The sequence below is a fragment of the Enterobacter asburiae genome, assembly GCF_001521715.1.
Classification (GTDB): domain Bacteria; phylum Pseudomonadota; class Gammaproteobacteria; order Enterobacterales; family Enterobacteriaceae; genus Enterobacter; species Enterobacter asburiae.
In genome coordinates, this window is the sequence record NZ_CP011863.1 from 4,512,372 (window position 1) to 4,713,742 (window position 201,371).

The window sequence follows — 201,371 nt, forward strand, 5'->3', positions numbered from 1 at the left end:
ATGCACGATATCGCCCTGCATCTGCACAAAGCGGAAGAGCGTGGTGAAGACCTGCCGATTGCGATTACGCTGGGCAACGACCCGATCATCACCCTGATGGGCGCCACGCCGCTGAAATACGATCAGTCCGAGTATGAAATGGCCGGCGCGCTGCGTGAAAGCCCGTACCCGATTGCCACCGCGCCGCTGACCGGCTTTGATGTGCCGTGGGGTTCTGAAGTGATCCTGGAAGGGGTGATTGAAGGCCGCAAGCGGGAAATCGAGGGGCCGTTTGGCGAGTTTACCGGACACTATTCCGGTGGCCGTAACATGACGGTTGTCCGTATCGACAAAGTTTCTTACCGCACCAAACCGATTTTTGAGTCGCTCTACCTCGGCATGCCGTGGACCGAGATTGACTATCTGATGGGACCGGCTACCTGCGTGCCGCTCTACCAGCAGCTTAAAGCGGAGTTTCCGGAAGTGCAGGCGGTGAATGCGATGTACACCCACGGTCTGCTGGCGATTATCTCTACCAAAAAACGCTACGGCGGTTTTGCCCGCGCGGTCGGTTTACGCGCCATGACCACGCCGCACGGTCTGGGCTACGTGAAGATGGTAATCATGGTGGATGAGGATGTCGATCCGTTCAACCTCCCGCAGGTAATGTGGGCGCTGTCGTCAAAAGTGAACCCGGCAGGGGATCTGGTGCAGCTGCCGAACATGTCGGTCCTTGAACTCGATCCCGGTTCCAGCCCGGCAGGCATTACCGACAAGCTGATTATCGATGCCACCACGCCTGTCGCGCCGGACACCCGGGGCCACTACAGCCAGCCGGTACAGGATCTGCCTGAAACCAAAGCCTGGGCTGAAAAACTGACCGCGATGCTGGCAGCACGTCAATAAGGAGGAAAAGATGATTTGTCCACGTTGTGCCGATGAGCATATTGAAGTGATGGCGACGTCGCCGGTAAAAGGGGTCTGGACCGTTTATCAGTGCCAGCATTGTTTGTATACCTGGCGCGATACCGAACCGCTGCGCCGCACCAGCCGCGAGCACTATCCGGAAGCGTTCCGTATGACGCAGAAGGATATTGATGAGGCACCGCAGGTGCCGACGATCCCGCCGCTGCTATAAAAAAAGCCCGATGGCGCTACGCTTACCGGGCGATAATATTGTGTGGTCTTTTGCCCGGTGGCGCTGCGCTTACCGGGCCTACGGGTTTTGTAGGTCGGGTAAGGCGAAGCCGCCACCCGACAAAACAGACCGCAGAAAACTAAACCAGACTCTTCAACCGATAAATCCACTCCAGCGCCTGACGCGGCGTCAGTGAATCCGGGTCGAGATTCTCCAGCGCTTCCACCGCAGGCGACGTCTCTTCCGCAGGAACCAGCAGCGACATCTGCGTACCATCAATCTGCGTCGCCGCCGCATTCGGTGACAGGCTTTCCAGTTCACGCAGTTTCTGACGCGCGCGCTTGATCACCTCTTTCGGTACGCCTGCCAGCGCCGCGACGGCCAGGCCATAGCTCTTGCTCGCCGCGCCATCCTGCACCGTGTGCATGAAGGCAATAGTATCGCCGTGCTCCAGCGCGTCCAGATGAACGTTCGCAACCCCTTCCATTTTCTCCGGCAGCTGCGTCAGTTCGAAATAATGGGTGGCAAAAAGCGTCATGGCCTTGATTTTATTCGCAAGGTTTTCCGCACAGGCCCATGCCAGGGACAGACCATCATAGGTTGACGTTCCGCGTCCGACTTCGTCCATCAGCACCAGGCTGTGCTCCGTCGCGTTATGCAGAATGTTTGCCGTTTCGGTCATCTCGACCATGAAGGTTGAGCGTCCGCTCGCCAGATCGTCCGCTGCCCCAACGCGGGTAAAGATGCGGTCGATGGGGCCAATCTCCACGTTTTGCGCCGGAACGTAGCTGCCGATATACGCGAGCAGGGCAATCAGCGCCGTCTGACGCATATAGGTACTCTTACCGCCCATGTTCGGACCGGTAATGATCAACATTCTTCTCTGCGGTGACAGGCTCAGCGGGTTGGCGATGAACGGTTCGTTGAGCACCTGCTCTACCACCGGGTGACGGCCTTCAGTGATGCGAATGCCAGGCTTATCGGTAAAGGTCGGGCAGGTATAGTTCAGCGTTTCAGCGCGTTCTGCCAGATTGACCAGCACGTCCAGCTCCGCCAGCGCGCTGGCGCTCTGCTGCAGGTCGCCCAGGTGCGGCATCAGCATGTCGAACAGCTCGTCATACAGCTGTTTTTCCAGCGCCAGCGCCTTGCCTTTCGAGGTGAGGACTTTGTCTTCGTACTCTTTCAGTTCAGGAATGATGTAGCGTTCGGCGTTTTTCAACGTCTGGCGACGCACGTAGTGGATCGGCGCCAGGTGGCTTTGCCCGCGGCTAATCTGAATGTAGTAACCGTGTACCGCGTTATACCCCACTTTCAGGGTGTCGAGCCCAAGACGTTCGCGCTCGCGGATTTCCAGCTTATCGAGGTAGTCCGTCGCACCGTCGGCCAGCGCGCGCCATTCGTCCAGCTCTTCGTTGTAGCCTGGGGCAATCACGCCGCCATCACGCACCAGAACCGGAGGCGCATCGATAATGGCGCGCTCCAGCAGTTCGCGAAGCTCGGTAAATTCGCCCATGGTTTCGCGGAGTTTCTGTACCGGCGCGCTGTCAACGTCACTCAGCTGCGCGCGCAGTTCCGGCAGCTGCTGGAATGCATGACGCATCCGCGCGAGGTCGCGTGGTCGCGCTGTTCGCAGTGCCAGGCGCGCAAGGATACGCTCCAGATCGCCCACCTGGCGCAGAACCGGCTGCAGTTCGGTATAGCGATCCTGCAGCGCGGCAATCGTCTGCTGACGGCAAACCAGCGTCTCGGTATTGCGGATCGGCATATGCAGCCAGCGTTTCAGCATGCGGCTGCCCATTGGCGTAACCGTACTGTCGAGGACCGACGCGAGCGTATTTTCTACGCCACCCGCCAGGTTCTGCGTGATCTCCAGATTACGGCGCGTGGCAGCATCCATGATGATGCTGTCCTGCTGGCGCTCCATGGTGATAGAGCGGATATGCGGCAGGGCGGTGCGCTGGGTATCTTTCACGTACTGCAGGAGGCAACCTGCCGCACATAGCCCGCGCGGTGCGTTTTCAACGCCAAAGCCAATCAGATCGCGGGTGCCAAACTGCAGATTCAGCTGCTGGCGCGCGGTATCAATTTCGAATTCCCACAGCGGACGACGGCGTAACCCGCGACGACCTTCAATCAGCGCCATTTCGGCGAAATCTTCGGCATAGAGCAATTCTGCCGGGTTGGTGCGCTGCAGTTCGGCAGCCATCGTTTCACGGTCAGCCGGTTCACTCAGACGAAAACGTCCGGAGCTAATATCCAGCGTCGCGTAGCCAAACCCTTTACCGTCCTGCCACAGCGCTGCCAGCAGGTTATCCTGGCGCTCCTGTAACAGGGCTTCATCACTGATGGTGCCAGGCGTGACGATGCGCACGACTTTGCGTTCCACGGGGCCTTTTGAGGTCGCCGGATCGCCGATCTGTTCGCAGATTGCAACGGACTCGCCCTGATTCACCAGCTTCGCCAGGTAGTTTTCTACCGCGTGGTGCGGGATACCTGCCATAGGAATGGGTTCGCCTGCCGATGCGCCACGTTTGGTCAGCGAGATGTCGAGCAGCTGCGATGCACGCTTAGCATCGTCATAAAATAGCTCGTAAAAATCGCCCATACGGTAAAACAGCAGGATTTCCGGATGCTGTGCTTTCAGCTTCAGATACTGCTGCATCATTGGGGTGTGAGAGTCTAAGTTTTCTATTGTACTCATCGGTTTGTGATGTCCATTTTCTTAATTTTTAATGAGTTAGTGATTTTTATGGTTATCATTAGGCTTCACGGTGTCTCATCGAATATCATGAAATCCTACATTTAAATGTAGGTTAAAGTGTAGCTTGCCAACCTATGGCTTGGTAAAATATGGGCACATACAGCGCAACCTACATTTATGTTCATGACTGCATAAGGTGCATGATAACGGAGTCTTTATGGTAGGAAAACAAGAGGGAAAGCCACTTTCGTTTAAAGCGGTAGAAATGATGAAGCCTGGAGACAAAGATAAGGCTGATGTAGGCGAAAATCGTGGCTTACGTGTCTCCTGCGGTGCAACTGGGGTTAAGTCTTTTTTCTACCGTTACACAAGTCCTCTGACTGGCAAGCTTGCTCAGGTTAAAATTGGTAACTTCCCGCAGACTTCTCTCGCCGCTGCACGTCTTAAACTTCACGAATTAAAGCTTCTCCGACAGGAAGGTCGGTGTCCTGCGTCAGAGCTTAAGCAAGATAAGCTCCAGCGTGCGATTGAAGCTGAACAGGCTAAGATCCCTGAATTGACCGTACAGGGATTAGTTGAACTGTATCTTACTGAACGTATTGAGGATCGTAAAACGAAGGACGGGAAGGTCATTCTAGGTGCCAGAAAGCCGAAAGGACAGGCTGAGGTTCGTCGTACTCTCTATGGTGACGCTGTTAAAAGCTTAGGAACCCGGAATGCGGCTGATATTACGCGCCAGGATATCATTAATTTAATCAATGGCATTATAGCTCGAGGTGCAACCGTACAGGCAGGGAATGTACTGAGGGAGCTTTCACTCGCATATGAATTTGCAATTGGCCTTGGGCGCTTTGATGACAGTTTTGCGAATCCAGCGTTGCTAGCAAAATCCAGCTTACGACAGACAAGAATCAAGCTCACAAATGGACGTGGAACACGAGTACTGAGCGAGGACGAGCTCGTTAAATTTCTTAAATGGCTTCCGGGCTCTGCTTATACGCCAACGATCAAAAACGTGTTACGTCTGACTCTCTGGACCGGGTGTCGTACCGGTGAAGTCTGCAATATGGCATGGAAGGATGTTGATCTTGAAAAAGGCACCATTCATCTAAGAGAAACCAAAACAGGCATTGAGCGCTATGTGCAATTGTCCACTCAAGCCATCAACTTTTTGAAGGTTCTGCGGCTTAACTCTGATACCTATCTTTTCCCTTCTTCTCGCACAAAATTACCTATACAGCAGAAATATCTTACCGAGAATGCTTGGCGTATGCGTGAGCAGGGGCAAATGCTGGATATACCGAGTTGGACGCCTCACGATCTAAGACGGACGGTACGGACAGGGTTATCACGATTACAATGTCCCAATGAAGTAGCAGAGGCCGTTCTTGGGCATACAAAAGGCGGGGTAGAAGGTATTTATAATCTATATAAATATGACGCTGAGTGTGAAAAATGGTTGCAGATATGGGCTGATTATTTAGATAGTCTTCTGGATTGATTGGGTCGCGGTAGTTGTGACATTTCTGCTGACGTAGTGGCGGAATCGCCAATGGTTTAACTGCAATCCTGCGTGACCAATGCAGTGGTACCAGAACAGGTTATTAAGACACTTGAAATAGTTATTTCTGTAGCATCACTTGCTGATAATATAGTATTCGCGATTAGCCAATGTGTTGCATCCATAGGTTGAACTTACAGGATGAAGCAGACATAGTTAGGCTTGCCCATAGTGTGCAAAAATAAGCTGCCTCTGCTTATTTTTTTCACTTTACCATGTATGCGAACAGTAACTACAGCAAATTTAAAATGAACTATCAGTATTCTTTTGCTGGATAACATGCGTACGTGATACCCTAAAAATAAGGACTAGACAAATGCAAACAAATGTATGATCTTAAGTAGTCATTTACAGCATGACCAAACTGGTTGAAAGGTTAAGCGTAAATGTGGGGCGTTAAAATATTAGCCGTTAAAAAAATACATTTACGGATGCACAAAATGAAATTTAAAAATAAAGTATATGAAGATTTGGTTAAGGATTTAATTAATGATGCCTTTTATATCGAGTCCAGATCAAATAGAGGTAAGATTTCTACAGTTAGACAATATTCAGAAGTTGTCATACGGAAATTACTAGACATTCCTCAAGGTACGCAAGTTACGCTTGGTGATTTTGAGGTCATCAAGGCGTTAAAGGTTGCAAGTTCAAATGATAAGCTTTTAATGAAAGCCGTAAGAAAACTGCAGAAACTCGGAAATAAATGCACTCATACGGAAAACCTATCACCTATTTCTGATTGTGATGTAGACTCTGCAATAAACGCATTGTTTAATTTATATGCTGGCTTGTTTGTATTGTACTTCAAAAAATATAAATTTGGTTCCAGTAATGAAGTTGTAAGAGCCTTTTCTATACTTCCTCCGATTATTAGATGTATTGTTCTCGAAAATCTATATGAAAATGACAAGAGCAATCTGTTGGTTATTGATAAGTTATGTCTAGTACTGCTTAAAGCGTATGACAAAAATGATGCTTTGAATTGGCTAAATCAAAGAAAATGTGAGTTATCTAGCACGTTACCATATACACCTGAAGCTATTGCTGATATTGAAGCTGTTCATGGAAAACTACAGGCGGAGTTAGTTGTAGCAAATGCTCCTGCTAATATGTACATTTGTTGCTTGGAACGTATAGAAGAAGTATCCTCAATTCTTGAGCAGCAAGGGTTGCTTTACAATAACTTTGAGCAAGCAAAACAACTTTATTTAGATGTTGGAGTTCTCGATCAGGACAGTTCTGAGAATACGGAGTTCAATGACATAATGGAGTTTGTTTACCTTGGGCGAAAAGTAGAAGAAAACGATAAGCTTAAAAATAAGCATTTATACAATGTTACGTTTTAAAATAAAAATGGTTTACAAGGCATTCATCGGAATAACCGATGAATGCGGCCTTCTAATGTTAACTCTTCGCTCATAGCCGACGGTTTGAAATAATCGAGTCCTGCAGGAGGACACATTGCCAGATAAATTAATGCAGATTGGTCTTGCCAGCTTAAGTTAGGCTTGGTTGCTCACCCCTTTTTTCTGACAAGCATGTCAATCATCACGGGATAAATCCGGTCGCATTTGGTCCCGCGATTCTTTACCGCAAAACCCCAGCCCTCATCCATAGCCGCAGCAACTTCTGTCGTTGAGGCTATGGGCCAGTCGCTCACAGTATTGTAGACTTTACTGATAGCCTTGTTCTTCTCAATGCCGGTACGCTGTTGCTGGCACATTCTGACCATTACTTCTGCGGGCTGAGCGGGCTGACTTGCTGGGTAAGTTGCCAGCGCCTGGACGGATGCTGTTGTGATGAGCAGTGCGGTAATAATACGCTTCTTCATTGTGTTACCCCTCACTTAATCGGAATACTCTGGACCGGACTGTTGTCCCATGTCATCGGTCGGTCTTCTGGAATTTCCGGAGCACTGTTAGTGGCCGGTTTGTCAAAAACAGGTTTTGCGCTGGCGGGAAGATCATCCGGTGAAATAACACGGGTTTTCACACCCAGCTTCCCACCAACAACGGCGTTCATCTGGTCGCACAGGGTTTTTATCTGGAGCCGGATACCGCTCTGGTTTATTCCTTTGCTTTTGAATTGCTGCTCAAGAATAAAGCGGTCCTGAAGGGAATGGTAATAGTTAATATTGTCCTTCGTTAATGTCATGATATTGCCGGTATTATCCTGATAGCGATTGCTGCGGATAAGTTTGTCCAGTGCGGTTAAGGACTCATCGCCAGTGTAACCATACTGGTGGCAGGTATTCAGGGTGGCATAAGCCTCATACAGCCCTTGCAAATTTTCTGCGGGGAGTGTTTTTGCCCCGGCACAACCTGAAAATGCCAGAAGCAACATGGCAGTGGTTTTCTTCATCTTCGGTGGTCTCCTTTCATTGACGTTTCATCATCCGTCATGCGCGTTACAGTTAACGGATGCGGATATTTCTGGTGATTTTTCCATGTGTTAGAGGACTGCGTTTTTCCACAAAGAAATACGCGACATTGAACGCGGATTTGCGATGGTTGCCCCGGCCCAGAGAAGGCCAGCTCCTGAAGGACTCAATTTATTTTTCGGTATAGGGCGTGTCAGAAAAATCGAACAGTACCAGCAGGGCTTTGCCGTCATACTTCATCAGTTTCTTCACCTCCGTGCTGTTGACGGAGGCTGACAGTGTTGAACGGGCAGCTCCCGGCTCACGGACGGCGAACTCTACAGCCACATCGTCAATGACGAAATCAATGTAGCCATGCCCGGACAAACTGCCCGGTAGTTTTCCCCTAACCTCAGGTGAGAGGCTGTCAGCAAACCCGCCCAGTAGGTAGCAACGCACCAGTGGTAATAGCTCCCGCTCATTGCATTCGTTAAGGCGCAGGGGTTGACAAACGCTTTCCGGTAAAGGGAACTAAAAAGGTACTCAAAGCATTCCGTTACTTCGGTAATAGTGGTCGCCACTCTACGCTCCCTTCAGCTTTCCTTTTTGACAGACCTGCCTGCGTAGCGCTCAGGCCAGATGGTTTCGGGCGTGGTATCCAGTGCCTCAGCAATAATCTTTTCTGCCCGGGGATAGTGACGCTCAAAAGCGTTACTCAGCGTCCTTGAGGCCAGCCCGTGGTGCCGGGAGAGAGCAGACAGGGAAAGTCCCCGCTTGTGCAGGGCGGCGACAATATCTGCCCGGTGCCAGTTAACAGCACTTCCCTTACTTCGCTTTTTTTGCGAATCTGTTGAGTTACTCAATGTATTCACTCCGGGTTGTTAGTACTGGAGATATTAAAAGCGAACAAAAGGAAGTTATCAAGTTCCTTTTGTGGTTATTTGCGCTCATTTAACTAACGCTTTGATAAGAGGTGAAATTTTTATGGGCAGTGAACAGATGACTGACCCCTGCGTTAACGGAATGGCGGAGAGTGGGGAGTGGCTTACAGCAGAGCAGTTTGCCGGAATGGAAGGAATGCCGGGCACAGCGAAAGGGGCGCGATTACGTCTGGAAAAGCTCACTGCCCTTCATCCGGAAATCCGCCGCAAACGCACCAGTGGGAAGGGGTTTCTGTACCATATCAGCGCGGCAGGGATGGCGCTGAAAAGTGAGCGGGATGCGGCAGATACCTCAGCAGATGAGCAGCTCAACCTCTGGATACAGCTGTTTCGCACAATGAAACCGGCCTCCAGGGATAAACTTTTGCAGCAGGCTCTGGCTCAGGTTGCGAGGGACCTGACTGAAGGGGACGTTAACCAGTAACAAGTGATAGATATCCTGGTTGCGCTAGATAAGTGATAATAGGAATTATTTGCGATAACTATTTGATTTTGCTATAATTAATATAGTGGCAGTCATTACGTACTCAGCCACTGTATTAATCCATCCGGGCTTGTTCACAGCCATCACTTTTCCTGGAATAGCAACAATGACACTTCCCCGAGACGTTCATGCGTCCCGTCAGGGCCAGCATGACTATTTGTGTGGCATCTACAGTCTGATTAACACCCTCAGTTACCTTTATGACGGTAGAGTACGGCGGGAAAAATTAATGTACAGTCTGCTAAGCAGCTATAAGCGACGATGGGATTTATTTGATCTCCTGACGCTCGGCCTGGACGAAGAGCAAATGGACCACCTGATTGGTGATGTTCTCCTGAAAGGGTACTACGCCCGGCATTATCCCCTGAATTTTCATACCCCCTTCCGTTACCGCTCCCTGCGCAGCCGACAGATACTCAGCGACATCAGCGACTGGCTGGCGTTGCCGGAGAACCAGGCTCAGCGCGTGGTGATTCTGGGCACATCCTGGCACTGGTCTGTGGTAGTCCGTACCGATGCCACCCGGCTGTTCCTGTTTGACAGCTTGGGAATACGCAGCCAGCGCAGGGATACGTTCTCCGTACAGCCGGAGCTGAAGCGCCACACGCTGCTGCCGGACGCCATCTATTTCGTCGAACGTGAGTTCTGACCCCTGCAGAAGGAGACTGACCATGGCTTTTACCGCCTGCGACCAGAGCGGTCTTTACCGGACCACCGGACCGGTGTCCCGCGAGGATATTATCTGCTTTGCCCATACGCTGCTCTCCCGCTGGTTTCGCAATCGCCGAAAAATTACGTCCTCTGATGATGTTCACCAGTGGCTGGCGCTGAAGCTGGCAGAGGACACCCGGGAGAGCTTCGGAATGATACTGCTCTCGCAGCAGCACCATCTTCTGGGCTACCACACCCTGTTCACCGGGACGCTGAACCAGACCATGGTGTACCCCCGCGAAATTGTCGCTCTGGCACTGACGCATCATGCAGCCGCAGTGATACTGGTCCATAACCACCCAAGCGGTGAGCCTGAGCCGAGCCACGCCGATAAACACATTACCCAAAAAATTACCGATGCGCTTTCACTCCTTGATATCCGCGTCGTGGACCACCTTATTGTGGGTGGTGATGATGCATACTCTTTTGCAGAGCATGGCCTGCTTTGAGTTACCTGGTTTAATACACATTAACCACGGTAATCCACGTTCGCCTTATCCCTTCATTTTTAAACTGTAAATACTGAGGTTTTACCCATGAACATCAATGCCGTTATTCAACCGGCAGGCTTTGTGCTGCCTGTCAGTCTGCAGCTGTTCGACATGTTGATGGCAGAGGCGGGCGAAATACCTGCCAGTAAACATCGCGTCACCGCCGTTACGCTCAACTTCCGGGACCCGGACTACAGCGTGGAGCGGGGCGGTTATCACCCGGTGGAAATCCGGCTAGTTCACCAGGGGGACGAGTGGTGTCTGGACTACGCCACCGATTTTGGCTATGTCGGCAACGTTTATCCCGAGCTTGAGAAAATCATCGATATCAGCTGGTCGCAGGGCTATGTCTGGCACTGCCGTACAGGGGATTTGTCCCCGTCTGAGGCCCGGGCGCTATACACCCTGTGGGAGCGCAACTTCCTGAGCTATCACGCCAGCGGGGTCTACACCACCCGCGTGATGTGGGAAAGCTGAACTGAAGATAATAAAGCCCTGCCGGAGGCGTATCTCACTGGCTGGAATATGGAGACACAAATATGACCCATTCAACACATACACCGTCGCCAGCAACCCCCTGGTGGGGGCTCTGGCGTGATGTGACGCCGCTGTTTGGTGCACGACTGGTACAGGAAGGCCACAACCTACATTTTCTGGCCGACCGGGCCGGGTTTAGCGGTGTGTTCAGCGAAAGCGATGCACGCCATCTGGACCAGGCCTTTCCACTGTTCATGAAGCAGATGGAAGGCATGCTGTTGTCTGGTGAGCTGGAGCCGCGCAGGGCGAAGGGCATCACACTGCAGGCGAAGGAACTGACTTGTGAGGCTGATACGCTTGGCTCCTGCGGCTATGTATATATCGCCATTTATCCCACTCCTGTCCCGGTTCCAGCAACACAGGACTGAACATATCCGTTCTCTCTTCTGCCGGGCGGATTTCCATAAGCGCGGGCCGGGTTGCCGTTCATGTTCGCGCCTTTTTCAATACTACCCACATTATCACGAGAATACTGTCATGAAAAAACAACCTGTCTCACCGACACGGGTGGCATCGTGCTGCCTGTCGCCTGCTGAAGTCTGGCGCACCCTGCTGACTCACCTGTTGGCACAGCACTACGGGCTTACCCTCAGCGATACGCCGTTTGGCGAGGAAGACACCATTCAGGCGCATATTGAAGCCGGTGTTCCCATGGCGGAGGCCCTGAATGCTGTCGTTGAGATGTATGATCTGGTACGCACAGACCGGGACAATGCGGGCTTTATCCTTGGCTCCCCATTGATTACTACTATTGATGTTCTCCGGGCGCGAAAAGCCACCGGGCTTCTGAATCGGGGAACGTATAAGGCCGTCAGCCATATCACGCAGGGGCGCAGGTCTGCCCCGGACCGCGCCACAATCGCTGAACCTGAAGCGCCGTTGCCGTTGCTGCCATCGGACACGTTCACCCGACAGGATGCGGAGCGTGTTGTGTCAGCGTATGACCGTGTCGCTATTGAGGATGACCAGCATACCCACTTTCGGCTGGCAATACGCGATGCTGAAGGTCAGCTTATCTGGCGGGTCTGGAACTTTGAGCCCGGAGCCGGGCAGGGTCTTAACCACTATCTGCAACGCTATGGCGTGAAAAAATGACCACGCAGGGCTGAATGACATTACCAGATGAATTGACTGCTTCCCCGGCCTGCATGGCCGGGATACTCCATTATTCAGTATTAAGGATGATGTTATGACCTCGAACCACAAGGGCAGGCGCGCGGAAACTGTACGCCTGCAAAACGTCTCCACCACCAATCCGGCACAGCTTTGGCTGGCAGGTCTGGCGCCTGCCGGGCGCAAGGGGATGCAAAGCCAGCTTCGGCGCTGTGCCGGTATCCTGCTTCCGGGCTCGGATATCGACAGTTACCCCTGGCAGATGCTGAACTACACGGGGGTGATGCTGGTGCGCTCGGCGCTGCTGAATGAGGGCTATGCTGTTGCTACCGTGAACATGGCGCTGTCGGCGCTGAAGTCAGTTGCCGGAGTGGCCTTCAGTATGGGGATACTGGATGCTGATATGCTGGAGCGGATACGCAACGTCAGGCGGGTCAGTGGTGACGGTTGTCGGCAGGGGCGTGCGCTGGCCCGCCATGAAATCCGGTCAATGCTGACGGCGGCAGCGACGTATTCCTCCGTGCGCTGTCAGCGCGAGCGGGCCATTTTATTGCTTCTGTGTGGTGCCGGGCTGCGTGCGGGTGAGCTGGTTGCCCTTAATGTTGAGGATATTGACGTCTCCACGGGGATCGTTTGGGTCAGGGAGGGGAAAGGGCGCAAAAGTCGTGATATTCACCTTGCCGTAAAGGTTTGGACACAGCTGCGGCGCTGGCTAAAGTGCCGGGGAGGGCATGAGGGGCCGTTATTCAGTCGTATCAGCTTGGCAGACCGGCTTGGGCCACGTAGGCTTACCACTACCGGATTGACGGGGCTGTTGGCACAGCTACGCCAGGCCGCTGGCGTGGACTATTTTACCCCGCACGACCTCAGACGAACGTTCATTACACAACTATTGGAACAGGGAACCGACCTCAACGTGGTACGCCAACTGGCAGGTCATGCCGATATCGCCACAACCACCCGCTATGACTACAGGGGCCGAGGTATGCTGGACAGGGCCTCCCGAGCGTTCTGTTGCTGGTAAATCGTAATGGGGGGGATGGCCTTCGTCACCTGCTGGCTAAACAATCAAACGGGGCCAGGGACTATTTTTGATGACTCACAGGCACGTCCAGGGCGGGCTTAGTGCTATGGGGAAGCCGGGAAAGTACGACCAACTCACCACTCCTGATGAATGACACTATCGTACTTCGCGGCCTGGGTATTCCAGAGATACTTGCAGTGTACAGTCTTACCGCCTGGCGCCTCTGCTGAGGCATCATTTTTCCAGTTGTATGTCATTATTTACATACTGACTAATATCATTTTCACTCCATTCCCCTTTCTTCCTATTCGGCGCTCTGTAGCTGCTTTCATTCATGATTTCAGCAACCTCTGCAAGTCTGCGTCTATGTGTATTACGCTGACCTTTCTCGTAAAGCTTGTTAATCATCGTCCGGAGAAAGAACTTATGAGGATTGTCTGTCGCTTCGCTGGCTCTGCACTCAGTGCCCAGATTTTTAGCCACAATGTCTGATACCACTTTTTCCCCTAAGCATGCTTCTGCCTGACTGTGGATACCGGCAGTGACAGCTATACTGCGGAACATATTGATTTCATCGCCCTTCATTTTACCTTCTGACAAGTTTTCCTGAAGTAACGCCAGTAATTCCAGTGTGGTTTCGTCAAGATAAACTTTCACCTGGGTCAGTCCCGCATCTGTCCGCATCTTTGTCGACCGCTGCTGGCGGCTCATCTGTTTTTTCCCTGCCATGTGTGGCTCCCTTCTTTAGCCATTTTAACCACTCTAGCATCTCCCATGTCTGGCCGACATTGATCATACACAAGTGTCGGCCCGACAATGAAACGTCTAACGTGCTTGCAGACGTCCCAAAACGTAGCCGCAGCTTCCGAATTTCGATCTTGTGAATAAGGCACTCCTTGAACTGCTCAAGAGTGCAGAAATATGAACGAGATGAAACTGGTGAAAATTCGGGTCGTACTGGAGCGCTGTGCGGTGAGCCGCGCCACGTTGTACCGGATGATTGAGAAAGGCACTTTTCCACGCCCTAAATCCCTGACTGGAGGGCGAGCGGTAGCCTGGCTGGAAAGTGACGTCAGTGAATGGATTGCTTCCCGCGTCACTACAGGAGGCTGCTGATATGTTTGGTGCAAAAGACCGCATTGCGCGATCAGTATACGTATCGCTGACAGAAGAAGAGCGCCAACTGGAAAAGCTGGCTCTCACCATTCCAGGGTTTGAAACCCGGGATCGGATGGAGAAAGAGCGCCAGTACCGTATAAGAGCAATACAAAAAGCTGTCCAGCAGGACAGGAATGATAACGAGAATGAAAGCAAAGAAGTCAGAAAAGCACACAAAAAGTGGCGAGGAAAGGCTCTTCGGCTAAAGAGGAAACTTAAAGCCTGTATGTTAGATAAGCCATGTGGCAGTGCTGCGTGCCCACAGTGCTTCCGCCTGCACAGGTTACGTAAACTGGCTGAACTGGCCCCGCTGCGGGGGTGTATGAGCGCGTACAGAGTGGTTACGCTGGTGTATTACGATGCCATGCTGGAAGAAGAGCAGATCAGTTGCTGGGTGATGTAGCCCCCTGAAACACCGGACAGTAGCTGTATCTCCAGATAAGAGATAGGCTTGAATATATGTCTAACACTAATGCCAATTTTGAGATGACCGGGATCCTGTTAGGGCAAGAAGCCCGTAAACGTAAAACTCCTCAGGAGAAGATCGCCATTATCCAGCAGACGATGGAGCCGGGCATGAATGTCTCCCATGTCGCCCGCCTGCATGGTATCCAGCCCAGCCTGCTGTTTAAGTGGAAGAAGCAATATCAGGAAGGCAGCCTCACCGCCGTTGCGGCCGGAGAGGAAGTCGTTCCTGCTTCTGAGCTTACTGCTGCTCTGAAGCAGGTCCGGGAACTTCAGCGCCTTCTGGGCAAGAAGACGATGGAAGTTGAGATCCTGAAAGAAGCCGTGGAGTACGGCCAGTCGCGAAAATGGATAGCGCACGCGCCCTTGTTGCCAAAGGACGGGGAATAGCCCTGGTCAGCCGCACCATGGGCGTGTCGCGTGCGCAGCTGTCACTGCGGATTAACCGTTCTGCCGACTGGCAGGACAGGCGCTGTAACCGGCGTAATGACGAAGCAGACGAAGAAATACTGTCGGCTATCCTCGACATCATCAGCGATATGCCGAGTTATGGTTATCGACGCGTGTGGGGCATCCTGCGCAAGCAACGTCGCACAGAGGGACAGCCACCTGTGAACGCCAAACGGCTTTACAGGATAATGAGCGAGCATAACCTGTTGTTGTTGCATGACAAACCAGAGCGACCGAAGCGTGAACATAAGGGCAAGATAGCGGTGGCAGAAAGCGATATGCGCTGGTGTTCAGATGGCTTCGAGTTCGGCTGCGACAACGGCGAAAAACTGCGGGTAACGTTCGCGCTGGACTGCTGCGACCGTGAGGCCATAGACTGGGCAGCAAGCACGGGAGGCTATGACAGTTCGACCGTGCAGGATGTGATGCTGAGGTCGGTGGAAAAGCGCTTCGGCGACAGGCTACCGGAAACACCAGTGCAGTGGCTGACGGATAACGGTTCAGCGTATACCGCGTATGAAACGCGGAGGTTCGCGAGAGAGCTGAATCTGGAGCCCTGCACAACAGCGGTGAGCAGCCCGCAGAGTAATGGCATGGCCGAACGGTTCGTGAAAACGATGAAAGAAGACTATATCGCGTTCATGCCAAAACCGGATGTGAGAACAGCACTGCGAAACCTTGCAGTAGCGTTCACGCATTACAATGAAAACCACCCGCACAGCGCGCTGGGATATCACTCCCCGAGGGAATACCGGCGGCAGCGGACATCGTTAACTTAAGATACAAAAGCTGTCCGGAGATGGAGGGTCAAGATCACTGGGACCATAAGAAATTCCGGGAACGGGTCTACAAGATGGTAAAAAGAGCCGGATTTACGGACAAAATAGTGGGGGGCTATGAGCTGGATTTTCACACCGATATTCAGCGCTGGATGCCTCATTTGCATCTGCTGATGCCAAGAGAGCCTGGCGCGCTCAAAACGCTAAGGAAGGCGATGAAAAGAGACAAAAATATACGGGCCAGAGCAGGGATAATTAGTCGACCAATGAAAAGCCAAAAACTAAGGGATTTTGATGCGCAGGTAACTTACTGTTTCAAGGGGATGTGGCAGGAAGTAAGACCCTACCCTGATGAGGTTGGCAAAAGGAGGACCCGCAAGCACAGGCTGCCACCTGTTCTACTGGCACGGGCGCTATGTAAGCAGGATGAGATGGGGTTTACTGGACTGACATTTGCTTCTGGGGTGAGAACCCGTAAGTAGTTTGTCCATAAGACAGGATGTCCATAAGCGTTTAGACGCATGTAAGCCATCAGTTGATACACTCAATGGGTATGTATATCTATATGGGTGTATCAACACTATTCAGTGAATATCGTCGGTCATGGTGTCAGATTACATCTGGCTTAAATGTTTCACAGCCCAGATGTGTCCTCCAATAATAAGTAATGTTTCCATCAGTATCTGGTCCCATCCATACCTTTTGATTGAGAAAAAGCATTAGCACTTCTGTTCATGTGGGCGATTCCAGTAATCCACGACACGTCACCCGTATGTAGCCTTACAAGAGAAAAGACTTCGCAGTTTTCACTTCTTCTTGTCCTCTCCGCTTTTACGTGGACAATAGGGCAAAATCAAGAGGTAATAAAATGACTAATTTTTCTTCAATGGCGGCTTTCTTATGGTCCGTCGCTGACTTACTACGTGGTGATTTCAAGCAATCTCAGTATGGCAGAGTGATTCTGCCATTTACCGTTCTTCGTCGTCTTGAGTGCGTGCTTACGCCTACCAAACAGGCTGTACTTGATAAGTTACCTGTGGTTGAAAAGCTTGATGAGAACGCTGCCGATGCAATTCTTCGCCACGCTTCCGGGCAACACTTTTACAATACTTCGCCGTTGGACCTCAGTAAGTTGGGGGAAACACAGCCACGACTTAATCTTGAACGTTACATTCGCTCATTCAGCTATGACGCGCGTGAGATCTTCGAACACTTTAAATTCTATGAGTTTATACAGCAGCTTGATGATGCCAATTTACTCTACAAAGTAGCCAAAAAATTTGCCGAGGCTGATTTGAGCCCTTCTTCTGTCAGTAACCACGATATGGGGCTGATATTTGAGGACTTGATCCGCCGGTTTGCAGAAAGTTCTAACGAAACGGCGGGTGAGCACTTTACGCCACGGGATATCGTGCGACTGACAACCTCTCTGGTGTTTGCGGACGACGATGCAGCGTTGACTAAACCGGGACTGATCCGCCGCATCTACGATCCTACTGCCGGGACAGGCGGCTTCCTTTCCAGTGGTATGGAATACCTGCATGGAATAAATCCCAGTGCCAGCCTTCGGGCCTATGGTCAGGAGCTAAACCCAGAGTCTTACGCTATCTGTAAAGCGGACATGCTGATCAAGGGACAAGATATCAGCAATATCAAGCTGGGTAATACCCTCTCTGACGATCAGCTCTGGAATGAGCGTTTTGATTACTGCCTGTCCAACCCACCGTTTGGCGTTGACTGGAAAAAGATTGATACCGTTATCCGCAAAGAACATAAAAAGGGCTACGATGGGCGTTTTGGACCCGGTTTGCCGAGAGTATCCGATGGTTCTTTGCTGTTCTTGCTGCACCTGATTAGTAAGATGAACGATGACAGCCGTATCGGGATCATTCTTAATGGTTCGCCACTCTTTACCGGAGGTGCGGGCAGTGGTGAAAGCGAGATCCGCCGCTTTGTGCTGGAACAGGATCTGCTGGATGCTATTGTCGCGTTGCCGACCGATATGTTCTACAACACCGGGATTGCGACTTACATCTGGGTACTCAGCAATCATAAACCGAAAGAACGTAAGGGCAAGGTGCTGCTGATTAATGCCACGGAGCAATTTGCGCCGATGCGGAAATCTCTTGGTAGTAAGCGTAAAGAGTTAACGGAAGCGCAGATTGACGAGATTGTGAATCAGTATACGCGCTATCAACCTTCGGCTAATGTTAAGCTGTTTAAAACCTCTGATTTTGGCTATCGCCGTATTACGGTGGAAAGACCGCTTAAGCTGGCATTTTATCCACGCGATCTTGATCGTCGCGTAGCGTTGCTGGCGGATAAAGACTGGTCCAAATATGGTGATTTAGAGTTATTAGCCGCTCTGGATGCAATGGATGATAAATATTTAAGCCGGGAAAAATTCAAAAAAGCATTGCCGAAAGTTTCTGCTGCTCAGTTTAAGCTGTTGATAAAACACTTAAGTGAAACAGATGAGAATGCTGAAGTTTGTAAAGCTAAGGGTAAGCCAGAACCTGACGCCAGTTTGCGTGATTATGAAAATGTGCCGTTGAGTGAATCTGTTGAAACGTATTTCACACGCGAGGTATTACCCTATATACCTGATGCGTGGATCGATATCGAAAAAACCGATCCTTATGATGGACAGGTCGGTTTAGTGGGTTATGAAATTCCTTTTAACCGCTATTTTTATCAGTATCAGTCGCCACGTTCCTTGGAAGAGATTGATCGCGACTTGGATGAAGTGAGCAGAGAAATTATGGTCTTGCTGGCGGAGGTCCATTCGTGAAGTACAGAGCATATTCAGAATATAAAGACTCTTGTGTGGAATGGCTTGGAGAGATCCCTGCTAGATGGACACTTGAGAAATTCAAATACTTGTTCCAAGTAAGTAATGAAAAAAATGGTGTGGAGCCTGTTGGGCAGATGTTATCTGTATCCGGTTATAGGGGAGTAGAAGTAAAAGAGTACAATGATGAGGCAAAGAAAAGAACGCTTGAAGAAGTAGCAGAATACCGTGTTGTGAGAAAAGGGCAGTTAGTTGTTAATACAATGTGGCTTAACTATTCTGGCCTAGGTGTTTCCGATTATGAAGGATATGTTAGTCCTGCATATAGGGCATATAGGTTTACAAAAAATGTTAATAAGAAATATATACATTATTTGTTGCGTTCAAATCCATACGTCATGGCTTATACTTCGCAAATGCAAGGTATAAGACCAAATTCATTACAAATTAAAACAGATGATTTTCAATCATTGCCTGTACTTTTGCCTTCAGTAGTTGAGCAGGAGTGTATTGCGAAATTTTTAGATTACGAATTGGATAAGATTGACCTATTAATCGACAAACAAGTTCGACTCATTGAACTTCTGAAAGAAAAACGGCAAGCGGTGATTTCTGATGTCGTAAGAAGAGGGTTAAATCATCGTGTTAAGCTCAAAGTTTCAGGAAATGAGTGGTTAGGTGAAGTGCCTGAGCACTGGGGGGTATCCCAGATAGGTTGGCTTTGTAAAGTTGGTAATGGCAGTACTCCTAATAGAGATAATCAATCCTACTGGCTTTCAGGTGATTACCCATGGCTTAATAGCTCTAAAGTAAACGATGATATTGTTACTAATGCAGAGCAATTTGTCACTTCAAAAGCATTGTTGGAGTGCAGTTTACCTTTAGTAAAAAAAGGTAGCGTCATCATTGCAATTACAGGGGAAGGGAAAACGAGAGGTACCTCCGCGTTATTGATGATGGATGCCACTATTAATCAGCATATTGCTTATATGACTCCTTTGTCAAAAAATAAAATATTACCAGAATATCTTCATTTATGGCTTCAAAGTAAATATGATCAGATTCGTTTTGAATCATCTGGTGGGGGCAGTACAAAGGCCGCAATAACTTGTTCTGACGTGAAAAAATATATTATCCCGCTACCGCCATTAAATGAGCAGAAAGTTATTGTTGCTGATGTTGAAGAAAAAAAACGATGTTTCAATACCCTTGTGATGCATTGTGAACAGCAAATATCTTTGCTAAAGGAGCGTCGTTCCGCCCTAATTTCCGCTGCCGTAACAGGTAAAATCGATGTACGCAACTGGCAACCCGCTGCTAAGGACGCTGCATGAGTGATATCCAGCTCTTTTGTTATGGTAAAAACGGTGTCTCTGAACTTCCGGGAAAATCAGCAGCCATTGAAAAAGATCTTCAGAAACTGATCGAGTCTCATATGGAGGCTTTCCTTGGGGTACGTTTTTTGGCGACAGAATACAGCACAGGCAAGACCCATAAGGGGCGCATTGACTCATTGGGGCTGGATGAAAACAACACGCCAGTGATTATCGAATATAAACGTCAGAGTAACGAGAACGTCATTAATCAGGGGTTGTTCTATCTGGACTGGCTATTAGATCATCAGGCCGAGTTCCGTTGGCTGGTGATGGATAAGTTTGGCAAACAGGTTGCTGACGATATCGATTGGTCCAATGCCCGTGTGATTTGCATTGCGGCAGATTTTACCAAATATGACGAGCATGCCGTTGCGCAGATTAACCGCAATATCAATCTTATCCGCTATAAGCTGTTTAACCCTGATCTCCTGATGTTTGAGCTGGTGAATGCTGCTACCGAGACTCACAAGCCTCAGCCTGTTGCAATAGAGAATCAGGTGCCGAAGCAGAAGAAAAATGCTCAACGCTATCGTCTGGATAAGTCTTCCCCTGAACTGGTTGCGCTTTATCAGAATATCTGTGATTTTGCTGATAGCTTGGGTGATGAGGTTCAGCGCAAAGAGTTACTGCTTTATACTGCGTTTCAGAAGATAAAGAATTTTCTAAGCGTCGTGATATGGCCCACAGCCAAAGAACCACACGTCAAGCTTTACCTGAAACTAAAACCGGAGCAGGTGATCATCTCTGATATCGTCAGAGATGTTACTAATTTGGGACACTGGGGAACCGGTGATATTGAGGTGGTTGTCCATAATCAGGCAGATTTAGCAAAAGCTAAGTTACTGATTGAGCAAGCGTATCAAGAGAACTGATATGGTATCTAAATCCGCAGAACTATTATTCCAGAATCACATTATTGAGCAACTATCATCCAGTGGTTGGTTATTTGGAAGCTCATCCGGCTATGATCGTGAAAGGGCGATTTATCCAGAAGATGCGCTTGCTTATGTACAGGAAACCCAGCCGGAAGTCTGGGACAAGTTTTGCGGAATTTATCCAAAAGATACAGATGTACATTTTCTCAACGCGGTTGAGAGACATCTTTCGGCTAAAGGAACCTTGTGGACGCTGAGACATACCTTAGCGGATCGCGGTGCTCGTTTTCAGCTTTGCACCTTTAAACCCGATCATGACCTTAATCCAGACTTGCTGGTTCGCTATTGCGCTAACCGTTTACGAGTAGTACCTGAACTGATTTATTCGCCCAATGGTTATGATGGCCGCATTGATTTGACATTGTTCCTGAATGGGTTGCCTGTCGCCACACTTGAACTGAAATCGGCGTTTAAACAATCGCTTGATGCGGCAAAACTACAGTATATCAATGACCGCCAGCCAAAAACCGGAAATAAACCAGAACCACTGTTGACCTTCAAACGCGGTGCGCTGGTCCATTTTGCGGTCAATCAGTATGAGGTGGCGATGACCACCAAACTGGATGGAAAGAAAACCTTTTTCCTGCCTTTTAACCGGGGAACCGCAGAAGGCGGGGCGGGTAACGATCAACCATTAGAGGGGTATGCGACAGCCTATCTATGGCAGGAAATCCTGCAACCGGATAACTGGCTGCGTATTTTGGGGCGCTACTTACATCTGGAGCAAAAGCGCGTTGATGATGCGCTTGGTCATCAGGAAATCAAGGAAACCCTGATTTTCCCGCGTTACCACCAATGGGTCGCTGTTCAGTCATTGCTGAATGCCGTTCGCGTGGAGGGAACAGGGCAAAAGTACCTTATTCAGCATAGCGCTGGTTCCGGTAAATCCAACTCAATAGCTTGGTTATCCCATCAGTTAGCGTCATTGTACCGCCCGGATGGTAACAAGTTTTTTAATTCGGTAATCGTTATTACAGACCGCACTGTGTTGGATGGTCAATTGCAGGACACGATTTACCAGTTTGAACATCAGGATGGTGTGGTTTGTAAAATCAGCCGTGAGTCGGGTAGTAAGTCTTCGCAACTAACCGAGGCTTTATCGTCTGGTACGGCAATTATCATCGTGACGATCCAGACTTTCCCGCATGTGCTCAAAGCTATTCAGGAAAGTACTGGTCTGAAAGGACGAAGCTTTGCTGTTATCGCTGATGAAGCACACTCAAGTCAGACGGGAACGACTGCTCGACAGCTTCGCGAAGTGCTGATGGCGGAAAAAATAGATGAAGAAGAAATGGATGGTCAGGATGTTATCAATGCGACGCTTGAGGCTCGCAGAGGTTCCTCTGATATAAGCTATTTTGCCTTTACTGCCACGCCTAAAGCCAAGACGTTAGAGCTGTTTGGTAGACCGCCTCATCCCGAAATGCCTTTGGCGAATGACAATAAACCGAAGCCATTTCATCTGTATTCAATGCGACAGGCGATCGAAGAAGAGTTTATTCTGGATGTTCTGAAAAATTACACCAGCTATGGGCAGGCTTATCGTCTGGCGCATGATGCCGAAGATAAAGAAGTCGACCGCAAAAAAGCCAAAACGCAGTTGAGCAAGTGGGTTCGCTTACACCCTCACAATATTGCCCAGAAATCACAGGTCATCATTGAACATTTCCGTGAGCATGTTGCTCATTTACTAAATCACGAAGCGAAAGCGATGGTAGTAACCAGCAGTCGCCTCGAAGCAGTAAAATATAAGCAGGCGTTTGATAGCTATGTGCGAGAAAAAGGCTATAAACGTTTAACAGCAATGGTGGCGTTCTCAGGTGAAGTTGTCGATGAGGGCGAAAGCTACACGGAAAACTCGATGAACCCTGGCCTGCAAGGTCGGGATATGCGTAAAGCATTCGATACTGATGATTATCAGGTGATGCTGGTCGCTAATAAATTCCAGACAGGCTTTGACCAGCCCAAACTGGTCGCCATGTACGTTGATAAAAAACTCAAGGGCGTGGATTGTATTCAGACACTATCCCGTCTTAATCGTACGTATCCGGGGAAAAGCAGCACATTTGTTCTTGATTTTGTTAATGATTCTCAGGATATTCTGGCTGATTTTAAAGAGTATTATCAGAATGCCGAACTGGTGCAGGTATCCGATCCCAACCTTGTTTATGCCATTTTCCATAAGCTGAATGAACAGCATATATGGCAATGGCATGAAGTGATTAATTTTTCTGATGCTTATTTTGACCCGAAACGTGGTCCTGAAGCGCTAACGGGGTATTGTAAACCAGCGGTAGATCGTTTTACTCATCGTTACCGCTCCGCGATGGATGTATTACGAGGGGCGTTATCGACACTCGAAGATGCAAAGAAAAGCGGCGATGAAACTTGGCGAGTAAACTGCGAACGTAGTGTTAAGCAAGCTCGTGAAGCGAAGGACGTGCTGGATACGTTCAAAAAAGATATGAATAGCTTTATCCGTTTTTACGAGTTTGCTTCGCAAATTGTCGATCTGGCAGATGAAGAACTGGAACGCTTAAATGTCTTTGCTCGCCACTTGCTGCCGTTGTTAAGAGAGGAGCGGCTTGATGACGATCTTGATATCAGTCAGGTACAGCTAACACACTATAAACTGTGGGAAAAGCGCACCCAGGATCTGAAATTACAAGAAGGGGGAGAAGGACTTAAAGGGATCACCAGCGTCGGTGGCTCAATTGCTGAAAGGCCGAAAGATCTATTATCGCACATTCTGGAACAGCTAAATGAGTTGTTTGGCGAAGAAACGACTGATGCTGACAAGCTGGTATGGCTTGATGGCGTGGCGGCTAAAGTTTCCGAAAATGATTCTGTGATGGATCAACTTCGCCATAACGATATCGAGCAAATCATGCTTGGGGATTATCCTCAGGCCGTACAGAATGCTGTCATCGAAAGCATGGGGGCGTTTGAGAAACATTCAGTTGCTTACCTGTCTGATAAGGATGTTGCCCGTTTAGCCAATCGTTTCATACTTGATGTATTACTTAAAGGGCTTGGCCGATGAGTGAGTCTTTGACGGGGCTTAATGTGAATTCGCGCAGAAAGTTTGGTATAATGCTTAGATGATGTTTTCAGCCCAGATTTTGCTTTTCAGGAGTAATTATGAGCAACAACAAAAAAACTCAGGCAAGCTATGCTAAGCCGTCTCGTGCTGACATCGTTCGCTCAGTAGCAACATCTACGGCTGTTGAAACAGGGCAGTCCTCCGCGAAGATCAAAGCTTCCCTTGAAGCTACACGCAAAAAATTTGCTCATTTACGTCTTGCGGTTTAGCCCCTTCTTAATGCTTCTCTGACCCAGTGTCTCATCGGCTCGTAGTCCATTGATACGCCCGCATGGATAGCCGAGATATACTGGGTTTTGTTTTGCTCCCAGCTTTTATAATCCAGCGGTTTGTATCCTCCCTGAACGGCCATAACGTCGGCTAATAGTCGCGACAAACGCCCGTTTCCTTCTCTGAATGGATGGATGAGTATCAGCTCGACATGGGTTATGGCGATAGCGGTGATGAGTTGTTCTTCGTCCATGCCGCTACACGGCGTGTATTGAGTCAGATACTTCGTGTCGAACTCGTTCAGCAGTTTTGGCAACTGTGCTGAGGGGGCAAACATAAAGCCGCCTTTGCTGATATTAACCGCTCTTTCTTGTCCAGCCCACTCGTAGATGTTACCTAACCAGCGGCGATGCCAGCTTTTTAGCAGGGCTACGCTGAGTTGTCCTTCCGGGAACTGTTCTTCAAAAACAGACTGGTAGAGTTGTTCTAACAGGACAAGTTCAACCTCATCCATCTCATCAGAAGTAGCGATCCCCAGCTTATTAGCCAAAACCTGCTCGCCAGAGTCTTTCTCATACTGGCCTTCACTGCTGGATACATGGTATCGGCTCATGGGGATGCCCTGTGTTATTAGATGGATGGGAAAACAGAGGGAGTATAACGCTGGATGAGTACAGCAAACAATATTCTTAAAATCAGATAGTTACATAAATGTAGGTTGAAATATGGTTTTTATTTTCTGGTGGAAAATTATCTTTAATAATCAGCATTAACACACCAATGCATCATCGGCGTATGTGCGTCGAAATTGTCGATTGTGCTCATGGAGTTATGATGTCCATTTCTTTGAAAATAAACCGTTTTGATGGGCTCAATGGCCGTTTGTTCCTTCTATTGTCGCATGAAAAAAAGGTCCGGCGCAGAAAAATGTCGTGGCTTTACGAGGCATCTTCCGACATTCATTCGATGACAATTTTTCCATGCTCGACGCCCACCCTGACTCGAGAATGGGTCGTAAATCCCGCTTTTTCAAGCCAGTCACCTTTTAAGCTCAGCGCCGCATGCACGCTGTAGCGCTTCGGTATCTTGGTATTGCGGTCTTCATGGCGCTTTCTAAAATATCCCACTTTTAAATGGCGATAGGGTTTGCCGATCGCGAGCTCTTGCATAGGGTCTCCAGATAACACGGACAAAGGTCATTTCTGATGCCTGTATAAAATACCAGTGATTGTTGGCCGGAGCAGGGCTAAAACTGGAATCAGGCTTCAGGAAACGAAATGCAACCGCTGAAATTCAGCGTTGAAAGGTGTATTATTAATGCACTTTATTATTCGGTAATCCGCTATGTCCGGTAAACGCATCTCACGAGAAAAAGAGACCATCGCGAAAATGATCGCGATGTATGAAAAGCAGTGTCCGCAGGCATCTCAGGAGGAAGGGCACTATCAGGCGCTCAACGCGTATGCCGATAAGCGCCTGGATAAATGCGTTTTCGGTGAGGAAAAGCCTGCCTGCAAGCAGTGCCCAGTACACTGCTACCAGCCTGCCAGACGTGAAGAGATGAAGCAGGTTATGCGCTGGGCAGGCCCGCGTATGTTATGGCGTCATCCCATTCTGACCGTTCGCCATCTGATGGATGACCGTCGTCCCGTGCCGGAACTGCCGGAGAAATACCGTCCGAAAAAGTGATCGGTTCAGCGTCCCAGCGGACGGCAAATCACCTTCAGAGCCAGCGCGCTGCAGAGCGGGAAGAGGGCCAGCAGCAGCCAGGGATACATCGCCTGCGTTGAGGGCACCAGCGCGCGATCCAACAGGCTGCCAAACAACAGGTTTCCTGCCAGTACCGCAATGCCTCCGGCGGTGGCGAGTGCGCCGTAGTGCGCGCCAAGCGTGGATTCCTCCGCAAACCGGGGGATCAGATCTTTAGCCGATGGCACCAGCAGCATTTGCCCCAGCGTCAACAGCGTCACAAAACAGACAGAAGGCAGTAAGCGCAGCCAGCCTTCCGGCGGCGTCATCGGGGCGAAAGTCGCCACGCTCGCAAAGGCGGCTGACAGCAGCAAAAATCCCACCGGCAGAATTCTTACCGCGCCCACGCGACGGGCGAAGCGCGCCAGCGGCAGCTGTAAGGTGATGATCAGAACGGAGGCCAGCATAAAAAGAGGGCCGAGATCTTTCTCGTTACCGCCAGAACGCTGGATCTCCACCGGCAGCGCCAGATAAAGCTGGTTATAACTTAACAGCCATGAACTGTAGGCAATGATAAAGGCGACAAAGCGCGGCTGACGGAACGTTGTCCACCAGGGCTGTATTTTCAGCGTTTGTGAACGGTGGCCAGCAGCAGGCAGGCAAAAGTAGAGCACCACTAGCGCAATGACAAATACGCCTGCCCCGGCCAGCGCCACCTGACGAAAGCCAAGGCCGGTGAGCAGGGCGCCAGCAACCGGACCCAGTACCGCGCCGAGTTCTCCGCAGACGGCAAAGAGCGCAAACCACTCCGCGCGGCTTCGTTTGCCTTTCGCCTCGCTGTGCGTGCCTGCCTTTGCCAGCAGTGCCTCAATCGAGGGGGAGAACAATGCGCCGCCAACGCCCGTCAGACACGCGCCCAGAATAATCGGCCACAGTGATTCCCCGAAGGCCAGCAGCAGATAACCTGAAACACGAACAATACAGCCGCTGAGGATAATCACTTTCGCGCCAAACCGGTCCGAGAGCGCACCACCGACGATAAACATACCCTGCTGAGAGAACGTGCGCAGGCCCAGGATCAGCCCGATAAGTCCGCCGGAGAGCAGCATGTCGTCGCGCAGGAATATCGCCAGGAAGGGAACGACGGCGTAAAAGCCAATGTTGAAAACAAACTGGCTACCAAGTAAGACGGGCGGCCAGAGCGTTGCGGCAGGGCGAAGGGGCATCGTCGTTCACTCGCCCCTAAACGATAAAGTGGATGTGTTTTTTGCCATGGAACGGCGAGGTCTCGATTTTGGTTTTGACCCGGAAGACATCCCAGAGCAACGACTCGGATAAGATATCCTGCGGTGTCCCCGTCGCCACAATTTGTCCTTTCTGCATCACAATCAGCGAGTCGCAGAACATCGAGGCGTGGTTGAGATCGTGGATAGCGACAATGCTGGTGACCGGTAATTCGCTGATTAACTGCATCAGCTGCATCTGATGATGAATGTCGAGGTGGTTGGTCGGCTCGTCCAGCAGGATTTCCGTTGGGGTCTGAGCCAGCGCGCGGGCAATATGCACCCGCTGGCGCTCGCCGCCGGAGAGGCTCAGCCAGCCCTGGTCGCTTTTATCCAGCATATCCACGCGCTGCAGGGCGGCGGTGACGGTTTCGTCATCGTGGTTGCTCCAGTTGGAAAAAGCGGAGTGGTGCGGAATACGCCCAAGTTTCACCACGTCGCGCACGCGCATGTTGGCGTCCGTCATCCCGTGCTGTTCCACAAAGGCGACCCGGCGGGCTAGCTGCTTTTTGGCGATGCGGGAGATGTCCTGGCCGTCCAGCGTCACACAGCCCGCATCCGGGCGGCGCAGACCAGCCAGAATGCGCAGAAGCGATGATTTACCGCAGCCGTTAGGGCCAAGCAGTCCTACCGTTTCCCCCCGGGAAACCTTCAGCGAGACGTCATTAACGATGACTTTTTTGCCTGCCTTCCAGGTAATATTTTCAGCGCAGATGCTCATCACTTATTCCTTGAACGGTAGATAATCACGGCAAAGAAGGGGACGCCAACCAGCGCGGTGACTACGCCGACGGGCAGGCTTTGCGGCGCAATCAGCATGCGCGAGGCAATGTCTGCCAGCACCATCAGGATCGCCCCTGCCAGCGCGCTGGCAATCAGCAGCGTGCGGTGCAGCGGCCCGAACAGGAAACGCATCACGTGCGGCACCACCAGCCCGACAAAGCCGATTGAGCCCGCCATGCTGACAATCGTCGCGGTAATCAGCGCGGTAGTGGTAAAGAGCGTCAGGCGAACCCACGGGACGGCAATACCTAAAGAGGCGGCGGCGTCATCACCGAACGTGAAGGCATCCAGCGCCCGGGAATAGTAAAGACAGACGGCAAGGCCCGCCAGCACGACCACCAGCGCCAGCTGGAATTCCGGCCAGCGAACGCCGCTGAAGCTGCCCAGCAGCCAGAACATCACGTCGCGCGCCTGCTGGGCGCTGGCTGAGGTGCTGATGGTGTAGGCGGTAATGGCGTTGAACAGCTGTGAGGCGGCGACCCCTGCCAGAATGGTACGTTCATTCCCCCCGCGCGCGCCGTTCGTCAGAAACGCGACAAACGCAAAGGCGGCGAACGCCCCGGCAAACGCACCCGCAGAGAGCGACACCGCACCGGTGCCAATCCCCAATACGACGACCGACACCGCCCCGGTTGAGGCACCAGCCGACACGCCGAGCACGTAAGGTTCCGCCAGCGCGTTCTTCAGCAGGCTCTGCAATACGGCACCGCAGATGGCCAGCCCCGCGCCGCAGCAGGCCGCCACCAGCGCGCGGCTCAGGCGAAAGTCCCAGATCACGCTCTCATAGATGCGGGTGAGCGGAACGTCGGTGAGCCCCATTTTATTGCTGATGGCGTAAAACACGTTATCCAGGGGAATGGACAGCTCGCCGACGCTGACGCTCAGCGCGATCGTCAGAAATAACAGGACCAGAGCGAGCAAACCCGAGGTCGTCAGAACCAGGCTCTGCCGGACCTGAAGAACGGCGGTTGTCATCAGTTCAGCCCCAGCTTTCTGAGCTGTTCGCCAACCTGCTCAGCTCCGTAAATCGTGCGGATTGTCGGGTTCATGGCCTGGCCGTCCATCACCACGATATGGCCTTTCTTCACCGCGTCCAGCTGGCTGACTGCGGGATCGCTTTTCAGGAATTTGATTTTTTCTTCCGCGTTATCCAGCGCCCAGCGGTTGCGGTCCAGGCTGGACACCACAATGACATCCGGATTGGCGGCAATAATGCTTTCCCAACCCACGGTTGGCCATTCGGTCTCGGACGTAATGGCGTTATGACCGCCCATCAGGCTGGCGATAAACCCGGAGGGGCTATTTTTACCGCCGACGTAGGCGTCCGCAGAAGGGGATGAGCTGGAGAACCAGAAGACAAACGAAAGGTCTTTTTTATTCTTGCCGAATTCCTTACGCAGGTCGGCCTCGCGTTTTTTGAAATCGGCAATAACGGCCTGACCGCGGTCTTCAACGTTAAAGATTTTGGCGAAATCCTCAATCTCTTTATAGAGATAGGTCATATCCCACAGTTTCTGGCGGCTGCCGTACATATCGCCGGTGGCTTTTTTGGTCGCGCACATGCCCGGGGACACGTAGCTGTTCACGCCCAGGGTCTTCAAATCGTCACGTTTTGCGACCTTGCTTTCCGGCCCCAGCAGCAGGGGGGACTGTGCGGGGACAAAGTCAGGATTTTGCGCAAGAACGGATTCCAGGGTCGGGATTTCGACCGTCAGGGTTTTGATTTTTGCGTTCTGTTCCGCCAGCTGCGGCAGCACTTTGGTCGGCCAGAAGGCGCTGGCCTTCACCTTATCTTCCAGGCCCAGCAGGAGCAAAATTTCGACGGTATTCTGACCCAGGGCCACGACGCGTTCTGGCGCTTTGGTGAACGTCTCTTTGTAGCCACAGTTTTCAATCGTCAGGGGATAGGTGGTTGCCAGAGCAGAACCGACCGACGCAATCGCCAGGCCTAACGCGCAGATGACCTTTTTCATGAAACGCTACCCTTCATTAAAATTATTATTGATGCAAATGAAACTCATTATTAAGGCGGAATTTTATACAGAGGAAACGATTTTGTGTCAATGAGGGACAATTGCGCAGGGGAACAAAAGGCGGTGTCAGAAAAACACCGCCGGAATAAGGCCTTAAATGAGGCTCTCTTTATCAATCCCGAGACGCTTCATGCGTGACAGCAGCGTGGTGCGTTTTAACCCCAGTCTCTGGGCGGCACCTTTTGGCCCGGCGACCACGCCGTTGGTCTCTTTCAGCACGCGCATAATGAGCTGATATTCATCTTCTCCCTCTTTTGCTGTTTCAGCGGCGGGCGCGGTCACATCAGGAAGCGTAACCTCAGGCAGGGAGAGTTGCAGCACGTTACCGCGCGTCAGCAGCACCGCGCGTTCGATGACGTTTTCCAGCTCGCGCACGTTGCCGGGCCATTCCATCGATGAAAGGGTGCGCAACGTCTCGGCAGGAATACTGTCGATGTTTCGCCCCATCCGGCGCGCGATCTTCGCGGTAAAGGCTTTGACCAGCAGGGGGATATCCTCCGGGCGTTCGCGCAGCGGCGGCAGGAAGATCGGGAAGACGTTCAGGCGATAGTAAAGGTCGCTGCGAAACTCGCGGTCGGCGACCATTTTTTTCAGGTCACGGTTGGTGGCCGCAATCAGCCGCACGTCGGTCTGGATAAGCTTGTTGCTGCCAAGGCGCTCAAACTCCTGCTCCTGCAGGACGCGCAGCAGTTTCGGCTGTAGCTCCAGCGGCATATCGCCCACTTCGTCGAGGAACAGCGAGCTTTTGTCCGCCAGCTCAAAACGGCCCAGCCGCTGGCTGCTGGCCCCGGTGAATGCACCGCGCTCGTGGCCGAACAGATCGCTTTCCAGCAGTCCCGCAGGCATCGCGGCGCAGTTCATCTTCACCATCCGTCGGCTGTTGCGGTTGCTCAGGTTGTGGATTGCGCGGGCAATCAGCTCTTTGCCCGTGCCGGTTTCGCCCAGAATCAGCACCGTGCTGTCGCTTTGCGCCACCATCTCAACCTGCTTAAGCACGCTGTACATAGCGTCGCTGCGCCCGATGATTTCACCAAACTCGCTGTCCACGTTGTTGAGCTGTTCGGTCAGGGCCAGGTTCTCATCCACCAGCCGCTCTTTCAGACGATGAATTTCCTGATAGGCGAGGGCGTTATCCAGGGCAATAGAGATACGCTCGGCAATCTGGCGCAGCAGCTTCAGGTTGGCGGTGGTAAACACGCCTTCCTCGCACTGCGCCAGCTTCAGCACGCCCAGCATGGTGTTGCCGGACATCAGCGGCAGCAGGCACAGGGTCTGAATTTTATTGCCCCAGGTGTTGAACAGCATCCGCTCGTACGGCGCGACCGGGTCCTGCTCGTTCAGGTTGAGCAGAAGGATCTCTTTGCTTTTGAAAACCCGTTCAGAAAGGGTGCCCGCTTCGTCTACCTCGCTCTGCTCGTGCGCCGGGTTGGCTTCATCGAGATAGTGCGTGGAGTAGATATTCAGCTTGCCCTTGCGATGCCCGCGCAGCGCAATGCTGATGGCGTCGATTTTGAAATAGTGGTGGATCTCTTTCGAAACTTCGCTGACCAGCTCGTCCATGTCCAGGCGGGAGAGCACGGCGTTGGTGATGGCGACCAGAATGCGGAAGTTGTCGCGCTCGCGGCTCAGCAGGTCGTAATCGACGTTATTGGTGACGCGGCTTTGGATCTGCTCCGCGACGACGGCCACAATCTGGGTAAAGGTGTGCAGGCGCTCGTATTCCGCCTCGCTCCAGGGCTGGTCGGTCGTGCGGATAAACTCGCATCCGCCAAAAATCTGGCCCTCTGCCGCCAGCGGCAGCATGCAGTAATGCCCGAAAGGCTGATAGAGGTCGCTCTCCGCCAGCCTCGGCCACGCCTGACGGAACTCCGCAAAGTTGCAGTGCAGCACTTCAGGCCGGGAGAGGATGCGGCGCACCGGGCCATGCGCCAGATACGTTTCGTCTTCGTATTCAAACGTTTTGCCATTATCACGCGTCGAGTAGTAGCTCGCGCGCTGCGTTCCGCTATGCCAGAGCACAATCGCGGCGCTGTCCGCCAGCGCCGATTGCCTGACCAGCCGCGTCAGGGCATCGCTCAGCGCGCCGAGATCGGGCTGCTGTAAAAGTGTGCGCGTGATGTCAAACAGGCCCTGCTGTCCAAGATCGCTCATCGGTGTATACGGCATATTGCTTTCCAATAGAAACTGGCAAAAAAGAGATTCAGTGCTGACCGCTTATGGCGCGGTTCTAGCAAATTCGGGGTAAGGGCTCCGCGTGCGGCAGATCCAGCGTCCGTTTCACGCCGTAAAGCCCGGTCAGGCGCACCCCTTTGCGCTCAACCACTTCACCAATCATCGCAGCCTCTTTTCCTGACGGATGAGCCCGCAGCTGTTCAAGTACGGCTTCCGCGGCCGCGCGTTCAACGCCAATCACCAGTTTGCCTTCGTTGGCGAAGTTGAGCGGGTCAAGGCCCAGCAGCTCGCAAAGCCCGCGAACGGCAGGCTTAACGGGCAGGCTGCGCTCGGTGAGTTCAATCCCGTACCCGCAGCTTGCCGCAAACTCATGGACTACGGCGTTCACGCCGCCTCGCGTGGCGTCCCGCAGGGCTTTCACGCAGGGCACGGCAAGCAGCGTCTGAATCAGCGGGGTGAGCACCGCGCAGTCGCTGCGCAGTTCCCCGTCCAGCCCCAGACCTTCGCGCAGGTTAAGGATGGTCGCCCCGTGGCAGCCCAGCGTTCCGGTCACGATCAGCACGTCGCCCACGCTAAGCCGCTGCGCGCCCCAGTGAATGTCGGCGGGGATCGCCCCTATGCCGGCGGTGTTGATAAACAGCTTGTCGACCGCGCCGCGCTGCACCACTTTGGTATCGCCGGTGACGATTGCTATCCCCGCCTCGCGCGCGGTCTGCGCCATGCTGTTGACCACTGCCGTGAGCGTCTCCATCGGTAACCCCTCTTCGAGGATAAACCCGCAGGAGAGGTAGCTCGGAACGGCACCGCTGACCGCCACGTCGTTGGCCGTGCCGCAGACGGCGAGCTTGCCGATATCACCACCGGGGAAGAACAGCGGATCGATCACGTAGCTGTCGGTGGAGAAGGCCAGCCTGTCGCCCTGCGCGGTGAGGGTGGCGAGGTCAATTCGCGCCTGGTCTTCCTGCTCGGCAAGCCAGGGGTTGTTGAAGGCTTTCATAAACAGCTGATTAATGAGCCGCTGCATCGCCTGACCACCGCTTCCGTGCGCCATTTCAACCGTATTCATGCTTCACTCTCCTGGTTGCGATACTGATACCACGCGGCACATGCCCCTTCGGAGGAGACCATCAGCGCGCCAAACGCCGTTTGCGGGTTACAGGTATTGCCAAATAACGGGCATTGATGCGGTTTGCATTTACCGGTGAGCACGTCGCCGCAGCGGGCCCGGGGATCGTCGCAAACCTGCTGCGGCTGCGGGTGGAAATGCGCTTCGGCGTCGAACGCGCAATAGGCTGACGTCAGGTGCACGCCGGATTCGGCAATCAGCCCCAGACCACGCCACTCGCTGTCGCCCTCAACGCTGAACACGTCGGCTATCGCCTGCTGCGCCCGTTCATTTCCCGCATCCGGCACCACGCGGCGGTACTGGTTTTCCACTGCACTCAGGGCCGCTATTTTCTGCTCAACCAGCATGGTCACACCTTGCAGTAGATCAAGTGGTTCGAAACCAGCGACCACTAACGGACGATTGTACTGTTCAGCGATAAAACCGTAGGCGTCTGTGCCAATCACCATGCTGACATGCCCAGGTGCCAGAAAGGCGTCTATCCCGTTTTCCGGCTCTTCCAGCAGGCTGCGCAGCGTGGGAATGAGCGTAATGTGCTGGCAGAAGAAGAAAAAATTCTCGACGCCGCGCGCTTTCGCCTGCTGCAGCGTGATGGCGGTAGCGGGCATGGTAGTTTCAAATCCCAGGCCAAAAAACACCACCTTGCGCGTGGGGTTATTCTCTGCCAGCGTCAGGGCATCCATCGGCGAATAGACGATCCGGATGTCGGCTCCGCGCGCTTTTGCCTGCAGCAGCGAGCCGTTTTTCCCCGGCACGCGCATCGCGTCGCCAAAGGTGCAGAAAATGACGTCGGGCTGGCTGGCAATTTCAATGCAGCTGTCGATACGTCCCATCGGCAGCACGCACACCGGGCAGCCGGGGCCGTGGATAAACTCGATGTTCTCAGGCAGCAGCTGGTCGAGGCCAAATTTGAAGATGGCGTGCGTGTGTCCGCCGCACACCTCCATGATCCGCAGCGGTCTCTCTTTCGTGTAGTCCAGCAGCGCCGCGCGCGTTTTCAGGTGCCCGATAAGCTGCAGCACCTGCTCGGGGGCGCGGTATTCATCAACGTAACGCATGGCTAACGCTCCTCGCCGTACAACAGCGCGCCCACGTCAGGCTCTACGTCGAACATGTTTTGCAGAGCGTCCAGCGTGTCGCGGGCTTCCGCTTCGTTAATCACGCTCATGGCAAACCCCACGTGGACCAGCACCCACTGGCCGAGACGCGAGGCGCCCGTTTCATCACTGCTGCCCACCAGCGTCAGGTCCACGTCGCGCAGGATGCCGCAGACCTCCACTTTGGCCTGGTTCCCGTCAATGGAATGGATTTGTCCCGGTACGCCTATGCACATCGTTCACTCTCCAGCCAGTTCAGCCAGGCGTCCATCCCGTCGCCGCGCGTGGCGGAGACCAGCAAGATTTCAATCTCCGGATTCACTTCACGGGCATACGCCAGGCACTTATCCACGTCGAAGTTCAGGTACGGCAGCAGGTCGACTTTGTTCAGCAGCATGAGGGAGGCGGCGGCAAACATATGCGGGTACTTCAGCGGCTTGTCTTCGCCTTCGGTCACCGAAAGCACCGCCACCTTGTGTCGTTCGCCCAGGTCGAAGCTCGCCGGGCAGACCAGATTGCCGACGTTTTCAATAAACAGAATGCCGTTATCCGCCAGCGGCAGGCGCGGGGCCGCATCGGCAATCATCTGCGCATCCAGGTGGCAGCCTTTGCCGGTATTGACCTGAATTGCCGGCGTGCCGGTTTCGCGAATGCGCGCCGCGTCGTTAACGGTTTGCTGGTCGCCCTCGATCACCGCGCAGGAGACGCGCCCGTTCAGGCGTTTGAGCGTTTCCGTTAACAGCGTGGTTTTGCCGGAGCCGGGGCTGGAGACCAGGTTCAGCACCAGCTGTTTGCGGGCGGCAAAGCGCGCGCGGTTGCGGGCGGCGATCTGGTTATTCTTGTCCAGCACGTTGATTTCCACCTCCAGCATCTGGCGCTGGCTGATGCCCGGCGCGTGGGTACCCGCTTCGCCGTGGCCGTAGTGCAGATCGCCCGCAGCGGAGCGCTGCGGAGCGAAGGTGATACCGGTCAGTGCCGCAGAAGGGCGTGGGGCAGGCGAAAAGGGCGCGGAGCGAAACGCGGAATGGGGATGGTGTTCATCCCCTTCTATATACAGGTTGCCTTCGGCGCAACCGCAGGTGCTACACATACTTTACTCCTTCTCGATTTCGAGGCGTTGGATCTGCATGCCGTCGTCCGCCACGATGCGAAGACCGGTGCTCTGACACTGCGGACAGCGCTGAACCTTTGATGACAGCAGGGTGACGTACTGCTGGCACTGCTCGCACCAGCACTCCGCCTGCTGCTCTTCAATATGGAGTTCGCAGCCTTCCGCCAGCGTGCCGCGACACACCAGCTCAAAGCAGAAATTCAGGGCGCTGGTCTCGACGCAGGAAAATGCCCCGACCTTCAGCCAGACGCCGGTGACGCGTTTCGCGTGGTTTTGCACTGCCTGCTGTTCGATAAGCTCCAGGGCCCGCTGGCAGAGGGTGATTTCGTGCATGACGCCTCCTCAATGAATTGCGCCATTGAATGCAATAACGGTGCCAGCTTGATTTTTGTTAAGGCGTGACGATGTCAACGCTGTCGAAATGACACGTCGACACCGCGGCGATGACAGCGGTTTTGCAATTAAACCCATTTAAAATCATGAAGATAAAAACTGGCATGGAATCTGCTTAACAGCCGCTATCTCCATTAACCGGATACCTTCTATGACTATTTGGGAAATCAGCGAAAAAGCGGATTACATCGCGCAGCGTCATCAGCAGCTGCAGGACCAGTGGCACCTCTACTGCAACTCTCTGGTTCAGGGCATAACCCTCTCGAAAGCGCGTCTTCATCACGCGATGAGCTGCGCGGCGCAGGGCGACATGCGCTTCGTCCTGTTCGGCCATTTCATCATCAACGTTACCCTGGCGGATAACTTCAACAGCCACACCATTGAGTACCACCTCGAGACAAAAGACGGCGAAAAACAGTGTATTGCGAAGGCGCAGCTGATGGCCGACGGCATGGTGGACGGCCACGTCAGCAACCGCGACCGCCAGCAGGTGCTGGAGCACTATCTGGAAAAAATCGCGCCGGTCTATAACGGCCTGTACGCCGCCGTTGAACACGATCTCCCGGTCAACCTAAAGCAGCTGATGGACGGAAATGCCTCAGCAAACGTGGCCTGACTCCTGCGTGTCGAGAAGTGTCGACAAGACAGTTTTTCGTCAAAAATGACTATCACCCGAGGATAACCCGGTGAACCGTTTTGTAATTGCTGACTCGACGGTCTGTATTGGCTGTCGAACCTGTGAGGCGGCGTGTTCGGAAACGCATCGCCTGCATGGGCTGCAGTCCATGCCGCGCCTGCACGTCATGCGTAATGAAAAAGAGTCTGCCCCGCAGCTCTGCCATCATTGTGAAGACGCCCCCTGCGCGGGCGTCTGCCCTGTGAATGCCATCACCCGAATTGATGGCGCTGTCCAGCTGAACGAAAGCCTGTGCGTAAGCTGCAAGCTGTGCGGCATTGCCTGCCCGTTCGGCGCGATTGAATTTTCCGGCAGCCGTCCGCTGCACATTCCGGCGAACGCCAACTCGCCAAAAGCCCCGCCTGCGCCACCGGCTCCGGCACGCGTAAGCACGCTGCTGGACTGGGTGCCCGGCATCCGTGCCGTTGCGGTGAAATGCGACCTATGCAGCTTCGATGAACAGGGCCCGGCCTGCGTGCGCACCTGCCCGACTAAGGCGTTGATTCTGGTTAACATTCGCGACATCGCCCGTACCAGCAAGCGTAAACGCGAGCTGACCATCAACAGTGATTTTGGCGACCTTTCTCTGCTACAGGCGCTTAACGAGGGGGCGAAATGAACGCGGCGATGATGATTACCAGCGCGGTAGCCTGTTTTGCTGGCGCCGCTGTTCTGGCGCTGATCTTCTCATTCCATAAAACCCTGAGCGGCGCGATCGCCGGGCTCTGCGGGGCGGTCGCTAGCCTGATGACGCTGGCAGCAGGCGGCGTTGTCCTGCTCGGTGGCCAGTCCGCTGAGACCGTGATGCCGCTGATTCGCCACACGGTTGAGATCACGCCGCTGAACGCCATCTGGCTGGTGACGTTTGGCCTGTGCGGGCTGTTTATCAGCCTGTTCAATATCGACTGGCACCGCCATCCGCACGCTAAAGCCAACGGCCTGCTGGTTAACCTGCTGATGGCGACGGCGGTCTGCACCGTTATCGCCAGCAACCTCGGCGCGCTGGTGGTGATGGCGGAAATCATGGCGCTGTGCGGCGTCTTCCTGACGGGCTGCAGCGCCTCCGGCAAGCTGTGGTTTGCGCTGGGACGCCTCGGAACGCTGCTGCTGGCGCTGGCCTGCTGGCTGGTGTGGCAACGCTTTGGCACGCTGGACTTCGCTGCGCTCAACGGCCATCCGCTGGGGAACGACGTCTGGCTGCTGGGCGCGATCGGCTTTGGCCTGCTCGCCGGCATCATCCCGCTGCACGGCTGGGTGCCGCAGGCGCATGCGAATGCCTCCGCGCCCGCCGCCGCGCTGTTTTCTGTGGTGGTGATGAAAGTGGGGCTGTTCGGGATTCTGGCGATTACGCTGACCGGCGGACAGCCGCCGCTGTGGTGGGGCATCGTGCTGCTGATTGCGGGCATGATCACCGCGTTCGTCGGCGGCCTGTACGCGCTGATGGAGCACAACATCCAGCGCCTGCTGGCGTACCACACGCTGGAAAACATCGGCATCATCCTGCTCGGCATTGGCGCGGGTGTCACCGGGCTGGCGCTCAATCATCCGGCGCTGATTGCCGCCGGTTTTATCGGCGGTCTGTATCACCTCGTCAACCACAGCCTGTTTAAAAGCACCCTGTTCCTCGGCGCGGGCAGCGTCTGGTTCCGCACCGGTCATCGGGATATCGAAAAGCTGGGCGGGATTGGCAAAAAGATGCCCGTCATTTCGCTCGCCATGCTGGTGGGTCTGATGGCAATGGCCGCGCTGCCGCCGCTGAACGGCTTTGCCGGGGAGTGGGTGATCTACCAGTCCTTCTTCGCGCTCGGTCAGAGCGACGCATTTATCGCACGCCTGCTCGGCCCGCTGCTGGCGGTCGGGCTGGCGATTACCGGGGCGCTGGCGGTGATGTGCATGGCGAAAGTCTACGGCGTGACCTTCCTCGGCGCGCCGCGCACCCGCGAAGCGGAAAACGCCTGCTGCGCACCGTTGTTGATGGGGGTGAGCGTGGTCGCGCTGGCGCTGTGCTGCATCGCGGGCGGCGTCGCCGCGCCGTGGCTGCTGCCGCTGCTGGGCAACGCCATTCCGCTGCCGCTGACCGTGGCGAATACCACCGTCTCCCAGCCCATGATTGCGCTGCTGCTGATCGGCGCACCGCTGCTGCCGCTCGTTCTGATGCTGTTCTTCAAACGCGACCGGCTCGCCTCCCGCTCGCGCGGTGCGGCGTGGGCCTGCGGCTACGAACACGAACAGTCGATGGTCATCACCGCCCACGGTTTCGCCATGCCGGTGAAGGAGAACTTCGCCGCCGTGCTGAAGCTACGCTACTGGCTGAACCCGGTGGGCTGGGTACCCGGCTGGCAGAGTGCCGCCGCGCCCGCGCTGTTCCGCCGTCTGGCGGTCATCGAGCTGGCGGTGCTGGTGGTCATTGTGATTTCACGAGGAGCCTGACATGAGTCTGTTACTGGCAATTCTTCAGGCGCTGGTGCTGTTCGCCGCTGCGCCGCTGCTGTCGGGCATCACGCGCGTGGCGCGCGCCCGAATGCATAACCGTCGCGGGCCCGGTGTGCTCCAGGAGTACCGCGATCTCTTTAAACTGCTCTCCCGTCAGAGCGTCGCGCCGGATGCCGCAGGCTGGGTCTTCCGCCTGACGCCGTTTGTGATGGTGGGCGTCATGCTGACCATCGCCACCGCGCTGCCGGTGGTGACGGTGGCGTCGCCGCTGCCCGTGCTTGGCGATCTGATCACGCTGATTTACCTCTTTGCCATCGCCCGCTTTTTCTTTGCGATTGCGGGCCTGGACACCGGGAGCCCGTTTACCGGCATCGGCGCCAGCCGCGAGGCGATGCTCGGCGTGCTGGTCGAGCCGATCCTGGTGCTGGGGCTGTGGGTCGCCGCGCAGGTGGCGGGCTCCACCCACATCAGCTTTATCACCCACACCGTTTACCACTGGCCGGTGGCGCGCTCGATCCCGCTGGTACTGGCGCTCTGCGCCTGCGCGTTCGCCACGTTTATTGAGATGGGCAAACTGCCGTTCGATCTGGCGGAAGCCGAGCAGGAGCTGCAGGAAGGGCCGCTTACCGAATACAGCGGCTACGGCTTCGCGGTGCTGAAGTGGGGCATCAGCCTCAAACAGCTGGTGGTGCTGCAGATGTTTGTCGGCGTCTTCTTCCCGTGGGGGCAGATGACGCACTTCTCCGCGGCCGGTCTGGTGCTGGCGGTTGTTATTGCCGCCCTCAAGCTGCTGGTCGGCGTGCTGGTGATTGCCCTGTTTGAAAACAGCATGGCGCGCCTGCGTTTTGTGGAAACGTCGCGCATCACCTGGGCCGGTTTTGGTTTTGCATTTTTAGCGTTCGTCTCCTTGCTGGTGGCGTGATTAAAGAGAGTATTTATGTCTGAAGAAAAGAAAGGTCAGCAGTATCTCGCCGCGTTGCATCAGGCTTTCCCCGGCGTGGTGCTGGAAGAGTCCTGGCAAACCAAAGACCAGATAACCGTCACCATTAAGGTGAACTATCTGCCGGAAGTGGTGGAGTTTCTCTATTACCAGCAGGGCGGCTGGCTGTCGGTGCTGTTCGGCAACGACGAGCGCCAGCTGTGCGGCAACTATGCGGTGTACTACGTAATGTCGATGGAGCAGGGCGAAAAGTGCTGGCTCACCGTGCGCGTCGAAGTCGACCCGAATAAGCCGGAATACCCGTCCGTCACGCCGCGCGTGCCTGCCGCGGTCTGGGGCGAGCGCGAAGTGCGCGACATGTACGGCCTGGTGCCGGTCGGCCTGCCGGACGAGCGCCGCCTGGTGCTGCCGGACGACTGGCCGGACGAACTCTATCCGCTGCGCAAAGACAGCATGGACTACCGCCAGCGCCCGGCGCCGACCACCGACAGCGAAACCTACGAATTCATCAACGAGCTGGGCAGCAAAAAGAACAACGTGGTGCCGATCGGCCCGCTGCACGTCACCTCTGACGAACCGGGCCACTTCCGCCTGTTCGTCGACGGCGAGAACATCATCGACGCCGACTACCGCCTGTTCTACGTCCACCGCGGCATGGAAAAGCTGGCGGAAACCCGCATGGGCTACAACGAAGTGACGTTCCTCTCTGACCGCGTGTGCGGCATCTGCGGCTTCGCCCACAGCACCGCCTACACCACCTCGGTGGAGAACGGCATGGGGATCGTGGTGCCGGAGCGCGCGCAGATGATCCGCGCCATTCTGCTGGAGGTGGAGCGTCTGCACTCGCACCTGCTGAACCTCGGCCTGGCCTGCCACTTCGTCGGCTTTGACTCCGGGTTTATGCAGTTCTTCCGCGTGCGTGAAGCGTCAATGAAGATGGCGGAGATCCTCACCGGGGCGCGTAAAACCTACGGCCTGAACCTGATCGGCGGGATCCGCCGCGACCTGCTGAAGGACGACATGATCCAGACCCGCCAGCTGGCGCAGCAGATGCGCCGCGACGTGCAGGAGCTGGTGGACATGCTGCTCAGCACGCCAAACATCGAGCAGCGCACCGTCGGCATTGGCCGCCTTGACCCGGAGATCGCCCGCGACTTCAGCAACGTCGGCCCGATGGTGCGCGCCAGCGGCCACGCCCGCGACACGCGCGCCGATCACCCGTTCGTCGGCTACGGCCTGCTGCCGATGACCGTGCACAGCGAGCAGGGCTGCGACGTCATCTCGCGCCTCAAGGTGCGCATCAACGAGGTGTTCACCGCCCTGAACATGATCGACTACGGCCTCGATAACCTGCCGGGCGGCCCGCTGATGGTGGAAGGCTTCACCTACATTCCGAACCGCTTTGCCCTCGGCTTTGCCGAAGCGCCGCGCGGGGACGACATCCACTGGAGCATGACCGGCGACAACCAGAAGCTCTACCGCTGGCGCTGCCGTGCGGCCACCTACGCCAACTGGCCAACCCTGCGTTATATGCTGCGCGGCAACACGGTTTCCGATGCGCCGCTGATCATCGGCAGCCTCGACCCGTGCTACTCCTGCACCGACCGCATGACCGTGGTCGACGTGCGCAAGAAGAAAAGCCAGGTGGTGCCGTACAAAGAGCTTGAGCGCTACAGCATCGAGCGTAAAAACTCGCCGCTGAAATAAGGACTCGCCATGTTTACCTTTATCAAAAAAGCGATCAAAACCGGCACGCAGACCAGCAGCTATCCGCTGGAGCCGATGCCGGTGGATAAAAACTTTCGCGGCAAGCCGGAGCACAACCCGCAGCAGTGCATCGGCTGCGCGGCCTGCGTCAACGCCTGCCCGTCGAACGCCTTAACGGTGGAAACGGATCTCAAAACCGGCGAGCTGGCATGGCAGTTTAACCTCGGGCGCTGCATCTTCTGCGGCCGCTGCGAGGAGGTCTGCCCGACGGTCGCCATTCGCCTGTCGCAGGAGTACGAGCTGGCGGTGTGGAAGAAAGAGGATTTTCTGCAGCAGTCGCGCTTTGACCTCTGCAACTGCCGCGTCTGCAGGCGCCCGTTCGCCGTGCAAAAAGAGATCGACTACGCCATCGCGCTGCTGCAGCACAACGGTGACGCCCGCGCGGAGCATCACCGCGAAAGCTTTGAAACCTGCCCGGAGTGCAAGCGTCAGAAGTGCCTGCTGCCGTCCGACCGCATTGATATCACCCGCCATATGAGAGAGGCCAGCTGATGGAAAATTTACTCGGCCCGCGCGACGCTAACGGCATTCCGGTGCCGATGACGGTGGAGGAGTCCATCGCCAGCATGAAGGCGTCGCTGCTGAAAAAAATCAAACGCTCGGCCTACGTCTACCGCGTGGACTGCGGCGGCTGCAACGGCTGCGAGATTGAGATCTTCGCTACGTTGTCGCCGCTGTTTGACGCCGAGCGCTTCGGCATCAAAGTGGTGCCGTCCCCGCGTCATGCGGACATTCTGCTGTTTACCGGAGCCGTCACCCGCGCCATGCGCTCGCCCGCGCTGCGCGCCTGGCAGTCCGCGCCGGACCCGAAAATCTGCATCTCGTACGGCGCCTGCGGCAACAGCGGCGGCATCTTCCACGACCTTTACTGCGTCTGGGGCGGTACCGACAAAATCGTGCCGGTGGACGTCTACATTCCGGGCTGCCCGCCAACGCCCGCTGCGACGCTGTACGGCTTCGCGATGGCGCTTGGCCTGCTGGAGCAGAAAATCCACGCGCGCGAGCCGGGCGAGCTGGACAACCGGCCTGCGGCCATCCTGCACCCGGACATGGTGCAGCCGCTGCGGGTGAAGATCGACCGCACGGCGCGCAGGCTGGCGGGCTATCGCTACGGACGTCAGATTGCCGATGATTATCTGCGCCTGCTGAGCCAGGGCGACCATCAGGTGGCGCGCTGGCTGGAGGCGGAAAACGATCCGCGTCTCAATGAGATCGTGGCGAACCTGAACAGTATCGTGGATGAGGCGCGTATCCGATGAGTGAAACGGTGGTGTTCAGCCAGCTGAGCCGTAAGTTTATTGATGAGAACGATGCCACGCCGGATGCGGCGCAGCAGGTGGTCTATTACAGCCTGGCGATTGGGCATCACCTCGGGGTGATTGACTGCCTGGAGGCGGCGCTGAGCTGCCCGTGGCCCGAGTACCTGGCGTGGATCGCCACGCTGGAGGAGGGCAGTACGGCGCGGCGCAAGATGGAGGGCGTGCCGAAGTACGGCGAGATCGTCATCGACGCCAACCACATTGCAATGCTCGCCAACGCCTTTGACGCGGCGCTCGGCAGGCAAACCCCCGAGCAGCAGGCGTGGAGCAAAACGCTGCTCGGCATGCTGCACGATATTCATCAGGAGAGCGCCATCTACCTGATGGTGAGGAGATTACGTGACTGACGTTTTACTGTGTGTCGGCAACAGCATGATGGGCGACGACGGCGCGGGCCCGCTGCTGGCGGATATGTGCGCCGCGAATCCGCAGGGCAATTGGGTGGTGATTGACGGCGGCAGCGCGCCGGAAAACGACGTGGTCGCCATACGCGAGCTGCGCCCGGACAGGCTGTTAATCGTCGATGCCACCGATATGGGGCTCAACCCCGGTGAGATCCGACTGATTGACCCGGACGACATCGCCGAGATGTTTATGATGACCACCCACAATATGCCGCTGAACTACCTGGTCGATCAGATTAAAGACGACGTGGGCGAGGTGCTGTTTTTGGGGATCCAGCCGGACATTGTCGGGTTCTATTACCCGATGACGCCGCCGGTGAAAGAGGCGGTGGAAGTAGTCTATTCACGGCTTGCGGAGTGGGTTGGGGATGGTGGTTTTTCTCAGCTCTGAGCAGTGCCCGGTGGCGCTAAGCTTACCGGGCCTACCAAACCCCTCTCCCTCTCCCTGTGGGAGAGGGCCGGGGTGAGGGTAACAGGCTACTCGAGATCCGCCCCGTTACTCGCGATCACCTTCTTATACCACCAGAACGATTTCTTGCGCTTGCGGTCCAGCGTGCCGTTTCCGGCGTCGTCGCGGTCAACGTACACAAACCCGTAGCGCTTGCTCATCTCGCCGGTTGAGGCGGCTACCAGGTCGATACAGCCCCAGGTGGTGTAGCCCATCAGCGGCACGCCGTCCTCAATCGCGTCGCCCATCGCGCGGATGTGCTCGCGCAGGTAGCTGATGCGGTAGTCGTCGTTGATCTCGCCGTTTTCATCAATGACATCCTTCGCCCCGAGGCCGTTTTCCACCAGGAACAGCGGCTTCTGGTAGCGGTCGTACATCATGTTCATGGTTATGCGCAGGCCGAGCGGGTCGATGCCCCAGCCCCATTCGCTCACCTGAATATGCGGATTACGCAGGGACTTCACGATGTTCGCCGCGCTGGTGTTGCCCGCGTTCATGTCCGCCGACGCGCAGCGTGAGGCGTAATAGCTGAACGAAACAAAGTCGACGGTGTTTTTCAGCAACTCGTCGTCGCCGGGATCTTTCACAATCACCACGCCTTTCTCGCGGAACACGCGGGCGGAGTAGGCCGGATAGCTGCCGCGCGCCTGCACGTCGATAAAGAACAGATTCTCGCGGTCTTTCTCCAGCGCCATCCACACGTCTTCCGGCTTGCAGGAGTACGGATAGAAATTTCCGCCCGCCAGCATGCAGCCCACCTGGTTTTCCGGGTTCACCTCGTGGGCGATTTTGGTCGCCAGCGCGCTTGCTACCAGCTCGTGGTGCGCGGCCTGGTATTTCACCTGGTCTTCGTTTTCACCTTCTTCAAACACCAGCCCCGCGCCGGAGAACGGGCTGTGCAGCATGATGTTGATTTCGTTGAAGGTCAGCCAGTATTTCACCAGCCCGTTAAATTCTTCAAAGCAGGTGCGGGCGTAGCGGGCAAAGAAATCGACCATCTTACGGTTGCGCCACGAGCCGTATTCCGTCACCAGGTGCATAGGCACGTCGAAGTGGCAGAGCGTTACCAGCGGCTCGATGTTGTACTTTTTGCACTCCTCGAACACCGCGCGGTAGAAGGCAATGCCCTCTTTGTTCGGCAGCGGTTCGTCGCCGTTCGGGTAGAGGCGGCTCCAGGCAATTGAGGTGCGGAACACCGTAAAGCCCATCTCCGCCATCAGGGCGATGTCTTCTTTATAGCGATGGTAAAAATCAATCGCTTCGTGGCTCGGGTAGAACTCGTCGTCACGCAGCGAAAAACGCTTTTCCTTACCGATCTTCACCGCCAGGCGATTCGCCCCGTGGGGGATCATATCGACAGTCGTCAGTCCTTTGCCGCCTTCACGGTAAGCACCTTCACTCTGGTTGGCGGCAAGCGCGCCGCCCCATAAAAATCCTTGTGGAAAAACAGACATTCTTACCTCGCTTTCAATTTATGCTTTTGCTGCGTTGTTCTGTACCGGTGCGGTCTGCAGGGTGCGTGCTTTTTCAGCCTCGTCTTCGACCGGGATATCCTCAAACCCTAAAAGCAGGGTCAGAACAAACGACAGCACCACTGCCAGCCCCATCACGCCGAACACCCAGACGATGGTCATCGGGTTGGCCGGGTCGAAGAACTGCACGCTGGTGAACAGCCCCGGTGCCGCCATCGAATGGCTGGCAAGACCGGCCATGCCGGCGACCGCCCCGCAGATAAAGCCGCTGATCAGGCTCGCAATCAGCGGACGTTTCAGACGCACCGCCACGCCGTACAGGGCCGGTTCAGAGATCCCCGCCATAATGGCGGAGGCTGCCGCCGCCAGCGCCGTCTGGCGCAGCTCCGGGTTTTTGGTTTTCCACGCCACCGCCAGCGACGAGCCGCCGAGCGACAGGTTGGCACCGATTTCCGACGGCATCACCATCCCTTCTTTGCCCGTTTCGGCAATGGTCTGAATGATGGTCGGCGTAAACACGCGGTGCATCCCGGTCATCACCAGCAGCGGCCAGAGCGCGCCCATGATGGCGACGGAGAGCCAGCCAAGGTAGCCGTGAATGGTGTAGACCAGCGCGGAGATGGCGCTACCGATCCAGATCCCCAGCGGGCCAATCAGCACAATGGCGAGCGGGGCGGCAATCAGCACGATCAGCATCGGCTTGAGGAAGTTTTTCGTCACCGCCGGGGTAATGCGATCCACCCAGCGTTCGATGTATGACAGGCACCAGGTCATCACCAGCGCCGGGATCACCGTGTAGGTGTATTTCACCGCCGTAACCGGAATAAAGGCGAACTCAACGTGCTCTCCCTGCGCGGCTTTCGCCATCAGCTCGATAAAGCTCGGGTGCACCAGCACGCCCGCGATGGCGATGGCCAACGACATGTTGGTTTTGAATTTCACCGCCGCCGAGGCCGCCACCATCAGCGGCAGGAAGAAGAACGCGCCGTCGCCGATGACGGTCAAGATGGTGAGCGTCGGCGCGCCTTTTGGCAGTACGCCGGTCATCTCGAGGATCATCGCCAGCAGCTTGACCATCGAGCCACCGATGATCGCCGGGATCAGCGGGGACATGGTGCCGATCAGCGCGTCGAGGATCCCGGCGCCAATTCGGCGTAAGGTCATCTTCTGCGGACCTTCCGGTACTGCGGGCTGCAGGTCCGTGGGCAGCAGGCTCACCACTTCGCGGTACGCCTGTGAAACCGTATTGCCAATAATGACCTGGCACTGGTTGTCGTTGCGCACTACGCCGAGGACGCCGCTGATGCTTTTCAGGCGCGCTGCGTCGGTCAGGCTTTCGTCTTTCAGTACGAAACGCAGACGCGTCATGCAGTGGGTGACGGCGACGATGTTCTCTTTGCCGCCCAGCGCGCTGATAACGTCGTTCGCCAGCGCAGCGTAATTTTTGGCCATCGGATGTGATCCTGTTATTGTTGTGAGACATGTAGGAAACCGGTTCCACATAATCATCATGAGTTTCTGTGAATGAAACAAGATCGCTTTTTGACCATTTTTTCGTTTCGTGATGCAGATCGCAATGGAGTATCGAAAGCGTGATTTCACCGCTGCGACAATTTTTTTGCAGTGCAGTACACTGCGCTCCATCAGATTCAGACGGAATAATAATATGACCACGATGCTTGAAGTGGCGAAGCGGGCAGGCGTTTCGAAAGCCACGGTGTCCCGGGTGCTGTCGGGAAATGGCTACGTCAGCCAGGAGACCAAAGACCGGGTGTTTCAGGCCATTGAAGAGAGCGGCTATCGCCCGAATTTGCTGGCGCGAAACCTGGCAACCAAACGTACCCAGACGCTGGGGCTGGTGGTGACTAACACCCTCTATCACGGCGTCTACTTTAGCGAACTGCTGTTTCACGCCGCGCGCATGACGGAAGAAAAGGGGCGGCAGCTGATCCTCGCGGACGGCAAGCACAGCGCGAATGAAGAGCGCGAGGCGATCCAGTACCTGCTCGATATGCGCTGCGATGCGGTGATTATCTATCCGCGTTTCCTGAGCGTGGAAGAGATGGACGAGATCGTTGAAAAGTGCGAGCAGCCCATAATGGTGCTCAACCGCCGCCTGCGGAAAAACAGCAGCCACTGCGTGTGGTCAGATCATAAAGCCTCCAGCCAGGAGGCGGTGTCGCAGCTGATTGCGAAAGGGCACCGGGAGATCGCGTTTATCACCGGCTCGCTGGATTCTCCCACCGGGGTTGAGCGTCTCTCCGGCTACAAGGACGCGCTGGCGCAGCACGGTATTCCGCTGCGCGAGGGCCTTATTGCGCAGGGGAAGTGGAACCCCGCCAGCGGCGCGGCGGCGGTTTCCGAACTGCTTGCACGCGGCGAACGCTTTACGGCGCTGGTGGCGAGTAATGACGATATGGCAATTGGCGCCATGAAGCAGCTGCACGACAGCGGCGTGGCCGCGCCGGACGCGGTGTCGGTGATCGGTTTTGACGACGTGGCCATCGCGCCCTACATCGTGCCGTCGCTTTCCAGCGTGCGTATTCCGGTGACGGAGATGATTAAAGAGACCATCAGCCGCCTGATCTTCATGCTCGACGGGGGTGAGTTTAAGTATCAGCTAACCTTCTCCGGCGAACTTATCCTGCGCGACTCCGTTATTGACGGCCCGCACCGCTGATGTCGACAGCTGTCATCGTCATAAGTGACGATGACAGCGCCGCCGCAATTTTTAAATTCATATAAAATCAATAAGTTAATTATTGGCACGGTTTATGAATATCTCCGCGCATAACTGTAATGCTGGAGAAGCAGATGAACCGTTTTATTATGGCCGATGCCAGTAAGTGTATTGGTTGCCGTACCTGTGAAGTGGCGTGCGTGGTTTCCCATCAGGCGGAGCAGGACTGCGCGTCGCTCACCCCTGACACGTTCCTGCCGCGCATCCACGTCATCAAAGGCGTGAATATTTCTACCGCCGCCATCTGTCGCCAGTGCGAAGATGCACCGTGCGCGAACGTCTGCCCGAACGGGGCGATTAAACGCGAGAAAGGCTTTGTGCACGTAATGCAGGAGCGCTGCATTGGCTGCAAAACCTGCGTGGTCGCCTGCCCGTACGGCGCGATGGAGGTGGTTGTTCGTCCGGTAGTACGCAACAGCGGCATGGGGCTGAGCGTACGTGCGGAGAAAGCCGAAGCCAACAAATGCGATCTTTGCTATCACCGCGACGCCGGTCCGGCCTGCATGGAAGCCTGCCCGACGCATGCGCTGGTCTGCGTGGATCGCGACAAGCTTGAGCAGATGAGTGCCGAAAAGCGCCGTCGCGCGGCATTCGACACGTCGTCATCGCTGCTGTTCTGATCCGCCATGAGCAGTAACGGTGTCCAGCTGCGCGTGCGCGGTAAGGTGCAGGGCGTGGGGTTTCGCCCCTTCGTCTGGCAGCTGGCGCAGGCGCTTCAGTTGACCGGTGACGTCTGCAATGATGGAGAGGGCGTGCTGGTGCGCCTCGCGGGTAATGGGGGGGCCTTTACCGCGAGGCTGCATCAGGACTGCCCACCGCTGGCACGCATTGACCACGTTGAAACGCAGCCGTTTACGTGGGCGCAGGTGCCGGAGGACTTTACCATCCGCCACAGCGCGGGCGGGGCGATGGACACGCAGATTGTCCCCGATGCCGCGACCTGTCCGGCGTGCCTGGCTGAAATGCGCGACCCTGCCGAGCGCCGCTATCGCTATCCGTTCATCAACTGCACGCACTGCGGGCCGCGGTTTACCATTATCCGCGCGATGCCCTATGACCGTCCGGCCACGTCAATGGCCGCATTTCCCCTCTGCCTGCCTTGTGAGACGGAATACCGTAACCCAGCCGATCGACGTTTTCACGCCCAGCCCGCAGCCTGCCCTGACTGCGGGCCAGCGCTGGAATGGCGCGCGGGCGTCAACACCGCTTCCCGTGAGGCTGCGCTGAGCGCGGCGGTGGCGATGCTGAAAAACGGTGGTATTGTCGCGGTCAAAGGGCTGGGCGGTTTTCATCTCGTCTGCGACGCGCGTAATCCGCAGGCGGTCGCGACGCTTCGGGCCCGCAAGCAGCGTCCGGCGAAGCCGCTGGCGGTGATGATCCCAAATGCGGACGGCGTGCCGGAGGCGATCCAGACGCTGTTACGCTCCTCCGCAGCGCCGATTGTGCTGACCCCAAAAGCCTCGCTTCCCGGGTTTCCCGAAGGGATTGCACCGGGGCTCGATTGTATTGGCATTATGCTTCCCGCTAATCCGCTGCAACACCTGCTGATGATGGACTGCCAGCGCCCGCTGGTGATGACTTCCGGCAACCTCAGCGGCAGACCGCCTGCCATCAGTAATCAACAGGCGCTGGATGAACTGGGCAGCATTGCGGACGGCTTCCTGCTGCACAACCGCGATATCCTGCAACGAATGGATGATTCAGTGATGGATCGGGACGGCGCGATGCTTCGCCGGGCGCGCGGTTTTGTGCCGGATGCCGTCGCGTTGCCTGCGGGTTTTGAGAATATCCCCGCCATGCTATGCACCGGCGCGGAGATGAAAAACACCTTCTGCCTGGTGCGTGGCAGCCAGGCGGTGCTGAGCCAGCATTTTGGCGATCTCGGTAACGAGGGCGTCGAAGCACAGTGGCGCGGCGCGCTCTCGACGATGCAGGACATCTACGCCTTCCAGCCTGAGCGCGTGGTGTGCGATGCCCATCCGGGGTACCACACACAACAATGGGCGCAGGCGCAGGGGCTGCCGGTCGAAACCGTGCTCCATCATCACGCCCACGCGGCGGCGTGCCTGGCGGAGAACGGCTGGCCGCGTGAGGGCGGCGACGTTATCGCCCTGACGCTGGACGGGATCGGCATGGGCGAGAACGGCGCGCTGTGGGGCGGGGAGTGCCTGCGGGTGAGCTATCTCGCGTGCGAGCGTCTGGGCGGGCTGCCTGCCGTTGCGCTGCCGGGGGGCGATCTGGCGGCGCGGCAGCCGTGGCGCAACCTGCTCGCCCACTGCCTGGCGTTTGTCCCTGACTGGCAGCAGTACCCGGAAACGCGCGCGGTTCAGCGTCAAAACTGGCCGCTGCTGGCAACGGCGATCCGGCGCGGCATCAACGCGCCGCAGGCCTCGTCCTGTGGTCGCCTGTTTGATGCGGTCGCCTGCGCGCTGGGTATTGAAACCCAATCCTGGGAAGGTGAAGTGGCCTGCCGGCTGGAAGCGCTGGCCTCGCAGTGCGCGGGCCTCGACCATCCGGTGACGTTGTCTGTCGACAACCTCGCGCTTTTCTGGCAGCAGTGGCTGGCCTGGCAGGCGGATCCCTGCGAGCGCGCGTGGGCGTTTCACGACGCGCTGGCAAAAGGGCTGGCGGAACTCGCCGCGCTCCATGCCCGACGCCTGTCGCTGTCGACAATCTGTCTCAGCGGCGGCGTGCTGCACAACCGTCTGCTGCGCGCGCGCCTGCGTCATTATCTTTCTGACTTTACGCTTCTTTTTCCTTCGCGCCTGCCCGCAGGTGACGGAGCGATCTCCTTCGGGCAGGCGGCGATCGCCGCCGCCCGGTCATGTTCACAAAGGACTTAAAATGTTACGACTCTTACGCAATGAACCTCGCGCCGCGCTTCTGCTGCTGGCTCTGGTAATGGCAAACCTGCTGGCCTGGGGATGGGCATGGCACGCTTTTAGCGGCAGCACGGCGCTGATGGCCGCCAGCCTGCTGGCGTGGTGCTACGGGCTGCGTCACGCGGTGGACGCTGACCACATCGCGGCCATCGATACCGTGACGCGTAAGATGATGCAGCAGGGCAAACGTCCGTCCGGCGTGGGGGCGTGGTTCTCGCTGGGACACTCCACCATCGTGGTGCTGGCCTCCATTGCTATCGCCGCGACCGCGACGGCGTTTCAGAAAAACATGGAATGGTTCCACGAAACCGGCAGCCTGATCGGCACCGCGGTTTCCGCCACCTTCCTGCTGGCGATGGCGCTGGTGAACATGGTGATTCTGCGCGGCGTCTGGCGCAGTTTTCAGGCGCTGAAACAGGGCAGGCCCGTGCAGGGCGACATCACGCTCCCTGCCCAGGGCGGCGTCATGAACTGGCTGTTTGGCAAAACCTTCCGCCTGGTGAATAAAAGCTGGCAGATGTACCTGGTCGGTTTCCTGTTTGGCCTCGGCTTTGACACGGCCACCGAGATTGGCGTGCTGGGGATCTCTGCCGCCAGCGCGTCAAGCGGGATGTCGGTGTGGTCAATCATGGTCTTCCCGGCGCTCTTCGCCAGCGGTATGGCGCTGGTGGATACCCTCGATAACCTGTTGATGGTTGGTGCCTACGGCTGGGCGTTCAACAAGCCGCAGCGCAAGCTCTACTACAACATGACCATCACCGGCACCTCCGTGGTGGTGGCGCTGTTTATCGGCGGGCTGGAAGCGCTGGGTCTGCTGATGGACAAATTTGCCCTCAGCGGCGGCGTGTGGGATCTGATTGGCGCGGTAAACGACAATCTTGGCAACGCCGGGTTTGTGGTGGTCGGGCTGTTTGTCGCCTGCTGGCTGATCTCCATGGTCAACTACCGCTGGCGCGGCTACGACGCGCTGGTGGTACGTTCCTGAACCGGCTACTGCACGGCGCAACCTCCGCGTCTTCCTCAATGGCTGGCGCATAGCGGCATACCGATAAAAAAGATGCTGAAAATGTAGGACTTTTGCGGAATAAATATATTCCGCATTCTTCTCTTGTGTGAAATAACGATAAAGATAATTGAGTTATTTATAAAAATTCGCCATGATTTGCCTCCTGCTGATGACGTCTTTTCAGACTGATTCGGCTGCCAATAATAAAACAGGATGATGTTTTTAAGCTGTTTCATATTAAAGCATTTACGAAAATAATAAATAAGGGATTGATGGCGATGATATATCTGCTTTGCATTTATTTGATGAATAGAATGCGTAAGAAAAAGCCCCTGAATATCGGGGCGGTGAATAATAAAATTCAAAGGTTAAGTCGGCGTAGACTCGTTGTTGGCCGGGTAAACGAAGCGCCGCCCGGCAACGCGAGTGTTAAGCAGGTAACAGTTTCAGCAGAGCGAAAGCCTCCTTCATCCGGTCTTCACTAACCACAAAAGCGCGAATCTGACCCTCGTTATCCGCGCCGCGCGCGACCATTCCCTGCGGTTCGAGGGTAATTTGCCAGTTCAGATCCTGACGCTGCGTTTCACCGGCAAGATGCAGCGGTAATTCCGGCGTTTTGACTTTAATCAGCATGGCGGGTAATTTCAGCGGCGCGCTGCCGCCGAGCAGGTTTTTCGCCAGATACATCGCGCTTAATTGAATTGGCTGCAAAAATGGCAGTACCTGACCGTTAATTTCAGCGCAGTCACCTAACGCGTAAATATCGGGCTGGCTGGTTTGCAGGTAGCTATTTACCTTCACGCCACGCTGTATTTCGGCGCCTGCGCGATGCGCCAGCGCGGTTTCCGGGCGCAGGCCCGTTGCCGCGATTACCACATCCACCTCAACGCTGCGGCTGCGGTCGAGCGTGGCACGAATGCCGCCTTCGGTTTTGCTCAGGCTTTGCAGCTGCGATTTCAACAGCAGATGCACCCCCATGTCGGTCAGGCGATGCTGTAAGCGACTGCTTACTTCTGCTGGCATCAGCGACGACAGAATGCTCGCCGCATGGTCGACCAGAGTCACGGATTTACCCGCCCGGCAGAAATCCATCGCCAGCTCGGTGCCTATCAGCCCGCCGCCGACAATCATCACGCGCTGTGCGTCGCGAAGCGCCGTTTCGCTGGCCTGATACTCCTGCTGGCTGTTGAGGGTGAGCATCAGCTCGCGGCCTTCAACCGGCGGCACAAACGCAGAGGCACCCGTGGCCAGCACCAGTCTGTCGTACTGCCAGGTTTTCTCTTTTGCTTTCACCACGTGGGCGGCAGCGTCGATGTCGGTGACCCAGGTGTACGGGAACAGGCGCAGGTTAAACTGTTCCGCGAACTCCCCCGCCGTCTGGCGGGTGAGGTCTTCGGCGCGCTGATTCTGGCTAATGACGTGGCTTAGATCGGGCTTGTTGTACTCGTCCATGCTGTCGGCGGCAATCACCGTCAGCGGCACGCTGGCGTCCTGCTTGCGGATGTTTTTCACCAGCTGGCGGGCGGCAAAGCCCGAGCCGATGATGACGATACCGTTGTTCATTTTGCCTCCGTACCCAGTTCGTCAAAGACGTCTTTACCGAGTGAACACTCCGGGCAGAGGAAGTTGTCCGGCACGTCACTCCACGGCGTTCCAGGAGCAACGTCCTGCAGCGGCTCGCCCAGCGCCGGGTCGTAAATCCACTGGCAGACGCTGCACTGCATGCGCGGGCCGAGATCGGCGCCTGCCGCGGCGGCACAGGCGCAGGCTTCCTGCTGTTCGGTGGGTTTGGCTGCCGCTTCCGGCAGCGGAGCGAGCGCCCACTGACGTGCAATGTCGCGGCCGTGCTGGCGGCAGATTTCGAGCGCGTCGATATCCGGCCGCCATTTCGCCTTCAAGCTCAGGGACATCTCAAAGCCCGCATCCTGCAGCCGAGTAGACAGACGGTCTACCGCGCCGCCGCTCCAGCCGTGGGAGCCAAAGGCGCTGGCACGCTTGTTGCGAAAACGCAGGCCGGTCATCTCTTCTACCAGACCGGCAATTTTCGGCATCATCACGTTGTTCATGGTGGAGGTGCCCACCAGCACGCCCTTAGAGCGGAACACGTTGGTCAAAACCTCATTCTTATCGCTGCGCGCCACGTTGAAGATTTTCACCGCCACGTTTGGGTCCACTTCGTTGATGCCCTGGGCAATGGCGTCCGCCATCATGCGGGTATTGTTGGACATGGTGTCGTAGAAAATAGTGATGCGGTCTTCCTGATAGTCCGCCGCCCACTTCAGGTACAGCTCCACAATCTGGGTTGGGTTCTCACGCCACACTACGCCGTGGGAGGTGGCAATCATGTCCACCGGCAGGTTAAAGCCGAGGATCTCGGTGATTTTTGGCGTCACCAGACGGCTGAACGGGGTCAGGATGTTGGCGTAGTAGCGCTGACACTGCTCGAAGAGTTCGGTCTGGTCCACTTCGTCGTTGAACAGGCGCTCGTCGCAGTAGTGCTGGCCGAAGGCGTCGTTGCTGAACAGCACCGCGTCGCCGGTCATGTAGGTCATCATGCTGTCCGGCCAGTGGAGCATCGGCGTTTCCACGAAGATCAGCTGCTTGCCGTTGCCGATATCCAGCGCGTCGCCGGTTTTCACGGTGTGGAAGTTCCACTCCGGATGGTGGTGATGGCCGTTGATCGAGTCGATGGCGTTGGTGGTGCAGTAGATAGGCGTGTTCGGAATGTAAGACATCAGCTCGGTCAGCGCACCGGCGTGATCTTCTTCCGCGTGGTTGATGACGATGTAGTCGATGGCGTCCAGGTCGATTTCACTGCGCAGGTTCTGCACAAACTCGCGGCTGAACTTGTGATCGACGGTATCGATCAGCACGTTTTTTCCTTCGCGGATGAGATAGCTGTTGTAGCTGCTGCCGCGCAGCGTTTTGTATTCCGTCCCGTGGAAATCGCGCACTTCCCAGTCACGTTGACCCACCCAATGAATGTTATTTTTAACCAGAATAGACATAGCAACCTCTACGTAATACAGCATTTTCAAATAAGATGGTTTGCCTATATCAAGTTGCGTGCCAGTTTTTAATTTATTGATTTTACTTAGTTAATATTTTTGTGATCCGTAATGGGTAGTCATTATGACTATCAAAATTAGTGTCAATATGACAATATGCATTGTCAAAATGACAGCGAGGTCACTATGAGCTTTTCCGTAGACGTGCTGGCGAAGATCGCCATTGAGCTGCAGACCGGTATCGGCCATCAGGACCGCTTTCAGCGGCTGATCTCCACGCTGCGCCACGTGCTTGAGTGCGATGCGTCCGCGCTGCTGCGCTACGAGGGGCGGCAGTTTATTCCACTGGCAATCGACGGGCTGGCGAAGGATGTGCTCGGACGGCGTTTTACCCTTGAGGGCCATCCGCGTCTGGAAACCATCGCCCGCGCGGGTGACGTGGTGCGCTTCCCGGCGGACAGCGACTTGCCCGACCCGTACGACGGGTTGATTCCCGGACAGGAGAGCCTGAAGGTGCACGCCTGTATTGGCCTGCCGCTGTTTGCCGGACAAAACCTGATTGGCGCACTGACCCTCGACGGCCTGTCGCCGGACCAGTTCGACACCTTTAGCGACGAAGAGCTGCGCCTGATTGCCGCCCTGGCCGCCGGGGCGCTAAACAATGCTCTGCTGATTGAACAGCTGGAGAGCCAGAACATTCTTCCCGGCAGCCCGGCGGCGTTTGAGCAGGTGACGCACACGGAGATGATCGGCCTTTCTCCGGGCATGGCGCAGCTCAAAAAAGAGATTGAGATTGTCGCCGCCTCAGATTTAAACGTGCTGATCTTCGGGGAAACCGGCACCGGTAAGGAGCTGGTCGCGAAGTCCATTCACGAAGCGTCGCCGCGCGCGGTGAACCCGCTGGTGTATCTCAACTGCGCCGCGCTGCCGGAAAGCGTGGCGGAAAGCGAGCTGTTTGGTCACGTTAAAGGGGCGTTTACCGGGGCCATCAGCAACCGCAGCGGTAAGTTCGAAATGGCCGATAACGGCACGCTGTTTCTGGATGAAATCGGCGAGCTCTCCCTGTCGCTGCAGGCCAAGCTGCTGCGCGTGCTGCAGTACGGCGACATTCAGCGCGTGGGGGATGACCGCAGTCACAGAGTGGACGTTCGCGTGCTGGCGGCCACTAACCGCGACCTGCGTGAAGCGGTGCTGGCAGGGCAGTTTCGCGCCGACCTGTTTCATCGCCTGAGCGTGTTCCCGCTTACCGTGCCGCCGCTGCGCGAGCGCGGGGATGACGTGGTGCTGCTGGCGGGCTTTTTCTGCGAGCAGTGCCGTCTCAGGATGGGGCTTTCCCGCGTGGTGCTGAGCCCGGGTGCGAGGTCGCATCTGTTGAGCTACGGCTGGCCGGGCAACGTGCGCGAGCTGGAGCACGCGATCCACCGCGCGGTAGTGCTGGCGCGGGCGACGCGTTCGGGTGACGAAGTGGTGATCCACGCGCGGCATTTTGCGCTCCAGGATGAAACCGTACCGGCTATCGCGCAGGCTGCGCCAGAGATAGTGAATGAAAATCTGCGTGAAGCCACGGAGGCGTTTCAGCGTAAGATGATTACCCGCGCGCTGGAGCAGAATAACCGCAGCTGGGCGGCGTGCGCGCGGGCGCTGGAGATGGACGTCGCCAACCTGCACAGGCTGGCGAAGCGTCTGGGACTGAAGGGTTAGATAATCCCGGCCTGATAGAAGTCCTGCAGGTTGATGGCACCGCACAGCCTGCCGGCATCATCCACCACCGGCGCGGCGGTGATTTTGCGCTTCATCAGCACCTCTTTGGCTTCAATGGCGCGGCTCTCGGCGTTGAGCGTCAGCCCGCCTTTGGTCATGGCGTCCGACACGTTGGTTTCCAGCCTGCCGCCGCCCACCAGCCAGCGGCGCAGGTCGCCGTCGGTGAACACGCCCTTGACGCTCCCGTTGTCATCGCATACCGCAACCAGCCCCAGACCGGTGCGGCTCAGCTCCAGCATCGCGTCCATGACGCTGGTATCGAGTTTGACCTGCGGAATGGCATCGTCGGTGCGCATCAGGTGGTGAACCTTGTTGAGCAGGCGTGCGCCGAGCGCGCCCGCAGGATGCGAACGGGCGAAATCTTCTTCGTTAAAGCCGCGCGCCTGCATCACCGCCATTGCCAGCGCGTCGCCCATCATCAGGGTGTTAACGGTGCTGGAGGTTGGGGCGAGGTGCATCGGACAGGCTTCACGCTCAACGGAAATATCCAGCGTCGCTTTGGCGGCCAGCGCCAGCGGCGAGCGGGATTTCCCGGTCATCGCCAGCAGGGCGACCGATTTTTCCTGCAGGCGCGGAATAATCAGGTCCAGCTCTTTGGCCGAACCGGAGTAGGAGATAAACAGCATCACGTCGCGGCTTTCAATCATCCCCAGATCGCCGTGCAGCGCCTCTGCCGGATGCACGAAGAACGCCGGGGTGCCGGTGCTGGCGAGCGTCGCGGCAATCTTTTTGCCGATATGGCCGGATTTACCGATGCCCGCCACGATCACTTTGCCTTCGCAGTGGATAATGGTGTTGGCGGCGCGGACAAAATCCTCGCCCAGACGTTCCGGCAGGCGGCTGGCTTCCTGCAGTTCCAGCATCAGCGTCTGGCGGCCCGTTTCTAACAGAAAATCACTCATCTCTTTCTCCGGTTACGATCACGTCGATTCCTTTCTCTTCCAGCGCTTTCCTGAACGCCGGGTCGATACCCGCGTCGGTAATCAGCTTATCAACGCTTTCAAGGCTACAGACAATGTTGGGGCTTTTGCGGCCAAACTTCGACGAGTCTGCCATCAAAATCACTTCCCGCGCGGCGTTGCACATCGCTTTACTGACGCTGAACACCTCGTTGAACGTTGTAACGCCTGCGTTCAGGTCGATGCCGTCGGTGCCCATAAACAGTTTATCAAAGCTGAAGTGCTCGAAGGCATTCTCCGCCAGCTGGCCGTGAAACGACGCCGATTTTTTGCGGAAGGTGCCGCCGGGCATCAGGATGGTCTGCTCGCTGTCGAACTCCGACAGGGCGTTGACGATGTGCAGGCTGTTGGTCATCACCGTGATGTTGTTAAAGCGGCTGAGCAACGGGATCATCTGCAGGACGGTGCTGCCTGCATCCAGAATGATGGAATCGCCATCGTGGATAAATTTGACGGCGGCTTCGGCAATCAGCGCTTTCTGGTGGGTATTGATCAGCGTTTTGTGATCGATAGGCGGGTCGGCTTCGTCCTTATTGAGCACCACGCCGCCGTAGGTTCGAATGACGGCGCCAGAGTTTTCGAGCAATACCAGGTCCTTGCGTATTGTCGTGCCGGTGGTGTCAAAGTAGTGGGCCAGATCCTCTACCGAGCATTTTCCCTGTTTTTGCAGATGCTCGAGAATGGCCGCCTGCCGCTGACGAGGTTTCATAGGCGCTTCGTTCCTTAGGTTGCGAAATGATAATTTCGCAAGTCTATAGCTTTCACAACGAAATTATCCATGTTTCAGATTAAGCGCTAATGATAGTGCATTCTGACAGAGTGGATCATGGGGAAAGATCACATCGGGCCGTAATTCCTGCAGCAAAATGCCGTCGATTGCCTGGATTTTCGCCGGGCGGGCGAAGACGGTTATACCGCGCATGACGAGGGAATCGCAGACGCGGTTGTTTTCATCCAGCGCAATCGCCACCACTACGCGCGGCTTAAATCGGCCGCCGGACCGCCCGACGCCCACGCGGCCTTTCTGGCACAGGGCATCAAACGCCCGGTTAAACTGGTGGATCTGCCAGCCGCCAAACGCCATCTGGCAAATCCAGGCGAGGGCGGCGACGGTGATGAGTGCGGTGACCATATCGGCTCCTTGTTTTGTTCCCTCTCCCGGTGGGAGAGGGCTGGGGTGAGGGCATCAGGCCGCTCGATCAGAACATCACCTGCCCGCCGGTCACGTTAATCGACTGCCCGGTGCAGTACGAGGCTTTCGGGCTGGCGTAAAACAGCAGCATGTTCAGCACGTCCTGATAATCGCACCCGCGCTTCAGCGGCACTTTATCGATGTAGTACTGCTCCACTTCCTCGGCCTTGATGCCGAGCTTGGTGGCGTACTGCGGCAGCAGGGACTGGAACATCGGTGATTTCAGCAGGTTGCCCAGCATCAGCGAATGCACGGTAATGCCGTACTCGGCCAGATCCAGCGCCAGAGACTGCGTTAGCCCCACGCCGCCAAACTTCGCCGCGCTGTAGCCGGAGTTGTGCTTGCTGCCCACTTTCCCTGATTTGGAGTTGATCTGAATGATGCGCCCCTGAACGCCGTCGCGGATCATCAGACGGGAAAACTCGCGGGCGCAGAGGAAATAGCCCACCAGATTCACCTGCAGCGAGCGGTCAAAATCCCCCAGTTCGAAATCGCTGATAAAGGCCGCTTTCGCAATCCCCGCGCTGTAGACCAGCAGGTCGGTACGCCCAAAAATCTCGTCCACGCCGCGGGCCAGCGCCATCACGCTCTGCTCGCTGGTGGCGTCGGCACCAAACCCGTACGCCATCCCTTCACCAAACTCGGTGTTAATGGTGTCCGCCACGCGGGCGGCTTTTTCACTCTGAATGTCCACTACCGCCACGCGGTAACCCTCTGCGGCAAGCCCACGGCAGAGGAACTCGCCTAAGGTTTGTCCTCCACCAATGACAACGGCAACCTGACTCATGTGTTTCTCCTTAATTACGCAACAAATTTTAACGTGCAGCCTGGGGTGACAGCCTGCGGAACCGGGCCCGCTACGTGAACCGTGCCGGGATATTCGGCCTGCGGCTGGCCATCGAAACGCAGGGTGATGTGCCCCAGCTCGCGCAGGTTTTGCTCGGCCACGTCGCCCACGGCGGTGACGGCATAGCGCGCCTCGCCCAGCTCCAGCAGGCTTCCTGCCTTCAGCTCGCCCTTCAGCTCGCCGTGGCAGTGGATAAAACAAAACTCTTCGATATCCGCCGGGGCGCCTTCGCGGAAGGTGATCAGCATCTGGTCGCTCAGTGCGTCGGCAGCGCTCTGGCCGATACGGGTAATGGTGGTCTGGTAAATGACGGTCATCGCAGGAACCTCTTATTGATAAATAAAGCCGGAGACAAACCAGGCAATCAGCACCGTCGGCGCGCCCGTCAGAAAGCGGCTCACCAGCACTGACGGCACGCCCACGCGCACGGTGTCCTGGCGCGCTTCCGCCAGCGACAGCCCAACGGGGATGAAGTCGCACGCCGCCTGGGCGTTAATGGCAAACAGGGCGGGCAGGGCGAGGTGTGGAGGGATGTTCCCCAGACCAATCTGCACGCCAATCAGCACGCCGATAACCTGGGCAATCACCGCGCCCGGGCCGAGGAACGGCGACAGCAGCGGGAAGGAGCAGATCAGCGCCAGCGTCACCAGCCCGAGCGGGTGGCTGGCGAGCGGGGCGAGGCCGTGGGCAATCCAGTCGCCCAGGCCGGACGCCATGATGATGCCGATCAGCGCCGAGACGAACGCCATAAACGGCAGGATGGTTTTCAGCACCGTGTCGATGGTGTCGCGCCCGGACTGGAACAGCACCGCCACGGCGGAACCCATGCCCATCCCGACCTTCGCCAGCAGGCCGTCGCTCTGCTCGGTGATTTTCTTGCTGGTGTCGTACTCGCGCGGGACCGCTTTTTGCGGCGCGGCAGTGCCATTCACCAGCGTGATGTTGTCCTCCTTCACGCCTGAGACGTAAATGTCCTCAAGGATGTACTGCGCCAGCGGGCCGGATTTTCCGGTGGAGTGAATATTCACCGTCGGAATGCGGCGCTTCGGATAGATACCGCAGCGCAGCGTGCCGCCGCAGTCGATCACCGCCACGCCGATTTCCGCTTCCGGCGGCTCGCCTTCCTTGAAGCCGTCGACCGCTTCCCAGCCGGTCAGCTCGCGCAGCCTGTCGACGATAGCCGGGCGCGTGCCTGCGGTGATGTAGACGATCTTTTTGCCTTCGGTGGCGTCGAACTCCAGCGGGCCGCCCCAGCCGCCCGTGCCTTTCTCAATGCGGATCCGGTTCATGCTGTGGCTCCTGAAAGATGGACTTTCTGTTCAAGCTGGATGCCCATTTTTTTCTCAAAAATGGCGGTGGTGAGGTCGGTCACCCAGCCGCGGAAGAAGTTGGTGACCAGGCCGACCAGCAGGTAGCTCACCGCCAGCGGGCCGAGCGGCAGGCCAAGTGTGGTGAGACCGCTGGCGATCCCGAGATAGACGAACAGCTCGCCGGGGTTAATGTGCGGGAACAGGCCGTTCATGGAATGGCAGCTGTAGGAGGCGGCGGCGTAGTAGCTCGGCTTGTACTTTTCCGGCATGAAGCGGCCGAGGCTTAAGGTCATCGGGTTGCAGAACACGAAGGTACCGATGAACGGCAGTACCAGGTAGCGGGACAGCGGATTCCCGGCACAGCGCTGGGCGAAGCGTTCAATGCGCTGCTGGCCGATAAAGTTAATCAGCGCGTTCATGATCACCAGCAGGCTGATCAGCAGGGGCAGGATCCCGGTCACCATGCCCGTGAACACTTCTCCGCCTTTCTGAAACAGCCCGATGAACCACTCGGCGCCGTGGGTGATGGTTTCTATCATTCTTCTCTCCTGTGGGGCTTTTTTGTTTTTGTCTGACTGGGCTAATAATAATCACTTTGAAAGGTTTTAAAGTGTTAGTTAGATCTCACAATGAAAGAAAAATGGATTATTTTGAAAGTTTATTGATGGGGTGAATGATTTTAGGTGGAAAAAAGCGCGGATTTGCGTGGGGGAGGTGCGTACCGCTTCCTTGAGGTGTTGCGGATGCTTTACCATACTGGGTTCTTATCGAACCCGTTAAATGGATGTCTCATGTTCAAGCGTCGTTATGCAGCGCTGTTGCCTGCGCTTATTCTGCTGTCTGCCTGTAGTAGCAAACCTAAGACCGAAGCCGTTCAGCAAACGGCGGGCGCGCCTTCCGGAGGATTCCTGCTGGAGCCGCAGCACAATATGATGCAGATGGGCGGCGACTTCGCGAATAACCCGGCGGCCGAGCAGTTCATCGATAAAATGGTGAGCAAACACGGCTTTGACAGACAGCAGCTGCACGAAATTTTGTCTCAGGCCAAGCGTCTGGACTACGTGCTGCGCCTGATGGACAGGCAGGCGCCGACGGCCCAGGTGCCGAGCGGGCCGAACGGCGCGTGGCTGCGCTACCGCAAACAGTTTATTACCCCGGACAACGTGCAAAACGGCGTGGTGTTCTGGAATCAGTATGAAGATGCGCTCAACCGCGCGTGGCAGGTGTACGGCGTACCGCCTGAAATCATCGTCGGGATTATCGGCGTGGAAACCCGCTGGGGCCGCGTGATGGGTAAAACCCGCATCCTGGATGCGCTGGCGACGCTCTCCTTTAACTACCCGCGCCGCGCGGAGTATTTCTCTTCCGAGCTGGAAACCTTCCTGCTGATGGCGCGCAGCGAGCAGGACGATCCGCTCGATCTGAAAGGGTCGTTTGCCGGCGCGATGGGCTACGGCCAGTTTATGCCGTCCTCCTATAAGCAATATGCCGTCGATTTTAACGGGGATGGTCATATCAACCTGTGGGATCCGGTGGATGCCATCGGCAGCGTGGCGAACTACTTCAAAGCGCACGGCTGGGTGCCGGGCGGCCAGGTTGCCGTTCAGGCAAACGGCGAGGCGTTTGGTCTGGAAAACGGCTTCAAAACCAAATACAGCGTCGCACAGCTGACGGCGGCAGGCTTAACGCCAACCCAGCCGCTGGGCAATGTCGATCAGGTGAGTCTGCTGCGTCTGGATGTCGGTACGGGCTATCAGTACTGGTACGGCATGCCGAACTTCTACACCATCACCCGCTATAACCACAGCACCCACTATGCGATGGCGGTGTGGCAGCTGGGGCTGGCGGTATCGCAGGCGCGCGTGCCGGCGGCGTCTCCATTTAGTCAGTAAGTCATCTTATTCCCCCTCTCCCCGTGGGAGAGGGCTAGGGTGAGGGCACCCGCGCGCACCTATTTCCTGCAGAAACATTTCGCCACACTCCCTTTTCACACCCGCCATTTACATCTTAACCGCCTTTCATTATTGTTATGTTATAACATTTAATTTGGTGTCGACATGTCAACGTCCCTTTTTTCTCTGTCTGCTCTGGTTCGGCTTTTGCTGGCGCTGGTGCTGGTTGTCTTTATCGGGCTGGCCGTGCGCTGGGCGGTGGCATTGCCATGATTGTGATGAATGAACTGGTCGCGGGTTATGAACGCCAGCCGATTACGCGGCCCCTCTCGGGCACCATTGAACGCGGAAGCATGACCGCCATTATCGGCGCTAACGGCTGCGGGAAATCCACGCTGCTAAAAACGCTGGCGGGGTTTATTCCTCCCGTCAGCGGCGGCTTCCGCTGGCAGGGTAAGCGACCGGTAATCGGCTGGCTGGCACAGCGTCACGCGCTGGAGGCGCAGTTTCCGCTGGCCGTACAGGACGTGGTAAGCATGGGCTGCTGGCCGGGCATTTCGCTTTTTTCCGGGTTTCGTCGCGAAACGCGGCTGCGCATTGCCGGCGCGCTTGAGCGCGTCGGGCTTGAGTCCATGGCGTTATCCACCATTGATGAACTCTCCGGCGGTCAGTTTCAGCGCATGCTCTTTGCCCGCGTCCTGGTGCAGCAGGCGCCGCTGGTGATGCTGGATGAACCCTTTACCGGGGTCGATGAAGCCACCTGCAACGTGCTGATGGATTTGATGCTGGAGATGTATATGCAGGGGCAAACGCTGCTCGCGGTACTGCACGACAGCGAGCGCGTGTCGCGCCATTTCCCGCAAACCCTGCGGCTGGATGCTGACGTTCCCCAGTGGAAAACCGAGCGGGTGAGGGTGGCATGATCTGGCATCTCTTTTTTCAGCCGTTCATTGAGTACGGCTTTATGCGTCGCGCGCTGGTGGTTTGCCTGGCGCTCTCCGTCAGCACCACCGCGCTCGGCGTGTTTCTTCAGCTGCGTCGGATGAGCCTGATGGGCGACGCCCTTTCTCACGCCATTTTGCCGGGTGTCGCCGTGGGGTATTTGCTCAGCGGTATGTCGCTGCTGGCGATGAGTATTGGCGGTTTTATCGCGGGAATTACCGTGGCGCTTCTGGCCGGTCTGGTCAGTCGACGCACGCCGCTGAAAGAAGATGCGAGCTTTGCCGGGTTTTATCTTGGCTCGCTGGCGCTGGGGGTCACGCTGGTGTCGCTGCGCGGGTCGAATGTCGATCTGCTGCATCTGCTGTTTGGCTCCATCCTCGCCGTGGACAACGACGCCGCGCTGTTTGTTACGGGCGTGTGTATGTTCACCCTTATCACGCTGGCGCTGTTTTATCGCGGCCTGGTCACAGAAGCGTTTGATACCGCCTGGCTGCAGGTGAACGCCCGCTGGCTGCCTGGCCTGCTGCACGGACTGTTTCTGGCGCTGCTGGTGCTTAACCTGGTGGCCGGTTTTCAGGTGCTCGGTACGCTGATGGCCGTCGGGCTGATGATGCTTCCGGCCGTGGCGGCCCGCTGCTGGGTGCGCACGTTACCTGCCTTACTCCTGATGGCGGGTATCAGCGGTATTTTCTGCGCATGGCTGGGGTTGAGCCTCTCCTGGGCGATGAGCCTACCGGCCGGGCCATCCATCGTGCTCACCGCCAGCGCGCTGTTCTTTATTTCCATTTTACTGGGCACGCGAAGCAGGCTCGCTGGCAGCCTGCGGGCGTATTTTTAACGCAAGGGGAAACGATGAAACGTACAGGATTTGTAGTGGCGCTCGCGCTGGGGATGATGTCGCACGGCGTGATGGCGAAAACGCTGAATGTGGTCACCAGCTTTTCGATACTGGGGGATATCACGCAGGAGGTAGGCGGCGACCATGTGAACGTGACGACGCTGGTCGGGCCGGACGGCGATCCGCATACCTTCGAACCGTCGCCGAAAGACAGCGCGGCCCTGAGCAAGGCTGATGTGGTGGTGGTGAACGGCCTGGGGCTGGAGGGCTGGCTTGATCGTCTGGTAAAAGCCTCCGGGTTCAAAGGGCAACTGGTTGTCGCCTCAACAGGAGTGAAAACCCACACGCTTGAGGAAGATGGAAAGACTGTGACCGATCCCCATGCGTGGAACAGCGCGGCGAACGGGGCGCTCTATGCGCAAAACATTCTGAACGGGCTGGTAAAAGCCGATCCTGAGGACAAAGCCGCGCTGGAAGCCTCTGGCAAAACGTATATCGCGCAGCTCAGCCAGCTGGATAACTGGGCCAAAACGCGCTTTAGCCAGATCCCGCCGGCGAAGCGTAAAGTGCTGACCAGCCATGACGCGTTCGGCTATTTCAGCCGCGCCTACGGCGTGACGTTTATGGCGCCGCAGGGGCTGTCGTCTGAGAGCGAAGCCAGCGCGGCGCAGGTCGCCGAGATTATCAATCAGATCAAAGCCGACGGCGTGAAAACCTGGTTCATGGAGAATCAGCTCGATCCGCGTCTGGTGAAACAGATTGCGTCGGCGACGGGCGCGCAGCCCGGGGGTGAGCTTTACCCCGAAGCGCTGTCGGCAAAAGGTGGGGTGGCTGACACCTACGTTAAGGCGTTTCGTCACAATGTGCACACCCTCGCTGACAGCATGAAATAACCTTTCCACCGCCGGTGCGTCCGTACCGGCTTTTTTCTGAAGCCCCCTCGTAAAACCTGAAGTGCATCCCCACATCTCACGAGAAAGTGCTATCTTGTGCAGCACGTTTTTCTGATGCCTGGAGCGAGAATGACTGACCATGAATTGATGCAGCTTAGCGAGATCGTTGGCCTTGCGTTGAAGCAGCGTGGCGCGACAATCACCACTGCGGAATCCTGCACCGGCGGCTGGGTGGCGAAAGCGATTACCGATATTGCCGGCAGTTCCGCCTGGTTTGAACGCGGTTTTGTGACCTACAGTAACGAAGCTAAAGCACAGATGATTGGCGTGCGTGAATCAACGCTTGAACAGCATGGCGCGGTCAGCGAACCGGTGGTGATCGAGATGGCCATTGGTGCGCTCAAAGAGGCGCGCGCAGATTACGCGATTTCCATTAGCGGCATTGCGGGCCCGGACGGCGGCAGCGACGTGAAGCCTGTCGGCACCGTCTGGTTTGGGTTCGCCACCTCCAAAGGGGAAGGGATCACCCGCCGGGAGTGCTTCAGCGGCGATCGCGAAAGCGTGCGTCGTCAGGCAACCGTTTATGCGTTAAAAACGCTCTGGCAACAATTTCTACAAAACACTTGATACTGTATGACCATACAGTATAATTGCACCAACAGAACAGAAATCCACGGTGAAGCACAGTCGCTTCTCCCGGCATGACAGGAGTAATAATGGCTATCGACGAAAACAAACAGAAAGCGTTGGCGGCAGCACTGGGCCAGATCGAAAAGCAATTCGGTAAAGGCTCCATCATGCGCCTGGGTGAAGACCGTTCCATGGATGTGGAAACCATCTCCACCGGTTCGCTTTCTCTGGATATCGCGCTGGGCGCTGGCGGTCTGCCTATGGGCCGTATCGTAGAAATCTACGGGCCAGAGTCCTCCGGTAAAACCACCCTGACGCTGCAGGTGATTGCCGCGGCACAGCGCGAAGGTAAAACCTGTGCGTTTATCGATGCCGAGCACGCGCTGGACCCTGTTTATGCCCGCAAGCTGGGCGTGGATATCGACAACCTGCTGTGTTCTCAGCCGGACACCGGTGAGCAGGCGCTGGAAATTTGTGACGCGCTGGCACGTTCTGGTGCCGTTGACGTTATCGTGGTCGACTCCGTTGCCGCACTGACGCCAAAAGCCGAAATCGAAGGTGAAATCGGTGACTCTCATATGGGCCTCGCGGCACGTATGATGAGCCAGGCGATGCGTAAGCTGGCGGGTAACCTGAAGCAGTCCAACACGCTGCTGATCTTCATCAACCAGATCCGTATGAAAATTGGTGTGATGTTCGGTAACCCGGAAACCACTACCGGTGGTAACGCACTGAAATTCTATGCCTCTGTCCGTCTGGATATCCGCCGTATCGGCGCGGTGAAAGAGGGAGAGAACGTGGTCGGTAGCGAAACCCGCGTGAAGGTTGTGAAGAACAAAATCGCCGCGCCGTTCAAACAGGCTGAGTTCCAGATCCTCTACGGCGAAGGGATCAACTTCCTCGGCGAGCTGGTTGACCTGGGCGTGAAAGAGAAGCTGATTGAAAAAGCGGGCGCATGGTACAGCTACAACGGTGACAAGATTGGTCAGGGTAAAGCGAACGCGATCTCCTGGCTGAAAGAGAACCCGGCTGCGGCGAAAGAGATTGAGAAGAAGGTGCGTGAGCTTCTGCTGAACAACCAGGACTCCAAACCTGACTTCGTGGTGGATGCCGCGGATGCTGAAGAAACTAACGAAGACTTTTAATTCTTTCGTTTAAAAATGAAGGGCTGCTGATGCGGCCCTTTTTGCATTTCTGAATCAGCAGGTTTTTTTATGAGTGAACCGACAACACGTCGACCCGCGTATGCACGCTTACTGGACCGCGCGGTGCGCATCCTGGCCGTTCGTGACCACAGTGAACAGGAGCTGCGGCGAAAACTGTCGGCTCCGGTGATGAGTAAAAACGGGCCGGAAGAGATTGATGCCACGGCGGAAGATTATGACCGCGTGATTGCCTGGTGCTATGAGCATCATTATCTCGATGACGAGCGTTTCGCCTCGCGGTTTCTCGCCAGCCGCGGCCGCAAAGGATATGGGCCCGCACGCATCCGGCAGGAGCTGAACCAGAAAGGGGTGGCCCGGGAGTCCATCGAAAAAGCGATGCGCGAATGCGATACTGACTGGTGCGAGCTGGCCAGAGAGCAGGCGATACGTAAATACGGCGAACCGCTGCCGCGTGAATTTTCAGAAAAAGTCAAAATCCAGCGCTTTTTGCTCTACCGCGGCTTTCTGATGGAAGATATTCAGGATATCTGGCGTAATTTTGCCGATTGAACGCATGCGGGATTTTACTTCCCACCCAAGAAAACTTATCTTATTCCCACTTTTTCCAGTAGCTGGTCTGTCCAACGGTTTACCGATACAGGCTGGCTACGACATTTCGTTAGCTTGATTTCAGGATAATTATGAGCAAGAGCACCGCTGAGATCCGTCAGGCGTTTCTCGATTTTTTCCATAGTAAGGGACACCAGGTTGTTGCCAGCAGCTCCCTGGTACCGAACAACGATCCGACTCTGCTGTTTACTAACGCCGGGATGAACCAGTTCAAGGACGTGTTCCTTGGTCTCGACAAGCGTAATTATTCCCGCGCCACAACCTCACAGCGTTGCGTGCGTGCGGGCGGTAAACACAACGACCTGGAAAACGTCGGTTACACCGCGCGTCACCATACGTTCTTCGAAATGCTGGGTAACTTCAGCTTCGGCGACTACTTCAAACACGATGCTATTCAATATGCGTGGGAACTGCTGACCGGTGAAAACTGGTTCAACCTGCCGAAAGAGCGTCTGTGGGTTACCGTCTATGAAACCGATGACGAAGCCTACGAAATCTGGGAAAAAGAAGTCGGGATCCCGCGCGAGCGTATTATTCGCATCGGTGATAACAAAGGCGCGCCATACGCGTCTGACAACTTCTGGCAGATGGGTGATACCGGCCCTTGCGGTCCGTGCACCGAGATCTTCTACGATCACGGCGACCACATCTGGGGCGGCCCTCCAGGCAGCCCGGAAGAAGACGGCGATCGCTACATTGAGATCTGGAACATCGTCTTCATGCAGTTCAACCGTCAGGCCGACGGTACGATGGAGCCGCTGCCGAAGCCTTCCGTTGATACCGGTATGGGCCTGGAACGTATTGCTGCGGTTCTACAGCACGTTAACTCCAACTACGAAATTGATCTGTTCAGCACCCTGATCAAAGCCGTTGCGAACGTTACCGGCGCGACCGACCTGAACAACAAATCGCTGCGCGTTATCGCGGACCACATTCGTTCCTGTGCGTTCCTCATTGCCGACGGCGTTATCCCGTCGAATGAAAACCGTGGCTACGTGCTGCGTCGCATCATTCGTCGTGCCATCCGTCACGGCAACATGCTGGGCGCGAAGGACACCTTCTTCTATAAACTCGTTGGGCCACTGATTGGCGTGATGGGTGCTGCCGGTGATGAGCTGAAACGCCAGCAGGCGCAGGTAGAGCAGGTTCTGAAAACCGAAGAAGAGCAGTTTGCGCGTACGCTGGAGCGCGGTCTGGCGCTGCTGGACGAAGAGCTGGCGAAACTTAAGGGCGACACGCTGGATGGCGAAACCGCTTTCCGCCTGTACGACACCTACGGCTTCCCGGTTGACCTGACGGCGGACGTTTGCCGCGAGCGCAACATCAAAGTTGACGAAGCGGGCTTCGAAGCCGCGATGGAAGAGCAGCGTCGTCGTGCGCGTGAATCCAGCGGTTTCGGTGCAGACTACAACGCGATGATCCGCGTTGATAGCGCGTCAGAATTCAAAGGTTATGACGCGCTGGAACTGACCGGCAAAGTGACCGCTCTGTTTGTTGACGGTAAAGCCGTGGACAGCATCAGCGCGGGTCAGGATGCGGTTGTCATTCTGGACAAAACGCCGTTCTACGCGGAATCCGGCGGTCAGGTTGGCGATAAGGGCGAACTGAAAGGCAACGGTTTCAGCTTTAGCGTCAGCGACACCCAGAAATACGGTCAGGCGATTGGTCACCAGGGCAAACTGGTTTCCGGTTCTCTGAAAGTGGGCGAGGGCGTACAGGCTAACGTGGATGAAGCTCGCCGCGCGCGCATTCGTCTGAACCACTCTGCAACCCACCTGATGCACGCTGCCCTGCGCGACGTATTGGGTACCCACGTTGCACAGAAAGGTTCTCTGGTTAACGACAAAGTGCTGCGTTTCGACTTCTCGCATTTTGAAGCGATGAAACCGTCTGAAATCCGCGCGGTGGAAGATCTGGTGAACGCGCAGATCCGTCGTAACCTGCCAATCGAGACCCACATCATGGAGCTCGAGGACGCGAAGAAAAAAGGTGCGATGGCGCTGTTTGGTGAGAAATATGACGACCGCGTTCGCGTGCTGAGCATGGGTGACTTCTCTACCGAGCTGTGCGGCGGTACGCACGCATCGCGCACCGGTGACATCGGCCTGTTCCGCATTGTTTCCGAGTCAGGAACGGCGGCAGGTGTGCGTCGTATTGAAGCGGTGACCGGTGAAGGTGCGATTGCCAGCCTGCATGCGCAGAGCGATCAGCTGCACGACATCGCGCAGCTGCTGAAAGGCGATAGCCAGAACCTGGGCGAGAAAGTGCGCGTTGCGCTGGATCGCACGCGTCAGCTGGAAAAAGAGCTGCAGCAGCTGAAAGAGCAGGCTGCGGCGCAGGAGAGTGCAAACCTCTCCAGCAAGGCTGTAGACATTAAGGGCGTCAAACTGCTGGTCAGCGATCTGGCGGGCGTTGAGCCTAAGATGCTGCGTACTATGGTCGACGATCTCAAGAACCAGCTTGGTTCTACCGTTATCGTGCTGGCGACAGTGGCAGAAGGTAAGGTTTCTCTGATTGCGGGCGTCTCTAAGGATGTGACCGACCGCGTAAAAGCAGGGGAACTGATTGGTATGGTCGCTCAGCAGGTGGGCGGCAAGGGTGGCGGTCGTCCGGACATGGCGCAAGCCGGTGGTACGGATGCGGCGGCACTTCCGCAAGCTTTGGCCAGCGTTGAAAGCTGGGTAAGCGCGAAACTGTAATAACTACAAAGCACAAGCAGACGCCATAGCGGTAACGTTATGGCGTCTTGTTCACTGTGCTATCGATAACGATAAAGTCAGGTTGAGTTTGTGTATATCGGCTAAACTTACGTTTAACAGAATGTGATGCCGTGACTGCTTACACTTTACGTGTTTGTCATCGCTTACTTTTTGGCGTTATATGATGGATAATGCCGGGATACAAGAGACCCGACTCTTTTAATCTTTCAAGGAGCAAAGAATGCTGATTCTGACTCGTCGAGTTGGTGAGACCCTCATGATTGGGGATGAGGTCACCGTGACAGTTTTAGGGGTAAAGGGTAACCAGGTACGTATTGGTGTTAACGCTCCTAAAGAAGTATCTGTCCACCGTGAAGAGATCTACCAGCGTATCCAGGCTGAAAAATCCCAGCAGTCCAGTTACTGATATTGTCGCGTCTCGCTGTCGGGCGAGACGCAACCCTCCTGTCATTTTTCCTGCTCAACGTTACCGTTTAATTTCAAACGCTCTCTTTTTAACCACTTCGTTCCCCTTAACTCGCCCTTACGCCGCCATTTCTGCCGAGGTTTTCTGTGAAGATGCCTGCAAAATCCGCTTATAAAACACCCTCTTTGCGGCTTTTACATGCGAATTGCGTGTGATTTGTGCAAACGATAAAAGCTTTTGGAAAATTGTTTGACTTATAAGTCCCAGAAAGTAATATATGCGCCACGCAGCGACGAGAAGCTCTTAACGAGTAACTCAAAGCACTCGAAAGAGGCGTTGTGTGGTGAGGTGGCCGAGAGGCTGAAGGCGCTCCCCTGCTAAGGGAGTATGCGGTCAAAAGCTGCATCCGGGGTTCGAATCCCCGCCTCACCGCCATTTTGCATCCGTAGCTCAGCTGGATAGAGTACTCGGCTACGAACCGAGCGGTCGGAGGTTCGAATCCTCCCGGATGCACCATCTATTACTTCATATTGCTTTAGAAGTGATATGAATATCGAGCAGTACAGTAGTAAATCCCGATGCATCCGTAGCTCAGCTGGATAGAGTACTCGGCTACGAACCGAGCGGTCGGAGGTTCGAATCCTCCCGGATGCACCATTTACTATTTCTGAAAGCAGTACCCTGATGCATCCGTAGCTCAGCTGGATAGAGTACTCGGCTACGAACCGAGCGGTCGGAGGTTCGAATCCTCCCGGATGCACCATTTACTGTTTCTAAAAGCATTATCCCGATGCATCCGTAGCTCAGCTGGATAGAGTACTCGGCTACGAACCGAGCGGTCGGAGGTTCGAATCCTCCCGGATGCACCATATTCTCCTGGATAACAGCGATGCTGTTGTTTTAAGGTCTGCGAGTTAATCGCAAGCACCAGGGAGGATAACGTTGCTTTAGCAACGGCCCGCAGGGTGAGGCGTAAGCCGAGTAATCCTCCCGGATGCACCATCTTCTCCTTCTTTGTTTATTCCTTCGACGTTCCGTCAGCAATCACACTCTCAATCAGCGACAAAAATCACCATTTACGATAAAGTAATGCTTTGTTAATCGTTTAGCGAGAGCACGATGTACGCACAGTATGACGGTTTGATCTTCGATATGGACGGCACTCTCCTGGATACCGAACCCACGCATCGTCAAGCCTGGACTGACGTCCTGGGCCGCTACGGAATGCGTTTCGATCTTCAGGCGATGATTGCCCTCAACGGATCCCCCACCTGGCGTATTGCACAGGCCGTCATTGAACTGAATCAGGCCGAACTCGACCCGCACCTGCTCGCGCGCGAAAAAACCGATGCGGTAAAAGCCATGCTTTTAGATACCGTACGTCCTCTGCCGCTGATTGATGTGGTAAAAGAGTGGCACGGGCGTCGCCCGATGTCGGTCGGAACAGGCAGCGAAAGTGCGATTGCTGAGGCATTACTCAACCATCTTGGCCTGCGCCACTATTTTTCTGCCGTAGTTGCCGCCGATCATGTTAAACATCACAAGCCCGCACCGGACACCTTCCTGCTTTGCGCAGAATTAATGGGCGTCCCGGCGGCTAAATGCGTCGTGTTTGAAGACGCCGATTTCGGCATTCAGGCCGCGCGTGATGCCGGAATGGATGCGGTGGATGTGCGCTTACTGTGAGTGACGCGCTGTCACTTGCTTCATTATTCGCCAGCAGTTTTTTAAGCGCCACGCTGTTACCGGGAAATTCGGAAGTGGTGCTGGTGGCGATGCTGTTGTCCGGCGTGAGTCAGCCCTGGCTGCTTGTATTAATAGCAACAATGGGTAATAGCCTTGGAGGGCTGACTAACGTTATTCTTGGGCGTTTCTTTCCGCTACGCGAAAAATCGCGCTGGCAGGAAAAGGCAGTCGGCTGGCTAAAACGCTATGGCGCTGCCACGCTGTTATTAAGCTGGATGCCTGTAATAGGCGATTTACTGTGTCTACTGGCGGGATGGATGCGCATCTCCTGGGGACCGGTGCTCTTTTTTTTATGCCTTGGCAAGGCGTTGCGCTATGTTCTCGTGGCGTGGGCAACACTACAGGGTATGACGTGGTGGCACTAATTGGTGGAATGAATACGCGACCTTCAATCGTCAACCATTACAATTATGCTGAGTAACATTACTTTGACAGGCGGGAGGTCAATTTGATCCCGGACGTATCTCAGGCGCTGGCCTGGCTGGAAAACCACCCTCAGGCATTGAAGGGTATTCAGCGTGGTCTTGAGCGTGAAACGCTGCGCGTTAACGCGGACGGTAGCTTAGCGACGACGGGTCACCCGAAGGCGTTAGGCTCGGCGCTGACACATAAATGGATCACAACCGATTTCGCTGAGGCACTGCTGGAGTTCATCACGCCAGTAGAGGGTGATATTGATCATATGCTGACGATCATGCGCGATATCCATCGCTATACCGCGCGCAACATGGGCGACGAACGTATGTGGCCCCTCAGCATGCCGTGCTATATCGAGCAGGGCCAGGAGATTGAGCTGGCGCAGTACGGCACGTCAAATATCGGTCGGCTGAAAACGCTCTATCGCGAAGGGTTGAAAAACCGCTACGGCGCGTTGATGCAGACGATCTCGGGCGTGCATTACAACTTCTCCCTGCCAATGGCGTTCTGGCAGGCGAAATGCGGTGAAACGGATAAAGACGCGATCTCTGAAGGCTACTTCCGCCTGATCCGCAACTATTACCGTTTCGGCTGGGTGATCCCGTATCTGTTTGGTGCCTCCCCGGCGATCTGTTCTTCGTTCCTGCAGGGGAAACCGACCACGCTGCCGTTCGAGAAGACCGAGTGCGGAATGTACTATCTCCCGTACGCCACCTCTCTGCGCCTGAGCGATCTCGGTTATACCAATAAATCGCAAAGCAATCTCGGTATTACGTTTAACGAATTGCACGAATATGTGGCAGGATTGAAGCGGGCGATCAAAACCCCGTCGGAAGAGTACGAGAAAATCGGCCTCGAAAAAGACGGCAAACGCCTGCAAATCAACAGCAATGTGCTGCAGATTGAAAACGAGCTGTATGCGCCTATTCGCCCTAAACGCGTGACGCGCAGCGGTGAAACCCCGTCGGATGCGCTGCAGCGCGGCGGGATCGAATACATTGAAGTACGCTCGCTGGATATCAACCCGTTCTCACCGATTGGTGTTGATGAACAGCAGATTCGCTTCCTGGATCTGTTTATGGTCTGGTGCGTGCTGGCGGATGCGCCGGAAATGAGTTCAGACGAACTGCTCTGTACCCGCACAAACTGGAATCGCGTGATTCTGGAAGGGCGTAAACCGGGTCTGACGCTGGGTATCGGCTGCGAAACGGCACAGTTCCCGCTGACCAAAGTCGGCAAAGATCTGTTCCGCGATCTGAAGCGTGTTGCCCGCACAATGGACAGCATTGACGGCGGCGACGCGTATCAACAGATCTGCGACCAACTGGTGGAATGTTTTGATAATCCGGAACTGACGTTCTCAGCGCGTATTCTGCGTTCTATGATCGATCAGGGCATTGGCGGCACGGGGCGTTCACTCTCAGCGGAGTACCGTGAGATGCTGATGCAGGAGCCGTTAGAAGTGCTTAGCGAAGCGGCTTTTGCCGCGGAACGCGATGCGTCCGTGGTGCGTCAGAAAGAGGTTGAAGCGGCGGATACCGAGTCGTTTGAGGCGTTTCTGGCGAAGCAGGCTTAAGCAGAAAAGAAAAAGGCCACATCGCTGTGGCCAAAATATACATCTCTGAATTCAGGGATGATGATAACAAATGCGCGTCTTTCATATACTCAGACGTGCATTCTGTAGAAGAGTTCAGTTTATTTTAAAAAAAATCACTATCGGAGGTGACGTATGCCGTTATTAGATAGCTTTACTGTCGACCATACCCGTATGGAAGCACCTGCAGTACGCGTGGCGAAGACCATGCACACCCCGCACGGCGACACGATCACCGTCTTCGATCTGCGTTTCTGCGTGCCAAATAAAGAAGTGATGCCAGAGAAAGGCATTCATACCCTGGAGCACCTGTTCGCTGGTTTCATGCGTGACCATCTGAACGGCAACGGCGTTGAGATCATCGATATCTCTCCGATGGGCTGCCGTACCGGTTTCTACATGAGTCTGATTGGTGTGCCTGACGAGAAACGCGTCGCAGATGCGTGGAAAGCGGCGATGGAAGACGTGCTGAAGGTGAAAGAGCAGAACCAGATCCCTGAGCTGAACGTTTACCAGTGCGGTACTTACCAGATGCACTCTCTGGAAGAAGCGCAGGAAATCGCGCGTCACATCATCGAGCGTGATGTTCGCGTGAACAGCAACGAAGAGCTGGCCCTGCCAAAAGAAAAACTGCAGGAACTGCACATCTAGTGCACCTTTTCCCTCTCCCTCAGGGAGAGGGTAGGGTGAGGGTGGTTCAACCCCATGACCACAACCGCAACCTTCTCCTTTATCCATCGTCCCCTCGTTCCGTTTGCCCATGATTACGTTCATGGCGACAGCGAGCCGTGGCATGAGCACGACTGCGCACAGCTGTTGCACACCCTGAGCGGCGTGGTACGGGTCGATACGGCATCGGGCTGTTGGGTTGTTCCTCCCGGTCGCGGCGTCTGGCTACCGGCGGGGACCCGCCACTCGCTTCGCATCACCGGCAACGTGGCGGCGCGAACGCTGTTTATCGATCCGCTGGCGCGGGCCGATCTCCCGGCCACCTGCCAGATCGTGCAGATCGCGCCGCTGTTGCGCGAACTGATCCTCGTCTCTCTTGATTTACCTGAATCGTACTCGCCCGGCAGCCGGGATGAACGCGTCTATGAACTCATTCTCGATGAAATCCGCACCATGCCCGTGCTGCCGTTTCACCTGCCGGAGCCAGAAACTGAGGCGTTACGCCACCTGTGTCTGCAAATCCGGCAAAACGCGGGGGAAAGCTGGAGCAGCGCGCAGGCCGCGAGCATGATGAACATGAGCGAACGCACTCTGAACCGCCATTTTCAGCAGCAGACGGGATTAAGCTTCGGCGAGTGGTTGAGAAGGGCGCGCCTGCTGGAAGCCTTAGTGCGGCTGGCGCAGGGCCAGCCGGTATTGCGCGTGGCGCTGGATCTGGGTTACGGCAGCCACAGCGCCTTTACGGCGATGTTTCGCCGGGTGATGGGCGTCTCCCCCAGCGATTACTTTAAGAACGACTGACGGCGTTTAAGAGTGCCTGAAGCGACGCGCGCGCCACGTCGCTGTCGATGCCCACGCCCCAGCGGCTGCTCCCGTCCTGGAACAGGCAGCGGATGTAGGCCACCGAGCGGCTGTCGCTGCGTTCGCCTAACGTATGCTCGTGATAATCCTTAATCACGAACGGGGCGTTGACCCAGCGGCTTAAGCCCTGAGCGGCGGCGGAGAGCAGACCGTTACCCTGACCTTCCAGCTGACGCGTTCCCCCGTGCGTAGCGATGCTTGCCGTCAAACGCAGCTGGCCGTCCTGCTGGCTGTCGCTGCGGTAGGATTGCAGCGCAAACTGCGGCGTGGCTACCAGGCCGTAGCGGGTGCGGAACAGCTGCCACAGCGCATTTTGCGTCATCTCTTTTCCGTGGCGATCGGTTTCCTGCTGCACGTGCTGGCTGAAATCCTGCTGCAGGGCGCGGGGTAATTTCAGGCCATGATTCTGTTCGATGAGCCACGCGCTGCCGCTTTTCCCCGACTGGCTGTTTACGCGGATCACCGCTTCGTAGGTGCAGCCGATATCTTGCGGATCGACGGGCAGATAGGGCATCTCCCAGCGCTCGCCAGGCCTGCGGGCATCAAAGCCTTTTTTAATCGCGTCCTGGTGCGAGCCGGAGAAGGCGGTATAGGCCAGCCGTCCCGCCCACGGATGGCGCGGATGCACCGGCAGCTGGTTGCAGGCTTCCACCACTTCCACCACCCGGTTCATATCGCTAAAGTCCAGATTCGGGCTGACGCCCTGGCTGTAGAGGTTCATCGCCAGCGTCACCAGGCAGACGTTTCCCGTGCGCTCCCCGTTGCCAAACAGGCAGCCCTCCACGCGGTCTGCGCCCGCCATCACGGCCAGCTCGGCGCTGGCGACGCCGGTACCGCGGTCGTTATGCGGGTGGACGCTAATGCAGACATCCCGGCGGCGGCTGAAGTGGCGGCAGAAATACTCGATCTGATCGGCATAGACGTTCGGCGTGCTCACTTCGACGGTGGCCGGTAAGTTGATCACCATGGGCCGTTCGTCGCACGGCTGCCAGATCTCCGCCACGGCTTCACAAATCTCCAGCGCAAATTCCGGTTCGGTAAAGCAGAAGGTTTCCGGGGAATACTCATACTGCCAGCGGGTGTCCGGGTTCTCTTCACACAGCTGACGAATAAGCCGCGTGGATCGCGTCGCCAGCTCGACGATTTGCGCTTTCTCCATGCCGAATACCAGGCGGCGGAACAGCGGGGCGGTGGCGTTATACAGATGGACGGTGGCCTGTTTCGCACCGCGCAGGGATTCGAAAGTACGATGGATGAGATCTTCCCGCGCCTGGGTTAATACCTGAATCGTGACGTCATCCGGGATGCGGTTCTCTTCAATCAGCTGGCGAACAAAGTTGAAATCCGTCTGCGAGGCGGATGGGAAAGCCACCTCAATTTCTTTGAATCCGCAGCCCAGCAGCAGATCCCAGAACTGCAGCTTGCGGGTGCTGTCCATCGGCTCGGCAAGCGCCTGGTTGCCGTCGCGCAGGTCGGTTGAGAGCCAGCGCGGCGCGCGGGTGATGCGTTGCTCCGGCCACCGGCGGTCGGGCAGGGAAAGGGTCGGATAGGGTTGGTACTTGTCGGCGGGTGTGTTCAGCATGATGCGCTCCTGTTGTCTTTTCACTATCGTGAATTGATTTCAGGCGCGCTGCTTTATCGAAACTGACAATGGCTATCGCGTTCTGGACACGGTGCGGTTTTTTGCCGGATGGCGGCTACGCCTTATCCGGCCTACGTTCGTAGGCCCGTTAAGCGCAGCGCCACCGGGCAACTGTCACAGGACTAGTGCGCACCGCCGCCGCCGCTACCGGCGCCAAACGGCGGTTTAGCAAACCACACCAGCCCCAGCAGGACGATAAAGATCCCCGCCGATATCCAGAAAATCTCGTTGGCGGAGATAATCAGACCCTGGTTGGTGATCTGCTGGGCAATCCACCCTGACGCCTGCTGCTCCGTCATGCCCATTCCCTGCAGCTGGTTGTACATCTGCTGAGAGTTCGGGTTGAACGGATTCACCGCTTCGGTCAGCTGGGCATGGTGCATCGATTCACGGTTAGTCCACAGGGTGGTGGTGATCGACGTACCAATCGAGCCCGCCAGCGTTCGCGTAAAGTTCGACAGGCTCGATGCGGCCGCCATGCGCTCAGGCGGTAAACCGGAAAGCGTGATGGTGGTCAGTGGCATAAAGAAACACGCCACGGCAAAGCCCTGAATAAACTGCGGCCACGCGGACGCGCCAAAGTCCATTCCCGGTTCGAACGTATACGCGCGCCAGTAGAAACACACGGCATACATGATAAAGCTGAACGTCACCAGCCGGCGCATGTCGAGCTTGTGGGCGAAGCGGCCAATAATCGGCGACAGCAGAACCGGAATCAACCCAACCGGCGCCGAGGCTAAACCTGCCCAGGTTGCGGTGTAGCCGTATACTTCCTGCAGCAGCTGCGGCAGCAGTACAATCGCGCCGAAGTAGAGCATGTAGGCGAGGCTGATACACAGACAGCCTATGGTGAAGTTTCGCGACTTAAACAGCGACAGGTCGACTATCGGGTTATCGTCCGTCAGCTCCCAGACAATCAGGAAGCTCAGCGACACCACCGCGACAATCGTCAGGATGATGATCTCCCGGGAGTTGAACCAGTCCAGCTCTTTGCCCTGGTCGAGCATGACCTGCAGGCTACCGATGCCGACAACCAGCAGTGCCAGGCCAATGGCGTCGATACGCCGCTGTTCCGTCCGGGTTTCTCTTCCGCGCAGCGACTGGAGCGTCAGCATTACCACGATGGCGCCAATCGGTACGTTGATGAAGAAGATCCAGCCCCAGTGATAGTTGTCGCTGATATAGCCGCCTAAGATAGGTCCGCAAATCGGCGCGACAATCACGGTCATTGACCACAGCGCCAGCGCAATCGAACGTTTGGCGGGCGGGTAGTTGTTCAGCAGTAAACTCTGCGACAGCGGAATCAGCGGCCCGGCCACAATCCCCTGAATAACGCGGAAGAAGATCAGCATCGTCAGGCTGCTGGACATGCCGCACGCCCAGGAGGCAAGAACGAACAATACCGTCGACCAGAGGAACAGCTTCACTTCACCGACGCGTTTTGCCAGCCAGCCGGTAATCGGAATGGAGATGGCGTTTGCCACCCCAAACGAGGTAATGACCCAGGTCCCCTGGCTCAGCGACGAGCCAAGGTTACCGGCGATGGTCGGGATCGCCACGTTCGCGATGGTGGAGTCCAGCACCTGCATGAATGTCGCCAGCGACAGCGCGATGGTCATGATGACCAGCTGCGCGCCTTCCAGCGGTTTTTGCGGCTTTTGCTGTTGCATAACGCTCACCTTCGGATTAACCGGCGTTTGCCTTCACGATGTCATCGATCAGCTTGTTGACCGGATCGAGGCTAATTTCACGGGCGTTACTTTCATAAGCCGGGCTGCTGCGAACCTGGCTTGCCAGGATCTGACCGTCGCGGTTGGCGGTGTCGACCGTCACCAGCGTAGAGAGGCCGATACGCAGCGGGTGATCCGCCAGCTGTTTGGCATCCAGCTCAATACGCACGGGCAGACGCTGAACCACTTTGATCCAGTTACCGGTGGCGTTTTGCGCAGGCAGCAGGGAGAAGGCGCTGCCGGTCCCCATATCCAGGCCGACCACTTTACCGGTGTACTTCACGTCATCGCCGTAGATGTCGCTGACAACCGTCGCGGTCTGGCCGATACGCATATGGGCAAGCTGCGTCTCTTTAAAGTTGGCGTCTACCCACAGATTGTCTGCCGGCACGACCGCCATCAGCGGCGTGGTTGGGCTAATCTGCGCCCCTGGCTGGACGGAACGACGGGAGACATAGCCGGTCATCGGGCTGACGATTTTGGTACGCTGCAGGGCAAGCCACGCGTTGCGCACTTCGGTCGCCGCCTGCTGTACGGCAGGCTGGTTTTCCAGACTGGTGCCCAGCACCATCGCCTGGTTGGCGTTGTACTGTTGAATGGCCACATCCAGCTGTGCCTGAGCGCTGGCAACGGCGTCGCGTGCGTGCTGCAGCTCTTCACGGCCAATCAGGTTAGCCGTGCCGAGCGGTACGCGGCGGTTCAGGTCGCTCTGCGCCTGCGCCAGCGCCGTTTTCTGCACGTCGATGTTGGCCTGCAGCTGCTTGCTGTTGATCATCAGCTGGCGGGTCTGACGGACGCTGGAGGCCAGCGCGGTCTGTGCTTTTTCAAACGCCTGCTGGGCATCGGTTGGATCGAGGGTCACCAACACATCGCCTTTTTGCACAAAGTCGGTATTGTCAGCCCAGACTTTCGTCACGCTGCCCGACACCTGCGCCATAATTTGTACCTGGTTCCCTGCCACGTACGCGTCGTCAGTCTCTTCAGCATGACGCAGTACTAAAAACCAATAGATCCCATATGCCACGGCAATAATGATAAAGAGCAAGGTCAACAGAAGAAGGGCGCTCTTACGTTTGCCTTTCTTGTTGCCCGGCTGCTGCGGGGTAGTGCTCTCCGCATTTGCGCTCATTGTAGTTCTCCACGATCTTCTTATTTTCACATCGGCTGAGCCGACCTGTTGTCAGAAAGGCCAGCAGTGTGACGTGCTGGCCTGTCGGTTTTCTTATGAATCTGGAATGGTGAGCGTGTCGTCGCGTTAGCGCAGCGCCTCAAGAACGGCGCCGTCTTCATCCATCTGGTCCAGACGGGTGAGCAGCTTGCGAGTGATGTGCTCAAGCTGGTCGCGCTCGGCGGTGCTGAGGGCAGACCAGAGTTTGTGCAGGCAATTGTGCTGAGGTGGCAGCACCTCGCGCAGGAACTGGTGACCTTTATCGGTCAGTTGCAGATGCAGGCAGCGGCGATCGTTGTCGCTTTCACGGCGCTCAATCCAGCCGCGCTTTTCGAGTTCATCGGCAATACGGGTCGCATTGGTACGGGAGGAGCCCAGCGCGCAGCTCAGTTCGGAAGGCTGAATGCTGTGATTTTCCTGAGACTCCAGCGTAATCAACGCCATAAACAACGTCTCGTTAATCCCTTGAGCTTTCAGCATTTTATTACGGTTTTCCAGCAGCTTACCCTGCATGTGCATGCACAGGCGGGTCAGCAGGATTTCCTGATACGGGAAGTCCTCATGGCGACTGGCGCGGAATTTAAGCATTTGTTCAATGGGCGTAAACGAACTATCCATTTGGGCATAACCTCATTAATTACAGCCGATATAGTAACGATAGTGACAAATAATGTAAATGAATTATTTGTGCGGTTATATCCGCCAAACTTATGTCACCATCAGAAAGCGCCGGGTAAGTCCGTGACCCGGTGAGCACAGAAAGCGTTGGGTGTGAACCCGCTGAAGAGAGGATGTGAGGACGGGGGTCTGAACTATTCATGCCGATTGTAAATATGTCACCCACATTAAAATTTCTGGGATAAATGATTACGTTTACATTAACAGAGTGAAGGGCCTCTTAACACCCTGAGAGGCCAACTCAATGTAAATGTTAGTTAATTGCATCCTGACGGTGATAACCGCGCCACCATACTAGCAGGTTGAGGGTGGCGACGATGGCCCCGATCGCGCATACCCCCGACCAGCCCGCATGCTGCCACGCCGACGCTGAAATGAGTGAACCCGCCGCGCCGCCGATGAAGTAGCTGGTCATGTATCCGGCCGTCAGGCGGTTACGCGCCTCTGGCTTCACGCGATAGATGACGGTCTGATTGGTGATGTGAACGCCCTGAACGGTGAGATCGAGCACCAGGATACCGACAATGAGCGCCAGCACCGAGATGTGTCCGTACCAGATCGCCGCCCAGGAGAGCAGAAGTAAAACCAGCCCTGCGGAGGTGGTCAGGTGGGATTTGCCCTTGTCGGCCAGCCCGCCTGCGGGACGCGCGCCCAGTGCGCCTGCGGCACCGGCCAGGCCGAACAGGCCAATCACCCCTTCGGAATAGTTGAACGGCGGCGCGGCCAGCAGAAACGCCATCGACGTCCAGAGAATGCTGAAGTTAGCGAAGGTGAAACAGCCCAGCAGGGCGCGGGTGCGCAGAAGCTTGTCCTGAGTAAACAGGCTGAAAACGGAGGCCAGCAGCTGAGGATAGTTCAGGTGATTTTCCTGCTTCACCTTTGGCAGCCCGCGCCACAGCGCCAGCGCCATGATGACCATCAGCACGCTCGCCACCCAGTATACGGTGCGCCAGCCGCCGAGGCTTGCCAGCAGCCCTGCAACGGTACGCGCCAGCAAAATCCCCAGCAGCAGGCCGCTCATGATGGTGCCCACCACCTTGCCGCGTTTTTCCGGAGAGGCGAGGGTCGCGGCGAGCGGGACCAGGATTTGCGCCACCACGGAGAACAGCCCCGTAAGCGCGGTTCCGACGATCATCATCGTCAGCGACTGGCTGCTGGCGGTGATCAGCATCCCACCGGCGGCCAGCAGGGTCATAGAAACGATCAGCATTCGGCGTTCAAACATATCGCCGAGCGGCACCAGGAACAGCAGCCCGGCGGCATAGCCTAGCTGTGCTGCGGTGACGATAAAGCCTGCGGAGCTGGCGGAGAGATTGAACGCGCGGGCGATGGTGTCGAGAAGAGGCTGCGCGTAATAGTTGCTGGCGACCGCCAGACCCGTTGCCACGGACATTAAAAGGATGAGTGCGGGGCTAAGCCCTTGAGTTGTTTTTGTCATTAGTTTCAGGAATCGTTAGTTGAGTGATTATTTTTCCGGAAACCATAATAGCTAATGATTGTGAAAGTTGGGGGATTGTTGGGTGATGTATTGTGCGGTTTAGGTGAATGGTGCGGTCTGGTGCCCTCACCCTAACCCTCTCCCACAGGGAGAGGGAACGCTAACAGAGGGCCGGGGTGAGGGAAAATGTTTTACTTCTGCGCTTCAAGCGCCTCTTTCACCCAGCCGTCAAACTGCTGCTGGTGGGCTTTGATCCAGCCGTCGACGTGGCCTTTCACATCCACTTCAGACGATTTGCCCGCATGCATCATCGCGTTCTGGGCATTGATGTCCGCCAGCGGCAGCTTCATCACCGAGAACAGCTTCGCCGCCGCCGGGTTTTTCTCCGCCCAGGCTTTGTTGGCCACGATATGCATGGTGTTCACCGGGAAGCCGTAGTTCATGCCGTTCGGCAGTTTGGTGTCGATATCCTTCTGCTCGCCCGGCAGGGAGGAGAACGGCACCTGCAGCCACACCACGTCTTTGCCCGGCTTCAGCACGTCGCTCACCCAGTACGGCGTCCAGGTGTAGTAGATCACCGGTTTACCCTCTTTGAAGCGGGCAATGGTGTCGGCCATCATCGCGGAGTAGTTGCCGTGGCTCACGTCGACCGTTTTCGCCAGATCGAACGCTTTGTTCTGGTGGTTAATCACCGCTTCACAGCCCCAGCCCGGCGAGCAGCCCATCATGTCGGCCTTGCCGTCACCGTTGGTGTCGAACAGTTTGGCGATCTTCGGATCTTTCAGCTGTTCAATGTTGGTGATGTGGTACTTATCGGCGGTTTTTTTGTCGATCAGATACCCCTGCGCTGCACCCGTCACGAAGGTGCCTTCGCGATAGAACTTCTTGTCGCCACCGGCGGCGGCATACATGTCGTCGTGCAGCGGCTGCCAGTTCACCGCGGTAAAGGTGGCGTCACCGGAGGCAATCGACGTGTAGCCTACGTTGTAGTCCACTTCGCTCGGCGTGTTAACCGTGTAGCCCAGCTTCTCCAGCGCGCGGCTGACGATCAGGGTCTGGAAGCTCTCTTCCGAAATGGTGCTCTGCACCGGCTGTACGGTAATGCCTTTGCCAGGCAGGTCAGCCGCAAACGCGCTGGTGGAGACAAGGGTGGCAAACGCTGTGGCAAAAAGTACGTTATGTCGCATCGTTGTTCCTTATTTTGATTTCGTGAAAGGGCGGGTGAGTAACCCGACAGGGCCGGTGGTATACCAGCGACTGTTGCCGCGACTGCGTGAATCACGACCTACGGCCTGGGTCAGGCGGTCAAGGATAATGGCGAGGATCACAATGCCGACGCCGCCGACGGTGGCCAGCCCCATGTCGAGACGGCCAATGCCGCGCAACACCATCTGGCCCAGTCCGCCAACGGCGATCATCGAGGCGATCACCACCATCGACAGGGCCAGCATCAGCGTCTGGTTAACGCCCGCCATGATGGTCGGCATCGCCAGAGGAAGCTGAACCTTAAACAGCATCTGGCGCGGGCTGGCGCCGAACGAGCGTGACGCTTCGATCAGGTCCGCAGGCACCTGGTTAATCCCCAAAATGGTCAGACGAATAATCGGCGGCAGGGCGAAGATAATGGTCACCACCACGCCCGGCACGTTGCCGATACCGAACAGCATCACGATAGGCACCAGATAGACGAACGCCGGGGTGGTCTGCATCGCATCCAGCAGCGGGCGAATAATCTTCGCCGCTCGCGGGCTGCGCGCCAGCCAGATCCCCATCGGCAAGCCGATGACAATGCAAAAGAGCAGGGCGGTCAACACCAGCGCCAGGGTGATCATCGCCTGCGACCACGCGCCAATCGCGCCAATGGCAATCAGCGAGATCAGCGTGGCGATCCCCATCCCCGCGCTACCGAACTGCCAGGCGATCAGGGAGAACAGGATAATCGCCACCGGTGCCGGCATGCCCAGCATCAGCTGCTGGAAGCCGTTCAGGATGTAATCCACCGGAACGCGGATCCCCTGGAAGACCGGACGGAAGTGCGTGACCACCCAGTCGATCCCCTCCGTGACCCAGCTGTCCAGCGGGATCAGCGTTTTATGGAACGGATCCATGATGTTGAAGTGTTCTGGCGCAGGCGCGGGTGCGCTGTTCAGCCAGTCTGCCGCGCCGCCGCCATCGGTCGGCGCTGGCGTGGAACCCCACGCGTCGGCGGATTGCGCAGCGCTGTCCGCTGCTTCAGTGGTGCCCCACGGGTTAGATTGATCGGTCATTGTTTGCCCCCTCGCGATCTAAAGCCTGCAGCAGCATCCGTTTTGAGATGATGCCGACGTACTGTTGTTCCTCACCCACGACCGGCACGGCGCACGGCGCCTGGCCCACGTGAGAGAACAACTCGCTGAGCGGCGTTTCGGCGTCCACGGCAAGCGGAGCGTCAATTAACGCCGCATCGATACCCTGGTTCTCAGTGAGAGCCGTTTTCAGGGAGTCGATGGAGACAATGCCAACAAATTTATTGCCGCGTTCAACCAGATAACCGTATTCACGGTCTTCGTCCTGCAGCAGCTTCAGCGCCGAGCGCGGGCCGAAGCCTGGCGTTTTACGGATAATGCCGTTTGGCGTTCGACGGGCAATATCTTTGGCGCTAAAGACCTGGCTAATATCCACGCCGCGGAAGAAGGTGCGGACATAATCGTTCGCCGGATTATTGAGAATTTCATCCGGCGTGCCGACCTGCACCACTTCACCGTTTTGCATAATGGCAATACGGTCGCCAATACGCATGGCTTCATCCAGATCGTGGGAAATAAAGACAATAGTGCGCTGATGTTTAGCCTGTAATTTTACCAGCTCATCCTGCATCTCGGTGCGAATTAACGGATCGAGGGCGGAGAAGGCTTCATCCATTAATAATATGTCTGGATTAATGGCTAATGCACGGGCTAATCCCACGCGCTGACGCATACCGCCGGAAAGTTCATCCGGATACGCATGCGCATAATTTTCCAGCCCGACCTGACGCAGCGCATCAAGGGCTTTTTCCTGACGTTCCTGAGCCGGCGTGCCGGCTAATTCCATGCCGAAAGCGGTATTATCCAGCACCGTCATGTGCGGCATCAGCGCGAATGACTGGAACACCATTGCGATCTTCTTTCTGCGCACCTCGCGAAGCTCTGCGTCTGATATTCTGGCGATGTCCACGCCGTCAATCAGCACCTGTCCGCGGGTGGGTTCAATCAGGCGATTGAGAAGGCGAACCATAGTGGATTTACCCGAACCGGATAATCCCATGATGACAAAAATCTCGCCTTCTTCAATGGCCAGACTGGCGTCTTTAACGCCAAGCGATAGCCCGGTTTTTTCCAGAATTTGCTCTTTCGTAAGGCCTTTCTCAATATATTTGAATGCGCGCTGCGGGTGCTCGCCAAATACTTTATAAAGATTTTTCACTTCTAATTTAATTGCCATGCAATAGAGAGTGTCCTGTTATTTGTTTATGCCGATATGATTACCATGGTAAATTGTTAACGGGCATAACCCTAACATACTGAGAATCTGAGACAACCCTGAGTCGGGCTGAGGGAAGAATTTTGACACAAGCGAAACGGCTGAATTTCCCATGAATAAAGGGCTGAGGGTGGTTTGAATTTTTCTCAATTTTTTGCTGCTGCATCGGGAAATTTCGCCTGAACCGGAATGATTCAGGCGAATATGACGTGGAAATTACAGTGTAGTTGTTTTGTAAATATTAGAGAGAGAATTGTTGGGTTTATATTAAATTAACGAACGTTAGCGTTCATTAAAAATCCCAGTCTTCATCCTCGGTTTCCACCGCTTTGCCCATCACGTACGATGAGCCCGATCCGGAGAAGAAATCGTGGTTTTCGTCAGCATTGGGCGACAGCGCGGCCAGAATAGCCGGGTTCACCTCCGCCATCTCCGGCGGGAACAGCGCGTCGTAACCCAGGTTCATCAGCGCTTTGTTGGCGTTGTAGCAGAGGAAGGCCTTCACGTCGTCCTCCCAGCCGGTACCGGCGTAGAGTTCCTCGGTATAGCTCAGCTCGTTGTCGTACAGATCCATCAGCAAATCGAGCGCAAAGCCTTTAAGCTCCTCGCGCTTCGCCTCGCTGACTTTCTCCAGCCCTTTCTGATACTTATAGCCAATGTAATACCCGTGTACCGCTTCATCGCGAATGATGAGCCGAATCAAATCGGCGGTGTTGGTGAGTTTGCCCCGGCTCGACCAGTACATGGGCAGCCAGAAGCCGGAATAGAAGAGGAAAGATTCCAGGAACACGCTGGCGATCTTTTTCTTCAGCGGCTCGTCGGCGCGGTAATATTCCAGAACCAGCTCCGCCTTTCTCTGTAATGACTCGCTCTCTTCGCTCCAGGCGTAGGCCGCGTCCACGTCTTTGGTCTGGCACAGGGTCGAGAAAATCGAGCTGTAGGAGCGGGCATGCACCGCCTCCATAAAGCTGATATTCGACATTACCGCCTCTTCGTGCGGCGTTAGCGCGTCGCTCATCAGAGCCGGTGCACCGACGGTATTTTGAATGGTGTCCAGCAGCGTCAGGCCGGTAAAGACGCGGATCGTCAGCTGCTGCTCGGCGTGGCTCAGCGTTTGCCAGGCCGGAATATCGTTGGAGAGCGGAACCTTTTCCGGCAGCCAGAAGTTGCTGGTCAGGCGGTTCCACACCTCCAGGTCTTTATCGTCCTGGATTTTGTTCCAGTTAACGGCACTCACGCGTGACAGTTTCATCCTTTCTCCTTACAGCGCGCAGGACACGCAGCCTTCGATTTCGGTGCCTTCCAGCGCAAGCTGGCGCAGGCGAATGTAGTAGAGCGTTTTGATGCCCTTCTTCCAGGCGTAGATCTGCGCTCTGTTGATATCCCGCGTGGTGGCGGTGTCCGGGAAGAACAGCGTCAGCGACAGCCCCTGATCCACATGTTTTGTCGCCTCCGCGTAGGTATCGATGATTTTTTCCGGGCCGATCTCATACGCATCCTGATAGAGCGCCAGGTTCTCATTGGTCATAAACGGGGCTGGGTAGTAAACACGGCCGGTTTTGCCTTCCTTGCGGATTTCAATTTTCGACACGATCGGGTGAATGCTCGACGTGGCGTGGTTGATGTAGGAAATCGATCCGGTCGGCGGGACGGCCTGCAGGTTCTGGTTATAAATGCCGTAGCGGATCACGTCGTCACGCAGCTGCTGCCACATCTCGCGCGTCGGCAGGGTAATCCCCGCGCGGGCAAACAGTTCGCGCACTTTTTCGGTTTTCGGCTGCCAGTCGCCTTCCAGATACTGGCTGAAATATTCCCCGCTGGCGTAGCGGGACTGCTCAAAGCCCGCGAACCGCTGGTTACGCTCGCGCGCCAGCATCATCGAGGTGTGCAGAGCGTGCCAGGTAATGGTGTAGAAATAGAGGTTGGTGAAATCCAGCCCTTCCGGACTGCCGTAGGCGATGCCTTCGCGCGCCAGATAGCCGTGCAGGTTCATCTGCCCCAGCCCGATGGCGTGCGACGCGGCGTTGCCCGCTTCAATAGACGGCACGCTGCGGATGTGGCTCATGTCCGATACCGCCGTCAGCCCGCGAATGGCGGTCTCCACCGTGCGGCCAAAGTCGGGGGAATCCATGATGTGGGCTATATTCAGCGACCCGAGGTTGCAGGAGATATCCTTGCCGATGTCCGCGTAGTCCAGGTTCTCGTCGTAGGCTGACGCGCTGTTGACCTGCAAAATCTCCGAGCACAGGTTGCTCATGTTGATGCGCCCGGCAATCGGGTTCGCGCGGTTCACCGTATCCTCAAACATGATGTACGGATAGCCGGACTCAAACTGGATCTCCGCAAGCCGCTGGAAGAAATCGCGGGCGTTGATGGTTTTTTTGCGAATGCGATCGTCGGCCACCAGTTCGTCATAAAGTTCGCTGATGGCCACGTCGCCAAACGCTTTGCCGTAAATACGCTCGATGTCGTACGGCGAGAAGAGCGCCATCTCGGCATTATCCTTAGCCAGCTTAAAGGTGATGTCCGGGATCACCACGCCGAGAGACAGGGTTTTGATGCGAATTTTTTCGTCGGCGTTTTCGCGTTTGGTATCAAGAAAACGCAGAATGTCCGGGTGGTGCGCGTGCAGGTAAACCGCGCCCGCACCCTGACGGGCGCCAAGCTGGTTGGCATAGGAGAAGGCATCTTCCAGCATCTTCATCACCGGGATCACGCCGGAGGACTGGTTTTCGATGCGCTTGATCGGCGCGCCCGCTTCACGCAGGTTCGAGAGCAGAAACGCCACGCCGCCGCCGCGTTTGGAAAGCTGCAGCGCCGAGTTCACCGCGCGGCCAATCGACTCCATATTGTCTTCGATACGCAGCAGGAAGCAGGAAACCAGCTCGCCGCGCTGGGCTTTGCCGCAGTTGAGAAAGGTCGGCGTGGCGGGCTGGAAGCGTCCGGAGAGGATCTCGTCGGTGAGCTGCTCCGCCAGCGCTTCATCACCCTGCGCCAGCGTCAGGGCCACCATCACGGTGCGATCTTCAAAGCTCTCTAAATAGCGTTTACCGTCAAAGGTCTTGAGGGTATAGCTGGTGTAATACTTCCACGCGCCGAGAAACGTCTGGAAGCGAAAGCCGCTGGCGTGGGCGCGTTCAAACAGCGTCACCACAAAGGCGCGATCGTAGCGGGTGAGCGTGCGCGCGTCGTAGTAGCCCTCGTTAACCAGATAGTCGAGACGTTCATTCTGGCTCGCAAACGTCACGCTGTTGGGCCGCACGTGGGCGGCAAAAATGGCGTCCACCGCCTCACGATCTTTCTCGAACTGAATGCGCCCCTCCCGATCGTAGAGGTTAAGCATGGCGTTTAATGCGTGGTAATCCGGTGTCGCCTGAATCACCCGTTCTGCGGTTGTCGTTGCCAAAATTCGTTCACTCCTTTACGCACGTTTTCGACGTCCTGCTGTGTCCCCATCAGCTCAAAACGATAGAGATACGGTACGCCGCATTTTTGAGAAATGACATCCCCGGCGCGGCCGAAGGCATCGCCGAAATTGCGATTCCCCGCCGCGATCACGCCGCGAATCAGCCCGCGGTTATGAGGATCGTTCAGAAAGCGGATCACCTGGCGAGGCACGGCTCCCGCCGTGCCGCCTCCGCCATAGCTGGGCACCACCAGAATGTACGGTTCCTCTACCCGGATCCGCTCCCGCTCGTTCAGCGGAATGCGCACCGCAGGCAGCCCGACGCGCTCAATAAAGCGGAGCGTGTTTTCCGAGCTGCTGGAGAAGTAGACCAGCCCGCTCATACACGTGTGACCTGAGCACTCAGGCGGTTAATCATGTCCGGGCGGAAGCCGGACCAGCTTGTCTCCCCGGCGACCACCACCGGAAGCTGACGAAAACCCTGCTTGCGCAGGGTATCTGCGGCCTCAGGAACCTGATCAACATTCACCATTTCAAACGCCACGCCGCGGCTTTCCATTGCCCGTTTGGTCGCGTGGCACTGAACACAATCGTTACGAGTGTAAATAATAATGCTCATGATTCGTATTTCCATTTAAAATGAGAGTGCGGCGCGAATCATCGCGTCGGGTTGTGTGTATCTTGCTAAAAGGAATACTAGATGTAGTTATCTTAAGTTTCAACCATACAAGATATGGGAAATTTAGATTAATATCGCCCCTGTGATGAGCACAGCGGGGCAGGGCAGGCTGTACGGGTTTTTCAGGCTAACGGGCATAAAAAAGCCCCGGCGCCTGAGGCTACCGGGGCTGAGAACGCGGGCTTATTTACGCAGGCTGAGCAGGGCACCGACGAAGATGCCGACCGCTGCGACGGTTCCCAGAGTACATAGCGGTTTTTCACGCACGAAGGTCGTAGCACAGCTTGCCATATCGCAGGCAGCCTGCGTGGCGCGTGAACGTCCGTTCATACGGGCGCGGGTTTCACGGAGCAGAGACTGAGCCTTACGCTTTGCGGCATCCGCTTCGTCCTTTGCGTCACTTCCCCAGGACTTCAGCACCTCTTCCAGCGTGTCCGCTAATTGGCTGACATCATTACGAATATCCTGAGCGTCGTCATTAATATCGTTTCGGTTCGGTCTGTTAAACATACGATCCTCCGTAATTTTGTGTTCCCGTTCAGTTTAGTTCAGAAATTTAATATCTGAAGTGCATCACGCGTTATCCGGCAGTTTATGGACTATTCTGAAAGCCCTGCTATTGCTGAATACTGTAAGGTTGCCGGGCAGGAAAAGATAACGAGGAAAAGATATGTATTTACGACCTGACGAGGTGGCACGCGTTCTTGAAAAAGAGGGATTCACCATGGATGAGGTGACGTCAAAAGCGTATGGATATCGCCGCGGCGAGAATTATGTTTATGTTAATCGCGAAGCAAGAATGGGACGTACCGCTCTCATTATTCACCCGACGCTGAAAGACAGAAGTCTGTCATTTGCTGAGCCTGCCTCGGATATTAAAACCTGCGATCATTATCAGCAATTTCCGCTCTATTTAGGCGGTGAACGGCATGAGCATTATGGTATTCCGCACGGTTTCAGTTCGCGTATGGCACTGGAGCGATTTTTGAAGGGACTGTTTGGCGACGTACAGTAAATCCGCGACTGGCGTGCGCCAGTCGCTTCACATCACGCTTTTGCCTGGCTGTACTGGCTGACCTTGAACAGGCGGCGGCAGTAGTCGAGGAAATAGCCGTAAACGGCTCCCATCAACATCGAAATCACAATATTCGAACTGACCGCCGCAGCGATCTGGTGCCAGTCTGCACCGACCGTCAGGAGAATGGCCACGTAAACCGGCGACTGGAACGTCACATACGCCAGAACGTCCGCCAGGTTTTTCACCCAGCCTGCTGGGCTGATACGACGCGCGAAGCGCATTACGGCATCGCGGTATAAACCGTAAGGCCATGCAATAATAATATTGACCGGGATCGCCACCAGACGAGAAGAAAGCGACTGCTCGAAGGACATTCCGGAGAGGAATATTTCGATCAGCATGTTCACGACGGAACAGTAAACAACCATCGCGAAAGTATCCGCCACCGCGTGGCGCAGGCGAGATTGCGGCGAGAACATGTCTGAACTCCTTGAGAAGAACACAAAAGAAACGATTTTCCTTCAGCGGTTAGTGCTTTAGGTTGGTTTGTTTGACGTGTATAGGGTATATCTCTGCGTTTGAACTAACAACTAGTGATTAATTTTTATTTAATCGCCTTTTGTCCACAAAATTCTCTAAAGTTGTTCGTTTTTTGTTCCGATCGTTATAATCTGTCTTGTTTGAGAGTTTTTATATTAAAATCAATAACTTGTTTTTTTTGGTGGCGAGAAGGAGGAATCCCCATCTGATAGCGGTGGAGTATGCTGTGGTTTGGATTAAAGTTGGCTATTTATATTAATGTGGTGATTGGATTCACCGGTCTCCTGTCAGCGCCTTGCGCTATTATTAACAGCGAGTTCTAAATATATTTACACTGATGCCCGTACGGACCCTTGGGTAGATATTTCAACTCAAATGAATTATTCTGTCGGGGATTTATCTATTTACCCCCCAAAGAAAAGGTTTTCAAATAATATGTCTTTGACGTTACAGAATCTTAATAATATCCGAACCCTGCGCGCCATGGCGCGTGAATTATCCCTGGACGTTCTTGAGGAAATGCTGGAAAAAGTCAGGGTCGTTACTGAAGAGAAACGCAGCGAGCTGACGGAATTAGAGCAGCAGCGTGCTGAGCAGCAGGAAAAAATTAATGCCCTGCTGGAGCTGATGAAAGCTGATGGTATTTCACCGACTGACCTGCTGGGTTCTGAACTGGCGCAGACGGGTAAGCCAGCGAAAAAGCGTAAGCCGCGTGAAGCAAAATATCGCTTTATTGACCAGAACGGCGAAGAGAAAACGTGGACCGGCCAGGGCCGCACGCCGAAGCCTATCGCCAGCGCGCTGGCAGACGGTAAATCACTGGATGATTTTCTGATCTAACGAATGAGCCGGGCGGAACACGCCGCCCGGCTAGCTGTTCAGCAGACGCCGAAATCGCCTTCTTCGGTATAAGGCGCTACATCGGCGGCTTTCAGCGTATATTTCTCGCCTTGCTCATTGCTGGCCTGGACCGCCACAATGCTGTCACCGTTTACTTCGAGCACTTTCAGTTTCGGGCCGCCTTTACGCGGTTGCACATAATCACCGACAGAAAACATATTACCTCCTCATCGTTTTAGCGATCTTCACCTTAGCCCACGCATGACGCCGGGTACAGCGTATTTCACCGATTACTGCTTATGAGGTACGCCGGTTCCAGGGCATCACCTTGAGCAGTCGCGCCATGCCGCAAAAGCCCGTCACACCGGCGAACAGCAGCCCGGCTCCGACAAAACCGCTGAGCAGGAAAAAGCCGCTGGAGACGCTATAGCCCAGCACCACGCCGCAGAGTATCAACAGCCCGGCGGCAATTTGCACCTGACGCATCAGCGGTAGCGGCTGGGATTTGTCTTCGACGGTCGGCAGTCCGGCCTGCTTCCAGCCCTGAATGCCCCCCTCGACCACAAATGCCTCTGCGGGCGCGGCGGCCTGAGCAAGGCGGTCGGCATTCCCCGACGTCCGTGCGCCGGACTGGCAGTGAAAAATCACCGTATCGCCCGCCTGCGCGTTAAGTGCGCCGGGTAAGGTATCCAGCGGCACGGACCGCGCGGCGGGAATATGCTCGCGGGCGTACTCATCGGCATCACGAATATCAATCAGTTTTGCGCCTTCAGCGACGCGGGCATTCGCCTGGCGCGGTGAAAGAAGAGGAAGTGACATGGCGACTCCTTACGGGCAATAAAGGGTTTTCAGGGTGCTGATAAGCTGATGTACCGCATCGTTTTTAATGGAATAGAGAATGCGCTGCGCGTCGCGAGTGCTGTCGATAAGCCCTTCCTCACGCATGCGCGCCAGATGCTGCGACGTGGCGGAAGGACTTAGCCCCGTGGCTCGCGCAAGCTCCCCCGCGCTGGTGCCGGGCGCTCCGCACAGGGTGCAGAGGATCAGCAGCCGACGCGGGTTGCTCATCGCTTTTAAGAGTGTGGCGGCCTGCCCGGCGCTGGCCTGAAGCTGTTCGAGTTCTGTCATAATAGTTTAGTATTTACTTAATTAAGTGAATGCTAAACTAATTCGATGCATTAAACCAGCGTCAAAAGCGTAAAAGAGGGTAAACGCGAGGCCCGGAACTGGTACAGATGAATAAACTGGCTATGCTTACAGCGTTCTCTTTATTATTTTCAATGGATTAGATTGAACGGAGTGTTTATATGGGATTTTGGCGTATTGTTTTTACGATCCTCATACCGCCGCTGGGCGTGCTGTTGGGTAAAGGGTTTGGCTGGGCGTTTATTATCAACATTCTTCTGACGCTGCTGGGCTACTTCCCCGGCCTCATTCACGCGTTTTGGGTACAGAGCAAAAGCTAGGCGCGCCAGAGTAAATCGCTATAGATATCGGTCAGTACCCCCGCTGGACCAAACTGCTGCTTGATCCACCGCGTGACCTGGCCGGTTGCGGCATGCTGCGTGGCGAGCAGCATGCGCGAATCCTGACGCGGGTTATTAATCCGTCGGGTGACCAGCAGCCCCGCTTCGACCGCCTCGCGGGCCATGTATTCCGGCAAAAAGCCAATCCCTTCGCCCAGGATCTGACACTGACATTTGGTGTTAAAGTCCGGGACCAGAATTGCCTCCTGCCCGTGCAGCAGCCAGCCAACCTTTTTGTTAATGGTATGCGCGGTATCTTCCACCATGATGTTGGGATACAGGCGCAGCTGGCTTTCCGCTATTGGCTCCGGGGTGAACGCCAGCGGGTGTTCCGGCGCGATGGCAAAGACCCAGCGGATGGCGCCGATCTCGGTGTAATCAATCCCGCCGCCGTCCAGCAGCGTGTCCGGCGCGCCAATCGCGATGTTGGCCTGGTTGTTGATGATCGAATCCCAGACGCCGTTGTAGACCTCGGTGGTCACGGTGATCTGACAGGTGGGAAACTGCTTTTTTAGCACCTGCAGCAGCCGCGCCGTATGGCGTGGGGTATACAAAAGCTGGTTGATACAGATGCGCACCCGCGCCTCAATGCCCTGAGAGATGGTATCAATCCCGCGCTTGATGGCGTGAAAGTCGTTCAGCAGGTCGGTGGCCTTACGGTAAAAGTAAAATCCGGACTCGGTCAGCTCGATGCTGCGCGTGCTGCGGACGAACAGCACCACGTCCAGCCCGGTCTCCATGCGCTTAATGGTGTAACTGATGGCAGAGGTCGTCACGCCCAGCTCGGCGGCGGCTTTGCTGAAGCTGCCGAAGCGAGCGGCGGTAGTAAAGGCCAGCAGGTTCTCTTCGGTAAAGATGGAATTCATATCTCACTCTCTTCAGCCATCAGTTTTGAACATATTTTAACAGCGTCGTTACAACGCATTTGAAGCCGATCACAGTTCTGACTCTTTGTCGAAAGCCGCATGCAGTAAGGCTTCGTCAGACATAAGCATAATGCAGCCAGAAGCGATAAAAAGCGGGAAAACATAAGAAAAAGGTTGCACAGACGCACGTTTTGACCGGTTTATTGAATTTACCTCAACAATGAATTGGTGATGCTGCCAACTTACTGATTTAGTGTATGATGGTGTTTTTGAGGTGCTCCAGTGGCTTCTGTTTCTATCAGCTGTCCCTCCTGTTCAGCTACTGACGGGGTGGTGCGTAACGGTAAAAGTACTGCCGGACATCAGCGCTATCTCTGCTCTCACTGCCGTAAAACATGGCAGTTACAGTTCACATACACCGCCTCTCAACCCGGTACGCACCAGAAAATCATTGATATGGCCATGAATGGCGTTGGATGCCGGGCAACCGCCCGCATTATGGGCGTTGGCCTCAACACGATTTTACGTCACTTAAAAAACTCAGGCCGCAGTCGGTAACCTCGCGCATACAGCCGGGCAGTGACGTCATCGTCTGCGCGGAAATGGACGAACAGTGGGGCTACGTCGGGGCTAAATCGCGCCAGCGCTGGCTGTTTTACGCGTATGACAGGCTCCGGAAGACGGTTGTTGCGCACGTATTCGGTGAACGCACTATGGCGACGCTGGGGCGTCTTATGAGCCTGCTGTCACCCTTTGACGTGGTGATATGGATGACGGATGGCTGGCCGCTGTATGAATCCCGCCTGAAGGGAAAGCTGCACGTAATCAGCAAGCGATATACGCAGCGAATTGAGCGGCATAACCTGAATCTGAGGCAGCACCTGGCACGGCTGGGACGGAAGTCGCTGTCGTTCTCAAAATCGGTGGAGCTGCATGATAAAGTCATCGGGCATTATCTGAACATAAAACACTATCAATAATTTGGAGTCATTACCGCCGGTTTCTATATTAATATCAGACCATCTTGCACGAACTGCTTCGCCTGGACGAACCCATGTTAGAAGCTGCCATTCAATCAATAATCGTGTTTCTAAACGGATAGAAGCATTGTTTAGAGCAACCAGGAAGCGGGGGAGTTCGGAAGGGGGTAATGCAGGCATGTTCTGCTTTTTAGGCTTACTGAACCGTTGCCCAAGGTTGTCAGCCGGATTGAATTCGATAAGTTCCTCAGTTGCTGCGTAACGGAAAATTTCATTTAATCGAGAAATGATTCGCCGTAAAGTTTCGAGGACTCCTCGTTGCTCAATTGGGTCAAGATGTTGCTTTAAGAGTTTAGGCCGGATCTCATTGATAGGAACATTACCCAATCCGGGAAAGATATTTCTCTCCAGGCTTCGCCAGATGTCGTTAGCATGATCCAGAGAGATACCTGAGGTCTTTACCTTCTCATCTAACCATTTCCTTGTCACGGCTTGGAGAGTGTGTTCAGTAGCATTCTTTAAGGCATTAGCTTTATCGTTGTTATGGACTTGAGGATCAATGCCATTGGCAAGCAAGGAAAGGTATTCATCTCGTAAGGCTCTGGCTCTTGCCAGTGTAAGGTGAGGATAGGTCCCAAGGCTCATTTTTGTTCTTTTCTTGCTTACTGGTACTGCATACCTGAAATACCAATTTTTCTTGCCACCTTTCGCCAAAGGAGCGATTCGTAGAATCAAACCATCCCCGTCGAACAAGTTGATTTCTTTATCGGCTGGCTTGGTGCTTTTGATTTCAGTGTCAGTGAGTTTCTTAGCGATTTTTGCCATTTGGGACCCTCGGTTTTTGGACCCATCTTAGAGGGTCCCATTCAGGGTGCCATAACTTATAGTTCTCAGCAATTTTCACTGGACGACAATAGACGTAAAAAAGCCCGCAGAGCTTGTGCTGTGCGGGCTTAGTAGACTTCATTGTACTTCAAACAACTAAAAAGTGGTGGGCTGGCGGAGTCTGAATTGGTGCTATAACTTATTGTTTAATGGCTGGTAATGTTCAGTTCAATTTTCACTTTGGTCCCATTGTTGGTCCTAAAAGAAAATGTCAGGTTTTTTTCGGGGGAGGGGAGGGTACAGCAGAAGTTTCTTCGTCTGTGAGATTAGCATTTTGCTTTCCTTTAGTCTGCTCTGTATTTAAGCGTTTATTTCACGTTAGTTTTTAGCAAGCCGCTAGAGCGCCTTGCTCGCAGAATATCCACTACGGAAAGATACGGGGTTTGTTCTTGCCACGAAAATCCCTTTCGGTCGATACGAACCAGTTCGTATTTTTCCACCAGAAAATTAACAGCATTAGCCAGAGTGATACCGGCATCGATATGCTCCTTTATAACGGTTTCATCGCTAAAAGGTGTGTCGCTTAGCATTAGGCCATAGTGCTGCTCAAGCAGACGAGTAAGTAACATTTGCCAGACTGCAACGGGCGACAGACAGGGCTTCGCCGCCCGCGAAATTGTAGCAGGTAGAGTTTTCATGCTTGCTCTCGTGAAATTTGTTAGCGTTGAGTGGGATAAATGGCGATGTATACGTAGCCGCAACTACCAAGGGTATCGGCTTCGCAGGTGAAACCGTTGTGGTACAGGGTGACACAGCGGGCATGGCGGGGATTCATTTCACCAGTGGTCAGCATCGATTCCATCTGACTGATAAAATGCGGAAATGCCACATCCAGCTTAAAACATTCGGCATCACTAAACTTACCGGTGATACTGGCCCGGTCAGCCAGATAATGCAGTTGGTTCCCCTCCTGTACCAGACGGGCTCCCAGACGCGGCGTGGTATCCCGCTGCAGGCCCCATGTAATGTTGCTCATTTATAACCACCTTTATTGTCAGTTCAGAGTGATACTCATCAGACAGGCATAGGGCCCGTTGCAGTCCTGGCGGCGTTCGGCGTATACCGCCAGCACGCCGGGAATGTCAGGAACTACCTTACCGGTGTAATGACAGACACTGCCGTGCCACTGGTATCTGCCGGTGCAGTATCGAAAAATGCGTGAGGCCGGATGCTGACGGTAAATTGTCATCGCCCGGAGTTTACTGATAATTTTCATGTAATACCTCAAAGCAGACCATGCTCAGCGAACGACAATATCTGCGTACCACCGACGATAAGGTGGTCAGGCACACGGATATCAACGAGCTGAAGCGCCTGCACCAGACGCTGCGTTATGGTCTTATCTGCCTGGCTGGGCGTGGTATCGCCGGAGGGGTGGTTATGCGCCAGTATCACTGCTGCTGCATTGAAATACAGGGCGCGTTTGACCACCTCACGGGGATGTACCTCGGTGCTGCTGATGGAACCGGCAAACAGGGTTTCATGGGCAATCAATTGGTTCTGCTGATTCAGATACAGCACCATAAACTCTTCGCGCTCCAGTCCCGCCATTTTCAGTTTCAGCCAGTCACGGGCAGCCTGAGTGGAAGTGAATGCCACGCCTGTTTCGCGTAGGTGTCGGTCAAGTAGCGTCAAGGCGCGTTTTACCGTGCGTTGTGCGGTTAGTGGTAGTGCCGGAGTTAGTGGGATAATTGACTGTTCCATCATAAGTATCCTTAATCAATAATGCGCAGAATGGCGCTGGATTCAGGGTGCTGCAGGGCGTAATCCCGCAGGCGGTAATAGTGCTCCGTCATGGCATCGCATTCGGTGCGACAGGCGTGATGGCTGTATTCAATCAGGCAGACAGCGATACCTGAGGCTTCTGCACTCATTTGGGTACCATTGCCGTTCATGCTGTTGAACATATGCCAGTTATCGTCAGCGTCAGGGGCCATAAACGCGCCGCCATTGCTGAGCGTATAAAAGGACCAGATACCACCGCTGTACTCATCACAGAAGCGGTCCATCCAGGCGAAAATACGGGGTTCCAGCGTTACCCATTGCGGGATAGCGCCAAAGTAAAGCGGCCAGAAATCGAGGCGCTGTTCGTCAGGTACTGGTGTTGCAGTGAGGTCAAATTGAGGTTCATTAGCGGACATCAATTCGCATTGCGTTTGTGTCGTCATGGATATTCTCCGTCAATAAAAACGCCAGCGACGATGGCTGGCGTATGGGAAATAAAGGACTTGCAGGGATGATGAATGGGTGTGGTCAGGAGGAGGATGTTCTGAGGATGCCGTACTGTCGGATATAACGGTTAAGCCCTTCACCGGCATCCGGTTCAAAGTTCCACGCCCGCCAGACCATCCGGCCTTCGGGGTCGCGAACTATCAGACGGAAGTGACTGCCCTGGTCGTCTTCAATGGCGATGTTGTGATAGCGGCGGGTAACAGCTTCGGCCTGCTGGCGAGTGAATGAACCCGACGGCAGTAATTGAGATTCAGGCATTCGGTGTACCTTAAAAGCAAAAGCCCCTGACGCAGACGCGTCAGGGGCTGTGGGAGTATGCAGGTGTGGGGGGATTATCAGTAACCGGTTTGTACCTTATACAGCCGCAGGGTTTTACTGCCCCGGACAATCTTCACATACAGAGCATTATCTTTCGGGCCACGCACAAACCCGGCCTGCACATCGCCCTTACAGTCACCACCATCGTAAGGAATATTGACACCGGTCTGGCGCACCAGGTCGATAACCCCGAAGCTTAAGTCCTCACAGGCCGGGCCCGGCAGGTCCTGAATCAGGGCAAATTTATGGTCGTCGCTGACACCGGTCAGTGAGCACATGGACGTATTGATGTCGTTTCCCTGGCACCAGTACTCCTGACCGGGATTATCTTTATCCATCAGACTTGCCGGAAGCTGAGCGGCACCGGCACTGTAGGCAGCAAGTGACAGAATGAGGGCGGGTACAGCAGAGGTCATCATTTTCAGCATGGTTTTCTTCCTGAATTAATCCAGCCCGCTGTCGGGCAAAATGAGAGATTGATATCGGGTGTTCTCAGAAACGCCGGTAGCGAAACAGCTCTTTGCCCTGGTACAGCGCCACCAGGTCGTCATATTCCGGCTTCTTCTGGTTGGGCTTAAAGGTCACTACCGTGCCCGGACGGCACAGATCTTTTACGGTGAGACCGAATTTCTTATCCGGAGTAATGGTGAATCCCTTCGACACATCGTTGTGCATGATAGTTATCCAGCCCCACAGGCCGCCTTCGCAGTCTTTAAAGGGTGCTGAACGCACCGTGACCATCCCGCCCTGACGGTCAACAGACATGGCTTCGCATTTTCCGGTAACCTGTCGATGCGCATCACACCAGAAAATATTCCCGTTGTTGTCATTGACGACTGCAGGTAGCGTCCGGTTATAAGGCTGAGCCTGAGCGCCCGCACAGAGCAGAAGGCTCCCGGTAATACCCAGTATTTTAATCAGTGTTTTCATTACGTTGGTCCTTAACAGAGAAAGAATCAGGTAGTAGTCATTCAGGCCCAGACGGTCAGGCCCAGCATCAAAAGCCATACCCAGAAGTAAGCCGGTTTATGACCGAGAGTTTTCGCCCGCCGCCACAGATAGAACGGCACCAGCCAGGCCAGCTTGCCGAACGTGGTGGTGTCCACTCCGGCCTTACGCATGCGTCGTTCATCGAGATACCCCAGTGTGATATTGAGCAGCAGCGTGATAAACCAGTACTGCCCGCCCGAGACGGCCTCATATGCCTCGTCAAAAGACATTCCGTTCAGCCCTGCCGTCCACAGCTCGAGCGCATAACCAATGAAAGGAGCAAATGCCAGCGTCCATACCACTCCGCCCGGAATGCGACTCCCCGGCAGCGCTGGTGGTGTGGTGCTGTGGAGCAGCGCAGAAGCCAGCGGGGTGGCGGAGACCGGTTGCCAGTCCGGCATGCCCTGTCGCCACACCAGCGTGGCAGCAGTGAGTTCACCGCGCTTAATCAGGCCAGTGATGTCGTCTTCGGTCACATTGTCGTGACGTATGCCATTTTTCTCGTAATGCCAGGTCATTGTTTTTCCTTCTTAACAGAGGTAATTAAATCAGTGTGTTGCCCTGCTCCTCCTCAGAGGGCCCAGGAGACAGGATTTCGCGAATACAGCTGAAGTGCGGTAGAGCCCGGATAAAGCCCACCTGTGTGGTTAACTGGCTGAGACGTTCTCGCGGGGTAAAAGTGGTGTTCAGGACTGTCACCGCATGGATTGTCGCCAGAGGGTGCACAGTGATATGCCCGTTAAGTTCACCGGTGAGGTACCAGCAGCCGTCGAGTGATATCAGGCGGTACGGAGCCAGCCCGTCACAGCGCTCTCCCTCGGCCAGCAGCAGTACCCGCTGGCAGGCGGTAATGGCACTAACAAGACGGTAGAACACCAGTGAGATGGCCGGTGACACAGACTGTGGCGGCTGCCATACCAGACACGGCATCCCTCCTGCAGTGAGCAGCATGCCCGCCAGACGCCGGTCCAGCCCCGGAAAAATATCGGCCAGTCCGGCCCGGTGTGCGAAGGTCAGCGCATCCAGCTCCCCCTGTACGCCCCCACCGGTGCTGCGCAGGCGGCATTGCCCCCGTCGATACTCAAGGTCGAGGTACATCAGCCGTTCGCGAAAATCCCGTCGCAGGGTACGGACTGACACACCAAACTCTGCAGCCAGCCGCGCCATGTTCAGCGTTTCACCTGCAACCAGGCGGCTGATTATCAGTGACAGCCTGACAGCCAGCCGATCATGACGGCGCTCTGCCTGTGTCATCTTAAATCTCCGTAATAGTTAACTGACTGAATATGAAATGATTCTAAAGAGGGGGGCGGACAGGGTATGGACATGGAATGAACTATTTTTTATCTGCCACCGGAAGCAGGCCCGACGCGGCATATCGTGAAATACGGTGAAAAAACACTCAATCCAGTGGAGGTAAAACGGACAGGGAGTGTCCTTTCCTAACATGCTGATAACAAGCTCAGGACTGAAACCCACTCAGCATCGCTTCAGCCATCACCCAGAGAGCCCGGTTGAGCTTCACATCTCCGTCGATACCACGCACGGCGCGGGTATGCGTTCGCCCGCCTTTCGCACTCCGACCACTGAGCCCGCCCTTAATCAGGTTCTCTTGAATACGCTGATATGTGGTCCACAGATCATTGCTCTCATCCTGCCAGCGGCGTGGGGAGAGTATCTGAGGTGCTGTCACTGGCTGGTGGTCCTCACCGAAACGGTACGTCAGTGCAGCCTGTGCCAGAGCCTGTTGTGCAGGTGGCGGCAGCATCAGCGACTGCATGGCATCCCGCTTCTCTTCCACACGGTCAAAAATACCCAGCACTTCATACGCCCCCTCAATCACCTGACTCACGACATCTCCTTTGTGCGGCACACGCACCTCGCCAAACGACTCACCGCAGACAAGCCCGTTCTGGCATACCGCACGGAATAGTCCCGGTAGCATCTGATACGAACTGGAGCCATCGTGAGAATTGAGCAGAATAATTTCCGGCACCTGCTTACCGGTAATCTGCCCCTCCCGACGCAGGCGCAGCATGTGCTTTGTGTGCTCGCGGCGACCTGGGTCACGCACTCTGGTCTGACAGGCAAAGAAGGGCTGAAAGCCTTCGCACTGCAGACTATCCAGCAGGGATATGGTGGGTATATATGTGTATCGTTCACTGCGGGATTCGTGTTTGTCCTCGCTGAAAACACTGGGCACTACACGAAATAGCTCTTCGCGGGTTAACGGACGGTCACGACGGATAAGATTTGATGCGCCAAAGCGCGAAGCCAGACGTGTCATAAGCAGACTCCTCATGATGGGAAAATAAAGACAGAAAAGCCCTGCCGCTCAATCGCGGCAGGGCTCAGGAAACTACGGGTTAGAGGGGGTAAGTGTTCAGAAGAAGAAATTCCAGACGGCACGAGCGACCGATACCACGGTGTCGCGTGCAGCCTGAATGATTGCCCGTATTGGGGGTGGTATCAGTGGCATGGAACTTATTGTGTCCAGTACCGAGCCGACCGTTTCACCAAAATCGTCACGCGCTTTTTTATTAACGGCATTGGTACGAAGCGGAGCACTAAGCTGTACTGCCACCGGACTGCTGGCCTCACGTGGTAAGCAACGGATCATCCGTTCAGACATCACCCGCAGCCCCCACTGCAAACGTACCGACACCGCACAGACAGGGTTTACAGGTTGGAATAGCTCATGTAACAGGCCGATTTTGCGGCTGATGTTTTGTTTCTGTTCAGTGGATAATTTATCACCACCGCTGGTGGGTTCAGCTTTATCTGCCTGACTGATAACAAATAGCATCTTATGCCGGTATGCCTCACCTATCACCTGTCGGTAAAAATATTCATCCACCGCCAGTGCCCGGTCATCGGCCTTAATCAGCCACAGTATCAAGTCGAGCCGGGGAAGTTGTTCACGGTACAGCGTGGCATACTCGCTATCGCGAACGCCACTTTCGCCCACTCCGGGCAGGTCCACGATGGTCATATAGCGCTTTCCCAGCTGCAGGCGAAAGCACAAGGGCTCGCGTGTGCAGGCTGTAATATCATTGACTGGCGACACCTCCCCGGCAAACAGGGCATTGCACAAGCTGCTCTTACCCGCGCCGGTTTTCCCCATAATGCCTATTACAGGCTCGTAGTGGGTTAACTGATTTATCTGCTGCAGAATGCGTTCAGATACCCACTGGGGCAGACCAGAAAGCGAGTTCTGCATGGGCAGCAGGCCGTCAGAATTTTTCATCGCAACTCCTTTAAAATATAGAATAAAAAAACGGCAGAACAGTGAAGTTCTGCCGTTATGTTCAGAGAAATAATATATATTTGAATATTTTTAAAAGTTTAGTATTTGCTTTGATAGAGGAGTGCGCCGAATAATATAAATTGCATATTTTCGCGAAGACTTAGAGTCACTAGACATAGTCAATTTAAAAATTTTTTTGGCAACATGCTCTCACTAATTAAATTGGCTCAAATACTTGCCGGTGGTTGCGATGAAATTGCTCAAGACTGTACTGTCGCAGTGTTTCCAGCCAGCGTTCGGCTACAGTGCGGCCAACCTTCAACTCCAGTGCAGCTTCACGTAACAATAGGAATTCTGTGCGTAGTGTAGTCGGCATAATACCGGGATCGTCGGTATTCACAAGCACTCGTACCGGCCCACGCCGCAAGCCATAAAGATTGGCTTCCGCACCGTTATCAAGTACAGATTCATCAGGTGGATGCCACCGGAAGATTGGGTGCTCAGCATGCGACTTTAACCGCGCAATATAAACATTGGATGTTGGATTAGCCTCTATGATTAGTCCCAATGACCTGCCCCCACGATTAGATACAACACTCAGTTAGTAACGTCGGAATCTTCATTCTCAGAATGACCCTTTCTCCAGCCCGCTGCAAATTCAGACGGTGTCTGATAATTCAGCGTGGAGTGCGGGCGGCATTCGTTATAATCCTGCCGCCAGTCATTAATAATTTTCCTGGCATGAACGATATCGCTGAACCAGTGCTCATTCAAACATTCATCGCGAAATCGTCCGTTAAAGCTCTCAATAAATCCGTTCTGCGTTGGCTTGCCCGGCTGGATTAAGCGCAACTCAACACCATGCTCAAAGGCCCATTGATCCAGTGCACGGCAAGTGAACTCCGGCCCCTGGTCAGTTCTTATCGTCGCCGGATAGCCTCGAAACAGTGCAATGCTGTCCAGAATACGCGTGACCTGAACGCCTGAAATCCCAAAGGCAACAGTGACCGTCAGGCATTCCTTTGTGAAATCATCGACGCAGGTAAGACACTTGATCCTGCGACCGGTGGAAAGTGCGTCCATGACGAAATCCATCGACCAGGTCAGATTGGGCGCCGCCGGACGGAGCAGCGGCAGACGTTCTGTTGCCAGCCCTTTACGACGTCTTCTGCGTTTTACGCCCAGGCCACTGAGGTGATAAAGCCGGTACACGCGCTTATGATTAACATGAAGCCCTTCACGGCGCAGCAACTGCCAAATACGACGGTAGCCAAAACGCCTGCGCTCCAGTGCCAGCTCAGTGATGCGCCCTGATAAATGCGCATCAGCAGCCGGACGGTGAGCCTCATAGCGGCAGGTCGACAGGGATAAACCTGTAAGCCTGCAGGCACGACGTTGCGACAGACCGGTCGCATCACACATCAACATCACGGCTTCCCGCTTCTGGTCTGTCGTCAGTACTTTCGCCCAAGAGCCACCTGAAGCGCCTCTTTATCCAGCATGGCTTCGGCAAGCAGCTTCTTGAGTCTGGCGTTCTCTTCCTCAAGCGACTTCAGGCGCTTAACTTCAGGCACCTCCATACCGCCATACTTCTTACGCCAGGTGTAAAACGTGGCATCGGAAATGGCATGCTTGCGGCAGAGTTCACGGGCGGGTACCCCAGCTTCGGCTTCGCGGAGAATACTGATGATCTGTTCGTCGGAAAAACGCTTCTTCATGGGGATGTCCTCATGTGGCTTATGAAGACATTACTAACATCGGGGTGTACTAATCAACGGGGAGCAGGTCATACTGGCGTTGATGATGTTGTATTGATCTCCGGTGATATCAATAACGTAATTTTCCACTTCCAGCCAGAAGTGAGTTATTGCGCCATTTTTACCGGTGACTCCAGTGACCCCTTTCAATTCCAGTTCGGGCCATAATTGCAGAAAGTGGAAGGAAAGTAACATTGAGCAAAGCTTGCAACTCATTACCGGGAAGCCGTGAGGTACAAGGTAGGTTGTTGACGGATCACATGTTTCGAGTATCTTTCGAAACCTATTCGCCTCTTCACGTGCAGTCTCAATGGTAAACAATATTATCCCCTGATTTAGCATACGAGTGTTTGTAAGCATACGTACCAATGGCAGGCTCCTTAGGATTTATTCAGCGTAGTATGAGTCAATGCTGTCCGGTCGAATCATACGTGAAGCCTAGGGAGTTAGACTTTATATAACTGGATTGCGCCATTACCGCACACTCCTGTTTTTCGCTTGTGTGGATTAAGAATTGGTCTTATCCAGTTAGCTTTAATGTTGTTAATTCAACGTCAGTGAGTCTGCCACTATCTGCCTTTTTCACAAAGTAAGCCCACCACTGCATCATCGGACGACGTTGCTCAAGGTAATCACTGCGGTTGTAAGCGCGACGAACCTCATTTTTGTCCACATGAGCCAGTGCTGCTTCAATGACATCAGGCGGAAATCCTTTCTCATTGAGTGCTGTACTGGCGATAGAACGTAAGCCGTGTGAAACGAGTACGCCTCCTAAGCCAGCACGCTTCAGTGCGGCATTAACTGTTTGGCTGTTCATTGGCTGGGTTGGTTTGATGCGACTGGGAAAGATAAATTCACGGCCACCACTGAGTGACTTCATCATTTCCAGAATAGAGAGAGCCTCATTGGATAGTGGAACCGTATGGTCCCGGTTCATCTTCATTCGAGCTGCAGGAATTTTCCATTCGCTAGCATTGAAATCGATCTCATCCCATCGAGCCTCAGCAGCTTCGGCAGGGCGGGTAATGGTGAGAAGCTGCCACATGAACAAGCACCGCGTTGACACACTGATACTTGCTGTACGCATTGTTTGCATTAACTGTGGAAGCTGATCCGGACGGATACTCGGCATGTTTTTCTTTTGCGGTTTCTCGAACGCTTTTCCGATATTTACACTGGGAACTGCATCAATCAGGCCTGTGTTCTGCGCATAAATCATGACTTCGTTAATACGCTGACAAAGGCGTCGGACTGTCTCTAATGCACCTCTGGCCTGGACCGGCTGCACTGCTTTAACCAGAGTATGGGCCTTAATCTCAGTGACACTGATATCACCGATTGCTGGAAAAATATCTCTCTCAAGTGAGCGCCAGATATCGTCGGCATAGCCTTCTGTTACGCTGGCTTTCTTCACATTCCACCAACGCTGGGCAACTAGCAAGAAAGTGTTGGTTTTAGCCTCTTGAGAATTTCTTACCTGTTCTTTCTGATGTTCCTGAGGATCAATGTCTTTCGCCAACAAAACTCGAGATTCAGCTCTGAGTTTACGCGCATCAGAAAGGGATATGGCAGGGTATGCACCGAAGCTCTGTTTGGTTCGCTGCTTGGTCAGAGGCCGATAGTAACGGAACTGCCAGAGCTTACTACCACTGGACTTGATTAATAGAGTAAGCCCGTCACCATCATACAGCTGGTAATCGGTAGCTTTAGGTTTGGCGGCTTTGATTTCCGTATCGGTTAACGGCTTGGTTTTTCTTGCCATGGGGGAGTCTCCATGCGTTTAGGCCCAACGAAAACAATAGAGCTTTTCGTTGGGCCTATCAATGGGCCTAAAAGGTTCGGATTTAATTAGTTCTCTTCGGACTTCGCGGGACAAATTGAAGGCACAAAAAAGCCCGCAGGGCTTGTGCCGTGCGGGCTCTTAGGACTTCATCGGATGACTCTGGTAATCACCGATGGAGAATTTTGGTGGAGCTGGCGGGAGTTGAACCCGCGTCCGAAATTTCTACATCCTCGGTACTACATGCTTAGTTTGTCTTTACATTCGCACGCCAGCTGCGGACAGACACGCCACTAACGAACTAGCCTGATTAGTTTTAACGCTTCAACCCCAGGCAGGGCTTCCACGCGATCTCTTTTGGGTTTGACCTCTCTTTGATCCCCGTCTTAAGAGCGGAAGCTAGGGAGAGAGGGCTCAGAGCAGGTTATTAAGCTGCTAAAGCGTAGTTTTCGTCGTTTGCGACTATTTTTTTGCGGCTTTTAACGAGGCAAACCGCCCCTCGGCATGCACCTTGGGTTTCGCAAATCCCGTCGAATCCAGAATCAGCCCCAATAGTGTTGAACTGAGTATACCAGATTTCACTTCCTGGATACCAGCCCGGAACGCTAACTTATTGAATAGTACAATAAGTGTGCAGAATCAACGTCCTGCGTTTTTCATAATGCGCGCTTTGTCCAACTGCCACTCGCGCTCTTTCAGGTCAGTACGTTTGTCGTGCTGTTTTTTACCTTTCGCGACGCCAACTTTCACTTTGCACCAGGCGTTTTTCCAGTACAGCGACAGGGCGACCACGGTGAAACCTTCACGGTTGATTCGTCCGTAGAGGGACTCCAGTTCACGCTTGTTCAGCAGCAGTTTGCGGGTGCGCGTTGGGTCACACACGTAGTGTGAGGAGGCGACGGTCAGCGGCGTAAAGTTCGCGCCGAACAGGAAGGCTTCGCCATCTTTCAGGATCACGTAGCTATCGCCGATGTTGGCTTTCCCGGCGCGCAGCGATTTTACTTCCCAGCCCTGCAACGCAAGGCCAGCTTCGAATTCTTCTTCAATGAAATACTCGTGGCGAGCACGCTTGTTGAGCGCAATGGTCGCCGAGCCTGGTTTATGTGCTTTTTTCTTCGTCATAAGTGTCGTAAAGCCGTCGGTAATCTGATTTCAAAAAGTCACCTCATTGCGTCCTGTGAGGTCTAACGCGCTATCTTAGCACGAGATGAGGCTTAGCGTTTTTTTAACAGGTGATAAATGTTATTATTTGTCCGTTGTGTGACCATGGGAAATGCTATGCCTCAGATTAGCCGTACTGCGCTTGTGCCTTACAGCGCGGAACAAATGTATCAGTTAGTGAACGATGTTCAGTCTTATCCAGAATTTATTCCGGGATGCACCGGGAGCCGCGTTCTGGAGTCCGGCCCGACGCAGATGACCGCGGCGGTGGACGTCTCCAAAGCGGGGATCAGCAAGACGTTCACCACCCGCAATACGCTGACCAGCAATCAGAGTATTTTGATGCATCTGGTGGATGGTCCGTTTAAAACCCTGATGGGGGGCTGGAAGTTTACGCCGCTGAGCGCTGACGCCTGTCGCATCGAGTTCCAGCTGGACTTTGAATTTACCAATAAGCTGATTGAGCTGGCGTTTGGCCGCATCTTTAAAGAGCTGGCTTCGAATATGGTTCAGGCGTTCACCACCCGCGCCAAAGAGGTTTACAGTGTCGCATAAGATTGCTGTAGAAGTGGTCTACGCGCTGCCGGAGAAGCAGTATCTGCAGCGCGTGACGCTGGAAGAGGGGGCAACCGTTGAGGCAGCTATCCGCGCTTCCGGCATCCTCGAACTTCGCAGCGATATCGACCTGGCGAAAAATAAGGTCGGGATTTATAGCCGTCCGGTGAAGCTGGGTGATGTGCTGAAAGAGGGCGATCGGGTGGAGATTTATCGTCCGCTGATTGCCGATCCGAAAGAGCTGCGACGCCAGCGTGCGGAGAAAGCGGGTAAGTAGCGTGTTTTCCCCTCACCCTGACCCTCTCCCCAAAGGGGCGAGGGGATAAAAGAAAAACAAAAAAGGTGCTCAATGAGCACCTTTTTGCATTTCTGACTTCTGATTATTTGGTCAGGGCAGGCTTGTTGTCGATGTTGGTCAACACACCAGCGCTGCTGAAGGTCAGCGTCAGGGTCTGCTGGGTCGCATCTTCGTGGCCCGGCTTCTGACGGAATACATAGAACCAGGTGTTAGTGCCGAACGGATCGGACATCATCGGGGTTCCCAGTGTATAAGCGACCTGCTGTTGTGTCATCCCCACACGGATTTTGGACACATCGTTAGGGGTAAGGTAGTTCCCCTGGTTGATGTCAGGACGGTAAACCACTTTCTCCAGAGTGGAACAGCCTGCGGTCAACATCAGAAGAACCGCTGCGGCAGCGGTCAGCATTTTACAACGCATAGTGATTTGATTCCTTTTCGGGCCCGAGCAGAACGCGGCTCATATGTAATATGCCGATGATAATAGACCTTGCCCCACTTTGAAACCGGTCTGGCGGCGTTTTTGTTGTTCTGTATGACCCTGAGATCCCGAAAAAGTTTATGCCGCCAGCAGTTCTTTCGCGTTCGCGAGCGTGTTACGCGTGACTTCGCTGCCGCCGAGCAGGCGTGCCAGCTCCTGCAGACGCGCACGTTTATCCAGCGGCTTCATGTGCGTTTCGGTCATTTCGCCGTCGGTTTCTTTGCTGACTATAAAGTGGTGGTGGCCACAGCCCGCGACCTGCGGTAGGTGGGTGACACACATCACCTGCGTTGATTCGCCTAGCAGGCGCAGCAGTTTGCCCACCACCGCCGCCGTTGGGCCGCTGATGCCGACATCCACTTCATCGAAAATCAGCGCCGGGGTTTCCATTTTACGCGCGGTAATCACCTGAATCGCCAGTGCAATACGCGACAGTTCACCTCCGGATGCCACTTTGGAGATAGCCTGCAGCGGCTGCCCCGGGTTGGTGGTGACGCGGAACTCGATGCGGTCTGCACCTTCCGCCGTCAGGTGGTTCTCTTCAAAGCGAACATCAATGGTGAAGACGCCGTGCGGCATCGCCAGCGTGTGCATGCTGTCGGTGATGTGCTGGCTTAGCTCCTGGGCGTAATGCTGACGGATTTCATGCAGCTTTTGTGCTGTCGCCAGCGCCTGTTCATGATGCAGGTTCACCGCCAGAGAGAGGGTTTCCTGCGAGTCAGCCTGATCGTCAAGCTGCTGCTGTTCTTCCAGCAGAGACTGATAGTAGCCCGGCAGCTCTTCCGGCGTGACGTGGTGCTTGCGCGCCAGTGAAATCTGACGGGAGATGCGCTGCTCCAGCTCAAACAGACGGTTCGGGTCGAGATCCAGACGTTCACAGTAGTGGCGCAGTTCGTCACTGGCTTCGGAGATCTGAATCGCCGCTTCTTCCAGCATATCCAGGACGCCAGAAAGCTTGCTGTCCATGCCGACCAGTTCGGTAATGAGCTGGCGGACGTTATACAGCTGGCTCTGCAGGTTCACGTCTTCGCCATCCGCCAGCATGTTGAGCGCATTCTGGCTGGTTGAGAGCAGGTGACCGCTGTTTGCCAGACGCTTGTACTCTTCGTCGATTTGCTCAAACTCACCCGGCTGCGGATTGAATTCGTTCAGCTCTTTAAGCTGGTATGCCAGCAGCTCCGCACGCGCGGCGCGCTCCTGGCTTTGCTGCTGGTGCTGGGCAAGTTCACGGCAGCTCTGATGCCACTGGCGATAGTGCTCCGCCATAAGTTGAGTAAGCGCGTACTCACCCGCATAGCCATCGAGCAGTGCTTTCTGCTGTTCAGGTTTGACGAGTTGCTGGTGCGCGTGCTGACCGTGGATCTGGATAAGCAGCTGGCCGAGTTCGCGAAGCTGGGAGAGCGGGACCGCCGTGCCGTTGATAAAGCCACGTGAACGACCATCGCTGCTGATCACGCGGCGAAGTAAACACTCACGTCCATCTTCAAGCTGGTTTTGCTCCAGCCAGCGCTGGGCTGCAGGGGTGTCTTTCAGGGAGAAGCGGGCGCACAGGTCGGCACGGTTTGCGCCCATGCGCACCATATCGCCCTCTGCGCGGCCGCCAAGGCACAAGCCGAGGGCATCAATGGCAATGGATTTACCTGCACCGGTTTCCCCGGTGATCGCCGTCATGCCGCTGTGGAAATCGATCTCAAGCTCACGAACAATGGCAAAGTTGCTGATGGTCAGTTGTGCCAGCATAATTGTTTTCCTGTATGAAAAACCATAACTGTGTTTTCATACAGTATAAACTGGTTTTATATACAGTAAAGTACTGGATGCAAAATCAGAACAATTTTTTTGACCAGCCAAGCTTCGAGCTTAATGTGTTGAAATAGCTGTAATCTTTCGGGTGAATCAGATTCAGATGGTAATCACACCGACGAATAAGGACATCTTCACCTTCCTGGATCGGCAGCGCTATCTGGCTGTCGCAGCTGATCTCCAGGTCGTTACGGCGGTGCGAGAAGCGCAGACGTATCGTGCTGTCGCCGTTGATGACCAGCGGGCGGGCGGAGAGCGTGTGCGGAAACATCGGCACAAGGGTGATGGCATCCAGCGAAGGCGTCAGGATCGGGCCGCCGGCAGAAAGCGAGTAGGCGGTGGAGCCGGTCGGAGTGGAGATAATCAGCCCGTCGGAACGCTGGGAGAAGGCAAAGATTTCGTCGATGTAAACTTCGAACTCGATCATGTGCGCCACTTTTCCGGGGTGAAGAACCACCTCGTTAATCGCGGTGCTGATGCGCTTCTGGCAGTCCTGCTGGCACACCTGCGCTTCCAGTAAAAAGCGTTTTTCACTGATATAGTGGCCTTCCAGCACGTCGGCCAGCTGCTGCTGCGCATTGTCCGGGTCGAGATCGGTTAAAAAGCCGAGATTGCCACGGTTGATGCCGATGACCTTAATGTCATAGCGCGCCAGCGTGCGGGCCGCGCCGAGCATGTTGCCGTCGCCGCCCACCACCACGGCGAGATCGGCCTGTTGGCCAATTTCCGCCAGCGTGCCTGTTTTGACGCTCTTCAGCTGCAGCTCCTGCGCAATCTGCTGCTCGACCATCACTTCATAGCCTTTGCTACACAACCAGCGATACAACATTTCATGTGTCGTTAGTGCGGTAGGGTGACGCGGATGCCCGACTATCCCAATACACCTGAAATGATTATTCATTTTCTGGAGGTCCTTGTGCCTGATGAATGATGACAATCTGTCTTGTTCCCTTGAATCCCGGAAACTGATCCCCATAATAAGCGAAGTTAGCGAGATGAATGCAGAAAAACGCGGAGAAATTCATGAGTAGTAAAGAACAGAAAACGCCTGAGGGGCAAGCCCCTGAAGAAATTATCACGGAACAGCACGATGAAGTTGAGGCTGTAGAGCCAGACGCATCTGCTGAGCAGGTGGACCCGCGCGATGAAAAAATTGCGAATCTGGAAGCCCAGCTGGTAGAAGCACAGAATCGCGAACGCGATGGTGTTCTGCGCATCAAGGCGGAAATGGAAAACCTGCGTCGTCGTACCGAGCAGGACGTTGAGAAGGCGCATAAATTTGCGCTGGAGAAATTCGTCAACGAACTGCTGCCGGTAATTGATAGCCTCGATCGCGCGCTGGAAGTGGCTGACAAAGCGAATCCGGACAACGCGGCAATGATCGAAGGTATCGAACTGACGCTGAAATCCATGCTCGACGTGGTGCGTAAGTTTGGTGTGGAAGTGATTGCCGATACCGACGTACCGCTGGATCCAAACGTTCACCAGGCGATTGCAATGGTGGAGTCAGAAGAGGTGGAAGCCGGTAAAGTGCTGGGCGTGATGCAGAAAGGTTACACCCTGAACGGCCGTACCATTCGCGCTGCGATGGTGACCGTGGCGAAAGCGAAAGCGTAATTTGCCATTCGTAGTGCCGGGTGGCGATTTCGCCTTACCCGGCCTACAGCCTTACTCAGCGATACTTTCGCGCAGGGGTTTTACGGGCAGGACTTTCACCTGCTTAATCATGTTGTCCTGCACGTCCAGGATATCAATATCGTACTGCTCAATGCGCACCCGCGTGCCCGCCGCCGGGATCTCTTCCAGCGCTTCCAGAATCATCCCGTTAATGGTTCGAGCCTCATCTTCCGGCAAATGCCAGTTAAAGGCTTTGTTGAGTTCACGAATGTTCGCACTACCGTCAATCAGCACCGAGCCGTCGTTTTGCGGGGTGACCTCTTCCGCGAGGGAAGGCGACATTGACGTGGTAAAGTCCCCGACAATTTCTTCCAGAATATCTTCGACCGTCACCAGCCCCTGAATATCGCCGTACTCATTGACCACCAGGCCGACCTTCTTCTTGTTGCGTTGGAATTTCACCAGCTGCGTGCTGAGCGGGGTTCCTTCCGGCACGTAGTAAATTTCGTCGGCGGCGCGCAGCATCACCTCTTTGGTGAACTCTTTTTTCTCGGTCATCAGACGGTAGGCTTCGCGCACGCGCAGCATGCTGATGGCGTCATCCAGCGAGTCGCGATACAGCACAATGCGCCCGTGAGGGGAGTGCGTCAGCTGGCGAACGATGGCTTTCCAGTCGTCATTGATGTCGATACCGACGATTTCGTTACGCGGCACCATGATGTCATTTACGCTCACTTTTTCCAGATCCAGCACCGACAGGAGCATGTCCTGATTTCGTCGGGAGATCTGCGAGCGGGATTCATGCACGATGGTGCGAAGCTCCTCTTTGCTGAGCGCGCTGCTGATGGTGACATCGGCTTTGATCCCCACCATCCGCATCAGGACGCGCGTCACCATGTTCAGTAGCCAGACCAGCGGCATCATCAGGATCAGCAGCGGTGCCAGCAGGAAGCTGCTCGGATAGGCGACTTTCTCAGGGTAAAGCGCGGCGATGGTTTTCGGCAGCACTTCGGCAAACACCAGCACCACGAACGTCAGCACGCCGGTGGCAATCGCCACCCCGGCGTTGCCGTACAGGCGCATCCCGACAATAGTGCCGAGGGCTGAGGCAAGAATGTTGACAAGGTTGTTGCCGATGAGCACCAGGCTTATCAGGCGATCCGGCTTGCGGAGCAGTTTTTCAACGCGACGGGCGGCACGGTTACCCTGTTTAGCACGATGACGTAACCGGTAGCGGTTTAAGGTCATCATGCCGGTTTCCGAGCCGGAGAAATAGGCGGAGATGACCACCATGACGATCAGGATAACGATCAGCGTGGTGGTAGAGATGTGTTCCAGGGGGAACTCCTTTTGTTACTTAGCCAGCAAATTGCTGTATGAAGCGGCTGCCAAAATAGGCAAGGGTGAGAATACCCGCACCCGCGACGTTGAACCAGACCACGCGACGACCGCGCCAGCCTTCATGATAATGGCCCCATAACAGGACAATATAGACAAACCACGCGATGATGGAGAGCACCGCTTTATCGATATTCTCCACGCTGAACAGGTTCTTCATGTAAAACAGACCCGTGCAGAGCGTCAGCGTCAGCAGCACCACGCCCACCTGGGTGATGTGGAACATCTTACGCTCAATGACCATCAGCGGCGGCATTTCATGGTTAAACACCAGCTTTTTGTTTTTCAGCTGGTAGTCAATCCAGGCGAGCTGCATGGCGTAAAGCGCGGCGATGATCAGCGTCGCGTAGGCAAAGAGCGACAGGCCGATATGCACCAGCATCCCAGGGGTGGCTTCCAGATGCGTAATGAATTCATTAGGCATAAAGGTGGCGAGGGCCAGATTGATCAGCGCGAAGGTATAGACAATCGGCAGCAGCAGCCAGCCGCGATTTTTAGACGCGACGATGGTCATTACTGTACAGATCATCAGGCTGACCAGCGAGCCGACGTTGAGGACGCTCAGGTTTTGCACGCTGCCGTCGCCGGGAATGATGCGTGATTCCAGCGCAAACGCGTGGCTAATCAGTGCGATTACCGCGGAAAGAATAGCCATGCGCCGCCAGCCGCTGTTTTTTTGCAGCAGGCCAGGAACGATCAGCGCGAGGCTGACAGAGTAGGCAACAAGGGCGATCAGTGCGAAAACAGGCATATAGGCATCGACAGTTGTCTTAATAAGAAAGAGAAGCAGTATAACGTTACGTGACGCCTGCTCCAACCGTTGCATAACAACAAAGGCGCCTTCATGTTATACTCCGGCAAAATTCTGTGTATGTGTCGCCCATGGCGGCCCAACGTTTCTACTCAGGCGAGAGACAATGTTTGATAATTTAACCGATCGTTTGTCGCGCACGCTGCGCAACATCAGCGGCCGCGGACGCCTTACTGAAGAGAACATCAAGGAAACGCTGCGCGAAGTGCGCATGGCGCTGCTGGAAGCAGACGTCGCGTTGCCGGTTGTTCGTGATTTTATCAACCGCGTAAAAGAGAAGGCGGTTGGTCATGAAGTTAACAAGAGCCTGACCCCGGGTCAGGAGTTCGTCAAAATCGTTCGTAATGAACTGGTTTCGGCGATGGGCGAAGAGAACCAGGTGCTTAACCTGGCGGCTCAGCCGCCGGCCGTGGTGCTGATGGCGGGCCTGCAGGGTGCGGGTAAAACAACCAGCGTCGGTAAGCTGGGTAAGTTCCTGCGTGAAAAGCACAAGAAGAAAGTGCTGGTGGTCTCTGCGGACGTCTATCGCCCGGCGGCGATCAAACAGCTGGAAACCCTGGCCGAGCAGGTCGGCGTAGATTTCTTCCCGTCCGACGTGGCGCAGAAGCCTGTCGACATCGTTAACGCGGCGCTGAAAGAAGCGAAGCTGAAATTCTACGACGTGCTGCTGGTGGATACCGCCGGTCGTCTGCACGTTGACGAAGCGATGATGGACGAGATCAAGCAGGTACATGCCTCTATCAACCCGGTAGAGACCCTGTTCGTTGTCGACGCCATGACCGGTCAGGATGCGGCGAATACCGCGAAAGCGTTTAACGAAGCGCTGCCGTTAACCGGCGTAGTGTTGACCAAAGTGGACGGTGACGCCCGCGGCGGTGCGGCGCTCTCGATTCGTCACATCACCGGTAAGCCGATTAAATTCCTCGGTGTGGGCGAGAAAACTGAAGCGCTCGAGCCGTTCCACCCGGATCGTATTGCCTCCCGTATCCTCGGCATGGGCGACGTGCTGTCGCTGATCGAAGATATCGAGAGCAAGGTTGACCGCGCGCAGGCCGAGAAGCTGGCCAGCAAGCTGAAAAAAGGTGACGGTTTCGATCTCACCGACTTCCTTGAGCAGCTGCGTCAGATGAAAAACATGGGCGGCATGGCCAGCCTGATGGGCAAACTGCCGGGCATGGGCCAGATCCCTGACAACGTGAAAGCGCAGATGGATGACAAGGTGCTGGTGCGTATGGAGGCGATCATCAACTCGATGACCCTCAAAGAGCGCGCTAACCCGGATATCATCAAAGGTTCCCGTAAACGCCGTATCGCAGCCGGTTGCGGCATGCAGGTGCAGGACGTTAACCGCCTTCTGAAACAGTTCGACGACATGCAGCGCATGATGAAGAAAATGAAGAAAGGCGGCATGGCGAAGATGATGCGCGGCATGAAAGGCATGATGCCACCCGGTTTTCCAGGGCGTTAATCGCTTTTGAGATTGCTTTTTGCCCGAAAATGAGTAAAATTTTCGGGCTTTTAATATGACACCCGGGCTCCGTTCCTCGATGGGGCCCGGTTGTTTTATTCACACAAGAGGATGTTATGGTAACTATTCGTTTAGCTCGTCACGGCGCTAAAAAGCGTCCGTTCTACCAGGTTGTTGTGACTGACAGCCGTAATGCACGCAACGGTCGCTTCATCGAGCGCGTTGGTTTCTTCAACCCACTGGCCGCTGGCGCAGAAGAAGAAACTCGTCTGGATCTGGATCGTATCGCTCACTGGGTTGGCCAGGGCGCTACTGTTTCCGATCGCGTTGCTACGCTGATCAAAGCAGCAAACAAAGCAGCTTAATCTGTCACGGTGGTCATGATGAGCAATAAAGCACCTGTTGAACCGATCGTATTGGGAAAAATGGGTTCTTGCTACGGTATCCGTGGTTGGCTCAGAGTGTTTTCCTCCACTGAAGACGCTGATAGCATTTTTGATTACCAGCCCTGGTTTATCCAGAAAGGCGGTAAGTGGGAAGAGGTCGAGCTGGAAAGCTGGCGTCACCACAATCAGGACATCATCATCAAGCTGAAAGGCGTTGACGATCGTGATGCTGCGAATGCGCTGACTAATTGTGAAATTGTCGTGGATTCGTCGCAGTTGCCACAGCTGGAAGAGGGCGACTACTACTGGAAAGACCTTATGGGTTGCCAGGTAGTCACTACCGAAGGCTACAGCCTGGGGAAAGTCATCGATATGATGGAAACCGGGTCAAATGACGTTCTCGTCATTAAGGCAAACCTGAAAGATGCATTTGGCATCAAGGAGCGGTTGGTTCCGTTCCTCGATGGACAGGTTATCAAGAAAGTCGATCTCACTACTCAAACCATTGAAGTAGATTGGGATCCTGGTTTTTAAATTCTCCGGATAAACGGTAAAAGACGGCGCTATGTGGATTGGCATAATTAGCCTGTTTCCTGAAATGTTCCGCGCGATTACCGATTACGGGGTAACTGGCCGGGCAGTAAAGAATGGCCTGCTGAGCATCCAGAGCTGGAGTCCCCGTGACTTTACTCATGACCGGCACCGTACCGTGGACGATCGTCCTTACGGCGGCGGACCGGGGATGCTAATGATGGTGCAACCCTTACGGGACGCCATTCACACAGCAAAAGCCGCGGCAGGTGAAGGCGCAAAGGTGATTTATCTGTCACCTCAGGGACGCAAGCTTGATCAAGCGGGCGTGAGCGAACTGGCGACGAATCAAAAGCTGATTCTGGTCTGTGGACGCTACGAAGGGATAGATGAGCGCGTAATTCAAACCGAGATTGACGAAGAATGGTCTATCGGCGATTACGTTCTCAGCGGTGGTGAGTTACCCGCAATGACGCTGATTGACTCCGTCGCCCGGTTCATTCCGGGGGTTCTGGGCCATGAAGCTTCGGCAACGGAAGATTCCTTTGCCGATGGGTTGCTGGACTGTCCACACTATACTCGTCCTGAAGTGTTAGAAGGGATGGAAGTACCGGCAGTGCTACTGTCTGGAAACCATGCCGAGATACGTCGCTGGCGTTTGAAGCAGTCGCTGGGCCGAACCTGGCTTAGAAGACCTGAACTTCTGGAAAACCTGGCTCTGACTGAAGAGCAAGCAAAGTTGCTGGCCGAGTTCAAAACAGAACACGCGCACCAGCAGCATGAACATGATGGGAATGCGTAATACGCTCCCGAATATCAGTTTACCCAGGATAAGAGATTAAATTATGAGCAACATTATTAAGCAACTTGAACAAGAGCAGATGAAGCAGGACGTACCTTCCTTCCGTCCAGGTGACACCGTGGAAGTGAAAGTATGGGTTGTTGAAGGTTCCAAAAAACGTCTGCAGGCATTCGAGGGCGTGGTTATCGCTATTCGTAACCGCGGTCTGCACTCTGCATTCACTGTTCGTAAAATTTCCAACGGCGAAGGCGTTGAGCGTGTCTTCCAGACTCACTCTCCGGTAGTTGACAGCATTGCTGTTAAACGTCGTGGTGCTGTACGTAAAGCTAAACTGTACTACCTGCGTGAGCGTACTGGTAAGTCTGCTCGTATTAAAGAGCGTCTGAACTAAGATTCGCTTAAGCGACATCCTGTTAGAAAGGGCTGGCCGAAAGGCTGGCCCTTTTTTTATCCCTGCGCATTTCTCACGTTAACCCTTTTGTCATAAATCATTTACAATGCTTGCCTCTTGAATGGAGGGGACGTGGATAACTTACTGCATCAGCCTAACCGGAAACGCGCAGCGGCCTTGACCGCGCTGTTTGCGATCCTGCTGATCGTGGTAGCGCCGCTTATCTCCGTCTCCTTGCAGAAAGATCCCATGAGCGCCATGCCGGGCATGCATCATGACATGAGCATGATGTCGATGGACGAGCATCACGGCGATATGCCGCATACGATGCCTGTCGACCATGCGGAAGCGTGCGGCTACTGCGTGCTGTTAGCGCATGTCCCGGGCGTGATGCTGGCGCTGATCGTCCTGCTCAGCGTGGTGCTGCAAAGGCTTCGCGTTAAGCCGCCGCGCCAGGCGGTCAGCCACTGGCACTTTTTTCCCTGGCTTTACCCTGATACCCGCGCGCCGCCGCGGCAGTCTGCTTTTTCCCTTTAAAAAAAATCGATAACTTACTGCCTTAAAAAGGAAAAGTATGACTACCTGCACTCCGCGCGCGGCATGGGGAAACCTGCTGCGTCGCCTCCATTTCTACGTCGGGCTTTTTGTTGGTCCGTTTATCTTCTTTGCCGCGCTGACCGGTACGCTGTATGTGGCGACTCCGCAGCTTGAGAATGCGCTCTACCGGCACGCGCTCCACACGGATTCCGTAGGCGAGTTGCAGCCGCTGGCGGAGCAAATCGCCGTGGCGGAAAAAACCGTTGGCTCAGATTTGCATTTGCACGCCGTGCGTCCGGGGCTGGCTGAAGGCGAAACTACCCGCGTGATGTTTGCTGACCCGACGCTTGGGCCATCGGAGAACCGGGCTATTTTTATTGATCCGGTAAGCCTGGCGGTGCTGGGGGATATGACGGTATACGGCACCAGCGGGATTTTACCGCTGCGTCAGACCATTGATTATCTGCATACCTCTCTGATGCTGGGCGACGTGGGGCGACTCTACAGCGAGCTTGCTGCCTCCTGGATGTGGGTTGCCGCGCTGGGCGGTGTTGGCCTGTGGTTTTATACTCGACCCAAACGGCGGATCAATAATCGCTTCCAGAATCGTCGTCGCCTGCATGTGACCCTGGGCTGGAGTCTGCTGGGTGGAATGCTGCTGTTCTCTGCAACCGGCCTGACATGGTCCCAGTGGGCAGGCGGGAACGTCGATAAGCTGCGGGCAGAGATGAACTGGCTCACCCCGCAGGTGAACACGACGCTTTCCGGCCCACAGGAGATCGTGGATGAGCATGCCGAACACCGGGGCCATCACGGCGGAATGATGATGCCGGAAATGGCGATGGATCTGACGCAGTTTGACGGAGTATTAAGCGCGGCCCGTAACGCAGGAATTGATGCCAACAGGCTGGAGATCCGCCCGGCAAAAACGGCGGATAGCGCCTGGACCGTGACGGAAATCGATCGCAGTTGGCCGACTCAGGTGGACGCCGTTGCGGTTGATCCTTCGACGATGCAGGTCCTGGACAGAACCCGATTCGAGGATTTCCCGTTAATGGCAAAACTGACCCGCTGGGGCGTGGATTTCCATATGGGGATCTTATTCGGGCTGGTGAATCAGCTGCTGCTGGTGGCGTTCGGCCTCGCCCTGTGCGTGCTCATCATCTGGGGTTACCGGATGTGGTGGATGCGTCGTCCGGCACAGTCGGCAGTGAGTCCGGTACAAACGCTTTGTCAAAGCTGGCTGGCGCTGTCAGGGTGGGGAAGAGGGGTTACGCTGATAATCAGCGTACTGCTGGGGCTGGCCTTGCCGGTCATGGGCGTGAGTCTGGCGCTGTTTGTTCTGGTAGACTGGCTGCGCTGGCGAGCGGCAACCAGGGTGACGCTCGCCGAAACATCCGCTAAATAACCCTATGGCGTGCTGATAACCACTGCGACGCGGCGGTTTTCAGCGCGCCCTTGTGGGGTACTGTTGCTCGCAACCGGGTATTTTTGACCTAACCCCCGCGTGGTGAGATTGCTGCGCGGGATATTTGCCCCCTTCGCCCAGGCATCGGCCACGGCATTGGCGCGTTTTAACGACAGCGCTTCGTTGTAGCTTTCTTCACCGTAATTATCCGTGTGACCGTCCATTCGCGCGTGGTTCAGGCCGGTTTCCGCCAGGCGGGAGGCCATGGACTGGATCTGCGTTTCACTTTCCGGACGCAGTCTGGCGTCATTTTTATCAAACAGGATGGTGTCCGACATGCCAAGTGACCAGTCACCGTTCAGTTCGTTAAAACCGTAAGACTTCATCGCCGAAATTTGCTCAGGAGTAAATTTACCTTCCGGAGGCGACTGGCAGCCTGCCAGAACCAGTGAGGCCAGAACTATCGGCGCGAAGTAACGTTTTAACATAGTGTATCCCTTCTAACTTGTTGTTTTCGTACGCTGGTTTTTCACCTGGTACATGTTGCGGTCAGCCCTCTCCAGTAATGCCTCCACGGAAGCATTTTCCCACGCCAGAGCAAAGCCAATGCTGAGTGACATCGATGCTTTTTGTCCGTTATGAAGATCAAACGGACGGATAAACTGCTGCGATAGCGCAGCACAAATATGTTGAACCTCAAGTTCAGAGTGCACGCCGTACAGCACCATGGCAAATTCGTCCCCGCCAAGGCGGTATGCCTGGTGACGTTTGTCGCCAAACTCCATCATCCTGCTGGCGACTTCAATCAGCACGCAGTCTCCTGCCGCATGTCCCCAGGTGTCGTTAATAAACTTAAAATTATCACCGTCGAGGAAGAGCAGGGCCGAGTTCGTTTTGGCAGAAGGGTCATTCATTAAGGCCGCAATGCTGTTACGAAACGCCGCGCGGTTGGCAAGACCGGTGAGCGGGTCGTGCATGGCGGTACGCAGCAGCTGGGCGTTTTTCGCCTGGAGCTTGAGTTGCCACTCCTCCATCTCATCCAGAAGGCTGTTGAAGTCCTCACCAAACTGGTGAAACTCTTCGATACGGCCGTCTTTCACCCGGCGGGAGAAGTTACGGTTAGTACGAACGTCATGCACCACGTCGGTGATGTTTTGCAGGGCCGTGACCATCCCGTGATGCAAAGACTGGGTAATAGTGAGTGCGACGACGGTTGCAAAGAGAATACAGCCTGTCAGAACGGCAAACGACATCCAGATGAAATGGCCGATCAGGCTGTCACGCGCGGTAAGGCGAATTTCGCCAATCGTTGCGCCGTTATGCATGATGGGCTGCGCAACCGGTACGGGGAAAAGCCAGCGGCTGACCAGTGCGCCCAGCGTATCGTTGTTGTCCTCCGGGTTCCAGGACCAGTAGGCAAACCGCTTTTTATGCGCGTTAATAACCTCGGCCACGGCAAACTGGCCCTGTTTGCCCAGGGCGGCCAGCGTTTCGTTGGCCGCCAGCGAGTCGTTGAACACCAGCGACGCTTCCAGGCTGTGGCTCATTGTTGCGCCGGTTAATTCGAGATTCTTTTGCGCGTATTGTTTTAACGTCACGACGGAAGCAAAACAGAGCAGCAGCCATATTAACGTCATCGTGATGATGACGCTTATCATGCTGTTTCGCCTCAACGTTCTTTTAAACGTCGGACGTGGCGTTGAAGTGAAATCTTTATCCATGCTGCTTATTCCGTGCAAGCATTAATACATCCGGATTGACTCTTACGCCACTGCGCGTCAATGCATCCAGGTTGACGGCGAATCGTACCTGGCCGCGATCGATTATCAGGCAAAAGGCACTGCCAATTACACATTCCGGATTTTGCTCTGAGATTAATAGCAACGCTCTGCCCTGATATTGACTTATTAATTCAAGTTGTTTTGCCGGTGATTCAGACCCGAAATAGATCGCATCGCACGTCGCGGCCAGGGCTTCCCGATCGTTACGTACAATAACGGGAGTATAAGGTAACTCGCTATGCCCCTCTTCGCCGCTGAGGGCGTGCGTATAGTGAGAAGTGGCGTAGACGCAGAGTTTAGGCTGCCCGGAAAGTGACGGCCATCGCGTATAGCTCACAATGCCTGAGACAATCGAGCGTACCGATTTATCCGTTTCCGTAAGTGTGCCTGCCGCCGCAGGGCCCACTATAAGGAACAGCGTTAGCACCAGAGTGAGTCGGAAAAAAGAGATCAAGAATAAATTTCTCACCAGAATCCGCCACATCGCTCTGGAAATAGATGTCCTTAAGAGTTGCGGGCAGAATACCATTGTTTATCAGGGCCGTCATTATGTCAGAAATAGCATGAGGCCGACCTAAGCTAAATCCTACTGTTGTTTATTTTCCGGTGGATGAAATTAGATTAATTCAGTCTGCTGGAGCGCATACTTTCATCCATCCCTTGCTGCCATGACGCACGCAGTTTTGCCGCGTTTTCGGCTGTATCGCAACTGGCAGGGAAAGATTTGCCGGCTAATCCCCAGGCGTGAATAAACCCTTCTTCGCAGACTTTCTTCTGACCGTCAGCATAGCCGCGAAGATATTCGCTACGATCAACGTGTGTGTCGTTAAAACTATCGGCCAGGGCCTGGTTATCTTTAACCGACAGGCCATTCATGGCGTCTTCTTTACCTGCATCAAACCAAGATGGGCTGGTCCAGTCGGGCTGGAAGGTGTAAGGATTGATCTGACAGCCCGTTAAAAACAGCGACAACAGCGCGAGAGCAATTGGACGCATAGCCATTCTCCTTTTTTCTTCAGCATAGCCTGGCTAAAGAAAACCTGTCTGTAATTTAAAGTTTACGTTTTTATCGGCTGATTTTTGCAATAAATTGGCGCGTGTAAAGTAATGTGTACGTATTTTGGATTGAAATGTTTACTTTTTATGGTATCGTGGTTTCACCTCATTGAGGAAAACAACTATCGCAAACGAGCTTTACAGGATCGCCATCATGCAAAAAGACGCGCTGAACAACGTACATATCACTGACGAACAGGTGTTAATCACTCCGGATCAACTGAAAGCGGAATTTCCGCTGAGCGTCGCGCAGGAGGCTCAGATCGAGCACTCTCGCCAGACCATTTCTGACATTATCGCCGGCCGCGATCCGCGCCTGCTGGTGGTATGCGGTCCTTGTTCCATTCACGATCCTGACACCGCCATTGAATATGCTCGTCGATTTAAAGCGTTAGCGGAGGAGGTCAGCGATAGCCTCTATCTGGTGATGCGCGTCTATTTTGAGAAGCCACGTACGACCGTCGGCTGGAAAGGGTTGATTAACGATCCGCACATGGATGGCTCGTTTGATGTGGAAGCAGGCCTGAAGATTGCGCGTCGGCTGCTGGTGGAGCTGGTCAGCATGGGGCTGCCGCTGGCAACCGAAGCGCTGGACCCGAACAGCCCTCAGTACCTGGGCGATCTGTTCAGCTGGTCGGCTATTGGTGCGCGTACCACGGAATCGCAAACCCACCGCGAGATGGCGTCGGGCCTGTCGATGCCTGTTGGCTTTAAAAACGGTACCGATGGCAGCCTGGCGACGGCGATCAACGCCATGCGCGCTGCCGCCATGCCGCACCGTTTCGTCGGTATCAACCAGGCGGGCCAGGTATGCCTCCTGCAAACGCAGGGCAACCCGGACGGCCATGTGATCCTGCGCGGCGGGAAAGCACCTAACTACAGCCCGGCGGACGTGGCGCAGTGTGAAAAAGAGATGGAGCAGGCGGGACTGCGCCCGGCACTGATGGTAGATTGCAGTCATGGTAATTCAAATAAAGATTACCGTCGCCAGCCTGCGGTTGCTGAATCCGTGATCGCACAGATCAAAGATGGCAACCGTTCGATTATTGGTCTGATGATTGAGAGCAACATTCATGAAGGCAATCAGTCATCGGAACAACCGCGTAGCGCAATGAAGCACGGCGTCTCCGTGACGGATGCCTGCATCAGCTGGGAGACGACCGATGCGCTGCTGCGTGAGATCCACAAAGATTTGAACGGCCAGCTGGCGACGCGTCTGGCTTAAGAGGTTAGTTATGGTTGCTGAATTGACCGCACTGCGCGATCAAATTGATGAAGTGGATAAGGCGCTGCTGGATCTGCTGGCGCGCCGCATGGCGCTGGTTGCCGAAGTCGGTGAGGTGAAAAGCAAATACGGCCTGCCGATTTACGTCCCGGAGCGCGAAGCCTCAATGCTGGCCTCTCGTCGCAAAGAGGCCCAGGCGCTGGGCGTTTCGCCGGATTTAATTGAAGATGTTCTGCGTCGCGTGATGCGGGAATCCTATTCCAGCGAAAACGACAAGGGCTTCAAAACCCTCTGTCCGTCCCTGCGGCCGGTGGTGATTGTCGGCGGTGCAGGACAGATGGGGCGTCTGTTTGAAAAAATGCTGACGCTTTCTGGCTATCAGGTGCGCATTCTCGAAAAAGAGGACTGGGCGCATGCTCCGGAACTCATGAAAGATGCCGGGATGGTTATCGTCAGCGTGCCGATCCACGTGACGGAGCAGATCATCGGAAAGCTGCCTCCTTTACCGAAAGACTGCATCCTGGTGGATCTGGCCTCCGTCAAAAATGGTCCGCTGCAGGCGATGCTGGCTGCGCATACGGGTCCGGTGCTGGGTCTGCACCCGATGTTTGGCCCGGACAGCGGCAGCCTGGCAAAGCAGGTGGTGGTTTACTGCGACGGTCGTCAGCCGGAAGCCTACCAGTGGTTCCTGGAACAGATTCAGGTATGGGGCGCGCGGCTGCACCGCATCAGCGCGGTCGAGCACGATCAGAACATGGCGTTCATTCAGGCGCTGCGCCACTTTGCGACGTTTGCCTACGGTCTGCACCTGGCAGAAGAGAACGTGCAGCTTGAACAGCTGCTGGCGCTCTCTTCGCCTATCTATCGTCTGGAGCTGGCGATGGTCGGGCGCCTGTTTGCTCAGGATCCGCAGCTTTACGCGGACATTATTATGTCCTCCGAGAACAACCTGGCGCTCATCAAGCGCTACTATCAGCGCTTTGGCGAGGCCATTACGCTACTGGAGCACGGAGACAAGCAGGCGTTTATCGACAGCTTCCGCAAGGTCGAGCACTGGTTTGGCGATTACGCTCAGCGTTTCCAGAGTGAGAGCCGGACGCTGTTGCGCCAGGCAAATGACAGTCGCCAGTAATGCGATGATGTATATACTGAAAGCCAGCAATGCTGGCTTTTTTTATTTTGGGGAACTGTCATGGCCGAACCGCAGCTGCTGTTGAATTACACCGGACATCTGCCTGAATGCCCGACGTGGAGCGCAGAAGAGCACGCGCTCTACTGGGCCGATATTCTGGAAGGGGAGATCCACCGCTATCATCTGCCGACGGCAGAACATACCGTGCTCTCATTCCATGAGGAGGTGGGCTGCTTCGCGCTGCGCGAGCGCGGCGGGTTTATCGTCGCCATGCGTAATGGCATCTGGCTTGCCGATAAGCATGGCCTCCTGCAGCGCAAGGTGTGCGATAACCCCTCTAACCCGCAGCTCGCACGCTTTAACGACGGCGGCACCGATTCTCTTGGGCGATTCTACGCGGGCACGTTTTGGGGCCGGGAGATTACAACGGTGCCCTGCTGATGCGCATCGATAACGACCTGACGCCGAAAGTGATCCAGTGCGATATTCACGGCCACAACGGCTTAGCGTTTAGCCCGGATAATCAATGGATGTTTACTTCAGATACGCCAAACGGCGTTATTTATCGAACGCCGCTTGATGAGAAGGGCGAACCCGGCAGGCGTGAGGTGTTTCGTCAGTTTAAAGAGGGCGAAGGGATACCGGACGGCGCGGCCATGGATGTGGAAGGCTGCTACTGGAGCGCGCTGTTTGACGGCTGGCGTATTGCACGTTTTTCTCCGCAAGGGGAGCAGCTGGAAGAATACCGCATGCCGGTGCGTTGTCCGACGATGGTCTGCTTTGGCGGCGATGACATGAAAACACTGTTTATTACCACCACGCGGGAAAATATGGACGCGGAGGAGATGGCGAAGTATCCGCTCTCCGGCGCCATCTTCACCCTGCCGGTGAGCGTGGCAGGGATGAAGAAAAGCCGGTTTATCGAACGTTAAGCCGGGTCAACCGGGACCACGTTCTCGCTCGGATAGCAGCCCAGCACCTTCATGGAGCGCGTGATCTCGCCCAGTTCGCGCAGGGCTTTCTGCATGGATGCAGATTCCAGGTTGGCCTGGATATCAAGGTAGAACATCTCTTCCCACGGATTACCATGGATCGGACGTGATTCCAGCTTCGTCATGATCAGGTTGTGATTACGCAGCACCAGCAGGGCTTCAACCAGCGCACCGGCCTGTTGGCCGGTCGCCATCAGCAGCGTGGTTTTGGCCGGCACCTGGTCAGACACATTGATTGCCTTGCGTGCCAGCACCACGAAACGGGTGATATTTTGCGTCTGGTTCGCCAGGTTGCGTTCCAGTACCTGTAAACCATACAGCGCGCCGCCCGCTTCGCTGCCGAGCGCAGCGACGGTTGGGGAGTTAGCCTGCGCCACTTTTTCCATCGCCGCTGAGGTGCTTTCGGTGTACTCAATTTTCCAGTTCGGATAGCGGTTCAGGAACTGGCTGCACTGCTGGAACGGCTGTGGATGACTGTAAACCGTTTCGATCTTGCTCAGGTCGGTTGAGCCAGAGACCAGCACGCAGTGATCGATAGGGATCGTCAGCTCACCTACCAGCGACAGGCTGGTGTGCTGCAGCAAATCGTAGACGTCGTTGATGGCGCCGGAGCTGGTGTTCTCAATCGGCACGACGGCGTAATCCGCCTGGCCGGTCTCAACCTGATTAAAAATGTCGGCAAACTTGGCACAGCCGCTCTCAATAAATTCTTCGAAATGGCGTGCGGCATACTGTCGAGCGGCCAGGTGAGAATAAGAGCCTTTCGGCCCGAGAAAGGCGATACGCGCAGAGTGCGGATTGGTTTTATTCAGATGCTGCTGGAGCAGCGCTTGCTGGGTGAGAACGGAGTCTTCGATGATGAGCTGGAACAACCGGGTGATGTAGTGGGCATCGAGGTGATGCGCTTTGCCGAGCTGAATGAGACGTTCCAGCAGATCGCGCTCGCGGTCGATATCACGTACCGGGCGATGGGAGTCCAGCTTGGCTTTGCCCACTTCAACGGCGAGCGCGCGGCGTTCGGCCAGCAGCGCCAGCAGTTTCTCATCCAGCGCGCTGATTTTTACTCGCAGATCCAGTAACGGGTTTTCCGGTGTCATAGTGTTGTCTGTCTCATTTTATCGTTATCAATAAAAAAGGCCCCCCGATGTGGGAGGCCTTGTTGTTCGTCTTCGCATTCTTTATCACACGACTAAACGCCTCCCAGTCAGGGGAAGGTAAAAAAGAATGCGAAGAAGAACGGCGTAAGTTTCATAAAGTCATCCTGTGATTGATACCGTTAAAGTACCCGTACTGTTTTCACCCTGTCAATAAAAAACAAAAAACGCGCCCGAAGGCGCGTTGGCGGTACACTCAATTTAAAAGATTACTCTTCTTCAACTTCTTCCGCGAAGCTGGCGTCTTTCACCGATGTTGCGGCGCGACGGGCTTCACCTTTGTGTTGCACTTTATTGAGCTGCCGTTCCAGCTTGTTGATCAAATCGTTAATTGCGGTGTACATATCCTCGTGTTTTGCGCTGGCGACCAGATGGCCGTTTGGAGTATTGATAGTTGCGTCAGCGATGAAACCCTGCGGCTCCTTGGACAGGATGATATGTGGATTAATCAAATGAGTTTGCCATTTATCCAGTTTGGCGAGACGGTCTGCGACGTGCTGGCGGATTGCCGGAGTAATTTCCATTTGTTTACTGGTAATGTTCATTGTCATAAATTTTACCTCTTGTCTTTCCGTCTTGGTGATTCCAGCATACCCGACCTAATGTCAAAATGTGTGATTTAGATCACGTTATTTTCTCGATTTTTGTCAGGGAACCTTTTTTGTGAGGCAGGGCAGGAAGAGGTAAGATTTACCTTGTCGAAGGCAAAAATTGGGGCCATAGTTGACTGGATGTGTTGAGGCTAACGCGCTTCAGCGACGCGCTAAAATGAATAAAAAAACGGCAGCCTTCGGGCTGCCGTTTTGCATTGGGGCAAAATCAGGTGTTGCTGCTGTTCGCGGCGATGATTTTCGCCACTTTTTCAGCCTGAGCGGTCATCTGCATCTGACGGTAAGCATTTTCCATCAGCTTCAGGCCGTCGCGCGTTGCCTGAGTATCCGGATAATCACGCAGCATACCTTCTACGCGGTTAACCACGGCAACCCATGCGCCACGGCGGGTATAGTATTCCGCCACGGAGTATTCATATTTCGCCAGACGATCTTTCAGGAACACCAGACGCTTGGTGGCGTCGGTCACGTACTGACTGTTCGGATAGCCGCGCACCAGCTTGGAGAAGTCATTAAAGGCATCACGCGCATGCTGCGGGTCACGGTCGGAACGATCCACGCCGAAGAAGCCCTGCAGCGCACTGTCGTCCAGCGCCATGTTGGTGAGGCCGCGCATGTACATCACATAGTCGATGTTAGGATGAGTCGGGTTCAGACGCATGAAACGATCGATAGTTGCCTGAGCCAGCGGCAGGTCGGCATTTTTATAGTATGCGTAGATGAGATCTAACTGTACCTGCTGCGAATATGGACCAAATGGATAGCGATTATCCAACGCTTCCAGTTGCGTTATCGCCTGTTTCCAGTTACCGTCCTGCAACTTTTGTTGTGCAGTCGCATAGATTTCATTCGGCGGATTGTCAGGGACCTGTTCATTTGAACCGGAGCAGCCCACCAAAGCCAGGCTCAACGTGGCCGCTGCCACCAGATATTTCATGCGCGTCATGACGTTTTGACTTTCCTCAAATGTTTGTCCGGGAGAAACTCTGTTCCTGCTCCCGATTAAGACCAGCTACAATAGCACACTATATTAAACGGCAAAGCCGTAAAACCCAACGTTAAACGAAGAAGCAGTTTATGGCACAACGAGTAGAACTCACCGCAACAGTCTCCGAAAATCAGCTCGGTCAACGCTTAGATCAGGCTTTGGCCGAATTGTTCCCTGATTATTCGCGTTCACGCATAAAAGAATGGATCCTTGACCAGCGCGTGCTGGTAAACGGCAAGATCTGGGACAAACCAAAAGAGAAAGTGTTAGGTGGGGAAGCTGTCGCCATCAATGCTGAAATCGAAGAGGAAATCCGCTTCGAGCCGCAGGATATCCCACTGGACATCGTCTATGAAGATGATGACATTCTGGTGATCAACAAGCCGCGCGACCTGGTTGTTCATCCGGGCGCGGGGAACCCTGACGGTACGGTACTTAACGCACTTCTCCATTATTATCCGCCGATCGCGGATGTCCCGCGCGCGGGCATCGTGCACCGTCTGGATAAAGACACCACTGGTTTGATGGTGGTGGCGAAGACCGTTCCTGCTCAGACCCGTCTGGTGGAGTCGCTGCAGCTGCGCGAAATCACCCGCGAGTATGAAGCGGTAGCCATTGGGCATATGACCTCTGGCGGAACGGTGGAAGAGCCAATCAGTCGTCACCCAACCAAACGTACCCATATGTCGGTGCATCCGATGGGTAAACCGGCTGTGACGCACTATCGCATTATGGAGCACTTCCGTATTCATACGCGCCTGCGTCTGCGTCTGGAAACCGGACGTACTCACCAGATCCGCGTGCATATGGCCCACATTACCCATCCGCTGGTAGGGGATCAGGTATACGGTGGCCGCCCGCGTCCACCTAAAGGCGCATCGGATGAGTTCATCAGCGTATTGCGTAAATTCGATCGTCAGGCGCTGCACGCGACCATGCTGCGTCTTTACCACCCTATCACCGGTATTCAGATGGAGTGGCATGCGCCTATCCCGCAGGATATGGTGGATCTTATCGACGCCATGCGTGCTGATTTCGAAGAACATAAGGATCAAGTGGACTGGTTATGACCAAACTGATTGTCCCGGAGTGGCCATTGCCTGCTGGCGTGGCCGCCTGTAGTTCAACCCGTATTGGCGGTGTTAGCCAGGGCGCGTGGGAGTCTTTGAACCTCGGTGCGCACTGTGGCGACAACCTGGAACACGTTGAAGAGAACCGCAGACGTTTGTTTGCTGCGGGTAACTTGCCGTCAAAACCGGTCTGGCTGGAACAGGTTCACGGTAACGCGGTACTGAAGTTGACGGGGGAACCCTATGCTTCTAAACGCGCTGATGCCTCTTACAGTAATACTCCGGGAACCGTTTGTGCCGTGATGACCGCTGATTGTCTGCCAGTTCTGTTCTGTAACCGTGCAGGTACCGAGGTAGCAGCAGCACACGCGGGCTGGCGTGGTCTGTGTGAAGGCGTGCTCGAAGAAACAGTCGCCTGCTTTAACGATGAGCCTGCCAATATTATGGCCTGGCTTGGCCCGGCCATTGGTCCTCGCGCTTTTGAAGTGGGGCCAGAGGTTCGTGAAGCCTTTATGGAAAAAGATCCGCAAGCGGTGGAAGCCTTTCTGCCTTCGGGGGATAAATATCTGGCCGATATTTACCAGCTCGCCCGCCAGCGTCTGAACAACGTCGGCGTGACGCAGATCTTCGGCGGCGATCGCTGCACATTCACCGAAAAGGGTGATTTTTTTTCCTATCGTCGCGACAAGACCACGGGGCGTATGGCAAGTTTCATTTGGCTGATATAACCTAAAGAATCAAGACGATCCGGTACGTGCCGTTTTCTTTTCACATAATTCAGGTCATTAACCTTGAATAATTGAGGGATGACCTCATTTAATCTCCAGTAGCAAATTTGACCTGTTATGGGAGGAGTTATGCGTCTGGATCGTCTTACTAATAAATTCCAGCTTGCTCTCGCCGATGCCCAGTCCCTCGCACTGGGGCACGACAACCAATTTATCGAACCTCTTCATTTAATGAGCGCCTTGCTGAATCAGGAAGGGGGATCGGTACGTCCTTTATTAACGTCCGCTGGCATTAATGCTGGCCAGTTACGCACCGCTATCGATCAGGCGCTGAGCCGTCTGCCGCAGGTAGAAGGTACCGGCGGCGACGTTCAGCCGTCGCAGGATCTGGTACGCGTGCTGAACCTTTGCGACAAGCTGGCGCAAAAACGTGGGGACAACTTTATTTCGTCAGAGCTGTTTGTTCTGGCGGCGCTTGAATCACGCGGCACCTTGACCGACCTGCTGAAATCTGCCGGCGCGACCACCGCCAATGTGACTCAGGCGATTGAGAAAATGCGCGGAGGTGAAAGCGTGAACGATCAGGGAGCCGAAGACCAACGTCAGGCTTTGAAGAAATTTACGGTCGATCTGACCGAGCGTGCTGAGCAGGGCAAACTTGACCCGGTTATCGGCCGTGATGAAGAAATCCGCCGTACGATTCAGGTACTGCAACGTCGTACCAAGAACAACCCGGTGCTGATTGGTGAACCTGGTGTCGGTAAAACCGCCATTGTTGAAGGGCTGGCGCAGCGTATCGTCAACGGTGAAGTGCCGGAAGGCCTGAAAGGCCGCCGCGTACTGGCGCTGGATATGGGCGCGCTGGTGGCCGGTGCGAAATACCGCGGCGAGTTCGAAGAGCGTCTGAAAGGCGTGCTTAACGACCTGGCGAAGCAGGAAGGGAACGTTATCCTGTTTATCGACGAACTGCACACGATGGTCGGTGCGGGTAAAGCGGACGGCGCGATGGATGCCGGGAACATGCTGAAACCTGCGCTGGCGCGTGGTGAACTTCACTGCGTCGGTGCCACCACGCTTGACGAGTATCGTCAGTACATTGAGAAAGATGCTGCGCTGGAACGTCGTTTCCAGAAAGTTTTTGTTGCTGAGCCAAGCGTTGAAGATACCATCGCGATCCTGCGTGGTTTGAAGGAGCGCTATGAACTGCACCACCACGTGCAGATCACTGACCCGGCTATCGTTGCGGCGGCGACGCTTTCACATCGTTATATCGCCGATCGCCAGCTGCCGGATAAAGCAATCGACCTGATTGATGAAGCGGCTTCGAGCATTCGTATGCAGATTGACTCGAAACCGGAAGAGCTGGATAGACTCGACCGACGCATCATTCAGCTCAAGCTGGAACAGCAGGCGCTGAAGAAAGAGTCTGATGAAGCCAGTAAGAAACGCCTGGATATGCTCAATGAAGAACTGGACGATAAAGAGCGCCAGTACTCTGAGCTGGAAGAAGAGTGGAAAGCCGAGAAAGCGTCCCTTTCCGGCACTCAGACCATTAAAGCTGAACTCGAACAGGCCAAAATTGCCATAGAGCAGGCTCGCCGTGTCGGCGATCTGGCGCGGATGTCTGAACTGCAGTACGGCAAAATTCCTGAGCTGGAAAAACAGCTTGAGATAGCGACGCAGTCAGAAGGGAAAACGATGCGTCTGTTACGTAATAAGGTGACGGATGCAGAAATCGCGGAAGTGCTTGCTCGCTGGACCGGTATTCCGGTGGCGCGCATGCTGGAAGGCGAGCGTGAAAAACTGCTGCGCATGGAGCAAGATCTCCATAATCGGGTGATTGGCCAGAACGAAGCGGTTGAAGCGGTATCGAACGCTATTCGTCGTAGCCGTGCAGGGCTGTCCGATCCAAACCGTCCGATTGGTTCGTTCCTGTTCCTGGGGCCGACAGGGGTCGGTAAAACCGAGCTGTGTAAAGCGCTGGCTAACTTTATGTTCGACAGCGACGATGCGATGGTACGTATCGACATGTCCGAGTTTATGGAAAAACACTCCGTCTCACGTCTGGTCGGCGCGCCTCCGGGATACGTAGGTTATGAAGAAGGGGGGTACCTGACGGAAGCGGTTCGCCGTCGCCCTTATTCCGTCATCCTGCTGGATGAGGTGGAAAAAGCGCACCCTGATGTGTTCAACATCCTGCTTCAGGTGCTGGATGATGGCCGTCTGACCGACGGGCAGGGGAGAACGGTCGACTTCCGTAATACGGTTGTCATCATGACCTCGAACCTGGGTTCCGATTTGATTCAGGAACGTTTCGGCGAACTGGATTACGGTCATATGAAGGATCTGGTACTCGGTGTGGTCAGCCATAACTTCCGTCCTGAGTTCATCAACCGTATTGATGAAGTGGTGGTATTCCATCCTCTGGGTGAGAAACACATTGCGTCTATTGCTCAGATCCAGCTGCAGCGTCTGTACAAACGTCTGGAAGAGCGTGGGTATGAAATTCACATTTCCGACGAGGCGCTGAAGCTGCTGAGCGAGAATGGTTACGATCCGGTGTACGGTGCGCGTCCATTAAAACGTGCTATCCAGCAGCAGATCGAAAACCCGCTGGCGCAGCAGATCCTCTCCGGAGAGTTGATTCCGGGCAAAGTTATCCGTCTGGAAGCCAACGACGATCGCATTGTGGCAGTGCAGTAAGTCACAAAACTCAAAAACGAGCCGCTTGCGGCTCGTTTTTGTTTAAAAACCAGGCGAAAATTGAGGTCTGGAGTTGGTTTTGCCTGGAAAGTGAGCAATCAGTAAATAAATTTCACTTTATCCTTGCAGGTTCGGAATTACTCCCTATAATGCGCCTCCACTGACACGGAACAACGGCACACACGCCGCCGGGTCAGCAGAGAATAGCGAAAATAAACGCTTGACTCTGAAAGAGGAAAGCGTAATATACGCCACCTCGCAACGGTGAGCGAAAGCCGCGTTGCACTGCTCTTTAACAATTTATCAGACAATCTGTGTGGGCACTCAAAGTGACATGGATTCTTAATGTCTTCGGACAATAAATGAATACCAAGTCTCTGAGTGAACATACGTAATTCATTACGAAGTTTAATTCACGAGCATCAAACTTAAATTGAAGAGTTTGATCATGGCTCAGATTGAACGCTGGCGGCAGGCCTAACACATGCAAGTCGAGCGGTAACACAGGGAGCTTGCTCCTGGGTGACGAGCGGCGGACGGGTGAGTAATGTCTGGGAAACTGCCTGATGGAGGGGGATAACTACTGGAAACGGTAGCTAATACCGCATAACGTCGCAAGACCAAAGAGGGGGACCTTCGGGCCTCTTGCCATCAGATGTGCCCAGATGGGATTAGCTAGTAGGTGGGGTAACGGCTCACCTAGGCGACGATCCCTAGCTGGTCTGAGAGGATGACCAGCCACACTGGAACTGAGACACGGTCCAGACTCCTACGGGAGGCAGCAGTGGGGAATATTGCACAATGGGCGCAAGCCTGATGCAGCCATGCCGCGTGTATGAAGAAGGCCTTCGGGTTGTAAAGTACTTTCAGCGGGGAGGAAGGCGATAAGGTTAATAACCTTGTCGATTGACGTTACCCGCAGAAGAAGCACCGGCTAACTCCGTGCCAGCAGCCGCGGTAATACGGAGGGTGCAAGCGTTAATCGGAATTACTGGGCGTAAAGCGCACGCAGGCGGTCTGTCAAGTCGGATGTGAAATCCCCGGGCTCAACCTGGGAACTGCATTCGAAACTGGCAGGCTAGAGTCTTGTAGAGGGGGGTAGAATTCCAGGTGTAGCGGTGAAATGCGTAGAGATCTGGAGGAATACCGGTGGCGAAGGCGGCCCCCTGGACAAAGACTGACGCTCAGGTGCGAAAGCGTGGGGAGCAAACAGGATTAGATACCCTGGTAGTCCACGCCGTAAACGATGTCGACTTGGAGGTTGTGCCCTTGAGGCGTGGCTTCCGGAGCTAACGCGTTAAGTCGACCGCCTGGGGAGTACGGCCGCAAGGTTAAAACTCAAATGAATTGACGGGGGCCCGCACAAGCGGTGGAGCATGTGGTTTAATTCGATGCAACGCGAAGAACCTTACCTACTCTTGACATCCAGAGAACTTTCCAGAGATGGATTGGTGCCTTCGGGAACTCTGAGACAGGTGCTGCATGGCTGTCGTCAGCTCGTGTTGTGAAATGTTGGGTTAAGTCCCGCAACGAGCGCAACCCTTATCCTTTGTTGCCAGCGGTCCGGCCGGGAACTCAAAGGAGACTGCCAGTGATAAACTGGAGGAAGGTGGGGATGACGTCAAGTCATCATGGCCCTTACGAGTAGGGCTACACACGTGCTACAATGGCGCATACAAAGAGAAGCGACCTCGCGAGAGCAAGCGGACCTCATAAAGTGCGTCGTAGTCCGGATTGGAGTCTGCAACTCGACTCCATGAAGTCGGAATCGCTAGTAATCGTAGATCAGAATGCTACGGTGAATACGTTCCCGGGCCTTGTACACACCGCCCGTCACACCATGGGAGTGGGTTGCAAAAGAAGTAGGTAGCTTAACCTTCGGGAGGGCGCTTACCACTTTGTGATTCATGACTGGGGTGAAGTCGTAACAAGGTAACCGTAGGGGAACCTGCGGTTGGATCACCTCCTTACCTTAAAGAACCTGCCTTTGTAGTGTCCACACAGATTGTCTGATGAAAAGTAAATAGCAAGGCGTCTTGCGATTGAGACTTCAGTGTCCCCTTCGTCTAGAGGCCCAGGACACCGCCCTTTCACGGCGGTAACAGGGGTTCGAATCCCCTAGGGGACGCCACTTGCTGGTTCGTGAGTGAAAGTCACCTGCCGTCATATCTCAAAACTCATCTTCGGGTGACGTTTGAGATATTTGCTCTTTAAAAATCTGGATCAAGCTGAAAATTGAAACGACACACATGTTATGTGTGTTCGAGTCTCTCAAATTTTCGCAAGTCGGTGATGAATCGAAAGAAACATCTTCGGGTTGTGAGGTTAAGCGACTAAGCGTACACGGTGGATGCCCTGGCAGTCAGAGGCGATGAAGGACGTGCTAATCTGCGAAAAGCGCCGGCGAGGTGATATGAACCTTTGACCCGGCGATGTCCGAATGGGGAAACCCAGTGCAATTCGTTGCACTATCGTTAACTGAATACATAGGTTAACGAGGCGAACCGGGGGAACTGAAACATCTAAGTACCCCGAGGAAAAGAAATCAACCGAGATTCCCCCAGTAGCGGCGAGCGAACGGGGAGCAGCCCAGAGTCTGAATCAGCTTGTGTGTTAGTGGAACGGTCTGGAAAGTCCGGCGATACAGGGTGACAGCCCCGTACACGAAAGCACACAGGTTGTGAACTCGAAGAGTAGGGCGGGACACGTGGTATCCTGTCTGAATATGGGGGGACCATCCTCCAAGGCTAAATACTCCTGACTGACCGATAGTGAACCAGTACCGTGAGGGAAAGGCGAAAAGAACCCCGGCGAGGGGAGTGAAAAAGAACCTGAAACCGTGTACGTACAAGCAGTGGGAGCACCTTCGTGGTGTGACTGCGTACCTTTTGTATAATGGGTCAGCGACTTATATTCTGTAGCAAGGTTAACCGTATAGGGGAGCCGAAGGGAAACCGAGTCTTAACTGGGCGTTAAGTTGCAGGGTATAGACCCGAAACCCGGTGATCTAGCCATGGGCAGGTTGAAGGTTGGGTAACACTAACTGGAGGACCGAACCGACTAATGTTGAAAAATTAGCGGATGACTTGTGGCTGGGGGTGAAAGGCCAATCAAACCGGGAGATAGCTGGTTCTCCCCGAAAGCTATTTAGGTAGCGCCTCGTGAACTCATCTTCGGGGGTAGAGCACTGTTTCGGCTAGGGGGCCATCCCGGCTTACCAACCCGATGCAAACTACGAATACCGAAGAATGTTATCACGGGAGACACACGGCGGGTGCTAACGTCCGTCGTGAAGAGGGAAACAACCCAGACCGCCAGCTAAGGTCCCAAAGTCATGGTTAAGTGGGAAACGATGTGGGAAGGCACAGACAGCCAGGATGTTGGCTTAGAAGCAGCCATCATTTAAAGAAAGCGTAATAGCTCACTGGTCGAGTCGGCCTGCGCGGAAGATGTAACGGGGCTAAACCATGCACCGAAGCTGCGGCAGCGACGCTTAGGCGTTGTTGGGTAGGGGAGCGTTCTGTAAGCCGTTGAAGGTGTGCTGTGAGGCATGCTGGAGGTATCAGAAGTGCGAATGCTGACATAAGTAACGATAAAGCGGGTGAAAAGCCCGCTCGCCGGAAGACCAAGGGTTCCTGTCCAACGTTAATCGGGGCAGGGTGAGTCGACCCCTAAGGCGAGGCCGAAAGGCGTAGTCGATGGGAAACAGGTTAATATTCCTGTACTTGGTGTTACTGCGAAGGGGGGACGGAGAAGGCTATGTTAGCCGGGCGACGGTTGTCCCGGTTTAAGCATGTAGGCGGAGGTTCCAGGTAAATCCGGTACCTTTTAACGCTGAGGTGTGATGACGAGGCACTACGGTGCTGAAGTAACAAATGCCCTGCTTCCAGGAAAAGCCTCTAAGCATCAGGTAACATCAAATCGTACCCCAAACCGACACAGGTGGTCAGGTAGAGAATACCAAGGCGCTTGAGAGAACTCGGGTGAAGGAACTAGGCAAAATGGTGCCGTAACTTCGGGAGAAGGCACGCTGATATGTAGGTGAAGCCCCTGCGGGTGGAGCTGAAATCAGTCGAAGATACCAGCTGGCTGCAACTGTTTATTAAAAACACAGCACTGTGCAAACACGAAAGTGGACGTATACGGTGTGACGCCTGCCCGGTGCCGGAAGGTTAATTGATGGGGTTAGCGGCAACGCGAAGCTCTTGATCGAAGCCCCGGTAAACGGCGGCCGTAACTATAACGGTCCTAAGGTAGCGAAATTCCTTGTCGGGTAAGTTCCGACCTGCACGAATGGCGTAATGATGGCCAGGCTGTCTCCACCCGAGACTCAGTGAAATTGAACTCGCTGTGAAGATGCAGTGTACCCGCGGCAAGACGGAAAGACCCCGTGAACCTTTACTATAGCTTGACACTGAACACTGGTCCTTGATGTGTAGGATAGGTGGGAGGCTTTGAAGCGTGGACGCCAGTCTGCGTGGAGCCAACCTTGAAATACCACCCTTTAATGGCTGGTGTTCTAACGTAGACCCGTAATCCGGGTTGCGGACAGTGTCTGGTGGGTAGTTTGACTGGGCGGTCTCCTCCCAAAGAGTAACGGAGGAGCACGAAGGTTAGCTAATCCTGGTCGGACATCAGGAGGTTAGTGCAATGGCATAAGCTAGCTTGACTGCGAGAGTGACGGCTCGAGCAGGTGCGAAAGCAGGTCATAGTGATCCGGTGGTTCTGAATGGAAGGGCCATCGCTCAACGGATAAAAGGTACTCCGGGGATAACAGGCTGATACCGCCCAAGAGTTCATATCGACGGCGGTGTTTGGCACCTCGATGTCGGCTCATCACATCCTGGGGCTGAAGTAGGTCCCAAGGGTATGGCTGTTCGCCATTTAAAGTGGTACGCGAGCTGGGTTTAGAACGTCGTGAGACAGTTCGGTCCCTATCTGCCGTGGGCGCTGGAGAATTGAGGGGGCTGCTCCTAGTACGAGAGGACCGGAGTGGACGCATCACTGGTGTTCGGGTTGTCATGCCAATGGCACTGCCCGGTAGCTAAATGCGGAAAAGATAAGTGCTGAAAGCATCTAAGCACGAAACTTGCCCCGAGATGAGTTCTCCCTGACCCTTTAAGGGTCCTGAAGGAACGTTGAAGACTACGACGTTGATAGGTCGGGTGTGTAAGCGCAGCGATGCGTTGAGCTAACCGATACTAATGAACCGTGAGGCTTAACCTTACAACGCCGAAGCTGTTTCGGCGGACGAGAGACAGACAATCAAATTTCAGCTTTGATACAGATTTAACAGAATTTGCCTGGCGGCTTTAGCGCGGTGGTCCCACCTGACCCCATGCCGAACTCAGAAGTGAAACGCCGTAGCGCCGATGGTAGTGTGGGGTCTCCCCATGTGAGAGTAGGGAACTGCCAGGCATCAAATTAAGTAGTAAGCCGGTGCATAAATCCGGTGGTTACAGCAGTCTTCGGTGGAGCGGTAGTTCAGTCGGTTAGAATACCTGCCTGTCACGCAGGGGGTCGCGGGTTCGAGTCCCGTCCGTTCCGCCACTTATTAAAAGCCCTGAGCTCACGTTCAGGGCTTTTTCTTATCTGACGTTTAATTATTGCGAAATTAGCAAAAATCCTCTGCGTTTTGCGATCTTTTTCTCTATAACAACGCCAGCGATAATCTTCCTCAGTTTACGAACATAATGATTGAGGAATAGTATGACTCTCCCTGCATTTGGTCTGGGCACTTTCCGCCTGAAAGACGACGTTGTTATCGCATCGGTTAAAACCGCACTCGAACTGGGTTATCGTGCAGTTGATACGGCACAGATCTATGAAAATGAAGCAGCCGTTGGACAAGCTCTCGAAGAGAGTGGTGTTCCGCGTAACGAACTGTTTATCACCACGAAAATCTGGATTGAGAATCTCAGCAAAGATAAGCTGATCCCTAGCCTGAAAGAGAGCCTGAAAAAACTGCGTACTGACTACGTAGATCTGACGCTGATCCACTGGCCATCACCGAATGATGCCGTCTCAGTAGAAGAATTCATGCAGGCGCTGCTGGAAGCGAAAAAGCAGGGCTTAACCCGTGAAATTGGGATCTCCAACTTCACCATTCCGCTGATGGAAAAAGCCATTGCCGCTGTTGGCGCAGAAAATATTGCGACCAACCAGATTGAGCTGTCTCCATACCTGCAAAACCGCAAAGTCGTGGACTGGGCAAAACAGCACGGGATCCACATCACTTCATACATGACGCTGGCCTACGGTAAAGCGCTGAAAGATGAAGTGATTACGCGTATCGCAGAGAAACATAACGCCACTGCTGCGCAGGTCATTCTGGCATGGGCAATGGGTGAAGGTTATGCAGTGATCCCATCATCAACTAAGCGTGAAAACCTGGCCAGCAACCTGTTAGCAGCGGATCTTCATCTGGATGCTGACGATAAAAAAGCGATCGCAGCACTGGAGTGCAACGATCGCCTGGTAAGCCCGGAAGGTTTAGCTCCTGACTGGGATTAAGTTTGACCCGCCCTCTGTAACCTGAACCCTCACACAGCTCCTCCGGGAGCTGTTTTTATATGCTCACTCAGGAAGTCAATAAAGGCGCGAATGCGCGTGCTTACCGCTCTGTCACTGTAATACACTGCGCTAAAGGGCATTTCGACCGGCAGACGTTTGTCGGCCATCAGCTCCACCAGTTCACCCCGCGCTATTTCCTTATCAATCATATAGTCGGACAAGCAGGCGATCCCGTTTCCTTCAAGACAAAGCTGCTTCAGCGTTTCCCCGCTGTTTGAGGATAACCCGCAGGTAATTTCATAAAGTTGACCATCATGACAGGCGACAGGCCAGGTGTTTAGCGACACCGGCTCCGTAAAGCCCAGGCACAGATGCTGCTTCAATTCTTCAACCGTCTCAGGTTTACCATGTTCGGCAATATACTCTGGTGATGCGATAATTTTGCGGTAGCTGGCAAACAGAGGTCGGGCACGCAAGCTTGAATCTGTGAGGGTTCCCGCCCGGATCGCCACATCTACTTTACGCTCGATGAGGTTGATAAACGTCTCTGAGGAGACCAGAGAAAGCGTCATCTCCGGATAGCGTTCGCGGAAAGGTTTGATCAGCGGCATCAGAAAGTGAAGCACCACCGGCGTGGCCGCATCAATGCGCAGCAATCCACGCGGCGTGCTGCGGGTCTCCATAATCTCCGTCTCCGCTGCAGCCATCTCCTGCAATACCGACTGCACGCGGCGGAAGTAACGCTCTCCTTCTTCCGTCAGGCTCAGCTGCCGCGTCGTTCGGTTGAGCAGACTCACTCCAAGCTTCATCTCCAGTTTTTTTACCGAACGGCTGATGGCCGAATTAGCCTGTCCCAGCTGTTCGGCCGCGCGGCTAAAGCTGCCGCTTTCAACGACGGCGACAAAGATTGTCAGCTCTTCCGATGTTGCTTTCATTGTTGCACCACCTGCAAAATTCTATTGAGATTTTGACCATTTTTGTTATTTAAGCACTGGCGCATACTGCCTGTCATCTTAATCCTGATGATACGGAGTATTTTATGCCACTGGCGCTACTTGCCCTGACGATCAGTGCCTTCGCAATTGGCACGACCGAATTTGTTATCGTGGGTCTGGTTCCTACTATTGCTAACCAGCTTGCGATCTCGTTACCCTCTGCGGGGTTGCTGGTATCAATCTACGCCCTGGGCGTCGCCGTCGGTGCGCCAGTGCTGACAGCCCTGACCGGACGTTTTCCGCGTAAGCAGCTGTTAGTCGCGCTGATGGTGCTGTTCACCACTGGCAACGTTCTGGCCTGGCAGGCGCCGGACTACACCACGCTGGTGATTGCCCGTCTGTTGACCGGCCTTGCACACGGCGTGTTCTTCTCGATTGGCTCCACTATTGCAACCAGCCTGGTACCCAAAGAGAAAGCGGCTTCAGCCATTGCGATCATGTTTGGTGGGCTGACCGTCGCACTCGTTACGGGCGTACCGCTGGGAACGTTCATCGGGCAACACTTCGGCTGGCGTGAAACGTTCCTGGCAGTCTCCTTGCTGGGTGTTATCGCCCTGGTGACCAGCCTGCTGCTGGTACCGTCGAATATTCCAGGCCGGGCGAGCGCCAGCCTGCGCGATCAGCTGAAGGTGCTCACGCATCCGCGGTTGCTGATTATCTACGCGGTTACGGCACTGGGCTATGGCGGCGTATTCACCGCTTTTACCTTCCTGGCGCCGATGATGCAGGATCTGGCTGGCTTTTCCCCCAATGCCGTGAGCTGGATTTTGCTGGGATACGGTATTTCCGTTGCCATTGGCAATATCTGGGGTGGCAAGCTTGCGGATAAGCATGGTGCTGTACCGGCGCTGAAATTCATCTTCGCCGCCCTGGTGGTTCTGCTGATGATTTTCCAGTTCACGGCTTCAGTACACTACGCCGCGCTGGTCACGGTGCTGGTCATGGGGATCTTTGCCTTTGGTAATGTGCCCGGGCTTCAGGTTTACGTTGTCCAGAAAGCCGAGCTCTATACGCCAAATGCGGTGGATGTGGCATCGGGTCTGAACATTGCCGCATTTAATATTGGCATCGCGCTGGGCTCCATCATTGGCGGGCAAACCGTAGCGCATGTTGGGTTAACCCAGACCCCGTGGATTGGCGCGGTGATTGTCCTGGTGGCCTTCCTGCTGATTGGCCTGAGTGGGCGCCTTGATAAACCTGCTCGCGTCGCGCTGGGTTAACATCAGTAAGTGCTTGCTTACAAAACTGGAAAGCGGTTTCTCAGAAATTGCGTTGAAAGTATGACCTAAAGTCCCTATAACATTAGAACCAGTCCGTTTTCCGGGCTGGTTCATGTTACAGAGGCTGTTTCCAAAAGTGCGAAAAAATACCTATGCCATGCGTTATGTTGCCGGAATGCCCGCGGAGAGGATCTTGCCTCCGGGGTCATTTGCGAGCATAAGCCAGGCATTACCCGCCGGCACACCGTTAAGCAGCGATGAGAAAATCCGTGTACTGGTGTGGAATATCTTTAAGCAGCAGCGTGCCGAATGGTTATCGGTGCTCAAGAATTTTGGAAAAGATGCCCATCTGGTTCTGCTTCAGGAGGCGCAAACTACTCCTGAGCTGGTACGGTTTGCCACCACGAACTATCTTGCCGCCGACCAGGTGCCTGCATTTGTCCTGCCACAACACCCCTCGGGTGTGATGACACTTTCAGCAGCACATCCGGTCTATTGCTGTCCTCTGCGTGAACGTGAGCCTATCCTGCGTCTGGCGAAATCGGCGCTGGTGACGGTCTATCCGCTGCCGGATACCCGAATGCTGATGGTCGTGAACATCCATGCGGTCAATTTCAGCCTGGGCGTGGATGTCTACAGTAAACAGCTACTTCCGATTGGCGATCAGATTGCCCATCACAGCGGCCCCATCATTATGGCAGGCGATTTCAACGCCTGGAGCCGTCCGCGCATGAATGCGCTGTATCGCTTTGCGCGTGAAATGTCGCTGCGTGAAGTTCGCTTTAGCGATGACCAGCGTAAAAAAGCCTTTGGTCGTCCTCTCGATTTTGTCTTCTATCGTGGTTTGAGCGTGCATGACGCCTCTGTTCTGGTGACGCGCGCCTCCGATCACAATCCTCTACTAGTTGAATTCAGTCCCGGCAAACCTGATAAATAATGGTGTGTCAGGTCTGCCGTGGGGCAGACCTGCGCGGGTGCTGCCCTTTTATTTTTAACCAACAAAGGACAGTACGATGACAACAACACGCTCCCATCATGACAACGTAGAAAAACAGTTTGGTTCTCAGGCAAGTGCCTATCTGAGCAGCGCCGTGCATGCTTCTGGCCGCGATCTGGTGCGTCTCGGTGAGCGTCTGGCGGCGTTCCCGCAGGCGCACGTGCTTGATTTAGGCTGCGGGGCAGGGCACGCCAGCTTTGCCGCTGCACAGCAGGTCGCGCACGTTACCGCGTATGACTTATCCAGCCAGATGCTGGACGTTGTTGCCGAGGCGGCGAGAACAAAGGGGCTGGACAACATTGATACGCGCCAGGGCTATGCCGAATCTTTACCTTTTGACGATGCGTCGTTTGAGGTGGTTATCAGCCGTTATTCTGCTCACCACTGGCACGATGTCGGCCAGGCATTGCGCGAGGTCAAACGTGTTCTGAAGCCGGGTGGCATCTTCATTATTATGGATGTGATGTCCCCTGGACATCCGGTGCGCAATATCTGGCTGCAGACGGTCGAAGCGCTGCGCGATACCTCACACGTGCAAAACTATGCCAGCGGAGAGTGGTTGTCGTTTATCACTGAAGCAGGGCTGATCGCGCGCGCGTTGATTACAGACCGCTTACCGCTGGAGTTCAGCTCCTGGATCGCGCGTATGCGCACCCCGGAAGCATTAAGCCAGGCGATCAGGCTCTATCAGGAGAGTGCGTCCGCGGAGGTAAAAGCGTACTTTGAACTGCAGGAAGATGGATCGTTTACCAGCGATACCATCATGGCCGAAGCGCAAAAAGCGGGATAAACAAAAAAGGCACCGAGGGGAATCGGTGCCTTTTTATCTTTCGATCGTGTTATCAGGAGTCTGGCGTCGCGCTGTTCTTCACAAACAGCGTCAACTGGTCGCCTGGTTTCAGGTTGTCAGTATCATTGTTCCAGCGCATCACATCCTTGATGTTTACGCCGTGTCGTTTTGCGATACTGGACAGTGAATCACCCTTGCGCACGCGATAGGTGATGCTATCGCTGTTGCTGGCGAGACGCTGTGCGCTGCTACCTGCACCTACCGTCAGAGTCTGACCCACTTTCAGGCCGGAGCTGCGCAGGTTATTCCACTGCTGCAGATCTTTCGCATTCACGCCAAGACGTGACGCAATGCCCGAAAGCGTATCACCTGCACGAACCTTATAGCTGCGGCTGTTAACTGATGATGCATCCGCGATCAGCGTTGACTGAACGGCGGCGATTTCACCAGAAGCTAAAGACTCGCGTAACTGCTCGGCATGTTTCTGCGGAACCATTACATACTGCGGGCCACTTGCCCCCAGAGTTGAGCCTTTAACGCCAGCATTAAAGGTTTTCAATTTACTTACCGACATACCCGTCATATCAGCAACCTGTTGAATATCAACCGGATTGCTGAGGCGAACACGCGCCAGTGCACGACTTTCGTCTGGTGTTGGCAGTTGTACACCGTAACGCTTGCTGTTCTTGAGAATATCGCTCAATGCCAGCATTTTCGGTACGTAAATCTTTGTTTCCTGTGGCAGTGAGAGCGACCAAAAATCGGTGGATTTACCCCGTGCTTTATTCGCTTTCATTGCCTTCAGTACACGACCTTCGCCACTATTATACGCTGCGACAGTTAACAGCCAGTCGCCGTCAAACATCTTGTTCAGACGTTGCATCATGTCGAGAGCGGCTGTCGTTGAAGCGACAACATCGCGACGCGCATCATAGTTGCGGGTCTGTTTCAGACCATAGTTTCGCCCGGTGCTCGGAATGATCTGCCAAATGCCTGCGGCATTGGCGCCAGACGTCGCGTGTGGGTCAAAAGCGCTCTCCACTATGGGTAGGAGTACCAGCTCCATAGGCATGTTACGTTTCTTAACTTGCCCGGCTATCCAGTACATATACGGCTCTGCCCGTAACGTTACATCGTGGAGATAGCTCTTATTACTTAAATACTTCTGTTTCTGTTCGCGAATCCGGGGATTTTCCGGAATTCCCATCTTTAGCTCGTCGCCAATAGAGGTCCACAAGTCTTGATCCTGCGCGTAAGATGTTCCATCGTCCATCCATCGCGCCGAACTTGCAAACTTCCCTGCTTCCCCTTGACCAGCCGCAGAAAGGCTCTGTGCGTGCTGTTGTACGTTGCTGCCGTTTTGCGACTGGCAACCTACAAGCAGGACAGAGGCGAGTAATATCGCTTTTGCCTTCATGTGTGTGTCAATAGTTGCTTAAAAGACGAGCGATGATAACGGCGAAATTTTGAAAAGGCAACCCGCAATTATCTGAAGTTATCTTTCTTTGACCTTAACCATGCAAATCGTTGTTCTGGTTGTTGCAAATTTGTTTCTTGGTTAATTTTATTAATTAAATCAATATCATCTGTTCGTAAAAATAAATTAATTTGGCGCTCGTTTTTCAGAATTACGGGCAGTGTTTTTTGGTTTTTTGCACGTAACTCCTTCACTTTGTGATAATAATCCTGAATCGCTCGATCCTCGGGTAAGAGGCTCACGGCAAACTTCATATTTCCTAATGTATACTCGTGGGCGCAACAAATGAGCGTCTCATCGGGTAGCGCGTTAATCTTCTGTAAAGACTGATACATTTGAGCTGGCGTGCCTTCAAACAGTCTTCCGCAGCCTCCGGAGAACAGCGTGTCGCCGCAAAAAAGATAAGGTTTACTGTAGAAACACAGATGTCCCAAAGTGTGACCTGGTGTGGCAAATACGGAAAACTCCCACTCGCGTATGAGGATATTTTCGCCTTCTTCGACTACATGCGTGATTCCCTTATCTTGTGCCTCTGCCGGTCCGTAAACCACAAGATGCGGAAAATGGGCGCGCAGTTCAGGCACGCCGCCAGTGTGATCGTTATGATGATGCGTCAACAGAATGGCTTCTGGCTGCCAGCCGTTCTCTTTTATGGCGTGCAGTACAGGGGCGGACTCTCCGGGATCGACAATGACGCATCGGCGATCGTCGTCAACCAAAACCCAGATGTAATTGTCCTGAAACGCTGGAATACTGATAAGATTCATACATTACCTCTTAGAGCGTGGCGGGTGTTTTGATGAAACCGGCAAGGATACCTCAGACTGTCGCAGCACCGGAACGTTGGGCGGAATTGCCCTGGGGTGAATACTATCGCGAAGCGTTAGAACAGCAGCTGAAGCCCTGGCTCGCGAAAATGTATGGCTTTCACCTGCTTAAGATTGGCAATCTCAGCGCGGAAATCAATACCGAAAGCTGCGCTATCTCGCATCAGGTTAACGTCTCTCTCGGCGGATCGCCGGTTCAGGTGAAGGCAGACCCGTTGCATTTGCCGTTTGCGGAAAAATCCGTCGATGCGTGTTTGCTCGCACATACGCTACCCTGGTGCAGCGATCCGCATCGTCTGCTTCGCGAAGCCGATCGCGTGCTGATTGATGACGGCTGGCTGGTACTTAGCGGATTCAATCCGCTAAGCCTGATGGGCCTGCGTAAGCTGGTTCCGGTGCTACGCCGGACTCCACCTTACAACAGCCGGATGTTCACCATGATGCGTCAGCTCGACTGGCTTTCATTGCTGAACTTTGAAGTGCTTTGCTACGGTGGTTTTCAGGTGCTGCCCTGGGCGAGGCAGGGGGGCGTGGTACTGAGCACCCATCTCCCCGCATTAGGCTGTTTGCAGTTTATCGTTGCGCGTAAGCGAACCATTCCCCTTACGCTTAACCCTATGAAGCAGAGCAAGTCGAAAACGCCCATCCGCCAGACCGTCGGCGCCACGCGGCAGTACAAAAAAACCGATTAGACGTCGGGCTGATAGCCCGCATCTTCATGTGCGGGATTGGATGCCGCAGCACGCGCCAGTTCGTCGCAGCGTTCGTTTTCCGGATGGCCTGCGTGGCCTTTAACCCACTCCCACTTAATCTGGTGCTGGCCCAGCGCAGCATCAAGACGTTTCCAGAGATCGACGTTCTTGACCGGCTTCTTATCGGCGGTTTTCCAGCCGCGTTTTTTCCAGTTATGGATCCACTGGGTGATCCCCTGACGCACGTACTGACTGTCGGTGCTTAGCACCACGTCACAATGTTCTTTTAACGCCTCCAGCGCCACGATGGCCGCCATCAACTCCATCCGGTTGTTGGTGGTCAGAAAATAGCCTTCGCTAAAGGTTTTTTCGTGCTGGCGATAGCGCATAATCGCGCCGTAGCCGCCGGGTCCTGGGTTACCGAGACAAGATCCATCGGTGAAAATTTCTACCTGTTTACGCATCTCTGGTAGACTTCCTGTATTCGAAACGTTCAGTTAAACGATAAGTCTGACATAAATGACCGCTATGAGCACTGCAATTACTCGCCAGATTGTCCTCGATACCGAAACCACCGGTATGAACCAGATCGGCGCGCACTACGAAGGACATAAGATCATCGAGATCGGCGCCGTTGAAGTGGTGAACCGTCGTCTTACGGGGAACAACTTCCACGTCTACCTCAAACCCGATCGGCTGGTTGATCCGGAAGCGTTCGGCGTTCACGGTATTGCCGATGAGTTCTTGCTGGATAAGCCGACTTTTGCGGATGTCGCTGACGAGTTCCTGGAATATATCAAGGGCGCCGAGCTTGTCATCCATAACGCATCGTTCGATATCGGCTTTATGGATTATGAATTCAGCAAGCTTAATCGTGATATTCCGAAGACGAGCACCTTCTGTAAGGTGACGGACAGCCTGGCGCTGGCAAGGAAGATGTTCCCCGGCAAGCGTAACAGCCTGGATGCACTTTGCTCGCGCTACGAGATAGACAACACCAAGCGAACGCTTCACGGGGCGTTGCTCGATGCCCAGATCCTGGCCGATGTCTATCTGACGATGACCGGCGGGCAGACGTCAATGAAGTTCAGTATGGAAAATGAATCCCAGCAGACGCAAGGCGAAGCGGGCATTCAGCGTGTTGTCCGCCAGGCAAGCCGCTTGCGGGTTGTTTTAGCCAGCGATGAAGAGCTTCTTAACCACGAATCCCGGCTTGATCTGGTCCAGAAGAAGGGCGGCAGCTGCATGTGGCGCGCCTGAAAAAACGCCGGAATGCCTGTAAAATCATCGTTTGGGCGATTTTTGCAGCAAACGATTCAAAACGTGAGAAAAAGCGTTGACGAGATCGGAGGCGCACCGTAATATGCGCCTCGTTCCCCAAACGGGAACAGTGGAGCGGTAGTTCAGTCGGTTAGAATACCTGCCTGTCACGCAGGGGGTCGCGGGTTCGAGTCCCGTCCGTTCCGCCACTATTCAGAAGGCCTGAATCAGAAATGATTCAGGCCTTCGTCGTTTCAGCCTTCTGTCATCTTATCCCCTTCCTTATCGTTAACAAAAAGTTAATAAACATGGTGCAATTAATTAACAATTGCACGCATGTAGTGCATTATTTGCACTATGGTTGTGCATTTCATCGCCGCTCCTCTCTTAATACCTCATTCAGAATGTTTCTTTCTGTAAAAATAATTCACGCAGAATCATTTGGTTATCTCCCGCTTTCCAAAAAAACACCGAACCAATTGCGTATTGGTTTGGTTATTGCTTAATCATTAGCACGATAAGCTTCATTCCATATCAATAACTTATCGTTAATAAAAATAAAGCAATGATGAAAGCGAGCGAACCAATATGGAAAGACCGTCACGGTTTCTGGCAAATTCCAGCACCGCGCTTGAGCAGCTGCGCGGGCTTATCAACCAGCATGAGTCAACACCAGGCATACCGCTGCCCACGGAACGTGAGCTGTCGGACACTCTCGGCGTAGGACGACGTGAAGTGCGTCGCGCGCTGGACGTGCTGGAAGAAGAGGGGCGCATCTGGCGTAAGCAGGGCAAAGGGACCTTTATAGGCCCGGCGGCACCTGTTGAACCGCTGGCCCTTCAGGGATTGGTTCAGCAGACCAACCTTCTGGAAGTGATGGAAGCTCGTCTACAGCTCGAACCCGGCTTAGCCCGGCTTGCGGCACTGCGTGCCACCAGGGAAAACCTCGCGCTCATGCAGCGCATGCTGGAACGCATCGACAAGGTCAGCCCGGACGACCGCGATCTCAACGAACTCTGGGACAGCGCCTTTCACCGGGCGATTGCCGAGGCGGCGGGCAACCGTCTGATGCTCGGCCTGTTTGATGCCATTGATGCCGTGCGGCGTGAACCGGGCTGGCAGCATCTGCGCGAGCTGGCACGCACTCCCGAACGTGTCGACAGCTATAACGACCACCACCATAAGATCATGTCTGCGATTATCCATCGCCAGCCTAATGAAGCCGCGGCCGCCATGCGCGAACACCTGCTCAGCCTGCAAACCGCCCTGATTCAGGCGATCCACCTTGAGGACGACTTCACGCCATGACGACAATACCCTTTAAGGACGCCACGCCCGTATTGCGGGTGCAAAACCTCAACGTTACGTTTGCTGGCTCGCCGGTTAGCGTGCTTGATGGTATCTCGCTGACCGTCAGGGCGGGCGAAACGCTGGCGCTGGTGGGAGAGTCCGGCTGCGGGAAAAGTATCACCTCACTGGCGCTGATGGGGTTACTGCCCGCCAGCGCGCAGATTGTCAGCGGTGAGATGCAGTTTCGCCGCCACGATCTGCGAAAGCTCTCGCCGCGGGAATATGCCGACCTGCGCGGCAGCGAGCTGGCGATGATTTTCCAGGAGCCGATGACCTCGCTCAATCCGGCGTTTACGCTGGGCGATCAGCTCAGCGAAGCGGTTATGCGGCACCAGAACGTCTCGCGCGCAGAGGCGATGAAGGTCGCGCTGCAGATCCTCGAGAAGGTACAGATCCCGGCGGCAGAGATGCGCCTGAAAGCATATCCCCACCAGCTTTCCGGCGGCATGCGGCAGCGCGTGATGATTGCGATGGCGCTGATTAACCATCCCAAACTGCTGATTGCCGACGAGCCCACCACCGCGCTCGACGTCACCATCCAGGCGCAAATCCTCGCCTTGCTCAACGCCTTAAAAGAGGAAACCGGCACGGCGGTGCTGATGATCACCCACGATTTGGGCGTGGTGGCAGAAGTCGCCCAGCAGGTAGCGGTGATGTATGCCGGACAGGTAGTGGAGCAGGGGAGCGTGGAGGCCATCTTTGCCGATCCGCAGCACCCGTACACCATCGGCCTGATGGGCTCGATTCCTTCTCTTGGCGCACGCAAGGGCCAGCTCTCCACCATTCCCGGCGCAGTCCCGCTCCCGGAATCCATGCCGAAAGGCTGCCGTTTCGCGACGCGCTGTCCGTTTGCGCAGTCGCGCTGCCATGCTGAAAAACCGTCGCTCTCCACGCTCGGCGCGGGCCATCAGGTCGCCTGCTTCCGCGTGCCGCTCGAACAGCACATCGCCCTGGGAGAAATCGCATGACCACGCCCATTCTTGAAGCCCGTGACCTCAGCAAGCTTTTCCCCGGCCCCAAAAAACTCTTTACCCCGGCACGGTTTGTCACGGCGGTCGATCGCGTTTCGCTTGCCGTGATGCCGGGCGAAACGCTGGCGATCGTCGGCGAGTCCGGCTCCGGGAAATCTACGCTCGGTCGTCTGCTGCTGCGCCTGCTGGCCGCCAGCGAAGGGCGCGTGTTTTATCAGGGGGAGGAGATCACCGACGCCTCCGGTGTCCGCCTGAACCAGCTCCGGCGCGAGCTGCAAATCATCTTTCAGGATCCCTTCGCCTCGCTCAACCCGCGCATGACGGTGGAGCAGATCGTCGGAGAGCCGCTGTGGCTGCATCAGAACATGAAAAAAGCGGATCGCCAGTACCGCGTTGCCGAGCTGCTCAAAACCGTAGGCCTGCCTGCCGCCTGGGCCGGGCGCTATCCGCACGAGTTTTCCGGCGGACAGCGCCAGCGTATCGGCATTGCGCGCGCGCTGGCCTCGGGACCGAAGCTGCTGCTGGGCGATGAGCCGGTGTCCGCGCTGGACGTCTCCGTTCAGGCGCAGGTAGTCAACCTGCTGGAAAGCCTGAAGCACCAGCTTGGGCTGACGATGGTGATTGTCGCCCACGGTCTGGCGGTGATCCGCCATATGAGCGACCGCGTGGCGGTCATGTACCTCGGCCAAATCGTCGAGCTTGCCACCGTCGACGAGATTTTTGACGCGCCGCTGCACCCCTATACGCAGGCATTGATTGCGTCTGCACCGCAGATGCAGCCGGGCGTTGAACGCGACGCGCCGCTGCTGCAGGGGGATCTGCCCAACCCGGCCAGCCCGCCGTCCGGCTGCCGTTTCCACACCCGCTGCCCGTACGTTACCGATGAATGCCGCCAGGTCGAGCCGATCAATCAGGTGCTCGACGGTGGACGTCAGGTTGCCTGCCACCGCTGGCAGGAGATCAACCGCGATCGCAGCGTTATTCAGATCGCACCGCCATCCGCCGCTTTTCTGCGCCGCCGCGCGCTGTTTGAACACGCGGCCACTCACTCGTCCCTTCCTTCAAGGAACTCATGATAATGACAATGCGTAATTCTCTTTTGACCGTACTGGGAAGTGTTATGTTGCTTGGCGCGGCGCTGCCCGCCCATTCTGAAAGCGTGCTGCGAATCGGCCTGGGCGCTGACCCGGACATGCTCGACCCGCATCTGGCGCGAACCTACTATGGCCGCTTCGTGTTTGCCTCCCTGTGCGACAGGCTGGTGGACGTGGATGAAAACCTGAAGGTCGTCCCCGGCCTGGCTAAAGACTGGGCGTGGAGTGAGGACGGTAAAACCCTGACGCTCAATCTGCGGGAAGGCGTTACCTTCCACGACGGTGAGAAATTCGATGCCGCCGCTGCAAAATACAACCTCGACCGCGCCCTGACTCTGAAAGGTTCCCTGCGTAAAAGCGAGATCTCCTCCGTTGAATCGGTCGAGGTCACCGGCCCGATGCAGATTGCGCTGCACCTGAAAACGCCTGATGCGGCGCTGCTGATGCAGCTCACCGACCGTGCGGGCGCGATGATGGCCCCCGAGGCGGCGAAAAAGCCTGACTTTGCCGCCCACCCGGTCTGCTCTGGCCCGTACAAGTTCGACAGCCGCGTGTCCCAGGACCGCATCGTTCTGACCCGTTTCGACAACTACTGGAACAAAGACGCCTACCACTTCGACAAAATCATCTATCTGCCGATCCCGGATGCCTCCGTGCGCCTCGCGAACCTGCGCGCAGGCGATCTTGACCTGACCGAAGGCATCGCCGCCAGCGACGTTAAAACCGTCGAAGCCGACAGCAAGCTGGCGCTGGCGAAGGTGACCGGTCTGGGCTATCAGGGCATCACCTTCAACATCAACAACGGCAAGGTGCCGGCGAACGAGCCGTTCAAGGACGCCCGCGTGCGCGAGGCATTTTCTCAGGCCATCGACCGCGATGCGTTAAATCAGGTGGTCTTCGAAGGGCTTTACACCCCGGCAAACCAGGCGTTTTCCCCGGTCAGCCCGTATCACGTCAACCTGCCGGTCCCGCCGCGTGACGTCGACAAAGCCAAAGCGCTGCTGAAGGCGGCAGGCGTTACCGCGCCGCTGACCGTCAACCTGCTGGTGCCGAACAACCCAACCTCGCAGCAGGTGGGCCAGGTATTGCAGGCGATGGTCGCCGAGGCCGGATTTAACCTGAACCTGCAGATGACCGAATTCGCTACGCTGCTCGATCGCCAGCAGAGCGGTGACTATCAGCTGAGCTTCTCCGGCTGGTCGGGACGCCCGGATCCGGACGGCAGCATCTACGGCTTTATCAACAGCAAAGGCACGCTTAACGACGGCCGCTACAGCAACGCGCAGGTCGATGAGTGGCTGACCCAGGCGCGCCAGAGCACCGATCAGGCCGCACGCCAGCCGCTGTACGACAAGGTGGTGAAACAGCTGCAAACCGACATGCCGATTGCCTACCTCTACTTCGAGCCGCGCATTTTCGGTCTCAACAAAAGCGTGCAGGGCTTTAAGCCGTACCCGGACGGCATCGTGCGTCTGGCGGGTTTGACGCTGGCGAAATAAAGGTCCCGAGGAGAACCCATGCTGGAACTGATTTGCAAACGTCTGCTGCTGGCTATACCAACCCTGCTGCTGGTGAGCATGATAGTCTTCGGTCTGCAAAAGCTGCTTCCCGGCGACCCGCTGATCGCCATGGCCGGGGAGGAGCGCGACCCGGCGGTCATCGCCCAGCTGCGCGCGGAGCTGAACCTCGATGCGCCGATCCCCGTGCAGTATTTCCACTGGCTGACGCGCGCGCTGCAGGGCGATCTGGGCGTCTCCTTACGCACGCACGAACCGGTGACGCAGCTGATCGCCAGCAAGCTGCCGGTCACGCTGGAGCTGTCCCTGCTGGCGATGATTATCGCGCTGGTGTTTGGCATCAGCATGGGGATCCTCGCGGCGGTGAACAAAAACAGCTGGGTGGATCACGGGGCGAACTTCGTGGCGATCTCAGGGATCTCGATCCCGCACTTCTGGCTGGGGATCCTGCTGATTCTGGTCTTTTCGGTGAACCTGCAGTGGCTGCCCGCGTCCGGCTACGTGCCGTTCAGTGAAGATCCGCTCCAGAACCTGCGCACGCTGCTGCTGCCCGCGTCCGTGCTCGGAACCGGCCTCGCGGCGACGCTGATGCGCCATACCCGCGCCTCGATGATTGCGGTCCTGAAGGCGGATTACATCCGCACCGCACGCGCTAAGGGGCTGCTGCCGAAGGCGGTGATCCTGAAGCACGCGTTTCGCAACGCGCTGGTGCCGGTCATCACCCTCACTACGCTGCTGTTCGGCGAGCTGCTGGGCGGCGCGGTGCTGACCGAGCAGGTCTTCACCATTCCGGGCTTCGGCAAGATGATCGTCGACTCGGTATTTAACCGTGACTACGCGGTGGTGCAGGGCGTGGTGCTGATCGTGGCGATCGGCTTCCTGATGCTCAACCTGCTGGCCGACGTGCTCTACGTCCTTATCAACCCGAAAATGCGAGGTTAACCATGGCGGAACTGACGACGCAAACCGTTACGCCCGCGCTGCCGCGCGCGCAGAACCGGGTGCTGAAGAAATTCCTTGCCAACAAAAGTGCAGTGATTGGCGCGGTGGTGGTGGGATTCTTTGTGCTGGTGGCGCTGCTGGCGCCGTGGATTGCCCCGTTCGACCCGGTCAAAGCCAACTTCCTGGCGGTGCGCAAAGCGCCGTCGGCGATGTACTGGTTCGGCACCGACGAGCTGGGGCGCGACATTTTATCCCGCATTATCTGGGGGGCTCGCACCTCGCTGATGGCGGGCTGTATGTCGGTCGTTATCGCGGTGGTCATCGGCGTGCCGCTGGGGCTGGTGGCGGGTTACTTCCAGAAGATGTGGGACGGGGTGATCTCGCGGTTTATCGAGGCGCTGCTGGCCTGTCCGTTCCTGATCATGGCGATCGCGCTGGGGGCATTTTTGGGCCCGAGCCTGACCAACGCGATGATCGCCATCGGTCTTTCGGCGATGCCGATCTTCGCCCGCCTGACGCGCGGCCAGGTGATCGCCATTCGCAACGAAGAGTACATCGACGGCGCGCGGGCGATTGGCCTGCCGGATCGCTGGATCATCATTAAATACGTCCTGCCGAACGTGATGTCACCGATCCTGGTGCAGGCCACGCTGGCAATTGCCTCGGCGATTATCGCCGAAGCCAGCCTGTCGTTTTTAGGGCTGGGGCAGCAGCCGCCAAATCCGTCCTGGGGCTCCATGCTCAACACCGCGAAAGGATTTCTGGAGCAGGCGCCGTGGATGTCCGTTTTCCCCGGCGTGGCGATTTTCCTCGCCGTGCAGGGCTTTAATTTACTCGGCGACGGGCTGCGCGATGCGCTCGATCCGCGCCACGACTAAGGAGTCATGATGACCAAAGCGCTTGATTTTACGTCCGGTTACGCTTCACGCCGCCCGCCGATGCTGGGCCATAACGCGGTTGCCACGTCGCAACCGCTGGCGGCGCAGGCTGGCATGAAAATGCTGCAGCTGGGCGGGAATGCCGTGGATGCGGCCATTGCCACCGCGATGGCGCTGACGGTGGTTGAGCCGACCGGGAACGGGATCGGCAGCGACGCCTTTGCCATCGTCTGGGACGGTGAAAAGCTGCACGGCCTGAACGCGTCCGGCCGTTCGCCTGCGAGCTGGCATGCGGATCTGTTTGCCGGTAAAACGGCGGTGCCGGAAATTGGCTGGGACGCAGTGACCGTGCCGGGCGCGGTATCCGGCTGGGTCGCGCTGGCGGAACGCTTCGGCACGCTGCCGCTGACCACCCTGGCGCAGCCTGCCATTGACTACGCGCGCAACGGTTTCCCTGTCTCCCCGCTGATTGGCCATCTCTGGCAGCGCGGCTATAGCAAGCTGAAAGATCAGCCGGGCTTTAGCGCCTGCTTCGCGCCGGAAGGCCGCGCCCCGCGCGTGGGGGAAATCTTCCGTAACTCGGCGCAGGCGAACTCGCTGGAGCTGATTGCCCGCACCAACGGTGAAGCCTTTTACCGCGGCGAGCTGGCGCAGAAAATTGCCGCTTTCGCCAAAGAACACGGCGCGCACCTGACGGCTGAGGACCTGGCAGACCATCGCGTGGACTGGGTAGAGCTGCTGTCGCGCGACTTCGCGGGTGGTTCGGTGCAGGAGCTGCCGCCAAACGGCCAGGGGATCGCCACGCTGATTGCGCTCGGCATTCTGGAGCAGTGCGGCATTGAGAAGCATCATCCGGATTCCGTGCAGTCCCTGCACCTGTCCATTGAGGCGATGAAGCTGGCGCTGGCGGATCTCGACCGCTACGTGGCGGATGAAGAACATATGGCGTTCGCGGCAAAAGAACTGCTAAGCGACCATTATCTGAAGTCGCGCGCGGCGCTTATTGACCATGATAAAGCCTCAGACTTCGTTTACGGATCGCCGACGCAGAGCGGCACGGTCTACATCAGCACCGCCGACGCCAGCGGGATGATGGTCTCGTTTATTCAGTCCAACTATATGGGTTTCGGTTCAGGCATCGTGGTGCCTGATACAGGGATCAGCCTGCAAAACCGGGGCTGCGGGTTTGTACTGGATCCTAATCACCCGAACGCGCTGGCGGGCAGCAAGCGTCCGTTCCACACCATCATTCCGGGCTTTGCGATGGACGGCAACGGCCAGCCGCTGATGTCCTTTGGTGTGATGGGCGGCCCGATGCAGGCGCAGGGGCACATGCAGATGGCGCTGCGTATTATGCTGCACGGGCAAAACCCGCAGGCGGCAATCGACGCCCCGCGCTGGCGCGTGGTGCAGGGCAGGGAGGTGATCGTTGAATCGACGTTCGATCGCAATACCATCGCTGCGCTGCGCGAGCGCGGGCATCAGATCGTGGTGGAAGATCCGCTTCAGGATTACAACTTCGGCGGTGCGCAGGTAATTTACCGCCTGCCGGAAGGCCACTACGTCGCCGCGACGGAAAGCCGCAAAGACGGGCAGGCGCTGGTGAGTTAATGTTTTATCCTCCCTCTCCCGTTGGGAGAGGGGCGGGGTGAGGGGAAAATTTCACCCAATGCTAAACGGATCTGCATCCTGCCACGCCGGAAACTTCTCGCGGTACTCCTGCAGCGCCGTCAGCGACAGCTCGGCATCAATGCGCGTCGCCTGATGCGGCTCGGCGGTGGCAATGATCTCGCCCTGCGGATTCACCACCCGGCTGTCGCCGCGGTAGTGATGCCCGTTGCCGTCGGTTCCCACGCGGTTACAGCCCACCACGTACGCCTGGTTCTCAATTGCACGCGCTACCAGCAGCGACTGCCAGTGCAGGGAGCGCGGTGCAGGCCAGTTGGCAACATACAGCGCCAGGTCGTAATCGTTGCGGTTGCGCGACCACACCGGGAAGCGCAAGTCGTAGCAGACCAGCGGCAAAATACGCCAGCCGCGCCACTCGAACACCACGCGCTCGTGACCCGCTTCATAGTGATGATGCTCATCCGCCATGCGGAACAGGTGGCGTTTATCGTAAAAATGCACTTTCCCTTCCGGCTCCACCAGCAGGAAGCGGTTCACCGGCCCTCGATCCGTTTGCAGCGCAGCACTACCCGCGATCAGCGCGTTGGTCTGCTGCGCTTTGACATGCATCCAGGCGACCACCTCATCCTGCGGCATTGACTGTTGTGCCGCTTCCATGGCGAAGCCGGTCGTAAACATCTCCGGCAACACAATCACATCGCGCCCGGTAATGCCTTCCAGTTGACGATCAAAGTGGCGCAGGTTGGCGGGGCCATCCATCCACACTAAAGGTTGCTGCAAAATAGAAATCTTCAGACCAGGCACAATTCAGACTCCTCAAACGACCACTTTTTGACACTGTAGCACGACATAACGAGAAAATGTGGCAATAAAAAACCCCGCGCGAGGCGGGGTTTGTATAAGCGAAACGCGTTATGCCGCTTCAGGTTTGCGGTGCTTCTCCGGCAGCTTTACCGGCTGCGTCGCCAGCTCGTCCGGCTCGAAATCATCCACGTTAATGCTGCGCAGACGGCTCTCTTCGGCTTTCACCAACAGCGCGGCTTCATCTTTATTGATAATGCCACCGGCCAGCGCCTGTTTTGCCAGTTCGTCCAGACGGGTAAACGGCAGGTTTTTGCCCAGCTGTTTACAGATCTTCTGGTGAATCGGATCGGCGGCCATCACGTCCAGCAGCGCCTCTTCCAGCAGGCCTACCGGGTTATGCGGCGTCGGCGTCAGATACTGACCGCGACCGATGCGGGAGCGGGTTGCGCTCGGTACCTGCAGGATCTTCGCCACCTTGTGGTCCAGCTTGTCGGACGGCGCCAGATGGTGACGACCGGTCGGGAAGATCACCGCGCGCAGGGCGCCCGCCACGAAGCGGTTCGGGAAGTTCGCCAGCAGGTCGTCAATCGCCTGTTCAGCCTGATACATCGCATCCTGAACGCCCCAGTGCACCAGCGGCAGATCCGCTTCCTGACGACCTTCATCGTCGTAGCGCTTCAGGACCGCAGAGGCCAGGAAGATCTGGCTCAGCACATCCCCCAGACGGGCAGAGATACGCTCGCGACGCTTCAGGCTGCCGCCCAGCACCGCCATGGAGACGTCAGACAGCAGAGCCAGGTTGGCGCTCAGACGGTTCAGATGCTGGTAGTAACGTTTGGTCGCATCGCCGGTCGGCGTCGCGCTGGTAAGACCGCGCGTCAGGCCCAGCCAGAAGCTGCGCACCTTGTTGCTGCCCACGTGACCGATATGTTTGAACAGCAGCTTATCGAAGGCATCCACGTCGTTGTTCTGCGCGGCGGCCATCTCTTCCAGCACGTACGGATGGCAGCGAATTGCGCCCTGACCGAAGATCATCATGCTGCGGGTCAGGATGTTTGCCCCTTCCACGGTGATGGCAATCGGTGCGCCCTGATAGCCGCGCGCCAGGAAGTTGCCTTCGCCGAGCATAATGCCTTTACCGCCTGCGATATCCATTGCGTCAATGATCGACTGCTGCGCGCGGTGGGTACAGTGGTACTTCACAATCGCGGACAGCACGGCCGGTTTTTCGCCCAGCATAATGCCGTAGGTAATCAGAGAGGCAGCGGCATCCATCACGTAAGCATTGCCCGCGATACGCGCCAGCGGCTCTTCGATACCTTCCATCTTGCCGATGGAGATTTTGAACTGACGGCGGATGTGGGCGTAAGCGCCAATCCCCATCGCGACCGACTTCAGACCGCCGGTTGAGTTCGACGGCAGGGTAATGCCGCGGCCCACAGACAGACATTCCACCAGCATACGCCAGCCCTGGCCGGCCATTTTCGGACCGCCGATGATGTAGTCAATCGGCACGAAGATGTCCTGACCGCGGGTCGGACCGTTCTGGAACGGCACGTTCAGCGGGAAGTGACGACGACCAATTTCAACGCCCGGGGTAGAGGTTGGGATCAGCGCACAGGTAATGCCCAGATCTTCTTCGCCGCCCAGCAGTTTTTCCGGGTCAGAGAGCTTAAAGGCCAGACCCAGCACGGTGGCGATTGGCGCCAGGGTGATATAACGCTTGTTCCAGGTCAGGCGCATGCCCAGCACCTGCTCGCCCTGCCACTCGCCCATGCAGACCACGCCGGTATCCGGGATCGCGCCCGCATCGGAACCCGCTTCCGGGCTGGTCAGCGCGAAGCAAGGGATTTCCTGACCGCGTGCCAGACGCGGCAGGTAGTGATCTTTCTGCTCTTCGGTACCGTAATGCTGCAGCAGTTCGCCCGGGCCTAAGGAGTTAGGCACGCCAACGGTAATGGCCAGGATCCCGGAAACGCCCGCCAGCTTTTGCAGGACGCGAGCCTGAGCGTAAGCGGAGAACTCCAGTCCGCCGTACTCTTTCTTGATGATCATCGCGAAGAAGCGATGTTCTTTCAGATACGCCCATAGCTCTGGCGGCAGATCGGCCATTTCATGGGTGATGGCAAAGTCGTTTGCCATGCGGCACGCTTCTTCCACCGGGCCGTCAATAAAGGCCTGTTCTTCAGCGGTCAGGCGCGGCTGCGGATAGTTATGCAGCTTTTTCCAGTCCGGGTTGCCCTGGAACAGGTCGCCTTCCCACCAGGTGGTGCCCGCATCAATCGCTTCTTTCTCGGTACGCGACATGGGCGGCATCACTTTGCGGAAGCCTTTGAACACCGGCGCAGAGATCATTGATTTACGCATCGGCGCCAGGTTAAACGGCAGAAGAATGATGGCAAGAGGGACTAAAAGCCAGATATTCCAGAGGCCTGCGACGCCAAGCGCAGCCGTCCAGGCCAGAAGAATCAGGCTGCTCAGGAATAAACTTACGCGGTGATAGAACAATACACCGAGCAGAACAACGGTTGCGAGAATGCTCAAAATCATCATAAAGAAAAGCTCCCTTGCTTGTAGGAGGTCTGACCACTTGTGATGATATGGTTGTAGTTGATGTTATTTCCTTTAGCAATGTGTTTACAAAATAATTACAACCTGGTTCACATTGTTCGCGTTTTAGCCGGCACAAAAAATCAAAACGCCGGACGATTCGCATGGCTTTAGCTTCTCGCTTTTCCCGCTATCCGGTACACTCCACTGTGTTATTTCATCAATACTGAAGGATTATCCTCATGTACCAGGATCTTATTCGTAACGAACTGAACGAAGCGGCGGAAACGCTGGCGAACTTTCTGAAAGATGATGCCAATATTCACGCTATTCAGCGCGCAGCGGTCCTGCTGGCCGACAGCTTCAAAGCCGGTGGCAAAGTGCTCTCCTGCGGTAACGGCGGTTCCCACTGCGACGCTATGCACTTCGCAGAAGAGCTGACCGGACGCTATCGCGAAAACCGCCCGGGCTACCCGGCGATTGCGATTTCAGACGTGAGCCACATCTCCTGCGTAGGCAACGACTTCGGTTACGACCACATCTTCTCCCGCTACGTTGAAGCGGTAGGCCGTGAAGGCGACGTGCTGCTGGGGATCTCTACCTCTGGCAACTCCGGCAACGTGATCAAAGCGATCGCCGCCGCGCGTGAAAAAGGGATGAAAGTCATCACCCTGACTGGTAAAGATGGCGGTAAGATGGACGGTACGGCGGATGTCGAAATCCGCGTTCCGCACTTCGGTTATGCTGACCGTATTCAGGAAATTCACATCAAAGTGATCCACATCCTGATCCAGCTGATCGAAAAAGAGATGGTTAAGTAATACTTCGCTGGGGGGCTCCGGTGCCCCCCGCTGTTGTGGAGGTGTTGTATGTGCGAACTGCTCGGGATGAGCGCTAATGTGCCAACCGATATCTGCTTTAGTTTCACCGGGCTGGTTCAGCGCGGTGGAGGAACCGGGCCGCATAAAGACGGCTGGGGCATCACCTTCTACGAAGGCAAAGGGTGTCGCACGTTCAAAGATCCACAGCCCAGCTTTAACTCACCGATTGCCAAACTGGTGCAGGACTACCCCATCAAGTCCCGCTCGGTGATCGCCCACATCCGTCAGGCAAACCGCGGCGAAGTGGCGCTGGAAAATACCCATCCGTTTACCCGTGAACTGTGGGGCCGTAACTGGACCTACGCGCACAACGGGCAGCTCACGGGCTATAAGTCGCTTGAGACGGGCAATTTCCGCCCGGTCGGCGAGACGGACAGCGAAAAAGCCTTCTGCTGGCTGCTGCACAAGCTGACGGAGCGCTATCCCCGCACGCCCGGCAACATGGCCGCCGTATTCAAATACATCGCGACGCTGGCATCTGAACTGCGTGAAAAAGGCGTGTTCAACATGCTCCTCTCTGATGGCCGCTATGTGATGGCGTTCTGCTCGACGAATCTGTTCTGGATCACCCGCCGTGCGCCGTTTGGCGTTGCGACGCTGCTCGATCAGGATGTGGAGATAGACTTTCAGAAGGAGACCACACCGAACGATGTGGTCACTGTTATCGCAACGCAGCCGCTGACGGGCAACGAAACCTGGCAAAAGATTATGCCAGGCGAGTGGGTGCTATTTTGTCTCGGGGACCGTGTAATTTGACGCCAGCTGCGGGTGGACGACTTCGTGGCTCAGCGGTTTGCTGACCACGTAACGGCCATCGACGATAGAGACCACAGGTGGCTTGTGGGTCTGCTCAAAGTAGTCGTAACCAGGCTTCAGCTGTTTCCAGAAATCCGAGTAGTATGAGTACTTGTGACGCGCCATGTTGGCGTCCGTCATGCGGAACGGATAGATGCTGACCTGTACGTTAGGCTGCCCAAAGACCAGCGCGCCCGTCACGAACTGGAAAATCTCATCAATGCCGGAGTCGGTCATCGCATAACAGCCGATAGACACGCAGGCACCGTGGATCATCAGATATTTACCTTCATAACCGTGTGCACGGTCATAGGCATTAGGGAAGCCGATGTTAATGGCTTTATAGAAGCGGCTGTCAGGCTTGAGCTGGCTGCGCTGAACGTTGTAGAACCCTTCCGGACTTTTGAAATCGCCCTGACGCTGTTTTGGCCCCAGTCCGCCGGAGTAGTTACAAATTTTGTAACTATCAAGCAGCTGATATGTCTCGCCCATTTTGACAAACAGATCGAGAGTGCGCTCTTCCTTGAAGATCTGAATATAAACCGGCGATCCCATTAACTGCTGTTTATATTCTTTGCTGATCGGCGTCGTTGAGCTATTACTGCTGAGCAGCCCGGCAAACGACATGCACGGTATCAGAAGCATCGCAATGAACAATGCGATTTTACGCATACTACTAGTTCCTTGATAAAACCATGACCAACTTGCCAGGACGGCAAAAGAGACCCGAAATCAGATTATTCTGTTAGGAGCGCTCACATTAGCACCGCTATAGATTTTCGCAAGAGCCGGGCGGTGAGTTTACAAATTAGTTTTACTTTATAAACCATCAAAATTGCGATGGCTCCAGGAACTTTGCGCATTACGTCGCAATTTGGCGCGCGCGACGGCGGATTCCCTGCCCGCGGGAAGGGGAAAATGTTACACTTTGCGCCCACTGGATTGTTGTTCATGGAAACCTGCTAACCACATGTTTAAAATTAAAAAAGGACTTGATCTGCCGATTGCAGGCGTGCCAGCGCAGCACGTTTCGACAGGCGCAAGTGTCCGTCATGTCGCCATTTTGGGCGAAGACTACCTGGGTATGCGTCCTTCAATGCTGGTACAGGAGGGCGATCGCGTTATCAAAGGACAGGCGCTCTTTGAGGACAAAAAAAATCCCGGCGTGATGTTCACGGCCCCCGCGAGCGGCACCGTTGTGGCCATCAACCGTGGCGAACGGCGCGTTCTGCAGTCGGTGGTTATCCGCATTGAGAGCGATGACAAGCGTGAATTTGCCCATTACGACACCGCAGAAATCGCGTCGCTGAACCGCGACGCCGTTCAGGCTCAGCTCCTGGCGTCCGGTTTATGGACCGCGCTTCGTACGCGTCCCTTCAGCAAAACCCCTGTTCCGGGCACGGAGCCGGCCGCGATTTTCGTCACGGCCATCGACACCAATCCGCTCAGCGTGGACCCGGAACCGGTTATCCTGGCGCAGCGAAAAGCCTTCGATGCCGGACTGACCGTTTTAACCCGCCTCACGTCCGGAAAAGTCCACGTTTGCCAGGCTGGCGGCGGCAAGCTCGGCGGGCATCCGCAGGGGCAGGTCACGTTTAATGAGTTTGCTGGCCCGCATCCGGCGGGTCTGGTCGGGACGCACATCCATTTCCTTGAGCCAGTAAGCCTGACGAAGCGGGTCTGGCATCTTAATTATCAGGACGTCATCGCCATCGGTAAGCTCTTTACTACGGGTGAACTCTGCGCTGAACGGATAATCGCCATCGGCGGACCGCAGGCCGCAAACCCGCGCCTGGTGAAAACGCTGCTGGGCGCTGACATCAACGAACTGCTGGTGGGGGAAACGAAAGAGGGCGAAAACCGCCTGATTTCCGGATCGGTCCTCAGCGGCCGCCATGCTGCCAATGCGCACGCGTACCTGGGACGCTTCCATTTGCAGGTCAGCATTGTGCAGGAAGGGCGGGAGAAAGAGCTGTTTGGCTGGGTTCTGCCAGGCGCAGAAAAATACTCCGTCACCCGGACCACGCTGGGCCACTTCCTGCGTAAAAAGCTGTTTAGCTTCTCAACCAGCACGCACGGCGGCGAGCGTGCCATGGTCCCGATTGGCAACTACGAGCGCGTCATGCCGCTGGATATTCTGCCTACCGTGCTGTTGCGCGATCTGCTTGCCGGCGATACCGACGGCGCGCAGGCGCTGGGCTGTCTGGAGCTTGACGAAGAAGATCTGGCGCTCTGTACCTATGTCTGTCCGGGCAAATACGAATATGGACCGGTATTGCGCGAGGTGTTAACCCGCATTGAGCAGGAAGGATAACCGATGGGCTTAAAACACCTCTTTGAAAAAATTGAGCCGCACTTTACCGAAGGGAAGCTCAAAAAGTACTACCCGTTATATGAAGCAACGACGACCATTTTCTACACGCCGGGCCTGGTGACGAAAGGGGCGGCGCACGTTCGCGATGCTATCGACCTGAAACGCATGATGATCCTTGTGTGGTTTGCAGTCTTCCCCGCGATGTTCTGGGGAATGTACAACGTCGGCCTGCAGACCATTCCGGCGCTGCACCACATGTACGATGCACAGCAGCTGGCGCAGGTGATCCAGTCCGACTGGCACTACCGTCTGGCCCAGTCGTTAGGGGTGAGCTTCGCCGCAGACGCGGGCTGGCTGAGCATGATGACGCTGGGCGCGGTGTTCTTCCTGCCAATTTACATCACGGTATTTGTCGTGGGCGGCTTCTGGGAAGTGCTGTTTGCCATTATCCGTAAACATGAGATCAACGAAGGCTTCTTCGTGACCTCTATTCTGTTTGCCCTGATTGTTCCCCCGACGCTACCGCTCTGGCAGGCGGCGCTTGGCATCAGCTTCGGCGTGGTGATTGCCAAAGAGATCTTCGGCGGCACCGGGCGGAACTTCCTCAACCCGGCGCTGGCGGGACGCGCGTTTCTGTTCTTTGCTTATCCGGCGCAAATCTCGGGCGACCTCGTGTGGACGGCGGCAGACGGTTTTTCCGGCGCGACGCCGCTTTCACAGTGGGCGGCACACGGCGGCGAAACGCTGGTTAACAACGCGACAGGTCAGCCAGTCACCTGGTTTGATGCCTTTATTGGCAACATTCCGGGCTCCATCGGAGAAGTCTCTACGCTGATGATTTTGCTTGGCGGCGCGATCATTCTTTTTGGTCGCGTGGCCTCCTGGCGGATCGTTGCGGGCGTGATGATCGGCATGGTGCTGACCGCCACCCTGTTTAACGTTATCGGTTCGACCACCAATCCGATGTTCTCCATGCCGTGGTACTGGCATCTGGTGCTGGGTGGCTTCGCGTTCGGCATGATGTTCATGGCGACGGATCCCGTCTCTGCCTCGTTTACAGACAAAGGTAAATGGAGCTATGGCGTGCTCATTGGCGCGATGTGTGTCCTGATCCGCGTGGTCAACACGGCGTATCCGGAAGGGATGATGTTGGCCATTCTGTTTGCCAACCTGTTTGCGCCACTCTTCGATTACCTGGTGGTGCGGGCCAACATTAAGCGGAGGAAGGCGCGTGGCTGAAGTTAAAAATAACGACAGCATCAGCAAAACGCTGCTGGTGGTGCTGGTGCTCTGTCTGGTCTGTTCTATTGTCGTGGCCGGTTCTGCCGTGGGGTTAAAACCCCTGCAGCAGGAGCAACGTGCGCTGGATAAACAGCGCAACATTCTGGCCGTCGCCGGGCTGATGCAGGAAGGAATGAGCGCAGACGACGTTTCGGCCGTCTTTGCTGAACGTATTTCGGCGCGTCTGGTGGATTTAAAAACGGGCGAACTGCTGGATAAAGACCCGGCAAAATTCAACCAGGCGCTGGCGCTTAAAGATCCGCAGATGAGCCTGACGCTGGAGGCATCGCAAGATCCCGCCGGGATTAAGCGTCGCAGCAACCTGGCCGAAATCTATCTGGTTCGCGACCCCCAAAAACGTATTCAGGAAGTGGTACTGCCTATTTACGGTAACGGTCTGTGGTCAATGATGTATGCCTTTGTGGCCCTTGATACCGATGGCCGAACGGTCAAAGGCATTACCTATTACGACCAGGGCGAAACGCCGGGGCTGGGTGGCGAAGTTGAAAACCCTAACTGGCGGGCACAGTTTGTCGGCAAGAAAGTGCTCGACGATAACGGCCTGCCTGCGCTGAAGGTGATGAAAGGGGCGGCACGTCCCGGTGACGACTACGCCGTTGACGGGCTTTCCGGCGCTACGCTCACCTCAAAAGGCGTGCAGCACAGTTTTGATTTCTGGATGGGCGAGCTGGGCTTTGGTCCTTTCCTGAAAAACGTACGTGAAGGAGCGCTGAACAATGGCTGATACCGGTGAACTGAAAGAAGTTAAAAAGGTGCTCATTGGCCCACTGCTCGCCAATAACCCGATCACGCTCCAGGTGCTGGGCGTCTGTTCTGCTCTGGCGGTGACGACCAAGCTGGAAACGGCGGTTGTGATGACGCTGGCGGTAACGCTAGTCACGGCGTTCTCCAGCATGTTTATCTCGATGATCCGCCACCATATCCCCAACAGCGTGAGGATCATCGTGCAGATGGCGATCATCGCCTCGCTGGTGATCGTGGTCGATCAGCTGCTGCGCGCTTTCGCCTATGAAACCTCCAAACAGCTCTCGGTGTTTGTCGGGCTGATTATCACCAACTGTATCGTCATGGGGCGTGCGGAAGCCTACGCCATGAAAATGCCGCCGCTGGCGAGCTTTATGGACGGTATCGGCAACGGCCTGGGCTACGGCGTGATCCTGCTGACCGTGGGGTTCCTGCGTGAGCTGATTGGCAGCGGCAAGCTATTTGGCATCACGGTGCTGGACACGGTGCAGAACGGCGGCTGGTATCTGCCAAACGGCCTGTTCCTGCTGGCCCCTAGCGCGTTTTTCATTATCGGTTTGTTGATCTGGCTGATTCGTACGCTGAAGCCAGAACAGCAGGAAAAGGAGTAACCGACGATGGCTCATTACCTGAGTTTGTTTGTGCGGGCGGTGTTTGTTGAAAACATGGCGCTCGCGTTTTTCCTCGGCATGTGTACGTTCCTTGCGGTTTCCAAAAAAGTGTCGACGGCATTTGGTCTCGGTATCGCGGTCACCGTGGTGCTCGGCTTGTCTGTACCGATCAACAATCTGGTGTACAACTTTGTGCTGCGGGACGGCGCGCTGGTGGAAGGGGTTGATCTCAGCTTCCTGAACTTCATCACCTTTATCGGGGTGATCGCGGCGCTGGTGCAAATCCTCGAGATGATCCTCGATAAGTACTTCCCGTCGCTGTACAACGCGCTGGGGATCTTCCTGCCGCTGATCGCGGTGAACTGCGCCATCTTTGGCGGCGTCTCGTTTATGGTGCAGCGTGATTACAACTTCAGCGAATCCGTAGTGTACGGTTTTGGTTCCGGCATCGGCTGGATGCTGGCGATCGTCACCATGGCGGGGATCCGCGAGAAAATGAAATATGCCAACGTGCCTGCGGGTCTGCGTGGCTTGGGGATCACCTTTATCACCACCGGGCTGATGGCGCTGGGCTTTATGTCCTTCTCCGGTGTGCAGCTATAAGGGCAAACAGATGGAAATTATCCTTGGCGTGGTGATGTTCACGCTGATTGTACTGGTGCTGTCAGGGCTTATTCTGGCGGCGCGCGCGAAGCTGGTAAATTCCGGCGACGTGGTCATTGATATTAACGACGAGCCGCAGAATCAGATCCGCACGCCGGCGGGAGACAAGCTGCTCAACACGCTCTCCGGTAACGGCATTTTTGTCTCCTCAGCCTGCGGCGGCGGCGGTTCCTGCGGGCAGTGCCGGGTGACGGTAAAAGAGGGCGGTGGCGATATTCTTCCAACCGAGCTGGCGCATATCTCAAAGCGTGAGGCAAAAGAGGGCTGTCGTCTGGCCTGCCAGGTCGCGGTGCGTCAGAACATGAAGATTGAGCTGCCGGAAGAGATCTTCGGCGTCAAAAAGTGGGAGTGCGAGGTTATCTCTAATGATAACAAAGCCACCTTTATTAAAGAGCTGAAGCTGCGGGTGCCGGAAGGCGAGCATGTCCCGTTCCGCGCCGGAGGATACATTCAGATTGAATGCCCTGAGCACGCTGTGGCCTATGCGGACTTTGACGTGCCGCATGAGTACCGCGCCGACTGGGACAAATTCAATCTCTTCCGCTTTGTATCTGAGGTGAAAGAGCCGACGCTGCGCGCCTACTCGATGGCCAACTACCCGGAAGAGAAGGGCATCATCATGCTCAACGTGCGTATCGCCACGCCGCCACCGAATGTGCCGGACGCGCCGCCGGGCGTCATGTCGTCATACATCTGGTCCCTGAAGCCTGGCGATAAGGTGACGATCTCCGGCCCGTTCGGGGAGTTCTTCGCGAAAGATACCGATGCGGAAATGGTCTTTATCGGCGGCGGTGCCGGTATGGCCCCGATGCGCTCGCACATCTTTGACCAGCTCAAGCGGCTGGGTAGCCAGCGTAAAATCAGCTTCTGGTACGGGGCGCGCTCGCTGCGCGAGATGTTCTATGAAGATGAGTTTGAACAGCTGGCGCGTGAAAACCCGAACTTCACCTTCCATGTGGCGCTTTCCGATCCGCAGCCGGAAGATAACTGGACGGGCTATACGGGGTTCATCCACAACGTGCTGTATGAAAACTACCTCAAACAGCACCCGGCGCCTGAGGACTGCGAGTTCTATATGTGTGGTCCGCCGATGATGAACGCCGCCGTGATTAAGATGCTGAAAGATCTCGGTGTCGAAGATGAGAACATCTTGCTCGATGACTTTGGAGGCTGATGATGCTGACGTTTCTGGCAACCTTTGTGGTTTTTGTGCTTGTCATCTTCGGCATGTCGTTAGGCTGGATCGTTAAGCGGAAAAGCATTCAGGGCAGCTGCGGCGGTATTTCATCTATTGGGATGGAAAAGGTTTGCGACTGCCCGGAACCGTGCGATGCGCGGAAGAAAAGGATGGCCCGCGAACAGCAGCGCATTATTTAGTCTTGTCGGTCGGGTAAGGCGAAGCCGTCTCCCGACAATTCCCACCCACACTTCTCAACCCTCATTTGTTTACTGTATACTTATCCAGTGATAAGTGAGGGCTTACTATGCGCAAAATAATCCATGTCGATATGGACTGCTTTTTTGCCGCAGTGGAGATGCGTGACAACCCGGCGCTGCGGGATATTCCCATCGCCATTGGCGGCAGCCGCGTTCAGCGTGGTGTCATCAGCACCGCCAACTATCCTGCGCGCAAATTTGGCGTGCGCAGCGCGATGCCGACGGCGATGGCCTTAAAGCTTTGCCCTCATCTCACGCTTCTGCCAGGCCGTTTTGAAGCCTATAAAGAGGCTTCCCTTCATATTCGGGAAATCTTCTCCCGCTATACCTCTCTGATAGAGCCGCTGTCGCTGGACGAAGCCTATCTGGATGTGACCGACAGCGTGCACTGCCATGGCTCCGCCACGCTGATGGCTAAGGAGATCCGCCAGACGATTTTCAACGAGCTGAATCTGACGGCATCGGCGGGCGTCGCGCCCGTTAAATTCCTTGCCAAAATCGCCTCCGATTTAAATAAGCCCAACGGTCAGTACGTCATCACGCCTGACGAGGTGCCGGCATTTTTGAAAACGCTGCCGCTTGGTAAAATACCCGGCGTGGGAAAAGTCTCCGCCGCAAAGCTGGAAAGCATGGGGCTACGCACCTGCGAAGATGTGCAGCGAAGCGATCTCGCCATGCTGCTCAAGCGCTTTGGAAAGTTTGGCCGCGTGCTGTGGGAGCGCAGCCAGGGAATTGACGATCGCGATGTGAACAGCGAGCGGCTGCGGAAATCCGTCGGCGTTGAGCGCACCCTCATTGAAGATATTCATGACTGGTCCGAATGCGAAACCATTATCACGGAACAGCTTTACCCTGAGCTGGAACGACGCTTAAGCAAGGTGAAGCCGGACCTGCTCATTGCCCGTCAGGGTATCAAATTAAAATTCAATGACTTCCAGCAGACCACGCAGGAACACGTCTGGCCGCGTCTGAATAAAGACGATCTTCTCGCGACGGCGAAAAAGGCATGGGAAGAGCGCCGGGGCGGGCGAGGGGTCAGGCTGGTGGGTTTACACGTCACGCTGCTGGATCCGCAGTTAGAGCGCCAGCTGGTTCTGGGATTGTAAAAAAGCCCGGTGGCGCTACGCTTACCGGGCCTACGTTTTTCACCCTCTCCCTGTGGGAGAGGACTGGGGTGAGGGTATTACTTAACGGGGATTGCTTTCAGCAGCTCAGTCAGCAGCGTCCAGTAGTGACCGACGCTTTCGATATGAACCTGCTCATCCGGCGAGTGCGGGCCGGTAATGGTTGGCCCGATGGACACCATATCCATGTCCGGATACGGTTTCTTGAACAGGCCACATTCCAGACCGGCGTGGATCACCTGAATGTTCGGGGTGCTGTTGAACAGACGCTGATAGGTTTCACGCACCAGCGCCATCACCGGAGAACTTGCATCCGGCTGCCAGCCCGGGTAGCTGCCTTTTGCAGACGTTTTCGCGCCCGCCAGCGTGCCCAGAGATTCCAGCATGCTCACCACGTACTCTTTACCGCTGTCGATAAGCGAGCGGATCAGGCAGATGATTTCCGCGCTGTCGTCGCTCATGGTCACTACGCCCACGTTCAGTGAGGTTTCCACTACGCCTTTCGCCACGTCAGAGTTGCGAATCACGCCGTTTGGCGTCGCGTTCAGCAGCTGAACGAAGGTGTCACGAGACTGCGCGGTCAGCGCGGCTTTATCCGTAGATACGGATTCCAGCACTACGGTCAGGTTTTTCTCTTTCGCCGACAGTTCGTTTTTCAGGATATCCAGATATACGGTGGAGAGTTTTTTCAGCTCGTCCGCTTTTGCCGCTGGAACCGCTACGGTGGCGAACGCTTCGCGCGGAATCGCGTTACGCAGGGTACCGCCGTTGAAGTCCACCAGACGCAAATCCAGCTCGGCCGCATGGCCTGCCAGGAAGCGCGCCAGCAGCTTGTTGGCGTTACCCAGACCCAGGTGAATATCGCCGCCGGAGTGGCCGCCTTTCAGCCCTTTCAGCGTCAGCTTGAAGGTCTGGAAGCCAGCAGGAATCGCTTCGCGCGACAGCGGCAGGGTAGAGATGAAATCAATCCCGCCCGCGCAGCCCATGTAGATCTCGCCTTCTTCTTCAGAGTCGGTGTTGATCAGGATGTCCGCCTGCAGCCAGTTCGCCTGCAGACCGAACGCGCCGTCCATACCCGCTTCTTCGGTCATGGTCAGCAGCACTTCCAGCGGACCGTGCTCAACGCTGTCGTCAGCCAGTACGGCCAGCGCAGAGGCCATACCGATGCCGTTATCCGCGCCCAGCGTGGTGCCGCGTGCTTTCACCCAGTCGCCGTCGATGTACGGTTGAATCGGGTCTTTGGTGAAGTCGTGAACGGTGTCGTTATTCTTCTGTGGCACCATGTCCAGGTGCGCCTGCAGCACAACCGGTTTGCGGTTTTCCATGCCTGCGGTAGCCGGTTTGCGGATCAGAATGTTGCCAACCTGGTCACGTTCAGCATGCAGACCTTTTTCCTTCGCCCAGCCCATAATATGTTCGGCAAGCTGTTCTTCATGGTAGGAAGGGTGTGGAATGGAGCAGATTTTCGCAAAAATATCCCACAGCGGCTGCGGAGATAATTGAGACAGTTCAGACACGATAAGTCTCCTTGTCGAGGCGCTGCAAACAGGGTTGCAGGTCACAGGGTTAGCAGGTTAATAGTTACCACAAGTCAGGCTTGCGAGATGAAACTGAGAATACCACTTTCTCTGCTGGCTGGTAGCATAAAGCATGTAAAAACTCAGGCAGAGGGCGCTAAACACTGGTTTTTAGTGCGTCAGATCTCTATAATCTCGCGCAACCTATTTCCCCCTCGAACACTTTTTAAGCCGTATAAAAACAGGCTGGGACACTTCACATGAGCGAAAAATACGTCGTCACCTGGGACATGTTGCAGATTCACGCACGCAAACTGGCTGCGCGTCTGATGCCTTCCGAACAGTGGAAAGGCATTATTGCCGTCAGCCGTGGCGGTCTGGTACCGGGGGCGCTGCTGGCACGTGAGCTGGGTATTCGTCATGTCGATACCGTTTGCATCTCCAGCTATGACCATGACAACCAGCGCGAGCTGACCGTGCTGAAACGTGCGGAAGGCGACGGCGAAGGTTTCATCGTTATTGATGACCTGGTGGATACCGGCGGTACTGCGGTTGCTATCCGCGAAATGTATCCGAAAGCACATTTCGTCACTATCTTCGCGAAGCCTGCTGGCCGCCCGCTGGTAGACGATTACGTGATTGATATCCCGCAGGACACCTGGATTGAACAGCCATGGGATATGGGCGTGGTCTTCGTACCGCCAATCTCTGGTCGTTAATCACGTTGCGCAATTATTTTAACGCCCGGTGATGCCGGGCGTTGTTTTTTTTAGTCTGACGCGCGTTACAATAGTCTCTATACGACGTATTCATGGAGGCAACGCAATGACGCAGGCGAATCTCACCGAGACTCTCTTCAAACCCCGTTTCAAACACCCTGAAACGTCGACGCTGGTGCGTCGCTTTAATCCGGGTACCCAGCCTGCCGTCCAGTCCGCGTTAGACGGTAAAAACGTGCCTCACTGGTATCGCATGATTAACCGCCTGATGTGGATCTGGCGCGGTATTGACCCTCGTGAAATCCTTGATGTGCAGGCACGTATCGTGATGAGTGAAGCCGAACGTACCGACAGCGAACTCTACGACACCGTGGTGGGCTACCGTGGCGGAAACTGGATCTACGAGTGGTCTAAACAGGCGATGCTCTGGCAGCAAAAAGCCAGCCAGGAAGAGGATGCCACGCGCAGCGGCAAGCAATGGCTGCACGCCGCTAACCTTTACGGCATTGCCGCATACCCTCATTTAAAAGGGGATGAACTGGCAGAGCAGGCTCAGGCGCTGGCCAATCGCGCCTATCAGGAGGCGGCTCAACGTCTGCCGGGCCGGATGCGTGAACTTGAGTTCACCATTTCAGGGGGCGCGTCCGTTACCGGGTTCCTGCATATGCCTGAAGGTGAAGGTCCGTTCCCGACCGTCCTCATGTGCGGCGGGCTGGATTCGCTGCAAATTGATTATTACAGCCTGTATGAGCGTTACTTCGCACCAAAAGGGATCGCGATGCTGACGCTTGATATGCCATCAATTGGTTTTTCATCCAAATGGAAACTGACTCAGGATTCCAGCCTGCTGCACCAGCATGCGCTCAAAGCGCTGGAAAACATTCCGTGGGTTGACCACACCCGCGTGGCGGCATTCGGCTTCCGTTTCGGCGCGAACGTCGCGGTGCGTCTGGCTTATCTTGAATCTTCTCGTCTGAAAGCCGTCGCCTGCCTCGGCCCGGTCGTTCACGCCCTGCTCAGCGATCCTGCACGCCAGGGGAGCGTACCTGAAATGTACCTTGATGTGCTGGCCAGCCGCCTTGGCATGCATGATGCATCAGACGAAGCGCTGCGCGTTGAGCTCAATCGCTACTCGTTAAAAACGCAGGGATTGCTGGGACGTCGCTGCCCAACGCCGATGCTCTCTGGGTTCTGGAAAAACGACCCGTTCAGCCCGGAAGAAGAGTCGCGATTAATCACTTCGTCATCTGCGGATGGCAAATTGCTTGAGGTGCCGTTCAGCCCGGTCTATCAGAATTTCGACAAATCACTGAAAGAGATTACGCGCTGGATCGCTCAGAGATTGTGTTAATAGATTGCTAAATTTCGCTGGTTTGGTAAAACAGTGGCTTCACAAAAGGAGATCGCAATGACGTTACCGAGTGGACACCCGAAAAGTAGACTGATTAAGAAGTTTATGGCTCTCGGCCCGTATATTCGAGAAGAGCAGTGTGAAGAGAATCGCTTTTTTTTCGACTGCCTGGCTGTATGCGTCAACGTGAAGCCTGCACCCGAAAAACGTGAATTCTGGGGCTGGTGGATGGAAATGGAAGCAGAGGAAAAACGCTTTACGTATAGCTACCAGTTTGGCCTGTTTAATAAAGACGGCAACTGGCAGGCGACCACCATTAAAGATCAGGAAGTGATTGACCGCCTGGAATATACGCTAAAAGAGTTCCACGATAAGGCACGCGCGCTGCTGGCTACCCTGGATCTCAAGTTTGAACCCGCGGATGACTTTTCCAGCGAAGCGGTGAAGCTGACTGCCTGATAGTCTTCTCCTCCCTCTCCCTGTGGGAGAGGGCCGGGGTGAGGGCACCAGACCGCATTAATTCCCGACAAAAAAACCGGCATCAAGCCGGTTTTTTTATTCCGCATCATCAGAACTGGTAGGTCATACCCAGTGCAACGATGTCATCGCTGCTCACGCCCAGTTTATTTTTGTCGTCAATCTGGTTGATTTTATAATCAACAAAGGTGGACATATTTTTGTTGAAGTAATAGGTCGCGCCAACGTCAATATATTTCACCAGATCTTCGTCACCAATACCTTCGATATCTTTGCCTTTAGACTGGACATAGCCCAGGGAAGGGCGCAGACCAAAGTCGAACTGATATTGCGCAACAACTTCAAAGTTCTGCGCTTTATTTGCAAAACCGCCGGAAATTGGCGTCATATTGCGGGTTTCAGAATACATTGCAGCCAGATAAATATCGTTCGCATCATATTTCAGACCGGTTGCCCAGGCTTCTGCTTTCTGGCCCTGGCCACGCGCCAGCAGGTTCTGAGCGTTGGTGCGGTCAGAGTTGGTGTAGGCACCGCTGACGGCGAAATCGCTGCCGCCGAAGTCATAGGTCAGAGAGGTACCAAAACCGTCGCCGTTCTGTTTTTTGGCGTCACGGTTTTCGTTTTTGCCCTGGTACTGCAGCGTCATGTCCAGACCGTCAACCGCGCCGAAGAAGTCGGTATTGCGGTAGGTCGCCAGGCCGGTAGCACGCTTGGTCATGAAGTTATCGGTCTGCGCGGAAGAATCGCCGCCGAATTCAGGGAACATATCGGTCCATGCTTCAACGTCATACAGGGCACCCAGGTTACGGCCGTAATCCAGTGAACCAAAGTTTTTCAGCTTCAGGCCAGCGAACGCCAGACGCGTCTTCTGAGAGGAGTCGCTCTCAGCTTTGTTACCTGCAAATTCAGATTCCCAACGGCCATAGCCCGTCAGCTGATCGTTAATCTGAGTTTCGCCTTTAAAACCGAAACGAACGTAAGTCTGATCGCCATCTTTGGTGGCATCATCACTGATGTAGTGCATAGCTTTCACTTTGCCGTACACGTCCAGTTTATTACCATCTTTATTATAAACTTCAGCTGCGTGAACGGATGCAGAAGCTACTACGCCCATAACCATTAATGCCAGAGTGCTCTTTTTCATTTTCGATCCTGTCTTATAAACGCGCTAAAAAATTCGCTGGACGATAAGCTCATGCTTAAGTCCCGTGAAAAAACAGAAAGGGTTTTATCGTTCTGGAATGAAACTTTTATGACAAACTAAGAATAATTTTAAAAAACTGTGATTTATTATTTCGGTAATAAAAGTGTCAAACTTTCCCGCTAGGCTTCCTGATCCCGCGCAACAAAGTGTTTCGCGATGTGCTAAGGCAGTTGGCAACGGGGCTGACTCCTGTTAAAACGTTCGTTCGACATTACTTTCCCTTATCGTTGAACGGCAGAGAATCATGAGTGACAGCCAGACGCTGGTGGTAAAACTCGGTACCAGTGTTTTAACAGGCGGATCGCGCCGCCTAAATCGCGCCCACATTGTTGAGCTTGTACGTCAGTGCGCTCAGCTGCATGCCGCAGGGCATCGTATTGTGATTGTGACCTCCGGGGCGATTGCCGCCGGGCGTGAACACCTGGGTTACCCCGAACTCCCCGCGACGATCGCTTCCAAACAGCTGCTGGCCGCCGTGGGCCAAAGCCGACTCATTCAACTCTGGGAACAGTTGTTCTCCATCTATGGCATTCACGTCGGGCAGATGCTGCTGACGCGTGCGGATATGGAAGACAGAGAGCGCTTCCTGAACGCCCGCGATACCCTTCGCGCGCTGCTGGACAACAATATTGTTCCGGTCATTAACGAGAACGATGCCGTTGCTACCGCTGAAATCAAAGTGGGTGATAACGATAACCTCTCGGCGCTGGCCGCGATTCTGGCCGGTGCCGATAAATTACTGCTTCTGACCGATCAGCAGGGGCTGTTCACCGCCGATCCGCGTTCCAACCCGGAAGCTGAGTTGATTACCGACGTTCACGGCATCGACGATGCGCTGCGCGCCATCGCCGGTGACAGCGTTTCAGGCCTGGGAACGGGCGGTATGGGGACCAAGCTGCAGGCCGCTGACGTCGCGTGCCGCGCCGGTATCGACACCATCATTGCAGCGGGCAGCCGCCCCGGCGTGATTGGCGACGTAATGGAAGGCATCTCCGTCGGCACCCGCTTCCACGCCCAGGAATCCCCGCTGGAAAACCGCAAGCGCTGGATTTTTGGCGCGCCTCCTGCAGGCGAACTTGTCGTCGATGAAGGGGCAACCGCCGCGATTCTGGAACGAGGAAGTTCATTACTTCCTAAAGGAATTAAAAGCGTGACAGGCAACTTCTCCCGTGGTGAAGTGATCCGTATCCGTAACCTCGAAGGCCGCGACATCGCACACGGCGTAAGCCGTTACAACAGCGACGCGCTGCGCCGCATCGCGGGTCACCACTCGCAGCAGATCGACGCCATTCTGGGCTATGAATATGGTCCGGTTGCCGTGCATCGCGATGACATGATTATTCGTTAAGGAGCCAGAACATGCTGGAACAAATGGGCGCTGCCGCGAAGGCGGCCTCTTACAAACTGGCGCTCCTTTCCAGCCGCGAGAAAAACCGCGTGCTGGAAAAAATCGCTGATTATCTGGAGTCCCAGTCCCAGGAGATTTTGCTCGCCAACGAGCAGGATTTACTGGAAGCGCGTCGCAACGGCTTGAGCGAAGCGATGCTCGACCGTCTGGCGCTGACGCCGGCACGCCTGAAAGGCATCGCCGACGATGTGCGTCAGGTCTGCAATCTGGCCGATCCGGTAGGGCAGGTGATCGACGGCGGGTTGCTCGACAGCGGTTTGCGCCTGGAGCGCCGCCGCGTGCCACTCGGCGTTATCGGCGTTATTTATGAAGCCCGTCCAAACGTGACGGTGGATGTTGCGTCTCTGTGTCTGAAAACCGGTAACGCCGCTATTCTGCGCGGTGGGAAAGAGACATGGCGCACCAACGCCGCGACGGTGAAAGTCATTCAGCAGGCGCTGGAAGAGTGTGGCTTACCGGCGGGGGCCGTACAGGCGATCGAGAGCCCAGACCGCGCTCTGGTCAACGAAATGCTGCGCATGGACAAATACATCGACATGCTGATCCCACGCGGTGGCGCGGGCCTGCACAAGCTGTGCCGCGAGCAGTCGACGATTCCGGTGATCACCGGCGGTATCGGCGTGTGCCATATCGTGGTCGACGACAGCGCTGAGATTGAACCAGCGCTGAAGATTATCGTTAACGCGAAAACCCAGCGTCCAAGCACCTGTAACACCGTAGAAACGCTGCTGGTGCATCAGGATATTGCGAACATCTTCCTGCCTGCCTTGAGCAAACAGATGGCAGAGAGCGGCGTGACGCTGCATGCTGACGCCAGTGCGCTCGCACTGCTGAAGGATGGCCCGGCTAACGTTGTTCCAGTAAAAGCGGAACAGTACGACGATGAGTTCCTGTCACTGGATCTGAACGTGAAAATTGTTGCCGATCTCGACGACGCCATTGCGCACATTCGTGAACACGGCACGCAGCATTCTGACGCGATCCTGACGCGCACCTTGCGCAATGCCGATCGCTTCGTGAACGAAGTGGATTCCTCTGCGGTGTATGTGAATGCTTCCACCCGCTTCACCGACGGCGGCCAGTTTGGCCTCGGCGCAGAGGTTGCGGTCAGCACGCAGAAACTGCACGCGCGCGGTCCGATGGGGCTGGAAGCGCTGACCACGTACAAGTGGATCGGCTTCGGTGACGATACGATTCGTGCGTAAATAATCACGGGTGATGCAAAAGTAGCCGTTTGATTCAAAAGGGCATTGACGCATCACCCGGTTAGATCTAACCTTTTGCCCCGTGGTTACATTCGTAACCGGCCTCTCAGGGCCGATATAGCTCAGTTGGTAGAGCAGCGCATTCGTAATGCGAAGGTCGTAGGTTCGACTCCTATTATCGGCACCATCATTTCATCCAGTGTCATCCCCAATCGTCCATTTTTCCTTGTTTTTCGCGGTGTTGACTGTTTTATTTGTCCGCCGTTATCCACCTTTTACCGTTGCAATCCAAATTTAAAACGGGTACATAATCGGGTATCTGAGTTTGAGGCGGGTACCTATGAAACTAAACGCGCGACAGGTCGAAACGGCAAAGCCTGCCGAGAAAGACTATAAGATGCCAGACGGCAACGGGCTCATTTTGCTGGTGAAAACCAGCGGGGCGAAATACTGGCGCTATCGCTATACCTTCGCCGGTAAAGAAAAGATGCTGGCGCTCGGTGTGTACCCGGCTGTTTCGCTGGCGGCCGCACGCGAAAAGCGAGATGAGGCCCGGCGTAACGTTGCGGCAGGTGTTGACCCAGTAAAAGTCAAAAGCCATGCTGCAGCTGCGGCAGCAAAGACGATCACGTTTAAAGAGATTGCCACTGAATGGCACGAATTCAAGAAGCCGCGCTGGTCACCTGGCTATGCCTCTGACATTCTCGAAGCATTCAACAAAGATATTTTCCCAGCGGTGGGTAAGCTGCCAGTTGCTGAAATCGAACCGGTCCAGATGCTGGCGGCGCTACGTAAAATTGAGAATCGCGGCGCAACCGAGAAAGCAGCTAAAACACGCCGGTGGTGCGGTGAGGTGTTCAGCTATGCAGTTGCGACCGGGCGCGCGAAGTATAACCCCGTCAGCGAACTGAACAGCGCAATGACCGGGCATAAAGGCGAGTCCTTCCCGTTCCTGACGGCTGAAGAACTGCCCGATTTTCTCGCAGCGCTTGAGAGTTACGAGGGGAGCCCGCTGCCCCGGCTGGGGTTGCAGATTATGATGCTGGCAGGGCTGCGTACTTACGAACTGCGGCATTCAAAATGGGAATGGGTAGATTTCGATAATCGGCTGTGGGAGATACCCGCCGAATTTATGAAGATGGACCGCCCGCACCTGGTACCGCTCTCCGATCAGCTTGTTGTCTTGCTGAAGGTGTTGCACGGTCTGACAGGTCGATACGTGAATATGTTCCCCGGCAGGAATGACCCGTCAAAGGTCATGAGCGAGAACACAATAAACAGGATGATCCACACGCTGGGGTATAAGGGAAGGGTAGTAGGGCATGGCTTCCGGCATACGTTCAGCACCATCCTGAACGATAAAGGATTCAACTCTGACTGGGTTGAACTCCAGATCGCTCATGTGGATAAGAACAATATTCGCGGGGTTTATAACCATGCCCTGTATATGGAAGGGCGTCGGGAAATGATGCAGTGGTATGCGGATTATATCGACCAGCTGCGTTTGATTTAAAGAAACTGTTTTTTCCACTCTTCGACCTCACCGCGTACCCAGCGGGAGGTTCGGCTCCCGAGCTTTTTAGGCTTCGGAAACTCGTTATTACTGATGCGCTCATAAATACTGGATTTTTTCAGGCCCACAGAGCGCTCAACCTCTTTAATGTTAATCAGGTCAGTGTCAGAGATAACCGGTGTCATGCTATACCTCTCTTTTTCATGGCATCGAGCAGGATGTCCTGCACTGTTCGTTTTGAGTTGCGCCGCTCCATCACCATTTCGTCCATAGTGTCGGCAGCGATAATGTGGTGAATGAACACCGGGCGATTGTGTCCGGCCTGAATCTGCCGGGTGGGCCCGATGCGTTCGATAATTTGCTGGTACTGCTCCAGATCCCACCAGTGCGAGAAAAACACCAGTATGTTGCCGCCGTCCTGCATGTTCAGGCCGTGGCCCGCGCTTGCCGGGTGTGCGAACAGGACCGGTATTTTTCCGGCGTTCCAGTCGCGAAGGGTCTGTGGATCCTGGTCGAGGTGACGACCTCGGGGAAACGCTTTAAGCAGTCGCTCAAGGTCGTGTTTCCAGTGGTAGGCCACCAGCACTGGTGCGCCAGCTGCTTCGGTGAGAATACTGTCCAGCGCCTGCAGCTTCGCGTCGTGCAGTTCTGACCAGCTCCCGGCGTCGTCGGTATACACCGCGCCGCTGGCAATTTGCAGGCACTTCACCGTTTTCGCCGCGGCGTTCGGCGCTTCGATGCCTTCGCCGTTCAGCTCGAGGAACATTTCCTTTTCCATTTCGCGATACTGCTGGCGAGCCTTCGGTGGCATGTCCACGCGTATCACGTTATGGATGGGCTCTTTGATGTCGAACCAGTCGGCGGCGTCCAGTGAGATAGTCACGTCGGCCAGTGCGCGCTGTATTTCGTCCTGCGAGTGTGCGAACGGCTCCAGCTTTGTCCAGCTCTGCCCCGGAAACTGTATCGAGTTGAACCAGCGGGAGGTAAACGCGCCGTAAGTGCGTCCGAGGCGCTGCCCCTGATCCACAAACCACGCCTGCCCCCACAAATCCACCAGGCCGTTCGGCGCTGGCGTACCGGTGAGGTTCATCCAACGCCGGACGTGCTTATGCGCCACTTTGCCCAGTGCCGCCGCGCGCTTACCACCGCCGCGCAGCCGGAAAGATTTCAGCCGGGTGCTTTCGTCGGGAATGACGGTACCGAACGGCCAGCTGTCGCCCAGCTCTTCCACCAGCCAGACCAGATTGTCGTAGTTGATTGTAAACACGCTGGCGTTGCTGTTCGCCAATGCCGCCGCGCGTGCTTTGGCATTACCGACAATCGGCTGCACCTCGATATTGCGCAAATGCCCCCATTTAACCGCTTCATCCGGCCATGTGCTGGCGGCTACGCGCAGCGGTGCCAGCACCAGCGCGGGCTGTGTCTCCGCTCCCGCCATGAAGAGATCTTCCAGTGTGGTGAGCGTCGCCACGGTTTTACCCATACCCATGCCCGCCCAGATGTTGCAGCGCAGGATGTCGATTTCGTGGTTGATGATGAGGTCTTGATAAGGGCGGGGGGTGAAAATTTTAGATGAGGTCATATCCTGCGCATTCCATAAACGAGCGGATGAATGTTGCGGCAGCTGGCGCGACTATCGCGTTGCCGTAGGCGCGCAGTCGTCCCACTCTGCTGGTAATCCCATGAGCCAGCGGGAATGTGCCGGATTCAACTGGCCGCCAGCGACCATCCCGGCAGAGGAGCCAGTCAGCATCATCCCAGCAGCCGTTAATCGTATTGGGCCGCAGATTCTCGCTGCGCCGCCGAGGGTCGTTCCCCGTTCGGGATGATTGGCCGCTGCGCCCTCGCCCCGAACCTGGTTGTTGTCGATCGTCGTCACTGTCGGCCATCCGCTCAGACAGGCATAATCCTGCAGGTTCGGCTGCCGTCCTGCCTGCTGACGCGCTATTACTTTCTCGGCATCCTGATAGGCCGTTTTGGTATTGCTCGCCAGAGGACTCGGCCAGCCCGCAAGTCTGGATAAACCCGCTAAGGTTTCCAGACCGCGTTTTGTCTCCGGCTGTGGATTGGTGTTGCAGGTTGGCGTGTACCATCCCGCCAGGTGGGCAAAGTCTCTTAGGGAACTGTGTAAGGGGTTGCCGGATGGTCGACGATCCCCAGACATCTTCCTCAGTGCTATTGAGGCGCTTCCGCCACCGCTGTGATCGCTCGCCGCTGGCGTCGGCCACCCAATATGCTCTGTCTCGGATATGCGGGGCACCGACGCCCGCAGCCGGAAACGGGACAAGCCCAAAGGCGTAGTCCACTGCTTCCACGTCAGTTTGTACAAGATCGAACCAGGCATTGACTCCTGCAACCTGTTCGCCAAATACCAGCTCAGGGCGTCGCTCGCTGATGAGGTGGAATAGCGCTGGCCATAGGTGCCGCTCGTCATCAAACCCAGCGCCTTTACCAGCCGAGCTGAAAGGCTGGCACGGGCAACTTCCTGTCCAGACCGGTTTGTTATCCGGCCATCCGGCCAGACGCAGAGCATAAGACCAGACGCCGATCCCGGCGAAGAAATGGCACTGTGTGAAGCCGCGCAAGTCGTCTGATGCGACATCTTCGATACTCCTCTCATCAACTTCACCCGGGGCGATATGACCCGCAGCAATAAGGTTACGCAGCCATTGTGCCGCGTTTGGGTCTATTTCGTTGTAATAGGCTCCCCGCACAATATACCCTCCAGATTTTTGCTATCCAGTACCGCCACGGTAAAGCCCAGCGCGCGCAGCCGTTCGTGCTCGCGCAACTGGTCGGCGCGTGGTGGTTTGCCGGGTGCTTTACATTCAACGAAAACGAGGCGGCCGCCGGGTAGCAGGACAATCCGATCCGGTACCGAGCGGCGACCGGGTGACACGAACTTAAAGGCGACCCCGCCAGCCTTTTTCACTTCGGCGACGAGGTGCTTTTCGATAAGGCTTTCACGTTCGTAGGCCATTTACTTCACCTGCTTTTCAGCCCTCAGTATCATCCGGCTACCATCATCAAGATCCCAGCTAATTTCGCCGCCTTCTGCCATTACCAGTTGCCAAACTAACTGCGCGGCTTCGTTCGTTACGTCACGCCCTGGGTCATTGCCAACACGCAAGCGACCGCCGTCAACATCGCGCATTTTTGCCAACATGATCTTTTTGGATAGCGGGGAGAACCCCAGTTGTAGTTTCGCTGTATTACGCATCATTCACCTCCCTACGCTTTTCGCGCATGTTCTGCATCAGACAAAAATCAGACCGGCGTTCGCTCCAGTCCTGATTAAGTTCGTTACGTGATTCGCGGTTGGCTTTGGCCCAGACCTTCGCCGCCCGGTCATACTCGCCGGACTGCTCAAGTCGCAAAGCCTCCCGCGCAGTCCGGTAATAAAGCGGACTGTCCCGATATTTAAATGACATAGGGATTACCTCAGTGGATGACGCCGACAACCTCAGGGTCGGTAGCCATATCGCTGTTAACCAGACGGAAGCGGGCCAGAACTGCGCCCTGACCACCCCAGTCTCTGCGCAGATTGCGCCAGGATGGTTGTTTATCGCCGCAGCATTCCAGAATGGCGGCGCTGTCTATATCGAACTGCGCACGGCTATCCATCACCATAAAAATGAATTTCATGCGGTAACTTCCTCATTTGAGGTGGCTTTACCGTTGAATTTGGTGCCGCAGAATGGGCAGTAGTTGATTGCGATTCTGGTATCAGCGTTCGTACAACGCTGCTCGGGTTCGCCATTCTTCTTACGACGGTAATAGCGAAAGCGGTAAGGCAGCATTACGTTGCAGAAATCACCCTTTTCAAGAATGAAGACCCGATTATCGAAATCGGATTCGTCAACCTCAGCGCAGTTGCTGGCGACAGCCTCGCGCAAGCGCGCATCCATACGCTCTTTGATATCTTTAAAGCAGTTACAGGCCATAGCGATTAGTCCTTACGGTAGTGGTACGCCTCGAAGCCGCCAGCGTTCAGCGGAATATCGGGAGCCCATTCGGGGTTAGTGGAGAGCAGCGCGGAAAGCGCTTTATCGTTGAAATCGTCTGTGTCCGGCGCTTCGGTGATCACCTCATCGTGTACCGTCAGCACAATGCTGTAACCGGCATCCTCGATCAGCGGCATGTTTCCGGCCAGAACGTCGCGGGCGGCCGCCTGAGTGACGTTTTCCACCAGTTTTCCGCCGTAGGTTTTGAGCCGCTGCCATTTGCGCGAGTAGGAGTTAACGCCCTGATAGGTGATGTTTCCCTTCTCGATGGACGGAGACGGGTAGCACAGTGCGCGCCCGGATGGCAGCTGTATGCGTAGCCATGCACCATCACGGCGGATTTTCAGATAGCCGCAGTACAGCGTCTTTTTGGGTGTAGCGATGGCGGTGCGGACGGTGCGCTCGAGCTCGTACCAGAAATCGCAGGTTGCGGGGTGCGCTCTGCGCCAGAGGCGCTTGAGCGAGTCACATGCGATGAATACACGCTCGGACAGGCCAAAGGTCGATTTACGTTTAACCGATTCGTCGTACCAGCTTTTCGCCTCGCGGATGACATCACGGGGGATATTCGGCAGCGCGGCGTTCGCCAGCTCGTCGAGGTCGAGACCGTAGACCAGGGCGAAGGTAAGAAATGCCGCAACACCCCCGCCGAAGCCGAGGCCCAGCTCCATCACCTTGCCGATTTGGCGCTGGTATTTATCAACATCGTCCGGCGAGATATTGAAGGCGCGGGCGTAGGCCAGTTTATACAGGTCCGGTCCGGTCCCCTCGTCATACTCCCGGAATGCGTCCAGCTTCCACTGCTCGCCAGCAAGCCAGGCCAGTTTTCGCCCCTCGATATTCGACAGGTCGCTAACCACCAGCTTTTTGCCTGCGGGGGCCATGATGCAGCCGCGCAGCGCCGAGCTGGTCAGCTCCATGATATTATCGAACAGCAGATCGGCGCATCCGGCTTTCAGCGCCTCGATGCCCTCGTCTATCTGGTCCTGCTCAAGCGAAGGGCGGGGCAGGTTCTGGGGCTGGAACAACCGCCCGGCCCAGCGCCCGGTTCGCGATGCTCCGCAGAACTGCAGCGTGCCGCGCAGACGCCCGTCACTGCTCACACCCTTCATCAGCGATTTGTACTTACTGGTGCTGGTGGTGCTGGCCTGTAGGCGGATAGCCAGCAACTCTTTCACCGAAGACGGCAAATCAGGATCCGCCATACGGCGCTCCAGCGTGCTGCGCTGCATGTCCGGCAGCTCCACACCGTACGATTCAACAATGTGCTTAATCAGCGCATCGCGCTGCGTGGCCGCCTGCACTTCGCCGTCGGTCATCACCTGCGTGCGTTTCGCCAGGCGTTTTTGCTCGAGGTCTACCGCCTCGATCGCCGCCTGTGCGAGCTGCACATCCATGCAGACGCCTCGGTCGTTTATCTGCTGGTCACGATGCCATAGCGCCAGCTCTGCGCCCTTGTAGTTCCACTTCGGCAGCCGCTTATAAACTTCTCGCATCGCCTCGATATCCAGCCCGGCGTATGCAACAAAGCGCCGCCATTCTTCCGGGTGGGTTTTGCTGGTGGCCCGGCGCAGTTTGCTGTTCTTCGGACGTGGCTTACAGAACAGCTGGATAAGCGCTTTACCTTCTTTGTCCTTCGCTTTGTCCTGCGGAACGCCCAGCACCTCGCAGAGCGCTCCCAGTGCGCCGGGGAGGCTGTGCGCCAGCGCCTGCACCATCGTGTCGCGCCAGCGGGTGACATCGGGTGCCAGCTCTGGCATTGCGTGGCGCAGTACCGTGCGGTCGAAATGTGAATTGTGGAAAAACAGAATAGTGTCAGGGTCGGCGATGGCCTTCCTCAGCCTGCTGGGGATAGGTTCGCCAGCAGTCAGATCCCAGACGCTAACCGGCTCGTCGCCGATGGCCCAGGCAAACAGCATCACCTCGACACCTTCCGCATAAGCGTGAGTGCCGTTGTTGATCGGTATTTCGCAATAGGTTTCCAGGTCGCCCCAGAGAATGGTTTCAGACATAGATATTCCTCGCGGGTGCTTTGCGAAAAGGGATGCTCTTTGCAAAACACCCGGCACATGGCCGGGTGGGGGAAGGGTTAAACCAGATCGGAAGCGTCTGCGCCTTCGCTGATATCGTCGAAGTCGTCCGGCGCGGCCACACCGCCGCCAGCGAACGCGTCACCGTCTCGCAGGAACTGGACGCCACCCAGCGATGCGTTCACGCGTTTTCCGAAGTTGTTGTCCTGCGCCCAGATGTCGATTACGGCGTTGACGTAGCAACCGGCGTAAGGACGGCCATCAGCCTGGATTAGCGGAGAACGGTCGCGATCGATGACTGCCGGGCGCGCTTTGTTGGCAGCATTCAGGAAGAAGTTGCCCGGGAAGCCCTCATATTCGGCTTTCTCGTCCCCGTCGTGCAGGCAGAGGTTGAGCTTTTTCTCCAGCTGGCCGTAAATGGTTTCCCACTTCTCACCCCATTTTTCCTTCGCTACCTGTTTCAGCGCTTTACGGACTTCGTCCAGTTGCGGGTGCTTTGGATCCATCAGGAAAACAGCAGAGAAGCGCGGGTCACCTTCGCCGTTCACGGTTTTTGCTTCGAACAGAGCAGGGAAAGCCAGACGGACGTTGTTCAGTTTAATTTTCATGGAGTCGTTCCTTAATCAGATGAGGTCTGCGGCGAGCGCGTCGTCGGACACGTCGTCGAAATCGTTAACAGGGTTGATATTGAGCGCTGGGCGCGGGTCGGATTCGGGGGCGACGGTGGGCTTACCGTCAGCGCGGGTGATCAGCGCTTCGACTTTCGGCCAGCGGCGAGGGCTGGCCTTTTTGATAAGCTTTTCGGCTTTGGTCGGGCTGATCAGCTTGAAGTCGAAGACCTCTTCCATTTTGTAGCGGAACTGGTCTTTCAGCAGCGCGCGGGCAGCTTCTTCATCACTCCAGGCGCGATTACCCTGTTTGCCAGTAACCAGCTTAAAGCCCGGTACCGGATGCCCGGCGTTCAGCTCACTGTTCACCCGGTCGCGCACAGCCTTTAGCCACGATTCGATAAAATCGGCCTGGCTGTATACCTCCGCCAGCTGTTCGGCGGTCAGCAGTGGCACACGCTTAACTGCTTCTGCCAGCTGCTCGCCAGTAGATTGCGTCAGGTCAACGAAATCGCCAGCGATAGTGTCGAAGTGCAATTGCTGCCGCGCGGTACAAATGGCGCTGGCTTTGCAGAACCGGCACTGTTTTTCGCCGGGGGTGAAATTTTCCAGCGGCAGGGTTTCGACACCTTCGCAATCGGCGATGTTGAACATCACGATCGCACTGGCGGCCGCTTCCTGCGCCCGTTCGCCGAACGCCTGGAGCTCTTCCACCGTCAGGGCCCACTCTGAAACGTGGTTAAGCCGCGGCTGGTGGATGAACAGGCGCACCGTCTCGAAGTCGTACAGCATGCTGAACTGCTCCAGTGCGCCCAGGGCATACAGCTGCAGCTGCTCGTTCTGCTCAGCATCGACGCGCACGCCCTTACCGTATTTCAGGTCGTGGATCTGCAGCTCGTTGCCCGCGATGATTACGCCGTCGGCGGTACCAAAGGACTCTTCTACGCCCACGATATGGGAGAAGTCGACACGCTGCTCGACCAGCAGCTCATTGCCCTGCGACAGCGCCCAGACGGTGTCGACGTAACGGCCAACGGCTTCGACCATTTCCTCATCTACCTGCGGGCCAGAAGTATCATCCGGGTGTTCAGCAAGAGGATAGGAGCCGAGGAACATCGCGACGTTACAACCCGCATAATGTTCCGGGTGGCTTTGGCGGTTGCGCAGCACCTTTTCGCCAAGCGCGTGCGCTGCGGTACCTTCTTCTGCGAATGAGGAGCTTTTATCCGGTTGTGTGGCCTCCAGCGCCAGACTACCGGGGCAGCGCATCCACCGATGCGCTGAAGACGGGGAAAGTCGTGCATGAACGTCTGGCATGATTAACCCTCCAGTGCTTTTTCAGCCTGTGCGATCACGTCTGCGAGGTTCTCGTCAGCAACTTCGCCGAGCTTTTTGGCACCCTGTTTTTCCAGAATCGCCACAGCTTCAGCACGGTAACCACCTTTTGCCAGCTGGAGGATCAACCCTTCGGCCTTTTTACGCAGCGCCGCAAAATCGGTCTGTTCGCCAGTATTACCCCCGGCATCATCACCCGTTTCGGTACCGCCTTTTGCCGCGTTTTTACGCGCGAAATCTTCCTGCAGCTGGAGGTACTCAACGCGGGTGATCTCGATATGGCCTTTTTTAAGCAGCTCGTTCAGCTTGCGTAAGGTGTGGATTTCGCTGGCTGCGGAGCCATCGACGTTCTTGCAGTAGAACGGCCCCGTGCGTTCTTCATCCTTACCGCTGGTTTTTGGCTTCACTTCATGGCGCCCGTCAGCTGGTGCGTCAAGTAAACGCTCGGCAAACTCACGGCGTGCCGCGATGGTCGGTAAATCATCCCAGAAGCGCAGGATGTTACGCGACAGGTCAAGTAATGCTGGCTTGTTAAGATGGCCAGCGCGTTTAACACCCTGCAGGGCGCTGTCCAGTGCGTCGATCTGCACAACGCGTTTATCGCCTTCGGCGTCGCGGTAATCAACAACGCGCTGGACCATTGTTTCGCTGAGCTCCTGCGGGGTCGGGTAGAATGCAGCCAGGGCGATAATGTCGCTGAACTCCAGATCGTCCAGCGTAACCTTGCTGATAACGGTATTTTCCGCTTTGGTTTCCGGTACCGTTTCGCGGTATTCCTGAACCTGCGCGACGGTGTCCGGACGAAGAGCTACGCCAGAGGCCAGGGCAGTGATAAGGCGTTCAAGCAGGGCGTTATGCTGCGTCAGCAGTTGGTTGTTAAGTTCGAGACTGGTTTCTAAGCTCATACTGCGGTCCTCGCTACAAGGAGAATGAAGGTAATAGCCAGGCCGAACGCAGTAGCGAGGGCCAGACCGGTGATAATGTCGAAATGTTTGCGGCGATATTGGAGCACGTCGCGCCCCGTCAGCCGATGGAGGTGTTCAGGTTTCATCGGTAGTGCTCCTTTTCATGTCTGGGAGCGCACCCGGTGCCAGCGGGCGAGACATAGCACCGTTGTGGATGCACTCTCAGTCAGGAAAAAGGCCCGTCAAGGGAGACGGGCAAAGACTACACACAGCAATTACATGGATGATTCAGAGTGTGGGGCAGGCCGCTGATTCCGATTCGCAAGGTAATTACAGCGAGTTACGGCTAGATCGAGTTGGGCATAGGCGCTGTCGCACGTAGAGTGCGTCAATCCTCGTCGCATGACATGGAAACCTGCTGGGTGGTTCAAAACCCAGAAATCGCCATTTTCATGGAGTATGTCCGATTCCTTAATTCGCATAAGTTAGCCCTCAGTGGATTAGTAAAAGGCCCAAAGCCTTTGATTAATTCACTGCACGCCCCATCATCGGGGCGTTTCAACTTGCGTGACTTATCAGCTCGTCGCGGTGTGGTCCTCTACGCTTACCGTACGCATACGGACTCGGCGCTTACCTCGATCCCATCGGGTGCCATTTCGTTTTGCCAGGAGCACAGCGGCTTACCTGTCACGCGGTTCTGTTTGTTAAAGAGCGATTTGCTTAACCCGAAAATGCATTGAATTAAGCGATAACGCATTTATATGCTAACTCGCATTATCTGGTCAACCCAAAAATGCATTATTTCGCAAAAAAGAAAGGCCGCTTTATGCGGCCTGTATTTAACACTTTGATTTTATTAGGGGCGCCATAGCGACGATTTAGCTATGCCTGCTATGTACTGGATTTTAGTGACAGAACTCTTAGGTAATCTGATAGGTGCGTGGTTTTCGTTTACCGGGAGTAAATGGTAAAAGCCGTCGCGCTCAAAAAGAAAAGTCTTGACCATTACCTCACCCTGTTCGGTGACTACTAACACTTCATCCCCTGGGTGGTAGCCGTGGTTAGGTTCTATTATTACGAACTCACCTTCTTTGATGCGAGGTACCATAGAATCGCCAACGCATTTTAGCGCGTAAACATCTGCATCATATGAAGGCCATCTGATGTGACCGTCTCCATTACCAACTGGGTATTGCATATCTGTCCAGAATCCTCCATTACCCAGCTGGGTATTGCCCAATACTGGTACTTCCCTGAATTCAAAATCATAAGGGTCACCGTCCACGTCAACTACTGTTCGTGGTTTTTCGGCTTGCAGGTCGCACTCCACCAGATCCACTGGGGAGATTTTAAAAAACTCAGCAATATGTTTCAGGGTAATGTACTTCGGATCTTTAATTTCCCCAGCAAGCATGCGCTGCAGCGTAGACTGCTGCATTTTTACTTTTCTGGATAGCTCCGTCACGCTAGAGATACCTGCTTTCTCCATTAGGTATTTTATGTTTTTCTGAACAACATCGTATTCGTATGCCATGTCTTTGAATCCTTGTTCGCTTAGTGAACAAATATGCGTTATTGCATATTTTAGCGCGTTTATTTAAAGCGTTTCTGGGTTGTTTATCAATGCGTTTTCGGATAGATTTGCTTCATAACATAAACGATGGAGCATATCGCCATGATTGAGTTAACTCCTAAAGACATGGTTCAGTCCCTGATTGATGCAGGGTATACCCAAAGCCAGATTGCCGAAGCTACTGGCGTAGCGCAATCCTCAATTTGCCGACTGCTTACCGGTGTGCATACAGATCCGCGCATATCTACCGTCAGGGCTTTAGAGAATATGCTGCGTACCGTCGGCGAATCTAAAAAGGCGTAACCCATGGAGATACGCTACTCAACAGGGCAACACGCCAGAGACGCACGACCAAAACCGGCTGTTTGCGAGAGCTTTGACGCTTTCGAGCATTTGTGGCTGTCGAACCGGAGAACGTTGAACGTTCTGCCGACGGACACAAAAGAGCAGCTCAGCGCCAAAAAAGACCGGCTGCATTATTTCTGGGTGGACATGCTGGACCCGGCTGTTGGCCGTAAGAAAGTCAATGCGGGCAATAGCTACATGCTGCGGTTTGATATGGACGGTACCACCGCTACGGGTTGGGAGACCCTGCGCGAACTCTTCAACGAGTATCGCGGGTTTGCTTACTCAACTGCCAGCCACGAACACCCCACGGCGAGCGGAGAACAGCGCTGGCGTATTGTTCTGGCGGTATCCCGCCCGGTCTCGCCTTCGGAGCTGGAGCGCATATCTCCGGTTGTTCAGCAGGACGTCATGGATATTTACGATCTTATCTGCGACGAGCCTGTAGAGTGGGATTCGCGGGTATATAACGCGGCCTGGCTGCTGTTCGGACCAGATGAACGAGCGAATACCGTTTCGTTTACCGGCGCGGTCGTTGATGTGGACGAGGTGCTATCCCGTGCTGCGCCTGCTGACAGTTCTGCTGTTCGCTTCCGGGATCCTGCGCAGATAAACCCACTTGGTACCGACGATGTTGCCGATTATCTGATCGCAAACGGCTATGCCACTGGTGATCTCATCGACGGCATAAAGCTGCCAATTATGTGTCCCTTTGAGGATGGCCACAGCTCATCGAAAGGTGAGGGGGACACCTCTACGGTTTACCTGCTGGAAAAGACCAGCGGTTTTGATCTCGGTAAATTTGTCTGTCTGCATAACAGCTGCAAGCATCGTGCTCAGGAAGACTTCCTGGATAAAATAGGCTACCGCGTGGCGGCCTTCGAAGACCTGACCGCAGATAAAGAAGGGGATAAACCAGAGTTTGTGGATATCAACACCGACATGACCGGCCATTTCCTTGAGCGCTTTATTTATGTTATCGAGGGTGATCAGGTGTGCGACCTCAGTCGACCACCATACCAGTGCATAATGGGTATGAAGTCGTTCAAAAACCTGATGGCTCCTTACCAGTTCCCTCCTGTGGGGAAAGGACTACCAACACCAGCAACTAAACGATGGATTGAACACCGCCATAAGAAAATAGCGGAGACAACAGGCTATAAGCCGGGGGCGGGTCGTATTATCGAGCGTTTCGACGGCCGGTTTGAGATTAACGAATTCTATATGCCTGAGCACCCACGTACCGCAGATACGAGTAAGGTGTCCACGTTCCTTAACCATATGGCTTATCTGGTGCCTGACGCCTGGCAGCGCGAGTTCTTCATCGCTCGCCTGGGCTGGATGGTACAGCGCCCTGAAAGGCGTTGCCCGATTTCCATTCTCCACGTCGCCACCGCCCACGGTACGGGCAGGGGATGGGTCAGCCAGTTGATGGAGCGCGTGCTCGGCCCGTGGAACTGTGCCCGCACTCGCATGAAGATCCTGTGCGATAATCAGTTCCATGACTACCTGTACAATACGCTGCTTTGCACCATTGACGAGGTGCGCGAAAACGATAAGCGGTATGAGGTGAACGATAAGATCCGCGACGTGCTGACAGAACCACGGTTTGAAGTGAACCGCAAATATGGCAGCAAAAAGACGATGGATATTTATACCGGCTTTCTGTTCTACACCAACCACTTCGATGCGCTGGCGCTACCGGAGGAAGACCGCCGTATCGCCGTGCTTGGTGGCCCTGATTTCGCTGCAAGCGAGGAGCACTACGCCAGCCTGTATGGCGCGCTGAGCGACAGTGACTTTATCGCCCAGGTGTACTGGTATCTGATGGGTGTTGACCTGTCCCGCTTCAACTGGCAGCGCGCACCTGAGACGAAAGAACGCCTGTTGATGATTGAAAGTAATAAGAGCGACGTTGAATCTGCACTTATCGAAATCCTGAATAACCCGCCAGCGCCTGCAATGACATACCAGCAAATCGTTAACGTGATACTGGCAGAAGCAGGAATGGATGTAGAAATTAACCAGAAGCATATTACTCGCGTTTTGAAAGAAAGAACAAAGCGGGAACCTGTACGCGTAAAAATTGACGGGTTCACAAATAGATTTTGGTTACTTGAAAAAAATCGCGAGTTCAGCAACGAGGAATTACGCGAAATATATAAAACTTGCGATATTTTGCAATCTGGATTGTAAGCGGGTGTCAGATGGGTGTCAGATAAAGATAGATCTGACACCTGCTAAAAATCAATAAAATCAATTGGAAGCAGTGGAAAGGTGTCAGGTGTCAGCAGAATTTAAAACTATGTACACGAGAACTTATATTTTAGGTATTATAAGGTCCCTTATGTATATAGAACTAAAGCCATCTGACACCTGACACCTAAAATAGGGTTAGGCCTTATGCGGCGCGCTTTACAGACGGTGTCAGTTAGCTATTTACCTGACACTTAACTGACACCTTAGAAATAAACATGAAAATATTTGCAAATAACTAAACGGAGTAAACAACATGAAAGTTTCAGGATTAAAAAACCACATTGACGGAAATAACGAAATCACTTGTCCACGTTGTGCTAACAGCAGTGTGTTTATTCGTAATGTCGCCATGCGAGCGCACGAAAACGGTATGACTGTAGAGATTGATTTAGGCTGCACAAACTGCGATGACAAATTCCAGCTTGAGTTAACCGACGGCACTAATACCAGTGTTTACGGTTATCTAAAAATCGAGGAGTAACAACCATGCGCGCACGCCAGAAGCTCAATAAAATCGCTCTCTATGCTCGCGCGTGCGCGCGTTTTGCGAGGTGAACTATGCCAGTTGTCGCAACGTTCAAAACAGACTGGTTCCGGGTGATTAACGACATCACGCGCAGCGGCATTCCCCTGCAGGAGATTGCCAGAGAGCTCGACGTGTCGAAGTCTGCTATCATCGGCTGGAAGCAGGGCGCAGCACCGAACCACCACACGGGCGAAGCGCTGATAGACTTCTGGTGTTACGTCACACAGCGCCCGCGCTCAGAGCTTCCGGCGCAGGTCACATCACGGCGATTCGTTTACGCCTGGCGATCGAAGCGTCTGACACCATGAAAACATGCAAAAACAGGGCGTTCATCGGTTAAAAACGCTATGCAAAAACCGCCCTGTTTTATGCACGATTTATGCAGTCCATTTTCACCACTTCCCGCCAGTAAACCGCAACAAATAACCGCTTCACGCATTTAACGTAATGAGTCCACTTTTGCTGGTGCGCGCAACGTCCATTATGTTAAATCGGCCCTGTTTTTAACAAATCTTCCATTTGGTCGGGATCCCGACCGCCACCCCGTTTCACACTTACGGCTCAATCATCACAGGAGCCAACACAATGGGCCGACCAAAGAAAACCGTCGAAGTACCAGGGCAGGAACCTGAAACGGGCACTGAGCAGCAGACGGAAGCAGAGAACCGCCTTACCGCGGCTGAGATCCAGACGCTTAATGCAGACGGCCAGCGCGCAGAACAGGAAGTTATCCAGCAGCGCGTTGCCAGTCTGCTGGACGATGCCGCACTTTCTGAGCGCAATACTCTGCTGGGTACCATCAACGAGCAGGGCGCGGCCATCATCGCCCGCTTTGAAACGCTGGGTTACACCGACCTGGCTGACCAGCAGCTGACCGACAATCTCGAATTCCTCCAGCTCGTCAAAAAAGCCACCACGGCGGAGCCCGCAGCGCCGCTCGGCTACGTGACGAACGAAGAGGGCAAGCCTCAACCTGTGACGGGTAAGCCCGTTCTGACTGAGCACGGCTGGCACGTTCCGGGCTAAGAGGGGGAATCGTTATGTGTGGAGGCGGAGCACCAAAGGTCACGCAGACCGACCCGCAGGCCGAAGCGGATGCAGCTGCCGATGCAGCAGCAAAAGCGGCAAACGCAGATGCAGCAGCGCGCAAGAAGCGCAAGAAAGGCTCGTCCCTTCTCGCCAGTGGTGCAGAGGGTGCAGCTGATTCGGGCAGCTCTCTGCTGTCCTCTGGTGCGCAGGCAGCGCAGCAGAAAAACACTCTGGGGGCGTAACTGATGGATGAACTCGCCGTTAAGCTGATTAAGCGTTCCGACACGCTGAAAGCCAACCGCCAGCAGCATGAAAGCGTCTGGCGCGAGTGCTATGACTACACCTATCCGCTGCGCGGCGCGGGATTCTCTGACGAAGTGCTCGATGCTCAGAGCGCAAAACACAAGGTGGCGAAGCTACTGGACGGCACCGCCACCGACAGCGCACGCATGCTGGCCTCTGCGCTCATGTCCGGCATGACCCCGGCGAACGCGCAATGGCTGAACCTCGACAGCGAATCTCTGCCGGACGACGCCAAAGCCTGGCTGTCTGAGTGCGCCACGCTGGTCTGGGAAAATATCCACGCCGCCAACTTCGACGCCGAAGGCTACGAGGCGAATCTCGACGTGGTGTGCGCTGGCTGGTTCGTCCTGTACATCGACGAGGACCGGGAAGAGGGCGGCTACACCTTCCAGCAATGGCCGCTGGCGCAGTGCTATGTCACGTCCACCCGCAAGGATGGCATCGTGGACACGATCTACCGCCGCTACCAGCTGACCGCAGAGCAGGCCATCAAAGAATTCGGCGCGGACAAGGTCAGCGAGAAGATCCGCGACGCGGCGAAGAAAAAGCCCGACGATAAATTTGATTTCCTGCACTGCATTTTCCCGCGTGAAACCTACATGGTCGATGCCCGCCTGGCGAAGAACATGCGCTTTGCATCGTACAACGTCGACGTGAGCAACAAGCAGATTGTGCGCGAATCTGGTTATCACGAATTCCCGTGCTGCGTGCCGCGCTGGATGAAAATCCCCGGCGGTTCCTACGGCATCGGCCCGGTGTACGACGCGCTGCCGGACTGCAAAGAGCTGAACGAAACCAAACGCATGGAGAAAGCCGCGCAAGATCTGGCTATCTCCGGCATGTGGATTGCCGAGGATGACGGCGTGCTCAACCCGCGCACGGTCAAGGTTGGCCCGCGCCGTATCATCGTGGCGAACAGCACCGACAGCATGAAACCGCTGCTGACAGGCGCAGATTTCCAGGTAGCGTTTACCGCAGAAGACCGCCTGCAGGCGTCAATCCGCAAAATCATGATGGCCGACCAGCTGCAGCCGCAGGACGGTCCAGCCATGACCGCCACCGAAGTGCATGTGCGCGTCGCGCTGATTCGCCAGCTGCTTGGTCCGGTGTATGGCCGGTTCCAGGCTGAATATCTCCAGTTGCTGGTGGTGCGCTGTTTTGGCATTGCATTCCGCGCTGGCGTCTTCTCCCCGCCGCCTGAGAGCCTGCAAAACGCCAATTTCAATGTGCGTTACATCTCGCCTCTGGCACGCGCCCAGAAGCTGGAAGACGTAACGGCAATCGAACGCCTCTGCGCGAACGTGGCAAACCTCGCGGGCATCAGCCAGGACGTTGTTGACCTCATCGATACCGACGAAGCCACTCGCGTTGTGGCTGAGGCTCTCGGCGTTCCGGCAAAAGTAATTCGCTCATCCGATGCGGTGGCGGATCTCCGCGACCAGCGCCAGAAAGCACAGCAGCAGGCCGCTCAGCAGCAGCTCATGATGCAGGCGGGAACTGAGGCTGCAGGAGCCGCAGGGCAGACAGCAGGCGCGGCAATAGGACAACGACTGGCAGGTAATCAATGAGAACCAAAGAGGCTACACCCGCAGATTACAAGCGGATTTTTGAAGAAATGCCAGGCGGTGCGCCTGTGCTGGAAGAACTTACCAGGCGCTTCGGTCGCGAAGCGTACGTGAAAGGCGGTACCGAAGGTGACCGCGAAACATGTTACCGGGCCGGACAGCGTTCTGTGCTCGATTTCATTCTCAGTCAGATCAACAGAGCCGATGGAGTAGAAGACGATGTGGAAGCTTAAACACTTATTCATGAACGCTGAGCAGGGCGCAGAACTGCCAGGCGGCGGTAACGGAGGTGGTGAAGATGGCGGCAATAATCCTGGTGCTGGCGAACCTTCTGGTAATTCTCTCCTCAGCACAGGCGCGGGCGAACCGGGTGCTAATGACTGGCTACCTGAGAAATTCCGCGTTATGGGCGAAGACGGAAAGCTCAGTATTGAAAGCTCTGCCCGCAAATTGGCGGAAAATTACACTCACCTTGAAAAACGCATGGGTAGCGGCGACGCGCCGCCGAAAACGGCAGATGAGTATGCACCTAAGGTAGAGGTCGAGGGATTCAACTGGGAAGAATTCAAAGCCGACCCGCGCATGCAGGGCTTTATGAAAACTGCGCACGCCAAAGGCATCACCAACGATCAGATGAGCTTTATCCTGGGCGAATACGCACAGCGCGCTCCTGAGCTGGTGGGTGGCGCCGCTGCGCTGGATTCGGAAGCGGCCACCACGCAGCTGCGCGAAGTGTGGAAGACTGACGCAGAGTTTAAGCAGAACATCGGTCTGGCTTTCCGCGCGTTCAACTCTCTGGCGGACGACGCCGATAAAGGCCGCATTGACGAAATCGGCAATAACCCGATGGTTATCCGCATGCTTGCTAAAGTCGGTGCTGAAATGCAGGAGGATGCGCCAGCGGGCGGCGATGTGAACCTCGAAGAGCAGCAGACCATTCGCGACCTGATGAAATCTCCGGCCTACATGGATCCAAAACACGCCGACCACGAACGCGTATCTGCGAAGGTCAAAGCGTATTACCAGCGTCGTTACGGCGATCAAACCGTAGCGTGACATGTCACGACAACTTAAAACGAGGAAAGACCAGTGAGCGAAGCAAAACCACAAGATGGTAGTACCGTTAAGGGATATCGCAGCCTGACCGAGACGGAAATCGGCGCAATGAACGATCTGAAAGCTATTAGCCGTAATTTCCTGGCTGAGATTGAAATGCTGTCTACCAACAGTGAATACGATCGTCGTTGGTTAGCCATCGCGAAAACCGATATGCAGACTGCATGCATGGCGGCCTGTCGTGCCGTTGCTCGCCCTGATGCGGATTGCTAACTCCTCAGCACTCTAACAAAAAGCCAGCCTAACCCGCTGGCTTTTTCATTTGGTCGGGATTCCGACCGCGCACCTCGCTAACAATCTCCCCACAACCAGCCCGGCGGGGACGCCGGATAACTGAATTTTCCCGCAGTGCGTACGCGCCACGCGCATTGTGTTAATCGGGCCGGGCAACCGACAACCCAGCAGGCGATATTTTCTGGAGTGATTGTTATGTCATTTGATACCAATAAGAACATGATCACCGCTGCGTTTATCACGCAGTTTCATGATTCTTTCGAAATCGCCGCGCAGCAGAAGGATTCCCGCCTGCAGGCTGCGGTAAACGACCGTGGGATGATCACCGGCGAAGCGTTCACCATTAACGATATGGGCACCATCGAAATGACGCAGATCACCACGCGTTTTGGTGACACCGTATGGGACCTGCCAGACGCTGGCACCCGTAATGCGTTGATGGCGGACTACGCTGTATTCGTGCCAGTTGAAAAACGTGACCTGCGTAAACTGCTGGCCGACCCGCAGGGTCCATATCTGCAGCTCACCCTGGCGGCCTCCAACCGCAAAAAAGACGATGTTGTTTATCGTGCTCTGCTCGACCCTGTGATGCGTAAAACGTCCAGCGGCGGTGCGTACGCACCGGTGGCGCTGCCTGCGTCGCAAAAAATCGTTGCTGGTGGCACGGGCATGACCAAAGCCAAGCTGATCGCCGCGAAAGCGATGTTCCGCCGCAACGAGTGCGATGAGCAGAACGGTGAAGAACTGTATATCACCTACAACGCCGACATGCTGACGCAGATCCTCAGCGATACCACGCTGACTTCTGCCGACTTCATGGCGGTGAAAATGTTGCAGGAAGGTGCTGTGTCCGGAAACTGGCTTGGTTTTAAGTGGCTGGCTTACGAAAAACTGGATTCTGCGACCGCAGGCGATCCGGCCGTGACCACCAAAACCGCCGTCGCATGGTGTAAATCCGCTGTGCATTTCGGTACCGGCGCTGAGTACAGCGTTGATATCGGCCCACGTCGCGATAAAAACAACACCATTCAGATCTCTGTTGATGCGTCTTATGGTGCTGGCCGTGCCAACGAGAAAAAAGTCGTCGCCATCGATTTTGTTGCTTAATGCCGCTGGTGTGTTTGCCGGGGACTACCCCCGGCCTTTTTTCATCTGAGGTTCTGCCATGACTTCGAGTGTATCGATCTGCTCAAACGCACTTCTGGCGCTGGGTGCTCACCCGATAAATGATTTCGACGAAGACACGATCATGCCCGTCTTTGCGCAACCTTGTACCCTACTGTCCGCAATAAATTACTCCGCGCTCACCCGTGGAACTGCGCGATAAAACGCGTTGTGCTCTCACCTGTCAGTGCCGCGCCTGTCTCGGGTATGGTTATCGTTTTCTTTGCCTGGCGACCTGATTCGCGTTCTCTCTGTTGGCGAACTACGTGACGATATTGATTACCGGATTGAGGGAAGCCGACTGCTGGCTAACGTCGATGTGATTCGCCTGCGTTATATCTTCGTAATGAGGACGAGTCCACATGGATGCCGCGCTGGTGGATGTTGCTGAAATGACGATGCAGTCCAAGCTGGCGTATGCAGTGACCGGGTCCACCAGCCTGCGCGATAGTCTGGCGCAGGAGGCCTCATTCCTGCTGAAACAGGCAAAAGCCGTCGATGGCCAGGAAGAACCGCCGGAAGAGCTGGGCGGCTATCCAACTTATGAGTCGAGGTTCTGACATGCGCGCGAACCTTATAAAACCAATTTTACAGCTGGCGAAGTTTCCCACGTTTGATGGGGCGCGTTGATATTGCCCGCTACGCCAACGGCGCGAAGATTATCGAAAACGCGGTAGTGGTCGTGCAGGGTGGTGTTGTCCGCAGACCTGGTACCCGCTTTGCGGCGGCCACGAAATTCGGCAATAAAAAATCACGTCTTATTCCCTACGTGTTCAACCGGTCTCAGGCTTACATGCTGGAGTTCGGCGACGGCTACATGCGTATTTATCAGAACGGTAAGCAGCTGGTTAACGGCGACAATACGCCTTATGAATCGCAGCCCATACACGCCGATATGTTGGCTGCCGTGAATTATGTCCAGGGCGCTGACACCATGTTTCTGGTTCATCAGTCTGTGAAGCCTCACCGCCTCCAGCGCCGTGGTCCAAACAGACTGGGTGCTTGAACCGGCACCGTTCATCGTTGAGCCATTCGACGAGGTGCGCGACTACACCGCAGAAATGGTGTAAGCCATCCGTCAAAGAGTTCGTGGGCTCTGAAATTACGCTGACCCTGAGCGATGCGGAACCGGGAGACACCCAAATCCACCATTCACTGGCGCGGGCTGGGTTGCTCAGGATGTGGTTCCTACGTTCGCCTTAACGGCGGTCTGGTGCTGATTAAAAGCATCACCAGTGCTCAGATTGCCGTCGGTACCATTCGCAGCGACCTGACGGCAACGCAGGCGGCATCGCCAGGATCATGGACGCGTGAGGACACAGTCTGGACCGATGAATTTGGTTACCCCGGCGCGGTGACGCTATACCAGCAGCGCCTTGTCCTGGCGGGTTCGCCAAAATATCCGCAAACAATCTGGTGGAGCGAAACGGGCGTTTATCTGTCCTTTGAGATTGGCACCGAGGATGATGACGCGATCAGCTTCACGCTGTCTTCAGACCAGCTCAACCGATTGTGCATCTGGCGCAGATGAATACCCTGATTGCGCTGACATACGGCGGCGAGTTTACGATCACCTCCGCAACGATGCAGCTATTACCGACCAATATCTCGGTGAAAAATCCGAGCCCGTACGGCTGCAACGGGATCCGCCCGGTGCGCGTTGGTACCGAAATCATGTTTGTGCAGCGCGCTGGCCGCAAACTCTACGCGGTAGCGTACGACCCGGACAGCTTTGTTTCCTATTCCGCCAACGATA

The 201,371-nt window shown here is 55.3% G+C and carries 207 protein-coding genes, 9 tRNA genes, 3 rRNA genes, 1 other RNA gene, 5 pseudogenes and 1 other annotated feature (1 of these 226 only partly in view); of the genes and pseudogenes, 124 read left to right on the forward strand and 101 right to left on the reverse strand.

Going from position 1 to position 201,371, the window contains the following annotated elements:
• Together ACJ69_RS21970 and ACJ69_RS21975 are read left to right on the forward strand one after the other, a co-directional pair.
• Nucleotides 1–885, forward strand: the 3' portion of a protein-coding gene (locus tag ACJ69_RS21970; protein WP_047348031.1) for a non-oxidative hydroxyarylic acid decarboxylases subunit C. Its footprint begins 543 nt before the window's first position; 885 of the gene's 1,428 nt are visible here — the last part of the coding sequence; the start codon falls outside the window, past its left edge; it ends in the stop codon at nt 883–885.
• Nucleotides 886–895: 10 nt separating this feature from the next.
• On the forward strand, nt 896–1,117 hold the full coding sequence (locus ACJ69_RS21975) for a non-oxidative hydroxyarylic acid decarboxylases subunit D (RefSeq protein ID WP_003862116.1): 222 nt from the start codon (nt 896–898) through the stop codon (nt 1,115–1,117).
• A gap of 139 nt (nt 1,118–1,256) precedes the next feature.
• On the opposite strand, the gene mutS is transcribed toward ACJ69_RS21975, so the two are convergent.
• Nucleotides 1,257–3,818 carry a DNA mismatch repair protein MutS gene (gene mutS / locus ACJ69_RS21980; protein WP_059347753.1) on the reverse strand — a complete coding sequence of 854 codons (2,562 nt, stop codon included), beginning with the start codon at nt 3,816–3,818 and terminating at the stop codon, nt 1,257–1,259.
• Nucleotides 3,819–4,035: 217 nt separating this feature from the next.
• Here mutS and ACJ69_RS21985 point away from each other — a divergent pair, with 217 nt between their 5' ends.
• On the forward strand, nt 4,036–5,319 hold the full coding sequence (locus tag ACJ69_RS21985) for a tyrosine-type recombinase/integrase (protein WP_049002598.1): 1,284 nt from the start codon (nt 4,036–4,038) through the stop codon (nt 5,317–5,319).
• Between the two features lie 500 nt (nt 5,320–5,819).
• The gene (locus tag ACJ69_RS21990; RefSeq protein ID WP_054829524.1) at nt 5,820–6,725 is read left to right on the forward strand and encodes a hypothetical protein; all 906 of its coding nucleotides are present in this window, start codon (nt 5,820–5,822) and stop codon (nt 6,723–6,725) included.
• A 170-nt stretch (nt 6,726–6,895) separates the two neighbouring features.
• On the opposite strand, the gene ACJ69_RS21995 is transcribed toward ACJ69_RS21990, so the two are convergent.
• From ACJ69_RS21995 to ACJ69_RS24705, 4 genes and pseudogenes are all read right to left on the reverse strand, one after another.
• On the reverse strand, nt 6,896–7,210 hold the full coding sequence (locus ACJ69_RS21995) for a hypothetical protein (protein ID WP_049002600.1): 315 nt from the start codon (nt 7,208–7,210) through the stop codon (nt 6,896–6,898).
• A gap of 11 nt (nt 7,211–7,221) precedes the next feature.
• Nucleotides 7,222–7,740, reverse strand: coding sequence for a hypothetical protein (locus ACJ69_RS22000; RefSeq protein ID WP_049002601.1), 519 nt, complete (start codon nt 7,738–7,740; stop codon nt 7,222–7,224).
• A gap of 52 nt (nt 7,741–7,792) precedes the next feature.
• Nucleotides 7,793–8,319: pseudogene (locus ACJ69_RS22005) on the reverse strand (hypothetical protein).
• 12 nt (nt 8,320–8,331) lie between these two features.
• Nucleotides 8,332–8,601 carry a helix-turn-helix domain-containing protein gene (locus ACJ69_RS24705; protein WP_071886589.1) on the reverse strand — a complete coding sequence of 90 codons (270 nt, stop codon included), beginning with the start codon at nt 8,599–8,601 and terminating at the stop codon, nt 8,332–8,334.
• 121 nt (nt 8,602–8,722) lie between these two features.
• Here ACJ69_RS24705 and ACJ69_RS22010 point away from each other — a divergent pair, with 121 nt between their 5' ends.
• The 8 genes and pseudogenes from ACJ69_RS22010 (at nt 8,723) to ACJ69_RS22040 (ending at nt 13,039) form a co-directional block, all read left to right on the forward strand.
• Nucleotides 8,723–9,103 carry a hypothetical protein gene (locus ACJ69_RS22010; RefSeq protein ID WP_049002602.1) on the forward strand — a complete coding sequence of 127 codons (381 nt, stop codon included), beginning with the start codon at nt 8,723–8,725 and terminating at the stop codon, nt 9,101–9,103.
• 289 nt (nt 9,104–9,392) lie between these two features.
• Nucleotides 9,393–9,812, forward strand: a complete 420-nt coding sequence (locus ACJ69_RS22015; RefSeq protein ID WP_063857555.1) for a hypothetical protein — start codon at nt 9,393–9,395, stop codon at nt 9,810–9,812.
• 22 nt (nt 9,813–9,834) lie between these two features.
• Complete coding sequence (locus ACJ69_RS22020; protein WP_049002604.1) at nt 9,835–10,323, forward strand: JAB domain-containing protein; 489 nt, start codon at nt 9,835–9,837, stop codon at nt 10,321–10,323.
• 87 nt (nt 10,324–10,410) lie between these two features.
• Nucleotides 10,411–10,842: a DUF2787 family protein gene (locus ACJ69_RS22025; RefSeq protein ID WP_032333279.1), complete on the forward strand. Its 432-nt coding sequence runs from the start codon at nt 10,411–10,413 to the stop codon at nt 10,840–10,842.
• A 62-nt stretch (nt 10,843–10,904) separates the two neighbouring features.
• Nucleotides 10,905–11,270 (forward strand): type IV toxin-antitoxin system YeeU family antitoxin, encoded by a 366-nt coding sequence (locus ACJ69_RS22030; protein ID WP_032333278.1) that lies wholly within the window; start codon nt 10,905–10,907, stop codon nt 11,268–11,270.
• Nucleotides 11,271–11,379: 109 nt separating this feature from the next.
• Nucleotides 11,380–11,736, forward strand: a pseudogene (locus ACJ69_RS26000) (TA system toxin CbtA family protein); the annotation flags it as partial.
• Nucleotides 11,737–11,787: 51 nt separating this feature from the next.
• Nucleotides 11,788–11,997, forward strand: coding sequence for a DUF905 family protein (locus ACJ69_RS26005; protein WP_224393860.1), 210 nt, complete (start codon nt 11,788–11,790; stop codon nt 11,995–11,997).
• A gap of 94 nt (nt 11,998–12,091) precedes the next feature.
• Nucleotides 12,092–13,039 carry a tyrosine-type recombinase/integrase gene (locus ACJ69_RS22040; protein WP_032333276.1) on the forward strand — a complete coding sequence of 316 codons (948 nt, stop codon included), beginning with the start codon at nt 12,092–12,094 and terminating at the stop codon, nt 13,037–13,039.
• Between the two features lie 234 nt (nt 13,040–13,273).
• Here the strand turns inward: ACJ69_RS22040 and ACJ69_RS22045 are convergent, their stop codons facing one another.
• Nucleotides 13,274–13,768: a hypothetical protein gene (locus ACJ69_RS22045; protein ID WP_063857557.1), complete on the reverse strand. Its 495-nt coding sequence runs from the start codon at nt 13,766–13,768 to the stop codon at nt 13,274–13,276.
• Nucleotides 13,769–13,960: 192 nt separating this feature from the next.
• On the opposite strand from ACJ69_RS22045, the gene ACJ69_RS22050 reads away from it, so the two are divergent.
• The 9 genes from ACJ69_RS22050 to ACJ69_RS25535 all read left to right on the forward strand — a co-directional run bounded on the left by ACJ69_RS22050 (nt 13,961) and on the right by ACJ69_RS25535 (nt 24,305).
• Nucleotides 13,961–14,155, forward strand: a complete 195-nt coding sequence (locus ACJ69_RS22050; RefSeq protein ID WP_032333275.1) for a helix-turn-helix transcriptional regulator — start codon at nt 13,961–13,963, stop codon at nt 14,153–14,155.
• A 1-nt stretch (nt 14,156) separates the two neighbouring features.
• Nucleotides 14,157–14,600 carry a hypothetical protein gene (locus ACJ69_RS22055; RefSeq protein ID WP_232248674.1) on the forward strand — a complete coding sequence of 148 codons (444 nt, stop codon included), beginning with the start codon at nt 14,157–14,159 and terminating at the stop codon, nt 14,598–14,600.
• 83 nt (nt 14,601–14,683) lie between these two features.
• A protein-coding gene (locus tag ACJ69_RS22065; RefSeq protein WP_116799391.1) for an IS3 family transposase occupies nt 14,684–15,891 on the forward strand; the annotation gives its coding sequence in 2 pieces (ribosomal slippage) (nt 14,684–15,005 and nt 15,005–15,891; 1,209 coding nt in all).
• A 20-nt stretch (nt 15,892–15,911) separates the two neighbouring features.
• Nucleotides 15,912–16,373 (forward strand): hypothetical protein, encoded by a 462-nt coding sequence (locus ACJ69_RS22070; protein ID WP_071886590.1) that lies wholly within the window; start codon nt 15,912–15,914, stop codon nt 16,371–16,373.
• Nucleotides 16,374–16,759: 386 nt separating this feature from the next.
• Nucleotides 16,760–18,682, forward strand: a complete 1,923-nt coding sequence (locus ACJ69_RS22075) for a type I restriction-modification system subunit M (RefSeq protein WP_049003399.1) — start codon at nt 16,760–16,762, stop codon at nt 18,680–18,682.
• Nucleotides 18,679–20,016, forward strand: coding sequence for a restriction endonuclease subunit S (locus ACJ69_RS22080; RefSeq protein ID WP_032333272.1), 1,338 nt, complete (start codon nt 18,679–18,681; stop codon nt 20,014–20,016). The genes ACJ69_RS22075 and ACJ69_RS22080 overlap by 4 nt, the downstream gene beginning before the upstream one ends.
• A complete protein-coding gene (locus ACJ69_RS22085) occupies nt 20,013–20,930 on the forward strand; it encodes a DUF5655 domain-containing protein (protein ID WP_049003397.1) in 918 nt (305 codons plus the stop codon). The genes ACJ69_RS22080 and ACJ69_RS22085 overlap by 4 nt, the downstream gene beginning before the upstream one ends.
• A gap of 1 nt (nt 20,931) precedes the next feature.
• Nucleotides 20,932–24,036, forward strand: coding sequence for a type I restriction endonuclease subunit R (locus tag ACJ69_RS22090; RefSeq protein WP_049003396.1), 3,105 nt, complete (start codon nt 20,932–20,934; stop codon nt 24,034–24,036).
• A gap of 98 nt (nt 24,037–24,134) precedes the next feature.
• Nucleotides 24,135–24,305, forward strand: coding sequence for a hypothetical protein (locus ACJ69_RS25535; RefSeq protein ID WP_167347082.1), 171 nt, complete (start codon nt 24,135–24,137; stop codon nt 24,303–24,305).
• Here ACJ69_RS25535 and ACJ69_RS22095 read toward each other — a convergent pair.
• Both ACJ69_RS22095 and ACJ69_RS22100 read right to left on the reverse strand, forming a co-directional pair.
• Complete coding sequence (locus ACJ69_RS22095; protein WP_034167216.1) at nt 24,302–24,919, reverse strand: Fic/DOC family protein; 618 nt, start codon at nt 24,917–24,919, stop codon at nt 24,302–24,304. The two genes, ACJ69_RS25535 and ACJ69_RS22095, sit on opposite strands and share 4 nt — an antisense overlap.
• A 346-nt stretch (nt 24,920–25,265) precedes the next feature.
• Nucleotides 25,266–25,475 carry a SymE family type I addiction module toxin gene (locus ACJ69_RS22100; protein WP_054830205.1) on the reverse strand — a complete coding sequence of 70 codons (210 nt, stop codon included), beginning with the start codon at nt 25,473–25,475 and terminating at the stop codon, nt 25,266–25,268.
• 175 nt (nt 25,476–25,650) lie between these two features.
• Between ACJ69_RS22100 and ACJ69_RS22105 the strand changes: the two genes are divergently transcribed.
• Nucleotides 25,651–25,995: a nitrous oxide-stimulated promoter family protein gene (locus tag ACJ69_RS22105; RefSeq protein ID WP_054830206.1), complete on the forward strand. Its 345-nt coding sequence runs from the start codon at nt 25,651–25,653 to the stop codon at nt 25,993–25,995.
• 5 nt (nt 25,996–26,000) lie between these two features.
• Here the strand turns inward: ACJ69_RS22105 and ACJ69_RS22110 are convergent, their stop codons facing one another.
• The 10 genes from ACJ69_RS22110 to hypA all read right to left on the reverse strand — a co-directional run bounded on the left by ACJ69_RS22110 (nt 26,001) and on the right by hypA (nt 35,933).
• Nucleotides 26,001–27,221, reverse strand: a complete 1,221-nt coding sequence (locus ACJ69_RS22110) for an MDR family MFS transporter (RefSeq protein WP_054830207.1) — start codon at nt 27,219–27,221, stop codon at nt 26,001–26,003.
• A 16-nt stretch (nt 27,222–27,237) separates the two neighbouring features.
• Entirely contained in the window at nt 27,238–27,999 is a 762-nt protein-coding gene (eitC, locus tag ACJ69_RS22115) for a siderophore ABC transporter ATP-binding protein EitC (protein WP_059347754.1), read from the reverse strand.
• A complete protein-coding gene (locus tag ACJ69_RS22120) occupies nt 27,999–29,036 on the reverse strand; it encodes a FecCD family ABC transporter permease (RefSeq protein ID WP_054830208.1) in 1,038 nt (345 codons plus the stop codon). The genes eitC and ACJ69_RS22120 overlap by 1 nt, the downstream gene beginning before the upstream one ends.
• Nucleotides 29,036–30,034: a siderophore ABC transporter substrate-binding protein EitA gene (eitA, locus tag ACJ69_RS22125; RefSeq protein ID WP_059347755.1), complete on the reverse strand. Its 999-nt coding sequence runs from the start codon at nt 30,032–30,034 to the stop codon at nt 29,036–29,038. Before eitA ends, ACJ69_RS22120 begins: the two co-directional genes overlap by 1 nt.
• 153 nt (nt 30,035–30,187) lie before the next feature.
• The gene (gene flhA / locus ACJ69_RS22130; protein WP_059347756.1) at nt 30,188–32,260 is read right to left on the reverse strand and encodes a formate hydrogenlyase transcriptional activator FlhA; all 2,073 of its coding nucleotides are present in this window, start codon (nt 32,258–32,260) and stop codon (nt 30,188–30,190) included.
• Between the two features lie 61 nt (nt 32,261–32,321).
• Nucleotides 32,322–33,332 carry a hydrogenase expression/formation protein HypE gene (gene hypE / locus ACJ69_RS22135; protein WP_059347757.1) on the reverse strand — a complete coding sequence of 337 codons (1,011 nt, stop codon included), beginning with the start codon at nt 33,330–33,332 and terminating at the stop codon, nt 32,322–32,324.
• Nucleotides 33,329–34,450, reverse strand: a complete 1,122-nt coding sequence (gene hypD, locus ACJ69_RS22140) for a hydrogenase formation protein HypD (protein WP_059347758.1) — start codon at nt 34,448–34,450, stop codon at nt 33,329–33,331. Before hypD ends, hypE begins: the two co-directional genes overlap by 4 nt.
• A 2-nt stretch (nt 34,451–34,452) precedes the next feature.
• Nucleotides 34,453–34,725 (reverse strand): HypC/HybG/HupF family hydrogenase formation chaperone, encoded by a 273-nt coding sequence (locus tag ACJ69_RS22145; RefSeq protein WP_023308975.1) that lies wholly within the window; start codon nt 34,723–34,725, stop codon nt 34,453–34,455.
• Nucleotides 34,716–35,579: a hydrogenase nickel incorporation protein HypB gene (gene hypB, locus ACJ69_RS22150; protein WP_054830209.1), complete on the reverse strand. Its 864-nt coding sequence runs from the start codon at nt 35,577–35,579 to the stop codon at nt 34,716–34,718. Before hypB ends, ACJ69_RS22145 begins: the two co-directional genes overlap by 10 nt.
• A gap of 3 nt (nt 35,580–35,582) precedes the next feature.
• The gene (hypA, locus tag ACJ69_RS22155; RefSeq protein WP_029739533.1) at nt 35,583–35,933 is read right to left on the reverse strand and encodes a hydrogenase maturation nickel metallochaperone HypA; all 351 of its coding nucleotides are present in this window, start codon (nt 35,931–35,933) and stop codon (nt 35,583–35,585) included.
• Nucleotides 35,934–36,144: 211 nt separating this feature from the next.
• On the opposite strand from hypA, the gene hycA reads away from it, so the two are divergent.
• The 9 genes from hycA to hycI all read left to right on the forward strand — a co-directional run bounded on the left by hycA (nt 36,145) and on the right by hycI (nt 43,923).
• Nucleotides 36,145–36,609 carry a formate hydrogenlyase regulator HycA gene (hycA, locus tag ACJ69_RS22160; RefSeq protein WP_023333209.1) on the forward strand — a complete coding sequence of 155 codons (465 nt, stop codon included), beginning with the start codon at nt 36,145–36,147 and terminating at the stop codon, nt 36,607–36,609.
• Between the two features lie 70 nt (nt 36,610–36,679).
• Nucleotides 36,680–37,288 (forward strand): 4Fe-4S dicluster domain-containing protein, encoded by a 609-nt coding sequence (locus tag ACJ69_RS22165; protein WP_029739531.1) that lies wholly within the window; start codon nt 36,680–36,682, stop codon nt 37,286–37,288.
• The gene (gene hycC, locus ACJ69_RS22170) at nt 37,285–39,099 is read left to right on the forward strand and encodes a formate hydrogenlyase subunit 3 (protein WP_059347759.1); all 1,815 of its coding nucleotides are present in this window, start codon (nt 37,285–37,287) and stop codon (nt 39,097–39,099) included. The genes ACJ69_RS22165 and hycC overlap by 4 nt, the downstream gene beginning before the upstream one ends.
• Before the next feature lies 1 nt (nt 39,100).
• Complete coding sequence (locus tag ACJ69_RS22175) at nt 39,101–40,024, forward strand: respiratory chain complex I subunit 1 family protein (RefSeq protein ID WP_059347760.1); 924 nt, start codon at nt 39,101–39,103, stop codon at nt 40,022–40,024.
• Nucleotides 40,025–40,039: 15 nt separating this feature from the next.
• Nucleotides 40,040–41,749: a formate hydrogenlyase subunit HycE gene (hycE, locus tag ACJ69_RS22180; RefSeq protein WP_032660327.1), complete on the forward strand. Its 1,710-nt coding sequence runs from the start codon at nt 40,040–40,042 to the stop codon at nt 41,747–41,749.
• A gap of 9 nt (nt 41,750–41,758) precedes the next feature.
• Nucleotides 41,759–42,301, forward strand: a complete 543-nt coding sequence (locus tag ACJ69_RS22185; protein ID WP_047646241.1) for a formate hydrogenlyase complex iron-sulfur subunit — start codon at nt 41,759–41,761, stop codon at nt 42,299–42,301.
• Nucleotides 42,301–43,068: an NADH-quinone oxidoreductase subunit B family protein gene (locus tag ACJ69_RS22190; protein WP_033146382.1), complete on the forward strand. Its 768-nt coding sequence runs from the start codon at nt 42,301–42,303 to the stop codon at nt 43,066–43,068. The genes ACJ69_RS22185 and ACJ69_RS22190 overlap by 1 nt, the downstream gene beginning before the upstream one ends.
• Nucleotides 43,065–43,475 (forward strand): formate hydrogenlyase maturation HycH family protein, encoded by a 411-nt coding sequence (locus tag ACJ69_RS22195; protein ID WP_023294422.1) that lies wholly within the window; start codon nt 43,065–43,067, stop codon nt 43,473–43,475. The genes ACJ69_RS22190 and ACJ69_RS22195 overlap by 4 nt, the downstream gene beginning before the upstream one ends.
• A complete protein-coding gene (gene hycI, locus ACJ69_RS22200; protein ID WP_047646238.1) occupies nt 43,468–43,923 on the forward strand; it encodes a hydrogenase maturation peptidase HycI in 456 nt (151 codons plus the stop codon). Before ACJ69_RS22195 ends, hycI begins: the two co-directional genes overlap by 8 nt.
• Before the next feature lie 86 nt (nt 43,924–44,009).
• On the opposite strand, the gene ACJ69_RS22205 is transcribed toward hycI, so the two are convergent.
• Nucleotides 44,010–45,434, reverse strand: a complete 1,425-nt coding sequence (locus tag ACJ69_RS22205; RefSeq protein WP_054830370.1) for a 6-phospho-beta-glucosidase — start codon at nt 45,432–45,434, stop codon at nt 44,010–44,012.
• Between the two features lie 18 nt (nt 45,435–45,452).
• A complete protein-coding gene (gene ascF / locus ACJ69_RS22210) occupies nt 45,453–46,904 on the reverse strand; it encodes a PTS cellobiose/arbutin/salicin transporter subunit IIBC (RefSeq protein ID WP_029739522.1) in 1,452 nt (483 codons plus the stop codon).
• Nucleotides 46,905–47,118: 214 nt separating this feature from the next.
• Between ascF and ACJ69_RS22215 the strand changes: the two genes are divergently transcribed.
• The 4 genes from ACJ69_RS22215 to ACJ69_RS22230 all read left to right on the forward strand — a co-directional run bounded on the left by ACJ69_RS22215 (nt 47,119) and on the right by ACJ69_RS22230 (nt 52,059).
• Complete coding sequence (locus ACJ69_RS22215) at nt 47,119–48,132, forward strand: LacI family DNA-binding transcriptional regulator (RefSeq protein ID WP_059347761.1); 1,014 nt, start codon at nt 47,119–47,121, stop codon at nt 48,130–48,132.
• A 134-nt stretch (nt 48,133–48,266) separates the two neighbouring features.
• Nucleotides 48,267–48,812, forward strand: coding sequence for an electron transport protein HydN (hydN, locus tag ACJ69_RS22220; RefSeq protein ID WP_023308960.1), 546 nt, complete (start codon nt 48,267–48,269; stop codon nt 48,810–48,812).
• Between the two features lie 6 nt (nt 48,813–48,818).
• Nucleotides 48,819–51,035, forward strand: coding sequence for a carbamoyltransferase HypF (gene hypF, locus ACJ69_RS22225; RefSeq protein WP_059347762.1), 2,217 nt, complete (start codon nt 48,819–48,821; stop codon nt 51,033–51,035).
• Between the two features lies 1 nt (nt 51,036).
• Complete coding sequence (locus ACJ69_RS22230; RefSeq protein ID WP_029742064.1) at nt 51,037–52,059, forward strand: HoxN/HupN/NixA family nickel/cobalt transporter; 1,023 nt, start codon at nt 51,037–51,039, stop codon at nt 52,057–52,059.
• Between the two features lie 450 nt (nt 52,060–52,509).
• Here the strand turns inward: ACJ69_RS22230 and norW are convergent, their stop codons facing one another.
• Nucleotides 52,510–53,643, reverse strand: a complete 1,134-nt coding sequence (gene norW, locus ACJ69_RS22235) for an NADH:flavorubredoxin reductase NorW (RefSeq protein ID WP_054830411.1) — start codon at nt 53,641–53,643, stop codon at nt 52,510–52,512.
• On the reverse strand, nt 53,640–55,088 hold the full coding sequence (gene norV / locus ACJ69_RS22240) for an anaerobic nitric oxide reductase flavorubredoxin (protein WP_059347863.1): 1,449 nt from the start codon (nt 55,086–55,088) through the stop codon (nt 53,640–53,642). Before norV ends, norW begins: the two co-directional genes overlap by 4 nt.
• A 186-nt stretch (nt 55,089–55,274) precedes the next feature.
• Between norV and norR the strand changes: the two genes are divergently transcribed.
• The gene (gene norR, locus ACJ69_RS22245; protein ID WP_059347763.1) at nt 55,275–56,789 is read left to right on the forward strand and encodes a nitric oxide reductase transcriptional regulator NorR; all 1,515 of its coding nucleotides are present in this window, start codon (nt 55,275–55,277) and stop codon (nt 56,787–56,789) included.
• Here norR and gutQ read toward each other — a convergent pair.
• The 7 genes from gutQ to srlA all read right to left on the reverse strand — a co-directional run bounded on the left by gutQ (nt 56,786) and on the right by srlA (nt 61,696).
• Nucleotides 56,786–57,751, reverse strand: coding sequence for an arabinose-5-phosphate isomerase GutQ (gene gutQ, locus ACJ69_RS22250; protein WP_029742068.1), 966 nt, complete (start codon nt 57,749–57,751; stop codon nt 56,786–56,788). The genes norR and gutQ overlap by 4 nt on opposite strands.
• Nucleotides 57,744–58,517 carry a glucitol operon DNA-binding transcriptional repressor SrlR gene (srlR, locus tag ACJ69_RS22255; protein ID WP_029742069.1) on the reverse strand — a complete coding sequence of 258 codons (774 nt, stop codon included), beginning with the start codon at nt 58,515–58,517 and terminating at the stop codon, nt 57,744–57,746. Before srlR ends, gutQ begins: the two co-directional genes overlap by 8 nt.
• A 63-nt stretch (nt 58,518–58,580) precedes the next feature.
• Nucleotides 58,581–58,940 (reverse strand): transcriptional regulator GutM, encoded by a 360-nt coding sequence (gene gutM, locus ACJ69_RS22260; protein WP_029742070.1) that lies wholly within the window; start codon nt 58,938–58,940, stop codon nt 58,581–58,583.
• Between the two features lie 67 nt (nt 58,941–59,007).
• Complete coding sequence (gene srlD / locus ACJ69_RS22265) at nt 59,008–59,787, reverse strand: sorbitol-6-phosphate dehydrogenase (protein WP_033146371.1); 780 nt, start codon at nt 59,785–59,787, stop codon at nt 59,008–59,010.
• A 14-nt stretch (nt 59,788–59,801) separates the two neighbouring features.
• The gene (gene srlB, locus ACJ69_RS22270; RefSeq protein WP_054830400.1) at nt 59,802–60,164 is read right to left on the reverse strand and encodes a PTS glucitol/sorbitol transporter subunit IIA; all 363 of its coding nucleotides are present in this window, start codon (nt 60,162–60,164) and stop codon (nt 59,802–59,804) included.
• Between the two features lie 12 nt (nt 60,165–60,176).
• On the reverse strand, nt 60,177–61,136 hold the full coding sequence (srlE, locus tag ACJ69_RS22275) for a PTS glucitol/sorbitol transporter subunit IIB (RefSeq protein WP_059347764.1): 960 nt from the start codon (nt 61,134–61,136) through the stop codon (nt 60,177–60,179).
• Nucleotides 61,133–61,696 (reverse strand): PTS glucitol/sorbitol transporter subunit IIC, encoded by a 564-nt coding sequence (srlA, locus tag ACJ69_RS22280; protein WP_023333189.1) that lies wholly within the window; start codon nt 61,694–61,696, stop codon nt 61,133–61,135. The genes srlE and srlA overlap by 4 nt, the downstream gene beginning before the upstream one ends.
• 252 nt (nt 61,697–61,948) lie before the next feature.
• Between srlA and mltB the strand changes: the two genes are divergently transcribed.
• The 19 genes from mltB to ACJ69_RS22375 all read left to right on the forward strand — a co-directional run bounded on the left by mltB (nt 61,949) and on the right by ACJ69_RS22375 (nt 76,480).
• Complete coding sequence (mltB, locus tag ACJ69_RS22285; RefSeq protein ID WP_168980489.1) at nt 61,949–63,049, forward strand: lytic murein transglycosylase B; 1,101 nt, start codon at nt 61,949–61,951, stop codon at nt 63,047–63,049.
• A gap of 269 nt (nt 63,050–63,318) precedes the next feature.
• The gene (locus ACJ69_RS22290) at nt 63,319–63,972 is read left to right on the forward strand and encodes a metal ABC transporter ATP-binding protein (protein WP_059347765.1); all 654 of its coding nucleotides are present in this window, start codon (nt 63,319–63,321) and stop codon (nt 63,970–63,972) included.
• Complete coding sequence (locus ACJ69_RS22295; RefSeq protein WP_039263400.1) at nt 63,969–64,829, forward strand: metal ABC transporter permease; 861 nt, start codon at nt 63,969–63,971, stop codon at nt 64,827–64,829. Before ACJ69_RS22290 ends, ACJ69_RS22295 begins: the two co-directional genes overlap by 4 nt.
• Nucleotides 64,830–64,843: 14 nt before the next feature.
• A complete protein-coding gene (locus ACJ69_RS22300) occupies nt 64,844–65,722 on the forward strand; it encodes a metal ABC transporter substrate-binding protein (protein WP_029742076.1) in 879 nt (292 codons plus the stop codon).
• A gap of 129 nt (nt 65,723–65,851) precedes the next feature.
• Nucleotides 65,852–66,349: a nicotinamide-nucleotide amidase gene (pncC, locus tag ACJ69_RS22305; RefSeq protein ID WP_023308944.1), complete on the forward strand. Its 498-nt coding sequence runs from the start codon at nt 65,852–65,854 to the stop codon at nt 66,347–66,349.
• 89 nt (nt 66,350–66,438) lie between these two features.
• Nucleotides 66,439–67,497, forward strand: coding sequence for a recombinase RecA (recA, locus tag ACJ69_RS22310; RefSeq protein ID WP_023308943.1), 1,059 nt, complete (start codon nt 66,439–66,441; stop codon nt 67,495–67,497).
• A 69-nt stretch (nt 67,498–67,566) separates the two neighbouring features.
• Nucleotides 67,567–68,067 carry a recombination regulator RecX gene (gene recX, locus ACJ69_RS22315; RefSeq protein ID WP_045404219.1) on the forward strand — a complete coding sequence of 167 codons (501 nt, stop codon included), beginning with the start codon at nt 67,567–67,569 and terminating at the stop codon, nt 68,065–68,067.
• A 131-nt stretch (nt 68,068–68,198) separates the two neighbouring features.
• Nucleotides 68,199–70,826 (forward strand): alanine--tRNA ligase, encoded by a 2,628-nt coding sequence (alaS, locus tag ACJ69_RS22320; RefSeq protein ID WP_045888112.1) that lies wholly within the window; start codon nt 68,199–68,201, stop codon nt 70,824–70,826.
• Nucleotides 70,827–71,067: 241 nt separating this feature from the next.
• Nucleotides 71,068–71,253 (forward strand): carbon storage regulator CsrA, encoded by a 186-nt coding sequence (gene csrA, locus ACJ69_RS22325; RefSeq protein WP_000906486.1) that lies wholly within the window; start codon nt 71,068–71,070, stop codon nt 71,251–71,253.
• A gap of 342 nt (nt 71,254–71,595) precedes the next feature.
• Nucleotides 71,596–71,688, forward strand: a tRNA-Ser gene (locus ACJ69_RS22330).
• A gap of 4 nt (nt 71,689–71,692) precedes the next feature.
• Nucleotides 71,693–71,769 (forward strand) — tRNA-Arg (locus ACJ69_RS22335).
• Nucleotides 71,770–71,833: 64 nt separating this feature from the next.
• A tRNA-Arg gene (locus tag ACJ69_RS22340) sits at nt 71,834–71,910 on the forward strand.
• A gap of 29 nt (nt 71,911–71,939) precedes the next feature.
• A tRNA-Arg gene (locus ACJ69_RS22345) sits at nt 71,940–72,016 on the forward strand.
• Nucleotides 72,017–72,045: 29 nt separating this feature from the next.
• A tRNA-Arg gene (locus ACJ69_RS22350) sits at nt 72,046–72,122 on the forward strand.
• 250 nt (nt 72,123–72,372) lie between these two features.
• Nucleotides 72,373–72,939 carry a fructose-1-phosphate/6-phosphogluconate phosphatase gene (gene yqaB / locus ACJ69_RS22355; RefSeq protein ID WP_054830191.1) on the forward strand — a complete coding sequence of 189 codons (567 nt, stop codon included), beginning with the start codon at nt 72,373–72,375 and terminating at the stop codon, nt 72,937–72,939.
• A complete protein-coding gene (locus tag ACJ69_RS22360; protein WP_008499541.1) occupies nt 72,936–73,364 on the forward strand; it encodes a YqaA family protein in 429 nt (142 codons plus the stop codon). Before yqaB ends, ACJ69_RS22360 begins: the two co-directional genes overlap by 4 nt.
• A gap of 83 nt (nt 73,365–73,447) precedes the next feature.
• Complete coding sequence (gene gshA, locus ACJ69_RS22365; protein ID WP_054830190.1) at nt 73,448–74,992, forward strand: glutamate--cysteine ligase; 1,545 nt, start codon at nt 73,448–73,450, stop codon at nt 74,990–74,992.
• 153 nt (nt 74,993–75,145) lie between these two features.
• Nucleotides 75,146–75,661 carry an S-ribosylhomocysteine lyase gene (gene luxS / locus ACJ69_RS22370; protein ID WP_047646219.1) on the forward strand — a complete coding sequence of 172 codons (516 nt, stop codon included), beginning with the start codon at nt 75,146–75,148 and terminating at the stop codon, nt 75,659–75,661.
• Nucleotides 75,662–75,715: 54 nt separating this feature from the next.
• On the forward strand, nt 75,716–76,480 hold the full coding sequence (locus tag ACJ69_RS22375) for an AraC family transcriptional regulator (RefSeq protein WP_059347766.1): 765 nt from the start codon (nt 75,716–75,718) through the stop codon (nt 76,478–76,480).
• Here the strand turns inward: ACJ69_RS22375 and leuA are convergent.
• From leuA to ACJ69_RS22440, 13 genes are all read right to left on the reverse strand, one after another.
• Nucleotides 76,467–78,122 (reverse strand): 2-isopropylmalate synthase, encoded by a 1,656-nt coding sequence (leuA, locus tag ACJ69_RS22380; RefSeq protein ID WP_059347767.1) that lies wholly within the window; start codon nt 78,120–78,122, stop codon nt 76,467–76,469. The two genes, ACJ69_RS22375 and leuA, sit on opposite strands and share 14 nt — an antisense overlap.
• 182 nt (nt 78,123–78,304) lie before the next feature.
• Nucleotides 78,305–79,852 carry a multidrug efflux MFS transporter permease subunit EmrB gene (emrB, locus tag ACJ69_RS22385; protein WP_038417314.1) on the reverse strand — a complete coding sequence of 516 codons (1,548 nt, stop codon included), beginning with the start codon at nt 79,850–79,852 and terminating at the stop codon, nt 78,305–78,307.
• A gap of 16 nt (nt 79,853–79,868) precedes the next feature.
• Nucleotides 79,869–81,041, reverse strand: a complete 1,173-nt coding sequence (gene emrA / locus ACJ69_RS22390; protein ID WP_029742047.1) for a multidrug efflux MFS transporter periplasmic adaptor subunit EmrA — start codon at nt 81,039–81,041, stop codon at nt 79,869–79,871.
• 126 nt (nt 81,042–81,167) lie between these two features.
• Nucleotides 81,168–81,698, reverse strand: a complete 531-nt coding sequence (mprA, locus tag ACJ69_RS22395; protein ID WP_023308933.1) for a transcriptional repressor MprA — start codon at nt 81,696–81,698, stop codon at nt 81,168–81,170.
• Nucleotides 81,699–82,011: 313 nt separating this feature from the next.
• Nucleotides 82,012–83,196 (reverse strand): MFS transporter, encoded by a 1,185-nt coding sequence (locus ACJ69_RS22400; RefSeq protein ID WP_029742048.1) that lies wholly within the window; start codon nt 83,194–83,196, stop codon nt 82,012–82,014.
• Nucleotides 83,197–83,387: 191 nt separating this feature from the next.
• Nucleotides 83,388–84,383 (reverse strand): glycine betaine/L-proline ABC transporter substrate-binding protein ProX, encoded by a 996-nt coding sequence (gene proX, locus ACJ69_RS22405; protein ID WP_059347768.1) that lies wholly within the window; start codon nt 84,381–84,383, stop codon nt 83,388–83,390.
• Nucleotides 84,384–84,392: 9 nt separating this feature from the next.
• On the reverse strand, nt 84,393–85,463 hold the full coding sequence (gene proW / locus ACJ69_RS22410; protein WP_054830189.1) for a glycine betaine/L-proline ABC transporter permease ProW: 1,071 nt from the start codon (nt 85,461–85,463) through the stop codon (nt 84,393–84,395).
• Nucleotides 85,447–86,658, reverse strand: coding sequence for a glycine betaine/L-proline ABC transporter ATP-binding protein ProV (gene proV / locus ACJ69_RS22415; RefSeq protein ID WP_059347769.1), 1,212 nt, complete (start codon nt 86,656–86,658; stop codon nt 85,447–85,449). Before proV ends, proW begins: the two co-directional genes overlap by 17 nt.
• Before the next feature lie 331 nt (nt 86,659–86,989).
• Entirely contained in the window at nt 86,990–87,949 is a 960-nt protein-coding gene (gene nrdF / locus ACJ69_RS22420; RefSeq protein WP_029742050.1) for a class 1b ribonucleoside-diphosphate reductase subunit beta, read from the reverse strand.
• A 9-nt stretch (nt 87,950–87,958) separates the two neighbouring features.
• The gene (gene nrdE, locus ACJ69_RS22425) at nt 87,959–90,103 is read right to left on the reverse strand and encodes a class 1b ribonucleoside-diphosphate reductase subunit alpha (protein WP_059347770.1); all 2,145 of its coding nucleotides are present in this window, start codon (nt 90,101–90,103) and stop codon (nt 87,959–87,961) included.
• Nucleotides 90,076–90,486 (reverse strand): class Ib ribonucleoside-diphosphate reductase assembly flavoprotein NrdI, encoded by a 411-nt coding sequence (gene nrdI / locus ACJ69_RS22430; protein WP_029742052.1) that lies wholly within the window; start codon nt 90,484–90,486, stop codon nt 90,076–90,078. Before nrdI ends, nrdE begins: the two co-directional genes overlap by 28 nt.
• Nucleotides 90,483–90,722, reverse strand: a complete 240-nt coding sequence (gene nrdH / locus ACJ69_RS22435; protein ID WP_047646212.1) for a glutaredoxin-like protein NrdH — start codon at nt 90,720–90,722, stop codon at nt 90,483–90,485. Before nrdH ends, nrdI begins: the two co-directional genes overlap by 4 nt.
• 243 nt (nt 90,723–90,965) lie before the next feature.
• On the reverse strand, nt 90,966–91,292 hold the full coding sequence (locus ACJ69_RS22440; protein WP_023308924.1) for a DUF883 domain-containing protein: 327 nt from the start codon (nt 91,290–91,292) through the stop codon (nt 90,966–90,968).
• Nucleotides 91,293–91,452: 160 nt separating this feature from the next.
• Between ACJ69_RS22440 and ACJ69_RS22445 the strand changes: the two genes are divergently transcribed.
• Nucleotides 91,453–91,797 carry a DUF2002 family protein gene (locus ACJ69_RS22445; protein ID WP_023333165.1) on the forward strand — a complete coding sequence of 115 codons (345 nt, stop codon included), beginning with the start codon at nt 91,453–91,455 and terminating at the stop codon, nt 91,795–91,797.
• 32 nt (nt 91,798–91,829) lie between these two features.
• On the opposite strand, the gene alaE is transcribed toward ACJ69_RS22445, so the two are convergent.
• Nucleotides 91,830–92,279: an L-alanine exporter AlaE gene (gene alaE, locus ACJ69_RS22450; protein WP_008502567.1), complete on the reverse strand. Its 450-nt coding sequence runs from the start codon at nt 92,277–92,279 to the stop codon at nt 91,830–91,832.
• Nucleotides 92,280–92,775: 496 nt separating this feature from the next.
• Here alaE and stpA point away from each other — a divergent pair, with 496 nt between their 5' ends.
• A complete protein-coding gene (gene stpA, locus ACJ69_RS22455; RefSeq protein ID WP_032660403.1) occupies nt 92,776–93,180 on the forward strand; it encodes a DNA-binding protein StpA in 405 nt (134 codons plus the stop codon).
• A 38-nt stretch (nt 93,181–93,218) separates the two neighbouring features.
• Here the strand turns inward: stpA and ACJ69_RS22460 are convergent, their stop codons facing one another.
• The 3 genes from ACJ69_RS22460 to ACJ69_RS22470 form a co-directional block, all read right to left on the reverse strand.
• Nucleotides 93,219–93,398 (reverse strand): YodC family protein, encoded by a 180-nt coding sequence (locus ACJ69_RS22460; protein ID WP_023308920.1) that lies wholly within the window; start codon nt 93,396–93,398, stop codon nt 93,219–93,221.
• Nucleotides 93,399–93,477: 79 nt separating this feature from the next.
• Entirely contained in the window at nt 93,478–93,999 is a 522-nt protein-coding gene (locus ACJ69_RS22465; RefSeq protein WP_059347771.1) for a rhodanese family protein, read from the reverse strand.
• Between the two features lie 9 nt (nt 94,000–94,008).
• Nucleotides 94,009–94,308: an ArsR/SmtB family transcription factor gene (locus tag ACJ69_RS22470; protein ID WP_029742056.1), complete on the reverse strand. Its 300-nt coding sequence runs from the start codon at nt 94,306–94,308 to the stop codon at nt 94,009–94,011.
• Nucleotides 94,309–94,487: 179 nt separating this feature from the next.
• On the opposite strand from ACJ69_RS22470, the gene ACJ69_RS22475 reads away from it, so the two are divergent.
• Nucleotides 94,488–94,646: a YqaE/Pmp3 family membrane protein gene (locus ACJ69_RS22475; RefSeq protein ID WP_023308917.1), complete on the forward strand. Its 159-nt coding sequence runs from the start codon at nt 94,488–94,490 to the stop codon at nt 94,644–94,646.
• Here the strand turns inward: ACJ69_RS22475 and ACJ69_RS22480 are convergent.
• Nucleotides 94,643–95,572 carry a LysR substrate-binding domain-containing protein gene (locus ACJ69_RS22480; RefSeq protein WP_029742057.1) on the reverse strand — a complete coding sequence of 310 codons (930 nt, stop codon included), beginning with the start codon at nt 95,570–95,572 and terminating at the stop codon, nt 94,643–94,645. The genes ACJ69_RS22475 and ACJ69_RS22480 overlap by 4 nt on opposite strands.
• Before the next feature lie 282 nt (nt 95,573–95,854).
• On the opposite strand from ACJ69_RS22480, the gene ACJ69_RS22485 reads away from it, so the two are divergent.
• Nucleotides 95,855–96,552 (forward strand): IS1-like element IS1A family transposase gene (locus ACJ69_RS22485; RefSeq protein WP_103215986.1). Its coding sequence is split into 2 segments (ribosomal slippage): nt 95,855–96,104 and nt 96,104–96,552, totalling 699 coding nucleotides; the frame shifts between segments, so codons are not numbered across the junction.
• 27 nt (nt 96,553–96,579) lie between these two features.
• Here ACJ69_RS22485 and ACJ69_RS22490 read toward each other — a convergent pair.
• The 18 genes and pseudogenes from ACJ69_RS22490 to smpB all read right to left on the reverse strand — a co-directional run.
• Nucleotides 96,580–97,377: pseudogene (locus tag ACJ69_RS22490) on the reverse strand (integrase arm-type DNA-binding domain-containing protein); the annotation flags it as partial.
• 368 nt (nt 97,378–97,745) lie between these two features.
• Nucleotides 97,746–98,075, reverse strand: a complete 330-nt coding sequence (locus ACJ69_RS22495) for a TA system toxin CbtA family protein (protein WP_047358936.1) — start codon at nt 98,073–98,075, stop codon at nt 97,746–97,748.
• Nucleotides 98,076–98,095: 20 nt separating this feature from the next.
• Entirely contained in the window at nt 98,096–98,413 is a 318-nt protein-coding gene (locus ACJ69_RS22500) for a type IV toxin-antitoxin system YeeU family antitoxin (RefSeq protein WP_047358935.1), read from the reverse strand.
• Between the two features lie 18 nt (nt 98,414–98,431).
• Nucleotides 98,432–98,653: a DUF987 domain-containing protein gene (locus ACJ69_RS22505; RefSeq protein WP_047358934.1), complete on the reverse strand. Its 222-nt coding sequence runs from the start codon at nt 98,651–98,653 to the stop codon at nt 98,432–98,434.
• 8 nt (nt 98,654–98,661) lie between these two features.
• Nucleotides 98,662–99,144, reverse strand: coding sequence for a JAB domain-containing protein (locus ACJ69_RS22510; RefSeq protein WP_032238502.1), 483 nt, complete (start codon nt 99,142–99,144; stop codon nt 98,662–98,664).
• A gap of 8 nt (nt 99,145–99,152) precedes the next feature.
• Nucleotides 99,153–99,605: an antirestriction protein gene (locus ACJ69_RS22515; RefSeq protein WP_047358933.1), complete on the reverse strand. Its 453-nt coding sequence runs from the start codon at nt 99,603–99,605 to the stop codon at nt 99,153–99,155.
• A gap of 85 nt (nt 99,606–99,690) precedes the next feature.
• On the reverse strand, nt 99,691–99,927 hold the full coding sequence (locus ACJ69_RS22520) for a DUF905 domain-containing protein (RefSeq protein WP_047358932.1): 237 nt from the start codon (nt 99,925–99,927) through the stop codon (nt 99,691–99,693).
• A 77-nt stretch (nt 99,928–100,004) separates the two neighbouring features.
• A complete protein-coding gene (locus ACJ69_RS22525; protein WP_047358931.1) occupies nt 100,005–100,415 on the reverse strand; it encodes a hypothetical protein in 411 nt (136 codons plus the stop codon).
• A gap of 64 nt (nt 100,416–100,479) precedes the next feature.
• The gene (locus ACJ69_RS22530) at nt 100,480–100,917 is read right to left on the reverse strand and encodes a hypothetical protein (RefSeq protein ID WP_038434461.1); all 438 of its coding nucleotides are present in this window, start codon (nt 100,915–100,917) and stop codon (nt 100,480–100,482) included.
• A 41-nt stretch (nt 100,918–100,958) separates the two neighbouring features.
• Nucleotides 100,959–101,495, reverse strand: coding sequence for a DUF4339 domain-containing protein (locus ACJ69_RS22535; protein WP_047358930.1), 537 nt, complete (start codon nt 101,493–101,495; stop codon nt 100,959–100,961).
• Between the two features lie 25 nt (nt 101,496–101,520).
• On the reverse strand, nt 101,521–102,231 hold the full coding sequence (locus ACJ69_RS22540; RefSeq protein ID WP_047358929.1) for a DeoR family transcriptional regulator: 711 nt from the start codon (nt 102,229–102,231) through the stop codon (nt 101,521–101,523).
• Nucleotides 102,232–102,439: 208 nt separating this feature from the next.
• Nucleotides 102,440–103,264, reverse strand: a complete 825-nt coding sequence (locus ACJ69_RS22545) for a DUF932 domain-containing protein (RefSeq protein WP_047358928.1) — start codon at nt 103,262–103,264, stop codon at nt 102,440–102,442.
• Between the two features lie 96 nt (nt 103,265–103,360).
• On the reverse strand, nt 103,361–104,224 hold the full coding sequence (locus ACJ69_RS22550) for a GTPase family protein (RefSeq protein WP_047358927.1): 864 nt from the start codon (nt 104,222–104,224) through the stop codon (nt 103,361–103,363).
• A 217-nt stretch (nt 104,225–104,441) separates the two neighbouring features.
• Nucleotides 104,442–104,792 (reverse strand): hypothetical protein, encoded by a 351-nt coding sequence (locus tag ACJ69_RS24715; RefSeq protein ID WP_232248676.1) that lies wholly within the window; start codon nt 104,790–104,792, stop codon nt 104,442–104,444.
• Between the two features lie 29 nt (nt 104,793–104,821).
• A protein-coding gene (locus tag ACJ69_RS22555) for an IS3-like element ISSen4 family transposase (RefSeq protein ID WP_087451024.1) occupies nt 104,822–105,942 on the reverse strand; the annotation gives its coding sequence in 2 pieces (ribosomal slippage) (nt 104,822–105,684 and nt 105,684–105,942; 1,122 coding nt in all).
• 559 nt (nt 105,943–106,501) lie between these two features.
• The gene (locus ACJ69_RS22570) at nt 106,502–107,743 is read right to left on the reverse strand and encodes an integrase (RefSeq protein ID WP_047358992.1); all 1,242 of its coding nucleotides are present in this window, start codon (nt 107,741–107,743) and stop codon (nt 106,502–106,504) included.
• A 204-nt stretch (nt 107,744–107,947) separates the two neighbouring features.
• Nucleotides 107,948–108,311: a transfer-messenger RNA gene (ssrA, locus tag ACJ69_RS22575) on the reverse strand.
• Nucleotides 108,312–108,400: 89 nt separating this feature from the next.
• A complete protein-coding gene (smpB, locus tag ACJ69_RS22580; RefSeq protein WP_008502505.1) occupies nt 108,401–108,883 on the reverse strand; it encodes an SsrA-binding protein SmpB in 483 nt (160 codons plus the stop codon).
• Between the two features lie 156 nt (nt 108,884–109,039).
• Here smpB and ACJ69_RS22585 point away from each other — a divergent pair, with 156 nt between their 5' ends.
• Both ACJ69_RS22585 and ACJ69_RS22590 read left to right on the forward strand, forming a co-directional pair.
• Nucleotides 109,040–109,477 carry a type II toxin-antitoxin system RatA family toxin gene (locus ACJ69_RS22585; RefSeq protein ID WP_024908332.1) on the forward strand — a complete coding sequence of 146 codons (438 nt, stop codon included), beginning with the start codon at nt 109,040–109,042 and terminating at the stop codon, nt 109,475–109,477.
• A complete protein-coding gene (locus ACJ69_RS22590; RefSeq protein ID WP_023308884.1) occupies nt 109,467–109,754 on the forward strand; it encodes an RnfH family protein in 288 nt (95 codons plus the stop codon). Before ACJ69_RS22585 ends, ACJ69_RS22590 begins: the two co-directional genes overlap by 11 nt.
• Nucleotides 109,755–109,857: 103 nt before the next feature.
• Here ACJ69_RS22590 and bamE read toward each other — a convergent pair whose 3' ends face one another.
• The 3 genes from bamE to nadK all read right to left on the reverse strand — a co-directional run bounded on the left by bamE (nt 109,858) and on the right by nadK (nt 112,960).
• On the reverse strand, nt 109,858–110,196 hold the full coding sequence (bamE, locus tag ACJ69_RS22595) for an outer membrane protein assembly factor BamE (protein WP_023308883.1): 339 nt from the start codon (nt 110,194–110,196) through the stop codon (nt 109,858–109,860).
• Between the two features lie 138 nt (nt 110,197–110,334).
• Nucleotides 110,335–111,996: a DNA repair protein RecN gene (gene recN, locus ACJ69_RS22600; RefSeq protein ID WP_059347772.1), complete on the reverse strand. Its 1,662-nt coding sequence runs from the start codon at nt 111,994–111,996 to the stop codon at nt 110,335–110,337.
• A gap of 85 nt (nt 111,997–112,081) precedes the next feature.
• The gene (gene nadK, locus ACJ69_RS22605; protein ID WP_008502500.1) at nt 112,082–112,960 is read right to left on the reverse strand and encodes an NAD(+) kinase; all 879 of its coding nucleotides are present in this window, start codon (nt 112,958–112,960) and stop codon (nt 112,082–112,084) included.
• A gap of 122 nt (nt 112,961–113,082) precedes the next feature.
• Here nadK and grpE point away from each other — a divergent pair, with 122 nt between their 5' ends.
• Nucleotides 113,083–113,676 carry a nucleotide exchange factor GrpE gene (gene grpE, locus ACJ69_RS22615; RefSeq protein WP_023308880.1) on the forward strand — a complete coding sequence of 198 codons (594 nt, stop codon included), beginning with the start codon at nt 113,083–113,085 and terminating at the stop codon, nt 113,674–113,676.
• A 51-nt stretch (nt 113,677–113,727) separates the two neighbouring features.
• Here the strand turns inward: grpE and ACJ69_RS22620 are convergent, their stop codons facing one another.
• Nucleotides 113,728–115,014: an HlyC/CorC family transporter gene (locus tag ACJ69_RS22620; protein WP_032665125.1), complete on the reverse strand. Its 1,287-nt coding sequence runs from the start codon at nt 115,012–115,014 to the stop codon at nt 113,728–113,730.
• 19 nt (nt 115,015–115,033) lie between these two features.
• Nucleotides 115,034–115,825: a cytochrome C assembly family protein gene (locus ACJ69_RS22625; RefSeq protein ID WP_059347864.1), complete on the reverse strand. Its 792-nt coding sequence runs from the start codon at nt 115,823–115,825 to the stop codon at nt 115,034–115,036.
• Nucleotides 115,826–115,991: 166 nt separating this feature from the next.
• On the opposite strand from ACJ69_RS22625, the gene ffh reads away from it, so the two are divergent.
• The 7 genes from ffh to ACJ69_RS22660 all read left to right on the forward strand — a co-directional run bounded on the left by ffh (nt 115,992) and on the right by ACJ69_RS22660 (nt 121,408).
• A complete protein-coding gene (gene ffh, locus ACJ69_RS22630; RefSeq protein WP_014884878.1) occupies nt 115,992–117,353 on the forward strand; it encodes a signal recognition particle protein in 1,362 nt (453 codons plus the stop codon).
• A 116-nt stretch (nt 117,354–117,469) separates the two neighbouring features.
• Nucleotides 117,470–117,718: a 30S ribosomal protein S16 gene (rpsP, locus tag ACJ69_RS22635; protein WP_003863133.1), complete on the forward strand. Its 249-nt coding sequence runs from the start codon at nt 117,470–117,472 to the stop codon at nt 117,716–117,718.
• A gap of 15 nt (nt 117,719–117,733) precedes the next feature.
• The gene (gene rimM / locus ACJ69_RS22640) at nt 117,734–118,273 is read left to right on the forward strand and encodes a ribosome maturation factor RimM (protein WP_029741020.1); all 540 of its coding nucleotides are present in this window, start codon (nt 117,734–117,736) and stop codon (nt 118,271–118,273) included.
• Between the two features lie 31 nt (nt 118,274–118,304).
• On the forward strand, nt 118,305–119,072 hold the full coding sequence (gene trmD / locus ACJ69_RS22645) for a tRNA (guanosine(37)-N1)-methyltransferase TrmD (protein ID WP_014832949.1): 768 nt from the start codon (nt 118,305–118,307) through the stop codon (nt 119,070–119,072).
• A gap of 43 nt (nt 119,073–119,115) precedes the next feature.
• Complete coding sequence (gene rplS / locus ACJ69_RS22650; RefSeq protein WP_002914145.1) at nt 119,116–119,463, forward strand: 50S ribosomal protein L19; 348 nt, start codon at nt 119,116–119,118, stop codon at nt 119,461–119,463.
• Between the two features lie 132 nt (nt 119,464–119,595).
• Nucleotides 119,596–120,000: a DUF2946 domain-containing protein gene (locus ACJ69_RS22655; RefSeq protein WP_029741021.1), complete on the forward strand. Its 405-nt coding sequence runs from the start codon at nt 119,596–119,598 to the stop codon at nt 119,998–120,000.
• A 37-nt stretch (nt 120,001–120,037) separates the two neighbouring features.
• Nucleotides 120,038–121,408 (forward strand): PepSY-associated TM helix domain-containing protein, encoded by a 1,371-nt coding sequence (locus ACJ69_RS22660; RefSeq protein WP_059347773.1) that lies wholly within the window; start codon nt 120,038–120,040, stop codon nt 121,406–121,408.
• A 2-nt stretch (nt 121,409–121,410) separates the two neighbouring features.
• On the opposite strand, the gene ACJ69_RS22665 is transcribed toward ACJ69_RS22660, so the two are convergent.
• The 4 genes from ACJ69_RS22665 to ACJ69_RS22680 form a co-directional block, all read right to left on the reverse strand.
• Nucleotides 121,411–121,896 carry an OmpA family protein gene (locus tag ACJ69_RS22665; protein ID WP_029741023.1) on the reverse strand — a complete coding sequence of 162 codons (486 nt, stop codon included), beginning with the start codon at nt 121,894–121,896 and terminating at the stop codon, nt 121,411–121,413.
• A gap of 12 nt (nt 121,897–121,908) precedes the next feature.
• Complete coding sequence (gene dgcN / locus ACJ69_RS22670) at nt 121,909–123,129, reverse strand: diguanylate cyclase DgcN (protein WP_029741024.1); 1,221 nt, start codon at nt 123,127–123,129, stop codon at nt 121,909–121,911.
• Nucleotides 123,122–123,673 (reverse strand): YfiR family protein, encoded by a 552-nt coding sequence (locus tag ACJ69_RS22675; protein ID WP_205909316.1) that lies wholly within the window; start codon nt 123,671–123,673, stop codon nt 123,122–123,124. The genes dgcN and ACJ69_RS22675 overlap by 8 nt, the downstream gene beginning before the upstream one ends.
• A 137-nt stretch (nt 123,674–123,810) precedes the next feature.
• Nucleotides 123,811–124,185 (reverse strand): DUF2799 domain-containing protein, encoded by a 375-nt coding sequence (locus ACJ69_RS22680; protein WP_059347775.1) that lies wholly within the window; start codon nt 124,183–124,185, stop codon nt 123,811–123,813.
• Nucleotides 124,186–124,399: 214 nt separating this feature from the next.
• Here ACJ69_RS22680 and aroF point away from each other — a divergent pair, with 214 nt between their 5' ends.
• The 3 genes and pseudogenes from aroF to ACJ69_RS22695 all read left to right on the forward strand — a co-directional run bounded on the left by aroF (nt 124,400) and on the right by ACJ69_RS22695 (nt 127,534).
• Complete coding sequence (gene aroF / locus ACJ69_RS22685) at nt 124,400–125,470, forward strand: 3-deoxy-7-phosphoheptulonate synthase AroF (RefSeq protein ID WP_059347776.1); 1,071 nt, start codon at nt 124,400–124,402, stop codon at nt 125,468–125,470.
• Nucleotides 125,471–125,480: 10 nt separating this feature from the next.
• Nucleotides 125,481–126,602 carry a bifunctional chorismate mutase/prephenate dehydrogenase gene (gene tyrA / locus ACJ69_RS22690; protein WP_047646187.1) on the forward strand — a complete coding sequence of 374 codons (1,122 nt, stop codon included), beginning with the start codon at nt 125,481–125,483 and terminating at the stop codon, nt 126,600–126,602.
• Between the two features lie 60 nt (nt 126,603–126,662).
• Nucleotides 126,663–127,534: pseudogene (locus ACJ69_RS22695) on the forward strand (SMP-30/gluconolactonase/LRE family protein).
• Here the strand turns inward: ACJ69_RS22695 and pheA are convergent.
• From pheA to bamD, 4 genes are all read right to left on the reverse strand, one after another.
• Complete coding sequence (pheA, locus tag ACJ69_RS22700; protein WP_029741028.1) at nt 127,531–128,691, reverse strand: bifunctional chorismate mutase/prephenate dehydratase; 1,161 nt, start codon at nt 128,689–128,691, stop codon at nt 127,531–127,533. The pseudogene ACJ69_RS22695 and the gene pheA overlap by 4 nt on opposite strands.
• A gap of 30 nt (nt 128,692–128,721) precedes the next feature.
• Nucleotides 128,722–128,847 (reverse strand) — a sequence feature (Phe leader region).
• Nucleotides 128,799–128,846 (reverse strand): pheA operon leader peptide PheL, encoded by a 48-nt coding sequence (pheL, locus tag ACJ69_RS25395; protein ID WP_100249759.1) that lies wholly within the window; start codon nt 128,844–128,846, stop codon nt 128,799–128,801. (Overlaps the previous feature by 48 nt.)
• A gap of 110 nt (nt 128,848–128,957) precedes the next feature.
• Complete coding sequence (gene raiA, locus ACJ69_RS22705) at nt 128,958–129,299, reverse strand: ribosome-associated translation inhibitor RaiA (protein ID WP_003863162.1); 342 nt, start codon at nt 129,297–129,299, stop codon at nt 128,958–128,960.
• A 268-nt stretch (nt 129,300–129,567) separates the two neighbouring features.
• Nucleotides 129,568–130,305 carry an outer membrane protein assembly factor BamD gene (bamD, locus tag ACJ69_RS22710; protein ID WP_023308867.1) on the reverse strand — a complete coding sequence of 246 codons (738 nt, stop codon included), beginning with the start codon at nt 130,303–130,305 and terminating at the stop codon, nt 129,568–129,570.
• Between the two features lie 131 nt (nt 130,306–130,436).
• Here bamD and rluD point away from each other — a divergent pair, with 131 nt between their 5' ends.
• The 9 genes from rluD to dkgB all read left to right on the forward strand — a co-directional run bounded on the left by rluD (nt 130,437) and on the right by dkgB (nt 141,361).
• Entirely contained in the window at nt 130,437–131,417 is a 981-nt protein-coding gene (gene rluD, locus ACJ69_RS22715; protein ID WP_023308866.1) for a 23S rRNA pseudouridine(1911/1915/1917) synthase RluD, read from the forward strand.
• Nucleotides 131,414–132,145: a purine nucleoside phosphorylase YfiH gene (gene yfiH, locus ACJ69_RS22720; protein WP_059347777.1), complete on the forward strand. Its 732-nt coding sequence runs from the start codon at nt 131,414–131,416 to the stop codon at nt 132,143–132,145. Before rluD ends, yfiH begins: the two co-directional genes overlap by 4 nt.
• Nucleotides 132,146–132,274: 129 nt before the next feature.
• Nucleotides 132,275–134,848, forward strand: a complete 2,574-nt coding sequence (gene clpB / locus ACJ69_RS22725) for an ATP-dependent chaperone ClpB (protein ID WP_059347778.1) — start codon at nt 132,275–132,277, stop codon at nt 134,846–134,848.
• Nucleotides 134,849–135,278: 430 nt separating this feature from the next.
• A 16S ribosomal RNA gene (locus tag ACJ69_RS22735) occupies nt 135,279–136,818 on the forward strand.
• A gap of 85 nt (nt 136,819–136,903) precedes the next feature.
• Nucleotides 136,904–136,979, forward strand: a tRNA-Glu gene (locus ACJ69_RS22740).
• Nucleotides 136,980–137,171: 192 nt separating this feature from the next.
• A 23S ribosomal RNA gene (locus ACJ69_RS22745) occupies nt 137,172–140,074 on the forward strand.
• Nucleotides 140,075–140,150: 76 nt separating this feature from the next.
• Nucleotides 140,151–140,266, forward strand: a 5S ribosomal RNA gene (gene rrf / locus ACJ69_RS22750).
• The 16S, 23S and 5S rRNA genes sit together here with 2 tRNA genes alongside, the layout of an rRNA operon.
• A gap of 55 nt (nt 140,267–140,321) precedes the next feature.
• A tRNA-Asp gene (locus ACJ69_RS22755) sits at nt 140,322–140,398 on the forward strand.
• A 159-nt stretch (nt 140,399–140,557) separates the two neighbouring features.
• Nucleotides 140,558–141,361, forward strand: coding sequence for a 2,5-didehydrogluconate reductase DkgB (gene dkgB / locus ACJ69_RS22760; protein WP_029739683.1), 804 nt, complete (start codon nt 140,558–140,560; stop codon nt 141,359–141,361).
• 29 nt (nt 141,362–141,390) lie between these two features.
• On the opposite strand, the gene yafC is transcribed toward dkgB, so the two are convergent.
• Nucleotides 141,391–142,296 carry a DNA-binding transcriptional regulator YafC gene (gene yafC / locus ACJ69_RS22765; RefSeq protein WP_029739684.1) on the reverse strand — a complete coding sequence of 302 codons (906 nt, stop codon included), beginning with the start codon at nt 142,294–142,296 and terminating at the stop codon, nt 141,391–141,393.
• A 104-nt stretch (nt 142,297–142,400) separates the two neighbouring features.
• On the opposite strand from yafC, the gene ACJ69_RS22770 reads away from it, so the two are divergent.
• The 3 genes from ACJ69_RS22770 to ACJ69_RS22780 all read left to right on the forward strand — a co-directional run bounded on the left by ACJ69_RS22770 (nt 142,401) and on the right by ACJ69_RS22780 (nt 145,363).
• Nucleotides 142,401–143,576 carry an MFS transporter gene (locus tag ACJ69_RS22770; protein ID WP_059347779.1) on the forward strand — a complete coding sequence of 392 codons (1,176 nt, stop codon included), beginning with the start codon at nt 142,401–142,403 and terminating at the stop codon, nt 143,574–143,576.
• 136 nt (nt 143,577–143,712) lie between these two features.
• Complete coding sequence (locus ACJ69_RS22775) at nt 143,713–144,513, forward strand: endonuclease/exonuclease/phosphatase family protein (RefSeq protein WP_024909448.1); 801 nt, start codon at nt 143,713–143,715, stop codon at nt 144,511–144,513.
• Nucleotides 144,514–144,589: 76 nt separating this feature from the next.
• Nucleotides 144,590–145,363, forward strand: a complete 774-nt coding sequence (locus ACJ69_RS22780) for a class I SAM-dependent methyltransferase (RefSeq protein ID WP_029739686.1) — start codon at nt 144,590–144,592, stop codon at nt 145,361–145,363.
• 52 nt (nt 145,364–145,415) lie between these two features.
• Here ACJ69_RS22780 and mltD read toward each other — a convergent pair whose 3' ends face one another.
• Both mltD and gloB read right to left on the reverse strand, forming a co-directional pair.
• Nucleotides 145,416–146,780 (reverse strand): murein transglycosylase D, encoded by a 1,365-nt coding sequence (gene mltD / locus ACJ69_RS22785; RefSeq protein ID WP_054829886.1) that lies wholly within the window; start codon nt 146,778–146,780, stop codon nt 145,416–145,418.
• A 68-nt stretch (nt 146,781–146,848) separates the two neighbouring features.
• The gene (gene gloB, locus ACJ69_RS22790; RefSeq protein ID WP_029739688.1) at nt 146,849–147,607 is read right to left on the reverse strand and encodes a hydroxyacylglutathione hydrolase; all 759 of its coding nucleotides are present in this window, start codon (nt 147,605–147,607) and stop codon (nt 146,849–146,851) included.
• A 32-nt stretch (nt 147,608–147,639) separates the two neighbouring features.
• On the opposite strand from gloB, the gene ACJ69_RS22795 reads away from it, so the two are divergent.
• Nucleotides 147,640–148,359, forward strand: a complete 720-nt coding sequence (locus ACJ69_RS22795; RefSeq protein WP_023310484.1) for a class I SAM-dependent methyltransferase — start codon at nt 147,640–147,642, stop codon at nt 148,357–148,359.
• On the opposite strand, the gene rnhA is transcribed toward ACJ69_RS22795, so the two are convergent.
• A complete protein-coding gene (rnhA, locus tag ACJ69_RS22800) occupies nt 148,356–148,823 on the reverse strand; it encodes a ribonuclease HI (RefSeq protein WP_023334599.1) in 468 nt (155 codons plus the stop codon). The genes ACJ69_RS22795 and rnhA overlap by 4 nt on opposite strands.
• Before the next feature lie 64 nt (nt 148,824–148,887).
• Here rnhA and dnaQ point away from each other — a divergent pair, with 64 nt between their 5' ends.
• From dnaQ to ACJ69_RS22845, 9 genes are all read left to right on the forward strand, one after another.
• Nucleotides 148,888–149,619: a DNA polymerase III subunit epsilon gene (gene dnaQ, locus ACJ69_RS22805; protein WP_197937161.1), complete on the forward strand. Its 732-nt coding sequence runs from the start codon at nt 148,888–148,890 to the stop codon at nt 149,617–149,619.
• Nucleotides 149,620–149,751: 132 nt separating this feature from the next.
• Nucleotides 149,752–149,828, forward strand: a tRNA-Asp gene (locus tag ACJ69_RS22810).
• Between the two features lie 379 nt (nt 149,829–150,207).
• The gene (locus ACJ69_RS22815; RefSeq protein ID WP_054829887.1) at nt 150,208–150,927 is read left to right on the forward strand and encodes a FadR/GntR family transcriptional regulator; all 720 of its coding nucleotides are present in this window, start codon (nt 150,208–150,210) and stop codon (nt 150,925–150,927) included.
• Nucleotides 150,924–151,937, forward strand: coding sequence for an ABC transporter ATP-binding protein (locus ACJ69_RS22820; RefSeq protein ID WP_054829888.1), 1,014 nt, complete (start codon nt 150,924–150,926; stop codon nt 151,935–151,937). The genes ACJ69_RS22815 and ACJ69_RS22820 overlap by 4 nt, the downstream gene beginning before the upstream one ends.
• Complete coding sequence (locus tag ACJ69_RS22825) at nt 151,934–153,016, forward strand: ABC transporter ATP-binding protein (RefSeq protein ID WP_059347781.1); 1,083 nt, start codon at nt 151,934–151,936, stop codon at nt 153,014–153,016. The genes ACJ69_RS22820 and ACJ69_RS22825 overlap by 4 nt, the downstream gene beginning before the upstream one ends.
• Before the next feature lie 2 nt (nt 153,017–153,018).
• Nucleotides 153,019–154,533 carry an ABC transporter substrate-binding protein gene (locus ACJ69_RS22830; protein WP_181599678.1) on the forward strand — a complete coding sequence of 505 codons (1,515 nt, stop codon included), beginning with the start codon at nt 153,019–153,021 and terminating at the stop codon, nt 154,531–154,533.
• 18 nt (nt 154,534–154,551) lie between these two features.
• Nucleotides 154,552–155,493, forward strand: coding sequence for an ABC transporter permease (locus ACJ69_RS22835; RefSeq protein WP_054829889.1), 942 nt, complete (start codon nt 154,552–154,554; stop codon nt 155,491–155,493).
• Nucleotides 155,494–155,495: 2 nt separating this feature from the next.
• A complete protein-coding gene (locus ACJ69_RS22840) occupies nt 155,496–156,371 on the forward strand; it encodes an ABC transporter permease (protein WP_029739694.1) in 876 nt (291 codons plus the stop codon).
• Between the two features lie 9 nt (nt 156,372–156,380).
• Nucleotides 156,381–157,982 (forward strand): gamma-glutamyltransferase family protein, encoded by a 1,602-nt coding sequence (locus ACJ69_RS22845; protein ID WP_059347783.1) that lies wholly within the window; start codon nt 156,381–156,383, stop codon nt 157,980–157,982.
• 51 nt (nt 157,983–158,033) lie between these two features.
• Here the strand turns inward: ACJ69_RS22845 and ACJ69_RS22850 are convergent, their stop codons facing one another.
• Both ACJ69_RS22850 and fadE read right to left on the reverse strand, forming a co-directional pair.
• Nucleotides 158,034–158,804: an amidohydrolase gene (locus ACJ69_RS22850; RefSeq protein ID WP_029739696.1), complete on the reverse strand. Its 771-nt coding sequence runs from the start codon at nt 158,802–158,804 to the stop codon at nt 158,034–158,036.
• A 108-nt stretch (nt 158,805–158,912) separates the two neighbouring features.
• On the reverse strand, nt 158,913–161,357 hold the full coding sequence (fadE, locus tag ACJ69_RS22855; RefSeq protein ID WP_029739697.1) for an acyl-CoA dehydrogenase FadE: 2,445 nt from the start codon (nt 161,355–161,357) through the stop codon (nt 158,913–158,915).
• Nucleotides 161,358–161,596: 239 nt separating this feature from the next.
• Between fadE and lpcA the strand changes: the two genes are divergently transcribed.
• Nucleotides 161,597–162,175, forward strand: a complete 579-nt coding sequence (gene lpcA / locus ACJ69_RS22860) for a D-sedoheptulose 7-phosphate isomerase (RefSeq protein WP_010427884.1) — start codon at nt 161,597–161,599, stop codon at nt 162,173–162,175.
• A 48-nt stretch (nt 162,176–162,223) separates the two neighbouring features.
• Nucleotides 162,224–162,991, forward strand: coding sequence for a class II glutamine amidotransferase (locus ACJ69_RS22865; RefSeq protein WP_010427885.1), 768 nt, complete (start codon nt 162,224–162,226; stop codon nt 162,989–162,991).
• Here ACJ69_RS22865 and dpaA read toward each other — a convergent pair.
• Entirely contained in the window at nt 162,962–163,702 is a 741-nt protein-coding gene (gene dpaA, locus ACJ69_RS22870) for a peptidoglycan meso-diaminopimelic acid protein amidase (protein ID WP_054829890.1), read from the reverse strand. The two genes, ACJ69_RS22865 and dpaA, sit on opposite strands and share 30 nt — an antisense overlap.
• Nucleotides 163,703–164,000: 298 nt before the next feature.
• On the opposite strand from dpaA, the gene ACJ69_RS22875 reads away from it, so the two are divergent.
• The 8 genes from ACJ69_RS22875 (at nt 164,001) to dinB (ending at nt 171,207) form a co-directional block, all read left to right on the forward strand.
• Nucleotides 164,001–165,344 (forward strand): Na(+)-translocating NADH-quinone reductase subunit A, encoded by a 1,344-nt coding sequence (locus ACJ69_RS22875; protein WP_059347784.1) that lies wholly within the window; start codon nt 164,001–164,003, stop codon nt 165,342–165,344.
• Nucleotides 165,345–165,347: 3 nt separating this feature from the next.
• Nucleotides 165,348–166,583 carry an NADH:ubiquinone reductase (Na(+)-transporting) subunit B gene (locus ACJ69_RS22880; protein WP_059347785.1) on the forward strand — a complete coding sequence of 412 codons (1,236 nt, stop codon included), beginning with the start codon at nt 165,348–165,350 and terminating at the stop codon, nt 166,581–166,583.
• Entirely contained in the window at nt 166,576–167,370 is a 795-nt protein-coding gene (locus ACJ69_RS22885) for a Na(+)-translocating NADH-quinone reductase subunit C (RefSeq protein ID WP_023310500.1), read from the forward strand. The genes ACJ69_RS22880 and ACJ69_RS22885 overlap by 8 nt, the downstream gene beginning before the upstream one ends.
• The gene (locus tag ACJ69_RS22890; protein WP_014882676.1) at nt 167,363–168,001 is read left to right on the forward strand and encodes an NADH:ubiquinone reductase (Na(+)-transporting) subunit D; all 639 of its coding nucleotides are present in this window, start codon (nt 167,363–167,365) and stop codon (nt 167,999–168,001) included. Before ACJ69_RS22885 ends, ACJ69_RS22890 begins: the two co-directional genes overlap by 8 nt.
• Nucleotides 168,002–168,007: 6 nt before the next feature.
• Entirely contained in the window at nt 168,008–168,604 is a 597-nt protein-coding gene (nqrE, locus tag ACJ69_RS22895; RefSeq protein ID WP_008500255.1) for an NADH:ubiquinone reductase (Na(+)-transporting) subunit E, read from the forward strand.
• A 10-nt stretch (nt 168,605–168,614) separates the two neighbouring features.
• Entirely contained in the window at nt 168,615–169,838 is a 1,224-nt protein-coding gene (nqrF, locus tag ACJ69_RS22900; protein ID WP_059347786.1) for an NADH:ubiquinone reductase (Na(+)-transporting) subunit F, read from the forward strand.
• A complete protein-coding gene (gene nqrM, locus ACJ69_RS22905; RefSeq protein ID WP_023615899.1) occupies nt 169,838–170,041 on the forward strand; it encodes a (Na+)-NQR maturation NqrM in 204 nt (67 codons plus the stop codon). The genes nqrF and nqrM overlap by 1 nt, the downstream gene beginning before the upstream one ends.
• A 107-nt stretch (nt 170,042–170,148) precedes the next feature.
• Complete coding sequence (dinB, locus tag ACJ69_RS22910; RefSeq protein ID WP_059347787.1) at nt 170,149–171,207, forward strand: DNA polymerase IV; 1,059 nt, start codon at nt 170,149–170,151, stop codon at nt 171,205–171,207.
• Between the two features lie 77 nt (nt 171,208–171,284).
• On the opposite strand, the gene pepD is transcribed toward dinB, so the two are convergent.
• Nucleotides 171,285–172,742 (reverse strand): cytosol nonspecific dipeptidase, encoded by a 1,458-nt coding sequence (gene pepD, locus ACJ69_RS22915; RefSeq protein WP_029739704.1) that lies wholly within the window; start codon nt 172,740–172,742, stop codon nt 171,285–171,287.
• Between the two features lie 260 nt (nt 172,743–173,002).
• On the opposite strand from pepD, the gene gpt reads away from it, so the two are divergent.
• The 3 genes from gpt (at nt 173,003) to crl (ending at nt 175,271) form a co-directional block, all read left to right on the forward strand.
• Complete coding sequence (gpt, locus tag ACJ69_RS22920) at nt 173,003–173,461, forward strand: xanthine phosphoribosyltransferase (RefSeq protein WP_010427903.1); 459 nt, start codon at nt 173,003–173,005, stop codon at nt 173,459–173,461.
• A gap of 106 nt (nt 173,462–173,567) precedes the next feature.
• Complete coding sequence (gene frsA / locus ACJ69_RS22925) at nt 173,568–174,812, forward strand: esterase FrsA (protein WP_054829891.1); 1,245 nt, start codon at nt 173,568–173,570, stop codon at nt 174,810–174,812.
• A gap of 57 nt (nt 174,813–174,869) precedes the next feature.
• On the forward strand, nt 174,870–175,271 hold the full coding sequence (gene crl / locus ACJ69_RS22930) for a sigma factor-binding protein Crl (protein WP_023310506.1): 402 nt from the start codon (nt 174,870–174,872) through the stop codon (nt 175,269–175,271).
• Between the two features lie 109 nt (nt 175,272–175,380).
• Here the strand turns inward: crl and phoE are convergent, their stop codons facing one another.
• Nucleotides 175,381–176,433: a phosphoporin PhoE gene (phoE, locus tag ACJ69_RS22935; RefSeq protein WP_024909471.1), complete on the reverse strand. Its 1,053-nt coding sequence runs from the start codon at nt 176,431–176,433 to the stop codon at nt 175,381–175,383.
• Nucleotides 176,434–176,737: 304 nt separating this feature from the next.
• On the opposite strand from phoE, the gene proB reads away from it, so the two are divergent.
• From proB to ACJ69_RS22955, 4 genes are all read left to right on the forward strand, one after another.
• A complete protein-coding gene (gene proB / locus ACJ69_RS22940; RefSeq protein WP_008501877.1) occupies nt 176,738–177,841 on the forward strand; it encodes a glutamate 5-kinase in 1,104 nt (367 codons plus the stop codon).
• A gap of 11 nt (nt 177,842–177,852) precedes the next feature.
• Nucleotides 177,853–179,106, forward strand: coding sequence for a glutamate-5-semialdehyde dehydrogenase (gene proA / locus ACJ69_RS22945; protein ID WP_059347788.1), 1,254 nt, complete (start codon nt 177,853–177,855; stop codon nt 179,104–179,106).
• Between the two features lie 111 nt (nt 179,107–179,217).
• Nucleotides 179,218–179,293, forward strand: a tRNA-Thr gene (locus ACJ69_RS22950).
• A 153-nt stretch (nt 179,294–179,446) separates the two neighbouring features.
• On the forward strand, nt 179,447–180,619 hold the full coding sequence (locus tag ACJ69_RS22955; protein WP_059347789.1) for a tyrosine-type recombinase/integrase: 1,173 nt from the start codon (nt 179,447–179,449) through the stop codon (nt 180,617–180,619).
• Here the strand turns inward: ACJ69_RS22955 and ACJ69_RS22960 are convergent.
• The 14 genes from ACJ69_RS22960 to ACJ69_RS23020 form a co-directional block, all read right to left on the reverse strand.
• Nucleotides 180,616–180,804 carry a helix-turn-helix transcriptional regulator gene (locus ACJ69_RS22960; protein WP_000189281.1) on the reverse strand — a complete coding sequence of 63 codons (189 nt, stop codon included), beginning with the start codon at nt 180,802–180,804 and terminating at the stop codon, nt 180,616–180,618. The two genes, ACJ69_RS22955 and ACJ69_RS22960, sit on opposite strands and share 4 nt — an antisense overlap.
• A complete protein-coding gene (locus ACJ69_RS22965) occupies nt 180,801–182,201 on the reverse strand; it encodes an SNF2-related protein (RefSeq protein ID WP_059347790.1) in 1,401 nt (466 codons plus the stop codon). The genes ACJ69_RS22960 and ACJ69_RS22965 overlap by 4 nt, the downstream gene beginning before the upstream one ends.
• Nucleotides 182,188–183,333: a DNA cytosine methyltransferase gene (locus ACJ69_RS22970; RefSeq protein WP_059347791.1), complete on the reverse strand. Its 1,146-nt coding sequence runs from the start codon at nt 183,331–183,333 to the stop codon at nt 182,188–182,190. Before ACJ69_RS22970 ends, ACJ69_RS22965 begins: the two co-directional genes overlap by 14 nt.
• Nucleotides 183,306–183,599 carry a PDDEXK family nuclease gene (locus ACJ69_RS22975; protein ID WP_054829892.1) on the reverse strand — a complete coding sequence of 98 codons (294 nt, stop codon included), beginning with the start codon at nt 183,597–183,599 and terminating at the stop codon, nt 183,306–183,308. Before ACJ69_RS22975 ends, ACJ69_RS22970 begins: the two co-directional genes overlap by 28 nt.
• The gene (locus ACJ69_RS22980) at nt 183,600–183,839 is read right to left on the reverse strand and encodes a DUF7446 family protein (RefSeq protein WP_054829898.1); all 240 of its coding nucleotides are present in this window, start codon (nt 183,837–183,839) and stop codon (nt 183,600–183,602) included.
• Complete coding sequence (locus ACJ69_RS22985) at nt 183,832–184,050, reverse strand: ANR family transcriptional regulator (protein ID WP_054829893.1); 219 nt, start codon at nt 184,048–184,050, stop codon at nt 183,832–183,834. Before ACJ69_RS22985 ends, ACJ69_RS22980 begins: the two co-directional genes overlap by 8 nt.
• Before the next feature lie 10 nt (nt 184,051–184,060).
• Nucleotides 184,061–184,264 (reverse strand): hypothetical protein, encoded by a 204-nt coding sequence (locus ACJ69_RS22990; RefSeq protein ID WP_054829894.1) that lies wholly within the window; start codon nt 184,262–184,264, stop codon nt 184,061–184,063.
• A complete protein-coding gene (locus tag ACJ69_RS22995; protein ID WP_054829895.1) occupies nt 184,261–184,563 on the reverse strand; it encodes a hypothetical protein in 303 nt (100 codons plus the stop codon). The genes ACJ69_RS22990 and ACJ69_RS22995 overlap by 4 nt, the downstream gene beginning before the upstream one ends.
• A gap of 5 nt (nt 184,564–184,568) precedes the next feature.
• Nucleotides 184,569–186,635, reverse strand: a complete 2,067-nt coding sequence (locus ACJ69_RS23000) for a bifunctional 3'-5' exonuclease/DNA polymerase family protein (RefSeq protein WP_059347792.1) — start codon at nt 186,633–186,635, stop codon at nt 184,569–184,571.
• Nucleotides 186,636–186,712: 77 nt separating this feature from the next.
• Nucleotides 186,713–187,261, reverse strand: a complete 549-nt coding sequence (locus ACJ69_RS23005; protein ID WP_001619020.1) for a DUF2815 family protein — start codon at nt 187,259–187,261, stop codon at nt 186,713–186,715.
• Between the two features lie 15 nt (nt 187,262–187,276).
• On the reverse strand, nt 187,277–188,578 hold the full coding sequence (locus ACJ69_RS23010; RefSeq protein ID WP_054829896.1) for a DUF2800 domain-containing protein: 1,302 nt from the start codon (nt 188,576–188,578) through the stop codon (nt 187,277–187,279).
• Between the two features lie 2 nt (nt 188,579–188,580).
• Nucleotides 188,581–189,501 carry a hypothetical protein gene (locus tag ACJ69_RS23015; protein WP_059347793.1) on the reverse strand — a complete coding sequence of 307 codons (921 nt, stop codon included), beginning with the start codon at nt 189,499–189,501 and terminating at the stop codon, nt 188,581–188,583.
• A complete protein-coding gene (locus ACJ69_RS25540; RefSeq protein ID WP_167347083.1) occupies nt 189,498–189,647 on the reverse strand; it encodes a hypothetical protein in 150 nt (49 codons plus the stop codon). Before ACJ69_RS25540 ends, ACJ69_RS23015 begins: the two co-directional genes overlap by 4 nt.
• Before the next feature lie 710 nt (nt 189,648–190,357).
• A complete protein-coding gene (locus tag ACJ69_RS23020; protein WP_058645991.1) occupies nt 190,358–191,035 on the reverse strand; it encodes an XRE family transcriptional regulator in 678 nt (225 codons plus the stop codon).
• A gap of 141 nt (nt 191,036–191,176) precedes the next feature.
• Here ACJ69_RS23020 and ACJ69_RS23025 point away from each other — a divergent pair, with 141 nt between their 5' ends.
• The 13 genes and pseudogenes from ACJ69_RS23025 to ACJ69_RS25940 form a co-directional block, all read left to right on the forward strand.
• On the forward strand, nt 191,177–191,377 hold the full coding sequence (locus ACJ69_RS23025; RefSeq protein ID WP_054829897.1) for a helix-turn-helix transcriptional regulator: 201 nt from the start codon (nt 191,177–191,179) through the stop codon (nt 191,375–191,377).
• Nucleotides 191,378–191,380: 3 nt separating this feature from the next.
• Nucleotides 191,381–193,615 (forward strand): primase-helicase family protein, encoded by a 2,235-nt coding sequence (locus tag ACJ69_RS23030; protein ID WP_232248426.1) that lies wholly within the window; start codon nt 191,381–191,383, stop codon nt 193,613–193,615.
• 316 nt (nt 193,616–193,931) lie between these two features.
• Complete coding sequence (locus ACJ69_RS23035) at nt 193,932–194,159, forward strand: zinc ribbon domain-containing protein (protein WP_059347794.1); 228 nt, start codon at nt 193,932–193,934, stop codon at nt 194,157–194,159.
• A 77-nt stretch (nt 194,160–194,236) separates the two neighbouring features.
• Nucleotides 194,237–194,512, forward strand: a complete 276-nt coding sequence (locus ACJ69_RS23040) for a hypothetical protein (protein WP_032629981.1) — start codon at nt 194,237–194,239, stop codon at nt 194,510–194,512.
• Nucleotides 194,513–194,789: 277 nt separating this feature from the next.
• The gene (locus tag ACJ69_RS23045) at nt 194,790–195,230 is read left to right on the forward strand and encodes a hypothetical protein (RefSeq protein WP_059347795.1); all 441 of its coding nucleotides are present in this window, start codon (nt 194,790–194,792) and stop codon (nt 195,228–195,230) included.
• Between the two features lie 14 nt (nt 195,231–195,244).
• A complete protein-coding gene (locus tag ACJ69_RS23050; RefSeq protein ID WP_023305508.1) occupies nt 195,245–195,475 on the forward strand; it encodes a hypothetical protein in 231 nt (76 codons plus the stop codon).
• Nucleotides 195,476–195,478: 3 nt separating this feature from the next.
• Nucleotides 195,479–197,104, forward strand: coding sequence for a portal protein (locus ACJ69_RS23055; protein WP_059347796.1), 1,626 nt, complete (start codon nt 195,479–195,481; stop codon nt 197,102–197,104).
• Entirely contained in the window at nt 197,101–197,334 is a 234-nt protein-coding gene (locus ACJ69_RS23060) for a Bbp19 family protein (protein ID WP_054830269.1), read from the forward strand. The genes ACJ69_RS23055 and ACJ69_RS23060 overlap by 4 nt, the downstream gene beginning before the upstream one ends.
• Nucleotides 197,321–198,157, forward strand: a complete 837-nt coding sequence (locus tag ACJ69_RS23065; RefSeq protein WP_054830270.1) for a hypothetical protein — start codon at nt 197,321–197,323, stop codon at nt 198,155–198,157. Before ACJ69_RS23060 ends, ACJ69_RS23065 begins: the two co-directional genes overlap by 14 nt.
• Nucleotides 198,158–198,190: 33 nt before the next feature.
• Nucleotides 198,191–198,430: an Acb2/Tad1 domain-containing protein gene (locus tag ACJ69_RS23070; RefSeq protein ID WP_054830271.1), complete on the forward strand. Its 240-nt coding sequence runs from the start codon at nt 198,191–198,193 to the stop codon at nt 198,428–198,430.
• Between the two features lie 216 nt (nt 198,431–198,646).
• Entirely contained in the window at nt 198,647–199,558 is a 912-nt protein-coding gene (locus ACJ69_RS23075) for a phage capsid protein (RefSeq protein ID WP_059346968.1), read from the forward strand.
• Nucleotides 199,559–199,977: 419 nt separating this feature from the next.
• Entirely contained in the window at nt 199,978–200,175 is a 198-nt protein-coding gene (locus tag ACJ69_RS25810) for a hypothetical protein (protein ID WP_233424636.1), read from the forward strand.
• A gap of 1 nt (nt 200,176) precedes the next feature.
• Nucleotides 200,177–201,370 (forward strand): annotated as a pseudogene (locus tag ACJ69_RS25940) (hypothetical protein); the annotation flags it as partial.
• Nucleotide 201,371 lies beyond the last annotated feature (1 nt).

What these genes read in the sequence shown, in the direction of transcription:
- ACJ69_RS23035 (WP_059347794.1), top strand. Translation starts at nt 193,932, where the DNA reads ATGAAAGTTTCAGGATTAAAAAACCACATTGACGGAAATAACGAAATC.
- ACJ69_RS22445 (WP_023333165.1), top strand. Translation starts at nt 91,453, where the DNA reads ATGTATTTACGACCTGACGAGGTGGCACGCGTTCTTGAAAAAGAGGGA.
- nrdH (WP_047646212.1), bottom strand. Translation starts at nt 90,722, where the DNA reads ATGAGCATTATTATTTACACTCGTAACGATTGTGTTCAGTGCCACGCG.
- ACJ69_RS22975 (WP_054829892.1), bottom strand. Translation starts at nt 183,599, where the DNA reads ATGGCCTACGAACGTGAAAGCCTTATCGAAAAGCACCTCGTCGCCGAA.
- proB (WP_008501877.1), top strand. Translation starts at nt 176,738, where the DNA reads ATGAGTGACAGCCAGACGCTGGTGGTAAAACTCGGTACCAGTGTTTTA.
- ACJ69_RS22540 (WP_047358929.1), bottom strand. Translation starts at nt 102,231, where the DNA reads ATGACACAGGCAGAGCGCCGTCATGATCGGCTGGCTGTCAGGCTGTCA.
- ACJ69_RS22570 (WP_047358992.1), bottom strand. Translation starts at nt 107,743, where the DNA reads ATGGCAAGAAAAACCAAGCCGTTAACCGATACGGAAATCAAAGCCGCC.
- ACJ69_RS22625 (WP_059347864.1), bottom strand. Translation starts at nt 115,825, where the DNA reads ATGCCTGTTTTCGCACTGATCGCCCTTGTTGCCTACTCTGTCAGCCTC.
- clpB (WP_059347778.1), top strand. Translation starts at nt 132,275, where the DNA reads ATGCGTCTGGATCGTCTTACTAATAAATTCCAGCTTGCTCTCGCCGAT.
- ACJ69_RS22290 (WP_059347765.1), top strand. Translation starts at nt 63,319, where the DNA reads ATGATTGTGATGAATGAACTGGTCGCGGGTTATGAACGCCAGCCGATT.
- ACJ69_RS22525 (WP_047358931.1), bottom strand. Translation starts at nt 100,415, where the DNA reads ATGCTGAAAATGATGACCTCTGCTGTACCCGCCCTCATTCTGTCACTT.
- ACJ69_RS23010 (WP_054829896.1), bottom strand. Translation starts at nt 188,578, where the DNA reads ATGCCAGACGTTCATGCACGACTTTCCCCGTCTTCAGCGCATCGGTGG.
- ACJ69_RS22495 (WP_047358936.1), bottom strand. Translation starts at nt 98,075, where the DNA reads ATGAAAACTCTACCTGCTACAATTTCGCGGGCGGCGAAGCCCTGTCTG.
- proV (WP_059347769.1), bottom strand. Translation starts at nt 86,658, where the DNA reads ATGGCAATTAAATTAGAAGTGAAAAATCTTTATAAAGTATTTGGCGAG.
- ACJ69_RS23075 (WP_059346968.1), top strand. Translation starts at nt 198,647, where the DNA reads ATGTCATTTGATACCAATAAGAACATGATCACCGCTGCGTTTATCACG.
- ACJ69_RS22965 (WP_059347790.1), bottom strand. Translation starts at nt 182,201, where the DNA reads ATGACCTCATCTAAAATTTTCACCCCCCGCCCTTATCAAGACCTCATC.
- ACJ69_RS22030 (WP_032333278.1), top strand. Translation starts at nt 10,905, where the DNA reads ATGACCCATTCAACACATACACCGTCGCCAGCAACCCCCTGGTGGGGG.
- ACJ69_RS23060 (WP_054830269.1), top strand. Translation starts at nt 197,101, where the DNA reads ATGAGAACCAAAGAGGCTACACCCGCAGATTACAAGCGGATTTTTGAA.
- ACJ69_RS21995 (WP_049002600.1), bottom strand. Translation starts at nt 7,210, where the DNA reads ATGAAGAAGCGTATTATTACCGCACTGCTCATCACAACAGCATCCGTC.
- ACJ69_RS22465 (WP_059347771.1), bottom strand. Translation starts at nt 93,999, where the DNA reads ATGTCACTTCCTCTTCTTTCACCGCGCCAGGCGAATGCCCGCGTCGCT.
- recX (WP_045404219.1), top strand. Translation starts at nt 67,567, where the DNA reads ATGAGTGAACCGACAACACGTCGACCCGCGTATGCACGCTTACTGGAC.
- pheA (WP_029741028.1), bottom strand. Translation starts at nt 128,691, where the DNA reads ATGACACCGGAAAACCCGTTACTGGATCTGCGAGTAAAAATCAGCGCG.
- ACJ69_RS22770 (WP_059347779.1), top strand. Translation starts at nt 142,401, where the DNA reads ATGCCACTGGCGCTACTTGCCCTGACGATCAGTGCCTTCGCAATTGGC.
- ACJ69_RS22545 (WP_047358928.1), bottom strand. Translation starts at nt 103,264, where the DNA reads ATGACACGTCTGGCTTCGCGCTTTGGCGCATCAAATCTTATCCGTCGT.
- rplS (WP_002914145.1), top strand. Translation starts at nt 119,116, where the DNA reads ATGAGCAACATTATTAAGCAACTTGAACAAGAGCAGATGAAGCAGGAC.
- ACJ69_RS22475 (WP_023308917.1), top strand. Translation starts at nt 94,488, where the DNA reads ATGGGATTTTGGCGTATTGTTTTTACGATCCTCATACCGCCGCTGGGC.
- ACJ69_RS23005 (WP_001619020.1), bottom strand. Translation starts at nt 187,261, where the DNA reads ATGAAAATTAAACTGAACAACGTCCGTCTGGCTTTCCCTGCTCTGTTC.
- ACJ69_RS22990 (WP_054829894.1), bottom strand. Translation starts at nt 184,264, where the DNA reads ATGAAATTCATTTTTATGGTGATGGATAGCCGTGCGCAGTTCGATATA.
- luxS (WP_047646219.1), top strand. Translation starts at nt 75,146, where the DNA reads ATGCCGTTATTAGATAGCTTTACTGTCGACCATACCCGTATGGAAGCA.
- ACJ69_RS23020 (WP_058645991.1), bottom strand. Translation starts at nt 191,035, where the DNA reads ATGGCATACGAATACGATGTTGTTCAGAAAAACATAAAATACCTAATG.
- ACJ69_RS23055 (WP_059347796.1), top strand. Translation starts at nt 195,479, where the DNA reads ATGGATGAACTCGCCGTTAAGCTGATTAAGCGTTCCGACACGCTGAAA.
- ACJ69_RS22070 (WP_071886590.1), top strand. Translation starts at nt 15,912, where the DNA reads ATGGAGGGTCAAGATCACTGGGACCATAAGAAATTCCGGGAACGGGTC.
- tyrA (WP_047646187.1), top strand. Translation starts at nt 125,481, where the DNA reads ATGGTTGCTGAATTGACCGCACTGCGCGATCAAATTGATGAAGTGGAT.
- ACJ69_RS22190 (WP_033146382.1), top strand. Translation starts at nt 42,301, where the DNA reads ATGGAAAATTTACTCGGCCCGCGCGACGCTAACGGCATTCCGGTGCCG.
- bamE (WP_023308883.1), bottom strand. Translation starts at nt 110,196, where the DNA reads ATGCGTTGTAAAATGCTGACCGCTGCCGCAGCGGTTCTTCTGATGTTG.
- ACJ69_RS22955 (WP_059347789.1), top strand. Translation starts at nt 179,447, where the DNA reads ATGAAACTAAACGCGCGACAGGTCGAAACGGCAAAGCCTGCCGAGAAA.
- frsA (WP_054829891.1), top strand. Translation starts at nt 173,568, where the DNA reads ATGACGCAGGCGAATCTCACCGAGACTCTCTTCAAACCCCGTTTCAAA.
- ACJ69_RS22675 (WP_205909316.1), bottom strand. Translation starts at nt 123,673, where the DNA reads ATGTGGCGGATTCTGGTGAGAAATTTATTCTTGATCTCTTTTTTCCGA.
- ACJ69_RS21985 (WP_049002598.1), top strand. Translation starts at nt 4,036, where the DNA reads ATGGTAGGAAAACAAGAGGGAAAGCCACTTTCGTTTAAAGCGGTAGAA.
- ACJ69_RS22175 (WP_059347760.1), top strand. Translation starts at nt 39,101, where the DNA reads ATGAGTCTGTTACTGGCAATTCTTCAGGCGCTGGTGCTGTTCGCCGCT.
- ACJ69_RS22865 (WP_010427885.1), top strand. Translation starts at nt 162,224, where the DNA reads ATGTGCGAACTGCTCGGGATGAGCGCTAATGTGCCAACCGATATCTGC.
- dkgB (WP_029739683.1), top strand. Translation starts at nt 140,558, where the DNA reads ATGACTCTCCCTGCATTTGGTCTGGGCACTTTCCGCCTGAAAGACGAC.
- nadK (WP_008502500.1), bottom strand. Translation starts at nt 112,960, where the DNA reads ATGAATAATCATTTCAGGTGTATTGGGATAGTCGGGCATCCGCGTCAC.
- ACJ69_RS25540 (WP_167347083.1), bottom strand. Translation starts at nt 189,647, where the DNA reads ATGAAACCTGAACACCTCCATCGGCTGACGGGGCGCGACGTGCTCCAA.
- hycE (WP_032660327.1), top strand. Translation starts at nt 40,040, where the DNA reads ATGTCTGAAGAAAAGAAAGGTCAGCAGTATCTCGCCGCGTTGCATCAG.
- bamD (WP_023308867.1), bottom strand. Translation starts at nt 130,305, where the DNA reads ATGACGCGCATGAAATATCTGGTGGCAGCGGCCACGTTGAGCCTGGCT.
- ACJ69_RS22205 (WP_054830370.1), bottom strand. Translation starts at nt 45,434, where the DNA reads ATGTCTGTTTTTCCACAAGGATTTTTATGGGGCGGCGCGCTTGCCGCC.
- crl (WP_023310506.1), top strand. Translation starts at nt 174,870, where the DNA reads ATGACGTTACCGAGTGGACACCCGAAAAGTAGACTGATTAAGAAGTTT.
- proX (WP_059347768.1), bottom strand. Translation starts at nt 84,383, where the DNA reads ATGCGACATAACGTACTTTTTGCCACAGCGTTTGCCACCCTTGTCTCC.
- ascF (WP_029739522.1), bottom strand. Translation starts at nt 46,904, where the DNA reads ATGGCCAAAAATTACGCTGCGCTGGCGAACGACGTTATCAGCGCGCTG.
- mutS (WP_059347753.1), bottom strand. Translation starts at nt 3,818, where the DNA reads ATGAGTACAATAGAAAACTTAGACTCTCACACCCCAATGATGCAGCAG.
- gpt (WP_010427903.1), top strand. Translation starts at nt 173,003, where the DNA reads ATGAGCGAAAAATACGTCGTCACCTGGGACATGTTGCAGATTCACGCA.
- ACJ69_RS23045 (WP_059347795.1), top strand. Translation starts at nt 194,790, where the DNA reads ATGGGCCGACCAAAGAAAACCGTCGAAGTACCAGGGCAGGAACCTGAA.
- yfiH (WP_059347777.1), top strand. Translation starts at nt 131,414, where the DNA reads ATGACCAAACTGATTGTCCCGGAGTGGCCATTGCCTGCTGGCGTGGCC.
- ACJ69_RS22145 (WP_023308975.1), bottom strand. Translation starts at nt 34,725, where the DNA reads ATGTGCATAGGCGTACCGGGACAAATCCATTCCATTGACGGGAACCAG.
- hydN (WP_023308960.1), top strand. Translation starts at nt 48,267, where the DNA reads ATGAACCGTTTTATTATGGCCGATGCCAGTAAGTGTATTGGTTGCCGT.
- ACJ69_RS23040 (WP_032629981.1), top strand. Translation starts at nt 194,237, where the DNA reads ATGCCAGTTGTCGCAACGTTCAAAACAGACTGGTTCCGGGTGATTAAC.
- srlE (WP_059347764.1), bottom strand. Translation starts at nt 61,136, where the DNA reads ATGAACCGGATCCGCATTGAGAAAGGCACGGGCGGCTGGGGCGGCCCG.
- nqrE (WP_008500255.1), top strand. Translation starts at nt 168,008, where the DNA reads ATGGCTCATTACCTGAGTTTGTTTGTGCGGGCGGTGTTTGTTGAAAAC.
- norR (WP_059347763.1), top strand. Translation starts at nt 55,275, where the DNA reads ATGAGCTTTTCCGTAGACGTGCTGGCGAAGATCGCCATTGAGCTGCAG.
- ACJ69_RS22300 (WP_029742076.1), top strand. Translation starts at nt 64,844, where the DNA reads ATGAAACGTACAGGATTTGTAGTGGCGCTCGCGCTGGGGATGATGTCG.
- srlA (WP_023333189.1), bottom strand. Translation starts at nt 61,696, where the DNA reads ATGATAGAAACCATCACCCACGGCGCCGAGTGGTTCATCGGGCTGTTT.
- ACJ69_RS23065 (WP_054830270.1), top strand. Translation starts at nt 197,321, where the DNA reads ATGTGGAAGCTTAAACACTTATTCATGAACGCTGAGCAGGGCGCAGAA.
- ACJ69_RS22500 (WP_047358935.1), bottom strand. Translation starts at nt 98,413, where the DNA reads ATGAGCAACATTACATGGGGCCTGCAGCGGGATACCACGCCGCGTCTG.
- ACJ69_RS25535 (WP_167347082.1), top strand. Translation starts at nt 24,135, where the DNA reads ATGAGCAACAACAAAAAAACTCAGGCAAGCTATGCTAAGCCGTCTCGT.
- ACJ69_RS22400 (WP_029742048.1), bottom strand. Translation starts at nt 83,196, where the DNA reads ATGACAAAAACAACTCAAGGGCTTAGCCCCGCACTCATCCTTTTAATG.
- ACJ69_RS22095 (WP_034167216.1), bottom strand. Translation starts at nt 24,919, where the DNA reads ATGAGCCGATACCATGTATCCAGCAGTGAAGGCCAGTATGAGAAAGAC.
- pncC (WP_023308944.1), top strand. Translation starts at nt 65,852, where the DNA reads ATGACTGACCATGAATTGATGCAGCTTAGCGAGATCGTTGGCCTTGCG.
- ACJ69_RS22535 (WP_047358930.1), bottom strand. Translation starts at nt 101,495, where the DNA reads ATGACCTGGCATTACGAGAAAAATGGCATACGTCACGACAATGTGACC.
- ACJ69_RS22215 (WP_059347761.1), top strand. Translation starts at nt 47,119, where the DNA reads ATGACCACGATGCTTGAAGTGGCGAAGCGGGCAGGCGTTTCGAAAGCC.
- srlB (WP_054830400.1), bottom strand. Translation starts at nt 60,164, where the DNA reads ATGACCGTCATTTACCAGACCACCATTACCCGTATCGGCCAGAGCGCT.
- ACJ69_RS25810 (WP_233424636.1), top strand. Translation starts at nt 199,978, where the DNA reads ATGGATGCCGCGCTGGTGGATGTTGCTGAAATGACGATGCAGTCCAAG.
- ACJ69_RS22795 (WP_023310484.1), top strand. Translation starts at nt 147,640, where the DNA reads ATGAAACCGGCAAGGATACCTCAGACTGTCGCAGCACCGGAACGTTGG.
- ACJ69_RS22815 (WP_054829887.1), top strand. Translation starts at nt 150,208, where the DNA reads ATGGAAAGACCGTCACGGTTTCTGGCAAATTCCAGCACCGCGCTTGAG.
- ACJ69_RS22440 (WP_023308924.1), bottom strand. Translation starts at nt 91,292, where the DNA reads ATGTTTAACAGACCGAACCGAAACGATATTAATGACGACGCTCAGGAT.
- ACJ69_RS22840 (WP_029739694.1), top strand. Translation starts at nt 155,496, where the DNA reads ATGGCGGAACTGACGACGCAAACCGTTACGCCCGCGCTGCCGCGCGCG.
- norV (WP_059347863.1), bottom strand. Translation starts at nt 55,088, where the DNA reads ATGTCTATTCTGGTTAAAAATAACATTCATTGGGTGGGTCAACGTGAC.
- ACJ69_RS22045 (WP_063857557.1), bottom strand. Translation starts at nt 13,768, where the DNA reads ATGGCAGGGAAAAAACAGATGAGCCGCCAGCAGCGGTCGACAAAGATG.
- ACJ69_RS22845 (WP_059347783.1), top strand. Translation starts at nt 156,381, where the DNA reads ATGACCAAAGCGCTTGATTTTACGTCCGGTTACGCTTCACGCCGCCCG.
- ACJ69_RS22835 (WP_054829889.1), top strand. Translation starts at nt 154,552, where the DNA reads ATGCTGGAACTGATTTGCAAACGTCTGCTGCTGGCTATACCAACCCTG.
- emrB (WP_038417314.1), bottom strand. Translation starts at nt 79,852, where the DNA reads ATGCAACAGCAAAAGCCGCAAAAACCGCTGGAAGGCGCGCAGCTGGTC.
- ACJ69_RS22660 (WP_059347773.1), top strand. Translation starts at nt 120,038, where the DNA reads ATGACTACCTGCACTCCGCGCGCGGCATGGGGAAACCTGCTGCGTCGC.
- fadE (WP_029739697.1), bottom strand. Translation starts at nt 161,357, where the DNA reads ATGATGATTTTGAGCATTCTCGCAACCGTTGTTCTGCTCGGTGTATTG.
- ACJ69_RS22875 (WP_059347784.1), top strand. Translation starts at nt 164,001, where the DNA reads ATGTTTAAAATTAAAAAAGGACTTGATCTGCCGATTGCAGGCGTGCCA.
- ACJ69_RS22025 (WP_032333279.1), top strand. Translation starts at nt 10,411, where the DNA reads ATGAACATCAATGCCGTTATTCAACCGGCAGGCTTTGTGCTGCCTGTC.
- ACJ69_RS22000 (WP_049002601.1), bottom strand. Translation starts at nt 7,740, where the DNA reads ATGAAGAAAACCACTGCCATGTTGCTTCTGGCATTTTCAGGTTGTGCC.
- csrA (WP_000906486.1), top strand. Translation starts at nt 71,068, where the DNA reads ATGCTGATTCTGACTCGTCGAGTTGGTGAGACCCTCATGATTGGGGAT.
- mltD (WP_054829886.1), bottom strand. Translation starts at nt 146,780, where the DNA reads ATGAAGGCAAAAGCGATATTACTCGCCTCTGTCCTGCTTGTAGGTTGC.
- nrdI (WP_029742052.1), bottom strand. Translation starts at nt 90,486, where the DNA reads ATGAGCGGGCTGGTCTACTTCTCCAGCAGCTCGGAAAACACGCTCCGC.
- ACJ69_RS22825 (WP_059347781.1), top strand. Translation starts at nt 151,934, where the DNA reads ATGACCACGCCCATTCTTGAAGCCCGTGACCTCAGCAAGCTTTTCCCC.
- ACJ69_RS22480 (WP_029742057.1), bottom strand. Translation starts at nt 95,572, where the DNA reads ATGAATTCCATCTTTACCGAAGAGAACCTGCTGGCCTTTACTACCGCC.
- dpaA (WP_054829890.1), bottom strand. Translation starts at nt 163,702, where the DNA reads ATGCGTAAAATCGCATTGTTCATTGCGATGCTTCTGATACCGTGCATG.
- mprA (WP_023308933.1), bottom strand. Translation starts at nt 81,698, where the DNA reads ATGGATAGTTCGTTTACGCCCATTGAACAAATGCTTAAATTCCGCGCC.
- hypA (WP_029739533.1), bottom strand. Translation starts at nt 35,933, where the DNA reads ATGCACGAAATCACCCTCTGCCAGCGGGCCCTGGAGCTTATCGAACAG.
- ACJ69_RS22105 (WP_054830206.1), top strand. Translation starts at nt 25,651, where the DNA reads ATGTCCGGTAAACGCATCTCACGAGAAAAAGAGACCATCGCGAAAATG.
- srlR (WP_029742069.1), bottom strand. Translation starts at nt 58,517, where the DNA reads ATGAAACCTCGTCAGCGGCAGGCGGCCATTCTCGAGCATCTGCAAAAA.
- norW (WP_054830411.1), bottom strand. Translation starts at nt 53,643, where the DNA reads ATGAACAACGGTATCGTCATCATCGGCTCGGGCTTTGCCGCCCGCCAG.
- srlD (WP_033146371.1), bottom strand. Translation starts at nt 59,787, where the DNA reads ATGAGTCAGGTTGCCGTTGTCATTGGTGGAGGACAAACCTTAGGCGAG.
- ACJ69_RS23000 (WP_059347792.1), bottom strand. Translation starts at nt 186,635, where the DNA reads ATGTCTGAAACCATTCTCTGGGGCGACCTGGAAACCTATTGCGAAATA.
- rpsP (WP_003863133.1), top strand. Translation starts at nt 117,470, where the DNA reads ATGGTAACTATTCGTTTAGCTCGTCACGGCGCTAAAAAGCGTCCGTTC.
- ACJ69_RS22085 (WP_049003397.1), top strand. Translation starts at nt 20,013, where the DNA reads ATGAGTGATATCCAGCTCTTTTGTTATGGTAAAAACGGTGTCTCTGAA.
- ACJ69_RS22890 (WP_014882676.1), top strand. Translation starts at nt 167,363, where the DNA reads ATGGCTGATACCGGTGAACTGAAAGAAGTTAAAAAGGTGCTCATTGGC.
- hypE (WP_059347757.1), bottom strand. Translation starts at nt 33,332, where the DNA reads ATGAATACGGTTGAAATGGCGCACGGAAGCGGTGGTCAGGCGATGCAG.
- hypD (WP_059347758.1), bottom strand. Translation starts at nt 34,450, where the DNA reads ATGCGTTACGTTGATGAATACCGCGCCCCCGAGCAGGTGCTGCAGCTT.
- smpB (WP_008502505.1), bottom strand. Translation starts at nt 108,883, where the DNA reads ATGACGAAGAAAAAAGCACATAAACCAGGCTCGGCGACCATTGCGCTC.
- emrA (WP_029742047.1), bottom strand. Translation starts at nt 81,041, where the DNA reads ATGAGCGCAAATGCGGAGAGCACTACCCCGCAGCAGCCGGGCAACAAG.
- ACJ69_RS22980 (WP_054829898.1), bottom strand. Translation starts at nt 183,839, where the DNA reads ATGCGTAATACAGCGAAACTACAACTGGGGTTCTCCCCGCTATCCAAA.
- ACJ69_RS22055 (WP_232248674.1), top strand. Translation starts at nt 14,157, where the DNA reads ATGTTTGGTGCAAAAGACCGCATTGCGCGATCAGTATACGTATCGCTG.
- nrdF (WP_029742050.1), bottom strand. Translation starts at nt 87,949, where the DNA reads ATGAAACTGTCACGCGTGAGTGCCGTTAACTGGAACAAAATCCAGGAC.
- ACJ69_RS22505 (WP_047358934.1), bottom strand. Translation starts at nt 98,653, where the DNA reads ATGAAAATTATCAGTAAACTCCGGGCGATGACAATTTACCGTCAGCAT.
- rimM (WP_029741020.1), top strand. Translation starts at nt 117,734, where the DNA reads ATGATGAGCAATAAAGCACCTGTTGAACCGATCGTATTGGGAAAAATG.
- nqrM (WP_023615899.1), top strand. Translation starts at nt 169,838, where the DNA reads ATGATGCTGACGTTTCTGGCAACCTTTGTGGTTTTTGTGCTTGTCATC.
- gutM (WP_029742070.1), bottom strand. Translation starts at nt 58,940, where the DNA reads ATGGTCACCGCACTCATCACCGTCGCCGCCCTCGCCTGGATTTGCCAG.
- alaS (WP_045888112.1), top strand. Translation starts at nt 68,199, where the DNA reads ATGAGCAAGAGCACCGCTGAGATCCGTCAGGCGTTTCTCGATTTTTTC.
- ACJ69_RS22375 (WP_059347766.1), top strand. Translation starts at nt 75,716, where the DNA reads ATGACCACAACCGCAACCTTCTCCTTTATCCATCGTCCCCTCGTTCCG.
- flhA (WP_059347756.1), bottom strand. Translation starts at nt 32,260, where the DNA reads ATGCCGTATACACCGATGAGCGATCTTGGACAGCAGGGCCTGTTTGAC.
- ACJ69_RS23015 (WP_059347793.1), bottom strand. Translation starts at nt 189,501, where the DNA reads ATGAGCTTAGAAACCAGTCTCGAACTTAACAACCAACTGCTGACGCAG.
- gutQ (WP_029742068.1), bottom strand. Translation starts at nt 57,751, where the DNA reads ATGAGTGATTTTCTGTTAGAAACGGGCCGCCAGACGCTGATGCTGGAA.
- alaE (WP_008502567.1), bottom strand. Translation starts at nt 92,279, where the DNA reads ATGTTCTCGCCGCAATCTCGCCTGCGCCACGCGGTGGCGGATACTTTC.
- phoE (WP_024909471.1), bottom strand. Translation starts at nt 176,433, where the DNA reads ATGAAAAAGAGCACTCTGGCATTAATGGTTATGGGCGTAGTAGCTTCT.
- ACJ69_RS23030 (WP_232248426.1), top strand. Translation starts at nt 191,381, where the DNA reads ATGGAGATACGCTACTCAACAGGGCAACACGCCAGAGACGCACGACCA.
- ACJ69_RS22820 (WP_054829888.1), top strand. Translation starts at nt 150,924, where the DNA reads ATGACGACAATACCCTTTAAGGACGCCACGCCCGTATTGCGGGTGCAA.
- ACJ69_RS22090 (WP_049003396.1), top strand. Translation starts at nt 20,932, where the DNA reads ATGGTATCTAAATCCGCAGAACTATTATTCCAGAATCACATTATTGAG.
- ACJ69_RS22100 (WP_054830205.1), bottom strand. Translation starts at nt 25,475, where the DNA reads ATGCAAGAGCTCGCGATCGGCAAACCCTATCGCCATTTAAAAGTGGGA.
- ACJ69_RS22550 (WP_047358927.1), bottom strand. Translation starts at nt 104,224, where the DNA reads ATGAAAAATTCTGACGGCCTGCTGCCCATGCAGAACTCGCTTTCTGGT.
- ACJ69_RS22530 (WP_038434461.1), bottom strand. Translation starts at nt 100,917, where the DNA reads ATGAAAACACTGATTAAAATACTGGGTATTACCGGGAGCCTTCTGCTC.
- hypB (WP_054830209.1), bottom strand. Translation starts at nt 35,579, where the DNA reads ATGTGTAGCACCTGCGGTTGCGCCGAAGGCAACCTGTATATAGAAGGG.
- hycA (WP_023333209.1), top strand. Translation starts at nt 36,145, where the DNA reads ATGACTATTTGGGAAATCAGCGAAAAAGCGGATTACATCGCGCAGCGT.
- nqrF (WP_059347786.1), top strand. Translation starts at nt 168,615, where the DNA reads ATGGAAATTATCCTTGGCGTGGTGATGTTCACGCTGATTGTACTGGTG.
- ACJ69_RS21990 (WP_054829524.1), top strand. Translation starts at nt 5,820, where the DNA reads ATGAAATTTAAAAATAAAGTATATGAAGATTTGGTTAAGGATTTAATT.
- ACJ69_RS22110 (WP_054830207.1), bottom strand. Translation starts at nt 27,221, where the DNA reads ATGCCCCTTCGCCCTGCCGCAACGCTCTGGCCGCCCGTCTTACTTGGT.
- ACJ69_RS22195 (WP_023294422.1), top strand. Translation starts at nt 43,065, where the DNA reads ATGAGTGAAACGGTGGTGTTCAGCCAGCTGAGCCGTAAGTTTATTGAT.
- dgcN (WP_029741024.1), bottom strand. Translation starts at nt 123,129, where the DNA reads ATGGATAAAGATTTCACTTCAACGCCACGTCCGACGTTTAAAAGAACG.
- ACJ69_RS21975 (WP_003862116.1), top strand. Translation starts at nt 896, where the DNA reads ATGATTTGTCCACGTTGTGCCGATGAGCATATTGAAGTGATGGCGACG.
- ACJ69_RS22960 (WP_000189281.1), bottom strand. Translation starts at nt 180,804, where the DNA reads ATGACACCGGTTATCTCTGACACTGACCTGATTAACATTAAAGAGGTT.
- ACJ69_RS22295 (WP_039263400.1), top strand. Translation starts at nt 63,969, where the DNA reads ATGATCTGGCATCTCTTTTTTCAGCCGTTCATTGAGTACGGCTTTATG.
- proW (WP_054830189.1), bottom strand. Translation starts at nt 85,463, where the DNA reads ATGACCGATCAATCTAACCCGTGGGGCACCACTGAAGCAGCGGACAGC.
- ACJ69_RS22015 (WP_063857555.1), top strand. Translation starts at nt 9,393, where the DNA reads ATGTACAGTCTGCTAAGCAGCTATAAGCGACGATGGGATTTATTTGAT.
- ACJ69_RS22985 (WP_054829893.1), bottom strand. Translation starts at nt 184,050, where the DNA reads ATGTCATTTAAATATCGGGACAGTCCGCTTTATTACCGGACTGCGCGG.
- ACJ69_RS22050 (WP_032333275.1), top strand. Translation starts at nt 13,961, where the DNA reads ATGAACGAGATGAAACTGGTGAAAATTCGGGTCGTACTGGAGCGCTGT.
- rluD (WP_023308866.1), top strand. Translation starts at nt 130,437, where the DNA reads ATGGCACAACGAGTAGAACTCACCGCAACAGTCTCCGAAAATCAGCTC.
- recA (WP_023308943.1), top strand. Translation starts at nt 66,439, where the DNA reads ATGGCTATCGACGAAAACAAACAGAAAGCGTTGGCGGCAGCACTGGGC.
- mltB (WP_168980489.1), top strand. Translation starts at nt 61,949, where the DNA reads ATGTTCAAGCGTCGTTATGCAGCGCTGTTGCCTGCGCTTATTCTGCTG.
- ACJ69_RS22520 (WP_047358932.1), bottom strand. Translation starts at nt 99,927, where the DNA reads ATGCCTGAATCTCAATTACTGCCGTCGGGTTCATTCACTCGCCAGCAG.
- ACJ69_RS22780 (WP_029739686.1), top strand. Translation starts at nt 144,590, where the DNA reads ATGACAACAACACGCTCCCATCATGACAACGTAGAAAAACAGTTTGGT.
- ACJ69_RS22680 (WP_059347775.1), bottom strand. Translation starts at nt 124,185, where the DNA reads ATGCGTCCAATTGCTCTCGCGCTGTTGTCGCTGTTTTTAACGGGCTGT.
- gloB (WP_029739688.1), bottom strand. Translation starts at nt 147,607, where the DNA reads ATGAATCTTATCAGTATTCCAGCGTTTCAGGACAATTACATCTGGGTT.
- ACJ69_RS22185 (WP_047646241.1), top strand. Translation starts at nt 41,759, where the DNA reads ATGTTTACCTTTATCAAAAAAGCGATCAAAACCGGCACGCAGACCAGC.
- ACJ69_RS22830 (WP_181599678.1), top strand. Translation starts at nt 153,019, where the DNA reads ATGACAATGCGTAATTCTCTTTTGACCGTACTGGGAAGTGTTATGTTG.
- grpE (WP_023308880.1), top strand. Translation starts at nt 113,083, where the DNA reads ATGAGTAGTAAAGAACAGAAAACGCCTGAGGGGCAAGCCCCTGAAGAA.
- ACJ69_RS22075 (WP_049003399.1), top strand. Translation starts at nt 16,760, where the DNA reads ATGACTAATTTTTCTTCAATGGCGGCTTTCTTATGGTCCGTCGCTGAC.
- lpcA (WP_010427884.1), top strand. Translation starts at nt 161,597, where the DNA reads ATGTACCAGGATCTTATTCGTAACGAACTGAACGAAGCGGCGGAAACG.
- dnaQ (WP_197937161.1), top strand. Translation starts at nt 148,888, where the DNA reads ATGAGCACTGCAATTACTCGCCAGATTGTCCTCGATACCGAAACCACC.
- hycC (WP_059347759.1), top strand. Translation starts at nt 37,285, where the DNA reads ATGAACGCGGCGATGATGATTACCAGCGCGGTAGCCTGTTTTGCTGGC.
- proA (WP_059347788.1), top strand. Translation starts at nt 177,853, where the DNA reads ATGCTGGAACAAATGGGCGCTGCCGCGAAGGCGGCCTCTTACAAACTG.
- ACJ69_RS22510 (WP_032238502.1), bottom strand. Translation starts at nt 99,144, where the DNA reads ATGATGGAACAGTCAATTATCCCACTAACTCCGGCACTACCACTAACC.
- ACJ69_RS22120 (WP_054830208.1), bottom strand. Translation starts at nt 29,036, where the DNA reads ATGACAACCGCCGTTCTTCAGGTCCGGCAGAGCCTGGTTCTGACGACC.
- ACJ69_RS22040 (WP_032333276.1), top strand. Translation starts at nt 12,092, where the DNA reads ATGACCTCGAACCACAAGGGCAGGCGCGCGGAAACTGTACGCCTGCAA.
- ACJ69_RS23025 (WP_054829897.1), top strand. Translation starts at nt 191,177, where the DNA reads ATGATTGAGTTAACTCCTAAAGACATGGTTCAGTCCCTGATTGATGCA.
- ACJ69_RS23050 (WP_023305508.1), top strand. Translation starts at nt 195,245, where the DNA reads ATGTGTGGAGGCGGAGCACCAAAGGTCACGCAGACCGACCCGCAGGCC.
- yqaB (WP_054830191.1), top strand. Translation starts at nt 72,373, where the DNA reads ATGTACGCACAGTATGACGGTTTGATCTTCGATATGGACGGCACTCTC.
- rnhA (WP_023334599.1), bottom strand. Translation starts at nt 148,823, where the DNA reads ATGCGTAAACAGGTAGAAATTTTCACCGATGGATCTTGTCTCGGTAAC.
- recN (WP_059347772.1), bottom strand. Translation starts at nt 111,996, where the DNA reads ATGCTGGCACAACTGACCATCAGCAACTTTGCCATTGTTCGTGAGCTT.
- ACJ69_RS22665 (WP_029741023.1), bottom strand. Translation starts at nt 121,896, where the DNA reads ATGTTAAAACGTTACTTCGCGCCGATAGTTCTGGCCTCACTGGTTCTG.
- trmD (WP_014832949.1), top strand. Translation starts at nt 118,305, where the DNA reads ATGTGGATTGGCATAATTAGCCTGTTTCCTGAAATGTTCCGCGCGATT.
- ACJ69_RS22880 (WP_059347785.1), top strand. Translation starts at nt 165,348, where the DNA reads ATGGGCTTAAAACACCTCTTTGAAAAAATTGAGCCGCACTTTACCGAA.
- ACJ69_RS22010 (WP_049002602.1), top strand. Translation starts at nt 8,723, where the DNA reads ATGGGCAGTGAACAGATGACTGACCCCTGCGTTAACGGAATGGCGGAG.
- ffh (WP_014884878.1), top strand. Translation starts at nt 115,992, where the DNA reads ATGTTTGATAATTTAACCGATCGTTTGTCGCGCACGCTGCGCAACATC.
- eitA (WP_059347755.1), bottom strand. Translation starts at nt 30,034, where the DNA reads ATGAAAAAGGTCATCTGCGCGTTAGGCCTGGCGATTGCGTCGGTCGGT.
- ACJ69_RS22995 (WP_054829895.1), bottom strand. Translation starts at nt 184,563, where the DNA reads ATGGCCTGTAACTGCTTTAAAGATATCAAAGAGCGTATGGATGCGCGC.
- ACJ69_RS22460 (WP_023308920.1), bottom strand. Translation starts at nt 93,398, where the DNA reads ATGTTTTCTGTCGGTGATTATGTGCAACCGCGTAAAGGCGGCCCGAAA.
- ACJ69_RS22020 (WP_049002604.1), top strand. Translation starts at nt 9,835, where the DNA reads ATGGCTTTTACCGCCTGCGACCAGAGCGGTCTTTACCGGACCACCGGA.
- ACJ69_RS22515 (WP_047358933.1), bottom strand. Translation starts at nt 99,605, where the DNA reads ATGACGACACAAACGCAATGCGAATTGATGTCCGCTAATGAACCTCAA.
- yafC (WP_029739684.1), bottom strand. Translation starts at nt 142,296, where the DNA reads ATGAAAGCAACATCGGAAGAGCTGACAATCTTTGTCGCCGTCGTTGAA.
- hypF (WP_059347762.1), top strand. Translation starts at nt 48,819, where the DNA reads ATGAGCAGTAACGGTGTCCAGCTGCGCGTGCGCGGTAAGGTGCAGGGC.
- raiA (WP_003863162.1), bottom strand. Translation starts at nt 129,299, where the DNA reads ATGACAATGAACATTACCAGTAAACAAATGGAAATTACTCCGGCAATC.
- eitC (WP_059347754.1), bottom strand. Translation starts at nt 27,999, where the DNA reads ATGAGCATCTGCGCTGAAAATATTACCTGGAAGGCAGGCAAAAAAGTC.
- aroF (WP_059347776.1), top strand. Translation starts at nt 124,400, where the DNA reads ATGCAAAAAGACGCGCTGAACAACGTACATATCACTGACGAACAGGTG.
- ACJ69_RS22585 (WP_024908332.1), top strand. Translation starts at nt 109,040, where the DNA reads ATGCCTCAGATTAGCCGTACTGCGCTTGTGCCTTACAGCGCGGAACAA.
- leuA (WP_059347767.1), bottom strand. Translation starts at nt 78,122, where the DNA reads ATGCTGAACACACCCGCCGACAAGTACCAACCCTATCCGACCCTTTCC.
- dinB (WP_059347787.1), top strand. Translation starts at nt 170,149, where the DNA reads ATGCGCAAAATAATCCATGTCGATATGGACTGCTTTTTTGCCGCAGTG.
- stpA (WP_032660403.1), top strand. Translation starts at nt 92,776, where the DNA reads ATGTCTTTGACGTTACAGAATCTTAATAATATCCGAACCCTGCGCGCC.
- ACJ69_RS22230 (WP_029742064.1), top strand. Translation starts at nt 51,037, where the DNA reads ATGTTACGACTCTTACGCAATGAACCTCGCGCCGCGCTTCTGCTGCTG.
- ACJ69_RS22470 (WP_029742056.1), bottom strand. Translation starts at nt 94,308, where the DNA reads ATGACAGAACTCGAACAGCTTCAGGCCAGCGCCGGGCAGGCCGCCACA.